This window comes from Stenotrophomonas sp. YJH_SMC_135 (assembly GCF_059372355.1).
Window position 1 is genome coordinate 394053 of the sequence record NZ_JCAFVN010000003.1, and the last position, 226260, is coordinate 620312.

Here is a 226260-nt window from a genome sequence, read left to right on the forward strand (position 1 = left end):
AGTCGATGCGTGCGTTCGTGCAGGGGCTGGAGCTGCCGGCGGATGCGAAGCAGCGCCTGCTGGAGATGACCCCGGGCAGCTACACCGGCCTGGCTGAGTCGCTGGCGAAGAAGATTTAAGGGGTTTGCTTGCGGCGGCGGCCGCGGGCGCCGCCTGCGGCAGGCAACGGCAACGGCAACGGCAATAGCAACGTCAAGAGCGGCTCTGGATTGCTGCTAGCTGGGTGGGGCGGGAGGGGCCAGCGGGACACGCCGTGAACCCATCCATGGGGGCTCGATGGCGCCATCCATGGCGCCAACGGTCCCGCTGGCCCCTCCCGCCCCACCTCTGGCAGATTCCCGGTGACGGATCGAAGAGCATTGGGTTGTCGGGACGGAATTTGAAAGAGGGACGCGGCTTCGCCGCGTCCCTCTTTTGTTTTGGGATGAGCAAGCGCAGCGCGCGACCCGCTGTTGCCTTTGATCTTCTTCTTTCCATTCCGTGGCGGGCCGCGCAGGAAACTGTCAGGGGCCGGGCGGGGTGGGTTCGCGGGACCGTTGGCGCCATGGATGGCGCCATCGAGCCCCCAGGGACGGGTTCACGGCGTGTCCCGCGAACCCACCCCGCCCGGCCCAGCCCATGAAGCCAGCGCTTTGCGCGACCAACCACCCCGCCACGAGGGGCTCCGCCGTTGGCCGGACACCCCGCGACAAACCCGCGCACGTGCGCAATCCCGGCGAACGGCGGACAATGGAGATCTCAGGCGGCCCGCTGCGCCGCCCCTCCCGCTTTCCGCTGCAAGGATTCCCCCATGGCCGCCCGCAAGTCCTCCGCCCCCCTCATCGAAGTCACCGCCCGCCCTGGCCAGCCGCTCGGCATGGCGCCGGCCACCTTCCTGCGCGACTTCTGGCAGAAGCGCCCGCTGCTGATCCGCAATGCCTTTCCGGATTTCCAGACCCCGGTACAGCCGGAAGACCTGGCCGGGCTGGCCTGCGAGGAAGGTGTGCTGGCGCGCCTGATCGAGCACGACAAGGCCCAGGACGGCTGGCGCGTGCGCACCGGCCCGTTCCAGGAAGACGTGTTCCCCGCCCTGCCCGACCACGACTGGACCCTGCTGGTGCAGGACGTGGACAAGTGGGACCCGGACGTGCGCGCCCTGATCGAGCACTTCAGCTTCCTGCCGCGCTGGCGCATGGATGACGTGATGATCAGCTTCGCCGCCACCGGCGGCTCGGTCGGCGCCCATGTCGACCAGTACGACGTGTTCCTGCTGCAGGCCCACGGCCACCGCCGCTGGCAGATCGATGCCAGCGAATCGATCAAGGGCAGGCAGCCGCCGCTGGGCTTCCGCCCGGACGTGGAGCTGAAACTGCTGAAGGTGTTCAAGCCCACCCACGACTGGGTGCTGGCGCCGGGCGACATGCTGTACCTGCCGCCGAACGTGCCGCACCACGGCGTCGCCGAAGACCCCTGCCTGACCTTCTCGTTCGGCATGCGTGCGCCGTCTTCTGCCGAGCTGATCAGCGACTATCTGGACACCCTGATCGCCGATGCCGATGAGAACATCCGCTACCAGGATGCCGACCTGAAGGTGCCGGCCGATCCGAACGAGATCGACACGGTGGCGATGGCACGGGTGATCACCGCCCTCAACGCCATCCGCATGAATGACCCGGACAAGCTGGGTGACTGGTTCGGCCGCTTCATCACCACCTACCGTGCCGCCGGCGAAGTGATGGCCCACCAGGCCGCGCCGGCCGCGGAGGAAGTGGTCGAAGCGCTGGCGTCGGGCATGCTGCTGCAGCGCCACCCGTGGGCCCGCCTGGCCTGGCGCCGGGCCAAGCGTGGCGCCAGCCTGTATGTCAGCGGCCAGGACTTCGCGCTGCCGGTGAAGGACGCGCAGCGCCTGGCCGGCGCCGAGCAGCTCGACGCCGCCGCCTATCGCGGCCTGTCCGACAAGGGCCGTGCCGTGGTCCAGCAGCTGCTGGTCGGGGGTGTGTTCCAGCTGATCGACCCGAATGAGGTGTACGAGGCCGAAGACGAGGAAGACAGCGAGGATGCCGTGGTGCTCGGCGAGGTCGTCGAAGGCCGCGACCGCGTCGAGGCGATCGACGCCGACGCGGTGTCCGACGATGTCCACTCCGTGACCGTGCACGACGACGGTATCGAGGTCATCGTCAACTTCGAGGACGACGACGAAGACGACAGCACCGGCCGGGCCTGAGCCATCGTCATGATCCGGGTCCAGCAGGTCAGCCACGCCGACGCCCACGTTGCCATCCACGACGTGCGCCAACGCGTGTTCGTGCAGGAACAGGGCATCGCCGCCGAGCTGGAACGCGATGCGCTGGACCCGGTCAGTGCCCATGTGCTGGCGCTGGACAGTGACGGCCAGCCGGTCGGCACCGGCAGGCTGGCTCCGGACGGCCGCATCGGCCGCATGGCCGTGCTGGCCACCCATCGCAGCAACGGGGTCGGCGAGGCCCTGCTGGCGGCCCTGGTCGAAGCCGGGCGCCGGCTCGGCCTGGCCGAACTGCACCTGCACGCCCAGCTGCCCGCGCGCGATTTCTATGCACGCCAGGGCTTCCTGCCCGAGGGCGAGGTGTTCGAGGAAGCCGGCATCGGACACCAGCAGATGCGCCGCCGGCTGGGCGTGGCCAGCGCCATCGACAGCCGAGCCGAGGCGGTGGCGATCACCACGGCCATCATCCACCGCGCGCGTCGCCAGCTGTGGCTGCACAGCCGCCAACTGGACCCGGGGCTGCTCGACGCGCCCCCGGTACAGTCCGCCCTGCGCCGCTTCGTCACCGCCCGCCACGACAAGCAGTTGCGGGTGATCGTGCACGACGCCGCCGCGATCGCGTCTGTCGGGTCGCCGCTGCTGGCGCTGGCCCAGCGCCTGCCCAGCGTGATCCAGTTCCGCGAGGTCAGCGATCCGGTCGACCGCGCGCTGGCCTCGGCCTGCCTGCTCAACGATGCGGGCGACTTCTACTTTCGTCTGATCGGCCATCGCCTCGACGGCGAGGCCGGCATCGCGCTGCCAGCACGTTCGCAGCCGTTCGAGCAGCAATTGCAGCGTGTCTGGGACCGTTCGCGCATCTGCAGCGAACTGCGTGCGCTCGGCATCTGAGTCGGCACAGCCGACCGAACCTGTCTGGAACCGGCATCGGCGGACGCGGGATACCTGTGGTGGTGCCCCTTCGTGTCCGGTTGGGGGTACAATTTGGCTGTTTGAACGCGCCCGCGCAGGGCTATTCATCTTCCTGCCGGGTCCTTCTGAAGCCATACCCCACAAAGCGAATCAACACCCTCCATCGTGGACAATCAACTGAAGCAGTTTGCGCAATCTTCGCAACTCGCCGGCGGCAACGCCTCCTATGTCGAGGACCTGTACGAGCAGTACCTGGTCTCCCCGGATAGTGTCGATCCCAAATGGAAAACCTACTTCGACGGCTTCAAGGGCCGCGAAGCAGGTGACATTCCGCACTCGGCCGTCATCTCCCACATTGCGGACGCGGCCAAGGATGCGCTGAAGGCCGGTACCGGTAACGGTGCAGGCGACGAGCGCGAGCGCAATGTCGGTCGTCTGATCACCGCCTACCGTTCGCGCGGCCACCTAGACGCCCGCCTCGATCCGCTGGGCCTGGCCGCACCGGTCAACACCCCGGATCTGGGCCTGCCGTTCCACAGCCTGTCCGATGCCGACCTCAACAGCGAGTTCAGCACTGGCGGCGTCGGCGGCCAGCCGCGCATGAAGCTGCGCGACCTGCTGGCACGCCTGAAGGCGACCTACACCGGCTCGATCGGTGCGGAGTTCATGCACATCTCCGAGGTCGAGCAGCGCCAGTGGATCTACAAGAAGCTGGAAGCCGCCGGTGGCAACTACCAGCTGGACGCTGACACCCAGCGCCGCACCCTGGAGCGCCTGACTGCGGCCGAAGGCCTGGAGCGCTACCTGCACACCAAGTACGTCGGCCAGAAGCGGTTCTCGCTGGAAGGCGGCGATTCGCTGATCCCGATGATGGACACCATCATCCGCAACGCCGGCAAGGATGGCGTCAAGGACGTGGTGATCGGCATGGCCCACCGTGGCCGCCTGAACGTGCTGGTCAACACCCTGGGCAAGAACCCGCGCAAGCTGTTCGACGAGTTCGAAGGCAAGTTCGAGCACGACGAGCACGCTTCGGCCGGCGACGTGAAGTACCACATGGGCTTCTCCGCCGACGTCGCCACCGATGGCGGCCCGGTGCACCTGGCGCTGGCGTTCAACCCGTCGCACCTGGAAATCGCCGACCCGGTCGTGGCCGGTTCCGTGCGTTCGCGCCAGGAGCGCCGCAAGGACACCGCACGCAAGCAGGTCATGCCGATCCTGATCCACGGCGACGCGGCCTTCTCCGGCCAGGGCGTGGTCATGGAACTGTTCCAGATGTCGCAGGCCCGCGGCTTCGCCGTCGGCGGCACCGTGCACATCGTGGTCAACAACCAGGTCGGCTTCACCACCTCCAACCCGCTGGATACGCGTTCCACGCGCTATGCCACCGACGTGGCGAAGATGATTGCCGCCCCGGTGCTGCACGTGAACGGCGATGACCCGGAAGCAGTGGTGTTCGCCGCACAGCTGGCCTTCGAATTCCGCCAGACGTTCGCCAAGGACGTGGTCATCGACCTGATGTGCTACCGCCGCTGGGGCCACAACGAGGCCGACGAACCGGCGATCACCCAGCCGCTGATGTACCAGGTGATCCGCAAGCACCCGACCACCCGCGAGATGTACGCCGAGCAGCTGGAAAAGGCGGGCGTGATCGCCGCCGGCGCCGGCAAGGCGATGGTCGATGCCTACCGCGAGAAGCTGGACGCCGGTGAAGTGACCACCGAGCTGGCCAAGGTCGAGAAGACCCCGCCGAGCAGCCCGCTGTTCGTCGATTGGCCGAAGCTGCTGGAAGGCAAGCTGTCCGACCCGGTCTCGACCAAGGTCGAGAAGAACAAGCTGGTCGAGCTGGCCAAGCTGATCAACACCATTCCCGATGAAGTGCAGCTGCACTCGCGCGTGGCCAAGGTCTATGACGACCGCCGCAAGATGGCCGCCGGCGAGATCCCGGGCGACTGGGGCTTTGCCGAGAACCTGGCCTACGCCACCCTGCTCGACGAAGGCCATGCACTGCGCCTGGTCGGCCAGGACGTGGGCCGCGGTACGTTCACGCATCGCCACGCGATCCTGCACGACCAGAAGACCGACAACTACTACATGCCGCTGCGGCAGCTGGTGGATTCGCCGGAGAAGGCCACCGTCATCGATTCGCTGCTGAGCGAAGAAGCGGTGATGGCCTACGAGTACGGCTTCTCCACCACCGATCCGAACACGCTGTGCATCTGGGAAGGCCAGTTCGGCGACTTCGCCAACGGTGCCCAGGTGGTGATCGACCAGTTCATCGCCGCCGGTGAAGCCAAGTGGGGCCGCATTTCCGGCCTGACCCTGCTGCTGCCGCATGGCTATGAAGGGCAAGGCCCGGAACACAGCTCGGCGCGCCTGGAGCGCTTCCTGCAGCTGTGTGCGCTGGAGAACATGCTGGTGGTCGTGCCGTCGACCCCGGCCCAGGCCTTCCACATGCTGCGTCGCCAGCTGCACATGACCACCCGCAAGCCGCTGGTGGTGATGTCGCCGAAGTCGCTGCTGCGCCACAAGCTGGCCGTGTCGACCCTGGACGAGCTGGCCAACGGCGAGTTCCAGCACCTGATCGGCGACGCCAACGCAGACGCCAAAAAGGTCAAGCGCGTGGTGCTGTGCTCGGGCAAGGTCTATTACGACCTGCTGGAGGACCAGATCAAGCGTGGCCAGGACGACGTGGCGATCATCCGCGTGGAGCAGCTGTATCCGTTCCCGCGTGCGCTGCTGGCGGCCGAACTGAAGAAGTACGGCAAGGCCACCGACGTGGTGTGGACGCAGGAAGAACCGCAGAACCAGGGCGCGTGGTACCAGATCCGCCACCACCTGCAGTTCTGCCTGGCCGATGGCCAGAACCTGCACTACGCCGGTCGCGCACGTTCGGCCTCGCCGGCTGCCGGTCACATGGCTGACCACGTCCGCGAGCAGCAGCAGCTGATCGCCGACGCACTGGTCAACCCGTTCAACGACACGTTCGCTGAATAATCCTCCCCCTATTTAGAAGACAAACCAGGAAGCTCCCGCAATGGCCACCGAAGTCAAAGCCCCGGTACTGCCCGAATCCGTCGCCGACGGCACCATCGCCACCTGGCACAAGAAGGTGGGCGACGCCGTCAAGCGCGACGAAAACCTGCTTGACCTGGAAACCGACAAGGTCGTCCTGGAAGTGCCGTCGCCGGTCGACGGCGTGCTGAAGGAAATCAAGTTCGCCGAAGGCTCGACCGTGACCTCCAGCCAGGTCGTGGCGATCATCGAGGAAGGCGCCGTTGCAGCTGCTCCGGCACCGACCGCCGAGGCCGCTCCGGCCGCTGCTCCGGCCGCCGCCGCTCCGGCTCCGGCCGCTGCCGCTGCGCCGGCCCCGGCCGCCAAGTCGGCCGCCGATGCGCTGCCGCCGGGCGCCCGCTTCACCGCCATCACTGAAGGCGTGAACCCGGCCGATGTCGACGGCACCGGCCGTCGCGGCGCGGTCACCAAGGAAGACATCGTCAACTTCGCCCGCAACGGCGGCGCCGGCAAGGCCGGTGGCGCACGTCCGGAAGAGCGCGTGCCGATGACCCGCATCCGCAAGCGCATCGCCGAGCGCCTGATGGAGTCGAAGAACTCCACCGCGATGCTGACCACCTTCAACGAAGTCGACCTGTCCAAGGTGTCGGCGGCGCGCAAGGAACTGCAGGACGAGTTCGTCAAGGCACACGGCATCAAGCTGGGCTTCATGAGCTTCTTCGTGAAGGCCGCCGCCAACGCGCTGCAGCGCTTCCCGCTGGTCAACGCCTCGATCGACGGCGACGACATCATCTATCACGGCTACTCGGACATCTCGATCGCCGTCTCGACCGAGAAGGGCCTGGTCACGCCAGTGCTGCGCAACGTCGAGCGCATGTCGTTCGCCGACATCGAGAAGACCATCGCCGACTACGCCAAGAAGGCCCGTGACGGCAAGCTGGGCCTGGAAGAACTGCAGGGCGGCACCTTCACCGTGACCAACGGCGGCACCTTCGGTTCGCTGCTGTCGACCCCGATCATCAACCCGCCGCAGAGCGCCATCCTGGGCATGCACGCCATCAAGGAGCGTCCGATCGCCCAGAACGGCCAGGTCGTGATCGCGCCGATGATGTACCTGGCGCTGTCCTACGACCACCGCATCATCGACGGCAAGGACTCGGTGCAGTTCCTGGTGGACATCAAGAACCAGCTGGAAAACCCGGGCCGCATGCTGTTCGGCCTGTAAGACACCTCCCGCCCCTCCGCGCCTGCGCGGAGGGGTTCTGGTAATGCATCAAGGAATAATTCAATGGCTGAACAATTCGACGTCGTCGTCATCGGTGCCGGCCCGGCCGGTTACCACGCTGCCATCCGCGCGGCCCAGCTGGGCCTGAAGACCGCCTGCATCGATGCAGCGCTGGGCAAGGACGGCAAGCCGGCCCTCGGCGGCACCTGCCTGCGCGTGGGCTGCATCCCGTCCAAGGCGCTGCTGGATTCCTCGCGCCAGTTCTGGAACATGGGCCACATCTTTGGCGACCACGGCATCAGCTTCAAGGATGCCAAGATCGACGTCGAGGCGATGGTTGGCCGCAAGGACAAGATCGTCAAGCAGTTCACCGGCGGCATCGGCATGCTGTTCAAGGCCAACAAGGTCGCCGCCTACTACGGCTTCGGTGAACTGCAGCCGGGCAACGTGGTCAAGGTCACCCAGCATGACGGTTCCATCGTCGAGCTGAAGGGCACCAACGTCATCATCGCGGCCGGTTCGGATTCGATCGAACTGCCGTTCGCCAAGTTCGACGGCGAGACCATCGTCGACAACGTTGGCGGCCTGGACTTCACCGAAGTGCCGAACCGCCTGGCCGTGATCGGCGCCGGCGTGATCGGCCTGGAACTGGGCAGCGTGTGGAAGCGCCTGGGCGCTGAAGTCACCATCCTGGAAGCCATGCCGGAGTTCCTGGCGGCTGCCGATGCGGAAGTGGCCAAGGCGGCTGCCAAGGAATTCAAGAAGCAGGGCCTGGACATCAAGCTCAATGCCAAGGTCTCCAAGACCGAGATCACCGGCAAGGGCAAGAAGAAGGAAGTCATCGTCACCTACACCGACGCGGAAGGCGAAAAGACCCTGACCGTGGACAAGCTGCTGGTGGCCGTTGGCCGTCGCGCCGCCACCAAGGGCCTGCTGGCCGAAGGCACCGGCGTCAAGATCAACGAGCGCGGCCAGATCGAAGTCGATGCGCACTGCCACACCGGCGTCAACGGTGTGTGGGCAGTCGGCGACTGCGTGCGCGGCCCGATGCTGGCGCACAAGGGCTTCGAGGAAGGCATCGCGGTGGCAGAGCTGATCGCCGGCCTGCCGGGCCACGTCAACTTCGACACCATCCCGTGGGTCATCTACACCGAACCGGAACTGGCCTGGGTCGGCAAGACCGAAGCGCAGCTGAAGGCCGAAGGCATTCCGTACAAGGCCGGCAGCTTCCCGTTCGCCGCCAACGGCCGTGCCGTGGCGATGATCGAGCCGGCAGGCTTCGTGAAGATCCTGGCCCATGCCGAAACCGATCGCATCCTCGGCATGCACCTGGTCGGCGCCAACGTCTCCGAGCTGGTGCACGAAGGCGTGCTGACCATGGAGTTCAGCGGTTCGGCCGATGACCTGGCCCGCATCTGCCACGCCCACCCGTCGCTGTCGGAAGTGGTCCACGACGCGGCGATGGCGGTCAGCAAGCGCGCCATCCACAAGGCGAACTGATCGGCATCATGGTAGGTGCCGACCGTTGGTCGGCACTCACCTGCAGACGAAAAACCCCGCCCCGGCGGGGTTTTTTGTTGCCCGTTTCCCTGTAGCGCCGAGCCCACGCTCGGCTGCCCTGCAAAGGCCGCCGAGCATCGGCTCGGCGCTACACCTTTCCAGCCGGCTTCTTCGGTGGATCCTCACAGACCTTGTGCTGTACCACCGTATCGCCGGCCTTCCATTGCTTGACCACCCGGCAGCGCGCCTCGGCTTTCGGCGCAGGGACCGCCGCTGCATTGGCTTCGTCAGCCGCAGCGCTCTGCTCGCGCTCCAGCCACGCCGACGGGGGTGCCGGGGGTGCGGCCAGCACCGGGCCTGGCAACAGGACCAGACCGGCCAGCAGCACCCTCCTCATGCGGGAACCGCCCGGCCGCCAAGCAACCGCGCCGGCAGCATGAACAGCGCTCGCAGGAAGGCGAACAACGCCGAGAAGGTGATGCCGACCAGGCGGAACGGCAGGCTCAGCAGCCACACGAGCGGCCAGGCGATCAGGGCGAGGATCGCCAGCGGCCAGCACAGCACGAACAGCAGGCACCACACACCGAGCGCGAACAGGGTCTTCATCACGGTCTCCTTGGGGCGGCACCCTGCCGCCTGCGGACACCTTGGCGCCCCGCCCTCGCCGCCGGCAAACGGTTTGCGACGAAACCCGGGCTGGGGGCGATGAAATCCGGTGCAGGGCCGTCGTTGTAGAGCCGAGCCTACGCTCGGCTGCTCTTCGTTGCGATCACAGAAAACCCGCGCTGCGCGCGACAGCCGAGCGTAGGCTCGGCTCTACAGGAGCTGCACCGCGCCCGAGCGGCCATGGACCACCTGGAATCGCGCCGCGGTACGCACTGCGGCATCCGGGCGCAGCACGCTGTCGGCGAAGCGGAGCTCGGCGTCCACGGTCTGCCGGTTCAGCTGCAGCTTCCACCAGCCGCGGCGGTCGCCGTCGAAATAGCGGATATGCGGGTTCTGCGGAATCGATGGCCCGTAGTACGGCCCGTACGGCGTGTCGTCGCCGCCACTGCTGATCGCCGGGGCGATGAATTCGGTGGCCACGACCGGCGCGCTGGCCGCGTCGAAATCCAGCTTCAGGTCGTTGACGAAGGTGGAATGCCAGTCGCCGCCCAGCACGATGGCATTGCCCTGCCCGCCCGCCTGCATCGCCTGCAGCAGACGCCTGCGTGCGGCGGGATAGCCATCCCACGCGTCGTTCCAGAAGCGCTCGCGTGGCGTGCCGCCGTCCAGCCGCAGCTGCGCCATCAGCAGCTGCTGCACCACCACGTTCCAGCGCGTGCCCTGCGCGGCGGCCATCGACTGCGTGAACCACGCTTCCTGCCCCGTGCCGAGCATGCTCATGCGTGGATCCAGCGCCGCTTCGCAGCGCGGTGACTCGCCCACACCGCAGGGATTGGCCGGGCGGAACTGGCGGCAGTCGAGCAGGGTCAGCTGTGCCAGATCGCCGTAACGCAGGCGCCGGTGCACGCGCAGGCCGCTATTGCCCGCAGGCTTGCTGCGCATCGGCAGATGTTCGTAGAACGCGCGGTAGGCCGCCGCGCGGCGAACGATGAAGTCCTCGATCGACACGCCGGGCTTCTCCGGATGGATGCCCGAGTAGTCGTTCTGCACCTCGTGATCGTCCCAGATCACCGCGAAGGCGTGTGCGGCATGGGCCGCCTGCAGATCCGGGTCGAGCTTGTACAGCGCGTACTGGTCACGGTAGCGCTCCAGGCTCACCGTCTCGCCACTGAAACGCGCCGCGTCCAGCTTGCTGCCACGCACGTTCTGCAGCGGGCTGTATTCGTACAGGTAGTCGCCGGCATGCAGCACGAGGTCGACATCGCTCTGTGCGATATCGCGCAGCACCGGATAGTAGCCACTGTTCCAGGCCTGGCAGGTGCACAGGGCCAGCCGCAGCTGCTGCAGCTGCGTGTCCGGTAGCGACGCGGTGCGGAAGTGGCCGACCGCGCTTTCCTCATCGCCATCGCAGGCGAAGCGGTAGTAGTAGTCGCGGCCCGGGCGCAGGCCATTGACCTCCACGTGCACCGAATGGGCCAGCTCCGGCACCGCGGCTGCAGTACCCCGCTGTACCAGCCGACGCATGCCGGCGTCTTCGGCCACGAACCAGCGCACCGGCACCGCCCGCGACGGCATGCCGCCGCCGTTGAGCGGGTCCGGCGCCAGCCGCGTCCACAACACGGCCCCCTGTGGATCCGGATCACCGGCGGCGACACCAAGGGTGAACGGATCACGCCCCAGCCGCGGCCGTGGGCCGGCCGTGGCCAGCCCCGGCATCGCCGCCAGCGCGATCGCTGCCCCCGTGCCCTGCCACGCCATGCGCAGCAGGCGACGACGGCGTTCCGGATCCACAGGCCCGCGCATCAGAAGCGCACGGTCGCGGTGGCCATCACCTGGCGCGGCGCGCCGACCTGCATGGTCGCCAGGCTGCGGGTCGGGTCGGCGGCGTAGGTGCCGTTGGTGTTGATCGAGGACAGGTAGCGCTTGTCCGTCAGGTTGGTCAGGTTCAGCGCCACGGTCAGGTTCTGCGCCGGGCCCAGCGCGCCGAAGTCATAGGCCACGGAGGCATTGACCAGCCAGTAGCTCGGCACCGACTCGTCGTTGGTATAGGTCACGTAGCGCTTGCCGACGTGGTTGGCCGACAGGCGCATGTCCCAGGGGCCCGGGGTCCAGGCCAGGGTGCTGGCGAACATCCATTCGGGGGTGTCGACGGTCTTCTTGCCGCGGGTCGGCACCACGCCATTGTTCACGTAGTCGTTGTCGTAGGTGCTGTCATTCCAGGACAGCGCGTTGGACCAGGCCAGGTCCTGCATCGGCTTCAGCTGCAGTGTCGCCTCGGCGCCGCGGCTGGTCACCGAACCGACGTTGGAGAACAGCGCCGGGCAGCCGAGGATGCCCACGCACTGGGCGATCGCCAGCAGGCGGTTGTCGAACTTGACGTCGTACACCGCAACCGAGGCTTCATAGCCCTTCCCGTAGCCGCGCCAGCCCAGTTCCAGGGTGCGTGACTGTTCCGGCTTCAGGTCCTGCGCGCTGGCATCGAACGCCGCCTGCGGCACGTTGAACGGGCTGCCCACGCCCAACGCGTAGGCGGCGATGTTCCTGGCGAACGAACCGAAGATCTCGTTGCCTTCGTTGAGCTTGAAGTTGAAACCCGCCTGAGGCAGCAGGCCCTTCTTCGAAATCAGGCTGCTGTTGTTGGCATAGCTGCCCAGTGGCGTGCGCACGCGGGTGCGGGTGTGCGGCGACTTCGCACCGATGTCGATGGTCAGCCGGTCATCGAACAGGCGGAAGCGGTCCTGCACGTAGAACTGGCGGGTAATGGTGGTGTAGCGCTGGTGCCACACGCGCTGGTCCGGGTTGCGCAGGAAGAAGTCGTCGGTGACCGGGCCGTCGATGTAGTAGAAGTTGCGCTGCACGCTGTGGCCGTTGTCCTCGTACCAGAGGCCGGCTTCCAGGTCGTGGCCGCCGACGTTCCAGGTGAACGCCGAGGTCACGCCGGTACGATCGATCGCGTACTCGGTGGTGCGGATCGAGATCGGAATCTCGCGACCGGTGCCCGGGTTGGACGGATTGGACGGGCTGAACCAGTGGCCCTGGCCACGGTTGCTGTGGTTGTAGACGTTGACCTTCAGCCGCATCGACTCGTTCAGGCCGAAATCGCCGGCGATGCTGGACAGGTCATCGTTGCGCAGGCCGTGGCCGGAGTAGTACGCATCCCAGGGGCTGTTGACGCCGCCCGTGAACCTGCCGCGCGCGGCGGCGACGGCACGATCCCAGTCCGGCGCGTAGTTGTCCCAGTCCCAGCCAAGGCGATCGATCATCTCCAGCGACAGGTCCTGGTAGTCCGCCTCGACGCGGCGCGAGGCGTTGAACAGCGCGGTGATCCTGCTGTCCGTTCCGAAATTGTAGGTGGCCTTGCCGTTGAACTGTTTCAGCTCCTGCGAGCCCTTGCCCTTCCACTTGTCGCCTTCGGAGTACACGCCGGACAGATAGGCCGCAAAGCCCTGGTGCTCACCGGTCTCCAGGCGCGCATAGCTGCGCCGCGCGCTGTCGCTGCCGAAGCCCTGCGCCAGCACCACGCCGTACTCGGTGGACGGATCGATCGAATAGAACTGGAACACGCCACCGAGGTTGCTGGTGGACGGCGTACCCAGCGCGCCGATGCCGGTGGACACTTCGGCTCCGCCCAGGTTCTCGCTGATCACGGCACGGCTGATGTGCAGGCCGTTGCTGTTGCCATAGGCCATGTTGCCCAGCGGGATGCCATCGAGCGTGTAGCCCAGGCGGCTCTGGTTGAAGCCACGCAGGCTGATGGTGGTGGACCATTCGTACGCGCCGGTGGCATCGGCCGACTCGAAGTGAACGCCCGGCTTGCTGGCCAGCAGCTTCAGGGGGTTCGCACCGGGCGGCAGGATCTTCATGTCCTCGGCGGTCACGCGCTGCACCTGGCGGGCTTCGCCGCGGCCGATCACCGAGATCGAATCGAGGGTGGTCGCCGACGGTACGTCGGGGGCGGGGGCGGGTTCAGCGGCAGCGAGCGACGGCAGCGAAGCACAGACCAGCAGGGCCAGCAGATTGCGGCGATGCGAAGCGTGAGACGACATGGAGGTGGATTCCTTGGGCACGCTGGACGCCGAAGGGCGGCGTCGAAGGGCAGCAGCGGCGGAATCGTAGAAGCGGCGCGTTACATGTCATTTACACGCCACATGCGGAATCCTTGCGTTCCGAATGGTTTACCGTCCGGAAGGCGATTGCCGGCCAGCGGCCGGCATGGCCGTTATTCGAACGAGCCGACCGAATCGTGGGCCAGGTTGTCGAAGCGGGTGTACTCGCCGAAGAACTTCAGCTTGCACGAGCCGGTCGGGCCACCACGGTGCTTGCCGATGATGATCTCGGCCAGGCCCTTGTCCGGCGAGTTTTCCTTGTTGTAGTAGTCGTCGCGGTAGATGAACACGATCATGTCCGCGTCCTGCTCGATTGCGCCCGACTCGCGAAGGTCGGCCATCACCGGGCGCTTGTCGGTACGCGTTTCCAGCGAGCGGTTGAGCTGTGACAGCGCGATCACCGGCACATTCAATTCCTTGGCCAGGCCCTTCAACGAACGCGAGATCTCCGAGATTTCGGTCGCGCGGTTTTCGCTGTTGCCGGGCACGCTCATCAGCTGCAGGTAGTCGATCACGATCAGGCCTAGGTCATGCTCGCGCTTGAGGCGGCGGCACTTGGAGCGCAGCACTTCCGGCGACACGCCCGGCGTATCGTCGATGAAGATCTTGGTTTCCTTCAGCATCTTGATCGCGCTGGTGACGCGGCTCCAGTCCTCGTCTTCCAGCTGGCCGGTACGCAGGCGCTGCGCGTTGATGCGGCCATTGGAGGAAATCAGGCGCATCGCCAGCTGCGATGCCGACATTTCCATCGAGAACACCGCCACGCCCTTCTTCGACTTGATCGCCGCGTACTCGGCGATGTTCAGCGCGAAGGTGGTCTTGCCCATGGCCGGGCGCGCGGCGAGGATGATCAGATCGGTCGGCTGCAGGCCGGCGGTCATCGCATCGAAATCGGTGTACCCGGTCGGCAGGCCGGTGATGTTGCCGCCGTTCTCGAAGCGGTTGCGCAGCTCCTCGAATGCATCCTTCAGCGCACCGGGCATGGCCACGAAATCGGTGCGACCACGTGCGCCCTGTTCGGCAATGGCGAACACGCTCTTTTCCGCCGAGGCCAGCAGCTCGCTGCTGTCGCGGCCTTCGGGCTGGAAACCGTCGTTGACGATGTCGGTGCCCACCTGGATCAGCTGGCGCAACACTGCCTTGTCACGCACGATCTCGGCGTAGGCCACGATGTTGGCAGCCGACGGCGTGGTACTGGCCAGTTCGATCAGATAGGCACCGTCGCCCACCAATTCCATCTTGCCCTGCGACTCGAACCACTCGCCCAGGGTCACCGCATCGAACGGACGCTCGCGCTCGGAGAGCTCGCGGATCGCCCGATAGATCATCTGGTGGTCGCGACGGTAGAAGTCGCCTTCGGTCAGCTGGTCATTGACCCGGTCATACGCTTCGGGCGCCAGCATCAGCCCCCCCAGCACCGCCTGCTCGGCTTCCACCGAATGCGGCGGTACCCGCAACTGGTCGATGCGCGACTCGTCGCGATCGCGATCGAAGCCATCACCGCGCTCTCTGCGGTTGGAACGGAAGCCGGGACGAGCGGACATGCTGCGGTGTTTCCTGCAAAAGTGGGCCAGACGAGTGTAGGCATGCGCCGACCCCGGCGACCATGGACAAGCCTGTGGATAAGCCGTGGAGAAACGGGGGATATCCGCCGGCGCCTGGCCAGACTGGCGTGGGGGCGTCGCACTGCCTGCGACAGGCGCCATTGCGGCACCCGAGCGGAGCATTATCGCAGATCAGGCGCCACGGGTCGGAGCCCGTCGCTGCGCGTCAGGATCCGACCCCGGGCGTGGTTGGGGTCGGATCCCTCTGCGACGCAGGGAACTCCGACCCCGCAGGCGTCAATCGCCCTTGACGTGCACCGCGATCAGCGCCAGGAAGCGGTCCACGTAGCCCTGCAGGAACTTCTGCGTGCCCTCGTTGTGGATCGTGCCGTCGGCATCGATCAGGCCCTCCTTGAAGTGGATGAACGCCTCGGGCTGCCCAAGCACATGCATGTCCAGGAAGGCCAGGGTGTTGCGCAGGTGCTGCTGGGCCACGGCGGTACCGATCTGCCCGATGGAGGCGCCGATCACCGCCGCCGGCTTGCCGGCAAACGCACTGTCACCGTAGGGACGCGAGCCGATATCGATGGCGTTCTTGAGCACGCCCGGCACCGACCGGTTGTATTCGGGGGTGACGAACAGCACCGCGTCGGCGGCGCGCACCTGGTCCTTCAGCCGGGTACCCTGCGCCGGGTACTGCGCGTCGAAGTCCTGGTCATACAACGGCAGGTCGCCGATCTGCACGTACTGGAAGCGTGCGCGATCACCGGCGATCTTCTCCAGCGCATGGGCCAGCTTGCGGTTGCACGAGTCCTTGCGCAGGCTGCCGACGAACACGGCGATGGTGGGGACGGACATCGGGACATACTCCTCATGGTGCGGGAGGCCCAGCCTAGTCGCCGGGCCCGTGCAGGCCGGTGAAGATCAGCCGCCCACAATGCCTGCGCGCACCTGCCGCCAATGCGCCTGCCAGGCCTGGAACATCAGCACGTTCCACAGATGGGTATGCCACTTGCGCTGCCCTCCCAGGAACTGCTGCCACAGCGGCTGCACCGCCGCCGCCGACAGCACGCCCTCACGCTCCAGCCGCGCCGGCTGCAGCAGGTCCTCGGCCCAGGGCCGCAGGTCGCCTTTCAGCCAGTCACTGACCGGCGCGCCGAAACCGCGCTTGGGACGGTGCACCATCGAATGCGGCACGTAACGGCCCAGCACGCGCTTGAGCAGCACCTTGCTGGTGGTCTCGCTGCGCTTGAAGCCCAACGGCAGCGACCAGGCGAACTCGGCCACCCGCCAGTCCAGCAGCGGTGCGCGCGCCTCCAGGCTGACCGCCATCGAGGTGCGGTCGACCTTGCACAACAGATCGTCCGGCAGGTAGGTCACGAAATCGGCCAGCATCATCGCGTCGGCCGGCGTACCCGCGCCGTGCAGCGGATCGGCCAGGTCGTAGAAGCTGCCGGCGGCCCGCGCGCCGGTCACCGCCGCGGCCGGGTCGCGCCAGCGCGAGATGCGGTTGCGGTAGACGTCGCCGATGCCACGCGCACCGGTCTCGGCCAGCAGCGCGGCCAGGCCGCCGGTGCGCGAGGCTTCGCCCTGCTGCTGCGCACGCGCGCCCATCCAGCGCCGCAGCGGCCCCGGCACGCGGCCGAGCATCTGCCAGTTGCGCAGCGCGCGTACATACCGGGTATAGCCGAAGAACAGCTCATCGCCACCGTCACCAGACAGCGCCACGGTCACGCCCTGCCGCGCCAGCCGGGCGACCAGCGCGGTCGGCACCTGCGACGCGTCGGCAAAAGGCTCATCGAACATCGCCGGCAACTGCGGCACCACCGCCAGCGCGTCGGCGCCGCTGACGTACAACTCGGTATGGTCACAGCCCAGGTGGGCCGCCAGCTCCCGGGCCAGCGGCGCCTCGTCATGTCCCGAATCGGTGAAGCCGATGCTGAAGCTGTGCACCGGCTGCCCGCTCTGGGCCTGCATCAGCGACGCCACCAGTGAGGAATCGGTGCCACCAGACAGGAATACGCCGACCGGCACGTCGGCCACCATGCGTAGCGCCACCGCGTCGCGCAGCAGCGTGTCCAGCTGTTCCTCGGCGTCCTCGATGCGGCCCTGGAAGGGTGCGGCCAGCGCCGCCTGCATGCGCGCGCGCGCATCCCAGTACGGCCGCTGTGCCTGTTCCGGACGATGCGCGGATGCGCCGGCAGCGACGGCCGCCGCGTCCAGGCGCAACACCCGGCCCGGCATCAGCTTGTAGCAGCGCTGGTGGATGCTGTGCGGCGCCGGGATGTAATCCAGCCGCAGCAGCAAGGTGAGCGCATCGCGGTCGATGTCGTTGTCGAACGCCGGGTGCTGCCAGAGCGCCTTCAGTTCCGAACCGAACACCAGCGTGTCGCCGGCCCAGCCGTAGTACAGCGGCTTCTTGCCGACGCGATCGCGGGCCAGCCACAGGCAACGCTCCTGGCGGTCCCACAGCGCGATGGCGAACATGCCGTTGCAGCGCTGCAGGGTGTCTTCCACGCCCCATTGCAGGATCGCCGCCAGCAGTACTTCGGTGTCGGAATGGCCGCGGAAGGCATGCCCCAGCGGCTCCAGTTCCTCGCGCAGGGCCGCGAAGTTGTAGACCTCGCCGTTGTAGGCCATCACGTAGCGGCCGTCGGCCGAGGCCATCGGCTGGTGGCCCAGCGGGGACAGGTCGAGGATGCTCAGGCGGCGATGCGCCAGCGCGATGCCCGCCTCGGCATCGACCCAGCTGCCGCCATCATCGGGCCCGCGGTGGTGCAGCGCCTGGCCCATGGCCAGGGCCTGCGCCTGCAGCGCCTCGGCCGACGCCAGCGGCGCCGGCAACAACATTCCCGCCAATCCACACATGCATCAGGGTTCCTGCGCCAGGTCGAGGGCGGCGCCAATCACCGCATTGTCGCTTGGAAGCCCGAACATTGCTGCCCCCGCCAGTGGCGTGTAGGTGTCGGCACCACAGACCCGGCGCAACGGCAGATGGCCGAACCCGGCCTCGACCAGCGCGGTGACCACGCCCTCGCCCACCCCGCCGCTGTGGCGGCCTTCATCCAGCACCAGCACCCGCCGTGCGCTGGCGGCCTGGGCAGCGATGAAACCGGCGTCCAGCGGTACCAGCCAGCGCAGGTCGACCACCCGCACCTGCCAGCCCAGCTGCTGCTCGATCGCCCGCGATGCGCGCAATGCCATCGGCACGCCGTTGCCATAGGTATAGATCACCAGATCGCCGGCCTCCGGCGCATAGACCCGGCCCTCCCCCGGCACCAGCGACTGGCCCTGTGCGGGGAAGTCGAACAGCCACTGGCCATCGCCGGCTTCGTGCAGGTCCTTGCTCATGTACAACGCGATCGGCTCCAGGAACACTGCCACCCGCCCATCCACCCGCGCCAGTGCGGCCAGCGTGCGCAGCATCATCACCGCATCGTCGCCACGCGACGGGCAGCCCACCACCAGCCCCGGGATGTCGCGCAACGCGGTGATCGAGTTGTCGTTGTGGAAGTGGCCACCGAAGCCCTTCTGGTACCCCAGCCCGGCCACCCGCACCAGCATCGGGTTGCGGTACTGGTCGTTGGAGAAGAACTGCAGCGAACACGCTTCGCCGCGCACCTGGTCGATGGCGTTGTGCAGATAGGCCAGGTACTGGATCTCCGGAATCGGCAGCATGCCCAGGTTGGCCAGGCCCTGAGCCATGCCCAGGATCATGGTCTCGTCCAGCAGGGTGTTGAACACCCGGCGTGGGCCGAAGCGGCGCAGCAGATCCTTGGTGACGGTGTAGACACCGCCCTTCTGTGCGACGTCCTCACCGAACAGCAGGCTCTGCGGATACTTCGCCAGCAGTTCCTGCAGGGCATGGTTGATCTGGATCGCGAGGTGGCGTGGCGCCTGCCGTTCGGGCAACGCCTCCACACCGCCATACAGGGCTTGACGCGTTCCGGCGGGCACCTCGCGCCGTGCTTCGGCCTGCACCGCAGCCGGCGTATAGGGCGCAAGCGGCTCCATCACTTCCCGCAGCGACTGCAGCTTCGGCCGTCCTTCGGCATCGGCGGCGGCGGCCATGCAGCGCGCGCGCATCGTCTCGTAGGCCACCTCGATGGCGGCCGCATCCATCCAGCCCGATTCCATCGCGATCTGTGCCGAGCGCAGCAGCGGATCCTGCGCCTCGGCCGCGCACAGCTCCGGCAACGCGCGCCATTCCACCTCGAAGTCGGTGCCGGCGTGCCCCATCAGGCGCGTGGTGCGCAGATGCAGGAAGGTCGGCCGCCGCGTACGCCGGCAGTGCTCCACCGCCGCCTGCACCTGCGCATGGCCGGTGACCAGGTCGAGGCCATCGGCGTAGAAATAGTCCAGCCCGGGCTGACCGCTGAAGCGTTCGGCGATCCAGCCTTCAGGCGTTTTCACCGAGATGCCCAGGCCATTGTCCTCGCAGACGAACAGGACCGGTGCCGGCAGCTTCTGGTAGGCCGACCACATCGCGGTGTTGAACGCGGTCTGCGCGGTGGCATGGTTGGCCGAGGCGTCGCCGAACGAGCACAGTACGATGCTGTCGGCCGGAATGGGCAGTTCGTGGCCCAGCCGCTTGCCGCTTTCGAGGGCCAGCGCGGTGCCCAGCGCTTTCGGAAGATGCGAGGCGATGGTCGAGGTCTGCGGCAGCACCCACAACGGTTTGCTGCCCCACACCTTGTGCCGCCCCCCGCTGGCCGGGTCATCGGCGCTGGCAGCAAAGGACAGCGCGGCATCGCGCAGCGGGTCGATCCCCGGCACCTGGCGTGAGCGCTCGGCCATGAAGGCACCGGAGCGATAGTGCAGGAATGCAGGATCCGTATGCCGGCAGGCCCGCGCCAGCAGCGCATTGCCTTCGTGGCCGGATGAACCGATGGTGTAGAAGACCTTGTTCTGCACGCGCAGCACGCGCGCCATCAGGTCCAGCTGGCGGCTGGCCAGCTGCGAATCGAACAGCTCGCCAAACGCGGCGGCGGTAAGCGTGCTGCCCGGCAGGATCGGCGCATCCGGCGCCGGGCGCGGGCGCGGGGTACCGCGCCAGCCACGCACCGCGTCGAGGAAATTGGCGTCGCACACGTCGGCGCGGTTGAGCACGCGCATGCGTGCGGGAATCGGATCTGGAACCACAGCGAACATCGAACACCCTCCGTGTCGTTGTTGCATTCCGCCCGGGGTTGGCCAGGCGCTACCCTGTGGGGATCACCTTGGTGAGAGTCATGCGGCCTCGAAGCGGGCGCGCACCTCGGCGGTCACCGCCGGCATCGGCAGGAAGCGCGGCTGCCCGCGCACACGCTGCAACCAGGCGCGAACTTCCGGGAACGGCTGCAGGCTGATTCCACCCTCGCCTGCGACGTCGGTGTAGGCGAACAGCGCGATGTCGGCGATGCCGTACCCACTGCCGGTGAACCATTGCGCATCACGCAGGTGCTGCTCCATCACCGCCAGTGCAGCGGCGGCGCGCTCGTGCAGGCGTGGCAGTTCGGCGCGGCGCGGCGACCCAGGCGGGGTCCAGCCGCGGATGAAGCGCGCGACCGCCACGCACGGCTCGTGCGTGTACTGCTCGAAGAACATCCAGCTCAGTGCCTGCGCGCGCTCCCAGCCATCGTTGGGCAGGTAGGGCGTGCCTTCGGCCAGCCAGAAAAGGATCGCATTGGACTCGGTCAGCACGCGGCCATCGTCGCGGACGATCAACGGCACCTTGGCATTGGGATTGAGCGCGAGGAACTCAGGGGTGTGGGTCTGGCCGTGGGCACTGTCCACTTCCACCCAGCGGTAGCGGCTGCCGAGCTGCTCCAGCAGCAGGCGGACCTTGTGGCAATTGCCTGACACCGACATGCCGTGCACCGTCAACGGGACGCGCTCTTCCACCATTGCCTGCTCCCTCGGATCCGGCCGGCGGCCGGCTGCGTGCAGTCTGGCAAGCACGCCAGTGAATGCCAAGCGCGGGTGCAGCATGACTACACGGTCGTGCCGGCCGCTGGCCGGCAACCTCGATGCAGCTGGTAGTGCCGGCCGCTGGCCGGCATCCTCGATGCAGCTGGATCCAAGCGATTGCCGGCCAGCGGCCGGCACTACCAAGCCACGCTCAGCGCGCGCGTTGCCGCCACTGTTCGCGCGACTGGCCCCAGATCTGCATGGGCTTGTCGTTGTATGGCGCTGGCAACTCCCCCATGCGCAGCAGGGTGCTTCCCAGCTTGCGTGCCACGGCCCGCGAGTTGTCGTTGTTCTCGGCGATGGTATGGATCACCTCAGCCCAGCCCAGCGTATCGAACGCCCAGTCGATCGCCGCGACCGCCGCCTCCGGCGCATAGCCCCGGCCCCAGCTGGCATGGCGGATGCCCCAACCGACCTCGGTACCCGGCCAGTCCTGCGGCTGCCACGGTCCCATCCGCCCGATCCAGTCGCCGCTGGATTTCTCGATCACGCTGAACATCGAGAAGCCGAACAGCTGCCAGGCGCCGGCCAGGCTGCAGAAACCGCGCCAGGCCACCGAGGGTGGCTGCAAGCCGCCCAGGGTACGCATCGTGGCCTCGTCGGCGCAGAACGCCAGGTACGGCTCGTAGTCCTCGCGAAGCAGCGGGCGCAGGATCAGCCGCTCGGTTTCGATGCGCAGGTCGAAGATGCTCATGCCGGCTCCATGTCGAAGGGGGCACCCATGATGGAGGATGGCTTCGCTGCGCGGATGAATATCGCCGGTCGCAATGAAACGGGCCGGCATGAGCCGGCCCGTCAGGTACTGTATGCTGCGCCGGGATTACTGGCGCGTGGCTGCGGCAGTGGCACCGGCGGCAGCGGTCTGCGTGACCAGCTGGCCATCGACCACCGGCAGGCGATCGCTGGCCGGCTTGTTGTCCATGCGCACGGTCTTCTCCGCGCCGTCATAGCGGTACGTCACGTTGTAACCCTTCACCACGTCGTTGGTACCCATGGCAATGCGGTTGCCCGGCTTGCTGGCCATGCGCATGGTGCCGGTGGTGCCGTCCTCATTGCGGTAGGTCACGTTGTAGCCGGTGACGCGGCTCGACTCGGAGGTGGCGGTCTCGGTGTGGCACTGGCGCTCGGTGCGGTTGACCACGCGGCCACCCACATGGCGCTTGTCGATCTGGTTGCCGATGAAGCCGCCGGCCACGGCACCGGCGGCGGTCGCGGCCTTCTTGCCGTTGCCGCCACCGACCTGGTTGCCGAGCAGGCCACCCACCACCGCGCCAACCACGGTACCGCCAACGTTGCCATCACGTTCCGGCAGGCGCTCCTGCACCGTCACGTCCTGGCAGACCTCGTGCGGGGTCTGGGTGGTGGAGGTCTCGCGCACTGGATCGGTGCCGATCACGGTGGCGTAGGCCTTCTGTTTCTCGGTGATCGGGTCAACCTTCAGCACATCGGCATATTCAAGCCCGCGCGGCGCGGACGGGTCCAGCTTGTCACCACGTGCGCCGTCGTCAGAAGCGTTACCTTCAACGAGGCGCGATTCACCATTGGGGGTTCCGGCGCTGATGGAATCGGGCGACTTGTCACCACTCTTCATGAAGGCGGCGGTGGCGATGCCACCGACCAGCAGCGCGCCCGCTGCGACCAGGACAGTTGTAGTTGTGCTTTTCATGACCTGCTCCTTGCGGACCATCCGCAACGTTCTCGGGGCAGATTGCAGCATGCGCTGCCTGAACGGAATCTCCACATTTCCTGCTCATTCCGATAACCCATTCAGCATCGGGAAATGCTGGGCCCGTGGTAGCGTTTGCACATTCCCCACGAGGCTCCCCGCCATGGCCAACCCGATGCTGCTGCCGGTACTGCAATGGGCCCGCCGGCTGCGCTACCCCACCCTGTTCAAGCTCACCGCCGGCCTGTTCGTGCTGACCTTGTTCATCCCGGACCCGATCCCGTTCGTCGATGAGCTGGTGCTGGGCTTCGGCACGCTGCTGCTGGCCAACTGGAAGAGCCGCAACGCCACCACGCCACCGCCGCTGGAACAGCGTTGAGCATCCTGGTTGACAGCCACTGCCATCTGGACGCCAGCGGGTTCGACCGTGACCGCGCTGCGGTGATCGAGCGTGCGCAGGCCGCGGGTGTGCGCCAGCAGGTGGTACCGGCGGTGACCGCGGCCAGCTGGCCGAAGCTGCGCGAGGTCTGCCAGCAGGCGCCGGGGCTGTACCCGGCCTACGGCCTGCATCCGATGTTCCTGGCCGATCACCAGCCTGGGCACCTGCCACTGCTGCGCGAGTGGATCGAGCGCGAACGCCCCTGCGCGATCGGCGAATGCGGCCTGGACTTCTTTGTCGAAGGACTGGACGCCGACGCCCAGCAGGCGTATTTCATCGGCCAGCTGGAACTGGCCCGCGAATTCGAGTTGCCGGTGATCGTGCACGCGCGACGCGCGGTGGATGCGGTGATCGCCGCCATCCGCCGCGTCGGCGGCCTGCGCGGCGTGGTGCACAGCTTTTCCGGCAGCCCGGAACAGGCCGCGCAACTGCACAGGCAGGGCTTCCTGCTCGGCCTCGGTGGCCCACTGACCTACGATCGCGCGCAACGTCTGCAGCGGCTGGTGCGCGAGATGCCGCTGGAACAGTTGCTGCTGGAAACCGACGCGCCCGACCAGCCCGACGCCGGCATCCGCGGCCAGCGCAACGAGCCAGCGCGGCTGGCGACCATTGCCCGGCACGTGGCCGCACTGCGCGGGATGGAGCTGGATGCCGTGGCCCGGGCCACGACGGAGAATGCGCGGCGATTGTTCTCGCTGCCGGCAATGTAACGGGTAGGTGCCGGCCGCTGGCCGGCACGATCCATCACACCTCGCTGGCCTCTACCGCATCCACCTTCACCTTCTTCGGCTCCAGCAGCATCTCCAGCGCCTTGCCAACCGCCGCGAAGGCGAACGCGCCGGTAATGTGGGTTGCCGCGCCCAGGCCGGCACCACAGTCCAGCTTCAACGCCGCATCGGCGCCCAGGTTCGGACGGATGCCGCAGACGCTGCCATCGGCCTGCGGGTACTTCACATTCTCCAGCGAATACACCGCCGGTACGCCGAAATAGCGCTTGGCGTTCTTCGGGAAGTTGAATTCGCTGCGCAGCTTCTTGCGGATCAGCGCCAGCATGGCGTCGTGCTCGGTGCGAGAGACATCGCGGATGCGCACCAGGGTCGGGTCGGTACGGCCACCGGCGGCACCAACGGTCAGCAACGGCAGCTTGCGGCGGCGGCACCATGCGATCGTCTCGACCTTGACCCGGAAGCTGTCGCAGGCATCGATCACCAGATCGAACCCCCGGTCCAGCAGCTCGGCCATGTTGGACACGGTCAGGAATGCCTGCACCGCGTCGACCCCGATGTCCGGATTGATCGCACGGCAACGCTCGGCCATCGCCTCGGCCTTGTTGCGGCCGTAGTTGCCTTCCATCGCCGGCAGCTGCCGGTTGGTGTTGGACACGCAGATATCGTCGGCATCGATCAGGGTCAGGTGGCCGACGGCCGAACGGGCCAGCGCCTCCACCACCCACGAGCCGACGCCGCCCATGCCGACCACCGCCACGCGGCTGCCCTGCAGGCGCTCGAGTGCACCCACGCCGTACAGCCGTTCGATGCCGGCGAAGCGTTGTTTGACCTGTTCGTTCATCGGGCTATTTTAACGTGCAGGTGCTGACGCCCGCAGTACGCCGGCGTCGAACCCACCGTTGCACGCCCGGAGTGCCCGCATGAATGCCAGCCCGCCCCGCCGCCTGTCCAGCGCCCATCGCTACCTGTTCGTGCTCTGCCTGGGCCTGCTGATCGGCCTGATCGCCACGGTAATGGTCGGCCGCGCCCTGCAGGCGCGTCGCGATCCGTTCCCGGGCAGCCTGATGCAGGTGATGCAGCGGCAGTCACAGCTGCTGCAGCAGGCCCAGCTGCAGAACCGCTGCAGCCTGGCTGACAGCGTGCCGCGGCTGCAGGTGCTGCGCCTGCTGTCCAATGACCTGGACCAGGCGTTTCCCGGGCTGAAGGACAGTGCGCAGTTCCAGCAGCACGCCAGCCAGCTGCGCGGCAACCTCAACACGGCGCTGGCCTCACCCCCCGGCGACTGCAGGGCCCTCGCCCAGCTGGTGGAAACACTGCAGGCGGACTGCCGCGCCTGCCACCAGGATTTCCGCTGAGCCGCATTCATCCTGCAGCCGGGCAGCACGCACACGGTTGGCGCGTTGTTCACGTTCGAAAGGAGAGGATTCGTCCACCCTGCTGCACGACGCAGTACCACCCAACCCACCCGCCTTCACGGCCAGGAGACGCCCCATGAAGATCCAGCTCATCGCCGCCAGCGCCATCGCTACCCTCGCGCTGGCTGGCTGTGCCACCTCGCCCGGTTACAGCGGCGGTGGTTACAACAACGGCTACAACAACGGCGGCTACGGCAACAATGGCGGCTACAACCAGGGCCGTTGCGCTGACTGTGGCATCGTCACCCGCATCAACACCGTGCCCTCGGGCCGCACCGCGCCCAGCGCGACCGGCGCGATCCTCGGCGGCATCGTCGGCGCCGTGGCCGGCCATGAAATCTCCGACCACACCGGTGGCAGCCGTGGCAACAAGAACATCGCCGCCGCCGCAGGCGCGGTCGGTGGTGCCCTGGCCGGCAACCAGATCCAGAAGAACGTCACCAGCGATACCTATGACATCAGCGTGCGCATGGATGATGGCCGCACCATCGTGGTCAACCAGCGCGATCTCGGCGGCATCCGCGAGAACACCTACGTGCGCGTCGTCAATGGCAAGGTCATCCTGCGCTGACCTGCACCGGGCCAACGGCAAAGAAAAAGGCCCGCTTGCGCGGGCCTTTTTCATGCCGACGGGCGGCGGGTATTACACCGGCTGCACCTTGTCAGCCTGCAGGCCCTTCTGGCCCTGCACGACTTCGAAGCTCACAGTCTGGCCTTCCTTGAGGCTCTTGAAGCCCTGGGTCTCGATGGCGCGGAAGTGCACGAACACGTCCTCGCCATTCTGCCGGCTGATGAAGCCGAAGCCCTTCGCATCATTGAACCACTTTACGGTACCGGTCTCGCGCTCAGCCATCTCACTAACTCCCTTTGACTCTCTCTTGTTGTTGGAAACGCCCGGTGGGCGGCTGACAAGCAAGGGGGAAGCGAGGTGCATCGATGCAGCGGATCGGAAAGATCTTGCTTCATCAGGCCACGATCCACGGTGACCTTGCCAAGCTCAGCGACTGCAACTTAACCCGCCCAAAACGAAAAAGCAACTGGCAAAATCTTTCACTGTCAACCCCAAAACGGCCACCATACGGGACAGCATGGGACTCTCATTCATCTTATATCTGCTAGCGGTCATTTTTGTCCTGATCGGCATCGCCGGCATCATCCTGCCGGCCCTCCCGGGCATCCCGCTGGTGTTCATCGGGCTGCTGCTGGCGGCCTGGGCCGACGGCTTCGCCCACGTCGGCTGGCCCACCCTGGTCGCGCTGGGCGTGCTGACCCTGCTTTCACTGTTGGTGGACGTGCTTGCCACCGTAGTTGGCGCGCAGCGCGTCGGCGCCAGCCGCAAGGCCCTGTGGGGCACCTTCGTCGGCAGCATCGTCGGCCTGTTCTTCCTGCCCATCGGCCTGTTTGCCGGACCGCTGGCCGGCGCCCTGCTCGGCGAGTACTGGCACACCCGCGAACTCGGCCGCTCGACCAAGGTGGGCCTGGCGACCTGGCTCGGCATCCTGCTCGGCCTGGCACTGAAACTGGCGGTGGTGATCGCGATGCTGGGCCTGTTCGCGTTCGCCTGGTTCTTCTGAGCCACCTAGCCTTCACGCCACGCGCACGCCGTGGCCGTGCATAAACGGTGGGGCTGGCCGCGATCCGGTGCAGCCGCCACACTGTGCGATTCCCGTATCCATCGAAGGGCCTGCTGCAATGACCCTCCCCACGCTGCTTCCCCGTCTGGCGCCGCTGGCGCTTGCCCTGGCCAGTGCACCGTTGGCTGCGCAGGAGTTCGCGCCCAGCGCCGACACCTCGCCGGCCGCCTGCGCGGCGATCACCACCGACGCGGCCCGCCTGGCCTGCTATGACCGCCTCTTCGGGCACACCCCGGAGGCCACCGCCGCCGCCGATGCCGCCGCCGAATCGGCTGCGCAGGCGCGCCGCGAGGAACGACAGACCGCGCGCGTGAGCCAGGGCGAGGAAAAGCTGCGCGAGCGGGTCAGCGACCTGTTCCGTCCGGCGGCACCGGACAGCGCGCTGGCCAATGCTGGCCGCGGTTCGCTGCTGGATAGCCGCTGGGAGCTGGCCGAGGACTCCAAGCTGGGGCCCTTCCAGCTGCGTGCCTACAAGCCGGTGTACCTGCTGCCGGCGTTCTGGACCAGCGACCGCAACACCACGCCGCATTCGCCGAACCCGGCCAACAGCGTGACGACCCCGCAGGTACTCGACAGTACCGAGCTGAAGTTCCAGATCAGCTTCAAGACCAAGATCGCCGAGAACCTGTTCGGCGACAACGGCGACATCTGGGCTGGCTACACCCAGAGTTCGCGCTGGCAGGCCTACAACAGCGAGGATTCGCGCCCGTTCCGCGAAACCAACTACGAACCCGAAGTGATGATGGTGTTCCGCAACGGCTACTCGATCGGTGGCTGGCGCGGGCGCATGACCGGTATCAGCCTCAACCACCAGTCCAACGGACGGGCCGATCCGCTCTCGCGCAGCTGGAACCGGGTCATGCTCAACATCGGCCTGGATCGCGAGAACTGGGCGCTGGTGCTGCGCCCGTGGTACCGCATCCCGGAAAGCCGCAGCGAAGACAATAATCCGGACATCGAGGATTACATGGGCCGGGGTGACGCGACCCTGATCTGGAACCGCAACGGGCATGAAGTCGCTCTGATGGCGCGTCATTCGCTGCGCACCGGCAGCCGCTCCCACGGTGCACTGCAGCTGGATTACGGCTTTCCGATCAGCAATCTGCTGCGTGGCCATGTGCAGGTCTTCGACGGCTATGGCGAGAGCATGATCGACTACAACCACAAGGCCACCTATGTGGGCGTGGGCGTGTCGCTGCTGGAGTGGTTCTGATGGACGTGACGATCTGGCACAACCCGGCCTGCAGCAACTCGCGCGGCGCACTGAAGCTGATCCGCGATGCGGGCTTCGACCCGGTGGTGATCGAGTACCTGGGCACCCCACCCGACGCGGCCACGCTGCGCCAGGTGCTGGCCGAGTCGGCCCTGAGCGCGCGCGACCTGGTGCGCAGCAAGGAGACCCAGTTCGCCGCACTCGGGCTGGAAGATGCCGACGATGCCACCCTGCTGGCTGCGATGGCCGAACACCCGCGCCTGATCAACCGCCCCGTGGTGCGCACGCCCAAGGGCACACGGCTGTGCCGCCCGCCGGAAACGGTGCTGGAGATCCTGTAACGGAAAAGGGGACGGAGGGGATTAAGTCGTTTGTGCACAAACGACTTAATCCCCTCCGTCCCCTTTTCTGGTTACCGCCAGTCGGTGATGCCTTCGCGGCGGTAGGCCTCGGCGAACGCCGGGCGCGCCTTCATCGAGGTGGCATGTGCCTTGAGCGACGGCCAGGTGTCACTGGGCCTGGGCATGTTGCGCGACCAGCGCATCAGCATCACCAGCATGTAGTCGACCACGCAGGGCGTGGCGCCCAGCAGGTAGGGTCCATGCGCCAGCAGGTGCGTGGCCACATGCTGCCAGGCCGCTTCCAGGCGCTGTCGCGCCATCTCGCGACTGGCCTCCACGTTTGCCTCGCCCGCCACCTCGTGCGGATAGAACCAGGCGCGATAGGCCGGCTGCAACGTATTGGCACACCAGAACATCCAGCGGTAGGCATCGGCGCGCTGCGGCGTGCCCAGTGCCGGCAACAAACCGGCGTCCGGATGGCGGTCGGCCAGGTACAGGGCGATCGCCGCCGCTTCAGTCAGTACCAGGCCATCGATCAGCAGCGTCGGCACCACGCCGGCCGGATTCAGTGCCAGGTACTCCGCCGACTTGTGCTCGCGCGCGTCGAAATCCAGCAGCACCAACTCGTGCTCGATGCCGAGCTCGATCAGCAGCCAGTGCACCACCAGCGCGGCGGTGCTTGTCGAACCATACAGCGTGGTGCTCATGCGGCGGATCCTGTGCAGGTGGGCCGGCCGATTATGCGCCCGTGCGGGAGCCGTCGCTCAGCCGCAGCTGCTCATGCAGGTATCGCGGCGCTCGCCACAGGACATCATCGGCGCGCGCAGCGTGCAGTCATGCGTCTTCAGTTCGCAGGCACGGCGCAGGTCCGGGTTGTCCACGTCCTTGCAGCGCTTGTCCGGCGCCGGCACCATCCGCTGCTCGCAATTGCTCTGGCGGCTGCCGAGAGAGTCATTCTGCGCCATGCAGCTGCGGTAGCCGGCCTGGCACTGCATGCGGCATTGCGCCGATGCAGGGAAATCCGCGCCTTCGTACGACGCCGGGGTGCTGCAGCCGGCCAGGGCCAGCAGCACGCCGGCCACGATGAAGCGATGCAGGGCCATGGACACGTCCTGTGCGAGGGTGTGCCAACCGTAGCAGAGCCAGGGCTACAGGCGCGTTAATCCTGCCTCCAGATACAGCAACGGCGCCACACGGGCGCCGTTGTCTGGACCGAAGCGTGCGGGAATTACTCCACCACCACCGGAATCTTGCCGATGCGGGCCTGCCACTCGCGCGGGCCGGTCTTGTGCACCGATTCGCCGGCGGAGTCGACGGCCACGGTCACTGGCATGTCCTGCACGGTGAACTCGTAGATCGCCTCCATGCCCAGGTCAGCGAAACCGACCACCTTGGCCGCCTTGATCGCCTTGGACACCAGGTAGGCCGAGCCACCGACGGCCATCAGGTAGGCCGACTTGTGCTTCTTGATCGCCTCGATCGCGGCCGGGCCGCGCTCGGCCTTGCCGACCATGCCCAGCAGGCCGGTCTGTGCCAGCACCTGCTCGGTGAACTTGTCCATGCGGGTCGCCGTGGTCGGGCCGGCCGGGCCCACCACTTCGTCACGCACCGGATCGACCGGGCCGACGTAGTAGATGAAGCGGCCCTTCAGATCGACCGGCAGCTGCTCGCCCTTGTTGAGCATGTCGACCATGCGCTTGTGCGCGGCGTCGCGGCCGGTGAGCAGCTTGCCGTTGAGCAGCAGGGTCTGGCCCGGCTTCCAGCTGGCCACGTCTTCCGGGGTAATCGTATCCAGGTCCACCCGGGTGCCCTTGGATGCGTCGTAGGTCAGCTTCGGCCAGTCTTCCAGCGACGGCGGGTCCAGCATCACCGGGCCGCTGCCATCCAGGGTGAAGTGCGCATGGCGGGTGGCCGCGCAGTTCGGGATCATCGCCACCGGCAGGTTGGCCGCGTGGGTCGGGTAGTCGTTGATCTTGATGTCGAGCACGGTGGTCAGGCCACCCAGGCCCTGCGCACCGATGCCCAGCGCGTTGACCTTCTCGTACAGCTCCAGGCGCAGCTCCTCGATGCGGTTGGACGCACCACGGGCCTGCAGCTCGGTGATGTCGATCGGCTCCATCAGCGCTTCCTTGGCCAGCAGCATCGCCTTCTCGGCGGTGCCACCGATGCCGATGCCCAGCATGCCCGGCGGGCACCAGCCGGCGCCCATGGTCGGCACGGTCTTCAGCACCCAGTCGACAATCGAGTCGGACGGATTGAGCATGGCGAACTTGGTCTTCGCTTCCGAACCACCGCCCTTGGCGGCGAGGATCACGTCGACTTTGTTGCCCGGCACCACCTTGACGTTGACCACGCCCGGGGTGTTGTCCCTGGTGTTGATGCGCTTGCCTGCCGGATCGGCCAGCACCGAGGCGCGCAGCTTGTTGTCCGGGTGCATGTAGGCGCGGCGCACGCCTTCATTGGCCATGTCTTCCACGCCCATGGTGGCGTCATCCCAACGCACGTCCATGCCGATTTCCAGGAACACGGTGACGATGCCGGTGTCCTGGCAGATCGGGCGGTGGCCCTCGGCGCACATGCGCGAATTGATCAGGATCTGCGCCATCGCTTCCTTCGCGGCCGGCGACTCCTCGCGCTCGTAGGCGGCGGCAAGGTTCTTGATGTAGTCGACCGGGTGGTAGTACGAGATGTACTGCAGCGCGTCGGCGATGGACTGGATGAGGTCTTCCTGCTTGATCGATGTCACGTCTTGCTCGCTTGCTCGAGGCTGGCGGGGGTAATCCACCCATTTTACCCCCTCCCCCCGGCCCCGGGGTGGTAGTGCCGGCCGCTGGCCGGCAAGATTCCCCCGACGCTCTGTCACGCCACGCGCCACTGCGGCGTCCTTGCCCACATGAACGCCGAAACCGCTTTCCAGACCCACCGCCCGCGCCTGATGGCGCTGGCCTACCGCCTGCTCGGCAGCCGCACCGACGCCGAAGACGTGGTCCAGGACGCCTGGCTGCGCTGGTCCGGCGCCGATCCTGCGGCCGTCCGCGATGCCGAGGCCTGGCTGGTCACCACCACCACCCGGCTCGGCCTGGACCGGCTGCGTGCGGCCAAGCGCGAGCGCGTCCACTACGTCGGCCCATGGCTGGCCGAACCGCTGGCGGTCACCCTGGAGCCGGACCCGGCGCCCGGTCCGGCCCAGCTGCATGCGCTGGCCGACGACGTCTCGGTCGCTTTCCTGACCCTGCTCGAACAGCTCGGCCCGGAGGAACGCGCCGCCTTCCTGCTGAAGGAGGCGTTCGACCACGACTACCGTGAGATCGCCGAGCTGATCGGCCACAGCGAGGCCAACTGCCGGCAGCTGGTGCACCGTGCCCGGCAACGCCTGCAGGCCGGACGACCGCGCTTCAATGCCGATGCCAGCCAGCACCGGCAGCTGCTGGCGCGCTTCATGGAGGCCTCGCAGCGCGGCGACAGCGACGCGATCCAGGCCCTGCTGCACGCCAACGCGGTGCTGGTTTCCGACGGCGGTGGCGTGGTCACTGCGGCGGTGCGGCCGCTGCTGGGCGCCGAACGCATCGGCCGCCTGTTCTGGGCCATCGCCCGCCGCGGCGCGGTGCATCCCGCCCAGCTGGGCTACGTCAACGGCGAGCCGGCGATCCTGCGCTTCCAGGGTGAGCGCCTGCATTCGGTCACCACCATCGAAGTGGTCGATGGCCGCATCGCCAACGTGTACAGCGTGTTGAATCCGGAAAAGCTGCCGGGTGTTGTCACGCGCGATGACGGTACGGCGTCCTGGTAGTGAAAGGCGGCCACCGTGGCCGCCGTGGAGCCGAAAATGTCCGACCACGCCTCTCCCCGCGTCCCCTACACCCGCCTGGCCGCCGAGGCCTTCAAGGGCCTGCTGGCCACCAGCCAGGCCGTGCATGACAGCTCGATCGATCCGACCCTGATGGAACTGGTGTTCCTGCGCGTGTCGCAGCTCAACGGCTGCGGCTACTGCATGGACATGCACGGCACCGCGCTGCGCAAGGGCGGCATCGAGCCGCGCAAGCTGGACACCCTGCCCGCCTGGCACGAAAGCCGCTTCTTCGATGCCCGCGAGCGCGCGGCACTGGGCTGGGCCGAGGCGCTGACCCGGCTGACCGACGGCGCGCCGTCGCAGGCCGCGTTCGATGCCCTGGCACCGCACTTCGATGAGAAGGGCATCAGTGACCTGAGCATGGGCATCGCGGTGATCAATGCCTGGAACCGCCTCGGTGCGGGGTTGCTGCCGCCGCTGCCGGCCTGACCCACCCCGCCTTTGACAGTTCACCGGTGATGCCGGTAGGTGTCGACCTTGGTCGACACGGTAGATCCACGCTACGCATGGATACGGGAGGGTCGGATCCCTTCGCTTCGCGAAGGGCTCTGACCCGCTGTGGGTCGCTGGGGTCAGAGCCCTTTGCCGCGCAAAGGGATCTGACCCCGGTGCCGGCAACACGGCTGCACTGACTCCCCCTGCACGTATCACGCGCGCACAATACGCGCATGCCTGCCATCCCCCCCGCTGGCGCTGCCGCCGCGAAGAAACCCAGCCTGCGCCAGCGCTTCAAGGCGATGCGCAACCTGCCGCCGTTCCTGCGCATGGTCTGGCAGACCAGCCCCGCGCTCACCCTGGCCAGCCTGGGGCTGCGCCTGATCCGTGCGCTGCTGCCGGTGGCGATGCTGTACGTCGGCAAGCTGATCATCGACAGCGCCCTGCACCTGAGCCAGCACGACGCCGGTTTCCCGCCGCTGGGCGAGGCGCTGTCCAGCGGCATGCTCAATCCGCTGCTGGGCCTGTTGGCGCTGGAATTCGGCCTGGCCATCGCCTCGGACCTGCTCGGCCGCCTGGTCAGCTACGCCGATGCCCTGCTCTCCGAGCTGTTCGCCAACGTCACCAGCATCCGGCTGATGGAACACGCGGCGACGCTGGATCTGGAGGACTTCGAGGACCCGGACCTGCAGGACAAGCTCGACCGTGCGCGGCGCCAGACCATGGGCCGGATGAACCTGATGAGCCAGCTGTTCGGCCAGGTGCAGGACGCGATCACCGTGGCCAGCCTCGCCGTCGGCCTGCTGGTCTACGCGCCGTGGCTGATCCTGCTGCTTGCGCTGGCACTGGTGCCGGCCTTCATCGGCGAATCGCACTTCAACGCGGCCGGTTACAGCCTCAACTTCCAATGGACGCCCGAGCGCCGCCAGCTCGACTACCTGCGCCAGCTCGGTGCCAGCGTGGAAACGGCCAAGGAAGTGAAGATCTACAACCTGCACCGCTTCCTGGTCGAGCGCTATCGGCGCCTGTCGGTGGCGCTGTTCCAGGCCAACCGTGCCCTGGCACGGCGCCGGGCGTTCTGGGGCACGCTGCTGGCTGCGCTGGGTACGCTGGGCTACTACACCGCCTACGCCTACATCGCCTGGCGCACGGTGCGCGGCGATTTCTCGATCGGCGACCTGACCTTCCTTGCCGGCAGCTTCCTGCGCCTGCGCCAGCTGCTGGAAGGCCTGCTGATCGGCTTCTCGCAGGTGGCCAGCCAGGCGCTGTACCTGGACGACCTGTTCTCGTTCTTCCAGATCGAGCCGGAAATCCACTCGCGCGAAGGCGCCATACGCGTGCCGCAGCCGATCCGCCAGGGCTTCGTGTTCGAGAACGTCGGCTTCCGCTATCCCGATGCCGAACAGTGGGCGGTGCGCCACCTCGATTTCCAGCTGCAGGCCGGCGAAGTGCTGGCCCTGGTCGGCGAGAACGGCGCCGGCAAGACCACCCTGGTGAAGCTGCTGGCACGCCTGTACGAACCGGACGAGGGTCGCATCCTGCTCGATGGCCGCGACCTGCGCGACTACGACCTGGACGACCTGCGCGCCAACCTCGGGGTGATCTTCCAGGACTTCGTGCGCTACAACCTCAGCGCCGGCGAGAACATCGGCGTCGGCCAGGTCGAGGCCATGGACGACCGGGCGCGCATCGCCGACGCCGCGCGCCGCGGCATGGCCGAGGAAGTGATCGAGGAGCTGCCCGGTGGCTACGACCAGCTGATCGGCCGCCGTTTCAAGCAGGGCGTGGACCTGTCCGGTGGCCAGTGGCAGAAGATCGCCATTGCCCGCGCGTGGATGCGCAATGCGCAGGTGATGATCCTGGATGAGCCAACGGCAGCACTGGATGCGCGCAGTGAATTCGAGGTGTTCCAGCGGTTCAGGGAACTGGCGGATAATCGCACCGCCGTATTGATTTCCCACCGTTTTTCCTCGGTCCGCATGGCCGATCGCATCCTGGTGCTGGCCGATGGCCGGATCGAGGCCAGTGGCACCCACGCCCAGCTGATGGCACAGGGCGGCCGCTATGCCGAGCTGTTCGAGCTGCAGGCGGCGGGTTACCGCTGAGAACGCCTCTCGTTCCGCCCAATGAGAACCCGTCTCATTTGAGATAGAATTCCCCCGACGACTTTTGACAGATACGCCCATGTCCTCCGCTTTTGGCGCCGAAACGGTGCTTGAGGTCCGTCACTGGACCGACGCCTACTTCAGTTTCACCACCACCCGCGACAGCGGCTTCCGCTTCGAGAACGGCCAGTTCGTGATGATCGGCCTGGAAACCGAGGCACGGCCGCTGCTGCGTGCGTACTCCATCGCCAGCGCCAACTGGGAAGAGCATCTGGAGTTCTTCAGCATCAAGGTGCAGGACGGCCCGCTGACCTCGCGCCTGCAGCACATCAAGCCGGGCGACAAGGTGCTGGTCGGCAAGAAGCCCACCGGCACCCTGCTGATCAGCGACCTGCACCCGGGCAAGAACCTGTACCTGCTGGGCACGGGTACCGGCATGGCTCCGTGGCTGTCGGTCATCAAGGACCCGGAGACCTACGAGCGCTTCGAGAAGGTGATCCTCTGCCACGGCGTGCGCTACGAAAAGGATCTGGCCTACCGCGATTACTTCGAGAGGGAGCTGCGTGAGCACGAGTTCCTGGGCGAGATGATCGGCGACAAGCTGCTGTACTACCCGGCCGTCACCCGCGAGCCGTTCGCCAACCAGGGCCGCCTGACCTCGCTGATGGAAAGCGGCCAGATGCAGCGCACCCTCGGCCTGCCGGAGCTGAGCCCGGAAAACGACCGCGCGATGATCTGCGGCAGCCCGCAGATGCTGGCCGACCTGCGTGCTGTGCTCGATGCCCGCGGTTTCCAGGTTTCGCCGCGCATCGGCCAGCCGGGCCACTACGTGTTCGAGCGCGCGTTCGTCGAGAAATGATGCTGCAACGGTAGTGCCGGCCGCTGGCCGGCTCTTCCTGGCCCGCCGGGTTGCCGGCCAGCGGCCGGCACGACCTCATAACAGCGCTTCAATCTCGCCGCTCAGCTGCTCCGGCCGGGTGGTGGGCGCATGCCGCGACACCACCCGCCCCTGGCGATCGACCAGGAACTTGCTGAAATTCCACTTGATGCGGGCACTGCCGAGCACGCCGCGCTTCTCGCGCGCGAGCCACCTCCAGAGCGGGTCGGCCCCCTCGCCGTTGACCTCGATCTTTTCCGACAGCGGGAAGCTGACCGGATAGTCCAGCGAACAGAACTGGCGGATCTGTGCGGCATCACCGGGCTCCTGCGCGCCAAACTGGTTGCACGGGAAGCCGATCACCACCAGGCCGCGTTCGCGGTACGCCTGCCACAGCTGCTCCAGCCCGGTGTACTGAGGCGTGAAGCCACAACGGCTGGCGACGTTCACCAGCAGCAACGGATGGCCCTGGTACCGGGCCAGCGCCTGCAGCTGGCCATCGAGGTCGCGGAAGCTGAAATCGTAGGCGGTCGTCATGGCAGCGGGCCGTGGGCGGTGAATGCATGGTACCCGCGCCCGGCCCCGGCAACATGCCTTTTGACACAAGTGCAGTCGCCGCCGGCCGGGTTACCCTCGGGCCCTTGTTTGCCTTACCGGAGCTTCTACCTTGACCACTCGACTTGCCCTTGCCGTGGCCATGTCCCTCGGCCTTGCCCTGCCCGCCTTCTCGGCCGGCGCCGCCACCCCGGCTGCCAGCACCAATGCCCAGCAGGCCAACCCGTTCTTCGCCGAAAGCCCGCTGCCGCTGCACTTCCCGCAGTTCGACAAGATCAAGGACAGCGACTTCGCCCCGGCCTTCGACGCCGGCATGGCGCAGCAGCTGAAGGAAGTGGAGGCGATCGCCAACAACAAGGCCAAGCCGACCTTCGACAACACCATCATCGCCCTGGAAAAGAGCGGTGACATCCTCGACCGTGCGACCACCGTGTTCTTCAGCCTGGTCGGCGCCGATACCAACGACACCCGCAAGAAGCTGCAGGCCGACTACTCGGCGAAGTTCGCCGCGCACAGCGATGCGATCGCGCTGAACGGCAAGCTGTTCGCCCGCATCCAGGCGCTGTACGACACCCGCAGCCAGCTGGGCCTGGACGCCGAAGGCGTGCGCCTGGTCGAGAAGTACTACGACAACTACGTGCGCGCCGGCGCCAAGCTGTCCGAGGCCGACAAGGCCACGCTGAAGGACATGAATGCCGAACTGGCCAATCTGGGCACCAAGTTCAGCCAGAACGTGCAGTCGGAAGTGAACGCTTCGGCAATCACTGTCGACGACGTCAAGGAGCTGGCCGGCCTGTCCAAGGAGCAGATCGCCGCCGCCGCCGAAGCCGCCAAGGCCCGTGGCCTGGAAGGCAAGTACGTGATCACCCTGCTCAACACCACCGGCCAGCCGCCGCTGACCAACCTGGCCAACCGCGCCCTGCGCCAGAAGATCTACGAAGCCTCGACCACCCGCGGCAGCCGCGGCGGTGAATTCGACAACACCGCGCTGGTCTCGCGCATCATGCAGCTGCGTGCCGACAAGGCCAAGCTGATGGGCTTCCCGAACTTCGCCGCCTACAACCTGACCAACCAGACCGCCAAGACCCCCGAAGCGGTCAACGCGATGCTGGGCAAGCTGGCTCCGGCCGCGGTGGCCAATGCCAAGCGCGAAGCCGCCGACCTGCAGGCGATGATCGACAAGGAGCAGAAGGCCGCGCGCAAGCCGACCTTCCAGCTGGAACCGTGGGACTGGGCCTTCTACAGCGAGAAGGTGCGCCAGGCCAAGTACAACTTCGACGAGTCGCAGCTGAAGCCATACTTCGAACTGAAGAACGTGCTGGAGAACGGCGTCTTCTACGCCGCCGGCCAGGAATTCGGCCTGACCTTCAAGCAGCGCACCGACCTGCCGGTCTACCACGATGACGTCACCGTCTACGACGTGTTCGACGCCGATGGCAGCCAGCTGGCGATCTTCATCTTCGATCCGTATGCACGCGCCTCCAAGCGTGGCGGTGCGTGGATGAACTCCTACGTCTCGCAGTCCAAGCTGACCGGCTTCAAGCCGGTGGTTGCCAACCACCTGAACATCCCGAAGCCGCCGGCCGGCCAGCCGACCCTGCTGACCTGGGATGAGGTGAACACCACCTTCCACGAGTTCGGCCACGCCCTGCACGGCATGTTCTCCAACGTGAAGTACCCCTACTTCTCGGGCACCTCGGTGCCGCGCGACTTCGTCGAGTTCCCCTCGCAGGTCAACGAGATGTGGGCCGACAACCCGGTCATCCTGAAGAACTACGCCAAGCACTACCAGAATGGTTCGGCGATGCCGCAGGCCCTGCTGGACAAGGTGATTGCCGCATCGAAGTTCAACCAGGGCTTTGCCACCACCGAATACCTGGGGGCGGCGATGCTGGACCAGAACTGGCACCAGATCGGCCCGGACCAGGTGCCGGCGGCCAAGGACGTGATGGCCTTCGAGCGCGCCGCGCTGGAGAAGGACGGCATCTACTACGCGCCGGTTCCGCCGCGCTACAAGACCCCGTACTTCAGCCACATCATGGGCGGCTACTCGGCCGGCTACTACGCCTACATCTGGTCGGAAGTGCTCGACGCCAACACCCAGAAGTGGTTCAAGGACAACGGCGGCCTGAGCCGCAAGAACGGCGACCACTTCCGCGCCACCCTGCTGTCCAAGGGCGGCAGCGTCGACGCGATGCAGCTGTTCCGCGATTTCGCCGGCCACGAGCCGCAGATCGAACCGCTGCTGGAAAAGCGTGGCCTGACCGGCGCCGGCAACTGATCGCCAGCGCAGTCGCCTGAAACGAAAACCGCCCGGGAGACCGGGCGGTTTTTTGTTGTGGTCGGGGTCAGAGCCCTCTTCTGCGAAAAGGGATCTGACCCCGGGGTCGGATCCCTTTCCGACGGAAAGGGCTCCGACCCCAGCCACGCCATCATCGCGGCGCCACGTACCCACCCGGCACGCCTTCCGGCGACAGCACCAGCTGCCACAGCTGCGCGTGCCGGCAGCGGAAGGTGGCCATCGACCCGGCCAGGTAGAAGCGCCACATGCGCCGGAAGTGCTCGTCGTAGTGCGCATCCAGCCGCGGCCACGCTGCTTCCACGTTGCGCCGCCATGCCTGCAGGGTCAGGTCGTAGTCGGTGCCGAAGTTGTGCCAGTCCTCCAGCACGAAACGACCTTCGAACGCCTTGGTGATCTGCACCGCCGACGGCAGCATCGAGTTGGGGAAGATGTAGCGTGCAATCCATGGATCGGTGCGATGCCGTGAGACGTTGGTGCCGATGGTATGCAACAGCAGCAGGCCACGTGGCGACAGGCAGCGCTTGGCCACTTCGAAGAAACTGGCGTAGTTCTTGTCACCGACGTGCTCGAACATGCCGATCGAGAAGATCGCATCGAACGGTTCGTCCAGTTCACGGTAATCCTGCAGGCGGATCTCGATCGGCAGGCCAGCGCACAACTGCCGCGCGAACTCGGCCTGCTCCTGCGATATAGTCACGCCGACGCCGCTGACACCGTAGCGCTCGGCGGCGAACTTCAGGGCTTCGCCCCATCCGCAGCCAATGTCCAGCACGCGCTGGCCCGGGCGCAGGCCCAGCTTGCGGCAGACCAGGTCGAGCTTGGCCTCCTGTGCGGCGTCGAGGTCGTCGGCGTTGCGCCAATAGCCACAGCTGTAGACCAGGCGCTGGCCGAGCATGGCCTGGTAGAGATCATTGCCGAGGTCGTAATGGCGGCGACCGACTTCGTAACTGCCCTGCCCCGCCTGCAGGTTGAACAGGCGCGCCTTCAGCGCGTCTGCCACTTCGCGCCAGCCGTGCACCCGTTCATCCAGGTGCGCCTGCATCAGGTGGACGAGGAATTCATCCAGGACATTGGCATCCCACCACCCCTCCATGTAGCTCTCGCCCAGGCCGAGCGAGCCGTGGCCCATGACCCGCGCGAAAAAACGCGGGTCATGCACCTGGATGTCCTGTGGCTGGGTGCCGCCGATGCGGACCCCGGCTTCGTGGAGCAGGCCGGCGACCCGCTCCTGCAACCCTGTATCCACGCCACCTCCTCGACTGCGGTCAACCGCGTGCGAACAGCTCCACGTAGTCCTTGGCCACGTGAGGCAACAGCACCGCCGCCGGTACATCGGCGGTCTGGGTGCCGTCCGAGTATGGACCCACCTGGTACGGCGGGAAAACAAAGCGCAGCGCGGTGATCTGCCCCTTGTCGTCGGTCAGTGGCTGGAACTGGCTGAAATTGTCGGCCTGCGGGCCGGTTCCGTCGGCGATCATGCGCGATGCGTTGCGCAGCGATTCCTGCAGCTGGGCCGGGTCCATGTCCTCGCCACTGAGGCGGGTGGCCACGCGTTCGCGCAGCTGGTCGGCGACGAAATCACTGATCGCCTTCCAGCCCTTGGCATCGGCCACCAGCTTGTCGGCACTGAGCATCTGCTGCTGCTGCGGCAGCCACACGAAGCGCGCCACCAGCGGCTCGCCGTGGGCGCCACCCGTGTAGCGGCTGCCGTCGGCACTGACCACCACCAGCTGCGGGGTTTCAAGCAGCTTCTCGAAGCTCAGCGACAGCTCGTAGGGCATGGTCGGCTTGTCGTTGCCCAGCCCGTCCAGCGCCTGCTGCAGGTCGCTGCGCGCACTCGTCGCATAGCTCTGCAGCGCGCGGGCCAGGCCCGGATAACGGTCGATACCGGCCGGGTAGCTGATGCCTACCACTTCGCGCTCGTTGTTCTCGATCACGTCGCGCAGGTCCAGCGGCGCTTCCGTGGCCGGCGTTTCGCCTGCGGCGGTGGCTTCGGCGGCGGGCGCCGCGTCGGTCGCCGGTGCCGGCTCGCTTTCACGCTGGCAACCGGCCAGCAACAGCACGCCCACCACGCCGGCCAACACGCTGCCGTGCAATGGCCGGTTGTTTCCAATCTTCATCGGGATCCCCTGTTCATGTTTGTACATCATCGCCTGCCATGGCTGAAGCGTGACCCGCTGGCGTTCAGCCAACGAGCAGGTCGTGGTACTCCTCGTGGCGCTGCAGGAAGGCTTCGGCGTAGGAACATGCCGGCACCACCTTGTATTTCTGCTCGCGCGCGAAACGCAGTGCCACGCGGGTCAGCTCACCGGCGATGCCACGGCCGGCGATCGGCTCGGGCACCTCGGTATGGGTGATGACCATGCGCCTGCGCTTGATCTGGTAATCGAGCACCGCCAGCTGTCCGCGCACACGTGCGGTGAAGCGGTGGTTGGCCAGGTCGTGCTCGACCTCATAGGCCAGACCGGGGGGCGTGACCGAAGCCATGGAACTGTCTCCTGCGGCGACTGCGTGGATGGTGCGCAGCCGGGCGCCATGATCGCGTGAAGCCTGAACAGGGGCAAGTCCAGTCCATTCACGTCAGTTTTCGCCCTCAAGCTGGAGGCGGGCCGGCCGCTATCGCCTATGGATGGGTACGGCCAGGCTGGCACGACCCTTGCGACCGTTGACCATGCGCACCACCGTGGAGGCTCCCATGCACGCCAGCAATTCCCATTCCGATACCGACCGCGCCCTGCTGGAGGGCCTGCTGCAACTGGCGGTGGAAGGGCAGACCGAGGATCAGGATTTCCAGCGCATCGGCGAGGAAGTGTTCGCCCGCCTGCTGGATACCTACGGTCAGCAGACCGCAGCCTGACCCGGCCGGGGCGGATCGGACCCGATCCGCCCCGCTACCCGCATCAACCGCCGCCGAGGCGGAAGGTCGGGTTGGAGAGTTCGCGCAGGAAGTGGGTGAAGATGCTCGGCTGCATGGCCAGCATGAAGATCACGCCAAACGCCGCACCTGCCAGGTGCGCGCTGTGGTTGATGCGGTCGCCACCGCGCCTGTCCATCCAGATGCTGTAGCCGACGTAGAACGCGGCATAGATGATCGCCGGTGCCGGGATGAAGAACACCAGGATGATCGACCACGGCTTGATCAGGATGAAGGCGAACAGCACCGCCGATACCGCCCCGGACGCCCCGAGGCTGAGGTAGTTCGGGTTCTTCTGGTTCTTCAGGTAGCTGGGCAGGATCGAGACCAGCAGCGCGCCGATGTAGAACGCCGGGTAGGTCAGGTAGCTGCCGGTCAACTGCACCATCACGCTCTCGATGAATCCCCCGAAGAAGAACAGGGTGATCATGTTGAAGATCAGGTGCGACCAGTCGGCGTGGATGAAGCCATAGGTCACCAGCCGGTCGTACTGGCGGTGACGGTCGATGGCCGGCGGCCACAGGATCAGGCGGTCGGCCAGCTTGCGGTTGTTGAACGCCATCCACGACAGGATGGCGGTGATGGCGATCAACAGCAGATTGACGGGGGTCATGTCAGGCTCAGGCGCTACGGTAGTTGTCAACCATACGATAGCGTTTCGCGTACCAACCGAAGGCCAACGCCGCGACGAAGGCGAAGCCGGCGAAGAAGAACATCAGGAACGCCGCCTCGCTCAGGCCCGTGCCCGCGATCTGGTGGGTGACCGTGTCGTTGCGCACCGCCGCGTTGGACAGCAGCACCCACAGGTTGCCGATGGTGGTGGTCAGGTTCCAGAAGCTCATCACCACGCCCTTCATCGCCTGCGGTGCCTGGCTGTAGGCGAACTCCAGGCCGGTGGCCGAGACCAGCACCTCACCGAAGGTCAGCAGCGCGTACGGCAGCATCTGCCAGAAGATCGACATGGCGTTGCCGCCGTCCATCACCACCTGGATGCCACCCACCACGATCCAGGCCAGGCCACTGAAGGCGATGCCGGCGGTCATGCGGCGCAGCGCGGTCGGTTCGAAGCCGAAGCGGCGCAGGGCCGGGTACAGCACCAGGTTGTTGAACGGAATCAGGATCATCACCAGCAGCGGGTTCAGCGCCTGCATCTGCGAGGCGGTGAACCAGCTTGGCATCTGCATCTGCTGGCCCTGCAGGACCCAGGTCGAGGCCTTCTGGTCGAACAGCGAGAAGAACGGCGTGGTCAGCGCGAAGATCACCAGCACGCGCAGTACCGAGCGCACGCCTTCCACGGCTTCGGCCGGATGCTGGCCACGGGCGCGGTCCAGCTGCAGCCAGGTGCCGCCACCGATGCCGGCAAGGATGGCCACCAGCGCCAGGCACAGGCAGATCACGATACCCAGCGAACCGACCAGGCCGAACGCGGCCACCGCCAGCGCCAGGCCAAGCACGGCGATCACCAGGCCCGGACGGCCCTGGCCAGCCACGCGCGTGGTCAGCGCGGTACGCACCACGTTGGCGAACGAATGCGGGTCCTTCGGCGGCAGCGGCACCAGCACGTAGCGCCTGCGGCCCAGCCAGAACACGAAGGTAGCGATGAACATCAGGATGCCCGGGATGCCGAACGCCCACTGCGGGCCCCAGTTCTTCAGCACCAGCGGGATCAGCAGCGAGGCGAACAGCGAGCCGAAGTTGATGATCCAGTAGAAGGCGTCGAAGACGATCTTGGCCAGGTGCTTGTTGCTCTGGTCGAACTGGTCGCCCATGAACGAGGCCACCAGCGGCTTGATGCCGCCGGCACCGAGCGCGATCAGGCCCAGGCCGAGGAAGAAGCCCTCGCGGCTGTTCTCGAACAGCGCCAGGCACAGGTGGCCGGCGCAGTAGACCAGGCTGAACCAGAGGATGGTGTGGTACTTGCCGAAGAACCTGTCGGCCAGCCAGCCACCGAGCAGCGGGAAGAAATACACGCCGATCATGAAGCTGTGCATGATGTCCTTGGCTTCACCGGCACGGCCTTCGGCAGTGATTTCCTGCAGCAGCAGCGAGGTGATCAGGAACTGCACCAGGATGTTGCGCATCCCGTAGAAACTGAACCGCTCGCAGGCCTCATTGCCGATGATGTACGGAATCTGGCGCGGCATCTTTCCCTGGCCGGCGATGGGGGCGACTGCGTCGTGGCTCATCCTGTAAGGCATTCCTGCAAAGCGAAAGGCGCAAGGTTACCGGAACCGGGGCTTGCGAAGCACGCTGCAGGGCTGCATGACAACGGTGCCAATCCATGGCAGGCAGTGCAGGCCCTGCCGGAAGTCACGGCACCTGCACGACAAAAGCGTAAACTTATCGTTATGCGCCCTCTCGCCCACGCCCGCCTCCTGCTCAGCTGCCTTGCGCTGTTGCTGGCGTTGCAGGCGCAGGCACGACCACAGGCGCCGGCCGCCGTTGCCAGCGAGAGCGACCCCAGGCAGCTGACGGTCGCCGCGCTGGAGCTGCCCAGCCGCGATGACGCGCAATGGAAGCAGCGCCGCGAGCAGGTCGCACAGCTGCTGACCGAGCTGCAGCCGGACGTGATCTCGGTGCAGCAGGTGCTGCAGCAGCAGGGCCGCAACCCGGCCTGCTGGCTGGCCAGCCGGCTGCGCTACAGCTGCGACTTCGTTACCGCCGATCCGCCCAGCCAGCCGCTGCGGCATGGCAACGCCATGCTGACCCGGCTGCCGGTCAGCGAGGACGGCGTGACCCTGCTGCATCCTCCCGGCACCTTCAGCGCGGCCGGCATGATGCGGCTGAGGCTGGGCGAGGCGCTGGTCAACATCTATGTGGCGCGGCTGCGCCCGGACCCGGACGAGGCCAGCGCCCGCCAGCACCAGACCAGCGACCTGATGACCTGGATCGGCGCCACCGCCGAAGGCATGCCGAGCCTGATTGCCGGCGATTTCTCGGCCAGCACGGTGGAACTGGTGCGCAGCACGCCGGGGTTCCAGCCGGCCCGGCGCAATCCCGGCGGCCGTGCCGAGGCGCCGGCGGCCAGTGGGGGCGGCAGCAGCGGCCACGGCCTGGATGTGCTGTTCCAGGTCAAGCACTTTGGCGGCATCCGCCAGCAGCCGATCCTGCTGCCGGCCGACGGCGACCTGCCCGGCCTGCGTCTGGGTGTGATGGCGACCCTGCGCCTGCAGGGCGATACGGCCACCGCGGAATAAGTAGTGCGGGCCGCTGGCCGGCTCCCCCGGTACTGCACGGTTGCCGGCCAGCGGCCGGCACTATCGAACGACTGCTGCAACAGAAAAGGCCGGGGTCTCCCCCGGCCTTCTCATGTCATCCTGTCACGCGATCAGGCGATCGCTTCCTGGTAACGGCGCTCGACTTCGTTCCAGTCGATGACGTTGAAGAACGCGCCGATGTATTCCGGGCGGCGGTTCTGGTACTTCAGGTAGTACGCGTGTTCCCACACGTCCAGGCCGAGGATGGGGGTGTTGCCTTCCATCAGCGGGCTGTCCTGGTTGCCGGTGCTCTCGACCACGACCTTCTTGTCCGGGGTCACGCTCAGCCACGCCCAGCCACTGCCGAAACGGGTCAGCGCGGCCTTGGTGAAGGCATCCTTGAACTTGTCGAAACCGCCCAGGTCCTTGTCGATGGCCTTGGCCACGTCGCCCACCGGGTTGCCGCCGGCATTGGGGGCCATCACGGTCCAGAACAGCGAGTGGTTGGCATGGCCACCACCGTTGTTGCGCACCGGGCCCTGCAGGTTCTCCGGCAGCGACTTGAGCTTCTTCACCAGCTCTTCGACCGGCAGGTCAGCGTACTCGGTGCCTTCCAGCGCCGCGTTGACGTTGTTGATGTAGGTCTGGTGATGCTTGGTGTGATGGATTTCCATCGTCGCCGCATCGATATGCGGTTCCAGCGCGTCGTAGGCGTAGGACAGCTTGGGCAGGGTGTAGGCCATGATGCATCTCCTGATTGCGAGGGCACCCGACGATGTCGGGCGGTGCGCGGTGAATGATGGGGACAGACCGCCAGATTACCAAGGGGGATGTAAAGGAAATTGCGTCCTGCCAGTGAGCACGACGGCAATTGTTACGCAGCAGTGACGCAGCGCGCTCCTCATGCACCGTGCAGCGCACAGGCGCTACAGTGCGTGTACTACCCTCGCCCGCCCCTGCCCATGCGCAACCCCCGGCTGCTGATCACCGCCATCGCCCTGCTGCTGCTCGGCCTGGTCGCCAACCATTTCCTGCAAAGGCCGCCAGCGCCGCAGTTCGCGCCCGACCTGCAGGGCACGCCGGTCGCGCGCGCGCCGGCCACCGCCTCGCCCGGCAAGGACAGCGGACTTCCCGCGTTCCTGCCCGCCGAAGCGCGCGCGACCATCGCCCTGATCCAGCGTGGCGGTCCATTCCCGCACCGCCAGGACGGCAGTACCTTCGGCAACCGCGAGCAGCAGCTGCCGCAGCGCGCGCGCGGCTACTACCGCGAATACACCGTCGACACCCCTGGCGCGCCTACGCGTGGCACGCGTCGCATCGTCACCGGCGGCGATCCGCCGGAAGCGTGGTACTACACCGACGACCATTACGCGTCATTCCGCAGCTTCACCGTACCGGCCCAGGGAGCGCAGTGATGAGCCACGATGATTTCGGCCTTGGCCTGCATGACATCAACAACGCCGGCGTCTACGCCATCGACAGCGACGACATCGGCGCACTGGCCGCGGCGATGCGCGATGCCGGCCTGAAAGTGATCCGCATCGATCTGGAGGGCGTCGCGGACAAGCGCACCCTGCTCGCCCGTTTGGCCGCACAGCTGGATTTCCCGGCCGGTTTCGGCGGCAACTGGGATGCGCTGTCGGACAACCTGCGCGACCTGCAATGGCTGCCGGCCAATGGCTACGCGCTGTTCCTGGCCGACGTGGACGCGCTGCGCGCCGGTCCGCAGAAGGACTTCGACACCCTGCTGGACGTAATGGACGAGACCAGCCGTGACTGGGTCGGCCGCGACGTACCGTTCTGGGTGTTCCTGTCGCAGAGCGCGTAAGGTCACTGCCTTGGCCGGCATGCACTGACGCCTTGGCAGAGGCCGACCTTGGTCGGCGCTTCTGTGCCAACCAAGGTTGGCATCTACCAAAGCGCGGGCCGGCCAGCACGTGGGCACGGCCCCTGTCTAGCGGCTCCCGTTGTCTTCCTGCAGTTCCTTCTTGAACGGGATGTCCGGCGGCGGTCGTGCCACGGCCGGCTGGTCCTGCATGTTGGGGTTGGTCAGGCCACAGCCGCCACCGGCCTGCAGGATCGAAATGACGCAGGAGATCCTTGTGTTGGTGCCCGGCAATGGAATCTCCATCGCCTTGACGCCCTTGCGCACCCATTCGGCCAGCAGCGATTCCTGCGGCACCCAGTATTTGTCGAACGAGGTCGGCGTGTAGTCGTACGGCGGGCGCTTCAGCCAGGTGCCGGACTGCGCAATGCGCTCCTTGCTCCAGCCGTCGTTGGCACCGCCGGGCGCACCGCGCGCGGCATGGCCATCGCCCTCCTGGCCAGGCACGCGCACGCTGCCATCGGCATTGAACAGGCCGCTGCCCTTGCCGGCGGTACTGGCCTGGCGGGTACCGTTGCTGCTGCCGTCGCGGTTGCGGCTGGAAGACCCCCAGTCATCGCCCTTGGCAGGCGTCGCCCAGTTGCCTGGATCAGGCGCCGGGCGCGCTCCCGCGTTTGCGGGTGTGCTGCTGGATGCTGACGGACGCGCGCTGCTGCTCGCCTGCGTCGCGCTGCCCTGGGCCGCAGTCGCGGGCGTCGCCGTGGCACTGCCACTGGAGGATGCCGGCGCTGCCACCGGTGCCGAGGCCACTTCACGTTCCCGCACCTGCACGTCGCGGCCAGTGGGCGCGCGTACGGCGGGCTCACGCCCGGCCACCGCCGCCATCCGCACCTGCGGATCGGCCACGGCCTGCACTTCACGTTCGCGCACCTGCACGTCCTGCTGCGGCACGCGCACCTGCACTTCCGCGCTGCGCAGCGGTTGGGGAGCGACCGGCGCGTCGACCGTACTGACTTCGCGTTCGCGCACCTGGATGTCACGCACCTGCGGCGTGCGCACGGCCAGTTCCGGGGTACGCACCGGGCTTGGTGCCGGCGGCGCCTGCACCGGCTGCACGCTGCGCTCGCGCACGGCGGGTGTGCTGTCACGCGGCACGACGCTGACTTCGGTGCGCGGCACACTGACCGGCGGCACCACGAAATCCGTGCTGGCCTGCGCCACTTCGGTGGCCTGGACGGGCGAAGGCGGCGGCGCGGCCACCGGCGCCGGCTCGGCGTCGGCCGGCGGTGGTGGAACGCTGGCGGTCGGCGCGGATGCCGGGGATGAGGCGGTGGTTTCGGCAGCCACCGGACGTGGCGCAGGGGCCGAGGCAGCGCCCGTCTCCTGGCCCGGCGCAACCCGACCTGCCGCCGCAGCCGCAGCCGCTTCGGCGCCCGGCTGATCGCCACCGCCTTCCTGCGACGCGCGGCCGACGAACTCCACCTGCACGCGCTCGCCCTCGGTGCCCTCTTCGTCCGGCGCGCTGGTACGGATCACCGCCACCCACAGCAACAGCACGAAGAACAGCAGATGCAGCAGTGCACTGACCAGTGCCGAGGTCCAGCGCATCCAGCGCTGGTCGCGCGGCGCGGCGTCCCAGTCCTGCCAGAACAATCGGCGCAGCGCCTGCCACGGCGACAGCCGCGGCGACTGGCCTGGCGGGCCCGGCAGCGGGCGCGGCAGGAAAACTGCGATCACCTCGCGGGCATGGAACGGCCGCGGCAGTGGCCCCAGCGAGCGCAGCCACAGCGCCCAGCCATAGGGCAGGCGCGTGGACTTCTCGAGGACGGCGCGGGGCTGCTGGCGCGCCAGCAGCAGATCAATGAGTTGCTCGGCCCGGGTCAGAGGCACGCGTCAGCGATCAGGCGACGTTGCCGCGCGGAATGTAAGGCGCGTGGCCGCTGTCATGATCGGTCGCGTCACGCACGGCGGTCACGCCCGGCACGCGGCCCATCAGGGTCTTTTCGATGCCCTGCTTGAGCGTCACATCGGCCATGCCGCAGCCCTGGCAGCCACCACCGAAGCGCAGCAGCACCACGCCGTCGGACGAGACTTCCTGCACGGCCACCTTGCCGCCATGCGAGGCCAGCTGCGGATTGACTTCGTTCTCCACCACCCAGTGCACGCGTTCGACCAGCGAGGCCGCATCACCCGGCGCTTCGCCCTTGATGCGCGGCGCCTTGATGGTCAGCTGCTGGGCACCGGCGGTGCCGGCGACGATGTCGATCTCGGCGCCATCGAGCCAGCCAACGCTGCCGGCGTCGACATAGAGGGTGAAACCATCGCAGTCCACCGCCCACTCGTCACCGAGCAGGTCGGTCGGTTCGGCGAATTCCAGCCGGGCGTCGGCGCGCGGCGTACCGGGGTCGACCGCGCTCAGGCGCACGCCCATGCCGGGCACGCCCTCGCGTTCGATCAACTTGCGGAAATGGGTCTGGGCAGTGTCGGAGATCTGGATCATCAGGCTATTCTAGCCAAGTAAGCGTCAGCCGCTCATTCGGTTTATACACCGTCCGGCGCATTGTTCAGTCAACACGAGGTGGAGATTCCCATGGCCGACCTGATTCCACTGGCCCAGGCCCGTTGCGTGCCGCGCAAAGGCAGCGACCACAAGCTCGGCGAGGCACGCCTGGCCGAACTGCTGCCGCAGGTTCCCGGCTGGGAGCTGAGCGAGGGTGACCAGGCCCTGTCGCGTACCTTCCGCTTCAAGGATTACTACGCCACCATGGCCTTCGTGAACGCGCTGGCCTGGATCGCCCACCGCGAGGACCACCACCCGGACCTGGGCGTGCACTACGACCGCGCGGTCGTGCGCTTCTCCACCCACGATGTGGGCGGGCTGAGCGAGAACGACTTCATCTGCGCGGCCAAGACTTCGGCCCTGACGGAGCAACTGCCATGAACGTACGTTTGCTGAGCCTGTCCCTGATCGCTGCGACCGGCCTGGCCGGCTGTGGCGCGTCCGAACCGCCGTCACCGCCACCGCCGCCGCCGACCGAAGTGGCCGCGGTGAAGACGCCGCCGCCGCAGTACCCGCTGGAACTGGCCTGCATGGGCGTGGGCGGCACCAGCACCTTCAAGGTGACCATCGGCACCGACGGCAAGCCGAGCGAGGTTGCGCTGTTGACCGGGGCCGGCAACCCGCAGCTGGACGAACTGGCCAAGACCGCCGTGCAGGGCTGGCAGTTCAAGGCCGCCACCCGTAACGGCCAACCGGTGCCGGCCACCATCCAGGTTCCTGTCAGCTTCAACCCGCCACAGCCGAAGCCGGACCAGTGCTTCGCCATCGAAGAACGCCTGCGCCGCGGCGGCTGATCGCGCGCACCCCGACGGGGCCTGCCGACGCCCGCCTCGCCCTCGCCGCCCCGGCCCTGCCCGGGGCGGCTGTCTGTTGACCAGGATCGCGTGGGTTGATGCTGCAGATTCCCCCTGAAAACATCTGGATCGCACTGGCGGTCACGCTTGCCGCAGGCCTGGCCACCGCGATCGGCAGCCTGCTGGTGCTGTTCTCGCGCCGCCCCAGCCCGCGCCTGCTGGCGTTCGGCCTGGCCTTTGCCGGTGGCGCGATGGTCTATGTGTCGCTGTCGGAGATCCTCAACAAGTCCATTGCGTCGTTTGCACTGGCGTATGGCGAGCGCACCGGCTTCACCTACGGCACCTTGGCCTTCCTGCTGGGCGTGATCGTGATCGTACTGATCGACCACTTCATTCCCAATCCGCATGACAGCCTGGACAAACAGGACCCTGCGTTCCGCGAGAACAGCCGCGAGTACCTGAAGCGGGTCGCGCTGCTGACCTCGGTTGCGATCACCGCACACAATTTCCCGGAAGGGCTGGCGACCTTCTTTGCCACGCTGGAAAGCCCATCGGTGGGCATGCCACTGGCCTTCGCCATCGCCATCCACAACATTCCCGAGGGCATCGCGATCGCGGTGCCGGTGTACTTCGCCACCCAGAACAAGTTCTACGCGTTCAGTGCCAGCCTGCTGTCCGGCCTGGCCGAGCCCGTGGGCGCGGCGCTTGGCTACTGGCTTCTGTCAGGATCGCTGTCGCACGCCACGTTCGGCTGGGTGTTCGGCCTGATCGCCGGCGTGATGGTGTTCCTGGCGCTGGATGAGCTGCTGCCGGCGGCCAAGCGCTATGCCAAGGGCCACGAGACGGTTTATGGACTGGTGGCCGGCATGGGCACGCTGGCGATCAGCCTGGTGCTGTTCAAGTGGTGAGGGGTTCCCGGCTCGCCCTGTAGAGTCCAGCCATGCTCGACTGGCTTTCCGCGTGGCCCGACCGAGGCGCAGTCGAGCGTGGCTCGACGCTACAGGAGATCCCTACTTCAGCCGGTCCAGCGCCTCGACCAGCTCATCCGCCAGCGGCGCGTTCAATACGTATGGGCTCTTGCCGTCATCCAGCGCGAACTCCAGCGAGGCCGCATGCAGGAACAGGCGCTTCAGCCCGATCTGCTCACGAAGCCGCTTGTTGACCGCTGGATCGCCGTATTTGTCGTCACCGGCCACTGGATGCCCCAGATGCTGGGCGTGCACGCGGATCTGGTGGGTACGGCCGGTCTCGATGCGGACTTCGCAGTACGAATGGCCACCGCGGCGTTCCAGCACCCGGAAGTGGCTGATCGATTCCTTGCCGATCGCATTGACCTGCACATGGCGCTCGCCGCCCTGGCGCAGGCCCACGTGCAGCGGTGCGTCGACCGTCATCACGCCGTCGGGCATGCGCCCGGCCAGCAGCGTCAGGTAGCGCTTGCGGATGCCGGCGCCGTGGTCTTCACGCAGCAAGGCCTGCAGTTCGCTCAGCGCCGAGCGCTTCTTGGCCACGATCAGCAGGCCCGAGGTGTCGCGATCCAACCGGTGGACCAGCTCCAGGGTCTGCCCCGGGCGCAGCGCGCGCAGGGTCTCGATGGCGCCGAAGCTGATGCCGCTGCCGCCGTGGCTGGCCACGCCGGTCGGCTTGTTCAGGGCCAGCAGGCGGGCGTCCTCGAAGACGATGGCCTGCTCCAGGCGGCGCATGAACGCCTCCGGCGGACCGGCCTTGTCTCCCTCCTCAGTGAGACGGACCGGTGGCACGCGCACCTCGTCACCGGCCTCGAGCTTGCGCTCGGCCTTGGCGCGGCCACCGTTCACCCGAACCTGGCCACTGCGCACCAGCTTGTAGACCAGGCTGCGCGGGGCGCCCTTCAGCTGGCCGAGCAGGAAGTTGTCCAGGCGCTGGCCGGCGCGGTCGGCGGGAACGGTGATCATGCGCACGGAAGGCTTGTCGCCAGCGGGTTTGGTGGGGTCTTGGGCGGTCATCAGGCTGTTTATTCTGTTACACTCGGGGGGCGAGATAAGGGATTGATTTCGTTGGAAGTTACTCAGGGCCAGAAGCCCAGCTTCCGACGAATCCGGCACAGTGCGCGACCACCGCCCGCGGGGCGGCCATGTTAGCGGCTCACCGGCCTTCCCGGCCATCGCCGGATGCCTGACACGCAACCGTGCTGAACATGTCCCGCGTGGCGCTCCAGCCTGGCTGACAGCTGCCTGCGGCCTGTAACACCCCAAAACCCATAAGAGTGAAGCGCTCCCGCGGCCTGCCGTGGTGTCGTAGCGCTGGAAACCCAAGCCGCCCTCCCCGCGCTTGCGCGAATGGGCGGCGAACCGTGTCCAGAGGCGAAACCCCATGGCGTTCCGCGCGGTAGCCGCTTGCGAGGAACGCAACAATGAAGCGAATGCTGATCAACGCCACGCAGGCTGAAGAGCTGCGTGTTGCCATCGTGGATGGCCAGTCGTTGTATGACATCGACATCGAACAGCCGTCGAAGGAACAGAAGAAGTCCAACATCTACAAGGGCCGGATCTTCCGCATCGAGCCCTCGCTGGAAGCCGCCTTCGTCGAGTACGGCGGTGGCCGCCATGGCTTCCTGCCGCTGAAGGAAATCTCCCGCGACTACTTCCAGGCCGGTGTCGACCACAACAAGGCCGGCATCCGCGAGCTGCTGAAGGAAGGCCAGGAGATCGTCGTCCAGGTCGACAAGGAAGAGCGTGGCAACAAGGGCGCCGCCCTGACCACGTTCATCTCGCTGGCCGGCCGCTACATGGTGCTGATGCCGAACTCGCCCAGCGCAGGCGGCGTTTCCCGTCGCATCGAGGGCGAAGACCGGGCCGCGCTGAAGGACGCCCTGGACAAGCTGAACATTCCCGACGACATGGGCGTGATCATCCGTACCGCCGGCGTCGGCCGCGATGCGGAAGAGCTGCAGTGGGACCTGGACTACCTGCTCAATGTCTGGCGCGCCATCGCCGAAGCCGCACTGAGCAAGCCGGCTCCGTTCCTGATCTACCAGGAATCGCGCCTGATCGTGCGCGCCCTGCGTGACTACCTGCGCGCCGACATCGGCGAGATCCTGGTGGACACCGAGGAGATGTACGAGCACGCCCGCGAGTTCATGCAGCAGGTGATGCCGCAGACCCTGCGCAAGCTCAAGCATTACAAGGACGACATCCCGCTGTTCAACCGCTTCCAGATCGAGTCGCAGATCGAGGGTGCCTACGAGCGCAACGTGCGCCTGCCGTCGGGCGGCTCGATCGTGGTCGACCAGACCGAAGCGCTGACCGCGGTCGACGTCAATTCCTCGCGCGCCACCAAGGGCAGCGACATCGAGGACACCGCGTTCCAGACCAACCTGGAAGCGGCCGAGGAAGTGGCCCGCCAGCTGCGCCTGCGCGACCTGGGCGGCCTGGTGGTGATCGACTTCATCGACATGGCCTCCAACAAGCACCAGCGCGAGGTCGAGAACCGCCTGGCCAACGCGCTGAAGTACGACCGTGCGCGCGTCCAGGTTGGCCGCATCTCGCGCTTCGGCCTGCTGGAAATGAGCCGCCAGCGCCTGCGCCCGAGCCTGGGTGAATCCAGCCAGATCGTCTGCCCGCGTTGCGACGGCCACGGCCGCATGCGCAGCGTCGAGTCGCTGTCGCTGTCGATCATCCGCGTTGCCGAAGAGCATGCGATGAAGGAAAACACCGGGCAGGTGCTGGTCCAGGCGCCGGTGGAGATCGCCAATTACCTGCTGAACGAAAAGCGCAGTGCCCTGCGCGAGATCGAGCAGCGCCACGAGGCGCCGATCGTGATCGTCGCCGACGAGCAGCTGCACACCCCGCACTACACCGTCACCCGCCTGCGCGAGAACGAGCTGGGTGAAGAGAGCAACAAGCCCAGTTACCAGCGCGGCACCCCGCGCAAGCTGCCGGTGCATGCCCTGACCAAGGGCCAGCTGAACATCCCGCCGCCGGCGGTGACCCAGGTCAAGCACACCTCCCCCGCCCCGGTGCGCGAGGAAGTGGAGCCGGCCGCAGCGACACCGGCCCCGGTCGTGGCAGCGCCGGTTGCAGCGGCCCCGAGCGGCGGCGTGATCGGTTGGCTCAAGCGCGTGTTCGGTGGCGAACCGGCGCCGGCGCCGGCACCGGCGGCTCCTGTTGCCCGCCAGCAGCAGGACGGCGGCCGCAAGGACCGCAACAAGGATCGCAACAAGGACCGCAAGGATCGCCGCGACGACAACCGTGGCAACGGCAACGCTCAGCAGCAGAAGGATGGCGGCAACCGCAAGGAGCGCGGTGAGCAGCGCAAGGACGGCCGCAACGGCAACAACGGCAATGCCCAGCAGCAGCCGCAGCAGGGCAGGCAGAAGGAGCCTCAGCAGAAGGACGGCCAGCAGCCGCAGCAGCAGAACAAGCCGCGCAACGAGCAGCAGGGCCAGAACCAGAACCAGCAGCAGCCGAAGCTGAAGCAGCCCAAGCAGCCGCGCCAGCCGCAGGACGGTGACAAGCCGGCCGAGAAGCCGCAGCGCAGCACCGCCGAGGCACCGGCCGAGGCCGTGACCGCGGCTGCCGCCGTGGCCGCCACGGCGGTCGCCGCCAATGGGGTGACCGCTCAGGAAGCCACTGCGCCGGTGGCGCCGGTTGCGCCGGCCGCCTCCGCTCCGGCGGAAGCCACTGCACCGGCCGACACCACTGCCAACGCCGGCAACGAGGCCGAGGCGATTGCCGTGACCGGTGAAGAGGCTGCTGTCGACGCCAACGGCGAGCAGGCCGGTGAAGGCGCGACCCGCCGCCGCCGTGGCCGTCGTGGTGGCCGTCGCCGCCGTCGTGGTGGCGCCGAGAACGCAGCCGGCAGCGATGGCCTGGGCGATGATCAGGACGACGCGGACGACAGTGATGACACCGATGCCGCTGATGTCGCCGAGCAGAGCAACGACAGCGTCGCCGGGACCACTCCGGTCGCCGCTGCGCAGCCGGCCCGTTCGCAACCGGAATTCGATTTCGATGACGAAGTCGAACCGACCGCTGCCGAATCCGGAAAGCCGGTCCGTGCCGCCGCCGCTGTTGTCGCCGCGCCGGTCGCGGTGGTGAGCAGCACCGTGGTCGATGCCGCTGCACCGGTGGTGGCCGAGGTACAGGCCCCGATCAATACCGTGGCCAAGGCCGAACCGGCATCTTCGCCGGTGCAGACCAGCATGCTCGATGCCATCGACGCGGCGACCCCGGCCCAGCCGCTGGTGGCTGCAGCACCGGCGGTCGAAGCCAAGCCGGTCGTGGTTGAGGCTGCCCCGGCCGTTGAAGCCACTCCGGTGGTCGAAGTGAAGCCGGTCGTGGTCGAGGCTGCTCCGGTCGTGGAATCGAAGCCGGAGGTTGTTGCAGCGGCCCCGGTGGTCGAAGCCAAGCCGCTAGCCGTTGAGGCTGCCCCGGTGGTGGAGGCCGTTCCCGCGGTTGAAGCCAAGCCGGTGGTCGAGACCGCACCGGTCGCCGAACAGCCAGTCGCTCCGGTGGCGGTTGAAGCCGCACCGGTGGAAGCTGCGGCCCCGGTCGCCGATGCGGTGGTGACGCCGTCGATCGATCCGGTCGCCGATGGTCACGCTGATGCCGCCGCCCAGGCGGCCGAAGCCAAGGCCGACGAAGAAGACGAAGACGCCGCCAAGCGCACGCCGCCGGCGAACTGATCGCGATCTGGTCGCGTGAAAAAGAACGGCGGGGATCGATGATCCCCGCCGTTTCTGTTTGTGCGCCGGGCGCGTGCAGCGCTCTGGTAGAGGCCAACCTTGGTTGGCGACGTTGTTCGAGCGAACGCGGACACGTCCGTGCCAACCAAGGTTGGCACCTACCAGGACATCAGCGCGTCGGCGCGAACTGCAACCGGGTCCACACGCCGTAGTGGTCCGAGGCCCAGCGACCGTTGTCATCGGGCTGGTCGAACAGGAGCTTCGCTTCGCGCGCGACCATCCGGTCCTGCTGGAAGAAGATGTGGTCGATACGCGAAGGTGCCTGGTAATAGTGCCGGTTCAAGGTGCTGACCCCGGCCAGGTCGGTGTTGACGTGCACGCTGCCATAGCTGTCGCCGTAATGGCTGCGCAGCTCGCTCAGGTCACCTGCGTCCACCAGCGCATTGAAGTCGCCCGCGATCACCACCGGCGCGCCGGCCGAGGTAGCGGTGATGAAGTGCAGCAGGTCCTCGACCTGGGTACGGCGGATGCGCTGACCACTCTCGTCGTTGCGCTCGTTGAGATGCGTGGCGTAGACGTTCACCGGCGTGCCGTCGACGTCGATGCGCAGGTGGGCCACCGTGCGGTAGTCGTCCAATGGCAGCAGCAGATGGTCCCCCTGGGCGAGGATCGGCCGCCGGGTCAGCAACGCATTGCCGTAACGCTTCGGCGCGCCCACCGGATCGGTGGACACGAATACGTACTTGTAGCCGAGCTGGCTGGCCAGCCACTGCGCCTGGTTGCGCACGTTGCGGCGCTGGATCACCTCCTGCAGCGCGATGGCATCGGGCTGCAGGCGCTTGAGTTCGGCCAGGATGGTACGGCGGCGGCTTGGCCAGTCTTCGCGGTCATGATGGAGGTTGAAGGTGACCATGCTCATGCCTGGCGCGCTGGCGATGTCCACCACTGGCGATGCGACCTGCGGCACCGCCGCCAGCGTCAGCCCGGGCAATGCCAACACAATGGCCAGCCCCAGGGCGCGCACCGTCGCACGCGCTCCCTCCCCTTGTTGCTTCATCGTTACTGCCCCTTGCGCTCGGCGCGGCGCACCGCGCCCGGTACATCGATCTCGACCCGTGCCGGCAGCTGGTGCACGTGCAGTTCCTTGTTGATCCATTCGGCCGCTTCGCCGTTGATGGTCGCCTCGCCCGGATCACCGGCGTACGGCCACGGCAACACCACGCCACCGACCGGTGGCACCAGGCCCGGCTGCACCTCCAGCACCAGCTGCTTGTCGCTGCGCTGCAGGCGGTAATTGAGCTGGCCCTGCGGCGTGCGAAGGCCCTGCACGGCGATGCCCTCGCCCTGCAGCCAGGCCGTCGGGATGCCGGCGGCCAACACCAGCGCATCGTCCATGTCACGACTGTAGGCGAACATGTCCAGGGCCGAGCGCACGAAGTCCGAGGCGACCCAGGCATGCGGCAGGTCACCGACGAAGAACGGCTTGCGCGGCGTGCGCGAGACCACTTCGGCCCACTGGTTCCAGGCCTGCGGCGCACGGTCCTTGAAGAAGAACTCGGTCGCCTGCCAGGCGCGATCGCGCCAGCCCAGGCGAACGAAGGCGGCCACGTTGCGCCATTCGTACGGCGTGTAGTCCTTCCACTCGCGCTTGCCATCGCGGCGGGCCACGAATTCCTTCCAGTAGCGCTCGAAGGTCGCCTCCAACGCCTGCTGCGGCAGCCGGCCCTGCTCGCCGCCCGGCGCCAGCGCGATGGTGGTCGAGGTCGCGTCGAAATCGCCCAGCTCGGCCGAGCCCGGCAGGTAGTCGATGTTGTGCTGCTGCATCGCCGACAGCAGTGACGCCTGCAGGTCATCACGGAACTGGTCACGCGACTCGGCGATCTGCATCGCTTCGACCTTGCCCAGCTGGGCCGCCAGCGATGCCGCGTCATTGTAGCCGCGCAACGCCCAGAAATTATCCCAGTACGAATGCATCGGCTTGGCCGAATAGCCTTCGTGGCTGATCGAGGCCGGCATCATCCCGTAGAACGCCGGGTTGCGCGCACGGTTCTCTTCGGTACGCTCGCTGGCACGCAGCTGCTCCATGTAGCTGTAGGCGCCCTGCACGTGCGGCCACATCAGCTCGGCGAAGGTGCTGTCGCCGGTATAGCGCCCATATTCGGCGATGCTGTAGATCAGCTCACCGTGGCTGTCGTTCTCCGGCACCGGGTCGCTGCCGCGCGCATCGACACAGCACGGCACCTTGCCGTTCTCGAACTGGTAAGGCGCATACCAGTTGATGTAGTCACGCACGGCATCGCTGCGCCCCATGCGCAGCAGGCCTTCGGAAATCATCGCGCCGTCGCGGATCCAGCTGCGCGCGTACGAGCGCGTGCCCGGCTGCAGGCGCGGGCCGACCCGCGAGATCAGCATGTGCGCCACGGCGGTGCGCAGGGTGTCGACCAGGGCCTGGCCTGCCGCCGGCACCTGCAGCGAGACCACGCCCAGCGCGTGCCGCCACTGTTCGGCCACCTGCGCCTGCGCCTTGGCCACGTCCAGCGCCTGCGGCGCCCAGCTCCCGGTCTGCGGCAGCACCACTGCCACTTCGCGGCTCTGCCCGGGGTCCAGCTTGATCGTATACAGCAGCGCACCGGACGCCATGCCGGTACTGTCCTTCACTGCCGTAGTGGCCGGATACTTTCCGGACGCAAGATGCATCGCATCGAGCTTGCCATCGAACGTGCTGGCGAAACGGGCATCGGGCACCTGCAGTGGATAGATGCGCGGCTCGCCGTTGATGCGTACCAGCTGTTCGCCCACGTCCAGCGCATCGATGCGGCTGAAGCCGCCGACGGTGTTGAGGAACTGGGTCGGCGGGTTGACCTGCCAGGGGCGGATCGCCAGCGCCAGGGTGTACTCGTGCGCCACCTTGTCCGGATTGCTCAGCCGATAGCGGCCGATCAACTGCGCGCGCTCCGGCGTGCCCTGCACGAAGCTGGTCACCGCCAGGCCGGCCTTCTCGTGCACCCAGTCGACGTTGGCGATCGGAAGATAGTGGTCCTGCAGCGACTGGGTCGTGGCCACCTTCGACCAGTCCAGCAGCTTGCCGTCGAGGCGGATGAACGGCTCGATGCTGAAGCTGCCCTTGGCCGGCTCCAGCGCACCGTCCTCGCTGATCAGCGCCTGTTCCTGGCCGCCATCGAGGCCGAGCAGGGTCCAGTACGGCTGTTCGCCCACATACGCACGCGGCAGCGAACCGCGCGGCAGGTCGGCCGCCACCGAGGACAGGAAGGCGTTCGGCGTGGCGGCGAACGCCAGCGGCTTGAGCGTGATGTCACGGATGCCATAGCGCCAGTTCGGGCCATCGAGCAGATCGAAACGCACGTAGCGTGCGTCGGTGTCCGGCAGCGCCAGCCAGTCGCGGCCACCCGCACCGCCGGTCACCTCGCGCACAGTGCGCCAGTCCCGGCCATCTTCGGACGTCCGCACGGTGTAACGATTGGCTTCCAGGTTCGGCAGCCAGTCGATCACCGCCCCGCCGATCTCGCGGCTCTTGTGCAGGTCCAGGCTGATGGTCTGCTGCTTGACCCCGCCGCTGATCCAGAACGTATCGCCCTTGCCATCGATCATGCGGTCCTGCAGCGCGGTGGCGGTATCGGCGATGACCGATGGCACCAGTGCCGAATCATCCTGCGGTGGCAGGCCCTGCAGGGTCAGCTTGTCGAAGCACACCGTGCCGCGGCCACCGACCTTGCTGTAGATCGTGAACTCGACCGCGGCGCTGCGCGCCATCTCCTTCTCGGGCGACGGCCCCCACGCCTTGTCGATCTGGCGACGCCGGTATTCGACCGGTGTCCACGCATTGGGGAAGCTGTAGCCCGGGCGGTTGACCCACCAGACGTTGTCGCCGCTGGCATCGATCAGCTTGAACTGCAGGTCGTTGGCCGGCGAATCACCACGCAGCTGGAAGCCGAAACGGTAGTTGACCGGGTAGTCGATGTTCAGCGCGCGGCGGATGCCGACGTAGCCGGAGACCTTGTGGAAATCATAGTCCAGGCACAGGGCACGGCCGCCGCCGGCGCCGCTGACCGGCCGCAGCGAACCACTGACCTGGTCGGACAGCACCAGTTTCCAGGCGCCGATATCGTCGAAGTCGTCCAGCACCTTCGGCGCCGGCAGTGCCGGTGGTGCGGCGATCGCCAGGGAGGTCCACAACAGTCCCAGTCCAACGGCGATCGCTCGCTTCATCCCTTGACGCTCCCCAGCAACAGACCTTGGATGTAGTACCGCTGCAGCACCAGGAACAGCGCCAGCACCGGAACCACGGTGACCACCGCGCCAGCCATCATCATTTCCACGTCCATGATGTGTTCGCGCGAGAGGGTGGCCAGCGCCACCGGCAAAGTGTAGTGCTCCTGGTCGGTCAACACGATCAGCGGCCACATGAAATCGTTCCATGCGCCCATGAAGGTGAAGATCGCCAGGGTCACCAGCACCGGCTTGAGCATCGGCAGCACGATCTGGAAGAAGATGCGCAGCTCCCCTGCCCCGTCGATGCGCGCCGCTTCCAGCAGTTCGTCCGGGATCGAACGTGCGTACTGGCGTACCAGGAAGATGCCGAACACGCTGGCCAGCGCCGGCACGATCACGCCGCCGAAGCTGTTGACCAGCCCCAGCTGCTTCATCAGCAGGAACAGTGGCAGCATCGCCACCTGCGCTGGAATCACCAGCGCCGCCATCAGTACCTGGAACAGGCGCTCGCGGCCGACGAAGTTGAGCTTGGCGAAAGCGTAACCGGCCATGGTGTTGAGCAGCAGCGAGCCGATCGTGATGCCCAGCGACACCAGCAGGCTGTTGGCAAAGTTGCCGCCCATGCCGGTGCGCGCGAACAGTTCATGGTAGTTGTGCGTGGTGATGCTCGAAGGCAGCAGCGGCGGCGGGAAATGGCTGGCCTCGCCCTGCGGCATGAACGAGACCGAGACCATCCACAGCAGCGGTGCCAGGCTGACCAGGGCCAGCACCAGCAACGCACCATTGATCATCCACGGGTACCAGCGCGACTGGCCGATTTCACGACTCATACCAACTGCCTCTTGCGGCCGAAACGCAGCATCACGGTGGTCACCGCCAGGATGATCAGGAACAGCAGGAACGCCACGGCGGAGGCGCGTCCCAGGTTCCACCACTTGAAGCCTTCCTCGAACATGAAATACAGCACGCTGACGGTGCTCTGCAGTGGGTCGCCGCGGGTCATCACGTAGGGTTCGGCGAACAGCTGGAAGTAGCCGGACACGGTAATCACCCCGACCACCAGCAGCACCGGGCCGAGCATCGGCAGGGTGATGTGCAGGAACTGCTTCCAGCGCGAGGCACCATCGATGCGCGCCGCTTCGTACAGGTCATGCGGGATCGCCTGCAGGCCGGCCAGGAAGATCACCATGTTGTAGCCGAAGTTCTTCCACACCGCGAACAGCATGATGGTCGGCATCGCCCAGTTGGGATCACCCAGCCAGTCGATCGGGCTGATGCCCAGATGGCCCAGGCCGTAGTTCACCAGGCCATAGCTGGTATGGAACAGGTAGCGCCAGATCACCGCCACCGCCACCAGCGTGGTCACCACCGGCGCGAACAGGGCCGTGCGGAACAGGGCCTTGAAGCGCGCGGCCGGTGCATTGAGCAGCATCGCCGCGCCCAGCGACACGCCGATCGACAACGGCACGCCGATCAGCACGAAGTAGGTGGTGTTCCACAGCGACTTCCAGAACATCGGCGTCTGCAGCAGGTCGATGTAGTTGCCCAGGCCGACGAAGCGCAGGTTGCTGCTATCGGCCAGTGCATAGAGGTCGAAGTCGGTCACGCTCAGTGCAAGCGCCGAGGCGACCGGCAGGCCGAAGAACACGCCCAGCACGATCAGCGAGGGGCCGGCGAAGATCCAGCCGGCCAGCGAAGTACGTTTCATTGCGCGCTCCCGGCGGCCACGGCGCTGCTCGATTGCGACGACGGCGCGCGCTCCTGCAGGCGTTGTTGTTCATGCATCCAGCGGCGCTTGGCCAGCACCTTGTCCACGCGCTGGTCCAGCTCTTCCACGGCCTTGTCCTGCGGCAGGCCACCGCGCACCACCTTCTCGGTGACGATGCGCATTTCCTGCACGATGCGCTCCCATTCGAGCACCTTCGGCGTCGGCCTGACCCGCTCCAGCTGATCGCGGAACGCGGCCGCCAGCGGGTCATTGGCCAGCGACGGCGTGTTCCACGCACTGCGGCGCGGCGGCAGGTCGCCAATGATCGAATGGAAGCGTGCCTGGATTTCCGGCCGCGACAGGAATTCGATCAGCTTCCAGGACGCCTCCTTCTGCTGCGACTTGCGGAAGATCACCAGGCTGGTACCACCGGCGATGCCCGCGCCCGGACCGTCCGGCCCCGGCAGCGCGGCGGTGCCCCACTGCCCTTCCAGTTCCTTCGGCTGCAGCTTCTTGAACTCGCGGATGTTCCAGGGGCCGGAGATGTAGAACACGTTGAAGCCGCGGAAGAATTCGTCCCAGACATTGGAGATCTGCGTCTCGGACATCTTCGGCGCCCAGCCCTGCTCGAACATGTTGGCGTAGAAGCCCAGCGTGCGGCGGAACCCCGGGCTGGAGAAATTGCCCCGGGTGTCGTCGTCACGCAGCAGCGGGTCGGGCTGCTGCAAGGCCAGCGACAGCTGCTGCTCGAACTCGTTGATCGGCATCAGCACCGCGTAGCGGCTCGGGCCCTGCATGCGCTTGATCGCCGCCATCTGCTCTTCCCATTCCTGCCACGTACGCGGCGGGTGGTCGTAGCCGGCCTTGGCCAGCAGGTCCTTGCGGTAGTAGATCAGGCGCGTATCGACGTACCACGGCACGCCGACCAGCCCGCCGTGGATCACGTTGGTATCCCAGATGCCCTGGAAGTAGTCCTTCGGGTCGACCACGGTGGAGCGCTGCACGAACGGCTGCAGCGGGGTCAGCGCGTCGAGTTCGGCGAACTCCGGCACCCAGGTGTTGCCAAGCTGGCACACGTCCGGCAGGCCGTCGGCGGCGAACGCGGTCAGCAGCTTCTCATGCGCGGCGGTCCACGGGATGTTCTGCACATCCACCTTGATGCCGGGGTTTTCGGCCTCGAATTCGTGGATCAGCTCGCTGACCACCTCGGCTTCGCGGCCCATCGCCCAGAAGCGCACGGTGGTGGTGCCCGGTTCGGTACGGGCGCAGCCGGCCACGGCCAACGCGGCCATGGCAGGCAGCGCCCAGCGGCGCAGGCGGTCGATCCAGTTCGGCATCGGGCTACTTGCCCTGGCCTGTGGTGCGGTTGGCATTGTTCTTCTGTTCCTGCGCGGCAGCCGCGCGTGATTCGGCGATACCCACCGCGCGTGCTGCCGCGGCCTTTTCGTCTTTCTGCAGTTCCAGCGGCTGGAACGACCCTTCCGGCGCCAGCCAGCCGCCACTGAACCCGGCCCGCTCCAGGCCCTTGCGGATGTACGGGTTCTTCTTCATCACTTCCCAGACGAAGTCATCGCGGTAGTTGGCGATCATGGTCAGGATCGGGCCCTGGTCGATGGCGATGTAGTCGCTGGCGACCCAGCCGCGATCGGGAACCAGACGACCGGTCTTGATCGGGATGTCGTAGTTGAAGCTGGGGTTGAACGAATCCAGGAAGCCGTAGCTGGAATAGATGTAGTCGCCAAAGCGCTTGTGCATCTCCAGCGTGGCCGGGATCACCTGCTCGGGGGCGAACACCACCGAGGCGATCGCAGCGGTCGGGGCGATGGTGCCGTCATCGAAGTTCTCGCGCAGGCCGGCGCCGCGCGAGGAGTAGTGGCGGAACTGGCGCTGCTCGCCGCGGTACTCCTGCGTGGTGTTCTGCGGACCATCGCTGGCGGTCAGGCCCCACACGTTCTCGCCATACTCCTTCCACTGCATCGGGTTGGCGATGGCATATTCGCGCTGGGCCAGCGCGGCCGACCGGCTGTTGAGGAAATAGGTGCTGCCGCGCTCGCGCATGTAAGCGTCCTGGATGTCGCGGAAGTCGATCCAGACGTGGCTGTACTGGTGGCCGAACAGCGGGCCGAAGGACAGGTATTCCTGGCCCTGGTAGACGCCCCAGTCGTTGTCGTAGGTACGCGTCCACACCGTCCACGCGTCCGGGCTGACCGGGTGCGTCGGCGAGCCCAGGGCGAGGATGTACACCATCATCGCCTCGTTGTAGCCCATCCAGTCGTGGTCGATGAAACCGCTCTCCGGGAACCAGCCCATCGAGATCAGCGGTGCACGCTGCTGCAGCCACGGCCAGTCGACCTTCTTGTACAACGTATCGGCGATCTGGCGGATTTCCTTCTCGCGCGGATCATCACCGTCGTAGTACGACTGCGCGAACAGCACGCCCATCATCAGCAGCGCGGTATCCACCGATGACAGCTCGACCCAGCTGTCGTAGCGACGGCCTTCCTGCATGTCCAGGAAGTGGTAGTAGAAGCCCTTGTAACCGGCCTTGCCGGTGCGCTGCGGGCCCATCGGCACGTCGCGGAAGAACTTCAGCGTGGTCAGCGTGCGGTCGATCGCCTGGTTGCGGCTGACCCAGCCGTTCTCGATGCCGATCGGATAGGCGGTCAGCGCGAAGCCGACCGAGGCGATGCTGGCGAACGGCCGCGACGGGTAGCGGTCCGGGGTCAGCCCGTTGACCTCGTTGGTGGTATCCCAGAAGAACTGGAAGGTGCGGCGCTCGATGTCATCGAACAGCGGCGGCAGCTCAGGCTTCATGGGCCGAGGCGGTGCATCGGCCTCGATCAGGATCACCGGCGGGCGCGGTTTGGCAGGTTCCTGCTGGGCCGGCTGGCAGGCGGCCACGGCCAGGCTCAGCGCTGCGGCGGACAACAGATGGCGTGCCTGCATGGCGCGGTTCCTCCGGTGGTCTGATCGATGGGAAAGCATACCGTCCAATGATCTGAAATCGTTTACAAGGTGTGTGCTTAAAAAACCACGAAAAACGTGGCCTGACACCGCGATCATTGCCCACGCCGCTGCCCCCCTGGCCGGCAGCGGCGTGGGCAATGGACCGGCACGGGGCCGGCCATTGCCATTTTCAGGCGCCCGATGCCGCCGGCGGAGCGGCGGCATCGGGGTCATGCATCCATCCGGGCTTAGAAGCGGAAGCCCACTTCGGCCTTGACCTGGCGCGGCGTACCGATGATGTCGCCGGTCTCGTTGTAGCTGGCCTGCAGCTTGCCGTTGGTCTTGACGTAGTTGTAGGTGGAGAAGTTGTCGAAGTTGAACACGTTGATGATGTCCAGGCGGGCGTACAGCTCAGTGTTGCCCGGCATCTTGAACGTCTTCGTCGCCTGCAGGTCGACCGAACGGTAGCCGAAGATCTTGCCGCCCACCAGGAACTTGCCGGTTGCGTTGGGCACGGCCGCCTGCGGAGTCGGCAGCGTGTAGCCGCTGGCCTGCATCACCGGGTACCAGTCGTTGACGGCGGTCGGGGTGGCCAGGGTGATCTTGCCGCCGAAGGTGATGCCCCAGAAGCCCGCGTACGAACCGGTCACCACCAGGCGGTGGCGCGGCGCGCCGTTGGAACGGATGGTCGGGTAATCACCGATCAGACCGCGATCAAAGGCGTACTTCTCGTTGATGTCACGGTTGTGGCGCGCGGTGGTCCAGGTATAGGCGATCGAGGTGCCCCAACCGCTTTCCTTGGTGAACGGCTTCTGTGCCGACAGCAGGACCTGGGTGGCACGGGTCTTGATGCCCTGCTGGCCGATGATCAGGCTGCCGAAGCCCGGCACGTTGCAGCTCCAGGCCTGGCTCAGGCCCGGGGAGGTGCCACCACACAGGCGCGGATCATCGAAGAACTGGCCGGTCGGGTAGCGGTTGCCCAGGGTGAAGGCGAAGCCGTCGTAGCTCAGGGTTCGAGCGATGGTGGCGTCGGTCAGCCAGTCGCCGATCTGGTTGCTCATGCCCAGGCTGAACTGATCCGAGTACGGCGCCTTCAGCTTGTTGTTCAGCAGGTCCACTTCCAGGCCGGCATTGCTGGTCGCGCCGACCAGTGCCTGCAGGTTGCCGATGCCGTTGAGCAGGTTCGGGTTCCAGTCATAGCAGGCGGCCTGGCCGTTGATGCAGGCGCCGGTGGCCGGGTTGCGGAAGTAGATGGTCGGCTGCGGCAGGGCCAGCTTGGTGGTTTCCAGCTGCAGGTTGTCGAACAGGTCACGGTCGTAGGAACGGCCGGCACCACCGTGGATCACGTGCTGCTCGTCGGCATTGATGTCATACGAGAAGCCCAGGCGCGGCTGCCAGGCATCCTTGAATGCCTTGCGGTTGTGACCGTTGCTGATGTAGTCGCTGATGTCCAGGCCGCCCAGTGCCAGCGAATCGGCATAGGTCTGGCCGGCGGGAGCGCGCGGATCCTGCGAATAGATGGCGTCGACCACCTGCTGCGGGGTCACGAAGTCCAGGTAGGACGGGGTCTTTTCGTAGTCCCAGCGCAGGCCGATGTTCAGCTGCAGGTGGTCATTGACCTGCCAGTCGTCCTGGATGAACACGCCGTACTGCTTGGACTTCGAACGCACTTCGCCGGACACACCGGTCACGCCGGTCACCGGCTTGACGAACTGCGCCTTGTACGGAATGGAATCGGGGAAGTCCGGATCACCCAGCGAGTAGGTGAAGGTCGGGTTGATCTGCGCCGCATCGGACGCGTACAGGTCGATCTGCTTGTACTTCACGCCCATCTTGATGGTGTGGTCGCCCGCCCACTGGATGCCATCCAGGGTCAGGTTGTCTTCGATCGACCAGCCCTTCTGGCCCTTCACCTGCGAATCCAGTGCCGAGGCGCCACCGATCTTCACGATGGTGCGGTCTTCCGGGCCGTCCGGTGCGGTGTAGGTGATGCCGTTGGCCAGCGTCAGCGGGGTCGGATTGTTGAACGAATCTTCGTGGGTGACCATCAACTCGTTGTAGTAGCGCTCACCGCTGTGGTTCCAGCGCAGGGCATAACGACGGTCGGTGTTGACCACTTCACGGCCGGCTTCCGGCGAGGTCTGGCCGCTGAACTGCGACTGGGTTTCGTCGCGGTCCTGGAAGGTCAGCTCGATGCGGTCGTTGTCGGTCGGCTCGAAGTCGATCTTGCCGAAGATCAGATCCTGCTGGAACGGCTGGCTGGCCGGGCCGAGGCCGGCGGCACCGGCGGGCGGCAGCAGGCCGGCAGCGCCGGTGACCGCGCCATCCGGCGCGATGGTGACCGGCAGGTCGAAGCGCTTGGCTTCGTAGGTCACGAAGAAGTGCGCCTTGTCCTGGATGATCGGGCCGCCCAGGGCGAAGCCGTATTCCTTCTCGGCCGAGACCATCTTTTCCTTGCCACCCTGACGCTCTGCCGGGGTCTTGGCACGCATGTCTTCATCGGTGTAGCGGTAGAACGCCTCGCCCTTGAACTCATTGGTGCCGGACTTGGTCGCAGCCGTCACGGCGGCGCTCGACACCTGGCCGTACTCGGCCTTGTAGTTGCCGCTGATGACCTTGTATTCGCCGATGGCCAGCTGCGGGAACGGGTTGCCGGCGCTGCCGGACTGGCCGGCCACGCCGCCGCCCTTGACGTAGCTCTTCTGGCCTACGCCGTCGATGTACACGTTGGTGCCGTCGGCATTGGTGGCGCCGCCGCGCAGCGAGGTGTTGCCCTTGGCATCGCGGGTGAAGATCAGGCCCGGCACCGCGTCGGCGAACTCCAGGAAGTTGCGCGAGACCTGCGGGGTGGTCTGGATCTGCTGCAGGCTGACGGTCTTGCCGACTTCGGAGGTGCGCACTTCCTGCAGCAGGGTCGGCGCGACGACGTTGACGGTGTCCAGGTTGGTGGCCGCGGTCGAACCGGGGGTGCTGCTGGCGGCACCGGCAAAGTTCAGCGTCGCGGTCGAGGCCACGGTGACGGTGACCTTCTGGGTCTGGCCGTTGGCGACCACGTCATAGGTACCCGGGTCCAGGCCCATCAGCGAGTAGCTGCCGTCGGCGCGGATGGTGCCACGGCGGACGGTACCGGTGGCCACGTTGGTGGCGGTCACTTCGGTACCTGCCTGGGCGCCGGCAACCTGGCCGCGCAGGCTGGCGTTGGCCGACTGCGCCATGACGTTGGGGGCGGCGGCCAGCATCAGGCAGCTGACCAGTGCGGTGCTCAGCAGCCGGCGCGCCGGCATGCGGAAGGTGGTATGCATCATCAACTCAATCTCCGGGTGGCGGTAACCGCTTGCGCGGTCCCTGCGATCAGTCAAAAAAAAGAAGGAACGCCTCTGGCTTCAATGGCCGGATGGCGGAGTGGTGGAATCGCGAACTATCAAGCGGGGAACCAGGGTCTGCTTGTCCCCTGTCCCATCCGTGGAGGTGCCGTCCATCAACTGCATCAGGCGCGTCATGGCCCGGTCGCCGAGCTCGGCGATGCTGACCTGCATGGTGGTCAGCGACGGGTGGACGAAACGCGCCAGTGGAATGTCATCGAAACCTGCCAGGGCAACATCGACCGGCACACGGACACCAGCCTGCGTGAACGCATACAGGCAGCCCAGGGCCATCATGTCGTTGGCGGCGAACACGGCATCGGGCAGCGCTCCGGCTGCCAGCAACTCCTGACCGGCGCGATGGCCGGAAGCTTCGTCGAAATCACCGGGCAGCTCGATGCCCTCGGCGCCACTGCCAAACGCCACCAGCGCGTCACGGAAGCCGCGCAGGCGCTCGCGCGCGTCGAAGTTGAGGTCCGGGCCAGAAATGAAGGCAATGCGGCGGTGGCCGGCGTCCAGCAGGTGGCGGGTCATCGCCATCGCACCGGCGTGATCGTCGATGCTGAGCACCGGATGGTCCTGCCCGGGCAGATAGGTGTTGATCAACACCGTCGGCAGCGACTGCGGCAGGTTGTCGGTCAGGAAGCCCGGGCTCTCGGCATAGGGCGAGAGCACCAGCAGGCCGTCGACGCGGCCGCGCATGGCACGCAGGGCGGCGCCCTGCTGTTCCTGGTCGCCGTGGTAGCTGGACACCAGCAGGTGCTGGCGGCGGTTGCGGGCCACGCCGTCGATGCCGCGCATCAGTTCGGAGAAGAATTCGCCGTACAGGTCAGGCAGCACCACGCCCACCGTATTGGTGCGGCGGCTGCTCAGGCTGCGGGCGGCGGCATGCGGGGTGTAACGCAGCCGTGCGGCCACCTCCAGCACAAGCTGGCGGACCGGTTCGGCGACATTTTCATGCCCGTTGAGCGCGCGGGAAACCGTGGCCACGGAGACCCGGGCTTCGCGTGCGACGTCTTTGATTGTGATAGCTGCCTTGTTCACGAAGCCGCCCTCCACGGCTTGGACCTACCAGCATTGGCGCGGAATGTAAGCGTTTCCATCTGGGCTTGTAAACAGTCCGTTAGGCGAATGTCCCGAAATGGACATGAAAACCTGTCCGTGGCCAGGCCCTTGCGGACCCGCCAGGACAGTGCGGGACAAGGGCTCAGCCCTGTTCTGACGGGGTATGTGCGCGGATGGACAGCGCGTGGATATCGGTGTCCATCATCGACCCCAGCGCGGCATAGACCGCGCGATGCCGGGCCAACGGAGCCAGTCCGGCGAAGCGTTCACTCACCACATGGACGTTGAAATGGCCGCGCCCGTCGCGCGCGCCGGCATGGCCGGCATGGCGATGGCTGTCATCCTCGATCTCGAGCACGCTGGGTGCCAGCGCCTGCTGCAGCGCATCACGGATCCGCTCGATCCGTTCCGCGTTCACGGCAGGACCTTGCGGAACGGGCGTACCTGCACGCGGGTGTAGACGCCGGCAGCCACGTACGGGTCGGCATCGGCCCAGGCCTGGGCCTGCGGCAACGACTCGAACTGCGCGATCACCACCGAGCCGCTGAAACCGGCCGGGCCCGGGTCTTCACTGTCCACCGCCGGGCACGGGCCGGCCAGCAGCAGGCGTCCCTCGTCGCGCAGCGCGTGCAGCCGCGCCAGGTGTTCCGGCCGCGCCTGCAGCCGCTGCGCCAGCACATCCTGGCCGTCATACCCTTCGATCACATACCACACCGGCATTTCCTCGCTTGCGTTGTCGGGTCCGCAGATTCTAGCCAATGCAGCCCCCGCCCCGGTCCGGCTGGACACTGGCGCGGCAAAGGCTTACCCTAGACTCCATTGCACGTGGCTGGATGCAGCGGCCCGTCGGTTTTTGCGGCCAACGCAGCCCCCGACGACCGTCCCGCTGCTTCAAACCGGACCACCCGGCCGGGCCACGTAGACGACCTCCCCGTAGTTCTGTCGCTGCCGTTTACCGCGGCGCGTCCCGCTGTTTGATATGTGTGGAATCGCGCCGATCCCGGCGTGTCTGGCGCCTTGGGGCTCCGTGGCGTTGGCCCGGCGAACCCGGTGCCGCGACTGGTCCGTTGCAATCCTGATGTCCATTAGATGACTTCCGAACTCGCGCTCGACGCGAACCCGCCAACCCGGCCGCCCGCCCCCCAGCAGCAGGAAATGCCGCTGGCCGTGGTGCATGGGCAACCGGTCCTGCAGATTCCGCAGGACCTGTACATCCCGCCGGACGCGCTGGAAGTCATCCTGGATGCCTTTGAAGGCCCGCTGGACCTGCTGCTGTACCTGATCCGCCGCCAGAACCTGGATGTACTGGACATTCCCGTTGCCGAGATCACCCGGCAGTACGTGGAGTACATCACCGTGATGCGCGAGCTGCGCTTCGAGCTGGCGGCCGAATACCTGGTGATGGCCGCGATCCTGGCCGAGGTGAAGTCGCGGATGCTGCTGCCGCGCCCGGTCAGCGAGGAAGGCGATGAAGCCGACCCGCGCGCCGAACTGGTGCGCCGGCTGCAGGAGTACGAACGCTTCAAGCAGGCCGCCGAGAACATCGACGCCCTGCCCCGCCAGGACCGCGATACCACCGTGGCACATGCCTTCATGCCCGAACGTGCCACGGTGAAGCTGCCGCCGCCGGTGGACCTGAAGGAAATGCTGCTGGCCCTGCACGACGTGCTCAAGCGCGCCGAGCTGTTCAGCGGCCACGCCATCAAGCGTGAGGCACTGAGCGTGCGGCAACGCATGGGCGAAGTGCTGGGACGCCTGGAAGATGGCAAGTTCTATCGTTTTGAAGGGCTGTTCACCGCCGAAGAAGGCAAGCTGGGCGTGCTGGTCACGTTCCTGGCGGTGCTGGAGCTGGCCAAGGAACAGCTGCTGGACATCGTCCAGGAAGAACCGCTGGCGCCGATCTACGTGAAGTCGCTGGCGGCCGGCAACACCAATGCCCCGCTGCAGTTCAGCAGCGAGTTCGACGACAACGACGACGACGCCAATGCAGACGAGTGAGCGCTGACTGCCGATGGATCAATCGCTGATCAACCGCATTGTCGAGGGTGCCCTGCTGGCTTCCAGCCAGCCGCTCACCCTGGCCCAGCTGAAGGACCTGTTCCCGGAAGAGGAACCGGCACCGCCGGGCAGCATCGAACGTGCGCTGGAACGCCTGCGCGAGGCCTGCGAAGGCCGCGGCGTGGAACTGGTCGAGGTCGCCTCCGGCTTCCGCTACCAGGTCACCGGCGAAGTGCATGGCTGGATCAGCCGGCTGTGGACCGAACGCAAGACCCGCTACACCCGTGCCACCCTGGAAACCCTGGCGCTGATCGCCTACCGGCAACCGATCACCCGCGGCGAGATCGAACAGGTGCGCGGCGTGGCGGTCAGCAGCAACATCATCCAGGCGCTGGAAGAACGCGAGTGGATCCGCGTGGTCGGCCACCGCGACGTGCCCGGCAAACCGGCGCTGTTCGGCACCACCAAGGGCTTCCTGGACTACTTCGGGCTGAAGCGGCTGGACGAACTGCCGCCGCTGTCGGAGCTGAAGGACCTGGGCGAGCTGGAACCGCAGCTTGCCCTGGACCGCGATGCGCCGGCCGTCGCCGGTGCCGAGGGTCCGGACATCTCGGCCGGCGCCGATGGCGCTGCCGCGAACGATGACGCCGGCCTGGCCGGCAGTGACACCCCCGATTCCGCCGATGCAGCCCCTGCGTCGGCCACCGATGAGCAAGCACCTTCGCCCCTCGATGATGGGCACCCCGATTCCGCGCCGGGCGAGCGCGCGGTGCCAGTGAACGAACGCGAAGACAACGCCGTCGCGATGACGACCGTGGCTGTTGACCAAGCCGATTCCGAACCAGAGGCCGACCTCGAAACCGTCGGCCGGAGCAAAACTGATGAGTGACACCCCCCGTAACAAGCTCTCGCTGAAGCGCGAAGCCACCTCCGAACAGTTCAAGCTGGAAGAACGCCTGCACAAGGTGCTCGCCCAGGCCGGCCTCGGCTCGCGCCGCGCGCTGGAACAGCGCATCGCCGAAGGCCTGGTCAAGGTCAACGGTGAAGTCGCGCAGACCGGCATGTCGGTCAAGAGCGGCGACAAGATCGAACTGGATGGCCGCGGCTTCGTCGCCACAGCCCTGGCCGAGCCGTCGCGCGTGCTGGTCTACAACAAGCCGGAAGGCGAAGTGACCACCCGCGATGATCCGGAAGGCCGCCCGACCGTGTTCGAGTCGCTGCCGCCGCTGAAGGGCGCGCGCTGGATCGCCATCGGCCGCCTGGACATCAACACCACCGGCCTGCTGCTGGCCACCACCGACGGTGAGCTGGCCAACGCCATGATGCACCCGTCGTTCGAGGTCGAGCGCGAGTACGTGGTGCGCGTGCGTGCGCCGGAAGGCGAGGAAAAGGTCTCTGACGCCATCGTCGACCGCCTCACCCGTGGCGTCGCGCTGGAAGACGGCCCGGCCAAGTTCGATGAGATCGAACGCATCGGCGGCACCGATTCGCACGACTGGTTCCGCGTCGTGGTGAAGGAAGGCCGCAACCGCGAAGTGCGCCGGCTGTGGGAGTCGCAGGGCTGCCAGGTCAGCCGCCTGAAGCGCACCCGCTATGGCAAGGTGAGCCTGCCGCGCGAACTGGCCCGTGGCCATTCGGTGGAACTGGGCACCACGCAGGTTGAAGCCCTGCGCGCCCAGCTGAAGCTGGAAGAAGGCGCACCGTCGGCACTGACGCTGCAGCCGGTGATCGGCCAGCGCCGCGCCGCCAAGACCACCGTGCGCGTGCGCGAAGGTGGCCGTGGCAACGCCTACGTCAACGGCCACAACACCGCCGACGAAGGCCGCGAGCTGCGTCGTTTCGACAACGTCCGCGAAGACCGCGGCCGTGGTCGCGGCGGCAAGGGTGGCGGCTTCAAGGGTGGCCTGACGGTCAGCGGTGAAGCGGCAGCCAAGCAGTCGCAGAAGCCGTTCAAGCAGCGCGCCCAGAAGAATGATCGTTCGCTGCCGGAAGGCAATCCGGCCGCGTTCCGTACCTGGTACGTGCCGGACGGTGTCAGCACCGGCCCGAGCGGCCATCGCAATGCCGGTCCGGGCGCACGTGGCCCGGGTGCCCGTGGTCCGGGCGCAGGCGGCCAGGGCCGTCCGTACGGCAAGCCGAAGGGCCCGGGCGCAGGTGCCGGTGGCGGCCAGGGCCGTGGCGGCTTTGGTGGTGAAGGCCGTGGCGGCGCAGGCGGCCAGGGTCGTCCGGCCGGTGGCGGCAACCGCTCGCAGGGCCAGGGCAACAAGCACCCGTACGGCCATCCGGGCAACGCCCCGAGCTTCCCGTCCGACCACGCCACCCCGGGCTTCAACCCGTATGGCAGCCCGAAGCCGGCACACGGCGCCCGTCCGGGCGGTCGCGGTCCGGGCGGCGGTAACAACCGCGGCCCGGGTGGTAACCGTGGTCCCGGTGGTCCGGGTGGCAACCGAGGCCCGGGCGGCCCCGGTGGCAACCGCGGTCCCGGCGGCCCGCGCCGCAGCGGCCCGCGCGGCGGCTGATCGGCAGCCACGTTGAAATACAGAACCCCGGCTCCGGCCGGGGTTTTTCTTTGAAAAGGGGACGGAGGGGGATTAAGTCGCTTTCGCCACGCTGTGCGTCGAAGGGCGAAAGCGACTTAATCCCCTCCGTCCCCTTTTGCGTGGCGCTGGAACGCGGCGGGCGTGGTGCCGGTCATGCTGCGGAAAAAGGCGATGAACGGGCTCTCGGCGGAAAAACCAGTGTCCTGCGCAACGTGCCCGATGCGATGGCCAAGCAGCAGCAGCTCCATGGCGCGCATCAGGCGCCATTGCTGGCGCCAGGCCTGGTAGCCCATGCCGGTGTCGCGTTGCATCAACCGGCCGACCGTGCGCACGCTCAGGCCCGCACGCGCGGCGAGCTCACCCAGTTCAGGCGGCAACTGCTCGGCCAGCGGCAGGCAGCGCGCGATGCGTGGATCGCGTGGCAGCGGCAGGTCCATCGGCGCCACCGGTGCGGCGGCGATCTCCAGCACGCACAACGCCAATTGATGGTGCGCGCGTGGCGCCCGCCAGTCATGGTCGAACGGCGCCTGCGCGATCGGTTCCAGCAATGCCTGCAGCAGGGGGCCGACGCCGATGATCGCCGGCTGCTGCGGCAGCCGTGCCGACAACATGGCATCGAAATACAGCGAGCGGTAGTCCACGGCCTGGCGCATCTGTGCGCGATGGCGCAGGCTGCCGGGAATCCATGCCGCGCGCGAGGGCGGCAGCAGGCTGATGCGGTCGCCGAAGGTCAGCCGCGTGCAGCCCTGCCGGGTGTACAGCAACTGCGCGCGCGCGTGCTGGTGCCAACCCGAATCATGATCGGCCAGCGACGACGCGATGCCCAGCACCGGTGCGCTCCAGGCATCCGCATCGAAGTGCGCATCCGGTTGCAGCCACGCCATGTCCGATTTCATCCATTTCCTGGCCGGACCGACAGAGTGCGCCACTACGCCGGCCACCACAATACGCGGCCCTGTTTGCGGAGCACCCGCATGTCGCGTCGCCTGTTGTTGCTCACCATCGCGCTGCTGATGTTCCCCCAGTTGGCGCAGACCCTGTACAGCCCGGCCCTGGCCGACCTCGCCGGGCGCTTCGCACTGCCCCCCGGCGCCGCCAGCCAGGCCATGAGCCTGTACCTGTTCGGTTTTGCCGCCGGTGTCCTGCTATGGGGGCGGCTGGCCGACCATGTCGGTCGTCGCCCTGCCCTGCTCTGCGGCCTGGCCGTGTTCGTACTGGCCGCCTGCGGCGGCCTGCTGGCCAGCACGTTCGGCCAGGTCCTGCTGGCCCAGGCACTGGCCGCACTGGGTGCGGCGGCGGCCTCGGTGGTAACCCAGACCGTACTGCGCGACTACCTGAAGGGGCCGGCGTTGGCGCAGGCGTTCTCGTGGATCGGCATGGCGCTGGCCTTGAGCCCGGCGATCGGGCTGGCACTGGGTGTGCTGCTGGTGGACAGCCATGGCTATGTCGGCGTGCAGGCCGGCCTGCTGCTGATGGTCAGCCTGCTGATGCTCGGATGCGCAACGGGCCTGCGCGAGAGCCGCCCTGCGGAAGTCGCGCACACGCCCCTGCTGCCACTGTTGTGGCAACTGCTGCGTGATCGCTGGATCTGGTCACAGGCGCTGCTGGTGATGGCGTTCAACGTGGCGATGTACAGCTGGTACGCGCTGGGCCCGTTCGTGTTTGAACGCCTGCACTGGCCGCTGGCCTGGTTCGGTACCAGCGGCGCGCTGCTGGCGCTCGGCTCGGCGCTGGGTGCATGGGGCAATGCTCGCCTGCTGCGCGCAGGCGTTGCCTCCGCCACGCGCATCCGGCTCGCCGCAGGGCTGGTGCTGGCCGGTGGGCTGTTGGCTGCCTTGCTGCACAATCAGCCGGCACTGGTCGCGGCGATGGTACCGGTGGTGGCCGGGTTCGGCCTGGCCATTCCCAATGTGCTGGGCCAGGCCCTCCGCGGATACCCGCACTGCCTGGGCAGCGCCGGCGCCCTGTTCGGCCTGCTCTACTACCTGTTGATCGGCGTGGCGATGGCCGTGGTCGGCGCACTGCAACTGCTGGCACCGACACTCATCGTGTGCGGCCTGCTTGCATTGTGGCTGCAGCGGCCGGCACGGCTCAGCGCCGGCTGATGGTGAAGGCGGCGCCGTCCACGCCCAGATCCCAGCCCTTGCCGGTGCCGGACAGGGCCAGCGAGATGTCGCCCTTGGTCATCACCTGCGCGTTGCTGGACTTCACGGCACCCGCATGCGCGCCAACCGAGGCGTAGGTGCCCAGCAGCTCGTTGACGCTGACGGCGCCGGTGAAGCTGCCACGGCCATTGGTGATCTTCGACTTGCCCACGGTCAGGCCGCCGCCCTTCACTTCGATACGCACCGGCAGGCTGGTGCCGTTGCTGCAGCTGACCGTGCCGTTGCCGGAAGCGGTCTTGTAGATCAGTGACCAGCCGGACAGGTTGTAGCGCAGCTGGCAATCGAGGTTGCCGGCGGCGTGCGCGGCCGGGGCCAGCGTAGCAGCGGACAGGGCCAGCAGCAGGGCGAAGGGCTTGTTCATGGCAGGACTTCCAGTTCGGTCGGACTGCCGACGAATCTAGCAGCGCGCGCGTGCACGCTGGATGCAGGCGCGCGCGCTGCGTGGCAGGCATTCAGCCGCCGTCGTGCTGTTTCAGGCCTGCTCGTCCAGATGGAAGGCATCAGCATCGAGCATCGCAGGGAAACGCGCGCGATGTGCAGCCAGTGCTTCGGCCGAAATGGTGGTGGTCACCACCTGTTCGCGTTCGCGGATCTCCACCTGCGGCTGGCCGAGGAAGTCGATCACCGCGCTGTCGCCGGCGTAGTGCAGCTGGTTGCCGTCCACGCCGACGCGGTTCACCGCCGCCACGAAGCACAGGTTCTCGATCGCCCGCGCACGCAGCAGGGTCTTCCATGCATAGGCGCGCGCCGACGGCCAGTTGGCGACGAAGATCTGCAGGTCGAAATCCAGCTGCTGCGGGCGTTCGACGTTGTAGCGGTTGCGGCAGAACACCGGGAAACGCAGGTCGTAGCAGACCTGCGGATTGATCCGCCAGCCCTTCCATTCCACGCTCAGGCGCTCACGGCCGGCGGCATAGCGCTCGTGCTCGCCGCCGTAGCGGAACAGGTGGCGCTTATCGTAGTACTGCAGGCCGCCCTCTGGCGTTGCGAACAGCAGGCGGTTGTAGACGCCGTTGCCCTCGCGCAGCTGCACGCTGCCGATCACTGCCGCGTTCAAGGCCCTGGCCTGTTCGCGCACCCAGGCCACGGTCGGCCCGTCCATGCCTTCGGCCTGGGCGATGGCGTCGTTGGAGAAGCCACTGGTGAAGGTCTCCGGCAGGATCACCAGGTCGGTGCTGCCGGCCAGCGGTGCCAGCAACGCACCGTAGTAGGCGCGGTTACCGGCCGGGTCATGCCAGCGGGTGTCGCCCTGGACGAGGGAAATGCGCAGGTCCTGCATGTCCGTGCCTCCGCTCACAGCAGGCGCAGGCGTTCGATCGCCGCGTCCATGGTCGCTTCGTTCTTGGCAAAGCACAGGCGCACCAGGCGCTGGCCGGCCGGCGGAGTCTCATAGAACGGCGACAGCGGAATGGCGGTGACGCCCTTCTCGATGGTCAGCCACTTCACGAACTCATGGTCCGGCAGGTCGCTGATCGCCGAATAGTCGACCAGCTGGAAGTAGCCGCCCGGCACCGGCAGCGCCTTCAGGCGGGTGCCGGCCAGCTGCTCACGGAAGCGGTCGCGCTTGGCCTGGTAGAACGCGCCCAGTTCCAGGTGGTGTTCGGGTTCGTCGCGGATCATCGCGGCGAAGCCATGCTGCGCCGGGCCGAAGCTGGTGAAGGTGTTGTACTGGTGCACCTTGCGGAACTCGGCGGTCAGCGCCGGCGGGGCGATCGCATAGCCGATCTTCCAGCCGGTGCAGTGGTAGGTTTTGCCGAAGCTGGAGATGACGAACGCGCGCTCGCGCAGTTCCGGGTAGCGCAGCGCCGATTCATGGCGACGGCCGTCGTAGATGATGTGTTCGTACACCTCATCGGAGATCAGGTAGATCTGCGTGCCGCGCAGCAGTTCGGCCAGCGCCTGCATGTCCTGCGCCGACAGCATCGCACCGGATGGATTGTGCGGGGTGTTGACGATCAGCATGCGGGTGCGCGGGGTGATCGCTGCGCGCACGCGGTCCCAATCGACCGCGAAGGTCTGCGGATCGAGCGACACATGTACGGCCCTGGCACCGGCCAGGTCGATCGCCGGTTCGTAGCAGTCATACGCCGGGTCCAGCACGATCACTTCCTCGCCGGCACGCACCACGGCGTGGATGGCGTTGAAGATGGCCTCGGTGCCACCGCTGGTGACGGTGATCTCGCTGTCCGCATCGACCTGCGCGCCGTAGCAGTCCAGCGCCTTCTGTGCGATGGCCTGGCGCAGCGGCGCCACGCCGGTCATCGGCGGATACTGGTTCAGCCCGGCGGCCATCGCCCTGGCGGTCTCGTCGATCAGGCGCTGCGGCGCCGAAAAGTCCGGGAAACCCTGGCCCAGGTTGACCGCGCCGTGTTCGGCGGCGAGCTGGGACATCACGGTGAAGATCGTGGTACCGACCTTGGGCAGCTTGGTGGTGGGTTGCATCGGCCTGGGGATATGGGGAGACAGCCCCTGAGTTTACGCAATCCCTGCCTCGGTAGTGCCGGCCGCCGGCCGGCAACCTCGGCCACTCTGCGACGCTTGGCCGCATCTGCCGGCCAGCGGCCGGCACTACCCTGTGAATTCACCGCTACAATTGCCGCCGCACTCCGGCATGAAGACCTTTGCCCCTTGAACACCCCTGCATTGCTGGCTGCCAGCGGCCTGAGCTTCTCCCGCAATGACGAGCCGGTGTTCGGCCCGCTGGACTTCCATGTGGACGCCGGCGAAGCCCTGCTGGTGCAGGGCGGCAATGGCGCCGGCAAGACCACCCTGCTGCGCGTGCTGGCCGGCCTGGCCCGGCCCGGTGCCGGCCAGGTGCGGATCGACGGCAAGCCGGCCAGCAATGCCGAGCGCGCGCGCTATGTCGCCTACCTCAGCCACCTGCCAGCGCTGAAACCGGACCTCGGCACGCTGGAAAACCTGCATTTCCTGTGCGGCCTGCACGGACGGCGTGCGCGGCAGATGCCCGGCAACGCGCTGGCCATCGTCGGCCTGGCCGGTTATGAGGACACCCTGGTACGGCATCTGTCGGCCGGACAGAAGCGGCGGCTGGCACTGGCGCGCATCTGGCTGTCGCCGGCGCCGTTGTGGCTGCTGGACGAACCCTATGCCAACCTCGACCTGGAGGGCATCACCCTGGTCAACCGGATGATCTCGGCGCACCTGCGCGCCGGCGGCGCTGCGCTGGTCACCACCCATGGCGCCTATGCCGCACCGCCGGTGCGTACCCGCCAGCTCGACCTCGGCGGTGCCGCATGATCGCGCCGGGCACCGAACCGGGCCTGTGGCAGACCGCAGGCGCCCTGCTCAGGCGCGACCTGCGCCTGCTCTGGCGCCGCCGCGGCGATGCGCTGCAACCGCTGCTGTTCGCGGTGCTGGTGGTGGTGCTGTTCGCGCTGGCCCAGGGCCGCGAACCACAGCTGTTGGCCGCCACCGCCGGTGCAGTGCTGTGGCTGGCCGTGCTGCTGGCCGGACAGCTGTCGCTGGATTCGCTGTTCCGCTCCGACGCCGAGGATGGCTCGCTGGAACAATGGCTGCTGGCGCCGGTGCCGCTGGCCTGGCTGGTGCTGGTGCGCGTGCTGCTGCATTGGGCCACCACTGCGCTGCCGCTGATCGTGGTCAGCCCGCTGCTGGCCGAAATGCTGCATCTGCCGCATGACCAGCTGCCGATGTTGCTGGCATCGTTGCTGCTGGGCACGCCGTTGCTGAGCCTGATCGGTGGCGTGGTCGCCGCGCTGACCGTAGGCATTCGACGCTCTGGTATTCTCGTGGCGCTGCTGTCGTTGCCGCTGTACGTGCCGGTGCTGGTGTTCGGCGCAGGCAGCCTGGCGGCAGCCGGACGCGGACAGGATCCGGTCGGTGCGCTGCTGATGCTGGGCGCCGGCCTGCTGGTCGCGCTGGTGCTGGCGCCGCTGGCCACTGCCGCTGCAATACGTATTTCTCTGAGTTGACCGAGCTGAGAGCCAATCCACCCCTGCTGGATAGCCGCCACGCATGAATCCGATTGTCCGCTGGTTCCACCAACTCGGTTCGCCCCCCACGTTCGACCGTTTCGCTGCCCGCTGGTCGCGGGTGTTCTACCTCGCGGCGGTGCCGGTGCTGCTGGTCGGCATGTGGCAGGCGCTGCTGGTGGTGCCACCGGAAGCCAAGCAGCTGGACAGCTTCCGCATCCTCTACATCCACGTGCCCAGTGCCTGGATGAGCCTGTTCGTCTTCGCGCTGATGGCGCTGTATGCGGCCATCGCACTGATCTGGCGGATCAAGGTCTGCGAGATCCTGTCCATGGCCTGCGCGCCGATGGGCGCCGGCTTCACCCTGATCACCCTGTTGACCGGCAGCATCTGGGGCAAGGGCACCTGGGGCACCTGGTGGGACTGGGACCCGCGCATGACCAGCGAACTGGTACTGCTGTTCCTGTACCTGGGCGTGATCGGCCTGTACCACGCCATCGAGGACCGCCGCAGCGCCGCGCGCGCCGCTGGCCTGCTGGCCATTGTCGGTGTCAGCCTGCTGCCGGTGATCCGCTACTCGGTGGACTGGTGGGGCGGCCTGCACCAGCGCCAGTCGATCAGCGTGTTCGGTGAATCGGCGATCAGCAGCGCGATGATCGCGCCGCTGTGGTGGATGGTGATCGGCACCAAGTTCTGGTTCGCCGGTTCGGTGCTGGCCAAGGCCCGCGCCGACAATCTCGACCGCGAGGCCGGCAAGGCCTGGGTCGGCGGCCGCGTCGATGCCGGACGCCCGGCCCGGGAGGCCCAGCCATGACCCACCTGCCCTATGTGATCGGTGCCTACGCGGTGTTCGTGCTGGTGCTCGGCGCCGATGCCATCGGTTCGTGGCTGCGCCTGCGCGTGGCGCGCCGGCTGGCACTGGCCCGCCAGCAGCGCCAGCAGACCCGCGCCGGCAGGCAGGACGCAGCGGCGCCGTTGTCGACGGAGCTGGAACGATGACCCCGGTACAGCGCCGCCGCCTGGTGTGGGTGCTGCTGGCCCTGCTCGCCTCCGGCCTGGCCACCGCACTGGTGGCGATGGCACTGGAGCGCAACATCGCCTACCTGTACACGCCGTCGGAAGTGCTGCGCGGCGATGTCGATGCACAGTCGCGCTTCCGCCTCGGTGGCATGGTGGTGAAAGGTTCCTTCAACCGACCGGTCGGCTCGCTGGAGGCGCGCTTCGAGGTGACCGACGGCGACGCGCAGCTGGCGGTGACCACGTCGCGGATCCTGCCGGACATGTTCGCCGAAGGCACGGCGGTGGTCGCCAGCGGCCGCCTGCAGGACGGCACCTTCGTCGCCGACGAGGTGCTGGCCAAGCACGATGAGAAGTACGTGCCGAAGGAAGTGGCCGACAAGATGGGCGACGCCCATCGCAAGCACGACGTGCCGGTGACGGCACCCGAGGTGCGCTGAGTGCTGCCCGAACTGGGTCAGATCCTGCTGCTGTGCGCGTTGCTGGCCTCGCTGCTGCAGGCCGGCCTGCCGCTGGTCGGCGCGCAGCGCAACAATACGGCGTGGATGGCGGTGGCACGACCGGCCGCGTTCGCGCAGCTGCTGCTGGTCGCCGGCGCGTTCGTGGTACTGACCGCCGCGTTCGTGCAGCAGGACTTCTCGGTGCGCTACGTGGCCGAGAACTCCAATACGCTGCTGCCGATGGTCTACCGCTACTCGGCGGTCTGGGGCGCGCACGAGGGCTCGCTGCTGATGTGGGCGCTGGTGCTGGCGCTGTGGACCGGCGCGGTGGCGCTGTTCTCGCGGCACTTGCCGGCACCGGTGCAGGCGCGCGTGCTGGCGGTGATGGGCGTGGTCAGCGTCGGCTTCCTCGCCTTCCTGATCTTCACCTCCAACCCGTTCCTGCGCCTGAACCCGGCACCGCTGGAAGGCCGCGACCTCAATCCGCTGCTGCAGGACCCGGGGCTGATCATCCATCCGCCCATGCTGTACCTGGGCTATGTCGGCTTCGCGGTGCCGTTCGCCTTCGCGGTTGCCGCACTGCTGGAAGGCCGCGTGGACGCACGCTGGCTGCGCTGGACGCGGCCATGGACCAACGTCGCCTGGGGCTTTTTGACCCTGGGCATCGCGCTGGGCAGCTGGTGGGCCTATTACGAGCTGGGCTGGGGCGGCTGGTGGTTCTGGGACCCGGTGGAGAACGCCAGCTTCATGCCGTGGCTGGTCGGTGCGGCATTGATCCATTCGCAGGCCGTCACTGAAAAGCGCGGCACCTTCGGCAGCTGGACCCTGCTGCTGGCGATCGCCGCCTTCGCGCTGTCGCTGCTGGGCACGTTCCTGGTGCGCTCCGGCGTGCTGACCAGCGTGCACTCCTTCGCTGCCGATCCTTCGCGCGGCTTGTTCATCCTGGTGTTCCTGTCGGTGCTGGTCGGTGGCAGCCTGCTGCTGTACGCGCTGCGTGCCAGCCAGCTGAGCGTGGACGCCGAGGACCCACGCCGTGGCTTCACCGCCACCTCGCGCGAGACCCTGCTGCTGGCCAACAACCTGCTGCTGGCCACCGCCTGCGCGATGGTACTGCTCGGCACGCTGTACCCGCTGCTGGCCGATGCGCTGTCGCTGGGCAAGATCTCGGTCGGCCCGCCCTACTTCGGCAGCCTGTTCCTGCTGCTGATGGCGCCGATGATCCTGTTGCTGCCGTTCGGCCCGCTGGTGAAATGGCAGCGTGACCAGCCCTCGCGCGCCTTCGCGCTGCTGGCACCGTGGCTGGGCCTGGCGCTGCTGCTGGGCGCGCTGGCCTGGTGGCAGGCGCCGCAGAACGGCTGGAAGGCCGGCATCGGCGTGGCCGCTGCGGCCTGGGTCGCGCTCGGCACCGCACGCTTCGTCTGGCAGCGCCTGCGCGGCAATGGTCGCTTCACCGCCGAAATGCTCGGCATGATCGTCGCCCACGCCGGCATTGCCGTGTTCGTGGCCGGCGCGCTGCTGGTGGAGGCGCTTAACGTGCAGCGCGAAGTGGCGCTGGCACCGGGCCAGCAGCTGGTGGTCGGTCGCCACGAAGTGCGCTTCGAAGGCGTGGACCATCGCGAAGGCCCCAACTTCATCGCCGACCGCGGCCACCTGCGCGTGTTCCGCGACGGCCGCGAGCTGGCCCTGCTGCACCCGGAGAAGCGCCAGTACGCCAGCGGCGGCCAGGTGATGACCGAGGCCGGCATCGATGCACGCTTCAATGGTGATGTCTACGTGGCATTGGGCGAGCCGCTGGGCAACAATGCATGGGCGGTCCGGGTGCACATCAAGCCGTACGTGCGCTGGATCTGGCTGGGCGCGCTGTTGATGGCCCTGGGCGGATTCATCACCGCCGCCGATCGCCGTTTCCGTCGTCCGTAGGAGTTCCCATGTCCGAGTCCCCCACCCCGCGTCCCTCCCGCCCGCTGCCGCCGGTAGCCATCGTGATCGGCGTGCTGTTCTTCTTCGGCCTGCTCGGGCTGATGATCTACGGGGTGATGAAATCAGGCGATCCGCAGCGCGACGTACTGCCGTCGGCACTGATCGACAAACCGGCGCCGGCATTCGCGCTGCCGGTGCTGCACGACCCGGAAATGATCGTGCACAGCGACGACCTGCGCGGCGCGCCCTACCTGCTGAACGTGTGGGGCAGCTGGTGCGCGGCCTGCCGCGAAGAACACCCGGTGCTGACCCGCTTCGCGGAAAGCAAGCGTGTGCGCGTGATCGGCTACAACTGGAAGGACGACCCGACCGACGCGCTGCACTGGCTGGAACAGCTGGGCAACCCGTTTATGGTCGTGCTCAGCGATGTCGAGGGCCGCACCGCGATCGACTGGGGCGTGACCGCCGCACCGGAAACCTTCCTGGTCGATGGCAGCGGCATCGTGCGCTGGAAGTACAGCGGTGCGATGACCCAGCGCGTGGTCGACGAGAAGCTGATCCCGGCGCTGCAGAAGATCGAGAAGGCCCAGGGCAGTGCCGGCAACACCCTGCATACGGCGCCCTGAGCCCATGCGCTGGCTGCTGGCGTTGCTGCTTCTGACGCTGCCGCTGGCCGCGCTGGCCCAGCAGCCGCTGCACGATCCGCAGCCGCTGCAGTTCCGCGATGACGCCGAGGAACGCCGCTTCCATGACCTGGCCGCGCAGCTGCGCTGCGTGCAGTGCCAGAACCAGTCGCTGGCCGATTCGAACGCGCAGATCGCCCAGGACCTGCGCCGCGAGGTGCTGCAGCTGATGCAGCAGGGGCACGACGACGCACAGATCAAGCAGTTCCTGGTCGCGCGCTACGGTGAGTTCGTGCTCTATCAACCACCGTTGCAGCCGGGCACCTGGCTGCTGTGGGGTGGCCCCCTGCTGGTGCTCGGCGCCGGTGCACTGGTAGTGCTGGGCATCGTCCGCCGACGTGGACGCACCGTCGGCGCGGCGCCGGCCGGCAAGGCCGATGAAGGAGACGAATGGTGAACCATTGGCTGCCGATGCTGGCCGGGCTGGTCGCCGCGCTGATGGCAGCGCTGGTGCTGTGGCCACTGCGCCAGCGCGGTCGGCGCGGCTTCGTGGTCGGCGTGCTCGCGCTGGGCGTGGCCGGTGCCTGCCTGTATCTGCTGGTCGGTGACCCAAGGGCGGCACAGGTACAACCGACCCCGTCGGCAGCCACCCTGCGCGATGGCGTGCAGGCACTGCAGGACGCACTGGAGCGCGACCCGCAGCGTGCCGACGGCTGGGCATTGCTCGGCCGTTCGCAGGCCGAACTGGGCAACGCCGCAGCCGCGGCGGATGCCTTCGCGAGGGCCGCCGCATTGGCACCGGAAGATCCGGGCGTGCTGGTGGAAGCCGCGCAGGCGCGCGCGCAGGCTGATGCCGGCAAGCAGTTCGATGACACCGCAATGGCCTGGTTGCAGCAGGCGCGCGCACAGGCTCCCGATGCCGAGCGCGCCAGCTGGCTGCTGGGCATCGCCCTGCGCCAGCGCGGAAAGAACGCCGAGGCCGCGGATGTGTGGAGCGGCCTGCTGCCACGACTGGAGCCGGGTGCCGCGCAGGCGCTGCAGGCACAGATCGCCATCGCGCGCGAGGCCGCCGGCCAGGCGCCCGATGCTGCGCCCGCGTCGCCACCGGCACTGCTGCAGGTGCGTGTGCACCTGCCTGCGTTGAAGGGCACCGAGTGGCCGGCCAGCACCCAGGTATTCGTGTTGGCCCGCGCCGTGGGTGGACCACCGATGCCGGTGGCCGCGCGCAAGCTGCCCCTGGCCGGATTCCCGGACACGGTCGGGCTGGGCGACGGTGACAGCCCGATGCCGACCGCACCGCTGTCGGCCCATCGCGAAGTGGAAGTGGTGGCACGCATCTCGCGCAGCGGCAGCGCCAACCGCAGCGAGGACGACCTGCAGAGCGTTCCGGTGAAGGTAAGCCTGCCGCATGAAGGCGTGGTGGAACTGCGGTTCCCTTGACGCTCCGCCCGGTAGTGCCGGGCGCTGGCCGGCAACCACACACGCGCATCAGGATTCATGAGGTTGCCGGCCAGCGGCCGGCACTACCTGCATCGCCGATGGAAACCAGCGTGTCGCCAGCTCCACATGCGGCCCCGCTAGAATGACTGCATGACCGAATTCATCCCGCCCGGCACCCGCTTCCACGCCCTGCCCTCGCCGTTCCCGTTCAAGCGCGGTGGCACCCTGCACGGCGCACGCGTGGCCTACGAGACCTGGGGCACGCTGGCCGCTGACGCCAGCAATGCGATCCTGATCGTGACCGGCCTGTCGCCGGATGCGCATGCGGCGGCCAACGAGGCCAATCCGGCGCCGGGCTGGTGGGAAGCGATGGTTGGCCCCGGCAAACCCATCGATACCCGCCGCTGGTTCGTGGTCTGCGTGAATTCGCTGGGCAGCTGCAAGGGATCGACCGGCCCCGCCTCGATCAACCCGGCCAGCGCTGAGCCCTACCGCCTGGACTTCCCCGAGCTGTCGATCGAAGACGGCGCTCGCGCCGCGATCGAAGTCGTGCGTGCGCTGGGCATCGCGCAGCTGGCCTGCGTGGTCGGCAATTCCATGGGCGGGATGACCGCGCTGGCCGTGCTGATGCTGCACCCGGGCATCGCGCGCAGCCACGTCAACATTTCCGGCAGTGCGCAGGCGCTGCCGTTCTCGATCGCGATCCGCTCGCTGCAGCGCGAGGCGATCCGTCTCGACCCGCGCTGGAATGGCGGCCACTACGACGATGCCGAGTACCCCGAGTCCGGCATGCGCATGGCGCGCAAGCTGGGCGTGATCACCTACCGCTCGGCACTGGAATGGGATGGCCGCTTCGGCCGCGTGCGGCTGGATTCGGACCAGGCCGACGACGATCCGTTCGGGCTGGAATTCCAGGTGGAAAGCTATCTGGAAGGCCACGCACGGCGCTTCGTGCGTTTCTTCGATCCCAACTGCTATCTGTACCTGAGCCGTTCGATGGATTGGTTCGACCTGGCCGAGTACGCCGACGGCGATGTGCTGGCCGGGCTGGCGAAGATCCGGGTGGAGAAGGCACTGGCCATCGGCGCCAACACCGACATCCTGTTCCCGGTGCAGCAGCAGCAACAGGTCGCCGACGGCCTGCGTGCCGGCGGTGCCGATGCGCGCTTCATCGGCCTGGAATCGCCACAGGGCCATGATGCCTTCCTCGTCGATTTCGAGCGTTTCGGCCCCGCCGTGCGCGGCTTCCTCGACGCGCTGTAAGTGGCGTGGCGGCGTAACCTCGCGCTGGCCGCCTTCGGCGCGCTGACCGCCTTGATGATCAGCGGTGTGCTGCCGCTGTGGCTGGGTGGCTGGTGCCTGCTGGCCAGTGCGGTGTCGTTCGGCCTCTATGGCCATGACAAGCGCGCGGCGCAGCGAAAGCGATGGCGCATTCCCGAGCGCACCCTGCAGCTGCTGGCCTTCGCCGGAGGCTGGCCCGGCGCGCTGCTGGGCCAGGCGCTGTTCCGCCACAAGCATCGCAAAGCCGCATTCCAGTGGGTGTTCTGGCTGTGCGTGCTGGCCAACGTGGCCTCGATCGCGGTGATGCTGCGCGAGTTCTCCCATTGACCGGCCTGTAGAGCCGAGCCCATGCTCGGCTGGCTTGCTTCCGGAGCCGAGCATGGGCTCGGCTCAACAGTAGATCCACGCCATGCGTGGATGTGCCGACCAAGGTCGGCATCTACCGAAGCACTTCGCGCTCCAACATCCCGTCGCGCAACCGGTACTGCGCATCGACCACGCCTTCGGGCAGGTCGTCGTGGGTGATCATCAGCAGGCTGCGCCCGTCCAGCAACCCGGAAAGGTCCTGCAACAGCGCACGTGCGGTATCCACGTCCAGGCCTTCGGTGGGTTCGTCGAGCAGCAGGATCGGCGCATTGCGCAGCAGCGCGCGCGCCAGCGCCAGGCGTCGTGCCTGGCCCGCCGACATCGTCGCGCCGTTCTCGCCCACCCAGGCCTGCAGGCCACCGTTGCGCTCGGCCCAGTCGCCCAGGCGCACGCGACGCAGGACCGCCCACAACGCAGCATCACGGGCGTCGGGATCCCCCAGCCGCAGGTTCTCGGCCACGGTACCGGCAAACACCGGTGCGTTCTGCGGAAGCCAGGCCAGCTGGCGGTGCCACTCGGCCTGGGCGACGTCGCGCAGGTCGCGTCCGCCATAGGTGATTCGCCCCTGTTGCGGATCCCACAACCGCAGCAGCAGGCTGGACAGCGTGGTCTTGCCGCTGCCGCTGTCGCCACGGATCGCGATGCGTTCTCCCGGCGCCAGGGTCAGCTGCAGGCCGGACAACACCGGCCGCGCGGCACCTGGCCACTGGAAGTGCACGTCATCCCAATGCACGCGCGCCACCTGGGGTACCGGCTGCGGCGTCTGCGGATCCTCCACCGTCGGCGGTTGTTCGACGATGGCCTGCAGGCGGTCAGCAGCAATGCGCCCGGACTGCAGCGACTGCCAGGCCAGGCCCATGCCGGCCCAAAGTTCGATCAGCGCCACGGTCAGGAAGACGAGGCCCGCGGCCATTTCCGGCGCGATGTGCTGCTGTTCGGCGGCCTGCAGGGCCAACGCCAGCATCGCCACCAGGCCCAGCCCCGCCACCAGGCCGTGCAGGGTCGAGGCCGCGATCAGGCGCCAACGCCGACGACGATCACGCGAGGCCAGCTGCTTGGCGGCCACGCGTACCTTCAGCTGCCAAGCCGCATCGGCATGCAGCGCAGCCAGGTCACCGGCCCCCTCCAGCCCTTCGAATGCAGCGGTGCGCAACGCCGCGCGGTGCGCGGCACGATCGGCCTCTTCGTCGTCATGGCCACGCACGCCCAGCCACGGCACGCCGAAGGCGATCAGCAGCGCCAGCACCGCCAGCAGTACCGCCGCCGAGGGCAGGATCAGCGCTGCCGAGGCAACCGCCACCAGCGACAGCGCGCCCAGCGCCACCAGCGGCCCGATCGCACGCACCAGCAGCCCATCCACTTCGCCGATGTCCCCCAGCAGCCGCGCCAGCAGCTCGCCGGTGCGCGTGGCGCCCAATCGTGCCGGCGCCAGTGGCAGCGCGCGGCGGAAGAACCACACGCGCAGGTCGCGGGCGATGCGCAGCGTGGCATCGTGGCCGACCAGCTTTTCGAAGTAGCGCGACACGATGCGCGCCATGGTCAGGCCACGGATGCCGGCCGAGGGTGAGAAGAAGTTGAAGCCCTGGCCGAGGCCGGCCGCACCGGCCAGCGCGGCCGCCGTGAGGAAACCACCGGACAGGCCCAGCAGCGCCGTGCCGGCCAGCATCGTGGTCCACAGCAGCAGCAGGGTCAGCAACAGGCGCGGCCGGTGGCGCAGGAATACCGCGCGCAGCGAATCAGGCGAACGGCTCATGCGCGCACCGCCTGTGCCGGCTCGACCAGGCGGCCTTCCGGCAACAGCAGGCAACGATCGGCCCAGGCGATCACCGCCGGGCTGTGGGTGGCGACCACTACGCTGCGCCCGCGCGCATACGCGGCCAGGCTGCGCAGCAGCGCCGCCTCGGTATCGGCATCGAGGAACGCGGTGGGTTCGTCCAGCAGCAGCACCTGCGGGTCGCGCAGCAGCAGGCGGGCCAGGCCAATGCGGCGGGCTTCACCACCGGACAGGCCGAAGCCGCGTTCGCCGATCACCGTGTCCAGCCCCTGCGGCAGGCGCTGGGCAAACTGCAGGACCTGCGAAGCCTCGGCCACCGCGCGCAACCGCGCATCGCTGGCTGCGGGATCGGCCAGGCGCAGATTGTCGGCGATGCTGCCATGGAACAGGTACGGTCGCTGGCTGGCATAGGCCACCTGCACGCCGGGGCGCAGCTGCAGCTTGCCGGCACGCGGCGGCAACCAACCGGCCAGCGCCTCCAGCAGCGTGCTTTTGCCGGACCCGCTGGGACCGACCAGGGCCAGGCGTTGGCCCGGCTCCAGCAGCAGGTCCAGATCCCGCAGCACATCCTGCGGCGCACCCAACGGGCGCAGTACCAGTCCTTGCGCCTGCAGTGGCGGCAAGGCGGCCTCGGCCGGCTCCACCGCCAGCGGCGCAACCTCGTTCTCGATCAGGCCCTGCTCGTCCGGCAGCGACTGCAGCAGGCGCTCCACTTCGGCGGCGGCGGCCAGTGCATTGGCGCGATCATGGTAGTGCGCAGCCAGCCGTCGCAGCGGCGCATAGAACTCCGGCGCCAGCAGCAGGCAGAACAGGCCCGCACCCAGCGTCGGCACCGCTGCATGTAGCGACATCATGCCCAGATAGCTCAGGCCCAGGTACAGCGCCACCATCGCCACGCTCACCGAGGCGAAGAATTCCAGCACGGTGGACGACAGGAAGGCGATACGCAGCACCTTCAGGGTGCGCACGCGCACGCCTTCGGCGGCGGCCTCGATGCCGGCCAGTTCGGCTTCGCCACGGCCATACAGGCGCAGCAGGCCCAGGCCCTTGATGCGGTCGGCGAAGTGGCCGCTCATGCGCGCCAGCTCGCCCAGCTGCGCGCGCCCGGCGGCTTCAGCACCCCAGCCCACCAGCATCATGAAGAACGGCACCAGCGGCGCGGTGAACAGCAGGATCAGCGCCACCACCCAGTCCACCCAGGCGACAGCGGCCAGGATCAGCAGCGGCACCACCACCACTTCGGTGCGCACCGGCAGGAAGCCGCTGTAATAGCTCTCGATCGCATCACCGTGATGCAGCATCAGTTCGCCCAGTTCACCGGTGCGGCGCTGCCGCAGCCAGAGCGGGCCCTGGCCCAGCAGGCGCGCGAACACGCGTTCGCGCAGTGCCAGCCGGGCGGCGTCGGCCACGTCACCGGCGGCGGCCTGGGTGGCGCTGCCCAGCAGGGTGCGCAGCACCAGGATCACCGCCAATCCCGCCAGCACCGGCAGGCCAGAGGCCAGCGGCACGCGCTCCACCAGCACCTGCTGCACCAGCCAGGCGATGGCGGCAGCCTGCCCGATCAACAGCGCGCCGGACAGGCTGATGCACAGCGCGGCCAGGCGCTGGCGGCCCCGGGCGGAGCGTGCCAGGTCGGCCAGCCAGGCCGTGCGCACACGCCGCTGGCGGGCGGTTTCAGCATCCGGGGACAGGCCGTCAGGGGTCGTTTCGGCAGCGCTCAAGAGGTCTTCACGGGCAGCGGGGGAGACACGGCATTGTAGGCGCAGGCAATAGCCCGCCCCTGCGGCCGGCGGTCGCAGTCTTCATCAGGTTGGCATACGATCAACCGGGGCACCTGTTCATACATTGATCTGGATCAAGGCTGTTTGAAGTAGTCGGTCACATCATTCACGTCGTAGACCACCCTTCCCGCCACCTGCAACGGCACTATCCAACGAGGTAGCCAGGCCATGATTGATCAGACAGTCGTAGAACTGTCGCGGCTGCAATTCGCGCTGACCGCGATGTACCACTTCCTATTCGTACCGCTCACCCTCGGCCTGTCCTTCATGGTGGCCATCATGGAGAGCGTGTACGTGATGACCGGCAAGGAGATCTGGCGCAGGATGACCCTGTTCTGGGGCGTCTTGTTCGGCATCAACTTCGCCATGGGCGTTGCCACCGGCATCGTCATGGAATTCCAGTTCGGCATGAACTGGTCCTACTACAGCCACTACGTGGGTGACATCTTCGGTGCGCCACTGGCGATCGAAGGCCTGATGGCGTTCTTCCTGGAAGCGACCTTCGTCGGCCTGTTCTTCTTCGGCTGGAACCGCCTGAGCAAGGTCAAGCACCTGATGGTGACCTGGCTGATGGCGCTGGGGACCAACCTGTCGGCGATCTGGATCCTGGTGGCCAATGGCTGGATGCAGAACCCGACCGGTGCGGTGTTCAACCCGGAAACCATGCGCATGGAAGTGGTCGACTTCATGGCGGTGGTGTTCAACCCGGTGGCGCAGGCCAAGTTCGTGCACACCGTCAGCGCCGGCTACGTGACCGGTGCGGTGTTCGTGATGGCGATCAGCGCCCTGTTCCTGCTGCGCAACAAGCACAAGGACCTGGCCCGTCGTTCGTTTGCGGTGGCCGCGGCGTTCGGCCTGCTGTCATCGCTGTCGGTGGTCGTGCTGGGTGACGAGAGCGGTTACGCCGCCAGCGAACACCAGAAGATGAAGCTGGCCGCGATCGAGGCGATGTGGGAGACCGAGCGAGCGCCGGCCGACTTCACCGCCTTCGGCATCCCCAACCAGGAGACTCACCAGAACGACTACGCGGTGAAGATCCCCTACCTGATGGGCCTGATCGCCACCCGCTCGTTGAACCAGCCGATTCCCGGCATCCTGGAACTGGTCGAGCGCGCCGAACACCGCGTGCGTGGCGGCCAGCTGGCCTACGGTGCATTGGAACGCCTGCGCGCCAACAAGAACGACGTTGAAGCGCGCGAGATGTTCGACCGCCACTGGCAGGACCTGGGCCACGGCCTGCTGCTCAAGCGCTATCGCGATGACATCCTCAACGCCACCCCGCAGGAGATCTCGCAGGCGGCGATGGACACGGTGCCGCGCGTGATGCCGTTGTTCTGGACCTTCCGCGTGATGGCCGGCCTGGGCTTCTACCTGATCGCCTTCTTCGCGCTGGCCTTCTACTACTCGTGCCGCAACAACTTCCAGGACAAGCGCTGGTTCCTCAAGCTGGCCCTGTGGACGCTGCCGGCACCGTGGATCGCGATCGAGTGCGGCTGGTTCGTGGCCGAGTATGGTCGCCAGCCGTGGGCGGTCGATGGCGTGCTGCCGACCTTCTATGCGGCGTCGGGCCTGGCCCTGCATGAAATCGTGCTGACCCTGGCCGGCTTCACTGCCATCTACACCGCGCTGATCGTGGTCGAGATCAAGCTGATGCTCAAGGCGATCCGCAAGGGTCCGGACGAGGTGCTGCCGTCGCTGCAGTCGCCCCAGCCGCATGCTTCCCACAATGCCTCGGCGCCGGCCGCCGGCCAGGCCTGAGGCAGGAGAACCAAGATGGATTTCATTCTTCTGGACTACACCACGCTGCGCGTGATCTGGTGGCTGCTGCTCGGCATCCTGCTGATCGGTTTCGCCGTGATGGATGGTTTCGACCTGGGCGTGGGCACCCTGCTGCCCTTCGTCGCCCGCAACGACGCTGAGCGCCGGCTGGTGATCAATACCATCGGTCCGGTCTGGGAAGGCAACCAGGTGTGGCTGATCCTGGGCGGCGGCGCGATCTTCGCCGCCTGGCCGCCGCTCTACGCGGTCAGCTTCTCCGGGTTCTACCTGGCGATGTTCGTGATCCTGTTCGCCCTGATCCTGCGTCCGGTCGGCTTCAAGTTCCGCAGCAAGATGCCCAGCGAGCGCTGGCGCAACACCTGGGACTGGGCGCTGTTCATCGGTGGCTTCATACCGGCGCTGATCATGGGCGTGGCGGTGGGCAACGTGGTGCTGGGCGTGCCGTTCCACTTCGATGACAGCATGCGCATCTTCTACACCGGCTCGTTCTTCGGCCTGCTGATGCCCTTCGCACTGCTGGCCGGCCTGCTCAGCGTGTCGATGCTGGTCGCCCACGGTGCCGCCATGCTGGTGCTGAAGACCGACGGCCCGGTGGCCGAGCGTGCGGCCCGCTTCGGCAGCATCGCCGCGATCATCGCTTTCGTGCTCTTTGCGGTCGGCGGCGCCTGGGTGGCCTTCGGCCTGCCGGGTTACCAGATCACCTCGCAGGTGGTCACCGACGGCGCCACCAATCCGCTGCTGAAGACCGCCGAACTCGGCGCCGCCGGTGGCTGGATGCGCAACTACAGCACGATGCCGGCCACGATCCTGGCCCCGCTGCTCGGCCTGGCCGGCCTGCTCGCCAGTGCGGTGCTGCTGCGTGCCCGCCGCGGCGGCCTGGCCTTCATTGCCTCCGGTGCGGCCATCGCTGGCATCATCCTGACCGTCGGCTTCGCCATCTTCCCGTTCCTGCTGCCGTCCTCGAGCCAGCCCACCTCCAGCCTGACCGTGTGGGATGCCTCGTCCAGCCACCTGACCCTGTGGATCATGCTGCTGGCCACGGCGGTGTTCCTGCCGATCATCCTCGCCTACACCACCTGGGTGTACCGCGTGCTGAAGGGCAAGACCACCACCGAAGAGATGGGCAACAACCCGAACGCGTATTGATTGCTTGCACGTGTGCCGACCAACGGTCGGCACCTACCCGGAATGAAGGAGACTGATCATGTGGTATTTCGCCTGGATTCTCGGTGCCGGCCTCGCCTCGACGGTGGCCATCCTCAACGGCATGTGGTTCGAAGCCCGCGAGCAGAACCGCATCGAGAAAGAAAATCGTCGCTGAGCTGTAAAAAAACCTTGCCGCCTTGGCCTTCACACGGTATCTTAGGCGGCTCCTTCGGGGTGTAGCTCAGTCTGGTAGAGCGCTACGTTCGGGACGTAGAGGTCGCAGGTTCGAATCCTGTCTCCCCGACCACTTCGGTGGTCGCATTGAAGCCTGGTGAAGTCGTCCAGGCTTTTTTGTTCCCTGAAGTGGCACTGCTTCGGCAGTGTGAAGAAAACAGCATTCACCCCTTGCCGCCATCGGGGTGAATCGCTAGAATAGGCGGCTCCCTTCGGGGTGTAGCTCAGTCTGGTAGAGCGCTACGTTCGGGACGTAGAGGTCGCAGGTTCGAATCCTGTCTCCCCGACCACTTCGGTGGTCACCAAGAAGCCTGGAAGACATCACTGTCCTCCGGGTTTTTTTGTATCAGGCACCTGGCCGCCCGCATGACGGGACCTTGCCGGAGCCCGCACGTACAATGGCCGCGCTGCCGGCCCGCCAGCAGCCCCTCCCCCACCTGCCGCTTCGGCGTAGACCGATGCCGGCGCTGCATGCCATTGCCCCGGCGTGCGACACCTGCAAGGACCACCGATGAGTTCCTCCCCTTCCGATTCGCCGTCGCTGCTGCACGGCCGCGTCCTCGCATTCGCCGCGATCCTGCTGGCAGCGATCAACCTGCGCACCGCGGTCACCTCGATCACTCCGCTGCTGGACGTGCTCGGCCAGCAGTTCGGTTTCGGTACCACCATGACCGGCGTGCTGGGCATGCTGCCGACCGCGTCGTTCGCACTGTTCGGCGTGGCCACGCCGGCACTGGCGCGGCGCCTCGGGCTGGAGCGCACCACGCTGCTGGCGATGGTGATGGCGATGGCCGGCCTGCTGCTGCGTTCCAGCGCCGGCAACGTCGGCACGCTGCTGTTGGGTTCGGTGGTGGCACTGGCCGGCATGGGCATCGGCAACGTGGTGGTGCCGCCACTGGTGAAGCGCTATTTCGCCAACAAGGTCGGCACCATGAGCACGCTCTACATCAGCGTGCTGCAACTGGGCACGATGCTGCCGGCACTGCTGGCGGTGCCGGTGGCCAACGCCGCAGGCTGGCGCGTGTCGCTGGGCATGTGGGCGCTGCTGGCGCTGGCTGCCGCACTGCCGTGGCTGGTGCTGGCCACGCGCGCGCCGAAGCCCCAATCCGACGCATCCGATCCGACCGCGCAGCCGCACGGCAAGGTCTGGCGCACGTCACTGGGCTGGAGCATGACGCTGATGTTCGGCATGACCTCGCTGATGACCTACTCGATGTTCACCTGGCTGCCGCGCATCGTGGTCGAGGCCGGTGGCACGCCCGCGTTCGGTGGCGTGATGGTCGCCGTGTTCTCGGCGCTGGGCCTGCTGCCATCGCTGGTCATTCCGTCGATGGCGGTGCGCATGCAGAACCCGTTCCCGCTGGTGCTGATTGGCTTTTTCTCGTTCGTGATCGCCTTCACCGGCCTGCTGCTGGCACCGATGAAGGCCCCCCTGCTGTGGGCCTGCCTGCTCGGCGTCGGCCCATCCACCTTCCCGCTGGCACTGACCCTGATCAACCTGCGCACCCGCACCCCGACCGGCTCGGCGGCGCTGTCCGGCTTCATGCAGGGCGTGGGCTACAGCTTCAGCTGCCTGGGCCCGTTCCTGGTCGGCTGGCTGCACACGGTCAGCGACGGCTGGACCCTCCCGTTCAGCTTCCTGTTCGGCTGCGCCGCACTGATGCTGTGCGCTTCGTGGGTGGCCTGCAAGCCGCGCAAGCTGGAAGATCTCTGGTAAGCCACGTGGGGCCCGCAACCGGGCCCACCTACCATTCGTCAGCCCGTCTGCGCATTTTGACGCCGGGCTGACAATTCCGGGCGGATAGTGCCCACGAATGCCCATCCTTGCCGCGTGCCGGCATCGGGCATGGGGGCGGCAGCGCCGCCCGGGCCACCACTCGGTGTGCGGGGGACTTTCGTTTCAGACAAGACATCGCAGGTCGCTGTCCGGGTTGTATCCGTCTTCGCTGGGCGGGAATGCACGAAGGGAGTGACGCGGGCCACGGCCACGCCAAAAGCTGGCATGTGATGTGCGTCACATTTTTCAGGTTGTCTGGTTCGGAAGCCAAGGGGGTCCCCAATGGTTGTCCACCGCCGGCTGGCGCTCTGCGTCGGCCTCGCCTGCACCGCCCTGGCCTGGGCCAGCAGCGCTGCCCCGCCCGACCGCGAAGCAGCGTTGGCCGAGATCGGCCGCTATCGAGACCAGGCGCGTTGGCTGGACGCCCTGGGCGCGATCGAGCGCGCCAGCCAACAGCAACCCAACGACGACCTGCTGTTCAAGCTGCGCGTATTGACGCTGGGCGACATCGGCAACGCCTGGCGTGCGTGGGAGCTGTACCAGCAGCGCCCGCAACTGTTCGACGCTGCGCAGAAACAGCGCCTGGAAGGCGACTACCTGGCCAAGCTGGTGGTCTGGAGCCTGGCCTACAGCAGCAGCGAGGACAGCCGCCTGGAAGAAGCCGAATCGACCCTGGCCCGCATGCAGCGCTACCTCGGCGGCGAAGGCACCCCGCCCTCGCAGGCACCACTGCGGATCCGCATGGACCGGCTGATCCTGCTCAACCGGCTGGGCCGCCATGCACAGGTCCGCGAGGAAGCGCGGGCACTGCAGGCCGAAGGCCACACCCTGCCCGACTACGTGCTGCCCGCAGTGGGCGATTCGTTGATGGGCACCCTGCACCCGGAAGAAGCCATCCCGGTGCTGCAGGCGGCCGTCGCTGGCGACCCGACGCGCGACGCCTCGCATTCGGAACTGGCTTACGCCTACCTGGAAAGCGAGCAGCAGGAAAAGGCCATCGACCTGCTGCAGGCATGGCGCGACAAGGAGCCGGCGTGGCGCTGGAGCAACGGCAAGTCGCCGTACGCGAACTGGTCGCGCTACGAGGCCGATCTCAATCTGGCGATGGTGCGCGCCTACAGCGGCGACCTACACACCGCGCAGCACGATCTGGAGTCGATGGTCGAGATCGCACCCGGCAACGGCGGGCTGCAGAGTGCGCTGGCCAGCGTCTACATGATGCGCGGCTGGCCACGCCGGGCGCTGCAGCGCCAGCAGATGGCACACGCGCTCGATCCGCGGGACATCGAACCGCGGCTGGGCATGGAAGAGGCCTATGTCGCCCTGCAGCGCGACGACCTGGCGCGGCCGCTGCACGATGACCTGGTCGCACGCTACCCCACCCAGCCGGCAGTCGAACGCATGGACCAGGCCTGGCGCGCGCATCGCGGCTGGCAGCTGAAGGCATGGACCGACATCGGCCGCAGCTCCGGGGGCGGTGGTACTTCGCCCCTGGGCAACAACGACCGCCACTACGGCGTGGACGTGGAGACGCCGATCCTTGATGACCGCTGGCGGTTGTTCGCCCTCGCCGACCGTCGCGTGACCGACTTCCAGGACCAGCGCATCGATCCCCTGTGGCTGGGTGCGGGCGTGCGTTACCGCTTCGGGCAGCTGGATGCGGAAGCGGCGGTCCTGCGCGCCAACGATCACATCGGCGACACCGGCCTGCGCGTCGGCGTCGGCTGGCAGTTCAACGATTCCTGGCACGCCGGCGTGGTGGTCGCACGCAATGACCCGGAGGCCTCGATGCAGGCGCGCGCGGCCGGCATCACCGCCGACAGCGTGAGCGCACAGGTGGACTACCGGCGCAGCGAGCTCACCCACTGGACGTTCGGCGCGAGCCGCTTCCGCTATGACGACGGCAACCACCGCGAGCTGTTCGGCACCAGCGTCCAACAGCGCCTGCTGACCCGCCCACGCTGGCTGGTCGATGGCCTGGCCAGTGCCTACACCAGTCGCGGCAGCCGCGATGATGCGCCTTACTTCAACCCGAAGCGCGACCGCATGGTCGAGATCGGCCTGCGCATCGACCAGCAGCTGTGGCGGCACTACGAGCGCCACTTCCGGCACCGGCTGACCGTCTCGCTGGGCGACTACTGGCAGGACGGCTTCGGCAGCGCGTTGGTGCCGTCGGTGTCCTACATGCACGAGTGGCAGCTGGGCCCTGGCCGCGTGTTCGAGTATGGCGTGCGGTGGTCACGACCGGTCTACGACGGCCATCGCGAGCGCCATATCGGCTTCGAAGCCGCATTGCGCTGGGGAGACTGACATGGCCCGCTTCCTGCGACTGATCGTGCTCCTGCTGCTGGCCTGCGTGCCACCGGCGTTCGCGCAGCAGCCCCTGCATCTTGATGCGATCGACAACGGCCTGCTGATCCTCAGCTACCACGACATCCGCGACAAGGTGGCCGCCAAGGGTGATGCCGATTCCTATGCGGTGAGCACGCAGAACTTCGCCGCGCACCTGGACTGGCTGGGCGCGCACGGCTACCACCCGGTTTCGCTGTCGCAGCTGATCGAGGCCTCGCAGGGCCGCGCCACGCTGCCTCCCAAGCCGGTGCTGCTGACCTTCGACGATGGCCTGCGCAGCGTCTACGACAAGGCGTTCCCGCTGCTGCAGGCCTACCACTACCCGGCCCTGGTGGCGGTGATCACCGATTACGTGGACATGGCACCGGGCCGCACCATCGACTACGGCTACCGCCCGTTCGGCCACGATGACTTCGTGACCTGGGCGCAGCTGAAGCAGATGCACGACAGTGGCCTGATCGAAGTGGCCAGCCATACCGACGACCTGCACCACGGCGTGCTTGCCAATCCGCAGGGAAACTCCACGCCCGCCGTGGTCACCCGCATCTACACCCCGGCCACGCGCAGCTACGAGAGCGGGACACAGTATGAGCAGCGCCTGCGCACTGATCTTTCGCGCAGCGTGCAGCGCATCCAGCAGCACCTGGGCGTGCGCCCGCGCGCCATCGTCTGGCCGTATGCCGCGTACAACCAGTTGAGCAACGACATCGCCGAGCAGCTGGGCATGCCGGTTTCGTTCGACCTGGAAGGCCGTAGCACGCCAGTGGCCCGCGACCTGCACGGGCTGGCACGATTGCTGGTGAGCAACAACCCGACCGTGGAAGGCCTGGCCTACGAACTGCGCCGAGACGTGGCGCTCGATGGCATCCGCGCCCTGCAGATCGATCTGGATGATATGTATGACCCGGATCCAGCGCAGCAGGCACGCAATCTCGATGCATTGATCGAGCGGGTCAAGCGCATCGCGCCGACCCATGTCTATCTGCAGGCCTTTGCCGACCCGGACGGCAACAACACCGCCGATGCGCTGTATTTCCCGAACCGGCACATGCCGATGCGGGCGGACCTGTTCAGCCGCGTCGCCTGGCAGCTGAAATCCCGCGCGGGCGTGAAGGTCTACGCGTGGTTGCCAGTGCTCGGCTTCGAACTGCCCGACCCGGAGCAGCGCAAGGTGCTGGCGATCCGCAATGGGGATGCCGACGGCATGTACCGGTTGGATTTCACCAACCCGAAGGCCAGGCAGATCATGCTCGACATCTACGAGGACCTGGCGGTCAATTCCTACTTCGAAGGCCTGCTGTTCCATGACGACGGCTACCTGCGCGACACCGAGCTGCCCGCCCTGGCGGCCGGCGAAGATGGCAGCGCACGTACCCAGGCACTGATCGACTTCACCCTGGCTCTGCGCAACAGCGCGCAGCGCTGGCGGCCGAAACTGGCAACGGTGCGCAACCTGTATGCCGAGCCGGTACTCCGCCCGCAGAGCGAAGCCTGGTTCGCGCAGCGCCTGGACCTGTTCAACAAGGCCTACGACCAGACGGCGCTGATGGCGATGCCGTGGATGGAAGGCAGCAGGCACCCCGAGCGCTGGCTCGACCAGTTGCTGGCCGCGGTACGCGCGCACGACCCGCAGCTTCAGCACACGCTGTTCGAGCTGCAGACCGTCGATTGGCGCAGCGGGCAGCCGATTCCCGCCGCGCGCCTGCGTGCGCAGATCCGCCAGTTGCAGGCGCAGGGCGTGCACCACTTCGCCTGGTACCCCGATGACTTCATCGCCGACCAGCCCTCCACCCGCGATGCCCGCGCGGCAATGTCCGCCGGCAACTTCCCGTACCCGGAGAAGTGACGTGGACATGCATCCGCTGCTGCAGGTCCTGTTCCAGTTCGCCTTCTACTACCCGATGGTGATGGCGTTCTTCTGGATGTCCGGTGGCCTGTACTACTACTTCCGGCGCGAGCGTCACTCACGTCCGCGCAACGATCCGCCCTTGATGATCGCCCCTCCCTTCGCGACCTTGCTGGTGCCCTGCCACAACGAAGCAGAAAACCTGGACGACACGCTCACTGCGGCGCTGGCCCAGCGCTACCCCGCCGATTACGAAGTGATCGCCATCGACGATGGCAGCAGCGATGACACCGGCGCACGGCTGGATGCGCTGGCGGCAAGGCATCCACGGCTTCGCGTGCTGCACCTGGACCGCAACCTGGGCAAGGCCAATGCGCTGCGCATGGGCGCACTGGCCGCACGCTCGGAGTACCTGGTGTGCATCGATGGCGATGCGATGCTGGAAGAGCATGCACTGCACTGGATGGTCTGGCACCTGGTCAGTGGCAACCGGGTCGGTGCGGTCACCGGCAACCCGCGCATCCGCAACCGCTCCACCCTGCTCGGACGCCTGCAGGTGGCGGAATTCTCCTCGATCATCGGCATGATCAAGCGGGCACAGCGCGTGTATGGCCGCATCTTCACCATCTCCGGCGTGATCGCCGGCTTCCGCCGCACTGCCCTGCACCAGGTCGGCTGGTGGTCGGATGACATGGTGACCGAGGACATCGACATCAGCTGGCGCCTGCAGCGCGCGCACTGGGACATCCGCTACGAACCCAATGCGCTGTGCTTCATCCTGATGCCGGAGACGCTCAAGGGCCTCTGGCGGCAGCGCCTGCGCTGGGCCCAGGGCGGCGTGGAAGTGATGCTGCGCCACGCGCACTCGCTGCTGCACTGGAAAGAGCGGCGCATGTGGGGCGTGCTACTGGAGTACGTGTTGAGCGTGGTCTGGGCCTACACGATGCTGTTCATCGTGCTGCTGTGGGCACTGGGCAAGTTCATCGAGCTGCCGCCGCAGCTGCATATCGCCAGCCTGCTGCCGGAGTGGCATGGCGTGATCCTGGCGCTGGTCTGCCTGCTGCAGTTCGCCAGCAGCCTGATCATCGACCGGCGTTACGAAACACAGATTGGACGCAATTACTTCTGGGTCATCTGGTACCCGATGGCTTACTGGCTGATCAGCCTTTCCACCACCCTGGTGGCGCTGCCCAAGACGCTGCTGCGCCGTCGCAGCAAGCGCGCCACCTGGACCAGCCCTGACCGGGGGATCCGATGAACGCGCAACGCCCGTCCAACCGCTTCGACTCGCGGATGATCCGCAAGCCGCATCGCCAGCCACACTTCCAGCGCACGGCCTGGGGCTTCGTCACCCTGGCGTTCTGGGGTTTCTACTTCTATCTGTGGGCCCCCCTGGTGACCCTGCTCTCGTGGTTGATCGGTGGCCAGCTGGCCTGGCGGCAGCTCTACGAACGGCAGAACCAGTTCGACCCGTACGTGCTGGTCGCGCTGCCATTGATGCTGCTGTGCGCCAGTGTGCTGCTGATCGCCTGGGCCGAGTACAACCGCGCCCGCTTCCGTGGCCGCGAACGCCGCCTGCCGCGGCCCCTGGCCAGCCTCAACGAAGTGGCCGCCGATCTGGGCGCCAGCACCGGGCTGGCCGAACGCCTGATGGGCTGCAAGGCCGCCACGCTGCACATGGATGATCACGCACGGCCGGTCGGCATCCGCCGCGAGGTGGTGTAGCTGCCGACCTGGGTCGGCGCTTGGGCCTGGTGGGTGCCGGCCTTGGTCGGCACCGGGGTTTGCCGCGAAGAGCATCTACGCGCCGCGTGGATCCACTTATGTACGCGTCTGCCCTTCGCCGCGCACGACAAATCGTTCAACGGTGAGGGCTTCCAAGCCCATCGGGCCGTAGGCGTGCAGGCGCGTGGTGGAAATACCGATCTCACTGCCCAGGCCCAGCTGGCCACCATCGGAGAAGCGCGACGAAGCGTTGACCATCACCACCGCCGAGCGCAGCGCGTTGACGAAGCGCTCGGCGTGGCCGGTGTCCTCGGTGGCGATCACTTCGGTGTGGTCGGAGGTATAGGTGCGGATGTGCGCGATGGCTGCATCAAGATCATCGACCACGCGCACCGCCAGCACCAGATCGAGGAACTCGGCGGCGTAATCCTCCTCGGTCGCCGCCGTGCTGCCCGGCAGCAACGGCTGCGCCTGCGCATCGGCGCGCAGCTGCACCCCACGCTCACCCAGCGCCTGCGCCACGCGCGGCAGGAACGCGTCAGCCACGGCGCGGTGCACCAGCAGCGTCTCCAGCGAATTGCACGCCGCCGGCCGGCTGCACTTGCCGTCCACCAGCAGGTCGATGGCCTTGCCGAGGTCGGCGCTGGCGTCCACGAACAGGTGGCACACCCCCTTGTAATGCTTGATCACCGGCACGCGCGCGTGCTCGGCCACGAAACGGATCAGGCCTTCGCCGCCACGCGGAATGGCCAGGTCGATCAGCTCATGCAGCTGCAGCAGTTCCAGCATCGCCTCGCGGCGCAGGTCGGTGAGCACGGTCACCGCCGCCGGCGGTACGCCGTTGGCCTTCAATGCACCGGCCAGCGCCTGGGCGATGGCGGTATTGGAGTGGATCGCTTCGGAACCACCGCGCAGGATCACGCCATTGCCGGCCTTCAGGCACAGCGCGGCGGCTTCGGCCGTCACGTTCGGGCGCGCCTCGTAGATCATCGCAATCACGCCCAGCGGCACGCGCACCTTCTGCACGCGGATGCCGTTGGGACGTACGTCGTCGCGCGTCACCTGGCCGACCGGGTCAGGCAGCGCGGCCACCTCGCGCACCGCCTCGGCCATCGCGAACAGCCGCGGCGGGTCCAGTGCGAGGCGGTCGAGCATGGCACTGCCAACGCCCTTGTCGCGCGCGGCGGCGAGGTCGCGTGCGTTGCCGGCCAGGATCAGTCCGGCATTTACTTCCAGGGCCTGCGCCATCGCCAGCAGCAGCGTGCGTCGCGCCGCACTGTCCAGGCCGGCAACGATCTGCGCTGCATCACGGCAGGCGCGCGCCTGGGCTTCGATTTCGCTCATCGGGGTGTCCTTCAAACCGGTCATGGCAGCACCAGGTCGTCACGATGGACGACGCTGCCACCGTAGTTGTAGCCCAGCACGGCCTGGATGTCGCGCGAATGATGGCCGGCGATGCGGCGCACGTCGGCGGCGGCGTACTGGCTGACGCCGCGGGCGACACAGACACGCCCCTGCGGCGCGATCCAGCACACCTGCACCATGTCACCGCGGCGGAACGCACCCTCCACACCGGTGATGCCGCCGGGCAGCAGCGAGGCGCCCTTCTCCCGCATCGCCTGTGCCGCACCGGCATCGACGACGATCGCGCCCTCGGCCAGCGGCGCGTGCCGCAGCCAGTGCTTGCGGGCAGCCTCGCGGCTGCGTGCGGCGTGGATGCGGGTGCCGAACAGGCGGTCCTGCGCCAGCGCGCGCACCACATCGCTGCTGCGGCCGTTGAACAGGTAGGTCTCGATGCCGAGGCGGCCCGCCTTGGCCGCCGCCTCCAGCTTGGTACGCATGCCGCCGGTGCCGGCGCGCGAGCCGGCGCCGCCGGCCATCGCCAGCACATCGTCACTCAGTTCCGGCACGTCGTGCAGTGGCCGCGCGTCGGCCACGGTGCGCGGATCTGCGTTGTACAGGCCGTCGATGTCGGTGGCGATGAACAGTGCATCGGCATCGACCAGCGCGGCCACGGTCGCGGCCAGGTTGTCGTTGTCACCGAGCTTGAGCTCGTCCACCGATACGGTGTCGTTCTCGTTGACCACCGGCAGCGTACCCAGCCGCAGCAGTTCGCTCAGCGTGGCGCGTGCATTGAGGTAGCGGCGGCGGTTGCGCAGGTCGTCGTGGGTCAGCAGCACCTGCGCCACCGGGCGCTCGAAGAAGCGCTGCCAGAGCCCGATCAGCTGGGCCTGGCCGAGCGCGGCCAGGGCCTGCCGCGCTGCCATCGCCGCACCGGGTTCATCGGCCCGCGGCAGGATCGCGCGCCCCGCCGCAACCGCGCCGGAGGAGACGATCACCACCTCGCGCCCAGCCAGCACGTTGGCGGATACAAACTGGGCCAGGCCCAGCGCGTGGCGTGGCGACAGGCCGCCACCATCGGCCGCCAGCAGGCTGCTGCCGACCTTCAGCACCGCACGCCGCCATGGCGGCAGCGCCTGTTGCGGGAACGGCGAAGCGACGGTGGCGGCGTGCAGGGTCATCGGTCAGGGCCTCAGCGGGTATTCCATTCGTGCACGGTCAGCTCGGAAGCGTGCATCGTCACCAGCGGATCGGTGGCGACGATGGCCCGCGCCTGTTCCAGGCTCTCGACATTGCACAGCACATAGGCGCCACCGCTGCCATCGGCGAAACCACCGGTCAGCTGCAGCTTTCCCTGTGCCTGCAACGCCTCGAGGAAATCGCGGTGCGGCTGCACCGCCGCATCGTTGAAGTCCGGCCGGCGCATCGCCATCACCAGATAGACAGTGCCCGCCATCAGGACAGCGCCTGCCAGCGTGCGCGCAGTTCGTCCAGGCGCAGATCGGCAGCCGAGCCCGGCGATACACGCGCAGCCAGGCTGCCTTCCGGGGTACGTCCCTGCCCTGCGCTGTCGGCACCGGCTGCAGCGGCCTTGTAGGCCTCGCGGAACGGCACACCGGCCACCGCCGCTTCCACGGCGACGTCGGTGGCATACATGCCCGAATCGATCGCTGCGCGCAGCCTGTCGTCACGCCACTCCAGATTGGCCAGCAGCGCCGGCAGCAGTTCCAGCGCGGCCAGGCCACGGCCGAAGCCGTGGAAGATGGCGCCCTTGGACGACTGCAGGTCACGGTGATAACCCGAAGGCAGCGACAGCAGCTGCTCGATCTCGGTGCGCGCGGCGGCGACGCTGGCGTGGGTCGCACGCATCAGCTCGATCACGTCCGGGTTGCGCTTGTTGGGCATGATCGAACTGCCGGTGGTGTACTGCGCCGGCAGCGCGACGAAGCCGAACTCGGCGCTGGTGAACAGCGACAGGTCCCAGGCGATGCGGCGCAGGTCCAGCGTAGCGCCACCGAGTGCTTCCAGCGCGGCCAGCTCGAACTTGCCGCGCGACAGCTGTGCGTAGATCGGCGAGATCTGCATGCGCGCGAAACCGAGCGCGGCCGTGGTGTGCTCGCGGTCCAGCGGCAGGTTCACCCCGTAGCCGGCGGCGGTGCCGAGCGGATTGGCGTCGACCAGCGCATGGGTGTCACGGGCGCGGATGGCGTTGTCGATGAAGGCCTCGGCCCATCCGGCCCACCACATGCCGGCCGAAGAGACCACGGCGCGCTGGATATGGGTATAGCCGGGAATCGGCAGGTCCTTCTCGGCCTGCGCACGGTCCAGCGCGATCTTGGCCACGTCGGTGCTGAGCCCGGCCACGCGCAGCAGCTTCTCCTTCAGCCACAGGCGGGTGGCGACCAGGATCTGGTCATTGCGGCTGCGGCCGGTGTGGATCTTGCGGCCAGCGTCGCCGAGGCGTTCGGTCAAACGCGCTTCGATTGCTGAGTGACCGTCTTCGTACTGCGTATCCAGCACGAAGCGGCCTTCACGGAAATCCTGCGCCAGCACGTCGAGCTCGCGCAGCAGGCCTGCCAGCTCGTCGGCGCTGAGGATGCCGATGTGCTGCAGGCCCTGCGCATGCGCGGCGCTGGCAGCGATGTCATGCAGGAAGAACTCGCGGTCGAGGATCACATCGTCGCCGGCGAGGAAGGTCTGGATCTGGGCGTCGACAGCGACGCCGGGCTTCTGCCAAAGAAGGTCTGCCATGGGGGCTCCGGAAGGCGTGTTCAGTGCGGGATCGACGTCAGTTCGTCGATGCCCAGCGCAAGGTTGAGGTTCTGCATGGCCTGGGTGGCCGCGCCCTTGAGCAGGTTGTCCAGGGTCGCCACCACCACCACCCGCTTGCCGCCCGGGGCCAGGGTGAAGCCACCGACCTGGGCACCGTGGCGGCCGGCGATGCGGCTGACCCACGGCGCTTCATCCACCACTTCGATCAGGGGTTCGCCGGCATAGGCCTGCTGGAAGCGCTCGACGATCTGTTCGCGGGTCTGCACGCGGTTCAGCCACAGGTTGGCGGTCAGCGTGATGCCGCGGAAATGCGGCGCGACGTGCGGCATGAACTCGACGGCCACGCCCAGCTGCACCGACACCTCGCGCTCGTGCACGTGGTTGGTCAGCGCATACGGCATCAGGTTGTCGGCCAGCAGTTCGACGTTGTTCTTGTCCGACGGCGTGGTACCGGCACCGGAGTAGCCGGAGACACCGAAGCACTGCGGCGGGCCGGCCAGCAGGTCCAGCAGCGGATGCACCGCCAGCTGCATCGCCGTGGCATAGCAGCCCGGGTTGCTGATGTGCTTCTGGCCGTTGTAGCGGCCGCGGGTCAGCTCCGGCAGGCCGTAATACCAGCTGTTGTCGAAGCGGTAGTCGGCCGAGAGATCGACGATGACGGTGTCCGGCTTGGCGGCTTCAAGCGCGGCCACGAACGGTGCGGCCAGGCCGTTGGGCAGGGCCAGGATTACCGCGTCCACGCCTTTGGCGGCCACCGCGTCGACATCCAGGTTCTCGTACTGCAGCTCGCCCTGGAATTCCGGGTGGTGGTCGGACAGGCGCTGCCCGGCGCGTTCGCGCGAGGAGACGAAGGCCAGATCCAGGCGCGGATGGGCGGCCACCAGCTTGATCAGCTCGGCGCCGGTATGGCCGCGGGCCCCGACGATGCCCAGGGTGAAAGTCGAATCGTTCATGCGTGGCTGTCCAGGCGGTACTGCAGGTGGCGCTTCACGCCCTGCCATTCCGCATCGATGATGGAGAAGATGACGGTGTCGCGCGGCGTGCCGTCGGCGTGCCGCTTGTGGTTGCGCAGCACGCCATCCTGCTTGGCGCCGAGGCGTGCGATGGCGGTGCGCGAAGTGAAGTTGAACCAGCTGGTCTCGAACACGACGCTCAGGCACTGCAACCGCTCGAACGCGTGGCTGAGCAGCATCAGCTTGGTCTCGGTGTTGACCCCGGTGCGTTGCGCAGACTCGCCATACCAGGTGTAACCGATACTCAGGCGCGGCACGTCCGCTTGCAGATCGTAGTAGCGGGTGGTGCCGACAATCTGGTCGTTGGCATCGAACACCACGAACGGCAGCACCCTGCCTTCGGCCTGCGCCTGCAGCGCTGCCTGCACGTAGCCGGCCATGGTCTTCGCATCGGGCACCTGGGTGTACCAGAGCCTGGACAACGCGCCATCGCCAAGCGCGCCGCGCAGGCCATCGATATGCCCCATCTGCAGCGGCTCCAGCCGCGCATGGGTGCCCGCCAGCGTAGGGACCTTGGTCCAGTCGGCATGGTTCATGTGTTCAGCCCTGCAGGCTCGGCGCGCGCCGGGCGCAATGGTCGACATAGGTCTTGATCCGGTCGATGCCGTCGGCGCCGAACCAGAACACCTTCCAGTGGTCCTGCTTGTAGCAGCCGTCGGATTCAGCGTAATAGAAGTGGTTGATCGGATTGCCATGGCGCGAACGCCAGAACAGCTGCGGGGTTTCCTCCAGCATCACGTTCCAGACCGCGCGGCCCAGGCCCTCGCCCTGCGCATCGTCGAGCACGGCGAACTTGTCCAGGTACACGCCCTCGGCCTCGTCGGTGAGGATCACCGCGGTGCGGTAGTTCTCGCTGACGTAGGCGCGCAGCAGCTTCGTCTTTTCGAAGTACTCCGGCACCAGGGTGCGGCCGAAGCTGGATTCGATCAGGCCCTTCAGGCGCGGCAGGTCCAGCGCGTTCCAGGCGGTGGCGCGCAGCACCTTCTCGCCCTTGCGCACAAGCGTCCCCGAACCCTTGTGGGTGAACAGTTCCTTGGCCAGATCGGCCGGGCGCGTGATCGACACCGACGATTCCAGCGGCAGGCGATCGAGCAGATCCTTGATCTGTTCGATCTTCACCTTCATGCCGCCGTGGATCCACGGCTGCGCGATCAGGTGGTCGTACTCGGTGGACAGGTTGATCGAATCGATCACGTTGCCCTGCTCGTCCAGCAGGCCGCCAGTGCCGGTCAGGAAGATGATCTTGTATGGCTGCAGTTCCTGCACCAGCTCGTTGGCGGCGAAGTCGGCGTTGACGTTGAGGATCTGGCCGCCAGCGGTCTCGCCCAGGCTGGTGATGACCGGGATCGACCCGGCACGCAGGCTGGCCTCGATCGGTGCCAGGTTGACCTTCTTCACCTCGCCGACCAGGCCGTAGGTGTCCACGTCCAGGTACTCGGCCTCGAACACGCCGCCGGTGATCGAGGTGGCGCGCGCGCCGTTCTGCTGCAGCGCCTCGACCAGGCGCAGGTTGGACTGCTGGAACACCCGGCGCACGATCGCCAGCGCTTCCGGCGACGTCACGCGCAGGCCGTTGACGGTCTGCTTCTCGATGCCGGCGGCCGACAGTTCGGCATCCAGCTGCGGGCCGGCGCCGTGCAGCACGATCGGGGTCAGCCCGACTTCCTGCAGGAACGACAGCGAAGAGGTCAGCGCGTCGAGGTCGTCGCGCAGCACCGCGCCGCCGACCTTGACCACGGCGAAGCGCTTGGCGTCCAGCTGCGAGAAGCGCTTGAGGTACTGGCTGATCTCCTTCGCGCTGGCCATGCTGGAAAGCAGGCGCACGATGGTCTGGCGGGTCTGGCGGTGGGGCTGGAGGGCAGGAGACATTTCGGTTTCGTCACAGGCGGCGGTCGCCGCGTTGCAGTTCCACCCGGCCAGGGCCGGGCGGCGTTGTAGGGTCGATCAGGCGCCGGCGGCGATGATGCGATGCACGGCGTCGGTGTAGCGCTGCAGCTGCTCCAGCGTCACGAACTCATCGGCGGTGTGGGCCTGGGCGATGTCGCCCGGGCCGAACACCAGCGTGGTGTAGCCACCGGCGGAGAACAGCGAGGCCTCGGTCCAGAAGTCCACCGCGTTGCCGATCGGCAGCTCCAGCGCATCGGCCACATCGCGCGCCAGCAGGCGGCGGTTCTCGGCCTCGGCGATGTCACCGGCCGGCAGGCTGGGGCCACGGAACGTTTCGGTGAACACGGCGGCTTCCGGTTCGGCGAAACCGGCGAAGGTCGCCAGCAGGCCATCAATGTCCATCGACGGCAGCGGGCGGAACCCGAAGCGCACCTCAGCAGCCGGTGCGATCATGTTGGCCTTGATCCCGCCTTCGACGCGACCGATGTTGAAGCGCAGCCCGGTCAGCCCGCCGAAGCGGGCCGAGGCCAGCGATTCCACATGGTCCAGTGCACGGTTGCCCCAGCGCATGGCCTGGTGCAGCGCGCTGGCGGCCGCGTCCTGCTTGCCGGACGCATGGCCGGCGCGGCCGGCGAACTGCATCAGCACCGAGCTGATGCCACGATGCGCCAGCACCGCTTCACTCATGGTCGGCTCGGCCACCAGCACCGCTTCATACGGCAGGCCACGGGCCAGGAACGCGGCGATACAGCGCGGATCGTTGGCTTCCTCGTCGCTGGAGAACAGGAAGGCGGCATCGCCATCGCTGGCATTGGCCGCCGCCACCAGCGCAGCGGCGGCGCCCTTGATGTCACACACACCCAGGCCGACCACACGGTCGTCCAGGCGCCGCATCACATGCGGGTCGGCACTCCAGTGCGGCGAGTCCGGCACGGTGTCCAGGTGCACGTTGAACAGGTACTTCGGCGTCCCGCGCACGGCGTACAGGCTGACTGCGCCCGCGCCATGGTCGATCACCTCGACGTTGAAGCCGGGCAGGTTGTCGCGCAGGTAATCGAAGATGCCACCGGTGGTGATCGCACGCGGCGGGTTGCGGGTGTCGAAGGACACCAGGGCCTGCAGGTGATCGAGCGTCTGTTCAAGCATGTGTCTGAATATCCGTAGGGTTCGAAATCGGTAGTGCCGGCCGCTGGCCGGCTCCGCAATGATCCAGCCGTGCCACGAGCCGGCCAGCGGCCGGCACTACCCTCCATCGACGTTGCGAGGCGCCGGCCAGCGGCCGGCACCCCGTCACAGGTCAACCGCGGTTGACCTGCGCGTAAACGGTGGAGCTCATGCCGAACAGCTTGATGAAGCCTTCAGCCTCCTCCACGCCCCAGTCGGCCGACTGCGCGTAGGTGGCGCCCTTGGTGTTGAGCAGGTGCGGCGACTTCACGGCCACCGCATCGACGCGGCCACCACGGGTTTCCAGCACCACTTCACCGTTGACCTTGGCCTGCGAGGACTTCAGGAAGGCTTCGATGTCGGTCTTCAGCGGGTCGTGGTAGAAGCCTTCGTACACCAGCTCCACCCACTTGCGCGCCACGTCCGGCTTGAAGCGGTTCTGCTGCTTGGTCAGCACCGCATCTTCCAGCGCACGGTGTGCGGCCAGCAGCGAAACCAGGCCCGGGGCCTCGAACACGATGCGGCCCTTCAGGCCGATCACGGTGTCGCCGGTGTAGACGCCGCGGCCCACGCCGTACGGCGCGAACAGCTTGTTGAGCTGGGCCAGGATCTGGTCACCCGGCAGCGCCTTGCCGTCCAGTTCGACGGCTTCGCCTTCAACGAACTTCAGGGTCACGGTCAGGGCCTGCTCCGGCCACTCGCTGCGCGGTGCGCACCAGCCACGCGCACCCTCGCCCGGGGCTTCCCACCGGTCGATCTCGCCGCCGGACATGGTCAGGCCCAGCAGGTTCTCGTTGATGGTGTAGGCCTGCTGCTTGGCGCGCACGCCGAAGCCACGCTCTTCCAGGTACTTCTGCTCGTAGGCGCGGGTCTGGGTGTGTTCCTTCTGGATCTCGCGGATCGGCGCGATGATCTGGTAGTCGCCCAGCGCCTTCACGGCCAGGTCGAAGCGGACCTGGTCGTTGCCCATGCCGGTGCAACCGTGGGCGATGATGTTGGTGCCCAGCTCGGCAGCACGCTTCAGCGCGGCATCGACGATCAGGTAGCGGTCCGAGACCAGCAGCGGGTACTGGCCCTGGTAGCCTTCGCCGGCCCACACAAACGGCTTGACGAAGCCTTCCCAGATGGCCGGGCCACCGTTGACGGTAAGGTGGCTCGCCACGCCCAGTTCGGCGGCGCGCTTCTCGATGAAGTCACGCTCTTCATCATCGACGCCGCCGGTGTCGGCGAACACGGTGTGCACGTTGTAGCCGCGCTCCTGCAGGTACGGCACGCAGAAGCTGGTATCCAGGCCGCCGGAGAAGGCGAGAACGACGTCTTTGTTGCTCATGGGGGTCAGGTCCACTTGGGGGATGGGAATTCGGTAGAGCCGACCGTTGGTCGGCTGGAATATTGGATGCGCCGCTGCGGGAGCAGCCGACCAACGGTCGGCTCTACCCCTTGTTCGATCTAGCGCCCGGCAACCGCCGCCATGATCGCCTTCTGCACGTGCAGGCGGTTCTCGGCTTCGTTGATGGCGATGCACTGCGGCGAATCCATCACCGCGTCGGTGGCCTTCACGTTGCGGCGCAGCGGCAGGCAGTGGCTGAACACACCATTGTTGGTCAGCGCCATCTTCCGCTCGTCCACGATGAAGTGCTTGAACTGGTCGCGGATCGGCTTCTCCGGTTCCCAGTTGCCGAAGAACGGCAGCGCGCCCCAGCTCTTGGCGTAGACCACGTCGGCGCCGGCGTAGGCGCTGTCGATGTCATGGCTGATCTTCAGCGAGCCGCCGCTCTCGGCCACGTTCTGCTCGGCCCAGCCCATGTAACGCTCGTCGAGGATGTAGTCGGCGGTCGGGCACAGCAGGGTCACGTCCATGCCCATGCGGGTGGCGATGGTCAGCGCCGAATTGGCAACGGCGGTGTTCAGCGGCTTGGGGTGATAGGTCCAGGTCAGCACGTACTTCTTGCCACGCAGGTCCTGGGTGCCGAAGTGCTCCTGCAGGGCCATGATGTGGGCCAGCTCCTGGCACGGGTGGGTGATGGTCTCCATGTTGATGACCGGCACCGGCGAGTACCTGGCGAAGCTGTTGAGGACGATGTCCTGGCGGTCGTAGGCCCAGTCGATGAACTTGGGGAACGCACGCACGGCGATGATGTCGCAGTAGCGACCCAGCACCTTGGCCACTTCAGCGATGTGCTCTTCGGTATCGCCGTCCATCACCGTGCCGAGGTTGAACTCGATCGGCCACGCATCCTTGCCCGGCTGCAGCACCACCGCGTGGGCACCGAGCTGGAACGCGCCCAGTTCGAAGCTGGTGCGGGTGCGCATGGACGGGTTGAAGAACACCAGCGCGATCGACTTGCCCTTGAGCTGGTCGCCGAGCTTGTTGCGCTTGAACAGCGCCGCCTGGGTCAACAGCGCGTCGAGATCGCTGCGGCTCCAGTCCTGGGTGTTCAGGAAGTGCTTGGGGGACATCATCTTTCCTTGCGTGGCGGCGCCGGTTTCGACGCGGTGGAAGGGAAAACAGGAATCAAAGGTGGAGCGGGAAGATTGCAGTTGCAGCTTTCAGAAGATGCATTTTCGAAGCGCGGAAACGAAAAAACCCAGCCGGCGGGCTGGGTTTTTTCGGACGAACAGCAAAAAGCTCCGGTTACCCAGCGAGGATGTGGGGTTCCGGTCGACGCGCACGCGAGGTCATGCCCGACGCCTGTCGGGCTGCGCTGCTGTCGTGCTGGAAGTCGGTGAGCTTCATGGTCAACCATCTTTGCATGCGGCCGAGGCCGGCGCAAGGGCCGGGGTCCCAGAATCAGGGATTGCTGGCCGTGCCCTGCTCCGGGCCGACCCAGGGCGTGATCGACACCCGGATCTTGAGCCGGTTGCCGGGGTCTTCCGGCAGCCGCGAACGGTACTTGGTGCCCTTGTAGACGTAATCCACGTCGTAGGCGATGGGCCGGCGGAATTCACGCCCCACCGGCACGATGCGGCAGTCGCGGGTCAGCATCGGGCCAGTGTTGGCCGGCGCCGGGGCCGGCGTCTCGGCTCCGGGCTCCTCAACGGCCTCTTCGTCGCTGCGCTTGAACATCGAGCGCACCGAGTCCCAGAAGCGGCTGATCCGGCCCTTGTCCTCGACCGGCTCCTCGCCGGTCACGTTCACCGGGGCCAGGGTCCGGGTCGACACCGGCTCGCAGTGCTCCTCGGTGCGGGTCGCGCGCAGGGTCTGGAACACCGGCTCCACGTTCAGCACCTGGGCGTAGTCGAACTTCACGTTCTCAACGATCACCACCCGGTTGCGGGGCTCGGCCTCCTGCGCCAGCACCACGGCGGGCAGCGCCGACAGGCAGGCCAGGGTCAGCAACGCGGTGGATTTCATTGGCGACGGGAGCAAGGACACGGCAATAGTGTAGGCAGTGGCGAGCGCAAGGGGCTGAACATTACCCGTCCACGCCGCTCCTGCCCACCCCACCCCGGGTGGCCCCGGCGTCCACCGGTGGCAACGGGTGCCCCCAAAGGGGGCAGACACGTTCTAAAATCACAGGCTTGTCCCCCAGCCACAGCCCCATGACCCTGCGCCTGCACAACAACCTGACTCGCCAGCTCGAACCGTTCACCCCGCTCGATCCGGCCTGTCCGACCCTGTATGTGTGCGGCCCGACGGTCTACAACTACGTGCACATCGGCAACGCCCGTGGCCCGGTGGTGTTCGGGGTGCTGGCCGACCTGCTGCGGCGCCGTTTCGGTGGCCTGCGCTACGCGCGCAACATCACCGACGTGGACGACAAGATCAACACCGCCGCGCGCGAGCAGGGCGTACCGATCAGCACCATCACCGACAGGTTCGCCGCCGCCTACCGTGAGGACATGGCCGCGCTGGGCGTGGTGCCGCCGGACATCGAGCCGGAGGTGACCGCGCACATTCCGCAGATCATCACCATGATCGAGCAGCTGATCACCAACGGGCATGCCTACGCTGCCGAAGGCCACGTGCTGTTCGCGGTGGCCAGCTTCGATGGCTACGGCAAGCTCTCGCGCCGCGATCCGGACGAAATGCTGGCCGGCGCCCGTGTCGACGTGGCCCCGTACAAGCGTGATCCGGGTGATTTCGTGCTGTGGAAGCCGTCCAGCGACGACCTGCCCGGCTGGGCGTCGCCCTGGGGCCGTGGCCGCCCGGGCTGGCACATCGAGTGCTCGGCAATGGCCGCCGCCCACCTGGGCGAGACCATCGACATCCATGCCGGCGGCGTCGACCTGCAGTTCCCGCACCACGAGAACGAGCTTGCGCAGAGCGAGTGCGCCCACGGCGGCAAGATCTTCGCCCGCTTCTGGCTGCACAACGGCATGCTCAACTTCGGCGGCGCCAAGATGAGCAAGTCGCTGGGCAACATCGAGCGCGTGCACGACCTGGTGCGCCAGCACCCGCCGGAAGCACTGCGCCTGGCCCTGCTGTCGGCCCACTACCGGCAACCGCTGGACTGGTCCGATGGCCTGATCGAACAGTCGGTGCGCACCCTGGACCGCCTGTACGGCACCTTGCGCGAACTGGCGTCAGTCGAGGCGGTCGTTGCGATCCCGGCCACGGTCGAAGCGACCCTGGATGACGATCTGAACACCCCGCAGGCACTGGCCGAAGTGGCCCGCATCGCCGCCGATGCGCGTCGTGCCACCGATCCGGCCGAGCAGGCGCGCCTGAAGGGTGAACTGCTCGGCGCCGGACTGGCACTGGGCCTGCTGCAGGCCGATCCAGCGCAGTGGTTCGGCACTGCGGCCAGCGACGGCGGCGACGATGCCCGCATCCAGGGCCTGATCGATGAGCGTGCCGCTGCCAAGAAGGCGCGCGACTTCGCCCGTTCCGACGCCATCCGCGACCAGCTGGCCGCCGAAGGCATCGTGCTGGAAGACACCCCGCAGGGCGTGCGCTGGTCGCGCAAGCGCGGCTGACCCGCCCTGCCCCGTGGCCGGTACGCCGGCCACGCCCCCACCGTAGAGACTGTTGTGATCGACTCCCCGTTCCCGCTTGAACCCACCGCCGCCGAGGCACAGGCCGCCATCGCCGAGGAATTCGGCTTCTTCGGCGACTGGTCCGAGCGTTACCAGTACCTGATCGACCTCGGCCGCAAGCTGCCGGCCTTCCCGGAAGAATGGAAGACCGAAGAGCATCGCCTGCTCGGCTGCCAGTCGATGGTCTGGATCGTGCCCGAAGGCAACGCGCAGTCGCTGCGCTTCCATGCCATCAGTGATTCGGCGATTGTCTCCGGCCTGATCTTCCTGGCCCTGCGTGTGTACTCCGGGCGCTCGGCGCAGGAGATCCTGGCTACCGAGCCGAGCTACATCCAGGACATCGGCCTGGCCCGCCACCTCTCGCCGACCCGCAGCAACGGCGTGGCGGCGATGCTGGCCTTCATCCGCGAGACCGCGCAGGCCCAGCTGCAGCGCGACCCGTCGTGAGCGAGCCTGCCACAGCCGAAGACAGCGCGCTGGGCCTGCTGTCCCGGCCCGGTTTCGCCAGGCTGCTGGCGTACCGCATCTTCGCGATGCTGTCCTACCAGGTGGTCGCGGTCACCGTCGGCTGGCACATCTACGAAGTCACCCGCAATCCGTTCTCGCTGGGCCTGATCGGCCTGGCCGAGGTGCTGCCGTTCTTCTGCGTGGCGCCGTTCGCCGGTTACCTGGTGGATCACCTGCCGCGCCGCCGCCTGGGCATGGTCGCCTGTTGCGGACTGATCGCCACCGCACTGGTATTGACCAGCGTGGCCATGGGCTGGCTGCCGATCGACGGCGTGTGGCCGATCTACGCAGCCATTGCGCTGACCGGCATGGTCCGCGCCTTCCTGTCGCCGATCTACAACGCCCTGTTCGCCCGCGTACTGGCCCGTGACCAGTTCGCGCGTGGCGCCGGCCTGGGCGCGGTGGTATTCCAGGCCGGCATGATCGCCGGCCCGGCACTGGGCGGCGTGCTGGTCGGCTTCGGTGGCAAGGGCCTGTCCTACGCGGTGGCCACCGCCTTCGCGCTGGTGGCGATGGCCTGTCTGGCCACGCTGAAAGTGGAGGAGCCGGTGCACACCGGCCCTGCCGCGCCGATCTTCAAGAGCATCGCCGAAGGCGCGCGCTTCGTGGTCGGCAACCGGATCATGGTCGGCGCGATGGCGCTGGACATGTTCTCGGTGCTGCTGGGCGGCGTGGTGGCGATGCTGCCGGCATTCCTGCACGAAATCCTGCACCACGGCCCGGAAGGCCTGGGCATCCTGCGCGCGATGCCGGCGCTGGGCTCGGTGTGCGTGGGCCTGTGGCTGGCCCGCCACCCGCTGCACCGCAATGCCGGCCGCGTGCTGCTGTTCGCGGTGGCCGGCTTCGGCCTGTGCGTGATCAGCTTCGGGCTGTCGCAGCACTTCTGGCTGTCGGCGCTGATCCTGCTGTTCTACGGCGCCTTCGATGGCGTCTCGGTGGTGATCCGCTCGACCATCCTGCAGCTGGCCACGCCGGAAGAAATGCGCGGTCGCGTATCGTCGATCAACGGCATCTTCATCAGTTCGTCCAACGAGCTGGGCGCGTTCTATGCCGGCACGATGGCGAAGCTGCTCGGCCTGGTACCGGCCGTGGTGCTGGGCGGGTTCGCGGTGCTGAGCGTGGCCGGGATCACCGCGTGGAAGAACCCGACGCTGCGGAAGTTGAATCTTCGCGACCTGCAGTGAGCCTGTAGAGCCGAGCCCATGCGCGGCTGCGTATTTCCATGCGCCCACGCGCCGATAGCGCCGGGCCATGCCCGGCGGGCTCTTTCCGCGACCGCGGTGGGGTGTCACGTTTCTTTTCGCGCGAAAAGAAAAGTAACCAAAGAAACACGCCGCCATCCGCGAGCCGGCGCTGCGCGCCGGTGCCCTGTGCTCCTCGGTGAATCAGGGGACGGCGCGGAGAGCCAGCCGACCAGCAGTCGGCTCTACAGGATAGAGCCGCCTCTTCGCGCCTGATTCCCCTGCGGTGCTCGGCTCGCTACAAGGCGGACTCAACAGCCGCGAGCGCACGCAAGACCGCTCCTGATAGAGCCAAGCCATGCTTGCCTGCCTTTGCTTTTGCTTTTGCTCTTCCTTGCCCTCCGGCTTCGGCCTGAGCCGAGCGTGGGCTCGGCTCTACATCGGACCCACCCGCAGGCTCCACCCGATACCCGGAAGGCGCTCTACACAGCCAACTCGAACCCAACAAAAAACCCGGCCGAAGCCGGGTTTTCTGCATGACCAGACAACGATCAGGAATCAGTCGCCCTGCTGCTTCTGCAGATGCTCCCAACGCTCCTGGGCATCGATGGTGCGCTCGGCGGTCAGGCGCGCCTCCAGGCGCTCCAGGCCGATTTCTTCGCCGGTGTCGACGCAGTAACCGTAGTCGCCCGCTTCCAGGCGCTTCAGGGTGCTGTCGATCTTGCCGATCAGCTTGCGGTAGCGGTCGCGGGTACGCAGTTCCAGCGAGTTCTCGGTCTCGCGGGTCGCGCGCTCGGCTTCGTCGCCGATGTCACGCACTTCCTCGCGCAGGTTCTCGATGGTCTGCTTGGACTCTTCCACCAGGTCCGCGCGCCAGTTCTGCAGGCGCTGGCGGAAATACTCCTGCTGCAGCGGGCTCATGTATTCCTCTTCCGAGGACGGCTTGTAGCCAGCCGGCAGGATCGGGCGGCCGGTGGCCTCGTCGGTCTTGTATTCGACCACCTTGTACTTGCTGCGCGGGGCCGGTGCTGCCGAGCGGGCGGCGACGGCCACGGCAACCTTGCCGACAGGGCGCGACACGGTCTTCGGGGCGGAATCGGATTTCACGGCGGTTTTGGCAGGCGATTTCGAAACGGGCACGGGATTCTTGGATTGCGGGGCCTTCGAAGCGGCAGGAGCGGCGGCCGGGGCCGGCTTGGGGGCCGGTTGGGCTGCTGCCACTGCCACGGTCTTGGCCGGGACAGGCTTGGCCGGAGCCGGCTTGGCAGCAGGCTTCGGTGCGGACTTCACTACTGGGGCCGGGGCCGGCTTTACGGCCGGTGCGGCAACATTCTTGGCAACCTTCTTTGCAGCGGCAGGCGTGGCGACCGGCTTGGCCGCAGCGACCTTCTTTGCCGCCGGCTTGGCGACCGGCTTGGCTGCAGCCTTCTTCACCACCGCCTTCGGCGCCGGCTTGGCTGCTGCCTTCTTGACCACCGGCTTGGCGACGGTCTTCTTCACCGGCGCAGCCTTGCTGACGGCCTTTTTCACCGGCGCCTTCTTGCTGGCAGCGGCTGGCTTGGCCTTGGCGGGCGCAGCGGCTTTCTTCGCCACCGGCTTGGTTGCCTTGACCGGCGTTTTCTTTGCGGTGGCCTTCCTGGCCGCCGGTTGCGAGGACGCTGCCTTGGTCGCCGGCTTGCTCGCCGGCTTCTTGGCAACGGGCTTTGCCGCCAACTTCTTCACAACAGGCTTGGCGGTTTTCTTGGCGGCCGTTGCGGCCTTCTTTGCAGTTTTTTTAGCAGCCACGAAACGCTCTTCCTTGGATTCCCCGGGGCCCGGGAAAGCGGGCCTTTATAGCCTACCCGACCCGCAGCAGCAACCTCGGCACCCTGCTCCATTCAGTCCTGGAGCCAAGGCGCCCAATGGGCAGTCCGACGAACACGGACCGCCTTGCGCGGTACGGAACCTGGCCAGCACCCGACGGTGCTGGTACCGGTCGCAGGCCATCGGCGACATGCGACCAACGGCCCATCCTGCACAAATGCGGCCTTCATGCCAACTGGCATAAGATGACTGGGTGATCTCGCGCCTGCTCATCGCCCTGCTGCGCTTCTACAAGCGCTTCATCAGCCCCTTGCTGGGGCCCCGCTGCCGTTTCGTGCCGAGCTGTTCTGAATACGCGATGGACGCGATCTCGCGGCACGGCCCGCTGCGCGGCAGCTGGCTGGCTGCGCGCAGGCTGGGCCGCTGCCACCCGTTCCATCCCGGCGGCTTCGACCCCGTGCCCGAGTCCCCCAACGCCCCCTCTTGCCGTTGCACAGGAAAACATTGACATGTCCTCCACCCTCATCACCAATGCCCGCATGGTCAACGAAGGCCGCACCTTCGACGGCGACCTGCGCATCGAGAACGGCCGCATCGCGCAGATCGGCAACGGGCTGGCGCCGCGCGACGGCGAGCAGGTGGTGGACGCGGCCGGGCGCTGGCTGCTCCCGGGCATGATCGATGACCAGGTGCACTTCCGCGAACCGGGCCTGACCCACAAGGGCGACATCGCCAGCGAATCGGCTGCGGCCGTGGCCGGTGGCCTGACCAGCTTCATGGACATGCCCAACACCAACCCGCCGACGCTGGATTCGACCATCCTGGAAGCCAAGTACGAGCTCGCGCGCGGCCGCGCCTGGGCCAACTACGGCTTCTACCACGGCGCCAGCAATGACAACCTGGACGCCATCCGTGCGCTGGACCCGAAGAAGGCGCCGGGCGTGAAGGTGTTCATGGGTGCTTCGACCGGCAACATGCTGGTCGACAACCCGGAAACGCTGGACGCGATCTTCCGCGAATGCCCGACCCCGATCATCACGCACTGCGAAGACACGCCGATGATCGATGCCAACCTGAAGGCCTTCCAGGAAAAGTACGGCGATGCGCTGACCCCGGACATGCACCCGGACATCCGCTCGCGCGAAGCCTGCATCAAGTCGACCCGCCTGGCGATGTCGCTGGCGCGCAAACACGGCACCCGCCTGCACGTGCTGCACATCTCCACCGCCGATGAACTGGCGCTGTTCGAGAAGGGCCCGCTGATCCGCGCCGATGGCAGCCGCAAGCAGATCACCGCTGAAACCTGCGTGCACTTCCTGCACTTCGCGCGTCCGGACTATGCGACCAAGGGCAACCTGATCAAGTGCAACCCGGCCATCAAGGAAGTGTCCGACCGCGAGGCGATCACCGCTGCGCTGGCCGACGACGTGCTGGACGTGCTGGCTACCGACCACGCGCCGCACACCTGGGAAGAGAAGCAGAAGCCCTACGCGCAGGCCCCCTCCGGCCTGCCACTGGTGCAGTACGCGCTGGTGGCCGCGCTGGAGCGCGTGCACGAAGGCAAGCTGACCCGCGAGCAGGTGGTGCAGAAGTTCGCCCACGCCCCGGCGCAGCTGTTCGACGTGGAAGAACGTGGCTTCCTGCGCGAAGGCTACTTCGCCGATCTGGTCCTGGTCGAAGACGTGCCGTTCACGGTCAAGCGCGAGGACGTGCTGTCCAAGTGCGGCTGGTCGCCGTTTGAGGGCACCACCTTCCGTTCGCGCGTCGCCTCCACCTGGGTCAACGGCCAGCTGGTGTGGGACGGCAGCAACCTGGTGGGCGAACCCGCCGGCCAGCGCATGACCTACAACCGCTGATGCGCTCGGCACTTCTGATCGGGGCGCTGCTGGCCGCGCCCCTGTTTTCCGTACCCGCGGCGCAGGCGCAGGATGGCATTGGCAGCCTGATCGACAGCCGCGTGGTGTTCCCGGCCAGTGCGTCGCAGGGCGCACTGGTGATCGGCAAGGTTCCCGCCGGCAGCCGCGTGCAGTACGCCGGTCGCCAGCTGCGGGTGAGCGGCTACGGCAGCGTGGTGTTCGGCATCGGCCGTGACGAGAAGGGCCCGCTGCGCGTGCAGGTGCAGCGCCCCGATGGTGGCAGCGAGACCGCGACCATTGCGGTGACGCCGCGCGACTGGCCCACAGAGCGGGTCAATGGCGTGCCGCCGAAGACGGTCAACCCGCCGCCGGCGATTGCCGAGCGGATCAAGCGCGAACAGGCGCAGGTGACCGCCGCACGCGCCCGCGATGACGACCGCACCGACTTCACCCAGACCTTCATCTGGCCGGTGCAGGGCCGCATCAGCGGCCGCTTCGGCAATGCCCGCGTGTACAACGGCCAGCCCGGCGCCGGTCATTCCGGCATGGACATCGCGGTGCCGACCGGCACGCCGGTGAAAGCACCGGCCGCCGGCATCGTCACCTTCGCCGGCCCGGACCTGTACCTGACCGGCGGCACGTTGCTGCTCGACCACGGCTTCGGGGTCAGCTCCAACTTCCTGCACCTCTCGCGCATCGACGTAAAGGTCGGCGACCGGGTTGAACAGGGCCAGGTGATCGCTGCGGTCGGCGCCACCGGCCGTGCCACCGGCCCGCACCTGCACTGGGGCATGAACTGGTTCGAGACCCGTATCGACCCGCTGCTGGTGCTGGAGCGCAAGTAACGGTAGTGCCGGTCGCTGGCCGGCAACCTCATCCTCTTCCGCGCCCTGCTGGATGCCGGCCAGCGGCCGGCACTACCAGGTACGTTGGATCAACCGCGCGCGGCCCACCACACGCGCAGCAGGGTGCGCACCGGGGTGGCCTCGATCGGCTTGCCTGCGGCCTGTGCCGCCACCCGCGCACGCGCCAGGCTGGACCACACACGGCGCGGGCGCGGGCCGGGCACGCGGGTGCCCCACCCCTTCAACAGATGCTGCGCCCAGCGCTGTGCGGCATTGCTGGCGTCCTCGTCCAGCAGGCTGCGCGGCACACCCGCCACGCCAGCGTCCTGCAGGCGCTGCGCCAAGGTCTGCAGCTGCACCGCACGACCGGCGCCGGTGCGCGGCTTGTCAGCGAACAAGGCCGCCTCCACCGCGGCTACGGCCTCGGCGTAGTTCGCCAGCGCGCGCTCGGCGCCAGCCGCATCCAGCGCGACCGTGCGCGCTTCAACCAGATCCGGGAGTGCCTCGGCCAACTGGGCCCACGGTGCACGCATCGGCTCCAGCAGCCTGCCCAGCGGATGGCGCGAGCGATGTCCCGCCCAGCTGCGCAGCTCCTCGCCCCACCACGCCAGCTTGGCGTCGGCCGGCAGCGGATCGCCGCTGGTGTTGAGCATGTCGTCGAACTCCTGCAGCAGCGCGAACCACGCCACTGCAAGCTCGCGTTGCGATTCGGCCACGAACGGGGCGGCCACCGACCATTCCGGCCAACGGCTGCGCCACTTGTCGAGGAAACTGTCCAGCGCGGTACTGCTCACTACACCATTCCTTACGGCTGGGCCGGGGCTGCCGGCCGGGTCGGCCAGAGACTGGCCAGTTGCAGAAGTTCAGCGTTCTCGACCAGCACGTCGGCCTGCCAGGCCAGCGGATCGTCGCTGTGCAGGCGGTAGCCCCACAGGGCTGCCACCGACGGCATGGCCGCGGCTCGCGCGGCGATGATGTCGCGCTCGTCGTCACCCACGTACACGCAGTCTTCGGCAGCAACGCCAATGGCCTGCGCAGCGTGCAGCAGCGGCAGCGGGTGAGGTTTGCGCTCGGCCAGGCTGTCACCGCCGACCAGCACTGCACAGCGCTGCTGCCAGCCGTGCTGCGGCAGGATCAGCCGCGCCAGGTACTCGGGCTTGTTGGTGACGATGCCCCACACGGTGCCGGCGTCATCCAGCGCGGCAAGCATGCCGGCCACGCCATCGAACAGCACCGCGTGCTGGCCGATCAGCGCTTCGTAGCGCTGCAGGAATTCCGGAATCAGTGCATCTCGCGCAGCGGCATCCAGGTCCGGGAAAGCGGCCCCGACCATCGCGCGCGAGCCCTTGGAGACCACCGGGCGCAGCACCGCCGGATCGATCGGCGCACGACCACGCTCGGCCAGCATCGCGTTGCAGGTGGCGACGAAGTCCGGCGCGCTGTCCAGCAGGGTGCCGTCCAGGTCGAACAGCACCGCACGCGGGAAGCGGGCGGCGGTCATGCCGGCTTGACCGCGTAGGCCAGGTAGTTGATGTCGGTGCGGCTGCTCAGGCGGGCATGGTTGCGCCACGGCTCGTAGGCCATGCCGCTGACATCCACCAGCTGCAGGTCGGCCTCGCGCAGCCAGCGCGCCAGCTCGGCCGGCTTGATGAATTCCTGGTAGTGGTGCGTGCCCTTGGGCAGCAGGCGCGCCACGTACTCGGCGCCGACGATCGCCACCGCGAACGCGGCGGCGGTGCGGTTGATGGTCGACAGGAACAGGTGGCCGCCCGGCTTCAGCAGGCGCTTGCAGGCCTCGATGATCGCGCCCGGGTCCGGCACGTGCTCCAGCATTTCCATGCAGGTGACCACGTCGAAGCTGCCCGGCTGCTCGGCGGCCAGATCCTCGGCCGCCTGCACCCGGTAATCGACCTGGGCGCCGCTTTCCAGCGCATGCAGGCGCGCGACCTTGACCAGCTCCGGGGCCAGGTCGATGGCGGTGACGTCAGCACCGGCCTGGGCCAGCGCTTCGCTCAACAGGCCGCCACCGCAGCCGATGTCGAGCACGCGGGCGCCGCGCAGCGGCACGCGGTCAGCCACGTACTGCAGGCGCACCGGATTCAGCGCATGCAGCGGCTTCTGCGGGCCGTCAGCGTCCCACCAGCGGTTGGCCAGCGCAGCGAACTTGTCCAGCTCGGCCTGATCGAAATTTGAGGAAGCGTGGGGGGCAGTCATGGGGGATGTCCTTGCGGCGCCAGGGTTCAGGCGCGGATATGGCGGATGCGCTCGCGCCACTGGCGCGCGTTGGCGATGATGCCCGGCAGGTCCATGCCGACCAGCTCGCGCTGCACCAGCTTCGGCTTGCCGGCGATCCAGACATCGCTGACCTGCTGGCGGCCGGTGGCGTACACCAGCTGCGACAGCACGTTGTGCAGCGGCTGTGTTTCCAGCGCGGACAGATCAACGCAGACCAGGTCGGCCTGCTTGCCGACTTCGATCGAGCCGATGCGGTCGCCGAAGCCCAGCGCGCGTGCGCCACCCAGCGTGGACGCGCGCAGCGTGGTTGCCGCGTCCAGTGCAGTGGCGTCGTCGGCCACGGCCTTGGCCAGGATCGCCGCGGTGCGGTTCTCGCTGAACATGTCCAGGTCGTTGTTGCTGGCGCAGCCATCGGTACCGATCGCCAGGTTCACGCCTGCGCGCTGCAGGGCGCAGGCCGGGCAGAAACCGGAGGCCAGCTTCAGGTTCGATTCCGGGCAATGCACCACGCTGACGCCACGTTCGGCGCACAGGTGGATTTCCGCATCAGTCAGCTGGGTCATGTGCACCGCGATCAGGCGGTCGTTGACCAGGCCGAGCCGATCCAGCCGCGCCAGCGGGCGCTGGCCGTGCAGCCTGATCGAATCGTTGATTTCCTGCGCGGTCTCGTGGGTGTGCAGGTGCACCTGCATGTCGAGCTGGTCGGACAGCATCCGCACCCGCTCGAAGTTGGCATCATTGACCGTGTAAGGCGCATGCGGCGCGAACGCGGTGCCGATCAGCGGATCGGTGCGCCACTGGTCGTGCAGTTCACCGGCCTTGGCGAAGTACTCGTCGTCGGTCTTGGCCCAGGCGGTGGGGAAATCGATGATGACCGCGCCCACCAGCGCGCGGAAACCGTGTTTCTTGTAGACCGCGGCCTGCACGTCGCCGAAGAAGTAGTTCTCGTTGGCGCAGGTGGTGCCGCCGCGCAGCATCTCGGCGATGGCCAGGGTGGTGCCGTCGGCAACGAACTCGGGGCCGATCACCGCCGCTTCCACCGGCCAGATGTGCTGCTGCAGCCAGGTCATCAGCGGCAGGTCGTCGGCAACGCCGCGCAGCAGGGTCATCGGGTTGTGCGTGTGCGCGTTGACCAGGCCCGGCATCAGCGCAGCCTCGGGTCGGCTCACCACCTGGGTGGCGCGGAAGCGTGCGCGCGCCTCGGCACGCGGCAGGATGGCCACGATCTCGCTGCCACGCACGGCAACGGCATGGTCTTCCAGCACCACCGCATGCGGCTCGATCGGAACGACGTAACCGGCTTCGATGAGCAGGTCGCAGGCTTCGGGGAGGTGCGGGCTATCGCTCATGCGGGCTCACTGGCTGTGGGGGCGGCGAGATACTTCTGGGGACACGCCCCTGAGTCAGGGGCTGCCGCGAAGCGGCGGGGTCTGGAGACCCGTGAAGCGGGGCCCATGATCTGCCGAAGCAGATCATGGGAGCGCCAGCGCGAATGTGCTGGCGCGTACCCGGCCAGCGGCCGGCACTACCGCAAGGTCGGCCTATGGCCGGAACCTTACTTGACGCGTGCGGAGTATTCGCCCGAACGGGTGTCGACGCGGATCACTTCGTCCTGGTTGACGAACAGCGGCACGCGGACCACGGCGCCGGTTTCCAGGGTGGCCGGCTTGCCGCCGCCGCCCGAGGTGTCGCCACGGACGCCCGGATCGGTTTCGGTGATCTTCAGTTCGACGAAGTTCGGCGGCTGCACGAAGATCGGCTCACCGTTCCACAGGGTGACCACGCAGGACTCTTCGCCCTTCAGCCACTTTTCGGCGCCGCCCATGCCGGCCTTGGTGGCCTGGACCTGCTCGAAGGATTCCGGGTCCATGAAGTGCCAGTACTCACCGTCGCTGTACATGAAGTTCATGTCGGTATCGACGACGTCGGCTGCATCCAGCGAGTCGGTCGACTTCATGGTCACTTCCTGGGTACGGCCGTCCTTGATCAGGCGGTACTTCACGCGGGTGAAGGCCTGGCCCTTGCCCGGCTTGACGTATTCGGTGTCGATGATGACGGCCGGTTGGTTGTTGACCAGGATCTTCATCCCGTTCTTGACGTCGTTCATGCCGTAGCTGGCCATGCGTAAACTCCTGAGTGGCAAAAACGCCGCGGGTGCGGCGAGCCGTTAGAATGGAAAGCCCACCGGGTGCCGGTGGGCGACTGTTTTTCTGCCCCCATGATAACCGCAGGCCCCCTCTCCATGCAGCTTTCCGCCTTCCCCCGGCCCCAGTCGCCAGGCGCGCCCGCGCGCTGGCAGCAGCTCTGGCGCCAGGCGCTGCGCGACCCGCACGCTCTGCTGGCCCGGCTGCAGCTGGACCCGGCCGCGCTGGGTGTCTCGGAGGCGGCCATTGCCCAGTTCGCGCTGCGCGTGCCGGAGGGCTTCGTGGCGCGCATGCGCGTGGGCGACGCGGCCGACCCGCTGCTGCGCCAGGTGCTGCCCGTCGACGAGGAAATGCGCCCGGCACCCGGGTTCAGTTTCGATGCGGTGGGTGATGGTGCCGCCAGGAAGGCCACCGGCGTCATCCAGAAGTACCGTGGACGCGCCCTGCTGGTCGCCACCGGCAGTTGCGCGATCAACTGCCGCTACTGCTTCCGCCGCCACTTCGACTATGCCGCGGAAAACGCCGCCAAGGGCGGCTGGCAGGAGGCCGTAGCGGCCATCGCGGTCGACCCGGACATCGACGAGGTCATCCTGTCCGGCGGCGACCCGCTGTCACTGGCCACGCACAAGCTGGCCGAGCTGACCGATGCGCTGCGCGCGATCCCGCACATCCGCCGCCTGCGCATCCACACCCGGCTGCCGATCGTGCTGCCGGAGCGCGTGGACGAGGAGCTGCTGGCCTGGCTGGGCAGCCTGCCGTGGCCGCTGGCGATCGTGGTCCACGCCAACCATGCCAATGAGTTCGACGCCAGCGTGGACGCTGCGATGAGCCGCCTGCGCGGCGTCGGCGCCCAGCTGCTGAACCAGGCCGTCCTGCTGCGCGGGGTCAACGACAGCGTGCAGGCCCTGCAGGACCTGAGCGAGCGCAGCTTCGCCGCCGGCGTGCTGCCCTATTACCTGCACCAGCTGGACCGGGTCGAGGGCGTGGCCCACTTCGAAGTGGACGACAGCCAGGCCAAGGCGCTGATTGCCGGCCTGACCGCACGCCTGTCCGGCTACCTGATCCCCAAGCTGGTGCGCGAACTGCCCGGCGACCCGAGCAAGCGCCCGCTGTAATTCCGCAGGGGGTCAGATCCCTTTTTCCTGCGGAAAAGGGATCTGACCCCGACACAACAACCGTCGGTCAGAGACCCGATTCGATCATCCGCACCACTTCGGTGGCAGTCACCGGGTGGCTCAGCCAGTAGCCCTGGCCAAGATCGCAGCCGCGCTGCACCAGCAGTTCGAACTGCGCCTGCTGCTCGATGCCTTCGGCCACCACCGTGATGCCCAGCGCGTGGGCCATGGCGATGATGGCCGTGGTCAGTGCCAGATCGTCGGGATCGCGCTGCATGTCGGCCACGAAACTCTTGTCGATCTTCACGCCGTCCACCGGCACCTGGCGCAGGCGGCTGAGACCGGAGAAGCCCGTTCCGAAATCATCCAGCCAGACCTTCACGCCAGTGCGGTGCAGCTTGTCCAGCAGCTGCGCGGCAACCATCTCGTCGCCGATCACTGCGGTTTCGGTCAGCTCCAGGTGCAGGCGCGAGGCCGGTAGCCCGGACTCATGCAGGCACTGTGCAACCAGCGCCGGCAGCTCGCCGCCGCGCAGCTGCCGCGGTGATACGTTCACCGACACGAACAGATCGTCGCCGCCCGCACCCCGTGGCCACTGCGAGGCTTCCATGCAGGCCGCACGCAGCACCTTCGGGCCGATGATCTCGATCAGCCCGCTCTGCTCGGCCACTTCGATGAACACCGACGGCGGAATCGTACCCAGGGTCGGATGCTGCCAGCGCAGCAGCACTTCGACGCCGACCATGCGGCGGTCGCGCATGCGGAAGATCGGCTGGTAGGCCAGGCGCAGCTCGCCGCGCTCCCAGGCCCCGCGCAGTTCCTGCTCCATGTGCACGCGGCGCTCGACCGCATGGTCCATCGCCCGGCTGTAATGGCGGTAGCAGTTCTTGCCGGCCATCTTCGCCTGGTACATGGCGATGTCGCCGTTCTTCAGCAGCGTGGTCGCATCGGCGGCATCGTCCGGGAACAGGGTCACGCCGATCGAGGTCCCCAGGAACAGCTCCCTGCCCTGTACCACCAGCGGCTTGCCCAGTTCGCGCACCAGCACCTCGGCCAGCAGCCGGGCGTTCGCGGCCACGTCGCCATCGCCGACCAGGATCACGAACTCGTCGCCGCCGAAGCGGGCCAGCAGCGCCTCATCGCCTCCCGCTTCGGCAACCGCGCGCCCGATGCGCTGTGCGAACTGCAACAGCGCTTCGTCACCGGCCTCATGGCCAAGGGTATCGTTGACGCGCTTGAAGTCGTCGATATCGGCGAACAGCAGGCCCAGCCGATGATTGGATGCGCGCGCCGCCATCAGGCGATGGTCCAGTGCTTCCCGGAACGCCAGCCGGTTGGTCAACCCGGTCAGCGCATCGGTATAGGCCATGCGCCGCACCTCGCGGTCATGGCGGGCGATGGAATCGCGCATCCGGGCAAAGCCGCGCACCAGCTCGCCGACCTCGTCATTGCGGGTGTTCTCGGCCAGCGGCGCCTGGTAGTCGCCAGCCTCGATGCGGCGTGCCGCAGCGGCCAGGTCCCGGATCGGCGCCACCAGGGTGCGCTGCACGTACAGGATCACCGCCACGCCGATCACCACCAGCAGGCCCAGCATCAGCAGCAGCCAGCCCAGGTGGCGGCTGCCGACCTGCTGCAGGCGCTCGCCGAGCGTGGCATTGGCTGCCTGTTCGCGCTGCTGCACCTCGTCCAGCGCCATGCCGACGCGGACGCCGCCGATGCGCTGGTTGCCGACCATGATCGGCATGGTGTTGTCGAGCACCTTGGGCGATTCCTGCACCACCAGCGCCTGCGCCACCGCGGCCTTGGGAGCGAGCGGGTCGGCCATCGGCTGGCCGAAGCCGGACACCTCGATCGAGCCGTCATGCACCAGCCGGCCACGGTCGTCGAACACCAGCACATAGCGCACGACCGGCTGCCGTGCGGTGCTGCGCACCAGCGCACCGACCTGGTCCAGGTCGCGGTAGTACAACGGGTTGGCCAGCGCGTCGGACAGCTCGCGCGCCATCGCTTCGCCGCGGCTGCGCACGCTGCGGTCGAACAGTTCATGGATGACGCCACCACTGAGGTTGCGCACCTCGCCCTGCATCGCCGCCTGCCGCCCCAGCAACACTGCCAGGATCGCCACCACCACGACCATCGCCCCGCCCATCGCAAGCAGGAACCGGGCCTGCATTCCCGAGCCGAGCCACTTCATTCCACTTCCATCCGCACGCGCGTCAATCCTTGTTTCAATTCATCCAGCCGCTGCTGCGCATGCGCATCGACGCGGTGGAAACCGGAAGTACCGAAAAACCGATGCAACGCCCCCTGCGCCTGCGGGTCACTGGCCGCCTGCAGCAGGACGTCCTGCAGCCGGTCACGCACCCGCGGGTCGAGGTCGGCGCGCACCATCTCCACCGCCCGCGGGTAGGGCCTGGTGCGCAGCAGCTCGCGGAAGTCGCGCCGGAATGCCGCCGGCATCCTTCGCTCGTCGTTCCAGTCCACGCTGCTCACCGCCCCCACGTCAACCACGCCCTTGTGCACGAACGTAGCGATGTTCAACTCGCTGCGCGCGAACACATACCCCACACTGTCCCGGCCCGGCATGTCCCACACGCCGGCCAGGATCTGCGGCGCCAGCCCCTCCTGCAGCAGCGTCATCACCGGCACCAGGTAGGCACTGGTGGACGCCGTGTTCTGCAACGCCAGGCGATGCCCACGCATATCCTGGATGCGCTGGACCGGACTGTCGCGGCGCACGAAGAACACGGTCTGGTACTCACGCACACCATTGCGCTCGGTCAGCAACAACGGCCGCGCGCCACTGCGCTGGCCGAGTGCCACCGCCGTACCCGACGTTTCCGTGACCCAGTCGACCCGCCCCCGCCGCAGATAGCTGGCCATCTGCTGCGGGTCGCGCGCCATCAGGATCCGCCCCTCCTTGATGCCGACGTCATGCATGCGTGCCACCACATAGTCCAGCAACGGCTGCAGCTGCTCGTAATGGGCCTTGGGATCATCGCTGATCCGGCCCAGCACCAGCACCGGGTCCGGTGCTGCATGCACCGTCCCGGCCAGCAGGATCATGACCAGGCTCAGCAGTCCCCTCTGCACTGCCCTTCGCAGACCCGACACAGGCTTCATCCCCCCTGGGTATCCGGACAGACTACCCGAAAAAATGAGAACGTCGTCAGCTGTCCTTGTTGCCCGCTTGTGCCAGTCGCGCCATGCGCTGGGTGTCGGCCAGGATGCCGCGCAACAGGCGCACTTCCTGCTCGCTCGGCTCGCTGCGCAGGAACAGGCGGCGCAGCTTGCGCATCGCTGATTCCGGTGCGCGGCCCTTGTGGAAATCGATCTCGTCCAAGGTGTCGCCGAGCTGGGCGAAGAAGCTCTCCATCTGCTCATGGCTGGCGGCCTGTTCGCGGAAACCCGGCTCGGCGTCGGCGGCCGGCTGCGCGCCCAGCAGCTGCATGCGCGTTTCATAGGCCAGCACCTGCACCGCGGCTGCCAGGTTGAGCGAGCTGAACGCCGGGTCGGATGGAATATGCACCGCCGCATGGCAGAGCTGCAGTTCCTCGTTGGTCAGCCCGGTGCGCTCGCGACCGAACACCAGCGCCACCTCGGCGCCCTCGCCCGCCTTGGCCACCGCACGGGCGGCGGCATCGGCCGGCAGGTACTCCTCCAGCTGGACGCGGCGGGCACGGGCGGTGCAGCCCAGCACCAGTCGGCAATCGGCCACGGCCTCGGCCAGGGTGGCCACCACCGGGGCGTCCCCCAGCACGTCTTCGGCACCGGCCGAGCGGCGGAAAGCCTCCTCGTCCAGCGGTTTTTCGGGGGCGACCAGCACCAGGCGGGCCAGGCCCATGGTCTTCAGGGCACGGGCGGCAGCGCCCATGTTGCCGGGGTGCTGGGTACCGACCAGGACGAATCGGAGGCGGGTGGCGGCGGGAAACTGGGACATGAACAGGGAAAAGGTCGAGCTGGACGATGACCAATGGTAAACTGTGCGGCCGGCCACTGCGCCGGACCCGCTCTTTTCCCCCGCCAGTCCATCTCTTCTGCCTTTCCGGGAGCCCACGCCATGCAGAAACCCGCCGTCACCGTCATGGTCAAGGCCGCCCGCCTCGCCGGCAACGTCCTGTTGCGCAACATCAACAAGCTCGAGGCACTGAACGTGGTGCAGAAGGGCCGGATGGACTACGCCAGCGAAGTGGATGCGGACGCGGAAAAGGTCATCGTCAAGGAACTCAAGCGCGCTTACCCGGACTACGGCATCTTCGGCGAAGAAGGTGGCGTGCAGGGCGAGCGCCGCCAGATGTGGGTCATCGACCCGCTGGACGGCACCAGCAATTACCTGCGCGGCGTGCCGCACTACTGCGTGTCGATCGCCCTGGTCGAGAATGGCGAACCGACCGATGCGGTCATCTTCGACCCGCTGCGCAATGAACTGTTCACCGCAAGCCGTGGCGCTGGCGCCGTGCTGAACGACCGCCGCATCCGCGTGGCCGATCGCAAGGACCTGGAAGGCACGATGATCCACACCGGCTTCGCACCGCGCGAGCGCAGCCGTGCCAGCGCCCAGCTGAAGGCGGTTGACGCCCTGCTGGTGCACGGCGAGGACATCCGCCGCACCGGTTCGGCCGCACTGGACCTGGCCTACGTGGCCTGCGGCCGCGCCGACGCCTACTTCGAAGCCGGCGTGAAGGCGTGGGACATCGCCGCCGGCCTGCTGCTGGTCCGCGAGGCGGGTGGCAAGGTCTGCGACTTCAAGGGCGCGACCCTGGGCCGCATGGACAACCGTGGCCCGGAGACCCACCAGATCGTGGCCGGCAACCTGAAGGTGGCCGAGTCGCTGCAGAAGGTGCTGGTCAACACCGGTTATGCGGCGGAGTTCGACGCGAAGTTCTGAGGTTTCGCGTAATGCGGTTCATGGAGACGGCACCTGCGAGGGTGCCGTTTTCGTTTGCGCGCACGGAGAGTCGTTTCCGCGACCGCGGAGGGGTGTCACTTTCTTTGCGCGCAAAGAAAGTAACCAAAGAAACGCTCCGCCGGCCGCGAGCCGTCGCTACGCGACGGTTCCCTGCGCTTCTCGGAGAATCAGGGGACGGCGCCGAACTCGCTGCGCTCAGACACCGGCGCCTCTTCGCCCCTGATTCCCCTGCGATGCTCGGCTCGCTCAAGGCGGACTGGAAGGTCAAGATCAAGAACAACAGCATCCACGCGTCGCGAAGATGTACTGGGTGCAGCTGTGGCATTTGTCCTTGGGTCCGCCTTGAGCGAGCCGAGCACCGCAGGTCCGGCGAGGGCGAAGAGGTGCGGGTGTCTGAGCGCAGCGAGTTCCCGCACCGTCCCTCGACGGGCCGAGGAGCGCAGGGTACCGGCGTGCGCAGCACGTCGGCTCGCGCCCCGGCGGCGTGTTTCTTTGGTTACTTTCTTTGCACGAGCAAAGAAAGTGACACCTCCCCGCAGGCGCGGAAACGATCCGCCGGGCACGATCCGGCATCAGCAATGCATCGCGCAAACAAAAACGCCCGGCGCGAAGCCAGGCGTTCCTGCACTACCGTGGAGCGGTGGCTTACGCCGCCGTCGACGCCCGCAGCGCGGCGATGCGCTCTTCCAGCGGCGGGTGGCTCATGAACAGCTTCTTGGCCGTCGAACCGGAAATGCCGAAGGCGGCGATCTGGGTCGGCAGCGTGCTCTGGCCGTGGTTCAGCTGCAGGCGCTCCAGCGCGGCGATCATCTTCTGGCGGCCCGCCAGCGAGGCACCACCCGCATCGGCACGGAACTCACGGTGGCGCGAGAACCACATCGAGATCATCGTGGCGAACAGGCCGAACACCATCTCCAGCACGAACACGATGATGTAGTAGGCGAAGCCGCGGCCGCCGCCTTCGCGGTTGCCCGACAGTGCGCTGTCGATGATGCCGCCGACCACGCGGGCCAGCACGATCACGAAGGTGTTCAACACGCCCTGCAGCAGTGCCATGGTGATCATGTCACCGTTGGCGACATGGGCGATCTCGTGGCCCAGCACCGCTTCGGCCTCGTCTTCACTCATGTTGTGCAGCAGGCCGGTGGACACCGCCACCAGCGCATTGTTGCGGTTGGCACCGGTAGCGAAGGCATTGATCTCCGGGCCGTCATAGACCGCCACCTCGGGCATGCCGATGCCGGCCGCCTTGGCCTGCCGCTCGACGGTGGCCAGCAGCCAGCGCTCAGTCTGGTTGCGCGGCTCGGTGATCACCACCGCACCGGTGGAGCGCTTGGCCATCCACTTGGACAGCAGCAGCGAGATGAAGGAGCCACCGAAGCCGAAGATCGCGGCCATGACCAGCAGGCCACTCATCTGGCTCGGATTGACCCCCAGCAACGACATCACGATGCTGGCGAGGATCAGGACCGCGAAGTTGGTCGCCAGGAACAGGGCAATGCGGGTAAACATGGGAAAATCCGGCTCGGAAGGGGTCGATACCAGTCAATTTGCGGTGTGGTCAGCTTGAATTCAAGCGCCAACCTGACCGACGATTCAGCCAGCATGACCTCCCCCATTTCCTGCGGCCGCTTCGCGCCCTCGCCGACCGGCCTGCTCCACCCCGGATCCCTGCTTGCCGCCTTCGGCAGCTGGCTGCTCGCCCGCCATCACGGCGGCCTGTGGCGGCTGCGCATTGAAGACGTCGATCCGCCGCGCACGGTGCCTGGCGCCGCGGAGGCACAACTGCAGGCGCTGGCCGCCTTCGGCCTCACCCATGACGGCCCGGTCCTGTGGCAGAGCGCGCGCGGGGAGGCCTACCAGGCCGCGCTCGACGTGCTGCTGGCCAGCGATCTGGCCTTTGTCTGCCACTGCAGCCGCAGCGAACTGGCCGCCAGCGGCGGCATCCACCACCGCTGCGTTGCGCGACAGCCACGACCGGACCCTGCCGTCCGCTTCCGCGTGCCACGCGGCAGCGTCGTGCACTTCGATGATGGCCTGCGCGGCCCGCAGCGACAGGACGTGCATGCCGAGGTTGGCGACTTCGTGCTGCGCCGTGCAGATGGCTGCTGGGCCTACCAGTTGGCCGTGGTGGTCGATGACGCCGAACAGGGCGTGACCGAAGTGGTGCGCGGCGCCGACCTGCTCGATTCCACCGCGCGGCAGATCCTGCTGCAGCAGGCGCTGGGCCTGGCCGTGCCACGCTACTGGCACCTGCCTCTGCTGCTCGATGCACCGGGGCACAAACTGTCCAAGTCGCTGGCGTCGCTGCCGGTGGACAGCACGCGGCCGGTGCCGGTATTGCGCGCGCTCTGGCAGCTGCTGGGCCAGGCGCCTGCCGCACTGGACGGCGCCGATGAGCGGGATGCGCTGCTGGAGGCTGCGCAACGGGCGTTCGACCCGGCGCGGCTGCCGCGGACCGACATCCTGTTGCCGGCCGGCGCACTTTCCGCGCCGATGTTGCAGAATCCCCCTTCCCCCACCTGATACCCGGACAGCACTCCATGACATCTCGCGTCGCACTGGTCACCGGCGGAACCGGCGGCATCGGTACCGCCATCTGCCAACGCCTGGCCGACCAGGGCCACCGGGTCGCCACCAACTACCGCGACGAGGCCAAGGCCCGCGCCTGGCAGCAGGCGATGACCGAGCGCGGCTACCACGTGGCGATCTTCCCGGGCGATGTCTCCGATCCGGACAGCGCCGAAGCACTCGTGCGCGCCGTCGAGGCCGAGCTGGGCCCGGTCGAGATCCTGGTCAACAACGCCGGCATCACCCGTGACACCACCTTCCACCGCATGCGCGCGGACCAGTGGCACGATGTGATCAACACCAATCTCAACTCGGTGTTCAACGTCACCCGGCCGGTCATCGAGGGCATGCGCCGCCGCGGCTGGGGCCGGGTCATCCAGATCAGCTCGATCAACGGCCTGAAGGGCCAGTACGGCCAGGCCAACTACGCTGCGGCCAAGGCCGGCATGCACGGCTTCACCATCTCGCTGGCCCGCGAGAACGCCGGCTTCGGCATCACTGTCAACACCATTTCGCCCGGCTACGTCGCCACCGACATGGTGATGGCGGTTCCGGAGGACGTGCGCGCCAAGATCATCGCCGACATCCCGACCGGACGCCTCGGCAAGCCGGAAGAAATCGCCTATGGCGTGTCCTTCCTTGTGGCCGAGGAAGCCTCGTGGATCACCGGCAGCAACCTGGACATCAACGGCGGCCACCACATGGGCTGGTGAGCCGCGCAGGGGGGCGCCGCGGCATGCACCGGCGGCCCCTGCCGATGGTCATGCTGCGCAGCACGCAAACCCTTGTTGCGCAACATGATCGCCCCTGAAAGCCAAGCCTGGCGGGGGCTGGAGCGGTTGCAACCGCTGCTGCACTGCGCCATGCTGCGCGTCTACTGTGACGAGTACCGCTTCATGGCTGCGACCCGCATCATCAAGAAGTATCCGAACCGCCGTCTCTACGACACCGAGATCTCCAGCTACATCACCATCGAGGACGTGCGCCAGCTGATCCTGGACGGTGAAGACTTCGAAGTCCGCGACGCCAAGAGCGGCGACGACCTCACTCGATCGGTCCTGCTGCAGATCATCGCCGACCAGGAACAGGACGGCGAACCGATGCTGTCCACCCAGCTGCTGAGCCAGCTGATCCGCTTCTACGGCGATTCCCTGCAGGGCTTCATGGGCAACTATCTGGAGCGCAGCATGCAGGTCTTCCTCGACCAGCAGCAACAGTTCCGCCAGCAGATGGGCAACCTGCTGGGCCAGACCCCGTGGGCGATGATGAACCAGCTGACCGAGCGCAACCTGGAGTTGTGGCAGGAATTCCAGCGCAGCATGGGCAGCGGTTTCGGTGGCCCGCGCCCGGGCGGTACCGGAACGGGAACCGGCACCGGCAACAAGCCCGGCGAACCGGGCACCGGCACCGGCACCGGCGGCAAGACCCGCCGCTGAACGGCAGCTACGGCTGATACGAAAACGGCGCGCCCCTGGCGCGCCGTTCTGTTTGGCATCGCGCCAACGATGCGTCAGCGTTTCGCCTTGCACCCCGTGCACACGCGCTCGACCTTGTAGCCCTTGGCCTTCAGCTTCTCGACCACGCCATCACTGCCCAGCAGGTGCAGCGTGCCGACCACCACCAGCGTACCGCCCTGCCCGGCCTGCAGGTACGGCTGCAGCTTCGGCACCCAGGCATCGTTGCGCCCGGTGTTGATGCGCTGGTACAGCTGCGGATACTGCTGGCGCATCTCCGCCGCCATCTTGGTCCACAGCAGGCGCTCGTCGCCGCGACGCCATGCATCATGCAGCAGCCGCGCCTGCTCATCGGCCTTGCCGGCCTGGTCCAGCGCTTCGGCCAGCATCTGCCGCTGCTCCTGCACCGTCATCCCGTCAAGCATGCCGATCTGGGTATCGATGTCCTCCAGACCCGCCGTCTTGCGGCCGGTCTTCTGCGCACGCTCCATGAAGTGGCGGTCCAGGCCCAGCGCCGGGTCCAGGCCCAGTTTCTGCATCTGCCCGACCGAAATGCTCAGGCCGACAAACCAGGCCTTCATGCCCTGCATCTGCGCCAGCGGCAGCTGGTTCTGGGCAGCAAAGGCCTGCAGCTTCTGCCAGGTCGGCGCATCCAGATCACGCTTCAGCTCGCTGCCATCGGTGCGGGTCGCGGCCTGCACCATGCGGCTGGCCAGCTGCGGCGACTGCATGTCTTCCGGCGACAGCTCGAACACCACCCGCTGCGAGGCCTCGAACGCCTGCTCGACATCGGGCGACAGCGGGTAGTCCTGCGGCTTCAGCAGGTGGAACGACCCCAGCAGGTAGACGCGTGCATCGCCCGGGCCGGTGACTTTCCACAACAGCGGTACGGGCGGCTTGGCCGCCGCGGCGGTCGCGGCCGCAGCCGTGGTGCCCGGCGCATCGCGGGCAGTGGCCAGGGGTGCCATCGCGCACGCCGCCATCAGCAGCGCGGCACGGAACAGGTGTTTGATCGGCATGGTCAGCCTTCTCCTTCAGGCAGGTGGTACGCCTTCTCGCCCGCTTCCACGCGCAGGTCCAGCCGGTTTTCCGGTGGCGCCAGCGGACAGGTGGCGTAGGCGGTGAACGCGCACGGCGGGTTGTAGGCATGGTTGAAATCGATGCGCACGGTGCCGTCTGCGGCGGGCGCACCGGTATCCAGGTAGCGACCGGCCGGATAGCTGCCGCGGCCGCTGGTGCGGTCGGCGAAGATCAGGAACAGCGGCTGCCCGGGCGCACCGATCGCTTCCAGCCGCCAGCTGCGACCATCGCGTTCGAACTCGACCGCGCCGGCATTGGGCATCTCGGTGGTCAGGCCGGTGATGTCGACGATCGGCAGGGTCTTGCCCGGCGGGTGCGCGATGAAGCGCGCCTGCACCTGCCAGTCCACGCCGCCCGGCCAGTACTGCAGGCCGGCAAAGTCACGCCGCGCAGGCGCATCGGCATGCTTGACCCGCAGCGCGTCCCGCGGCCCCCGGCGGATGATGCTGAGCTGGCCCTTGCCGCCATCGAAGGCCAGCAGCGTCGGTTGCGCGTCCTTGTCGGTGTCAACTCGGATGCGGCCGCGCACCGGCAGGCCATCATGACTGACATCGACACCGGCTTCAGGCGTGAACCACCACTGCGTCCCTTCGCGACGCAGCAGGCCCAGCTTGTCCGGGCCAACCGTCAGGCGGATGCCGTTGGTAGCGCCGCTGCCAACGAAATGCGATTTGTTCTGCAGCCAGTGCAGGCCCACCAGCGCCGTCCAGCCATCGGGCCGGGTCAGGTCCTGGTAGCGCGCTACACGCCATTGTTGCTGCGCGGCCGCGTAGGCCGGATCTTCAGCGGCCGTCGGCACCGGCGGTGTTGCCGGGCTGCAGGCGGCCAACACCACGGCGGCCAGCAGGCCCGCCATTCCCCGATAACGCATCGATGCTCCCCTCAACGTCCGCGCAGGAACCAGCGGTCGATCTCCGCCAGCGAAAAACGGGCCCAGGTCGGTCGGCCGTGGTTGCACTGGCCGGACCGTTCGGTGATTTCCATGTCGCGCAGCAGCGCGTTCATTTCCGGCAGGGTCAAGCGCCGGTTGGCACGCACCGCGCCGTGGCAGGCCATGGTCGACAGCAGTTCGTCGCGTGCACTGGCCACGCGGCGGCTCTGGCCATGCTCGCGCAGGTCGGTCAGCACGTCGCGCAGCAGCCCTTCCGGTTCGGCATGCGCCAACAATGCCGGAATGCTGCGCACGTGCAGCGAACCGGGGCCGGCACGGGTCACCTCGAAGCCGAGCGCCGCCAGGGTTTCGGCTTCGCTTTCGGCGGTGTCGGCCTCGCGCTCGCCCACTGCCAGCGTGATCGGCACCAGCAACGGCTGCGACTGCAGGCCGATGCCATCGTGCGCGTTCTTCAGGCGCTCGTAGCCGATGCGTTCGTGGGCCGCATGCATGTCGACCACGATCAGGCCTTCGGCGTTCTCGGCCAGGATGTAGATGCCATGCAGCTGCGCGATCGCATAGCCCAGCGGAGGCACGCCTGCGTCGGCACTGGTGACCGGCAGTCCGTTCTCGGTCGGCATCGGCGGCAGCGCAGCACCGCGCTCGGCGCCGGCCGGTGCGGCATACAGCGCGGCATAGGCAGCCGGTGCATCGGCCACCTGCAGGCCCAGCGGCTGCTGCGGGCGCCATCCGGAGAATCCGCCACCACCACCTCCCGAGCCGGCACCCGGCGCGGGCCCACGCACCAGCCCGAATCCCGACGCGCCTGCGCTCGATGCCATCGGCACGGCCGTGGCATCCACCGGCTGCGCAGCACCGGCACCGATCTCCTGCGCCGACATGCCGGCGCGGGTATCGGCCAGCGCATCCTTCAGCGTGCGGTAGACGAAATCATGGACCAGCCGCGAATCACGGAAGCGCACTTCGTGCTTGGCAGGGTGCACGTTGACGTCGACGCGGGTCGGATCCAGTTCCAGGAACAGCACATAGGCGGGCTGGCGGCCGTGGTACAGCACATCGCCGTAGGCCATCTTCACTGCGTGGGCGACGCTGCGGTCACGCACCGAGCGACCGTTGACGTACAGGTACTGCTGGTCGGCGCTCGCGCGCGAATAATGCGGCTGCGCGATCCAGCCATGCAGGCGCAGGCCGGCACCGCTGTGGTCCACGCGCACGGCCTGGTTGGCGAAATCCTCGCCCAGCGTTTCGGCAAGGCGCGCATCGGAATACAGATCGCCCGGCTTGTAGCGCCGCGAGGCCTTGCCGTTGTGCGACACGCGCAGCTCGACATCCGGCCGTGCCAGCGCCAGCGAACGCAGCCACTCTTCGATATGACCCAGTTCGGTGCGCTCGGCGCGCAGGAACTTGCGCCGCGCCGGCACGTTGTAGAACAGCTCGCGCACTTCCACCGTGGTGCCCGGCGCGTGCGCGCGCGGGGTCACCTCGCCGATCTTGCCGCCTTCGATCTGCAACGCCGAACCGTGCTCGTCATGCGCGCGGCGCGAGGCCAGGGTGAAGCGGCTGACCGAGGCGATCGAAGGCAGCGCTTCACCGCGGAACCCCAGCGTTGCCACCGATTCCAGATCGTCCAGGTCGGCGATCTTGCTGGTGGCGTGGCGCGATACCGCCAGGGGCAGCTGCTCCGGTGCGATGCCGCTGCCATTGTCGCGAATGCGGATCAGGCGTACACCGCCTTCTTCCAGATCGATGTCGACACGGCTGGCGCCGGCATCGATCGCGTTCTCGACCAGTTCCTTGACCACCGACGCGGGCCGTTCGACCACTTCGCCAGCGGCGATCTGGTTGATGAGGATCTCCGGCAACGGCCGGATCGGGCGCGGACCGGGCGCGCTCATGGGAGGTGATGGGCAGCAGACTTCATGGGTCGATGATAGCGGAGCTGCCGAGGATAGAGTCGAGCCATGCTCGACTGCGGGCTACCGACAAGGCCCAGTCGAGCGCGGCTCGACTCTACGGAAAGCAGCAACCCGCCTTCGGCGGCTTACTTGCTGCCGCCGGCCATGGTGCCGGCCGCGTCGATCTCGGCCTGGGCGCGGGCCGCATACAACGTCCCCGGCGGCGGCTGGCGGCTGAAGAAGGTGTGCACGCCGTCCAGCACGGCGCCAGCGATCTTGCGCTGGTACGCCGGGTCCATCAGGCGGCGTTCTTCATCCGGATTGGAGATGAACGCGGTTTCCACCAGCATCGCCGGCATGTCCGAGGTGCGCAGCACCGCGAAGTTGGCGCGCTCGATGTTCGGCTTGTGGTTGTTGCCGATCCGCTTCAGGCCGCCCAGCACGTGGCCGGCCGCGTCTTCGGACGCCTTCATGTAGCCGCTCTGCGCCAGGTCCAGCAGCACGTTGGCCAGGGTGCCTTCGGTCTGCTGCAGGCGCACGCCACCGACCAGGTCGGCCGCGTTTTCCTTGTCCGCCAGCCAGCGGGCGCGCTGCGAAGAGGCGCCCTTGGTCGACAGCACGTAGACCGATGAGCCCGTGGCCGAGCGGTTTTCGGCCGCGTCGGCATGGATCGAGATGAAGATGTCCGCCTTGTTCGCACGCGCCTTCTGCGCACGCATCGGCAGCGGAATGAACACGTCGCTGTCGCGCGTCAGGTAGGCCTTCAGGCCTGGCGTGGCGTTGACCTGGCGGGCCAGCTCGCGCGCCACTGCCAGAGTGACATCCTTCTCGCGCTTGCCGGTCGGGCCGATCGCACCCGGGTCCTGGCCGCCGTGTCCGGGATCGATCGCCACCACCAGGTGGCGCATGCCGGCCTGCATGCGGATACGCGACGCATCGCTGGGCATGACAGGACGCGGCGGTTCCACCGGCGTCGGTGCCGGTGTAGGCACGGTGGCCGGCGGCGTGGTCACCACCGCTGCGGTGCGCTGGCCGGCGAGGATCGCGGCCGGCGAAGACGACGGCGTGCTGCTGGCGGTGACACCGGCCGCAGCAACCTGGGCCGGCGCGGTGGTCGGTGCCGGGGTCGGCGTGGCCGGTGCGGCGGCAGTGGCGCTGGCCTGCTGCTGTACCTGTGCGGTCAGCAGGGCCGTGGCACGCGCGGCATCGGTGCGCGACTGCGCGCTCTCGGCCGGAGTCGGTACAGGTGCAGCTCCCGCCGCGGGCGCCTGCGGCTGCACGGCTGGCGTCGCCGCCGGGCGGCTGCTGGCCACGGCCGGGCCATCGCCCGGCCATTCGATCACCAGCTTGGATTCATTGCCCTCGCGCTGCATCTGCGGGCGGAACGGCGCCACCGATTCGGCGAGGTCGAAAACGACGCGGAACGTGCCCGGGACCGGCTGTCCGGTACGCACCGCCGTGACCACGCCCTGCGCGGCCGGCATCTTCAGGTTGCGTATGGCGCTGGAGTCGGGGAAATCGACCACCAGGCGGTTCGGGCCGGCCAGCGACAGGGTCTTGTAGCCGCCACTGCCGACCAGCGAGATCTCGGCACGGGTGCCGGTAGCGCCGGTGTTCAGCAGGACCTGTCGGACTTCACCCGCCCACGTACTGACGCTCGCCAGACCCAGTCCGACGGCGGCACAGATGGCGATGAGACGGTTCCCCGGGCGCATGGCTCAGGATTCAATCACCGCGCTGAACGGAATGCAACACCTTTTTCCTTAATAATCCGTAACCTGCCGGTCTTTGTTCTCGTCAGCCGACAGAAATGGCCTGCAAGTCGCCCCCTTGCGGCAACCGTTCCAGCCATTCATGTCCTACGTCGCTGGCCCCAGTGAGACGGACGCGTCGTCCCTGCCCCTCGATCTCCAGCGCCACCACCAGGTCGGTCGGCGGCAGCGCGCCGGCGCCCCGTTCCGGCCATTCGACCAGCCACAGCACCGCGCTGCCCTCGTCCAGGCCGAGGAAATCCAGCTCACCGGCCTGGCCGATGCGATACAGGTCCAGGTGCCACGCCTCGCCGCCACTGGCCAGCGGATAGCGCTCGACCAGGGTGTAGGTGGGGCTGCGGATCGCGCCCTGCACGCCCAGCGCGCGCAGCAGCGCGCGGGCCGTGGTGGACTTGCCGGCACCCAGGTCGCCGCGCAGTTCGATCAGCGCCTGCGGCGGCCGGGTGGCCGCCAGCCACTGCCCGAGCAGTTCGGTGGCGTCGCTGTCGGCAAGGAAGAATTCGGTCATGGGGAGAGGTCCGGGTTGGCCAGTCGCCGCAGCGGCGCCAGCAGATCAGTAGGAAGCAGGCCGCGCGCGCCATCGGCGGCAGCTGCATCGCCCGCCAGCGCATGCAGCAGCGCGCCCGCGGCCGCGGCATCGAAGGCCGCAAGGCCCTGCGCGCGCAGGCTGGCGATGATGCCGGTGAGCAGGTCGCCCATGCCTCCCACGGCCATCCCTGGGTTACCGGCAGCGATCAACCGGGGCGTTTGCCCAGGCGCTGCCACGATGCTGCCAGCGCCCTTCAGCACCACCACGGCATGGAAGCGCTCGGCCAGCATGTGCGCACAGGTGTAGCGGTCGGCCTGGATTTCAGCCGTGCTGCAGCCGAGCAGGCGCGCGGCCTCGCCCGGGTGCGGTGTGAGAATGGCATCGGGCAACGCGCGCGGATCCTGCGCCAGCAGGTTCAGGGCGTCAGCATCGACCACCAATGGCTTGTTGCTGGCCAGCACCCGCGCAAACAAGGCGCGTGCCCATTCGTCCTGGCCCAGACCGGGCCCGATCGCCACCACCTTCGCCTTGTCCAGCAGCGCCGGCAGCACATCGCCATCTTCCAGTGCATGGGTCATGGCCTCGGGCAACCGGGCCAGCAGTGGACCGACGTGGTCGCGGCGGGTGCCCAGGCTCAACAGCCCCGCACCCGCGCGCAAGGCGGCTTCGGCCGCCATCGCGATGGCACCGCCGCTGCCATGGTTGCCGCCGACGCACAGCACGTGCCCGGATTCGCCCTTGTGGGTATTGGCGCGGCGCGGTGGCAACAGGGCCCGCAACCTCACCTGCGTCCAGTGCTCCGCAGCGGGTACCACGCCTTGCCAGGCCGCCGCGGGCAACAGCAGGGGCGCCAGGACCTTGTGCCCGCAATGATCCAGCGCATCGCCGGAATACAGCCCGCGATGCGCCACGATGAACTGCAGGGTCAGTGCAGCGCGCACTGCTACGCCCGGCACCGCCCCACGGTCGGCATCGACGCCACTGGGAACATCCAGCGCCAGCAACGGCGCAGTCTGCGCGTTGAGCGCGGTAATCAACGCCTGCGCGGTACCCTCCGGCGCGCGATCAAAGCCCAGCCCGAACAGGGCATCAACCCAGACGTCGGCCTCGGGCAGCATGCCGTCGAAATCGGTGATGGTGCCGCCGCCGGACCTGAATTCAGATGCTGCACGCTGTGCCAGCGCGGTCGAGGGCGGCCTGCCCGGCAGGGCGATCACTGTCACCTCGCGCCCGGCCTGCAGCGCGTGACGGGCCAGCACATGGCCATCGCCCCCATTGTTGCCAGCGCCGACCACCACGCCGATCCGCCGCGCCTGCGGCCAATGCTGCAGCAGGCACTGCCAGGCGGCCTGGCCGGCCTGCGCCATCAGGCCCCAGCCGCCGTCGGCGGCCAACGCCGAGGCCTGCGCATCAAGCGCACGCGCGGCAGCGGAATCGAACAGATCGGCAAGGTTGGCCATGCAGGGATTTTATACTGGTGCACATGTCCCCCGCCCCCACCCCTGTCGATCCGGTCCAGGCCGTGCAGCGCATCCGCGAACTGGCGCGTGCGCATGGCTTCCAGCGCTGCGGCATCGCTGGTATCGAACTGGGCGAGGATGAAGCGCACCTGGCCGACTGGCTGGGCCAGGGCCTGTACGGCACGATGGACTGGATGGCGCGCCACGGCACCTTGCGCGCGCGACCGGCCGAGCTGCTGCCCGGCACCGTGCGCGTGATTTCAGTGGGCATGGACTACAGCCACAAGGACGACACCGAAGCCTGGGCGACCCTGGCCGACCCGGGCCGCGCCTACGTGGCGCGCTACGCGCTGGGCCGCGACTATCACAAGCTGATGCGCAACCGCCTGCAGAAGCTGGCGACGCAGATCAACGATGAAGTAGCGCCACTGGGCTACCGCGTGTTCGTCGATTCCGCCCCCGTGCTGGAACGCGCACTGGCGCGCAACGCCGGCCTCGGCTGGATCGGCAAGCACACCTGCCTGATCGACCGCCATGGCGGTTCATGGTTCTTCATCGGCGAGATCTACATCGACATCCCGTTGCCGATCGACACGCCGGCCACGGCGCACTGCGGCACCTGCACGCGTTGCATCGATGTCTGCCCGACCCAGGCCATCACCGGCCCGCAGCGGCTGGACGCGCGGCGCTGCATTTCCTACCTGACCATCGAGCACGACGGCGCCATTCCCGAAGACATGCGTCCGTTGATCGGCAACCGCATCTACGGCTGCGACGACTGCCAGCTGGTCTGCCCCTGGAACAAGTTCGCCAAGCGCACCGACGAAGCCGATTTCCGCGCGCGCAACAACCTCGATACCGCGCGCCTGGACCAGCTGTTCGCCTGGGACGAGGCCGAGTTCCTGCGCCGCACCGAGGGCAGCCCGATCCGCCGCAGCGGGCACGAGCGCTGGCTGCGCAACATCGCCGTGGCACTGGGCAACGCACCGTCCTCGGCCGAAGCATTGGCCGCGTTGCAGACCCGCGTCGATGATCCCTCGCCGCTGGTGCGTGAACACGTGCAGTGGGCGCTGGGCCAGCACACGGCGCGCTGACGTGCGATCCTGAGCCCCCGCTCCACCCGCAGCACGCCGTTCCCATGCAGCCACGCAACAACGACATTTTCACCCCCAGCCAGCTCAACACCCTGGCCCGCGACCTGCTGGAAGGCAGTTTCCCGGCGATCTGGGTCGAGGCCGAACTGGGCAGCGTGGCGCGTCCTGCCTCCGGTCACCTGTATTTCACCCTGAAGGACGCGCGTGCGCAGCTGCGTGCCGCAATGTTCCGGATGAAGGCGCAGTACCTGAAGTTCGTGCCGCGCGAAGGCATGCGCGTGCTGGTGCGCGGCAAGGTGACCCTGTACGACGCCCGTGGCGAGTACCAGATGGTGCTGGACCACATGGAGGAGGCGGGCGAAGGCGCACTGCGCCGCGCCTTCGAGGAACTGAAGGCACGGCTGGAGGCCGAGGGCCTGTTCGACCCGGCGCGCAAACGGCCACTGCCGGCGCATGTACAACGTCTGGCAGTGATCACCTCGCCGACCGGCGCCGCCGTGCGCGATGTGCTGAGCGTGCTCGGCCGCCGTTTCCCGCTGCTGGAAGTCGACCTGCTGCCGACCCTGGTGCAGGGCAGCAGCGCCGCCGCGCAGATCACCCGCCTGCTGCAGGCGGCCGATGCCAGTGGTCGCTACGACGTGATCCTGCTGACCCGCGGCGGCGGTTCGCTGGAAGACCTGTGGGCCTTCAATGACGAAGCCCTGGCCCGTGCGATCGCCGCCAGCCACACCCCAGTGGTTTCGGCGGTCGGCCACGAAACCGACTTCAGCCTCAGCGACTTCGCCGCCGACCTGCGTGCACCGACGCCTTCGGTGGCAGCTGAACTGCTGGTACCCGACCAGCGCGAACTGGCACTGCGCCTGCGCCGCACGGCCGCGCGCATGGTGCAGCTGCAACGGCATGCGATGCAGCAGGCGATGCAGCGCGCCGACCGCGCCCTGCTGCGCCTGAACGCCCAGAGCCCGCAGGCGCGGCTGGACTTGTTGCGCCGACGCCAGCTGGACCTGGGCTGGCGCCTGCATGCGGCGTTCAATCAGCAGCAGGAGCGCCGCGCCGCGCGCCTGCGTCATGCGGCGGCAGTGCTGCGCGGGCACCATCCGCAGCGCCAGCTCGATGCGATGCAGCGCCGCCTGGCTGCCCTGCGCGGGCGGCCGCAGGCCGCGATGCAGCGCCTGCTGGAGCGCGATGCACTGCGACTGCGCGGACTGGCGCGTTCACTGGAAGCGGTCAGCCCGCTGGCGACCGTGGCGCGTGGCTACAGCATCCTGACCCGCAGCGATGACGGTACGCTGGTGCGAAAGCTTGATCAGGTACAGTCCGGTGACGCCCTGCAGGCCCGCGTCGGCGACGGCGTGATCGACGTACAGGTCAAGTAAGGGGTGTTCGGCAGGGCTGCGCCCTGCACCTGCCGAAGCGTTCAAGCAACAACCGAAGCAACAGCCAAAGCTGGCATTCCGCGGGATGGCGGGGCGGTGTGGCTGTGCAGGACACGCCGTAAACCCCGCTGCGCGGTCCGGCCCAGCCGCTGGCGGCTGTGCGTTCGGGCGCTTGCGAAGCAGTGCTTCGCAAGCAAAGCGCCCTCACCCCTGGGGGCTCGATGGCGCCAACGGTCCTGCACAGCCACACCGCCCCACCTCTGACAGATTCCGATGACTGTTGGTAGGTGTCGAGCTTGGTCGACACGGTAGATCCTGTCAGATATCGAATCAATTCGGGGTCAGATCCGTTTTCCTACGGAAAACGGATCTGACCCCAAGAGCATTTCCCACAGACCGCAGCAAACTGTCGAAGGCAGGGTGGGTCCGGTTGCGGGGGTGTCCGCGGCATGGATGCCGCGGCCAAGCCCCCATGGAAGGGATTACGGCGTCTCCCGCAACCGGACCCACCCCGCCATCCCTCAGGAAACCCACTTCTGCTGTTGCTGCTGCCGGCCAGCGGCTGGCACTACCTACCGCGGGTGCAGGGCTGCAAGCCCTGCCGCCCCTCCCCCTACTTTGCCTGCTCGCAGAACTTCTGCCGGTACTCGAGTGCCTTCGGCATCAGCGCCTGCAGGTTCTGGATGCGGGTACCCGGGTTCGGGTGGGTGGAGGCGAACTCCGGCGGCGCCTGGCCGCCACTGGCCTGGCCCATGCGCTGCCACAGCGGCACCGCCTCGCGGGGATCGAAGCAGGCCGCTGCGGCCAGCATCAGCCCCACTTCATCGGCCTGCGTCTCGTGGCTGCGCGCATAGGGCAGCAGGTAGCCGTAGCCCATCGCCGACATCATCATCTGTTGCTGCTGCGCATCCATGCCGCTGGCGGCACCAGCCATCTGCCCGATCTGGGTCAGTTTCTGCTGCGCCATCCGCTGTGCACCATGGCGTAGAAGCGCATGGGCGATCTCATGGCCCATCACCACCGCCATCGCGTCACGCGTACGCGCCACCGGCACCAGGCCGGTGTAGACCGCCATCTTGCCACCCGGCAGGCAGAACGCATTGGCCTGCTCGGACGGGATCACATTCACTTCCCACTGGAAATCCCGCGCGAAATGCGCCGGCTGCACGCCGTGCTCCTGTGCCAGCGCGGTCTCCACCACGTCCACCTTGGCGATCAGGCGCTGGGCGATGTCGCGCACATCACGCGCGATCGGCGCATTCGGATCCATCGGCCGTTCCTGCGACAGGATCTGCTGGTAGGCCTGCAGCCCGAGCGCGGTCTCCTGGCGCGCATCCAGGCTGCTGTCGATCATCACCTTCTCGCCAGTGTAGGGATCGACCGTGCGATTGGAGAACCAGTAGAACACCGCATAGCCCGCTGCCAGCAGCAGCACCCACCAGCGGATGTTGCCGAACAGGCCGCGCCGCTGCGGGCCTTGCGGCGAGCGGGAAAAGGGATCGTTGCGCATCGGTGTCTTCCAGCAGGCCCCGCCGGCCGGCGGGCACGGCGCAATCTTAGTGCGCGGACGCCAGCAGCGGGTGAAGCCCGATGCTCAGATGCCCCGCACCAGACGGAAGCCGATGCGCGCGTTGGTGGTGTCCGAGTCCTGCGATTGCCGCCAGGCCGCACGGGTCTGCTCGGGCGCATTGGCCCAGTTGCCGCCCCGGATCACCCGCGACCGGCAGCCCGGGTTGAACCAGGCGACACCATCGGACGGCGCACGCCGGTAGCTGGCATGCCAGCAGTCGGCCACCCACTCGCTGAGATTGCCGGCCATGTCGTGCAGGCCGAAGGCATTGGCCTGGAAACTGGCCACCGGCGCGGGCCCCCACCAGCCATCGCCATAGCCGACGAAGGCGTTGTGCCAGTGCCGCCCCGAGGGCGAGACATCCTTGCTGCCGGTGAAGTTGCCAGCGCCGGGCGGCGGCGTGCCGGCGTCGCCCCACGGATAACGGCCACTGCTGCCGGCACGCAGCGCGTACTCGAATTCGGCCTCGCTCGGCAGCCGGTAGCTGCGTCCTGTCTGCTCGGACAGCCACGCCGCGTAGTTTTCGGCATCACGCACGCTCACATGCATCACCGGCGAATTGCCCAGTGCGCGCGCGCCATCGTAATCGGAACGCCAGTCCACACCGCTGCGGCGGATGAAATTGCCGCTGCGCTCGTCATAGACCACCGAGTGGCCGCGCCGGGTCGCACGCGGCCGCGCATTGGTCGACTTCACATAGCGCTCGAAATCACTGACCGTGATCTCGGTGATCGCCATCGCAAACCCGCGGTCGAAGCGCACATAATGCGAGGGCCGCTCGGCATCGCTGGCACCGGGCTCGGCATCACCCGCGCCCATCTGGAAGCCACCATGCGGCACCACGATCATCTGCGGGCCGCGCCCGCCATCGCGCATGGCGTCGCTGAACACCTGCCCGGGACGGAAGCTGCCGTAATGGGTGGCCAGGTCGATGCGTTCGCGCAACTGGGCCACCACCGCATCCCCTGGCAAGGCGATGCGCAGGGCCTCGGCCAGCTTCTCGCGCGCCGGCTTCAGGCCCTGTGGCGTCGCCAGTTCGCGAAGGCCATCATCGCGCAGCTGCAGCAGTGCCGCCGCGCGGATCTGTTCGATACGTTCGAAGGCATCGGCAATGGCCGGTGATGAGTCACGGACCTTGCTGGCTTCGGCCAGCCAGGTGCCGGCGCTGGCAAAGTCACGCACCCGCGCCGCGTCCTCGGCACGGCGGATCAGGCCACTCTCGGCCGCCGCCAGGCCCTGCCGTGCCCGGCTGTTGTGTTCATCCAGGGCCAGCGCTTCACGGAAGTTGCCGATCGCTCCGTCACCGTCCTCACCGATCCGCCCCGAACGCAGGTCTTCCTCGCCGGCACGGTTGTAGGCCACCACGCGCTGGGCGAGCTCCACCCGTCCCTGCAGCGCGCGCACCTTCTCATCCTTCGGCGCCAGGGTCAGCAGCACCAGTGCCTGGCGGCTGGCCTCGGCCAGCGCCTCGCGCTGCTGCAGCGGCCGGACCAGCAGGGCATCGGCCTGCTGCTGAAGGCGCTGGCGGGCGCGCTGCAGGCCGTTGCGGGCCTGGCGGTCATCCGGGTCTTCTTCCTGCACCGCCAGCCACAGCGGAACCGCCGCGTCGGCGTCCTCGTACAGGCGCCCTTCGGCGAACGCCTTCTCGGCCGCGCGACGCAGCTGGGCCAGGCTGCGCCCCTGCCGATCGACCCGCGGTGGCGTCCACCGCTGCACATCCTCGGCGGCATCCTCACCGGCGATGGTGACGCTGCCCTGCGCCGCCTCCGGCGTCGCGTCCGCCTGCATGCCTTGCTGCGGCCGTGCGTCTTCGCCAGCAGCCGGTCCCGGCTCCGGTGTCGCCGAGGGCGACGGCGTGCAGCCGGCCAGGGCCAGGGCGGTGCACAGCACGGACGACAGCGGAAAACGCAAGCAGGATCTCCTTCGGCACGGATGCGGACCGACGTTAGGCTATTCTCCCCTGCCTGAGCAAACCCGAGTAGTAGGCCCTGACCCGTGGCAATCTGGATCACCACCCCCGCCGAGCTGGATCCGTACTTCCAGCAGCGTCCGGCCCGCATCGGCCTGGACACCGAATTCATCCGTGAACGCACCTTCTGGCCGCAGTTGGCCCTGGTGCAGATGGCGGTCGGGCAGGACATCCTGCTGATCGACCCCCTGATTCCCGGCATGACCGAGGCGCTGGCGCCGTGGCTGGCCGATGAATCGATCGTCAAGGTGATGCACAGCGCCAGCGAAGACCTGGTCGCCTTCAAGTGGGCCTGCGGCGTGTTGCCACGTCCGCTGTTCGACACCCAGATCGGCGCCTCGCTGGCCGGCATCGGTGGCGGTATGGGCTACCAGAAGCTGGTCGCGGAAATCACCGGCGTGGCGCTGGCCAAGGGCGAAACCCGTTCGGACTGGATGCGCCGCCCGTTGTCCGAGTCGCAGCTGCAGTACGCCGCCGACGATGTCGAGCACCTGTTCGCGCTGCATGACGCCATCGATGCCAGGTTGGAGGCGCTGGGCCGCCAGCAGTGGCTGCACGACGACGGCGAGCGCCTGCTGGCCAGCGTCGCCAACGACGAAGACCGTTGGCCGCACCTGGCGATGCGCTCGGCGCAGTTCCTCGACACGGCCGCACAGCATCGGCTGCTGCGTCTGCTGCGCTGGCGCGATGTGCAGGCACGCAGCAGCGACCGCCCGCGCAGCTGGATCCTGGACAACGAACTGGCCGCCACGCTGGCACGCACGCCACCGGCCGATGCCGCCGCACTGGGCAAGCTGTTCGAACAGTTCCCGAAGGCACCGCGCAAGCTCGCGGGCGCTGTGTGGCAGGCGCTGGATACGCCGCTGGCCGATGAGGCCGAAGCACCGCTGGCGCTGCCGGCCAACGACAGCAACAAGCAGGCACTGAAGAAGCTGCAGGACGCGGTTGCCGAGCGCAGCCGCGAACTGGGCCTGCCGGATGGCGTATTGGCCTCACGCAAGCACCTGGAAAGCTATCTGGAACGCCGCCAGTGGCCGGCCGCACTGGCCGGCTGGCGCCAGCAAGAGCTGGAAGCGCGGCTGCAGGCGCTGCTGCCGGCACGCTGAAGCACCGGGCGCGGCGCCGGATTGCATTCCCGCCGCCGTCGAACGCAACAAGAAGGGCGACCCGGATCACCGGGCCGCCCTGCGCACTCCAGCAGTGCGAGGGTGGGACCGCCCACCCTCGCGGCAACGCCTTACCAGTTCATGTTCAACGAGACACCGACGGTGCGCGGTTCGTTGTAGACCGCGGCCATGTAGTTCTCGATCACACCCTTGAGGTTCTTCTCGTTGGTGATGTTGCGCGCGAACAGCGCCACTTCATAGGCACCGTAGTTGCCCGAGTAGCCGATCTTCAGGCCGCCCTCGAAATCACCCTTGGAGTTGAACTCCTTGCTGTCGTACAGCACGAAGCTGGTGTAGCCCTGCTTGTTCCAGTCGGTGGACACGAACATGGTGCCCGCGTCGCTGACCGGGAAGTCGTAGCGGGCGGCCAGGTTGACGTTGTACTTCGGCGCGTTCGGCAGCGGGTTGCCGTCGATCTGCGCGAAGGTGTTGGCGCCGACCTTGATGGTCGGGTCATTCACCGTGCACACCACCTTGCCGTTGAGGCCGCAGACCTGCGCGTAGACGCGCTTGTCCTTGATCTCGCTGTGCAGCAGGCTGACGCCGGCGCTCAGGGTCAGGTTCGGGATCGGGCGCAGCTCCATGTCCGCTTCGAAACCGTAGGCCTTGGCCTTGTCGGCATTGAACAGCACGCCGTTGCCGTCCGAATCGTTGCCGTTGAGCTGGATGTCATTGACGGTGTAGGTGAACGCGGTGGCGTTCAGGCGCAGGCGATTGTCCCACAGGCTGCTCTTCACGCCGGCTTCCCAGGACAGGATGGTCTCGGAATCGGCGGTGGTGAAGTCGGCATTGAACACCGCCGAACGGCCCTGGATGGTCGGGCCGCGGAAGCCGCGTGCGACCTTCGCATAGACGCTCACGTCCGGCGTGATCTGGTACATCGCGCTCAGATCCCAGCTCGGGGTGGTGTCGGACATCTTGACGTCGGTGCGGCCCTTGTAGGTCACCACGCCGGCGGCGGTGTCAGCGGTCTTCAGCAGGCGGGTGTGCTTCTCGTCCTTGGTCTGGCGCAGGCCGGCCGTGACGGTGAACTTGTCGGTGAAGGCGTAGCTCAGCTGGCCGAAACCGGCCCACGAGGTGTTCTTGTTGCGCAGTCGCACCCAGTTGTTCGGGTTGCGGGCCGCGCCCTGCAGGAACCACGCACGCTGGTAGAAGTCGGTGGTGTCGCTGCCGTTGAAGTAGAACGCACCGGCCTGCCACTGCAGGGCGCTGTCGTCATGGCTGGCCAGGCGGAATTCCTGGGTCCACTGGTCCAGGTCGCGGATGCGGCCCATCGACTGGCCGTAGCCGTTCGGCACACCGTTCACCGGGAAGTTCACCGCCGCGCCGCCGTCGGTGTCGCCACGGCTGTAGCCGGAGGTGGTTTCGTAGGCGGTGATCGAGGTGAAGTCGATCGCGCCGAAGTCGTAGCGTGCCTTCACCGAGCCGCCGTAGGTCTTGTAGGCCTGCGGGTTGTTGTCGGCTTCGTCGTAGGCGACCTGGTCGCGCGGCACGTCGGTCTTGTTCGAGCCCTTGGTCAGCGCACCACGCAGGAACAGGGTCGAAGTGCCTTCGTAATCACGGGCGTGGGCCGAGGCCAGGATCGAGAACTGGTCGCTCGGGGTCAGCAGCAGCTGCGCGCGCACGTTGCGGTCATCGAAGCCGCCCATGGCGTTCTTCTTCGGGCTGACCGTGCCGTCAGCGCTCGGGCCCCTGTAGGTGTTGTCGACGTAGTCGTCGCGGTGCTGGTACAGCGCCGACACGCGGAACGAGGCGATGTCGTTGATCGGGCCGCCAAAGCCGCCGTCGATCGACACGCTGTTGTAGGTCGCATAGCTGGCGCTGACGCGGCCGGTGTAGTCCTGGGTCGGCTTCAGCGTGTCGAACTTGATGATGCCGGCGGTGGTGTTGCGGCCGAACAGCGAGCCCTGCGGGCCGCGCAGCACTTCCACCTGGTCCACGTCATAGACCGGGTTGGACTTCAGCACCACGTGCTCCAGCACCACATCGTCCTGGATGATCGACACCGGCTGCGAGGCACCCAGGTAGAAGTCGATGTTGCCCAGGCCGCGGATATAGAAGCGCGGGAAGATGCGGCCGGTGGTGGTTTCCGCATACAGGCTCGGCACGCGGCCGGACAGCGCCAGCAGGGTGTCGTCGCCGCCGGCGGTGAAGTCGCGCATGCGCTCGCCCTGCACCACGCCCACCGAGACCGGCACTTCCTGCAGGTTCTGCTCGCGGTGCTCGGCGGTCACGGTGATCGTGTCCAGGCCCGTCGGGGTCGGCGCGCTGTCCTGCGCGGCGGCACCAAAGCTGCCGACCAGGGCCAGGCCGGCACAGGCCAGGGCCAGCGGATGGCGGCGGAAGGAAACGAAGGAAGACGACATACCCGACAGGCGGCGGGAATCGGAATGGGAGGGCATGGAATGCTCTGAGGAGGCGTCCGTGCGGCCTGCGCGAGCCGGGCGGCAAAAAGGAGGAGAACTGCGCAAGCCGCCATTATCCCCCAAATTGTTACGATTTCGTTGCGCGGCATCCGGGCCCGACAAACCGGACGGTTTCGGCACAGTGCACGCCTTCATGCCACGCCGTCCGGCACATCCCGGGTCGGCTTGGCAAGGCGCAGCCAGTTGGCTACACTGAAGCCCTGCCGTGGGGCCATAGCTCAGCTGGGAGAGCGCGTCGTTCGCAATGACGAGGTCAGGAGTTCGATCCTCCTTGGCTCCACCACTCATTAAGAAGACCCGCCGATCGTCGCGATCTGCGGGTTTTTTCTTGCATCGATCACGAGTCAGGCAGGTTCCTGATCCCCGTCCTTGCGGCGTGGACCACGCGAATGCGTATCACGCACCTGCTGATCGCGCTGCCCCGGCCGCTGCTTTGCCACGTCCTCCTGCGCCCTGTCCTGACGGCTTTCCTGTACGCCCTGTTTCGGATCGCCAGGGTCTTTGTCGCGCTCGCTCATCGAAGTCTCCTGTGCCGGCGAAGGCCGATCAGGACTTCACGCTAGAGGCTGCGCAGTGATCCGCAGGTCAGGCCCGCGCGAACAGCGTGTGCAGTTCCGCTTGCCGCCGCAGCTCACGGCTCTGCAGAATCCGGACCAACATGCCCAGCCAGTCCGTGATGTCACCTCCCGCCCAGCACGCCGCGCGTTCGCTGCCAATGCGCCTCGATCCAGCGGACGGCAGCATCCAGCTCGGCCACCTGACGACGTTGATCTGCCCCACCCTGTCACTGGAGGAGGCGCGCATCGCCTTCGCCACGCTGATGCATGGCGAGCGCGATGCCGGCACCGGCTATCACTGGCTCAGCCTGCACCGGGTCAGTCTGGGCGGTGCGCCCGCCGGCATCAGCCTGTGCTTCCACGGGCAACAGCTCGACATGGTGACGATCGGCGTCGATCTGCCGGGTGCGACACTGGAAGACGGCTGGCCGACCCAGGTCGCGATCGATGCCGAAGTCGCTTTCATGCGTCGCACCTTGGCCACGGCTCTGGGGCGCAAACTGGCAGGTGGCCGCGCCCGGTTCGAGTGGGGCGAGGCATGGGCCAGGTTCGACCCGAAAGGCTTCATGGCCAACAGCGGTATCCGCTACACGCCGCGCTCATGACGCCGCTCAGGTACGGGTGATCGACACTCCACCTTCAACACGCATCGCGGTACCGGTAACGAAACTGCTTTCATCGCTGGCCAGGAACAGCGCCGCGTTGGCGATCTCCTCCGGCTCGGCCATGCGCTTGAGTGCGTGCAGCGAGCGCACGAAGTCGCGGGCATCGCCGGTGGGTGCGGCCTGCCGGCCCATCTCGGTATCGGTACCGCCAGGCAGCAGCACGTTGCTGCGTACGCCACGCGCGCCGTACTCGGCGGCGATCACCTGGCTCAGGCCGATCAGTCCGGCCTTGCTCGACGCGTAGGCGGCCATGCCCGGGAAGCCCACGGTATGGCCGACAAAGGTACCGACAAACACCAGCGAGCCACCCCCGCGTGCCAGCAATGCCGGCAACTGCGCGCGTGCGGCATGGAAGGCGGCATCGAGATTGGTGGCCATCACCTCGCGCCATGCATCCGCCGGGAACTCCGCCGCCGGTACGCCCGGGCCGAGCATGCCGGCATTGTTGAGCGCGATGTCCAGGCCTCCGAATGACTGTTGGGCCAGATCCACCAGCGCCTGCGCCGTGCCCGGCTCGGCCACGTCGGCGGCATGCATCACCACCTCGCCGCCGGCGCCACGGATCTGCTCGGCCAGTGCGTGCAGCGGTTGCAGCCGCCGCGCATTGAGCACCAGTTTTGCCCCTTCGGCAGCAAAGCGCAGCGCGCTGGCACGACCAATGCCAGCGCTGGCACCGGTGATGAGGGCGATCTTGTTGTTCAGGCGCATGAGGGTGGTACCGGTTGTGGAGTGGCCGCCACGATGCCGCGCCTCCGGCCCACCAACACTCCGTTTCCGGGCCTCGCGGCCAAGTGCAGGAAACGGAGTTTCCGCAGAACCAGCACGTGCCAGAATCCGCCCATGGACAGCACCGCCACCACCGCCCTCGACGCCCGCGTCGAACGGGTCTGCCGCCATCTGCAGGCCAGCCTCGACGAGCCCTCGCTGCAGGAGCTGGCCGACATCGCCGGCTGCAGCCCGACGCGCCTGCATCGCCTGTTCAAACAGGCCACCGGGCTGACCCCCAAGCAGTACGCTGCCGCGCTGCGCGCCGACCGCCTGCGCACCGGGCTCGAACAGCAGGAGCGCATCACCGATGCCTTCCACGATGCCGGCTTCGGCTCCAGCGGGCGCTTCTACGAGAACGCACCGAAGTTGCTGGGCATGACTCCCAAGCAATGGCGCGCAGGTGGTCGCGGCGAAGTCATCCACTTCGCGCTTGCCGAAAGCTCACTGGGCAGCGTGCTGGTGGCCAGCAGCGGGACCGGCGTGGTCGCGATCCTGCTCGGCGACGATCCGGAGGCGCTGCTGCAGTCACTGCAGCAACGCTTCCGCCAGGCCGAACTGGTCGGTGCCGACCACGGCTATGAGCAACTGGTGGCACAGGTGGTGGGCCTGGTCGAGGATCCCTCGCGAGGCGCCACACTGCCGCTGGATATCCGCGGCACCGCCTTCCAGCAGCGGGTATGGCAGGCACTGCAGCAGATTCCGCGCGGCCAGACCGCGTCGTATGCGGATATTGCCGCGCATATCGGTGCACCACGCTCGAGTCGTGCGGTGGCACGTGCCTGCGCGAGCAATCCATTGGCGGTAGCCGTGCCCTGCCACCGCGTGGTGCGCCGCGACGGTGACCTGTCCGGCTATGCCTGGGGCGTTGCGCGCAAGCGCGAACTGCTGCGCCGGGAAAAGGTCGCCAACGGCTGACGCCACCCGATAGCCGCCGACCTTGGTCGGCACACCCAGCTTCCGGTAGTGGCCGACCTTGGTCGGCACACCCACCAAGCACTCAATCCAGCTTCACCACCAGCTTGCCGAAGTTGCGCCCCTGCAACAGCCCGAAGAACGCCTCCGGCGCCTTCTCCAGACCTTCCACCACATCCTCGCGGTACTGGATGCGGCCCTCGCGCAGCCACTGCGGCATCTCGCGTTCGAAGTCCGGCCACAGGTGGTTGAAGTCGTGCACGATGAAACCACGCACGGTCAGGCGCTGGCGCAGGATCTGGTTGAACAGTGACGGCAGCCGATCCGGGCCAGGCTGCTCGACGCCCCGCTCGTTGTAGGTAGCGATGGTGCCGCAGACCGGAATGCGGGCGAAGTCGTTGAGCAGCGGCAGCACCGCATCCAGCACATGGCCGCCGACATTCTCGAAGTACACGTCGATGCCCGCAGGCACTGCCGCGCGCAGCTGGTCCGCAAAATCAGCCACGCGATGATCCAGCGCCACGTCCACGCCCAGCGTCTGCAGATAGGCACGCTTGGCCTCGCCACCGGCGATGGCGACCACGCGCGCGCCCTGCAGCTTGGCCAGCTGCGCCACGGTCGCGCCCACCGGCCCGGTCGCGGCGGCTACCACCAACGTCTCGCCCGGCTTCAGACGGGCGATTTCATGCAGGCTGGAATAGGCGGTGAAGCCGGGCATGCCATATACCCCCAGCGCCGTACTGAGCGGCAGCCCGGCTGGATCCAGACGACGCCCCAGCGCCTTGGTCGGCAGCACCGCGTGGGTCTGCCAGCCACCCGGCGCCAGCACCAGCTCGCCTGCGGTTACGCCCTCGGCCTTGGATTGCAGCACCTCGGCCACGGTCTGGCCTTCCATCACCGCCCCTACCGCCACCGGCGCGGCATACGACGGGCCCTCGTCCATGCGTCCTCGCATGTACGGGTCCAACGAGAGGTAGCGGTTGCGCAGCAGCACTTCGCCATCGGCCAGTGCCGGCAGCGCAACCTGTTCCAGGCGGAAATTGGCTGCACTTGGCGCCCCCTGCGGACGCGAGGCAAGCACGATGCGGGACGCGGTGGAGCAATCGGACATGGCCAGGTCTCTGCTGTTGCCAGCATCGGGAAAGGACTGCCGACACTACGCTGCGGCGATCCCCGATGGCGGCCACGAAAACAGCGTTCCATTGCCCGGACCCGCGCGGGTCCGGCGCACCCCTTGCCCTTGCAGCTTTGGCGAACGCGGCGACCTGCTGATTTCCACCGCAGACGACAATCGATGGGGCACGCCCCGCCCCACAACGGAGGATCAAGCACTTGCGAGCGCGCAGAGGGCAATGTGAAGAAATCTTGGCAAAACGCTTGCCGAAGGCAGCCGACCTCCGTAATATACGCGTCCTTGGCAGCGACCTCGCTGCAACGAAACATGTGGCCGAGTAGCTCAGTTGGTAGAGCAGGGGATTGAAAATCCCCGTGTCGGCGGTTCGATTCCGTCTTCGGCCACCATCTTCAGAGACCTGCAGAGATGCAGGTCTTTTTTTATTCGCGCTTCGCGCAAGCGGCGACCACCGTGGCCCGGTTGACGAAACATTTACACCGGCACGGGCCGCGGCACCTACGCTCCAGACTCCTGCCTGGAGCCTGCCGATGCATCTGCGCCCCGCCCTGCTCGCCTGCCTGCTGCTGGCCGCCTTCCCGGTGATCGCCACTGAACCGGTGCGCGCGGTCGAGCACCTGGACATTGATCGCTACGCGGGCCAATGGCACGAGATCGCGCATCTTCCAGTCTCGTTCCAGAAGCAGTGCGTGGGCGACATCACCGCCAACTATGGCCTGCGCCGCGACGGCCGCATCAGCGTCACCAATGCCTGCCGCAAGGGTGACGGCGAGCGCGTGGTCGCCGAAGGCGTGGCACGCCCGGTGGCCGGCCATCCCGGGCAACTGCAGGTGCGCTTCGTCCCCGACTGGCTGAGCTGGGCGCCCCTGGTCTGGGCCGACTACTGGGTGCTGGCGCTGGACCCGGACTATCAATGGGCCCTGGTCGGCGAACCCGGCCGCAAGTATCTGTGGATCCTCTCGCGCCTGCCGGAGATGGAGCGCGATCGGTTCGAACAGTTGAAAGCCAAGGCCGAGTCGATGGGGTACGACCTCGGGCCACTGCGCCTGATGGCCCCGCTGCGCGATCCCGCGGCCGACTGAACCGCTTCGCATCCGGCGCATCGTGCGCGCGCCATCCGGCGTTGTGCATGCCCGACCGCCATCTTCACGCGCTACCCTCTGCGGACGGGTCGCCCCGGGCGATCCATAAAACCATACGCCGTAGTATGCTTACCCCAACGCACCCCCTCCAGAGGACTTGCGCCCATGCTCCACCGCTTCCGTACCGCCTTGATCGTCCTGTGCACCCTCGCCCTTGTTGCCTGCAGCAACGGCATCGTCAAGCGTGTTTCGGAACCGGCGGCCAGCCTGCAGCAGCTGACCGTGCGTGCCGACGGCAACTGGACCGTGGCCCTGCGCCTGCAGAACTTCAGCTCGATGCCGATGACCTTCGATGATGTCTCACTGGCGCTGACCGTCGGCGACAGCGATGCCGGCACCCTGCAGGTCAAGCCCGGCATCTCCATCGGCGGCACCTCCGCCGACGTCATCAATGTCGACCTCGTGCCCAGCTCGACCGCGCGCCTGGTGGTGGCCGACGCGCTGGCCAGCAACCGCACCCTGGCCTACGCCCTGAAGGGAACGGTGGCGGCCACGCCGCAGGAAAAGAAGCAGCGCAGCTTCGACATCAGCAGCCGCAGCACCCTCAACCAGGCCCCCGGCCTGCCCGGCGTGCTGCGCTGAACCCGCCTTTCGTCGCGGCGCCCGGCGCCGCTCCCCTCTGCCCTGATCAAATCGAGACGTACCGATGAGCAGCTACACCGCCCCGCTTTCCGACCTCCGTTTCGCCCTGCACGACGTGCTCAAGGTCGAACCCCTGTTCGCCCGCCTCGGCTTCACCGACGCCACCGCCGACGTGGTCGATGCCGTGCTGGAGGAAGCCGGCCGCTTCAGCGCCACCGTGCTGGCCCCGCTCAACAGCGTCGGCGACGAGATCGGCTGCGTACTCGACCAGGCCACCGGTGAAGTGACCACCCCGCCCGGCTTCAAGCAGGCCTACGACCAGTTCGTCGATGGCGGCTGGACCGGCCTGACCGCCTCGCCGGAGCTGGGCGGCCAGGGCCTGCCGCACACCCTGGGGGTGCCGCTCAACGAAATGATCAACGCCGCCAACCTGGCGTGGGGCAACTTCCCGCTGCTCTCGCACGGCGCCATTGAAGCGCTGAAGCAGCACGGCGAGGCGTGGCAGCACGACGCCTTCCTCAAGCCGCTGATCGAAGGCCGCTGGACCGGCACGATGTGCCTGACCGAGCCGCACTGCGGCACCGACCTGGGCCTGCTCAAGACCAAGGCCGAGCCGAACGCCGACGGCAGCTACTCGATCACCGGCACCAAGATCTTCATCACCGCCGGCGAGCACGACCTGACCGGGAACATCGTGCACCTGGTGCTGGCCAAGCTGCCCGACGCCCCTCCGGGCGCCAAGGGCATCTCGCTGTTCGTCACCCCGAAGTTCAAGGTCGACCGCGATGGCAACGTCGGCGAGCGCAATGCACTGCGCTGTGGCTCGATCGAACACAAGATGGGCATCAAGGGGTCGGTCACCTGCGTGATGAACTTCGATGGTGCCCAGGGTTATCTGGTCGGCCAGCCGCACAAGGGCCTGCAGGCCATGTTCACCATGATGAACACCGCGCGCCTGGGTGTCGGCCTGCAGGGCATCGGCCTGTCCGAGCGCGCCTACCAGAACGCACTGAAGTACAGCCGTGAGCGCCTGCAGTCGCGCGCCCTGAGCGGCGCCAGGTTCCCGGACAAGCCGGCCGACCCGATCCTGGTCCACCCGGACGTGCGTCGCATGCTGCTGACCGTGAAGTCGCTGGTCGAAGGCAGCCGCCTGCTGGCGCTGCATGCCGCCACCCTGATCGACATCGCCCACCACGCCGAGGATGCCGCCGAGCGCGAGCGCGCCGACACCCTGGTGAGCTTCCTGACCCCGATCTCCAAGGCCTGCCAGACCGAATGGGGCATCGAGAACACCTACAACGCCCTGCAGTGCTTCGGTGGCCACGGCTACATCCGCGAGCACGGCATGGAGCAGCTGGCCCGCGATGCACGCATCACCACGCTGTATGAAGGCACCACCGGCATCCAGGCGCTGGACCTGATCGGCCGCAAGACCGCATCCAGCCAGGGCGCCGGCCTGAAGCTGATGCTGGCCGAGATCGAAGCCTTCGCCAAGGAACACGAGGGCAACGAAGCGCTGGCCGAGTTCATCGGCCCGCTGCGCGCCAAGGCCGCCGAATGGGGCAAGCTGACGATGGACGTGCTGCAGCGCGCGGCCGCCAATCCCGACGAACTGGGCGCGGCCAGCTACGACTACCTGTTCTATTCGGGTTACGTGGTGCTGGCCTACTGGTGGGCCCGCAGCGTGGCCGCCGCCGATGCCAGCGCGCACGGCGCCGCCTTCGCCCAGGGCAAGCGCGAGACCGCACGGTTCTACTTCGCCCGCGTGCTGCCGCGCACCCTCAGCCACGCCGCCGCGATCCAGGCCGGCGCCGCGCCGCTGATGGCCATGGACGACGAGCGCTTCGGCGCCTGAGCCGGGCTTCGCCCGGCACCCGCGGTAGTGCCGGCCGCTGGCCGGCAACCGCAACAGCCGGCTTCCTGCGGGATGGCGAGGTGGGTCCAATTGCGGGGGACGGCGCACGCCACCGGACCCACCCCGCCTTCGACAGATTTCCGCTGCTGTAGATCCACGCCACGCGTGGATGAGAACCCCTGAAATCCTTCTGGAGAAGAGCCCCCTTTTGTTAAAGGGGGCGCGCCGACAGGCGCGGGGATTAGAAAGAATGCGCGGGCAACCCAGCGCGCCGACGGCGGGCTGGGTTGCTAAAGGGGGCGCGCCGAAGGCGCGGGGGATAGGAGGAATGCGCGGACCTGAATCTTGCGATTTGGGTTTCGCCCTCCGGGCGATACCCAAATCGCAATGATTCAGGTATAAGCTGTTCTCCCGATGGAGACAGACACTACACGCTTGGGTCTGATCGAAGCCGGAGCTCCGTTTTCTGCTCCGGGCGCCGAAGCATCGCCCAACGCCACGACGCTGCATCGCCCCGGTTCGGTCCGGCTGCTCTCGCTTGATGCCCACGGACGCGTACTGGACTGGATCACCTGGCAGGATGCGGCCTGCCTCTACGCCCGCGAGGCGGTGGCCTGGACGCTCGGCGACCCCTGCCTGCACATCCACGGCGGCACCAACCGTTTCAGCGGCCTGCAGAGCGGCATGGACCTGCACCCGATCATCGCCGCCCGCGGCCACGCCCGCTCCCGTGCGATCGACCCGACGCCGAACCTGACCAACCAGGCCCTTTTCGCCCGCGACGCCCATCTGTGCATGTACTGCGGCCAGCAGTTCAGCCGCCCCACGCTCACCCGCGACCACGTCATGCCGCTGTCCAAGGGCGGCCTGGACTGCTGGGAAAACGTGGTCACCGCCTGCTTCCACTGCAATTCGCGCAAGAGCGACCGCACCCCGCAGCAGGCCGGCATGCCCCTGCTGGCAGTGCCCTACCGGCCCAGCTGGATCGAGCACCTGATCCTGTCCAACCGCAACATCCTGGCCGACCAGATGGCCTTCCTGAAGGCGCAATTGCCCAAGCGCTCGAAACTGAGCACCTGAACGCCTGAAAATGCAACCCTCACCGTCCTGTCACGGACGGCGGCGTTTGCTTGCCCCACCCCCGTTTGAGGGCGAAAATGGGCGTTCAGAAAAAGTGCGAACATGATGATCGACTCTGCCCGCTATCCCCGCCTCGCGCGCATCCAGACGCCGGATGACCTGCGCACGTTCGACGAATCCGAATTGAGGGCGGTTGCCGACGAACTGCGCGCCTACCTCATTGAATCGGTGGGCAAGAGTGGCGGCCACTTCGCCGCCGGCCTGGGCGTGATCGAGCTCACCGTGGCCCTGCACTACCTGTACCAGACACCGCACGACCAGCTGGTCTGGGACGTCGGCCATCAAACCTACCCGCACAAGATCCTGACCGGCCGCCGCGACGAAATCCACACCGTCAAGCAGAAGGACGGCATCGCGCCGTTCCCGAAGCGCGAGGAAAGCGAGTACGACACTTTTGGTGTCGGCCACTCCTCGACCTCGATCTCGGCCGCACTGGGCATGGCCATCGCCCGCCAGTCCGAAGGCGACGACCGCAAGATCGTGGCGGTGATCGGTGACGGCGCGATGACCGCCGGCATGGCGTTCGAAGCGCTGATGCACGCTGGCGGCATGGAGCCGGAGCCAAACCTGCTGGTGATCCTCAACGACAACAACATGTCGATCTCCGAGGCCGTGGGCGGCCTGACCAAGATGCTGGGCCGCGCCACCGGCAGCCGCACGCTCAACGCGCTGCGCGAAGGCGGCAAGAAGATTCTCGGTGACAAGAAGAACAATCCGGCACGCTTCGTGAAACGCTGGGAAGAACACTGGAAGGGCATGTTCGTGCCTTCCACGATGTTCGAGGAAATGGGCTTCCACTACACCGGCCCGATCGACGGCCACGACATGCCCGCCCTGCTGTCCACGCTGAAGACGCTGCGCGCCTCCAAGGGCCCGAAGCTGCTGCATGTGATGACCACCAAGGGCAAGGGTTACGAGCCGGCCGAAGGCGACCAGATCGGTTACCACGCCGTGGGCCCGTTCGATCCGGACAAGGGCCTGGTGGCCAAGGCCGGGGCCAAGAAGCCGACCTATACCGATGTATTCAGCGACTGGCTGTGCGATGCCGCCGCCGCCGAGCCGCGCCTGTACGGCATCACCCCGGCGATGCGCGAAGGCTCCGGCCTGGTGCGTTTCAGCAAGGAATACCCGCAGCGCTATTTCGACGTGGCGATTGCCGAACAGCATGCGGTCACCCTCGCCGCCGGCATGGCCACACAGGGTGGCAAGCCGGTGGTGGCGATCTACTCGACCTTCCTGCAGCGCGCGTACGACCAGCTGGTACATGACGTGGCGATCCAGGACCTGGACGTGCTGTTCGCGATTGACCGCGCCGGCGTGGTCGGCCCGGACGGTGCGACCCACGCCGGCAACCTCGACCTGAGCTTCCTGCGCTGCGTGCCGAACCTGGTGGTGATGGCACCGTCCAACGAAGCCGAGTGCCGGCAGATGCTAAGCACCGGCCTGCAGCACCCGGGCCCGGCCGCCGTGCGCTACCCGCGCGGTACCGGCACCGGCGTTGCAGCCGGCACCGACCTGTCGACCCTGCCGATCGGCAAGGGCGAACTGCGCCTGCAGGGCAGCCGCATTGCCCTGCTCGCCTTCGGCAGCACCGTGGCCGCCGCCGAGCAGGTCGGCCGCGAACTGGGCCTGAGCGTGGTCAACATGCGTTTCATCAAGCCGCTGGACCGCGAGCTGGTGCTGGCTGTCGCCGCCCAGCATGAGGGCCTGGTGACGATCGAAGACAACGTGGTGGCCGGTGGCGCCGGCTCCGGTGTTGGTGAACTGCTCAATGCCGAAGGCGTGCTGCGTCCGATCCTGCACCTGGGGCTGCCCGACAGCTACCAGCACCATGCCAGCCGCGAAGACCTGCTGGCCGAAGCCGGCATCGACGCCGCCGGCATCCGCGCTGCTGTGCTCAAGCGCTGGCCGCAGCTCGCCGCAGGTACCCCGCCGCTCAGCGCGGCAGGCTGAGGCCGATCACCACCCGGTAGATCCACACAGGGCGCAATGGGCGCGGACAGCGTCCGCACCCTCCAGGCTCGCAACGCGTAGATCCACGCCATGCGTGGATGATGGAATTCCGGGTGCCTGCCTTGGCAGGCACCCGCGCTCAGCCGTAACTGACCGCTTCGACGAATGCGCCGCTGGCTTCCACGCGCACGGCCGCACGCTGACCGGTGTCGACAAAGTGCAGGCGGGCCAGAGTCTCGGCGAAGTCGTAGGCGCGGGCGCCATCGCGGAACTCGATCGGCTCCGGCCGGTCCGGATGCAGCACGCGCCACTGGCGCTGTTCGCATTGCAGGCGGATCAACATGCAGCTCACTCCTTGAGGCAGCGTATCGACGGCGGAGGGATGCCCATGCCGGTTATGGCACACGGCACCGCTGGAATTCAGGGCATGCAACATGCCCTGATCGCAGACAATACGGCGTTCAAAATGTGAGCTGTATCAGATTATTCTGATTTTCATGGGCTGAACCCGTAAAGGTCAGTTCACCTGGAACTGCGCCCGGCAGCCATCACTCACCCAGATGCCGCGGCGATCCCAGCCCCAGCTCTGGCCTTCGATGCAGGCGCTGCGTGAGTCCTGGCGGATCAGGCGCACGCCCCGGCGGATGCGCGCATCGCAGTACTCCTGCCGATGACCATTGGAATGGCAGGTGACCACATCACCGCCGCCCCACCCGTTGCCATTGCCATTGCCCCAGCCGCCGCCATTGCCACCCCAGCCGCCACCGCGGCGGTATTCACCGACGAATTCGGCACGGCACCCCTGCGTGACCCAGACGCCGTTGCGCGACTGGCCCCAGGTCTCACCTTCCACACAGGGCGAACCGGACAACTGGCGGATCAACCGCGCGCGGCCGTCCAGGCGGCACTCATTGCTGCGATTCTTGACCGACTCGCAGCGCACGATGCCGCTGCCATCGCGGCCACCATAGCGGTCGTCGTCATAGCCGTAGCCATAGCTCTGCGCCTGGGCGCCGCCGGCCGCCGCCAGCATCGGCAACAGGGTGCAGGCCAGGGTGCGCCAAGTGAGTGCCTTGCCCATCGAGATCTCCAGATGAATACGATGGCGCAAGCATCCGGGATTCGCGGCCCGGCGCACAGAGGGGAGCGCAACGGCAGTTTTTCCCCATTCAAACAACGCAACCGGACCTGACTGCGTCACGGTTGCTGGCGTCACTCTCCGACGTGAAGCGCGTCTACCGTATTGCCAAGCGCCGCGACCCGCACCGTGCTGCGCTGGCCGGTGCGGCGGTGATGCTCCAGGGCCAGCGCGGCGGCGGCGTCAAAGGCGTCGGCGCCACGTGCGTAGCGGGTGGCCTCGCGTGCCTGCGGGTGCAGTACGGACCAGCGCTGGGCAGTGCATTGGACGGTGATGACCATGGGGAGGCTCCTGCGGATAGAGGGTGCGGTGGCAGGCAGACGTGCCGCTCGCCGTTACACCATCAGGCTAGCGACCGCCTCCGGAATGGCCTATCAGATTTGTACGAAAAGTCCGCGCCAGTGCGTCAGAACCCCGCCCTCATCACATCCCTGAGTCCGTTTAGCTCGTTCATTCCGTGATCCTTGTCACGGAGTCAGCTGGGCTTCACACTACCATCATCAACAGGGGCCCCTTCCACATGCGCACCTTCTTCTCGCACCAGCGTTCGACGTTGCTGAAGTTCTATTTCGTGGCCAGCTATCTGATTCTGATCGAAGAGTTGGTCCGCGCCGCCGTGCATTGAGCGCTTGCTGACGGGCTATTTGCGACAGAAAATGTTGCTTTACGCACGGAGCTCGCGCATGAAGGTGCTTCTTCTGATTCCAGCGCTGCTGGTTCTGGCCGCATGCGCGAGCCCGGACAATGCAGCCCCGCGTGCCGACGGCAAGCCTTCGACAACCATGCCCAAGGTAGGCGGCGATCGCGACGCGCACGGCTGCATCGGCTCGGCCGGCTACCAGTGGTGCGAACACAGCCAGCGCTGCGAGCGGCCCTGGGAGCTGGCACAGGCACACGGCCTGGCCAACAGCGCCGAGGCCATCGACGCGTACTGCGCCACGCCCGCCAGCCCGGCGCGCAAGTGAGCACGACCCGTCATGGCTGAGCTGAGTCCCCTGCCCGACCTCGCCCGTGGCCGGTATCGCCACTTCAAGGGCGGCGAATACGAAGTGATCGACATCGTCCGCAGCAGCGAGACGCTGGAACCATTGGTGCTGTACCGCGCACTCTACGGCGAAGGTGGCCTGTGGGTACGCCCCTACCCGATGTTCGTCGAGCAGGTCCCAGGCAAACACGGCCCGCAGGCGCGTTTCGCACGCATCGACGATTGATCCGGCTCCCACCGGGCGGTGGCCGATGGTCGCGCCGGTGACGCGATCCGGCTGCGCTACAATCATACCGTCCAGTCGGTTTCTTCCCATCATGTCCTCCCCCCCTCCCCGCTCGCGGCGCAAAGCGCCCGACAGCGTGCGCCAGTCATTGCTGCACGCCACCATTGCCGTGATTGGCCAGCACGGGCTGGCGGCACTGACCGTGCAGGATGTCGCGCGCGTGGCCGGGGTCAGCAAGGGCGCGTTGTTCCACCATTTCAGCAGCAAGCAGGCACTGGTCGATGAAGCCATCGGCGCACTCATCGGCGAATTCGAGGCGCGTGTGCGCGCGCTCCTGCAGGACGGCACGCCCGGCCACGGCTGCTTCAGCCGCGCCTATGTGCGGGCCAACTTCGAGCACCTGCTGCAGCAGGAACAGGACAACGACATCGGCCTGACCCTGGGCAACCTGATGGAGCCGGCCCTGCTGGCGCACTGGCGCGACTGGAAGCGCGCGATGCTGGCCGAGTTCCCCGGCGAAGCCGGCGATCCGCGCCTGTACGCGGCACGCTGCGCGGCCGATGGCTATTGGGCCACCGCCTATGGTCGGCCGCTGGACGAAGCAGAGCGCCTCAATGCGCTGGCGATGGCCGAGCAGGCCCTCAAGCTGTGCGACCCGCAGTGACCCGGAGCCCGCGATGAACCCCTATATCTACCTGGCCGCCGCGATCGTGCTGGAAGTGATTGCCACGTCGCTGCTGAAGGCCTCGGACGGCATGAGCCGGCTGTGGCCGACACTGGGCGCGCTGGTCGGCTACGGGCTGTGCTTCTACCTGCTGTCGGTCACCATGAAGTCGGTGCCGACCGGCATCGCCTATGCGATCTGGTCCGGCGTCGGCATCGTGCTGATCTCGCTGATCGGCCTGGTGGTGTTCAAGCAGCGGCTGGATGCAGCTGCGCTGGCCGGCATCGCGCTGATCTGCGCCGGCGTGCTGGTGATCAACCTGTTCTCGCGCAGCAGCGCGCACTGAACGCGCTGCTGCGCGACAGGTGCTAGCTGACCTTCTTCGCCACGCTCATGCCGATCAGGAACAGCACCACGGCAATGATGATGCCGGCCCAGAACAGGAACTTGGCGATGCCCACAGCGGCACCGGCGATGCCGCCGAAGCCCAGCACGCCGGCGATGATGCCGATGATGGCGAAAATGATGGCCCACTTGATCATGTCAGTCCTTACCCCGCAGGGAACGCAAACGGTGTGATCAGGCTAGGCCGCAGCCGATGCGGCAATCGTGAAAAGGCCGCGTGTGCGGCGTGAATCAGCGCGGCCGGAAGCGCAGCAGCGCCACCGCGAAGGCCAGGAACACGCTTCCCACCAGCCGCTCGAACCAACGCCGTGCGAATGGCTTCGCAAGCCAACGGCGCAGGCCGTGGCCACCGGCGGCGTACATCACGTACCAGAACAGTTCGCAGGCCGCGAAGGTCGCCACCAGCACGCTGTACTGCATGGCCTGGCTACGCGACGGATCAACGAACTGCGGCAGGAACGCCGCAGCGAACAACAACAGCTTGGGGTTGCTCAGGCCAACCCACAGGCCGCCACGGAATACCGTCCCTGCGCCATGTACCGGCGCCAGTGTGACCTCGGCAGCATCGGCCACCGCGGGTGCCGGGCGGCAGCTGTCACGCCACGCCTTGATGCCAAGCCAGGCCAGGTAGGCCACACCGAGATAGCGCAGCACTTCGAACAGCATCGGCGAGGAGTGCAGCAACGCGCTCAGGCCCGCAGCGGATGCGGCCAGCACCAGCAGCATCGCCAGCAGGCAGCCGGCCATGGCCGGCACGCTGCCACGGAACCCCAGCCCGACGCTGCGCCCGAGGATGTGCAGCATGTTCGGCCCGGGCGTCCCGCACAGCACGAAGACCGTGGCCAGGAACCACCACCAGGTATGCAGGGCCATTGCCGGTTTCCACTTCAGAAGACGGCACCAGCATAGGGCACCCATGCAGGACGCGGCACATACAGCGGGCGGTGGATGCGACGGTTACAGATGCCGGCGCCCGTGCACGGCAGCGCCACTGCCATCTGTGCTGCAATGGCCGTCTCTGGCTTGGAGCAGTGCATGAAGACCCTTGGCCTGATCGGCGGCATGAGCTGGGAAAGCTCGGCGCAGTACTACCGGCTCATCAACGAGGCGGTGCGGCATCGCCTCGGTGGCGCGCATTCGGCGCAACTGCTGCTGTGGTCGGTGGATTTCGCCGGCATCAAGCAGCTGCAGCACGACGGCCAATGGGATCTGCTGGGCAACCACATGCTCGATGCTGCACGGCGGCTGCAGGCCGGTGGCGCCGAGCTGCTGGTGATCTGCACCAACACCATGCACACGCTGGCCGGCCGGATCGAAGCCGGATGCCCGCTGCCCCTGCTGCATATCGCCGACCCGACCGCCGCGGCGATCCTGCAGGCCGGCATCCGCAAGGTGGGACTGCTCGGCACCGCCTTCACCATGGAGCAGGCGTTCTACCGCGACCGGCTGCAGGACCGCTTCGGGCTGGAGGTACTGGTTCCGGAGGCCGATGATCGCCGCAGCGTGCACGACATCATCTACCAGGAGCTGATCTGCGGCGTGGTCAGCGAGCAGTCGCGGCAGGCGTACGCCGGCGTGATCGCGCGCCTGGTTGCACGCGGCGCCGAAGCGATCATCCTCGGCTGTACCGAAATCATGTTGCTGGTCCGCGCCGAGGACAGCCCGGTGCCGCTGTTCGACACCACCACCCTGCACGCCCTGGCGGCGGTGGATGCGGCACTGGCCTGACCCTGCGCGCTGTCAGCCTTCGCCCTGCACTTCCAGTGCGGTGATCAACCAGTCGACCACGGCCTGCGAATCACACAGGAAGAAGATGGCATCGCCCGAACGCGCCTCGGTCAGCAGCCGATAGACGGTAATCGCCACCGCCGACTGGTTGGCGATGAACACCTCCGGGCTGCGCGGTCCCTCGCTGTGGCCGGCCACGGCATGCAGCGCCTTGCGCGCAGCCACGGTGGCGGGCGGGTCCGCGCTGCGGGCCAGTTCCGGCCCGCGCAGGCCCCACGCAATGAACACATGCTTGCCCTTGAACGTGGTGTCCAGGACACGCACCTGCCCGGCCTCTGCGCCAGCCGAGCGATGAATGACGGTACTGCTGATCAACGCAACCCCCTGTGGTCGTCGTGGTCCGCGCATCCTCCTCCACACGCCGGCTGCACGCCAGTAACGGCAGCCACAGGCTGGGCCGGCAAGCGTGGGAGAGATGTAAGAAGGTGTAAGCCGATGCGATCGGATGTGCCGCGATGATAAGGGATGTAAGGCTCTGCATGGGCCGGTGCACACTACTAAATCCCCACTGAGCCAACGCCGGAACGATCCGTTCCGATGGCCCCGGGCTGGTCCATTCTTGCGGCCCGTTCCCCTGCCGAGGCCCCCCATGACCCATCGCCTGTTGCTGCCGATTGCCCTCCCCACCCTGGCCCTGCTGCTGGCCGCCACCACGGTGGCCGCCCAGGATTACGACAGCGATCCCATTGCGCCGCTGCGCTGCGAATCGCAGTTCAACAAGACCCAGCAGTGCCCGATCGAAGGCCGCATGCGCCTGGCCAGGCAGCTGTCGGTCACCCGCTGCGTGGAGGACCAGAACTGGGGCCAGAGCCGCCGCATGCTCTGGGTCACCGACGGCTGTCGCGCCGAGTTCGTGGCCGACGGACAGGGACGCGGCCGCTGGCCGGGGCGCGGCCGGGACCGTGACCGCGATGACGATGGCGAGCGCCTGGTCTGCGAGTCCTACGAGCAGAAGGACAAGGAATGCCGCATCCGTGTGCGCCACGAGGTACGCCTGGTCAAGCAGAAGTCGGTGACACCGTGCGTCGAGGATCGCAACTGGGGCTGGGACCGCCGCGGCGTGTGGGTCAGCGACGGCTGCCGTGCCGAGTTCCGTGTGTATTGACTGCCGACCACACGCTGGCTGTGGCGGATGCGCAGACACGGCCGACGCGATCGATAGACTGGGCGCACCCAGCCCAGGAGCCTTCGATGGTGCCGCCCGATCCCTCCTCGACGATGTTGCACATCCGCGAGGCAATGCCCGCCGACGTTTCCGCGTTGATCGCGCTCGACAGCGTTGCGGTCCACGATCCGCAACGCGCACGGCAGATCAGCGACTGGCAGGCCAATGGTGGCATGCACGTGGCCGAATGGGCCGGTCAGCTGGCCGGTTACCTGGTCATCCACCATCACTTCTTCGGCGAAGCCTTCGTCGAGATGCTGATGGTGGCGCGCGAACAACGCAGCCAGGGCGTCGGCGCCGCCCTGCTGCGCCATGCCATCGCGCTGCACGGCCACGGCAGGCTGTTCACTTCGACCAATGCTTCCAATACCGGCATGCAACGCCTGCTCGCCGCTTCGGGTTTCATCGACAGCGGCATCGTGCACGGATTGGACGAAGGCGATCCGGAGCTGCTCTACCGCTTTGCCGGCAGCTGATCGAGATACGTGGCCACCTTGGCGTCCAGCAGGTCCATCAACAGCGGATCCATGCAGCGATAGTCGTCGGGGATATCCAGGCAATGCAGGCGCTTGTATTCCAGCAGGCGCGCGTACGCGGCCTGCAGGCGATGCTGGTGCTTGGCCTCCATCACGAAAATGACATCGGCCCAGCGGATATCCGCCGGGCCGATGAGGCGTCGTGCATGCGGGCTGGTGCCGGCCGACAGCGCAGCGAAGCCGGGTCGCCGTCGCCACATGGCTTCGGCGGTCGGGCTGCGCAGCTGGTTGCGGCTGCAGACGAACAGCAGGTTGATCATTCCTGTTCCTGCAGTTGGCGGGCGCTGAGGACCGGATAGGTGAAGCCCAGCTGGCGTGCGCGCGCGAGCTTGGCATCGCGCGTATACAGCAGCTTCCAGTTCTTCTCGGGCTTGTAGCTGTAGGCGGTCGTGGCGCGGTCGCCACCACGGTTGCGAGCCTGGCTGCGACGCCAGGCACGGTTTCTTGCAGAATCCATGATGTGTTCTCGTGAGTACCGGGTTCAGCAGCCGCGGTAGTACGAGTGGCGCGCAGCATACACCGCACGCACAAAAAAGCCCACGCATCGCTGCGCGGGCTTCTTGATTCATCACAGTGGTCGGGACGGCCGGATTCGAACCGACGACCCTCTGCCCCCCAGGCAGATGCGCTACCAGGCTGCGCTACGCCCCGACTGATGCTGCGATGTGCCCGCCACTGCGGCGGGCCGTGAAGTATAGCGGATTACGATGGAAATGGGATCAGCGGCGCAGCAACTGCAGCACTTCTTCCAGCTCCATGCGCACCTGCTTGATGATCTGGTTGCTCAGCGCCGATTCCTCGCGGGCATCGGGGCCGTCCAGACGCAGGCGTGCACCACCGATGGTGTAGCCCTGTTCGTACAGCAGGCTGCGGATCTGCCGCACCATCAGCACGTCATGGCGCTGGTAGTAGCGGCGGTTGCCTCGGCGCTTGGCCGGCTCAAGGCTGGGAAACTCGGTTTCCCAGTAGCGCAGCACGTGCGGCTTGACGTCGCACAGCTCGCTGACTTCACCGATGGTGAAGTAGCGCTTGGCCGGGATCGGCGGTAGTTCGCGGTTACTGCCCGGATCCAGCATAAGCTTCCACCCTCTCCTTGAGCTTCTGGCCCGGACGGAAGGTGACCACCGTACGGGCGGAAATCGGAATTTCCTCGCCGGTCTTGGGGTTGCGACCCGGGCGCTGGTTCTTGCGCCGCAGATCGAAATTGCCGAAGCCCGACAGCTTCACCTGACGTCCCTGTTCCAATGCTTCACGCAGCACATCGAAAAACGCGTCGACGAATTCCTTGGCTTCCCGCTTGTTCAGACCGACTTCGTCGAACAGCTTTTCCGCCATCTCCGCCTTGGTCAATGCCATTGCCTGCTACCCCCGAGTGCTGCCCGCTCAGCCGCGGATCCGGGCGTGGTGTTCACGCTCGATGGCAGTGACCGCCTCGGCCACCACCGCATCCACGTCGCGGTCCGTCAGAGTGCGCGACTTGTCCTGCAAAATCAAGCCCATAGCGAGACTCTTGAATCCCGGCTCGACGCCCTGGCCGACGTAACGGTCGAACAGGTTCAGGTCGCGCAGCAGCGGGCCGGCGGCCTGGCGGACGGTGGCCGCCAGATCGGCCCAGGCCACCTGTTCAGGCACCAGGAACGCCAGGTCGCGACGCACCGCCGGGAAGCGCGACAGCTCGCCGGCGCGCGGCAGTCGGCGGGCGGTCAGCGGCTCCAGGTCCAGCTCGAAGGCGTAGACGTCGGCTTCGATATCCATCGCCCGGGTCAGGCGCGGGTGGATCTGGCCGATCCAGCCGATCGCCACGCCATCGCGGAACACCTCGGCCGAACGCGCCGGGTGGCCGTAGGCGCGGACGGACGGGCGGAACTCCAGTTGCGCGCCACTGGCGGCCGCCAGCGATTCCAGGTCGCCCTTCAGGTCATGGAAGTCGACCTTGCGGGTCGGCAGGCCCCACTGCACCGCCTGCGCCTCACCGCAGACCGCAGCGGCCACGCGCGGGGTTTCCAGCGGTGCCGGCTGGCCGTCTCCGGCCTGCTGGGCGAACACGCGGCCGAGCTCGAACAGGCGCACACGGCCCAACTGGCGGGCGGCGTTGCGGCCCAACGTGGCGACCAGGCCCGGCAGCAGCGACGGGCGCATCACCGCCAGTTCGGCCGACAGCGGGTTGGCCAGCGGCACCAGGCCGTCGCGCAGCTGCCACTGGGTCAGCAGCGCGTCGTCGACGAAGGCGAAATTGACGGTTTCCTGCTGGTCACGGGCGATCAGCTGGCGGCGCACGCTCAGCGCGTCCAGCTGGGTCTCGCTCGGCATCGCCACGCGCGAGGCACCGCCCGGCAGCGTGGTCGGGATCTGCTCGTAACCGTGGATGCGGGCCAGCTCTTCGATCAGGTCTTCTTCGATGGCGATGTCGAAGCGGCGGCTCGGCGCGACCACCTGCCAGCCGTCGGCGGCGGCGACCACGTCCATGCCCAGCGCGCGCAGGATGCGCTCGACTTCCGCATCGTCGATGGTGATGCCGAGCACGCGGGTGATGCGGGCGCGGCGCAGCACGATGGTCGCCGGCTGCGGCAGATCGGCTTCACGCACGGCCTCGGTGACCGGTGCCGGGGTACCGCCGGCCAGGTCCAGCACCAGGCGGGTGGCGTACTCGATCGCGGTGCGCGGCAGCGCCGGATCGACGCCGCGCTCGAAGCGATGACCGGCATCGGTGTGCAGGCCCAGCTTGCGGCCACGGCCCATGATCGCGGCCGGCGCGAAGTGCGCCGCTTCCAGGAACACGGCGGTGGTCGCGTCGGTGACGCGGGTGTCGAAGCCGCCCATCAGGCCGGCCAGGCCGACCGCGCGGTCAGCGTCGGTGACCACCAGGAAGCTGTCGTCCAGCGCAGCATCGCGGCCGTCCAGCAGCTTCAGCGTCTCGCCCGCGCGCGAACGGCGCACGGCGATGCTGCCCTGCAGGGTGCCCAGGTCGTAGGCGTGCATCGGCTGGCCCAGCTCCAGCATCACATACTGGGTGATGTCGACCAGCAGCGAGACCGGACGCACGCCGCTGCGGCGCAGGCGCTCGGCCATCCACAACGGGGTCCTGGCGGCAGCATTGACGCCTTCGATGACACGGCCCAGGTAACGCGGCGCTTCGGCGCCGGCGTCGAGCTGGATGCCCAGCTCACGGCTGCCGACTGCCGGAATGGCGTCGGCAGCGAAGTCCAGCACTTCACTGCGGGTGGCGGCGGCGACGTCGTAGGCGATGCCGCGCAGGCTGAAGCAGTCGGCGCGGTTCGGGGTCAGCTTGATCTCGATGCTGGCATCCGGCAGGCCCAGGTACTCGACCAGGGTCTGGCCGACCGGTGCGTCGTCGGGCAGTTCCAGCAGGCCGGAAGCATCGTTGTCCAGGCCCAGTTCCTTGGCCGAGCACAGCATGCCGTTGGACTCGACGCCACGCAGCTTGGCCGGCTTGATCTTCAGCTCGCCGATCTGCGCACCGACCATCGCCAGCGGCGCGACCAGGCCCGGGCGCGCGTTCGGGGCGCCGCACACGATCTGCAGCAGTTCGCCCTGCCCGGCATCAACCCTGCACACCTGCAGGCGATCCGCTTCCGGATGGCGCACCGCGTCGACGATGCGTGCCACGACCACGTGGTCGAGGCCTTCGCCCAGCGCGGTCACGTCTTCCACTTCCAGGCCGATGGCGGTCAGCACTGCACTCAGTTCATCGCGCGAAGCGCCGGTCGGGACGTGGCTGCGCAGCCAGTTTTCGGAGAATTTCATGGTGTCATCCTGGTGGGCCCGGCGCATGCGCCTGGGCCTGCGAATTTGGGAGCAGCCGAGCATGGCTCGGCCCTACACGGTTGCGGCTTACGCGAACTGTTTCAGGAACCGCACGTCGTTCTCGAAGAACGCACGCAGGTCGTTGACGCCGTAGCGCAGCATTGCAAAGCGCTCCACGCCCATGCCGAAGGCGAAGCCGGTGTAGCGCTCCGGATCGATGCCGACGTTGCGCAGCACGTTCGGATGGACCATGCCGCAGCCGAGCACTTCCAGCCAGCGGGTGCTGCCATCGGGCTGCTGCCAGGCGATGTCCACTTCCGCGCCCGGCTCAACGAACGGGAAATAGCTGGGGCGGAAGCGCATCTCGAAATCGCGCTCGAAGAAGGCGCGCACGAACTCGGCCAGCGTGCCCTTCAGGTCGGCGAAGGTCGAATGCTCGTCCACCAGCAGGCCTTCCACCTGATGGAACATCGGCGAATGGGTCTGGTCGCTGTCGCTGCGGTACACCTTGCCGGCGGCGATCATGCGCAGCGGCGGCGCGTGGTCACCCATGTAGCGCACCTGCACGCCGGAGGTGTGCGTGCGCAGCAGGCGGCCGTCGCCGAAGTAGAAGGTGTCGTGCATGGCGCGCGCCGGATGGTGCGGCGGGAAGTTCAGCGCCTCGAAGTTGTGCCAGTCGTCCTCGATCTCCGGCCCTTCCGACAGCTCGTAGCCCAGCCGGCCGAAGATGCCGGTGATGCGCTCCAGGGTGCGGGTGATCGGATGCAGGCCGGCGCGGTCGCCGTTGCGACCCGGCAGGGTGATGTCGATGGCTTCGGCGGCCAGGCGTGCATCCAGTGCCGCATCTTCCAGCAGCGCCTTGCGCTCGCCGAGCGCGCGGGTCAGCGCGTCGCGGGCCTGGTTGATCGCTTCACCGGCGGCCTTGCGCTCGTCGGCCGGCAGGGCGCCGAGCTGCTTGAGCTGCGAGGTGATGCTGCCACTCTTGCCAAGCAGGGCCACGCGCAGCTGTTCCAGCACGTCGGGGCTCTGTGCGGCGGCCACATCGGCCAGCGCCTGGGTGGTGAGGGATTGGATGTCGCTCATGGGGGGCCGGAACTCCAGTCGATCTGCCATCGCGATGCGCGAAGGGCCGACCCCTGTCGCCACCGCCGTCCCCGCGCTGCCGCCATGGCCTCGCCGGGACCCAAAAAAGAATGGGGAAGGACTTGCGCCCTTCCCCATGCATTGCCTTGACCTGACACCGTTCCGGATGAACGGTTACGGCATCGGGAAGGACTTATGCCGCCAGCGCGCCCTTGGCCTTTTCGGCCAGCGCAGCAAAACCGGCTGCGTCGTGCACGGCGATGTCAGCCAGGACCTTGCGGTCCAGGGTGATGCCGGCCTTCAGCAGACCGTTCATGAAGCGGCTGTAGCTCAGGCCGTTGATGCGGGCAGCCGCATTGATACGGGTGATCCACAGCGAACGGAAGTTGCGCTTCTTCTGCTTACGGCCGATGTAGGCGTACTGCTGTGCCTTGATGACCGCCTGCTTGGCGACGCGGAAGACCTTGCGGCGGGCGTTGTAATAGCCCTTGGCGAGATCCAGAATCTTCTTGTGGCGGCGACGCGCCTGTACGCCACGCTTAACTCGTGCCATTTTTCAGTTCCTCAGAGGTAAGGGAGCATGCGGTCCAGACGGCCTGCGTCTTCTGCACGGACATGGCCCGTCTGACGCAGATTACGCTTACGCTTGGTCGCTTTCTTCGTGAGGATGTGGCTACGGTTGGCGTGGCCGCACTTGTACTTGCCCGAGGCGGTCTTGCGGAAACGCTTGGCCGCTGCCCGGTTGGTCTTGATCTTGGGCATTGCAATGTCCTTGATGGGATTTGACCCTGGTTTCTGACTGATCTGGCGGCGGCCTGGGCCGCTCTTTCCGTCCTGCCATGATCGGCGTACGACCCGTCCTGGGTGGGTCGAGCCGGGCATGATACAGGCAAAACCGCCCTGCCACCAGCCCCAGCACCCCTTGCGCCGGCATATCACCGGCATCCTGCAAAAGCAAAGGGACGCCAGTGGCGTCCCCTTACCCTGAACCATTCAGCCAGGCGCCCCGGAAGGCGGCCCGTCAGGCCTCAGGTCTTCTTCTTCGGCGCGATCATCATGACCATCTGACGCCCTTCCAGGCGCGGACGGGATTCAATGACGATGTCCTCGCCCAGATCGGTCTCGATCCGGTTGGCCATTTCGCGACCCAGTTCCTGGTGGCTCATTTCACGGCCACGGAAACGGATGTTGACCTTGATCTTGTCGCCTTCTTCAAGGAACCCGCGCATCTTGCGCAGCTTGATCTGGTAGTCGCCCTCGTCCGTGACCGGACGGAACTTCACTTCCTTGATCTCGACCTGCTTGGTCTTCTTCTTGGCCTCGCTGGCCTTCTTCTGCGCTTCGAACTTGAACTTGCCGAAGTCCATGATCTTGCAGACCGGCGGATCGGCCTGCGGCTGGATTTCGACCAGGTCCAGGCCTTCATCTTCGGCCATGGACAGCGCTTCGTCGCGCGACAACACGCCGATCATTTCTCCGTCACTGCCGATCACGCGGACGCGCGGCACACGGATTTCCTGATTCTTGCGGTTCTGTTTGTTGTCAGGGGTGCTGATATTACGTTCTCCCAAGGGTATCGAACCGGTCCGGGTGCCTGTGCGCCCGGACCGGACCTTTGCTTACGCGCCCTCGGCCTGGAGCCGCTCGATGAAGGCCTGCAGGCTCATGCTGCCCAGGTCTTCGCCAGAACGCGTACGCACCGCCACAGCCCCATTTTCCTTCTCGCGGTCACCAATGACCAGCAGGTAGGGCACGCGCTGCAACGTATGCTCGCGGATTTTATAGCCGATCTTCTCGTTACGCAAATCCGAGCTGACGCGGAAGCCTTGCTCCGCAAGGGTTTTGGTCACGCCCGAGACGTAGTCGGCCTGGGCGTCGGTGATGTTGGCCACCACCACCTGGGTCGGCGCCAGCCAGGCCGGGAACTGGCCGGCGTGGTGCTCGATCAGGATGCCCAGGAAGCGCTCCATCGAGCCGACGATGGCGCGGTGCAGCATGACCGGATGCTTCTTCTGGCTGTTCTCATCCACGTACTCGGCGCCCAGGCGGCCCGGCATCATGAAGTCGACCTGCATGGTGCCCAGCTGCCAGGTACGGCCGATGGCATCCTTCAGGTGGTACTCGATCTTCGGGCCGTAGAAGGCGCCCTCGCCCGGCAGCTCCTGCCATTCCACGCCACAGGCGGACAGCGCCGAACGCAGTGCGCCCTCGGCCTTGTCCCAGGTGGCGTCGTCGCCCAGGCGCGATTCCGGACGCAGCGCGATCTTGATCTGGATCTCGTCGAAGCCGAAGTGCTGGTAGACCGCCAGCGCCTGCTGGTGGAACGCGGTCACTTCCGATTCGATCTGGCTCTCGGTGCAGAACACGTGGCCGTCGTCCTGGGTGAAACCACGCACGCGCAGGATGCCGTGCAGCGCGCCGGACGGCTCGTTGCGGTGGCAGGAACCGAACTCACCGTAGCGGATCGGCAGGTCGCGGTAGCTGTGCAGGCCCTGGTTGAACACCTGGATGTGGCCCGGGCAGTTCATCGGCTTGACCGCGTAGGTGCGCTTCTCCGACTCGGTGAAGAACATGTTGTCCTGGTAGTTGTCCCAGTGGCCGGACTTCTTCCACAGGCTCACGTCCAGGATCTGCGGGCAGCGCACTTCGCCGTAGCCGCTGCTGCGGTAGACCTTGCGCATGTACTGCTCGACCACCTGCCACAACGCCCAGCCCTTCGGGTGCCAGAACACCAGGCCCGGCGCCTCTTCCTGCAGGTGGAACAGGTCCTGCTGCTTGCCGATGCGGCGGTGGTCGCGCATCTCGGCTTCCTCGATGCGCTTGATGTACGCCTCGAGCTGCTTCTTGTCGGCCCAGGCGGTGCCGTAGATGCGCTGCAGCTGTTCGTTCTGCGCATCGCCGCGCCAGTAGGCGCCGGAGATGCGGGTCAGCTTGAAGGCCTTCAGGAAGCGCGTGTTCGGCACGTGCGGGCCGCGGCACATGTCCACGTATTCCTGGTGGTAGTACATGCCCATCGCCTGGATGTCGTCGGACATGTCCTCGATCAGGCGCAGCTTGTAGTCCTCGCCACGGGCCTTGAAGATCTCGATCACTTCGGCGCGCGGCGTCATCTTCTTGATGACGTCGTAATCCTGGGCGATCAGCTCACCCATGCGCTTCTCGATCGCGGCCATGTCGTCCGGGGTGAACGGGCGCTCGGAATAGATGTCGTAGTAGAAGCCCTCGGCGATCACCGGGCCGATCACCATCTTCACGTCCGGGTACAGCTGCTTGACGGCGTGGCCGACCAGATGGGCGCAGGAGTGGCGGATGATCTCCACGCCCTCCTCGTCCTTGGCGGTGATGATGCGCAGGCTGGCATCGTGGTCGATGACGTCACTGGCATCGACCAGCACGCCATCGACCGAGCCGGCGATGGTGGCCTTGGCCAGGCCGGCACCGATCGACTGGGCGACGTCCATGACGCTGACGGGGTTTTCGAACTCGCGGCGGCTGCCGTCGGGAAGGGTAATGTTGATCATCGCATTGGCTTCGTGCGGGGCCCGCTGGGCGGGCTGGAAAGCGTTCCCGGGCCATTGCCCGGGCAATAAAAAAGCGCCGCGAGGGCGCCTGGAACACAGGGCCTTCGGGGGCAGGTCAACAGTGGGCGGTGGTAGTGCTCATGTCGCACGCTCGGCCGGCGCTGGGCGCGGGCCACCTTGTTCCAGTCAGGGTTCTGCGACGATCTTAAACCAGCACACCGGAAAGCCCAAGGCCTACCGTACGGTCCGCTGAATGGTCCTCGCTGGCGGCGTGAAAACGCAATGATTACCATGTCCGCGCAGCCCGCCCCGTGCCAGCCTGCCCGCTTCCCCCCAGGACCTCGTGATGCGCCACCCGCTCCGACCGGCTCCCGCCGGCCCCGCCCGTGCCCCGCGTTCGCTGGCCCGCTGCCATGGCGGCCGCCCGCAATGATCACCGTCGGCCTTTCCACGCTGGGCTTCTGCAGCCTGGGCATGCTGGCAGCGATGTTCTCGGCACTGGCCTTCTATGCCGCCTCGCCGCACTGCCGCTGGCCCCGCCTGCGCCGCGCCGGCCGCCTCGGCCGCCAGATCGGCCTGGTCGCCGCGGCTGCCGCATTGTGGCTGTGGATGGCCGAACTCGGCTTTGCCGCTGGCCTGGTGGCGATGCTGTGCACCTGGATGCTGGCCGCGATGCTGCTGCCGGCACTGGCCGCCTGGCATCGCCCGGGCACGGAGTCGCCCTGATGTGGCCGCGCGCCTTCGCCGGCATCGTGGCCGGCTTCTTGCTGGCCGCGGCCGCGACCGGGCTGGTGACGTGGTTGCCGCCGGGCCCCTGGCAGAACGCGCTGGTGCCCAGCCTGATCACGTTCATCCCGCTGTGGATGCTGGCTGCCCTGTGGGCGTTCAGCTTCCGCAGCGCGCTGCGCGCCTGGGTGACACTGGCCGGCAGCGCTGCGGCCGGCTTCGCCGTGCTGACGCTGCTGCGCCTGACCGGCGCGGTGCAATGAGACTCCGCCCATGAAGTTCAGCTCGCAGACCCTGCGTACGTTCACCACCCTGCACACCTGGGTCGGCCTGGTTGCCGGCTTCGGCCTGTTCGTGGCCTTCTACGCGGGTGCGCTGACCCTGTTCCACCACGACCTGCCGCTGTGGCAGACGCCCGGTGCAGCCACCGCGTTGCCGGCGGGCCTGGACGATGCGCAGTACCTGCTGGAAGACGTGCTGGCGGCACACCCGGAAGCCCGCCGCCACGTCGGCATGACGTTCCCCGGCGCCGAACATCCGCAACCCCTGGCCTACTGGCAGGCCGACGACGGCAGCTGGCGCTATGCCTGGCCGGGCGAGATCGCCGGCAGCCCGACGCCGCCACAGACCGGGCTGGCCGAACTGGTCAACGAACTGCATTACAGCCTCGGACTGCCGGTGGCCGGCATCTACGTGATGGGCATCGTCAGCCTGCTGTATGGCATGGCGCTGCTGAGCGGCCTGGTGATCCACCTGCCGAAGCTGTTCGGCGACCTGTTCGCGCTGCGTCCGGGCCGCAACCTGAAACAACTGTGGCAGGACGCGCACAACGTGATCGGCGTGCTCAGCCTGCCCTTCCACCTGATGTTCGCGGTCACGGGCGCCCTGCTCTGCCTGGTGTTCGTGCAGATGGCCCTGCTCAATCCACTGATCTACGACGGCAAGGCCCTGCAGGCGGTACCGACTGCAATGGACACCGCGCCGGTGCGCGACGCCAGTGGCATCCCGGCACCGCCGGGCAGCCTGCGCCTGCTGCATGCGCGCGCGCTTGAAGTAGCCCGCGCACAGGGCGTGGCCAACTTCGAGCCGGCCTACCTGAAGCTGGCCAACGCCGGCGATGCCAACGCCACGATCGAGATCACGGGCGAATCCACCGGCACACTCGGGCCGCTCGGTTCGGTGGCCCTGGACGTGGCCACCGGCAACGTCCTGGCCTCCCAGCTGCCGGGCCAGCGCGATGCCAACCACGCCACGCTCAGCGCCGCCTATGCCCTGCACTTCGGCGAGTTCGGCAACGGCGTGGTGGTCTGGCTGTACTTCCTGCTCGGCCTCGGCGGTGCGTTCCTGTTCTACTCCGGCAACCTGTTGTGGATCGAGTCGCGGCGCAAGCGTCGCCAGCCGCAACAGCCGCGTGCCGGGGTGAACATGGCACGGGCCACGGTTGGCGTGTGCATCGGCCTGTGCGTGGCGATCTCGGTCGCTTTCATCACCGCGCTGGTGCTGGAGCGGTTGGCACCGTCGGCGGTCGACCATGGCATCCGCTGGGCCTGCTTCGGCAGCTGGGCAGCCTGTGCGCTGTGGGCCGCACTGCGCCGCCCCGCGCAGGCGGCGCGCGAGCTGCTGTGGGCCGCAGCGCTCAGCACTGCACTGGTGCCGGTCCTGCACGGCGCACTCAATGGTGACTGGCTGTGGCGCGCCGCCGCGCGTGGCCATTGGCCGCTGTTCTGGGTCGATGCCATCGCGCTGGCCATGGCCTTCGGCTTCGCTCGCCTGGCCGTCGCCAGCCAGCGCCGCGCCCGCAACGGCGACCCCAACAGCGTCTGGGCCAACTAAGCCTTCACCGGGCATGGCCCGGCGCTACCGCTGCGGGTGTTCTTCGCCCGGGTAACGACTCACTTCGATCAGGTTGCCATCCGGGTCGCGGAAGTACACCGATTCGATCGGTCCCAGCGCACCGGTACGTGTGGCCGGCCCCTCCTCCACCGCGATGGCCTGCGCCTGCAGGTGCGCCAGCACATCGACCATTGCCGTATGCGTGACCAGGCACAGATCGGCACTGCCCGGCGTGGGTCGCAGCGCATGCGGCTGCAGTGGCGCGCTGGCCGGATGCAGGTTGATCTTCTGCTGGCCGAACTGCAGCGCGGTACGGCCAGCGCCGAAGCGCACGACCTGCATGCCGAGCACGCGCTGGTAGAAGTCACAGCTGCGTTCGATGTCGGCGACGGTGAGGACCAGGTGGTCCAGGCGTTCGAGATGGATCATGCCCAAAGCGTAGCGCCACCGGCGTCGTCGCAATGTGCGGTGTCGGGTCGATGGCGTTGCCGCCTGGCGCCGGGCATGGCCCGGCGCCACCAGTGACTCAATCGCCGATGCGCGCCTTCTGCCACGGGCCGAGCATCGCGTTGAGCAGGCTGGCCTGCTCGTCGTCGCCGGTCAGCTCCCACATGAACACCCCGGCCAGGCCCTGCTCGCGGGCGAACCGGGCACGCAGGCCGATCGAGCGCGGGTCTTCATAGCTGATGAAGATCTTCTGCACGGCGTTGTACAGCCACGGGCTCTGCGCCTGCGGCTGCCAGTGCTTCACCCAACCCGGCTGGTCGAGATAGCGCGCCTTGATCACCCGCCAGTCGCCGGCGTCGGCCGGTGCGCTGTAGGGCTGATACAGGCCATCCGGCGCATCGCCGGTGACCTTGAAGCCGCGCCCATAGAACGGCACGCCCAGCACCAGCTTGTCGGCCGGCACACCGTGCTCGCGGTAGTACTGCACCGCGCCGGCCACGTTGTTCCAGCGCCGCAGCTCCGGCGCCAGCGGATCGGCCGGCACTTCATGCAGGGGCGCATTGAAGGTCGACACCGATGAGAAGCCGGTGCCCATGTCATAGCTCATCAGGTTGATGAAATCGAACACCTTGGCCAGCGCCGGCAGGTCGTAGCTCGCCGCCGGATCATAGGGGCCATCGGTCTGCAGGCGACCGGCGGCCAGCGCGGCGCTCAGCAGCATTGGCTGCCCCACCTTGCGCCCGTGCGCGTCGAGTGCCACGCGGAACGCCTGCGCGAGCCTGGTCAGGTTGGCGCGATCCTGCGGGCGATGCGCCAGCTCCTTCGGCCCGCCACTGACCGGGAACTCCCAGTCGATATCCACGCCATCGAAGCTGCCGGCATGGTGATCGAAGAACAGTGCCATGCATGAGTCCACCAGGCGCTTGCGGCTGGCCTCGGTCAACGCTGCATCGGAGAACCCACCCGCACCCCAGCCACCGATCGAAATCAGCGTGCGCAGGTGCGGATGCGCCTTCTTGAGCTCGGCCAGCGCGGCGAAGTTCTTCGGCGCTTCCGCGCCGACCGCGCAGCGGCCGTCCTCGATGGTGGAGAACGCATAGAACAGATGGGTCAGGCGCTCGGCGGGAATGCTCGACACCGGATAGCGCTCGGCCGAGCCGCCGGGGTAGTAGGCACCGAAGATCGGCGGCGGCGCCGGCGCGGCGCGCGCAGCGATGGGCACGGCACCGGCAATCAGCACGGCAAGGACGGCCACGGTCTGGCGGAACATGGGATCTCCCGGTTCGAAGGCGCCGCCACGTTAGCAAACCGATGTGGCTGCGGGACGGTTGTCGCGGCATGTCGTCCCGTGGACAGGCGTGATCCGCGCAACTGTGACAGAACGATGGCCACGTGGCGGCGCTCACGCACTGCAGCAGGACATGCAGCGACCTGGGTGCGCGGTTCTTCATAACAGCGAGGCAAAGAAAAAGCGGGCCGAAGCCCGCTTTTTCAATTCAGCGATTCCAGAAGCGTGTCAACCAAGGTTGACACCTACCGTAATCGACCGGAGGTCGATTACTCGGCGCTGGCGGCGTCGCCTTCTTCCACGGCCTTCATCGACAGGCGGATACGGCCCTGCTTGTCGACTTCCAGCACCTTGACCTTGACCACATCGCCTTCCTTCAGCACGTCGCCGACCTTCTCGACGCGATCGCTGGAGATCTGCGACACGTGGACCAGACCGTCCTTGCCCGGCAGGATCGTGACGAACGCACCGAAGTCCATGATCTTGGCGACCTTGCCTTCGTAGATGCGACCCGGCTCGACGTCCGAGGTGATCTGCTCGATGCGGGCCTTGGCGGCCTGGGCAGCGATGGCATTGACCGAAGCGATGACGATGGTGCCGTCATCCTGGATGTCGATCTGGGTGCCGGTTTCCTTGGTGATGGCCTGGATGGTCGAGCCACCCTTGCCGATCACTTCGCGGATCTTGTCCGGGTGGATCTTGATGGTCAGCAGGCGCGGCGCGTAGTCCGACAGCTCTTCACGCGGAGCGGTCAGGCCGTGGGCCATTTCGCCCAGGATGTGCAGACGACCAGCCTTGGCCTGCTGCAGAGCCTGCTTCATGATCTCTTCGGTGATGCCTTCGATCTTGATGTCCATCTGCAGGGCGGAAATGCCCTCAGCGGTACCGGCCACCTTGAAGTCCATGTCGCCCAGGTGATCTTCGTCACCCAGGATGTCGGACAGGACGACGAAGCGCTCGCCTTCCTTGACCAGGCCCATGGCGATACCGGCCACCGGCGCCTTCACCGGCACGCCGGCGTCCATCAGGGCCAGCGACGAGCCGCAGACCGATGCCATCGACGAGGAACCGTTCGACTCGGTGATTTCCGAGACGACGCGGATGGTGTACGGGAAGGATTCCAGCGACGGCATGACAGCCAGCACGCCGCGCTTGGCCAGGCGACCGTGGCCGATTTCGCGGCGCTTCGGGCCCATCATGCGGCCGCACTCACCCACCGAGAACGGAGGGAAGTTGTAGTGGAACAGGAAGTTTTCCTTGTACTCACCGGCAACGGCGTCAATGACCTGGCCGTCACGGGCGGTGCCCAGGGTGATGGTCACGATGGCCTGGGTTTCGCCACGGGTGAACAGCGAGGAACCGTGGGTACGCGGCAGCACGCCGGTCTTCACGGTGATCGGGCGGACGGTGTCCAGCGCACGGCCGTCGATACGGACCTTGGTGTCCAGCACCGAGTCACGCATGGTGCGGTATTCCAGTTCGCCGAATTCCTTCGACAGCTCGGCCGGGTTCCAGCCTTCAGCGGCCACGCGGCCAGCCAGGGCTTCGAACACGTCCTTCTTGATCGCCGAGATGGCGTCGCGGCGCTGCAGCTTGTCACGCACCTGGAAGGCTTCGCCCAGGCGCGGGCCGATGGCTTCCTTCAGGGCGGAGATCAGCGCTTCGTTCTTGGCCGGGGCTTCCCAGGTCGACGGCTTGGTGCCGGCTTCGACGGTCAGCTCGTTGATCGCGTTGATGACCTTCTGCATTTCGCGGTGACCGAAGGTCACGGCGCCCAGCATCACTTCTTCGGACAGCAGCGCGGCTTCGGATTCAACCATCAGCACGGCGTTGGAGGTACCGGCGACGACCAGCTCCAGCTGCGAGTCAGCCAGTTCGCTGACGGTCGGGTTCAGGATGTACTCGCCGTTCTTGTAACCGACCTTGGCCGCGCCGATCGGACCCATGAACGGGGTGCCAGCCAGGGCCAGGGCAGCCGAAGCACCGATCAGGGCCGGGATGTCACCGTCCACGTCCGGGTTCAGCGACATCACCGTGGCGATGATCTGCACTTCGTTCTTGTAGTCTTCCGGGAACAGCGGGCGGATCGGACGGTCGATCAGACGCGAGATCAGGGTTTCCTTCTCGGTCGCACGGCCTTCGCGCTTGAAGAAACCACCCGGGATACGGCCGCCGGCGTAGAACTTTTCCTGATAATCGACGGTCAGCGGGAAGAAGTCCTGGCCTTCGCGCGCGCTCTTGGCGGCGACGGCGGTGACCAGCAGTACGGTGTCGTCCATCTTGACGATGACGGCGCCGCTGGCCTGACGGGCGACTTCGCCGGTCTCAAGCGTGACGGTGTGCTTGCCGTACTGGAAGGTTTTGGTGATTTTTGCCACGGAGGGTGTCCTTGGGGATGCTGTCTGCGAATTTGGACCGTCGGCGACCCTTGCCGCCAGCGGGTGGCCGGATCGTTCCGGCCTGAATCGGGGATTGCGGTACTACAAAACAAAACCGCGGCGCATCGCTGCGCCGCGGGGGATTCGTTGCTTAGCGACGCAGGCCAAGCTTCTCGATCAGGGCCTTGTAGCGCTCGACGTCCTTCTTCTTCAGGTAGTCGAGCAGGCTGCGACGGCGGTTGACCATCTGCAGCAGGCCGCGGCGGCTGTGGTGGTCCTTCTTGTGGGTCTTGAAGTGGCCGGTCAGCAGTTCGATGCGGGCGGTCAGCAGTGCAACCTGGACTTCCGGGGAGCCGGTGTCAGCCGCGCTGCGCTTGTTGTCTTCAATGACCTTCTGGGTGTCGATCGACATTTCTTTTTTCTCTGTGATGCGTGGCCGGCAGGAACGCGCTTCGCGCACCGCCAGGCTCGCCGTGGACTACGAGGATGAAACCTGCGCGAGGCAGGTTGCCGGAAAACGGCCGCGAAATTGTAACGGCCGGGGGCGTCCGGGACAAGGACCGAGACTGAACCGGCAGGCCCCGGTCAGAGGTTGAAACGGCGCTGCGGGGCCAGCAGGCCACTCTCGTCGACCTGGCCCAGGCCCTGGACAGCATCGTCCGGACCGAACACGGCCACCAGGCCGCGCGGCCAGGACAGGTCGCGCTGGCGCTGGCCCACGCAGAACCGGTGGGCCTGGTCGGCGTCCAGGTCGACCCTCGAGTATTCAGCCAGGCCGGCCGCCAGCGGCAGCAGCAACGCGTCCATGCCAGCCTCGTCACCGGCCTCGACCATCGCCCGCAGCTGGTCCAGGGTGACCATGGCAGGCTCGCGGAACGGCTCGACCCAGAGCCGGCGCAGCGCGCTGATGTGGGCGCCACAGCCCAGGCGTTCGCCGAGGTCGCGGGCCAGGCTGCGGATATAGGTGCCGGAACCACAGGTCACGCGCAGCCGCAGCCGTTCCGGCTGCTGCTCCAGCACCTCGATGGCGTGTACCTGCACCTCGCGCTCGGGCGCTTCGATGACGTCACCGCGGCGGGCCTTCACATACAGCGGTTCACCGCCCTGCTTCAGCGCCGAATAGATCGGGGCACGCTGGCGGATGGTGCCGGTCAGCGGCGCCAGCGCAGCCTGCAGGGCCTGGGCACTGATCGCCGGCACCGGGCGCTGCAGCAGTACCTGGCCTTCGGCATCGTCGGTATCGGTGGTCTGGCCGAGCACGATCTCGGCGTCGTAGGCCTTGGCCGAACCCAGCAGCAGGCCGGCGATCTTGGTCGCCTCGCCGAAACACAGCGGCAGCAGGCCGGTGGCCAGCGGGTCGAGGCTGCCGGTATGGCCGCCCTTCTCGGCGCGGAACAGGCGGCGCGCCACCTGCAGGGCGGCGTTGGAGCTCATGCCGGTCGACTTGTCGAGCAGCAGGATGCCATCCAGGCGACGGAACTGAATTCGGGTCATGACAGGAAAGTGTTGGGACGGGCCATGCTCGGCTGCCGCAGCGCGGCCTGCATCAGACATCGCGCAGCCGGAATGCAGCAACGCCGGGCATGCCCGGCGTCGCGCGGTTATTCTTCGTCGCTCTCGCGACGCTTCTCGGCGGCCAGCGTGTCGGGCAGGTCGCGCAGGATGTTGTCGATGTGCTCACCACGGTCGACCGAGTCATCGTAGTGGAAATGCAGCTCCGGCACGTGGCGCAGCTTCATCGCGCGGGCCAGGTCCATGCGCAGGCGGTAGCCCAGTTCCTTCAGGCCGGCCACGGCTTCAGCCGAACGTTCCGGCATCAGCGCGGTGACGAACACCTTGGCATGGGCCATGTCGCGGGTGATTTCCACGTCGGACACGCTCACCGAGGGCAACCCGTGCTCGCGCACGGCGTTGTGCACCAGGGTGCCGAGTTCACGGCGCAGCTGGGCGGAGACACGGTCGGTTCGATGGAAAGTCTTGGGCACGAGGAGCTCTTGGTTCAGTTGTCGCCCGACCAACGGTCGGGCACTACCTTTGATTCGATTGTCGCCCGACCAACGGTCGGGCGCTACAGGTACATGGTGGGGCCCGACCGTTGGCCGGGCCACCTTGCAGCATTACAGGGTGCGCGGCACTTCGATACGTTCGAAGCACTCGATCTGGTCACCCGGCTTGACGTCGTTGTAGGCCTTCACCGCGATACCGCATTCGGTACCGTTGCGGACTTCCTCGACGTTCTCCTTGAAGCGACGCAGCGATTCCAGCTCGCCCTCGAAGATCACCACGCTGTCGCGCAGGACGCGGATCGGCTTGTTGCGCTTGACCACACCCTCGATGACCATGCAGCCGGCGACGGCACCCAGCTTCGAGCTGCGGAAGACGTCGCGGACCTCGGCGATACCGATGATCTCTTCGCGGATCTCCACGCCCAGCAGACCGGAGGCCACCTGCTTCACCTGGTCGATCACGTCATAGATGATCGAGAAGTAACGCAGGTCGACACCATTGGATTCGATGATGCGACGGGCCGAAGCGTCCGCACGCACGTTGAAGCCGATGACGGTGGCCTTCGAAGCGGCGGCCGAGTTGGCGTCCGACTCGGTGATGCCACCCACGCCGGAGTGGATCACGTTGATGCGGATGTCTTCGTTGGACAGCGCGACCAGTGCCTGGCTCAGCGCCTGCACCGAACCCTGCACGTCGGCCTTGATGACCAGGTTGAGGACCTGCTGGCCCTCGCCCTTGCCCAGGGTCGCCATGATGTCTTCCATGCGGCTGCCAGCGGTGGCCACCAGGCGCGATTCACGGCGCTTGGTCTCGCGCTGCTGGGCAACGTCCTTGGCCAGGCGCTCGTCCTCGACGACCACGAAGTCGTCACCAGCTTCCGGCACGCCGGACAGGCCCAGGACCTGCACCGGGATGGACGGGCCGGCGAACTCCGGCTGCTTGCCGGTTTCGTCGAACAGCGCACGCACGCGGCCGTACTGGATGCCGCACACCAGGTAGTCGCCCTTCTTCAGGCGGCCCTGCTGCACCAGCACCGTCGCGACGGGGCCGCGGCCCTTGTCCAGCGACGATTCGATCACCACGCCCGAGGCGCGGCCTTCATCGACCGCCTTCAGTTCCAGCAGTTCGGCCTGGATCGAGATGGCGTCCAGCAGGTCGTCGATGCCCAGGCCGGTCTTGGCCGAGATCTCCACCATCTGGGTGTCACCACCGAAGTCTTCGGCCACGACCTGCTCGGACAGCAGTTCGTTCTTGACCCGCATCGGATCCGCGTCGGACTTGTCGATCTTGTTGATCGCCACGATCAGCGGCACACCTGCCGAACGGGCGTGCTGGATCGCTTCCTTGGTCTGCGGCATGACGCCGTCATCGGCGGCCACGACCAGCACCACGATGTCGGTCAGCTTGGCGCCGCGCGCACGCATCGAGGTGAAGGCGGCGTGGCCCGGGGTGTCCAGGAAGCTGATCACACCCTTCGGCGTATCGACGTGGTAAGCGCCGATGTGCTGGGTGATACCACCCGCTTCGCCGGTGGCGACCTTGGTGCGGCGGATGTAATCCAGCAGCGAGGTCTTGCCGTGGTCGACGTGGCCCATGATGGTGACCACCGGCGGACGCTGGGTGGCTTCGCCCTGGTTTTCACCGGTCGAGGCCAGCAGTGCGTCTTCGGCGTCGTTGTCGTTGGCACGGATCGCCTTGTGGCCGAGTTCTTCGGTCACCAGTGCGGCGGTGTCGTGGTCGATGGACTGGGTGATGGTCGCCATCACGCCCATCTTGAACAGCGCCTTGACCACCTCGCCGCCCTTCAGCGCCAGCTTCTGCGCCAGGTCGGCCACGGTGATGGTGTCGCCGATCGCCACTTCACGCACCACCGGTGCGGTCGGACGCTCGAAGGCGTGCGGGCCGGCATTGTTGCCACCGCGCGACATGTCGCGACGGCCACCGGCCTGGTTGCGGCCGCCCGGACGACCCCGGGTGTTGCTGTTGTTGCTGTTGCCACGACGCGCACGGTCGGCGGCCGACAGGTGCATCTGGCCGGCGAAACGGTCACCCGGGCCACGCTCGTTGCGCGGCGCGCTGCGGTTGTTGCGGTCGTCGTTGCGCGGCGGCGGCGGTGCGCCACGCGGCGCAGCCGGGGCTGCGGCCGGGGTGCGCGGCGGGCGCGGCGCGGTTTCATCGATCGGAGCACGCTTGGGCTTGCTGGCAGCCAGCGTCTCGGCCGCCTTGGCGGCAGCCGCAGCTTCCTCGGCAGCCTTCTTCTCGGCCTCGGCGCGTTCCTTGGCGGCGGCCTCTTCCTCACGGGCACGGACGATGGCTTCGTCGCGCAGACGATCCTTCTCGGCCAGGGCCTGCTGTTCGGCAAGGTTGCGGGCGCGCGACTCTTCCAGCTTGCGCAGGATGTCGGCGCGCTCTTCGTCCGGGGTCATGGCGCGAGCACCATCCTTGACGTAGGTACGCTTCTGGCGCACCTCGACATTCACGGTCGTCTTGCTGCGACCGGAATTGACCGTCACTTCCTGCTGCTTCCGGCGGTTGAGCGTGATCTTCTTCGCAGACTGATCGGTCTCTTCCGGGGCCTGCTCGGGCTTGCCGTGCGAACGACGAAGGAAGCCCAGGAGCTTCACCTTCTCGGAGCTGGTCACGACCTGGTCGGGACCGCTGAACTTCATGCCGGCACCGGCCAGCTGTTCCAGCAGTTTTTCGACCGGCGTGTTGACCAGTTCGGCAAGCTTGCGGATGGTGGTTTGCTGCGACATTCGGATCCTATGATCTTGTGGGCGCCCCCCCGCATGTGGAGGTGGCGCGGATTCTACGCCCTGAGCGGCTCAGGGCCCTGTTCATTGCCGGCTCATTCGCCGCGTTCCAGTCGGGCGATCTCCTCGGCACGGGCGGCCAGGATCAGCGCAGCGGCGCGCGCCTGATCCAGTCCTTCGATGCCGAAGTCCATGACCTCGTCGGCGGCCAGGTCGGACAGATCCTCGCTGGTACGCACGCCGTGGCCGGCCAGCGCGTATGCGGTGGCTTCGTCCATGCCCTTCAGGGACAGCAGGTCCTGCGCCGGCTGGCCGTCTTCAAGGCCTTCCTCGACTGCCAGGGCCTCATTGAGCAGCGCATCGCGGGCACGAGCGCGCAGCTCTTCGACGATGTCCTCGTCGAAACCTTCCACGGCCAGCAGTTCGCCGACCGGGACATATGCGATTTCCTCGACGGTGCCGAAGCCTTCGCTGACCAGGATGCCGGCGATTTCCTCGTCCACTTCCAGCTTGTCCATGAACAGCTGGCGGGCCGCAGCCTGCTCGGCTTCCGACTTGGCGGTGACCTGGTCCTGGGTCATCACGTTGAGCTGCCAGCCGGTCAGGCGGCTGGCCAGGCGCACGTTCTGGCCGCCCTTGCCGATCGCCTGGGCCAGGCGGTCTTCGGCAACGGCCAGGTCCATCGAGTGCTTGTCTTCATCGACGATGATCGACTGCACTTCGGCCGGCGCCATCGCGTTGATGACGAAGTTGGCCGGGTTGTCGTTCCACAGCACGATGTCCACGCGCTCGCCATTGAGCTCGTTGGACACGGCCTGCACGCGCGAACCGCGCATGCCGATGCAGGCGCCGATCGGATCGGTGCGCTGGTCGTGGGCCAGCACGGCGATCTTGGCGCGGTCGCCCGGGTCACGTGCACAGGCCTTGATTTCCACCAGGCCCTGGCCGACTTCCGGCACTTCCAGCTTGAACAGCTCGATCATGAATTCCGGGGCGGCACGGCTGATGAACAGCTGCGGGCCACGCGGCTCCGAGCGCACTTCGGCCAGGTAGCCGCGCACGCGGTCACCGGCGCGCAGCACGTCGCGCGGGATGCCCTTGTCCTTCGGGATGAAGCCTTCGGCGTTGCCACCGAGGTCGACATAGATGTTGCCGCGCTCGGCGCGCTTGACCACGCCGGTGATCAGCTCACCCACGCGATCCTTCCACGCATCCACGACCTGCTGGCGCTCGGCTTCGCGCACGCGCTGGACGATGACCTGCTTGGCGGCCTGGGCAGCGATGCGGCCGAAATCCGGGTTCTCGATCTGCTCTTCGATGTAGTCGCCGACCTCGACGCCTTCGGCTTCATCGACGGCATCCATCAGGCGGATCTGGCGGTCCGGCGATTCCATGACCACGTCATCGGCCACCACTTCCCAGCGGCGGAAGGTTTCGTAGCTGCCGTCCTTGTGGTCGATGACCACGCGGGTCAGCACTTCCTCGTCGGGATAGCGCTTCTTCGCTGCCGAGGCCAGGGCGGCCTCGATGGCATCGAAGATCACTTCACGCGGCACGCCCTTCTCGTTGGCGACTGCGTCGACTACCAGCAACAGTTCCTTGCTCATTGGCTCACTCCGCGCGCGGCTTCTTTGCCGCCGGCTCGTTGGAAGAAGAATTCGTGTTCGGCTTCGGACGCTTCGGTGCCGGACCGGTCGGCTTGCTCGGGGCCAGCCCCAGCGCCACCCAGTCGGGCATGATCCGTGCCTTGTCGATGTTGTCGGCCGACACGACCACTTCGGCCTTGTCGACGATGAAAGTGATGGTCCCCGCCGCCTCGTCGGTCGCCTCGATACGACCCTGCAGGCGACGACGGTTGTCCTGCGGCAGCTTCAGCGTGACCTTGGCCGATTCGCCGAGGTGACGGCCGAACTGCTCCAGGCTGAACAGAGGACGGTCGACGCCCGGCGAGGACACTTCCAGCGTGTAATTGCCGCTGATCGGGTCCTCGACGTCCAGCTGCGCCGACACTTCGCGGCTGACCCGCTCGCAGTCGTCGACATTGATGATGCGCTCGGGCTGTTCAGCCAGCGGCACGTCGATGTAAAGGCGCAGGGTCGCACCGCCGGGGGCCGGCAGATACTCAACGCCCAGCAGCTCCAGGCCCAGCGACACAACGGTCGGGGCGAGCAGATTCGCGATGTCGGTTGCCTTGTCGCTCACAGCCTGCCTTGATCTCTATGGTTGGGTGCCGGCCTTGGCCGGCGTGGAAACGTGACGCCCCGGAAACGACAAAGGGCCCGTTGGGCCCCTTTTCCGGAAAGACTCCGGTGACTGGATTCCGGTTGCAACCTGCATTGCCTGCCGGTTGCGGCCCTCCTTCCGGGTCCGGACTCCCGCTGGGAGGCCGCCTTCAGGGGTACTGCTAGGCCGCTGATGATAGCGACTGCACCGCGCTGGTGCAAGGTGCGGACCCGGGTCAGATCCCTTTTCCCGTGGATAAGGGATCTGACCCCGATCACGCAGAAACAACGCAGACCCCAAAGAAAAACGCCCTCGAAGCAGGACTTCGAAGGCGATCTCTTTACTTGGTAGCGGGGGCAGGATTTGAACCTGCGACCTTCGGGTTATGAGCCCGACGAGCTGCCAGACTGCTCCACCCCGCATCAGAAGCGGAATCATGAGGCATTGCTGCGAAAAATGCAAGCTTTCCCTCATTCATCGAACCGGTTGGCGCCGGTCCGACGTTGGTAGCGGGGGCAGGATTTGAACCTGCGACCTTCGGGTTATGAGCCCGACGAGCTGCCAGACTGCTCCACCCCGCACCGGAAGTGTTTGAACTGCTGCCCTGCTCTTTCGAGGAAGGCTACCGCAACGATGTTCTGGCTGAACCGCTGCAGTGACAACTCAGGCTGCGCATATTACACGAATCGCGCAGCTTTGTGTCAACTTTTATGCAAGATGCGCAAATGCCTGCTGGCACCAGACCATGATCGGGTTCCAGGCCAGGCCCAGCGCGAGCAGCGCCAGGGCATTCACGCCCAGCACCACGCCCAGCACGCGGTCGTTGCTGCGCGGCATGGCCTCGCCCACCGGCTCATCGAAGTACATGACCTTGATGAGGCGCAGGTAGTAGAAGCAGCCGACCACGGCGCACAGCACGCCGAGGATGGCCAGCCACAGCAGGCCGCCGTTGACGGCCGCGCCCAGCACCGCCAGCTTGGTCCAGAAGCCCAGGAACGGCGGGATGCCGGCCAGCGACGCCATGATGCACAGCACCAGGCCGGCCATCCACGGGTTGCGGGCGTTCAGGCCCTTGAAGTCCTCGATGTTCTCGGCTTCAAAGCCGGCACGCGACAGCGCGATGATCGCGCCGAAGGCGGCGGTGGACATGATCGCGTAGGCCAGTGCGTAGAACAGCGCGGCGGCGTAGCCCTGCGAACCGCCACCGGCGATGCCCATCAGCAGGAAGCCGATGTGCGAGACGGTGGAGAACGCCAGCATGCGCTTGAGGTTGCTCTGCGCGATGGCCATCAGGTTGCCGATGACCAGCGATACCGCGGCCAGGCCGGCAATCAGCAGCTGCAGTTCGGTCGACAGCGGGCCCACGCCCATTTCCAGCAGGCGGTAGGCCATGCCGAACGCGGCCAGCTTCGGCGCCGAGCTGATGAACAGTGCGATCGGTGCCGGGGCACCCTGGTACACGTCCGGCAGCCACATGTGGAACGGCGCGGCGCCCAGCTTGAAGGCGACGCCGGCGATCATGAACACCGCACCGGTGATCAGCAGCACGCGCTCTTCCGAGTGCGGGATGGCCTCGCGGATCACATCCAGGTGCAGGCTGCCGGTGGCGCCGTAGATCAGCGACATGCCGTAGAGCAGCAGGCCCGAGGCCAGCGAACCCAGCACGATGTACTTCATCGCCGCTTCCGACGCCAGGCCGCTTTCGCGGTTGCTGGCGACCAGGGCGTAGGAGCACAGCGCCAGCAGTTCCAGGCCCAGGTAGACCATCAGCAGGCTGCCGGCCGAGACCAGGATCATCATGCCGGCGGTGCCGAACAGGATCAGCACCGGGATCTCGCCCTGGAACAGGTCGCGATCACGCAGGTAGCGCCAGCCGTAGACCAGGGTCAGGCCGCTGAGCAGCACGATCCCGGTCTTCATCACGTCCGCGGCGGTATCGCGCACGAACATGCCATGGAAGACCTCCCCCTGCCCGCCCACGCCGGTGGCCAGCATGAACAGCACCACGGCCAGCGCAGCGAGCGAGAACAGGTGGGTGACGATCTTGTTCCGGTTGCTGACGAACAGGTCGAGGATCATCAGGGCGAAGGCGCTGCCGATCAGCACCAGCTCGGGAGCGAGCGGTGGCAGGTCAGCGGCGGTCAATGGCAGCAGCGGCGAGGTGGTCATCATCAAATCCTGGAATTACAGCAGCTTGCTGGATGCGATCTGCATCGCCAGCTTCGCGATCGAGGGCTCCATCAGGTCGGTCAGCGGCTTGGGGTAGATGCCCAGGGCCAGCACGCCGATGGCGAACACGCCCAGCACCAGCCATTCGCGGCCGTTGATGTCCTTCAGTTCGGCAACATGGCTGTTGGCCACTTCACCGAAGAAGATGCGCTTGTACAGCCACAGGGTGTAGGCGGCGCCGATGATCAGGGTGGTGGCCGCGCCCAGGGCGATCCACGGATTACGCTGGAAGGCCGAGAGGATGACCATGAACTCGCCAACGAAACCGCTGGTACCCGGCAGGCCCGCGTTGGCCATGAAGAACAGCATCGCGAAGGTGGCGAACCACGGCATCACGTTGACCACGCCGCCGTAATCGGCGATGCGGCGGCTGTGCATGCGGTCGTACAGCACGCCGACGCAGGAGAACATCGCGCCGGACACGAAGCCGTGCGAGATCATCTGCACCATGGCGCCCTGCAGGCCCAGGCGCGCGGCGTCGGCGTTGCCGGCTTCGCGCACCAGCCACAGGGCGATGAAGGTGCCCAGGGTGACAAAGCCCATGTGCGCGATCGACGAATAGGCGATCAGCTTCTTCATGTCGTCCTGCACCAGGGCGACCAGGCCGACGTAGATCACCGCGATCAGCGACAGCGCGATCACCAGCCAGGCCCATTCCTGCGATGCGTCCGGGACGATCGGCAGGTTGAAGCGCAGGAAGCCGTAGCCACCGATCTTCAGGGCGATCGCGGCCAGGATCACCGAACCGGCGGTCGGCGCTTCCACGTGGGCGTCCGGCAGCCAGGTGTGGACCGGGAACATCGGCACCTTGACCGCGAAGGCGATCAGGAAGGCGAAGAAGATCCAGGTCTGCTCCTTGGCCGACAGCGGCAGCGCGTACAGGTCGGCCAACTGGAAGCTGCCGCCCTTCATGTACAGGTAGATCAGCGCCACCAGCATCAGCACCGAGCCGAGGAAGGTGTACAGGAAGAACTTCAGCGCGGCGTAGATGCGGCGCGGACCGCCCCAGACACCGATGATCAGGAACATCGGGATCAGCATCGCTTCGAAGAACACGTAGAACAGCATCGCGTCCGTCGCGGCGAAGATGCCGACGGTGACACCTTCCAGGATCAGGAAGGCCGCCACGTACTGGTTCACGCGCTTGTCGATGGCGCTCCAGGCGCCGATCAGGGCAAGCACGCTGACCAGGGTGGTCAGCAGGATCAGCGCCACGGCAATGCCGTCCACGCCCAGGTTGTAGCCGATCTTGTACGCCGGGATCCAGGCATGGGTCTCGACGAACTGCAGACCATCGACGCCTGCGTTGTAGCCGCTCAGCAGCGAGAGGCTCGCCACGAAGGTCAGCACCGCTACGCCCAGCGACGCCCAGCGGGCGGTCTGCGCATCACGGATCGCAAGGATCAGGGCACCACCGATGATCGGCAGCCAGATGAGGACACTGAGTAGAGGCCAGTTCGACACGTCTTCTTATTCCGTACAGGTCATCAACGCAGGTAATGCATCAGCACGCCCAGCAGGGCAATCAGGCCGATGATCATCGCGAAGGCGTAGTGATAGAGGAAACCGGATTGGGTACGACGCAGCACGCCGGCTGCGACGTCCACAACACGTGCCGAGAGATTGACCACGCCGTCGACGATGTTGCTGTCGATCCAGCGCGAGACCTTGCCCAGCTTGACGCTGCCACCGGCAAAGCCATCGATCCACAGCTTGTCGAAGCCGTACTTGTTTTCAAGCACCGACACCAGCGGAGCAAAGGTCTTGCGGGCCTTGCCCGACAGGTCCGGCTTCCACAGGTAGAACAGTGCGGCCAGCAGGAAGCCCGCAACGGTCAGCATGAACGCCGGAGCCATCATGCCATGCAGCGCGAAGGCGACCGGGCCATGGAACTCCTCACCCAGGAAGCCGATGGTGTTCTTGGCCGGATCGTAGAAGTCGACGATGCCGGTGAAGAACGTGTGCGCCTGGCCCTTGATGGCATCGTGCGCGTGGTTGCCGGCCCAGTCGGTGCCGTACAGCATCGGGCCGATGCTGAAGAAACCGATGGCGATCGACGGGATGGCCAGCAGGATCAGCGGCAGGGTCACCACCCACGGGGTTTCGTGCGGCTCGTGCGGACCGTGGCCATGGCCGTGGTCGTCGTGGCCATCACCATGGTGTGCATCGCCGTGGTGGGCGTCGGCGGCGTGGTGATCGTCATGGCCATGGCCGTGATCGTCATGCGCGTCGCGGAAACGCTCCTTGCCGTGGAAGGTCAGGAACAGCAGGCGGAAGCTGTAGAAGCTGGTGACGATCACGCCACCCAGCACCGCCCAGTAGCCATAGGTGGCCACCCAGCTGTTGGACAGGTGCGCGTGCAGCTCGGCCGCCTCGATGATGGTGTCCTTCGAGTAGAAGCCGGAGAAGAACGGCGTGCCGACCAGCGCCAGGGTACCGATCCACATGGTGATGAAGGTGATCGGCATGTACTTGCGCAGGCCGCCCATCTTGCGCATGTCCTGCTCGTGGTGCATCGCGATGATGACCGAGCCGGCGCCCAGGAACAGCAGGGCCTTGAAGAAGGCGTGGGTCATCAGGTGGAACACGGCAGCCGAATAGGCCGACACGCCCAGTGCAACCGTCATGTAGCCCAGCTGCGACAGGGTCGAGTACGCGACCACGCGCTTGATGTCGTTCTGCACGATGCCGATCAGGCCAGTGAAGAACGCGGTGGTGGCACCGATGAACAGCACGAAGTTCAGCGCGGTCTGCGACAGCTCGAACAGCGGCGACATGCGGGTGACCATGAAGATACCGGCGGTCACCATCGTCGCGGCGTGGATCAGTGCCGAGATCGGGGTCGGGCCTTCCATCGAGTCCGGCAGCCACACGTGCAGCGGGACCTGGGCCGACTTGCCCATGGCACCGATGAATAGGCAGATGCAGATGACGGTGGCGATCGACCAGATCACCGGCTCGTTCAGCAGCTGCATGCCCAGCAGCGTGCCGTCCCAGATCTGCAGCTGGGCGCGCGGGTCGGCCAGCATGCCGGCCTGCGAGAACACCTGCGAGTAGTCCAGGGTGCCGAACACCCACAGCACGCCGGCGATGCCCAGCAGGAAGCCGAAGTCACCGACGCGGTTGACCAGGAACGCCTTCATGTTGGCGAAGATCGCGGTCGGGCGCTTGAACCAGAAGCCGATCAGCAGGTACGACACCAGGCCCACCGCTTCCCAGCCGAAGAACAGCTGCAGGAAGTTGTTGCTCATCACCAGGGTGAGCATCGAGAAGGTGAACAGCGAGATGTAGCTGAAGAACCGCTGGTAGCCCGGATCGTCCTGCATGTAGCCGATCGTGTAGATGTGGACCAGCAGCGACACGAAGGTCACCACCACCATCATCATCGCGGTCAGCTTGTCGACCATGAAACCGACGTGGGCCGAGTACTGGCCGACTTCGAAGAACGTGTAGATGTTCTGGTTGAACGGCTGCGCCCCGCCCCACAGCAGCTGGTAGAGCGTGTACATCGACAGGCCGCAGGCCACCGCGACGCCGAGGATGGTGATGGTCTGCGCGCCAAAGCGCTTGACCTGGCGACCGAACAGGCCGGCGATGATGCTGCCGAACAGCGGTGCGAGCACCACTGCGATCAACAGACTCTTGGAGAGAGTGATTTCCATCTGTGGATCAGCCCTTCAACGAATCGACTTCGCCGACATTGATCGTGCGGCGTGTACGGAACAGGGTCACCAGGATCGCCAGGCCGATGGCGGCTTCCGCGGCGGCGACGGTCAGGATGAAGAACACGAACAGCTGGCCGGACGGATCGCCCAGCTGACGCGAGAAGCCGACGAAATTGATGTTCACCGACAGCAGCATCAGCTCGATCGACATCAGCAGGACGATGACGTTCTTCCGGTTGAGGAAGATACCGGCCAGGCTGATGGCGAACAGCACCGCGCCCAGCGCGAGGATATGGCCAAGGGTGATCACGGCTGGGTCTCCTCGCCGGCGACCGGCTTGCTGTTGCTGTGCACGACCGGTGCTTCGGCACCCATCTTGACCATGCGCAGGCGCTGGCCGGCCTTGACCATGGTCTGCTGGCCCGGGTTCTGGCTCTTCACGCCGGTACGGCGACGCAGGGTCAGCATCACGGCGGCAACCACGGCCACGGTCAGGATGACGGCGGCGAACTCGAACGGCAGCAGGTACTCGGTGAACAGCGTGCGTGCCAGCCAGGTGATGTTGGAGCTGTCGGCGGCGACCGCAGCGGCGTTGTCGGCCGGGAACGGCGTGACCGAACGCGCCTTGACCCCGATCAGGATCAGCATCTGCGCCAGCATCGCGACCGCGACAATCAGGCCGACCGGCAGGTAGCGCACCCAGCCCTCGCGCAGCTTGGTGGGGTCGATGTCCAGCATCATCACCACGAACAGGAACAGCACCATCACCGCACCGACGTAGACCAGCACCAGCGCCACACCGAGGAACTCGGCGCCCACCAGCAGCCACACGCAGGCGATGGAGAAGAAGGTCAGCACCAGGCAGAGCACGGCGTGAACCGGGTTGCGCACGCTGATCACCGCACCGGCCGAAACCGTTGCCGCGATGGCGAACACCCAGAAAGCGATATTTACCCAATCCATCTCTCGACCTCAGCGGTAAGCGGCATCGGCGGCGCGACGCTCGGCGATCTCGTTTTCGAGACGGTCGCCCAGGGCCAGCAGCTGCGGCTTGGTAACGATGTTTTCGCCACGATTCTCGAAGTGGTACTCGAGGATGTGGGTTTCGACGATCGAGTCCACCGGGCAGCTTTCCTCACAGAAGCCACAGAAGATGCACTTGAACAGGTCGATGTCATAACGCGTGGTGCGGCGGGTGCCGTCCTCGCGCTTGGCCGAGTCGATGGTGATGGCCAGCGCCGGGCACACCGCTTCGCACAGCTTGCAGGCGATGCAGCGCTCTTCGCCGTTGGGATAACGGCGCAGCGCATGCAGGCCACGGAAGCGCGGCGACTGCGGGAACTTCTCCATCGGGTACATCATCGTGTACTTCGGCTTGAAGCTGTACTTCAGCGTCAGCCAGAGGCCCGCCAGCAGTTCGAGCAGCAGCAGGCTCTTGAAGTAATGGGTAATCCTGTTCATCACTTTAGACGCCCTTTTGAATCACGCCGAAGAACACCATGACGGCGGTAACCGCGATCCACAGAATGGCCAGCGGGATGAAGACCTTCCAGCCCAGGCGCATGATCTGGTCGTAGCGGAAGCGCGGGAAGCTGGCACGGAACCAGATGTAGGCACTGGCGAAGAAGAACACCTTGACGAACAGCCACGGCGCGCCCCCCTTCCAGATCCAGTCGACCAGCGGCGAGACATCGCCGAAGTTGACCCAGCCCTGGACCGGGCTCAGCCAGCCGCCGAGGAAGAAGATCGAGATCAGGAAGCTGATCAGGATCATGTTCGCGTATTCGGCCAGGAAGAACAGGGCGAAGGCACCGCCGGAGTATTCGACCATGTGGCCGGCGACGATTTCCGATTCGCCTTCCACCACGTCGAACGGCGCGCGGTTGGTTTCAGCCACGCCCGAGACCCAGTAGATGACGAACAGCGGGAACAGCGGCAGCAGGAACCAGTCGAAGAAGCCGGAACTGCCGGCCTGCGCCATCACGATGTTGCTCAGGTTCAGGCTGCCCGAGGCGATCATCACGCCGACCAGGGCGAAGCCCATGGCGATTTCATAGCTGATCATCTGCGCCGAGGCGCGCATCGCACCCAGGAACGCATACTTCGAGTTGGACGCCCAACCGGCCAGGATGATGCCGTAGATGCCCAGCGAGGTCATCGCCAGCAGGTACAGCAGGCCGGCATTGGCATTGGACAGCACGATCTGCGAATCGAAGGGCACCACCGACCAGGCCGCGAAGGCCGGGGCCAGGGTGATCAGCGGGGCCAGCAGGTAGATCGCCTTGTTGGCGCTGCTCGGCTGGACCACTTCCTTGAACAGCAGCTTGAAGACGTCGGCGAAGGCCTGGAAGATGCCCATGCCCACGTACATCGGGCCGTGGCGGACATGCATCCAACCGATCAGCTTGCGTTCCCAGACCACGTAGAAGGCCACCGAGATGATCACCGGAACGGTGATCACCAGGATCTTCAGGATGATCCAGATCAGCGCGCCGATGTCACCGAGGCCAAGCAGCCACTGGTGCAGCGGGTCGACCGCGTTCAACAGCAATTCGTTCATGCAGCCACCACCGTTACGCGAGCGGCACCCAGCGGCGCGGTCGCGCCGTGGCCCGATTCAATCCAGACCGAACCCGCAGCGACGCGGGCGTCGACCACCACTGGCAGGGTGGCCTTGCCGGCATCGGTGCCGACCTTGGCCATCTGCCCTTCCTGCAGCTGCAGGCGAGCGGCATCTTCAGCGTTCAGCACGATGCGCGGGGCGTTGTTGAGCGGATGCGACTGCAGTGCCGGCGCGCGACGGACCACCGCATCGGTGCGGTAGATCGCGGCGGTCAAAGCCACTTCCAGGCCTTCGCCAGCAACCGCCGGCTGTGCCGAGGCGGCAACGGTGACCGGTACCGGGGCCAGGCTGGCGCGCAGGCCGGCCAGGTCGATGAACTCGAATCCGGCCAAGGCCAGGTCGCCGCCCAGGGCGCGCAGCACGCGCCAGCCCTCACGGGCCTCGCCCGGAAGCTTGCCGCCGGCACGTGCCGACTGCTCGCGACCATCAAGGTTGGTCAGGGTGGCGTCGATTTCCGGCAGCGCACCGATCGGCAGGATCACGTCGGCGACGTCGCGGGTCGAGGCACAGGCGAACTGGCTGAAAGCCACCACCTGGGCACCGGCCAGCGCCTTGCGCGCGGCAGGTGCATCGGCGAAGTCCAGGCCCGGCTCAAGGCCGTACACCACATAGGCCTGGCGCGGCTGCGCCAGCATCGCGGCGACGTCCTTGCCAGCCGGCAGCACACCGGCGCGGGTCAGGCCAACGGCGTTGGCGCCCTGCGGGATGCGGCACAGCTTGGCACCGGTGGCGGCGGCGAACTCACGCGCAGCAGCGCGGATCGCGGCAGCCTGCGGGTGGTTTTCGGCGATGCCACCGACGATCAGCACGGTGTTGTTGCCGCCCTGCACTGCCGAACGCAGCTCGGCGTTGGCCAGCGCGTCGACGAACTTCGACGGTGCGACGATCTGCTTGCCGGCGATGCTGAAGGCGAAGTCGAAGTCCACCGGGTTGACGACATGGATCTTCGCGCCCTTGGTGGTCTGCGCCTTGCGCAGGCGGGCGTGCAGCAGCGGCAGTTCGTGGCGGATGTTGCTGCCCAGAACGACGATGCGGTCAGCGCCTTCGATTTCGGCCAGCGGCAGGCCGAACACTTCGGCGGTTGCGGCGTCGGAGAAATCGCGGTTGTTGATGCGGTGGTCGATGTTGCCCGTGCCCAGGCCCTTGGCCAGGCGGGCCAGCAACGCGCCTTCCTCGTTCGAGGTGGACGGGTGCACCAGCACGCCCAGGTTGTCGCCCTGGTTGGCCTTGAGGATCTCGGCGGCCGCGGCCAGGCCTTCAGCCCAGCTCACTTCCTTCCACTCGCCATTGACCTTGCGCAGCGGCTTGACCGCACGGTCTTCGCTGTACAGGCCCTGGTGCGAGTAGCGGTCACGGTCGGACAGCCAGCACTCGTTCACCGCTTCGTTGTCGCGCGGCACGGTGCGCAGCACTTCACCGCGACGCACGTGCAGGAACAGGTTCGAACCCATCGCGTCGTGGTAGCCCAGCGATTCGCGCGCGGTCAGTTCCCACGGACGGGCGCGGAACTGGAACACCTTGTTGGTCAGCGCGCCGACCGGGCAGACGTCGACGACGTTGCCGGACAGCTCGGTGGTCAGCGGCTTGCCGTCGAAGGTGCCGATCTGCAGGTTCTCACCGCGGTACATGCCACCCAGTTCGTAGGTACCGGCAACGTCGGCGGTGAAGCGGACGCAGCGGGTGCACTGGATGCAGCGGGTCATCTCGGTGGCGACCAGCGGGCCCATGTCCTCGTCCGGCACCACGCGCTTGCGCTCGTTGAAGCGGCTGACCGAACGGCCATAGCCCAACGACACGTCCTGCAGCTCGCACTCGCCGCCCTGATCGCAGATCGGGCAGTCCAGCGGGTGGTTGATGAGCAGGAACTCCATCACCGAGCGCTGGAACTTCAGTGCCTTTTCGCTACGGGTGGCGACCTTCATGCCGTCCATCACCGGGGTGGCGCAGGCCGGCGCCGGCTTCGGCGACTTCTCCACGTCCACCAGGCACATGCGGCAGTTGGCGGCGATCGGCAGCTTCTCGTGGTAGCAGAAGCGCGGAATCGGAATACCGGCCTTGTCGGCCGCCTGGATGATCATCGAACCCTTGGGCACGACCAGCGACTTGCCATCGATCTCGATGGTCACGTGATCCGGTGGCACGTTCGGGTTTACGGGTTGCGCGCTCATGCGGCGGCTGCCTCCACCTTCTTGCCGTCAACCATCGAATGACCGTTGACGATGTAGTACTCGAATTCGTCCCAGAACTGGCGCAGGAAGCCCTGGATGGGCCATGCAGCCGCTTCACCGAACGCACAGATGGTGTGGCCTTCGATCTGCCCGGCCACCGCCTTCAGCTGGTGCAGGTCTTCCATCGTGGCCTTGCCGGCGACGATGCGCTCCAGCACGCGGTGCATCCAGCCGGTACCTTCACGGCACGGGGTGCACTGGCCGCAGGATTCCTTGTGGAAGAACTGGCTGATGCGGCAGGCGAACTTGACGCAGCAGACGCTGTCGTCGAGCACCACGATCGCGCCCGAACCCAGGCCGGAGCCCAGTGCACGGATGGTGTCGTAGTCCATCGGCAGGTCCTCCAGCTCGGCCGCGGTCAGCACCGGCATCGACACGCCGCCCGGGATCGCGCCCTTCAGCGTGCGGCCCGGACGCAGGCCACCGGCCATTTCCAGCAGGTCGTGGAATTTGGTGCCGAGCGGCACTTCGAAGTTGCCGCCGTTCTGCACGCAGCCGGACACCGAGAAGCACTTCGGACCGCCGTTGGCGGTCAGGCTCAGGCCCTTGAACCACTCCGGACCGTTGCGGATGATCGCCGGCACCGAACCGTAGGTTTCGGTGTTGTTGATCGTCGACGGCTTGCCATACAGGCCGAAATTGGCCGGGAACGGCGGCTTGTAGCGCGGCTGGCCCTTCTTGCCCTCCAGCGATTCCATCAGCGCGGTTTCTTCGCCGCAGATGTAGGCGCCGGCGCCCAGCGCGCCGTAGATGTCGATGTCTACGCCGCTGCCGAGGATGTTCTTGCCCAGCCAGCCGTTCGCATAGGCGTCGGCCAGGGCCTGCTCGAAGTGCTCGAACGGCTCGTGGTGGAACTCACCGCGCAGGTAGTTGTAACCCACGGTCGAACCGGTGGCGTAGCAAGCAATCGCCATGCCTTCCACCACCGAATGCGGGTTGTAACGCAGGATGTCGCGGTCCTTGCAGGTGCCCGGCTCGGATTCGTCCGAGTTGCAGAGGATGTACTTCTGCATGTTGCCCTTGGGCATGAAGGACCACTTCAGGCCGGTCGGGAAGCCTGCGCCACCGCGGCCGCGCAGGCCCGAGGCCTTGACCATCTCGATGACCTGCTCCGGCGGGATCTTCTCTTCGAGGATCTTGCGCAGGGCGGCGTAGCCACCGGTCTTCAGGTAGCTTTCGTACGACCACGGGGTGTCGTAATGCAGGGTGGTGTAGACCACCTGGTGCGGCAGCGGCGCGGGGCCGACCGGACCCTTGGATTCGTGGTGATGTGCCATGCCCTTACTCCAGCCCGTCCAGCAGCTCGTCGACCTTTTCCAGGGTCAGACGCTCATGGTAGTGACCGTTGATGACCATCATCGGCGCGCCGCCACAACCGGCCAGGCACTCTTCCTCGCGCTTGAGGTAGACGCGGCCGTCCGGGGTCGATTCACCGTGCTTGATGCCCAGCTTCTTCTCGCAATGGCGGACGATGTCCTCGGCGCCATTGAGCCAGCAGCTGATGTTGGTGCAGATGGCCACGTTGTTGCGGCCCACCTTCTCGGTCTCGAACATCGAGTAGAAGCTGGCGACCTCGTAGGCCCACACCGGCGGCAGGTCGAGGTACTTGGCGACGGCGGCGATCAGCTCGTCGGTCAGCCAGCCCTGGTTCTGCTCCTGGGCCGCATGCAGGCCCTGCAGCACGGCAGAGCGCTTGCGGTCCGGCGGGAACTTGGACAGCCAGTGATCGATGTGAGCGCGGGTCTTGTCGCTCAGCACCACCATCGGGTCGACGTCGCGCGCCGCCTCGAAATTACCTGTCGCCTTCATCGGCCGACCTCAGCGAAATGCATAACGTGAAATTCCAGAAACTGCGGCGCCGGCTTGCGCCGGCTGCCTGCAGCGGGCGTTGGCGTGGCGGACGGCATTACCGGTCAACCTCGCCGAACACCAGGTCATAGGTACCGATCATCGCCACCACGTCGGCCAGCATGTGGCCGCGCACGATCGAATCGATCGAGGACAGGTGGGCGAAGCCCGGTGCGCGCAGGTGCACGCGGAAGGGCTTGTTGGCGCCATCGGAGACCAGGTAGCAGCCGAATTCGCCCTTGGGCGCTTCCACGGCCGCATAGGTTTCACCCGCCGGTACGCAATAGCCTTCGCTGAACAGCTTGAAGTGGTGGATCAGCGCTTCCATGTCGTCCTTCATGTCCTCGCGCTTGGGCGGAGCGACCTTGAAGTTCTTGACCATGACCGGGCCGGGGTTGGCCTTCAGCCACGCCACGCACTGCTTGATGATGCGGTTGGATTCGCGCATTTCGGCGACGCGGACCAGGTAGCGGTCGTAGCAGTCGCCTTCCTTGCCCAGCGGGATGTCGAAATCGACGGCATCGTACTTGGCGTACGGGCGCTTCTTGCGCAGGTCCCAGGCCACGCCCGAGCCACGCAGCATCACGCCGGTCATGCCCCACTGGTGCGCCAGTTCCGGAGTGACCACGCCGATGCCGACGGTACGCTGCTTCCAGATGCGGTTGTCGGTCAGCAGGGTTTCGTATTCGTCGATGCGCTTGGGGAACTCGACGGTGAAGTTCTCCAGGAAGTCCAGCAGCGAGCCTTCGCGCGAAGCATTGAGCTGCTTCAGCGCCTTGCCCTTGTGCCAGCGCGATTCCTTGTACTTCGGCATGTGGTCCGGCAGGTCGCGGTAGACACCGCCCGGGCGGTAGTACGCCGCGTGCATGCGCGCGCCGGAGACCGCTTCATAGCAGTCCATCAGCTCTTCGCGCTCGCGGAAGGCATACAGCATCACGGCCATCGCACCCAGGTCGAGCGCGTTGGAGCCCAGCCACATCAGGTGATTGAGGATGCGGGTGATCTCGTCGTACATGGTGCGGATGTACTGCGCACGCTCCGGCGCCTCGATGCCCATCAGGGTCTCGATCGCGCGCACGTAGGCGTGCTCGTTGCACATCATCGACACGTAGTCGAGGCGATCCATGTAGCCGATCGACTGGTTGAACGGCTTGGACTCGGCCAGCTTCTCGGTGCCACGGTGCAGCAGACCCACGTGCGGGTCGGCACGCATGATGGTTTCGCCGTCCATTTCCAGGATCAGGCGCAGCACACCGTGAGCGGCCGGATGCTGCGGGCCGAAGTTCATGGTGTAGTTGCGGATTTCCTGCCGGCTTTCGGCGGCGTTGCTGGCGAACGCTTCGCCGGCCTGGTGTACGTGGCTCACTTCACTGCCTCCTGCGCGCGCTCACCGGCTGCGGTCTGCAGACGGGCGTCGTCACGGATCACGCGCGGCACGCCGACACGCGGCTCCACCGAGGTGACCGGTTCGTAGATCACGCGCTTCTTTTCTTCGTCGTAGCGGACTTCGACATTGCCGATCAGCGGGAAGTCCTTGCGGAACGGATGGCCGACGAAACCGTAGTCGGTCAGGATCCGGCGCAGGTCCGGGTGGCCTTCGAAGATCACGCCGTACAGGTCGAACGCTTCGCGCTCGAACCAGTTCAGGCCCGGCCACACGCTGGTCAGCGAGGACACCACCGGCAGCGCTTCGTCAGGGGCGAAGCAGCGCAGGTGCATCATCAGGTTGTGCTGGTACGAGCGCAGCTGGGCGACCACGGCGAAACGCTGGGTCGGCATGTGCTGCGGGCGGGCACCGTCGGCACCGTTTTCCTCGGTGGGGAACTCGCCCCACGCGAAGCGGCCCTGGGCCTTGCCTTCGACGCCACGGCTGAAGCCCTGCGAGGACACGTCGGCGGTGTCCCATTCGTCGGAGCCATAACCGAGGTAGTCGACGCCGCACAGATCCACGGCCTGCTCAAAACCAAACTCGTCACGCAGCGCCAGGGCGGTGGCGTGCCACTCGGCGGCAGGCACTTCCAGCGTCACTTCGCCGCGGGGTTCGACCACGATGACCTTCGCACCAGCGAAACGTGCGGAGAGTCGGTCGATGAAGGATGCTTGCTCTGCCATGGGGGCTTGGCGCGCTCTTGTCAGGTGAAGGGGTCAGCGGGCGATGGTCTGTGTACGCCAGATCTTCTTCTGCAGCTGCAGGATCCCGTACACCAGCGCCTCGGCGGTCGGCGGGCAGCCCGGGACGTAGACGTCCACCGGCACCACGCGATCACAGCCGCGCACGACAGAATAGGAGTAGTGGTAATAGCCACCACCGTTGGCACAGCTACCCATCGAGATGACCCACTTCGGGTCCGGCATCTGGTCGTAGACCTTGCGCAGCGCCGGGGCCATCTTGTTGACCAGGGTGCCGGCCACGATCATCACGTCGGACTGACGCGGCGACGGGCGGAACACCACGCCGTAACGGTCAAGGTCCAGGCGCGCGGCGCCGGCGTGCATCATCTCGACCGCGCAGCAGGCCAGGCCGAAGGTCATCGGCCACATCGAGCCGGTGCGCGCCCAGTTCAGCAGTGCGTCGACGCTGGTGGTGACGAAGCCCTTTTCCAGCAGCGGGTTGTCGCCTTCCGGCCGCAGGATGTCATCAACCCGGCCTTCCGGCGACGGGTTGTTCATGAGGCCATCGAGAGTCTGAATCACTCCCATTCCAGCGCTCCCTTCTTCCAGACGTAAATGAAACCGAGGAACAGCATGCCGACGAACAGCCCCATGGTGATGAGCGAACGGGCGCCCAGCTCCATGAAGACCTGGGTCCACGGCACGATGAAGATGATTTCCAGGTCGAAGACGATGAACTGGATCGCGATCAGGTAGTAGCGCACGTCGAACTTCATGCGCGCGTCTTCGAAGGCCTCGAAGCCGCACTCGTACGGCGACAGCTTTTCCAGATCGGGGCGGCGGGGACCGAGGAATCGACCAACCAGCATCAGCGTAATGCCGATACCGGTGGCAACGATCAGAAACAGCAGAGAAGGCAAATATTCGGCCAGCACAGCGATTCTCTCTTGCCTCTGCCGCCGCGCCTGCAGGCGCTTTGGCATGGGGGAGTGGACGGGAACCTGCCCGGCGCCTTGCGCGCCAGACGAACCCGCTTTACTTACAAATGGTGCCCAAGAGGGGACTCGAACCCCTACGACTTGCGTCGCTACCACCTCAAGGTAGTGCGTCTACCAATTCCGCCACCTGGGCAAACGATCACATCAGACTATCTTCCCGATGCGCCGCGTATTGTAACCGGCTTCAGTGTTTCTGGGAGCCTTCCGAAGGCTTTTCTTCACCAGAAACCGAAGATTCCGCCTGAGCCGGCACATTCGCCGCCGGAACCGGGGCGGCCGGGACCGGATCGGCCTTCGGAACGGCCGGCAGTTCGCCCGCCGGAGCCGCCGGCGCGCTGGCCGCCGGGGCGGACATCAGGCCCAGGTCCTGGTCGGCCGCCGGACGGGTGCCGTGACCGGCATACCAGGCCATGAAGAGACTGATGCCGAAGAACACGACGGCCAGCCACTTGGTCGACTTGGACAGGAAGTTCGAGGCGCCACGCGCACCGAACACCGTGCCCGAGGCGCCGGCACCAAAGCCCGAACCCGCCGCCGCACCCGAGCCACGCTGCATCAGGATCAGCGCGATCATGGCCACAGCGACCAGCACGTAGACGACATTGAGGATCAACATCAGCATTGGAAACCGCCCTCGGACAATACTTCTAGGATTAGTTCGCGGCCGCCGCCCGTGCGATGGCCAGGAAGTCCGCGGCCACCAGGGAGGCGCCGCCGACCAGCCCACCATCGACATCCGGCTGCGCGAACAGTTCCCCGGCATTGTCGGGCTTCACGCTACCGCCGTAAACAATGGGCAGTGAATCAGCAATTCTAGCATCGAAGCGCGCAACTTCGCCACGGATGAACGCGTGCACCTGCTGTGCCTGCTCCTTTGTAGCGGTACGGCCGGTACCGATGGCCCAGACCGGCTCGTAGGCGACCACGGCCTTGGCAAAGCCGGCCGCGCCGACCAGTTCAAGCACCGGCGCCAGCTGGCTGGCGATGACCGCTTCGGTCTGCCCGGCCTCGCGCTGCTCCAGGGTCTCGCCCACGCACAGCACCGGCACCAGGCCGGCATGCTGGGCGGCGGCGAACTTGCGCGCGACCAGCTCGCTGCTTTCATGGTGATACTGGCGGCGCTCGGAATGGCCGACCAGGCCATAGCGGGCCCCGACCTCGACCAGCATGGCCGCGCAGACCTCGCCGGTATAGGCGCCCTTCTCGTTGCTGCTCACGTCCTGCGCGCCGAAGGCCAGGCTGGTCTCGCCGAAGTCCTCGACCAGCTCGCCCAGGTACGGCAGCGGCGGCAGGATCACCACGTCCACCCCCTCCAGCGGCAGCCCGGCGGCCACCTGCCCCAGCAGTTCATTGGCGAATTGACGGCTGCCATGCAGCTTCCAGTTTCCGGCGACGATCTTGCGGCGCATGAGCGGGTGGCTCCTGTGTGAAGTCAGCCGGTCATGATACCCGTTGCGGCAAAAATCCGTTTCCTTGTAAGCGGTTACATGGATTTTCAGCCAACGGCGCAGCCCCTCGTGGCGGGAGTTTGTTTGGGTTGGTCGCGGAAAGCCCGGTTGGATTGGTGGGCTTGGCCGGGCGGGTGGGGATGGCGGGGGACGCCGTAAACCCGTCCGTGGGGGCTTGGCCGCGGCACCCATGCCGCGGACACCCCCGTCATCCCCACCCGCCCGGCCTCCGACACATTCCGGCGGTTCCGCCCGCCACGGAAAGAAAAAAGAAGAGCAAGAGCAAAAGCGGCATACCACGTGCCCTGCCCCACTTCGATCTGACAGATCTCATCCACGCATGGCGTGGATCTACCGTGTCGAGCAAGGTCGACACCCACCAACCGTCACCGGGAAACTGTCGGAGGCGGGGAGGTGTCGGATGGCGGGGTGTCCGCGGCATGGATGCCGCGGCCAAGCCCCCAGGGATGGGTTTACGGCGTCCCCGCCATCCGACACCTCCCCGCCTCCCCAAGGAACACCCCAGAGCCGCTTTGGCTTTGGACTTGCCGGCCAGCGGCCGGCACTACCGCGGGTGCAGGGTGCAACCCTGCAAAGAAAAAGGCCGCCTTTCGGCGGCCTCACTTTTCCTTACTTCAGCTTGATCTCGCGCAGGCGTTCCTCGAGGAAGCCGTGGGCGGTGATCGCCTCCGGATACCGGCTCGGGTTCTCCGGGGTGATGCACGAGGGCAGCACGTCGATCAGGTAGTCGGGGTTCGGGTGCAGGAAGAACGGCACCGAATAGCGCGGCTGGCGCGCCAGGTCACCCGGGGGGTTGACCACGCGGTGGATGGTCGACGGATACACGTGGTTGGTCAGGCGCTGCAGCATGTCGCCGATGTTGACCACGATCGTGTCCGCATCTGACGTAAATGGCACCCACTCGCCGTCATGCGACTGCACTTCCAGGCCTGCGGCACTGGCGCCGACCAGCAGGGTGATGAAGTTGATGTCGCCATGGGCACCGGCACGCACGTTCGGGATGTCGTCAGTGGTGATCGGCGGGTAGTGGATCGGGCGCAGGATCGAGTTGCCGAAGTTGGTCTTGTCGGCGAAGAAGTCTTCCGGCAGGCCAATGTGCAGGGCCAACGCGGACAACACGCGCGACCCCAGGTTGTCCAGCGCCTGATACAGGCCGTAACCGCGCTCACGGAAACCTTCGACCTCGGCCGGCCACAGGTTCGGCGCCATCACGTCCCGGTACTTGGAATCGTCGGCGATCTCGCGGCCGATGTGCCAGAACTCCTTCAGGTCGAAATGCTTGGAGCCCTTGGCGGTTTCCACGCCGAACGGGGTGTAGCCGCGGGCGCCGCCGCTGCCGGCCACGTGGTACTTGCGCTTGACCTCTTCCGGCAGGGCGAAGAAAGCCTTGAAGGCATCGTAGGCCGCGTCGATGTCGGCCTGCGGGATGCCGTGGTTACGGATGCCCGCGAATCCCCATTGGCGGTAGGCCGCGCCCAGCTCGGCCACGAAGGCCTCGCGGTCGCTGTCGAAACGGGTGATGTCGAGGGTGGGGATCTGGCTCACAGCGGTTCCTGGCTTGTCGTTGGGTCTGAGGGGGCCAACGCATTCATGGCCCGCCTGAACATTGTGACAGATCGCCCGGGGGACGCCACTCGATACACGGAAACAAACCGATACAATGCGCGACCCGCGCGCGGAGCAACGCTTCCGTCACGTTGGCCCCGCCCCTCCCCTGCCCCCCCTGAACCTGCCCCACCATGCCCGCAGCTGCCCCTGCCGCCCCTGCCATTGAAGGTTCCGCCCGGCGCTGGCGGCGGCTGGCCTGGTGGTCGCTGTTCATCGCCGGCAATGCGGTACTGGCCGCGGCGATTGCGCTGGGCAATGTACCGCTGCGTGACAATCCGGGCGGCGGCGCCGGCCTGGCCTATCTGGCGGTCGCCCTGCCCGGCCACCTGCTCGCGTTCGGTGCGCTGGCCGGCCTGCTGCCGCTGCTGCTGGGCCTGTGGCCACGCAGCGCGCGTACGCTGAGCATCAGCGCGGCCGTGCTGCAGGGCCTGTGGCTGTGCCTGCTGCTGGTCGACGCCAAGGTCTTCACCCTGTACCGGTTCCACCTCAATGCCATGGTCGTGAACATGGTGTTCGGCGGCGCCCTGCAGGACCAGGTTGCCCTGTCCTGGAAGACCTGGCTGCAGGTCGGCCTGCTGGTTGCCGCGGTCTTCACCGCCGAGGGCCTGCTGGCCTGGGCGTGCTGGAAACTGCTGCCGGCCGCGCCGCGCCGTCGACGGGTGCTGCAGGCCTGGGCGGTGGTCGCGCTGCTGATGGCCGGCGGCCAGGTCGCCACGGCCTACTACGACGCCCGCGGCGACCGTGATGTGATCGCGCAGTGGAACTACCTGCCGTGGGCGCAGCCGATCACGGCCAAGAGCTTCATGCGGCGCCTGGGCGTGGTCAGCCAACAGCACGCCGGCCTGCCCGACCCGCGCCATGCGCAGCTGCTGTACCCGCTGCATCCGCTGCGCTGCCAGAGCCCACATCGTCCCAACGTACTGATGGTGGTACTGGAGTCGCTGCGCCACGATGTGCTGACACCGCAGCTGATGCCCAACACGTCGACGCTGGCGCAGGATGCGCGCGTCTTCGACCACCATTTCAGCACCGGCAATGCCACCCGCTACGGCCTGTTCGGACTGCTCTACGGCCTGCCCGGCGGCTATTGGCCGGGCATGCTTGACGAGCAGCGTGGCTCGCAGCTGTTCCAGGTGCTGGGCCAGCAGGGCTACGACCTGCACCTGTACGGCAGTGCGCCGTTGTACAGCCCGGAGTTCGATCGCACGGTGTTCGCCGATGTACGCGACCAGCTGCACCAGGGGCCTTCAGCGCTGAAGTCCGACGGCCGCGACCGCGCGATCATCACTGCGCTGCAGCAGGACATCCGCGCCAGCCAGGCCGCGCAGCGCCCGTGGTTCGGCTTCGTGTTCCTCGACTCCACCCATGCGCCCTACCACATGCCCGAGGGCTATCCGGCGGTGGCCACACCGATGGCCGCCGATATCGATTTCCTCAAGTTCGGCCCGGAGCATGACCCGACGCCGGAACTCAACCGCTACCGCACCGCCGTGCACTATGCCGACAGCCTGATCGGCTCACTGCTGGACGACCTGCGCGCACAGGGCCTGGCCGAGGACACCATCGTGCTGGTCACCGGTGACCATGCCGAAGAGTTCAACGACCTCAAGCTGAACTACTGGGGCCACAACGGCAACTTCTCCGACTATCAGCTGCAGGTCCCGTTCGTGCTGCATTGGCCGGGCAAGGCCGCTGGCCACGACGCACGCACCAGCTCGCACGAAGACTGGGTGCCGACACTGATGCGCCACGCACTGGGTTGCGAGAACGCACCGGCCGATTACAGCACCGGCCAGGACCTGCTGGCCGAGCCGCAGGGCACGCGTGCGCTGGTGGTCGAAAGCTGGTCGCAGCGCGCGGTGCGCCATGGCGATGCCATCTATGTGTTCGACAAGTTCGGCAACGCCACCGCCCTGGACCTGCGCTACCGGCCGCTGCCACAGCAGGCGCCCGATGCGGCCGCCGTACGCACTGCATGGGAAGCGCTGACCCGCTTCCGCAACCGCTGACCCTCAAGGATCGATCCTGCATGAACCGTCCGCTGCGCATCCTGCACACTGAAGCCGCCAAGGGAATGGGCGGGCAGGAGATCTACATCTTCCGCCACATGCAGGTGATGCGCGCGCGTGGCCACGAGGTGGCGCTGCTGTGCCAGCCCGAAGCGCGACTGGCCCAGCTGGCACGCGATGATGGTTTCACCGTGCATACCCTGCGCATGGGTGGCCTGCTGCGCCTGCTGCGCGGCATCTGGTCGGTCTCGCGCCTGGTGCGCCGCGAACGCTATGACGTGGTCAACACCACCAGCCGCCGTGACGCACTGATCGCCGCCGCCGGTGCACGCCTGGGCGGCACGCCGCTGGTGGTGCGCTCGCGCCACCTGATGAGCCCGGTCAACTCGCTGCTGACCTATACCGGCCTGCCGCACCGGGTGCTGACCGTCAGCAGCTTCGTCAAGCAGCTGCTGGCCGCGCGCGGCATTCCGGCCGAACACATCGGTATCGTGCCGCCCATCGCGGTCCCGCCGCGCTGGAGCGAAATCCGCAAGGACGACCCCTGGCAATGCCTGCAGGAGGTACGCGCGGACGTGCGCGCCGAACTCGGCTTCGGCGAACAGGACATCGTGGTCGGCTGCGTGGCGGTGCTGCGCGAACCCAAGGGTCATGCCGACCTGCTGCAGGCGATGGTGCCGCTGTGCAAGACGCACCCGAACCTGCACCTGGTGGTGGTCGGCGATGGCCAGCCGGTCATGGACCGGCTGCAGGCGCTGCGCGACGAGCACGGGCTGCAGCAGCAGGTCCATCTGCTTGGCTATCGTGATGGCGCATGCCGGTTGATGGCTGGCTTCGACATCTTCGCGCTGGCATCGCACAAGGAAGCGGCCGGTACCGTCTTCCTGGAGGCCGCCTATGTCGGGGTGCCGATCGTGGCCACGCGGGTGGGTGGCGTGCCGGAGATGGTGGTGGATGGCAGCAATGCGATCCTCACCCGGCTGGGCGACAATGCAGCCCTGACAGGCGCCCTGCGCCTGCTGGTGGACGATCCGGAACGGCGGCGGCAGATGGGCCGCGCCGGGTGGGACTGGATGCGCAGCGCGCACCGGTTCACTCCCGACGGCCACGGTGAGACCACCGAACACTATTACCACCAGTGGCTGAAGGAGCTGGGACATGGCTGATGCCCGAACCGTACCGGTGCTGATGCACCACCACGTCAGTCCGTCGCCGGGCATGATCACCGTGTCACCGGAGAATTTCGAAAGCCAGATCGCGTGGCTGGCCGGCAACGGCTGGACGTCGCTGACACTGGACCAGTACGCCGGCTTCCTGGCCGGCAAGCCGGTGCCGCGCAAGTCGATCGTGATCACCTTCGACGATGGCTACCTGGACAACTGGGTGTATGCGCACCCGATCCTGCAGAAGTACGGCATGCACGCGGTGGTGTTCGTGGTCACCGGCTGGATGGGCGAAGGCCCGGAGCGGCCCCACGCCGGGCTTGCCGGGGCAACGTTGCCTGCCACGCCGGACCATCGCGGCTGCGAAGCGGCGATCTACGAGCAGAACCGCAGCGACGACGTGATGATGCGCTGGAGCGAAGCGCGCGCGGCCATCGCCGCCGGCACCTTCGAAGTGCATTGCCACACCCATACCCACACCCGCTGGCTGCGCCGCGACGACCTGGACCGCGCACAGCGCCGTGCCGGCCTGAGCCACGACCTGGCAGTCTCGCGCGACGTCCTGCAGGACAAGCTTGGCGAGGTGTCCGATACGCTGTGCTGGCCCTACGGCGATTTCGACCAGGACCACATCGAGGTGGCGCGCGAGCACGGCTTCCGCTACCTGCATACCACCCACCCGTTCGGACGCAATGTGGTGGGCGGCGACCCGGAGCGCATCTATCGTTTCGCGATCCGCAACCGCCCGGCCAGCTGGCTGCGAAAACGCATCGCACAGAGCTACAACCCGCTGATCGCACCGCTGTTCAATGGCTTCAAGGCACGCCAGAAGAAGATGGTGCCGGGGCCGTAGGCAACCCACCGCCCTGCCCCTTCAACGAAAACGCCCCGGCATTCCGGGGCGTTTTCGTTGGACGGATGTGCAGCGGCCTCAGGCGGCGGCTTCACGTACCGCCGCGGACAGTCGATCCAGCGTGTCCTGCATCAGCGTCGCATCATCGGCCTCGACCGTGACCCGCACCACCGGCTCGGTACCGGACGGGCGCAGGAACGCACGGCCACGGCCGGCCACCGACTGCTGCGCGACAGCCAGCGCGGCCTGCACGCTGCCGGCCTGCACCGTGGCCTTGGCCGAGACATTGCCCAGCCGCACGTTGACCGTCTTCTGCGGCACCCGCACCAGTCCTTTCAGCGCCTGGCGCAGGGTCTGCCCGCTGTTGCGCAATGCCACCAGCACCTGCAGGGCGCTGACGATGCCGTCGCCGGTGGTGGCCCGATCCAGGCACAGCAGGTGGCCGGAGGCTTCACCGCCGAGCACGCCGCCGCCTTCCATCAGCGCCTGGTGCACGTAGCGATCGCCGACATTGCTGCGCACGAACGGAATCTGCAGGTCGGCAAATGCCTTCTCGACGCCGTAGTTGCTCATCAGCGTGCCGACCACCGGGCCGCGCAGGCGGCCTTCGGCTTTCCATGCGCGGGCCAGGATATACAGCAGGTCATCGCCATCGACCGGATTGCCCTGGTCGTCGGCCATCAGCACGCGGTCGCCATCCCCATCGAAGGCGATGCCGAGATCGGCGCGGGTTTCGCGGACCTTGGCCGCCAGGTTGTCGATGTGGGTGGAGCCCACGCCGGCGTTGATGTTGACGCCGTTGGGCTCGGCACCAATGCCGATCACCTCGGCGCCCAGTTCACGGAACAGCAGCGGCGCGATCTGGTAGGTGGCGCCGTGCGCGCAGTCCAGCACCAGGCGCACGCCACGCAGGTCGAACGCGCGCGGCACGCTGGCCTTGCAGAACTCGATGTAGCGGCCGACCGCTTCGCGCGCACGCGACGCCTTGCCCAGCTTTTCCGATTCGGCGGTGGTGAACGGGATGTCCAGCGCCGCTTCCAGGGCCAGCTCGGTCGCATCGTCGAGCTTCTCGCCCTGGGCGGAGAAGAACTTGATGCCGTTGTCGTAGTGCGGGTTGTGCGAGGCGCTGATGACGATGCCAGCGTCCACGCCAAGCGTACGGGTCAGGAACGCCACCGCCGGGGTCGGCATCGGCCCCAGCAGCTGCACGTCCGCACCGGCGGCGACCAGGCCGGCTTCCAGTGCCGCTTCGAACATGTAACCGGAGATGCGGGTGTCCTTGCCGATCACCACGATCGGCCGGCGCCCATCCTGGCCGCGCTGGTCGACCAGGACACGGCCCAGGGCGTTGCCCAGGCGCAGCACGAAGTCGGCCGAGATCACGCCCTGGCCGACCCGTCCACGGATGCCATCAGTACCGAAGTACTTGCGGCCTCCCATCAAGCCACCTCCGGCGCCGGCTGACGGCCCAGCATTGCCAGCAGATCGGACAGGCGGTCGCGCATTTCGCGACGGTCGCAGATCTGGTCGATGGCGCCGTGCTCCAGCAGGAATTCCGAGCGCTGGAAGCCTTCCGGCAGCTTCTCGCGCACGGTCTGCTCGATCACGCGCGGGCCGGCGAAGCCGATCAGCGCCTGCGGCTCGGCGATGTTGATGTCACCCAGCATCGCGAAGGAGGCCGACACGCCGCCGGTGGTCGGGTGGGTCAGCACCGAGATGTACGGCAGGCCGGCTTCACGCAGCTTGCCCAGCGCGGCCGAGGTCTTGGCCATCTGCATCAGCGAGAACAGGCCTTCCTGCATGCGGGCGCCACCGCTCTGCGAGAAGCACACGTAGGGCGCACCGATCTCGACCGCGGTTTCCGCGGCCAGTGCGAAACGCTCGCCGACCACCGAGCCCATCGAGCCGCCCATGAAGGCGAAGTCGAACGACGATGCCACCAGCGCACGGCCCTTGAGCAGGCCGCGCATGGCGATCAGCGCGTCGTACTCGCCGGTGTTCTTCTGCGCGATCTTGATGCGCTCGCTGTACTTCTTCTGGTCCTTGAACTTGAGCAGGTCGGTCGGCCCCAGGCGCGCACCGATCTCGGTGGTGCTGTCGGCATCGAACAGGGCAGCCAGGCGCGCACGCGCACGGATCGCCATGTGATGGCCGCACTTCGGGCAGACTTCCAGGTTCTCTTCCAGTTCCGGACGGTACAACGCGCTGCCGCAGTTGCTGCACTTTTCCCACAGGCCCTCGGGGACACTGCGCTTCTTGCTGGGGGTGTTGTCGGTGCGGATGCCGGACGGCATCAACTTGCTGAGCCAACTCATGCGGGAGGACACTTCCGTTCAGGGCGGCCCGGGGGCCGCAAAGGCGGACAGTCTAGCTCCGCTTTCCCCGCCCGTGCACCCCCTTGCCAGCCACGGGGCAGCCGGAAAAAACCATGCTGGGACGTACGTTTAGGTGCTGGGGCGGTGCCCGCCGCTGGCCGGCAGCCCTTGCGTGCAGACCGATGGGTAGTGCCGGCCGCTGGCCGGCAGCCCTTGCACGCGAGCCCTCAGGAGGATGCCGGCCAGCGGCCGGCACTACCGTTACGCGTCCAGCGCCTGCCGCAGCGGGGCGAGGAAGGTCCGGGCGTGCTGCGCGGCCTCTTCCGCCGAGCCCGCTTCGGCCAGCGCCGCCACCAGCGCGCTGCCCACCACCACGCCGTCGGCCTGGCGGGCCATGGCCGCGGCACTGGCGGCATCCTTGATGCCGAAGCCCGCCACCACCGGCACCGACGCACGCGCGCGCAACGCCTGCAGGCGGGCACTGGCGGCATCGCTGTCCAGGCGCTCGGACGCGCCGGTGACACCGGCAAAGCTGACGTAGTAGAGATAGCCACGGGCCAGCGCCAGCAGCTTGTCGGCTCGCGCCTCGCTGGTGGTCGGCGACGCCAGCAGTACCAGCGCAAGGCCGGCTGCGTCGAACGCCTGCTGGGCGTCGCCCGCTTCTTCCGGCGGCAGGTCGACCAGCAGCACGCCGTCCACGCCGGCGTCGACGGCGGCCTTGGCGAAGGCCGCGTAACCGTGGATCTCCACCGGGTTCAGGTAGCCCATCAGCACCACCGGGGTCTGCGCATCGCGCTCGCGGAACTGCGCCACGGCCTGCAGGACGTAGCGGCTGCCGGCGCCGCGCGCCAGCGCGCGCTCGGAGCTGCGCTGGATGGTCGGGCCATCGGCCATCGGGTCGGAGAACGGCACGCCCAGTTCAATCACGTCGGCGCCGGCGTCGACCAGTGCGTGCATGACCGGCACGGTGGCCTCCAGCGAGGGATCACCGGCCGTGACGAAGGGGATCAGCGCCTTGCGCTGCTGTTCGCGCAGACGCTGGAAACAGGCATCGAGTCGGGATACGGACATTTCAGGCACATCCTTCAATCAGTTCAATCGCATCGCTGGTTCCCCAGTACATCTGGGTGACCCGCCCTTCAAACAGTTCCACGCGGATACCCAGGTCCGAACCCGGGTCCTGCCAGGTGAGGTACTCGCCCTGGTCACCATCGTAGGCATGCGGGCTGGATACCGGCGGCTTCGGGAACTGGGCCATGGCCTGGGCGCGGGTCATGCCGACACGCAGGCCGAACGGACCGGGCTGCTGGGTCGGCGCCCCGCTGTCCGGATCCAGGCCGAGATCGAAACGGACGACGCGATCTTCATCGGTCATCATCGACACGCCGGGCGGCAGCCCCTTGCCGTCGTAGTACTCGCAACTGCCGCCGATGGCTTCGACCGCCCCTTGCGCGGTCCACGGCCCGAGTGCCTTCAGATCGCCCATGTGCTGGCCGATCAGCACCTCGCCGGCATGGTCCAGCGCCACCGAGACCACCGCAGGCGCGCCATCGCTGTCCATATCTTCCGTGGACGGCGGATCGACGATCGGCGCACGTGCCATCGGGTCGAGGTCATCATTCGCGGCCGCCTGCTGTGCCGGCTGCGTGGTGGCCTTGGCGGCCGGTGCCAGCAGCGGCGGCTCCGGCGGCTGGCACGCGGCCAACCCCAGCGCCAGCAGCAGCACGCCACTGTTGCGCAGCAGCGCGCTCACAGCACCAGCCCTTCGCGCGCGGCGATGGTATGCACATCCTTGTCGCCACGGCCGGACAGATTGCACAGCACGATCTGGTCACGCGGACGCTCACGCGCCAGCTTGATCGCCTGCGCCAGCGCATGGCTGGACTCCAGCGCCGGCAGGATGCCCTCGGTATGCGCCAGCAGGTGGAAGGCCTGCAGTGCTTCGTCATCGGTGATGCCGAGGTAGCGCGCGCGGCCGGTATCGGCCAGGAATGCGTGTTCGGGGCCGACGCCCGGATAGTCCAGGCCGGCCGACACCGAATGGGTCTCGATGATCTGGCCGTCGTCGTCGCACAGTACATAGGTGCGGTTGCCATGCAGCACGCCCGGGCGACCGGCGGCGATCGATGCAGCATGGCGACCGGTGCTGATGCCATCACCTGCGGCCTCGGCGCCGACGATCTCGACCTGGCGGTCGTTGAGGAAGGCATGGAACAGGCCGATGGCATTGCTGCCGCCGCCGACGCAGGCAGTGATCGCATCGGGCAGGCGGCCGTACTCGGCCAGCATCTGCTCGCGTGCCTCGCGGCCGACGATGGCGTTGAAGTCGCGCACCATGCGCGGATAGGGATCCGGACCGGCGACCGTACCGATGATGTAGAAGGTGTCCTGCACATTGGTCACCCAGTCGCGCATCGCTTCGTTGAGCGCGTCCTTCAAGGTGGCCGAACCGGAGGTGACCGGCACCACCGTCGCGCCGAGCAGCTTCATGCGGTAGACGTTGATCTTCTGCCGCTCGATGTCGGTGGCGCCCATGTACACCACGCATTCCAGGCCCAACCGCGCGGCAACCGTGGCGCTGGCCACGCCGTGCTGGCCGGCACCGGTCTCGGCGATGATGCGCTTCTTGCCCATCCGCGCCGCCAGCAGCGCCTGGCCGATGGTGTTGTTGATCTTGTGCGCGCCGGTGTGGTTCAGGTCTTCGCGCTTGAGCAGGATCTGCGCGCCGCCGACATGGTCGCTCAGCCGCTGGGCGTGGTAGATCGGGCTCGGCCGGCCCACGTAGTGGGCCAGGTCGCGGTCGTAGGCGGCCTGGAATGCCGGATCCTGGCGGGCCTGGTCATAGGCCTGGGCGAGTTCCTGCAGCGGGCCGACCAGGGTTTCGGCAACGAAGCTGCCACCGTAGCGGCCGAAATGGCCCTGGGCATCCGGGAAGGCGTGGTAGTCGGCAATGGGGGAGGCAGACATGGAAGCGACCGCTGGTTCGAGACAGGTGGATACTCTAGCGCACGGGTCGTGACCGGAAAATGGATATTATCTGGCATATACCGTCAGGAAATCTCACATGAGCCGTTCGCTGTTGCCACCGCTCAATGCGCTGCGCGCGTTCGAGGCCACCGCCCGCCTGGGCGGGGTTGGCCGCGCCGCGCAGGACCTGCACGTGACCCACGGCGCGGTCAGCCGCCAGCTGAAGCTGCTGGAAGACCACCTCGGCCTGGCGCTGTTCCAGCGGGCCGGTCGCGGCCTGCGCCTGACCGCTGCGGGCACGCGCCTGCAGGCAGCGTGCAGCGAGGCCTTCAGCGGCATCGAAGACTGCGTGCGCGAACTGCGCCGGCCGACCGCGGCCCCGGCGCTGGTGCTGGGCTGCAGCGGCAGCGTGCTGGCGCGCTGGATGATTCCGCGCCTGCCCGCACTGCAGGCCGCCCTGCCCGGCGTACGCCTGCAGTGGTCGGCGCTGGATGGCAGCTTCACCGAGGCGCAGGCCGCACTGGACGCGGTGCTGCTGCTGGCGCAGGGGCCGTGGCCCCGGGGCTGGCAGGTGCGTGAGCTGGCGCCGGAACGGGTCGGCGTGGTGGTGGCCCCCTCGCATCCGGCCGCGCAGCGACTGCGGCATGTGCCGCCCTCGGCGCTGCTGCAGGAGACGCTGCTGCACACCAGCTCACGGCCGCAGGCATGGCCGGCGTGGGCGCAAGCGCACGATCTGGACACCTCGAAGCTGCAGCTGGGTACTGCCTTCGAACACCTGTACTACCTGCTGGAGGCAGCGGTGGCCGGGCTGGGCCCGGCGATCGCACCCGAGCCACTGGTGGCCGAGGACCTGGCCGCCGGGCGACTGGTCGCGCCGTGGGGATTTGCCGCCACCGGTGGCTTCTGGGTGCTGGCGCGACCGGATGGACCGGCAGATGGGCGCGTGGATGCGCTGGCCGACTGGCTGGGCCAGCAACTGCGCTGACAACAAAAAGGGGACGGAGGGGATTAAGTCGCAAGTGGCACAAACGACTTAATCCCCTCCGTCCCCTTTTTTCAGCTGGCAGTCGGGGTGGCCAGTCGCTGCTGCAGGTCTTCGCGCAGGCGCGACAGCTCGACTTCGGCCTGCTGCCGCTGCTGCATTCCTTCGCGATGGATGCTGCGCACTTCCTCGACCGTGGCGATCAACTGGTCGTGCACGTGGCGCAGCGTCGCCACGTCGATCACGCCGCGCTGGTTCCTGCGCGCGGTATCCACCGAGGCCTGGCGCAGCAGGTCGGCGTTGCGGCGCATCAGCTCGTTGGTGGCATCGTCGATGGCGGTGGACAGCTCGACCGCGGCCTTCTGCTCACCCAGCGAAAGCTGGATGGCGAACTGGCGCTTCCACGACGGGATGATGATCTCGCGAACCGTGTTGAACTTCTCGATCAGCTGCAGCGCGTTGGCCTGGATCAGGCGGATCATCGGCAGCGACTGGTCGGCCGCATGCTGCATCAGCTGCAGGTCGGACACGCGCTTTTCGAGCAGGCGGATCGCGTTGTCGACTTCGCTCTGGCGGATGCGCTGCTGCGGATCCTCACTGCCCTGCCTGGCCTGCTGCTCGGCCTGCAGTTCGGCCAGGCGCTGCTTGCCGGCCGCAGCATACAGGCCCAGCGCATGGCGTTCTTCGCGGACGATGTCATGCATGCGGTCGAACTCGCCCACGCGCTTGCCCATCAACGCCTGCTGCACACCGACATCACCCAGCAGCTGCTCGATCTGCGCATTGGTGTCGCTGAACTTCTGCACCAGCTCGCCCTTGGATACGCGCAGGCGGTCGATCAGGCCACCGATCACCGGCACCTTCGACCGCTGCGCGAAGCCGTCCAGCTTCAGGCTGCGTGCGATGCGCACCACTTCGCCCAGTTTCTCGCCGCTGGCATCGAGGTCACGATTGCGCACCTGGTCCAGCAACTGGCTGGAAAACGCTGCGGTGCGCGTGGCCGCTTCGCGACCGAAGACCTGCAGGTTGCCCGGGCGCAGGTCATCCAGCTCCAGACGGATCTCGGCGATGCGCGGCAGATCCTCGCGGACCAGGCCAAGCGCCTGCAATGCGCCTTCATCGAGCGGAACGGCGGTAGTCGTGCCGGGCACGAGGGCACCGGGGGTCTGGCTGTCCTGGGTCATCGGGCAGTCTCCTTGCAGTTGGGTAAGCGGCAGCGGCGGCCGGCTCAAGGCAGTCTAGCCTGAGCCGCCGCGACCTCGTCATCGATCTGTGCGTGCAGCGTGGCGGCCTTCGCCGCCAATGTGGCGCCGGCCGCGGCCTGGCCGGCCGCGGCGGCCTGCCGCCAGGCTGGCAACAGGACGTCATGGATGCGCGCGAAGCGTTGCAGCAGCACGTTGTCCTGGTCCTGCAGGAGCTGCCACTGGCCGGCCTCGAGACGGCGCAGCGTGGCCAGCCGGCGCAGGTGATCGAGCCGTTGCGACAGCGCGGCCTGGCCGGCGGTATCCAGCGACGCCAGCCGCACCGCTGCCAGCTCGACCCAGGCGTCCAGCGCTGCGGCCGCCGCTGAATGTCCGGCGATGGCCATGGCCCGCAGCTGCAGCTGCTGCTGCAGCTGCTGGGCCTGCTCGCGCGCCTGCAGGGCCAGCACGCCCAGCTGCGACTGCAGCGCACGTCCTTCCGCCTCGCGATCGACATCGCGCCCCAGCAGGCGGCCCCACCAGCCCGCCTGCTGCCGGATCTGCGCCGGGTTATCGGCCTGCAGGGCCAGCGCGATGCGTGCCAGTGCGGCCACCAGCCCTGCGCCCGCGCCCGGCGGCAACGGTGTTTCGCGCCGCGCCAGCGCCTGCAGCAACGGCGCACCATAGTCGGCCAGCGCGGCGACATCGGCCGTGTCCGGCAAGCTCGGTGGCGGCAGTGGCGCCTGCATGGTCACGGCAGCGGCGGCGGCTTCGGTGTCGTCGCTGGAATCTCCTCACCGTCGTCCGGCGGCAACGACTCGCCGTAGAAGTGACGCATCAGCGCCTCATCCAGCGCGCGCTCCTCCGGCGTCGTGGCACGGCGCACACGCGCACGCTGCGCCACCGCACTGTTCGGCACCCCACGCTCGACCTGCTGCCGCGCCCAGCCGGCGAACGCGGCCAGGGTCTGCGACACCTGTGCCTGCTGCGCCTGCGATTCCGCCAACAGTTCCACCAACGGTGCCAGGGCAGCCTGCAGGTCGTCGGCCAGGACCGTCGTCGGCACACTGGCGGCTGCCGCGACCGGCACCGGCGCGGCGGCCGGACGTGTTTCAGAAAGACGATGCAGGGCCTCCAGCAACGCCGGCCACGGTGCCGGGTCGGCAACGGCAATCGCTTCCGGCGCCGGCGGCGGAAGCTGCAGGGCGGTGGCGATGTCGGCCAGCTGCGCGACCACGCGCCCGCCGACATCGCTGTCGTCGGCCCCCATGGCCTTGTTGCGCAGGAAGTCGCGCTTGATCTGCGTCCAGCGTTGCGCCTGCGTGTCGTCCAGCACGCCGCGCAGCTCGGCCAGCTTCAACAGGTTTTCTTCGGCGCCGGTGGTCAGCAGCTGTGCCTCGCCCAGGTAGTGGTCGGAGATCAACTGCTGCAGCTCGTCCTCGTTCATCACCGGCGAGATCTTCTCGGCCAGCTTGTTCATGTTGCGGTAGCTACCCTGCAGCCGGAACGGCGGCTCGGTGCGGTAGCGATCGTCCTGCGCGGCACTGGCGATGTACTGCTGGTTGACGCGGTAGACCACGTCGCGCACGCGCAGCATGCGCTGCAGGGTGGCGGTGATTTCGTTGATCTCCGCGCTGCTGTAGGCGTGGCTGAGGCCGTTGGTCGAGACCTCCTTGCCCATCGCCCGGTCGACCAGCGTGTACAGGTCAGCCATGTCGCGCGTAGCCAGCGGCGCCAGCACCGGGTTGGAAGTCAGGCTGTTCTCGATGTAGCTGAGGGTAAAGGCCGCCTCCATGCCACCGAGCACATCACCCAGGTTGTAGATGTCGGCACGGTTGGCCAGCATGTCCGGAACCTTGAACACCTCGCCGGACTCGGTATACGGGTTGCCGGCCATCACCACGCAGAATTTCTTGCCGCGCATGTCGTAGGTGCGGGTGCGACCGCGCCACACACCTTCGATACGGCGGGTGCCATCGCACAGCGAGATGAACTTCTGCAGGAACTCCGGATGGGTGTGCTGGATGTCGTCCACATACAGCATGGTGTTGTTGCCCATTTCCAGCGCCAGGTTGAGCTTCTCCAGCTCCTGCCGCGAGGTCGCGTCCGGTGCCTGGGCCGGGTCCAGCGACCGCACCTCGTGACCCAGCGCCGGGCCGTTGATCTTCATGAAGACCAGGCCCAGGCGGTGCGCCACGTATTCCATCAGCGTGGTCTTGCCGTAGCCGGGCGGCGAAATCATCATCAGCAGGCCCATCAGGTCGCTGCGCTTGTTCTCGCCGACCGTGCCCATCTGCTTGGCCAGGTTGTCACCGATCACGCCCAGGTAGACATCGTTGATCAGCTTGTTGCGTACGAACGAGGACAGCGGCCGCGCCTTGAACTCGGAAAGCCGCAGGGTCTCGCGCTCGCGGCCGATGATGCCCTGGCGCAGCGCCTGGTAGGCATGGAACGCTGGCACGAAATCACGCAGATGCTGCTTCAGGCGCGCCAGAAAATCATCCAGCGATACCACCAGCGTGCCGTTGCTGATGCGTGCGTGTTCACCCAGCAGGCCACTGACCTCCGCCTGCAGCGCGGCGTCGCTGGCACGGGTACGCAACTGGCGCTGCACCAGCAGCAGTGCTGCAGCCTCGTCGACGTAGGCGGCATGCGGGGCATGCGCCGGCATCCGCGCCAGCGCCCGCAGCCACTGACCGGCCAGCGCCCAGCGCGTGGCCAGCGGATCCTGGCTGCGCTGCAGGGCGCGTTCGACCGCCTCGCGTTGCCCGGCCTGTTCCAGCTGCCGAGCCAGTGCCTCCAGCAGCGCTACGGCATGGCGGCTGCTGCTGAACACCGGTTCGCCGGCCGCCAGTTCCTCGCCCAGATAAGCGGCCGCGGCCTCTGCGGCATCGGCATCGAACGGCAACGCGTGGGATTGCGCATACGCCAGCAGTGCCTCAGCCATTTCCGCACGCAACGCCAGGCGCCCTTCATCGGACCCCAGCAGGCGTGCCAGCGCTTCAGCACCCATCTGGCGGGCCGACCATTGCGCCACCGCTTCGCGCCGCTGCTCGGCAGCCCAGAACAGCACCGCCAGCGCACGCACCCGCGGTGCATGCCGCAGGCTGCCGGCCGCCTGCTGCAAGGGCAGCAACGCACGCAGGATCAGCGCGGCATCATGGTCATGGATGCCGCGCTCGTAGCCTTCGCGGTAGCGCGGTGCGGCGAACGCACGCACGCGCTGGTCCAGTGCTTCGGGCGTGGCGACGTCGTGCTGCAGCGTGGCCAGGTCAAGCCCGTCGCTCCCCTCCTGCGCGGCCATCAACAGGCTGCCGGCCAGATACTCGCCGCGATACAGCACAGGTGATTCGGAGTCCAGGGTGACCGGCCAGAACGGCTTCAGCGCATCCAGCTCCGGATCGTGCAGGGTCTCCAGGAAGTCGGTGCCGGTCAGATGGATCGCCAGCGTGTCACCACGCGGCAGCAGGGTCAGGTCCAGCGCCTGGGTGTTGACGCTGAAGCGATGGCGCGGCCCCAGCCGCACCACGTTGCCGCCCGCTTCGTACAGATCACTGCGGTCACGCAGCTGGCGCACCGCCTGGTCACGCACGCCCTTCAGGCGCGCTTCGATGTCGTCGGCCTTGACATTGTCATGCAACGCGCGCAGGCGTTCGGCCAGCTCACGCAGCTTGAGGATCAGCGGATCGCCGGCAAAGAACGCATTGAGCTCATCGGCGGTGGCGAAGCGCTCGGTGCGCTTGGCCAGGCCATCGAGGATGCGGCTGGCCGCATCCAGCACCGAACGTGCCTTGCGCTGGCGGTCATCCAGCAGCGCCTGCTTGTGCGTTTCGAAGGCTTCAACCAGCTCTTCGCGCTTGCTCAGGATGTCGCCGAGGAACTGCTCGTGTTCGCCGAACTGGCTCTCCAGCTCCTCCAGCTGCACCAGCAGGCGCGACAGCTGCTCGTCGGCACGCTCCGGGTCCGTGGCCAGCGCCAGCGCGCTGGTGATCGACTGCGAGAACAGCGCGAACTGCGCGGCGAACTGCGCCACGGCCTCGGCTGAGCCGAGCGACCTGCGGCGCTGATCGGCACGCGCGCGGGCCTGGTTGAGGCGGCCGTACAGCACCGAAATGGACTCGACCACGCGGGTGCGGGCGGTGGCATCGTCCACCTTCAGGCCGGCCATCAGTTCAGACAGCATATCCAGATCGGCCGCCATCCCGCGCAGCCCCTCCAGCTGCTCATCCAGCTGGCGGGCACTCTGCGCCTGCTGCGCAGCCTCATCCAGCGCCTCCAGGCGCGTGGTCAGCGGCACCAGCGCGGCATCGCC

At 67.1% G+C, this 226260-nt stretch carries 209 protein-coding genes and 8 tRNA genes (2 of these 217 running past the window's edge); 88 read left to right on the forward strand and 129 right to left on the reverse strand.

All coding sequences use genetic code 11. From position 1 onward, the window contains the following. The 6 genes from purB to lpdA form a co-directional block, all read left to right on the forward strand. On the forward strand, positions 1-119 hold the 3' end of the coding sequence (purB, locus tag AC5P98_RS12825; RefSeq protein WP_014647697.1) for an adenylosuccinate lyase. 1249 nt of this gene lie to the left of the window's left edge; only the last 119 of its 1368 coding nucleotides appear in the window; its start codon lies off the left edge, out of view; it ends in the stop codon at positions 117-119. 671 nt (positions 120-790) lie between these two features. Continuing rightward, the gene (locus AC5P98_RS12830) at positions 791-2203 is read left to right on the forward strand and encodes a ribosomal protein uL16 3-hydroxylase (protein WP_049404574.1); all 1413 of its coding nucleotides are present in this window, start codon (positions 791-793) and stop codon (positions 2201-2203) included. A 9-nt stretch (positions 2204-2212) separates the two neighbouring features. Beyond that, positions 2213-3109, forward strand: coding sequence for a GNAT family N-acetyltransferase (locus tag AC5P98_RS12835; protein ID WP_049418813.1), 897 nt, complete (start codon positions 2213-2215; stop codon positions 3107-3109). 186 nt (positions 3110-3295) lie between these two features. Beyond that, the gene (locus AC5P98_RS12840) at positions 3296-6127 is read left to right on the forward strand and encodes a 2-oxoglutarate dehydrogenase E1 component (RefSeq protein ID WP_014647701.1); all 2832 of its coding nucleotides are present in this window, start codon (positions 3296-3298) and stop codon (positions 6125-6127) included. A gap of 40 nt (positions 6128-6167) precedes the next feature. Then, positions 6168-7370, forward strand: a complete 1203-nt coding sequence (gene sucB / locus AC5P98_RS12845) for a dihydrolipoyllysine-residue succinyltransferase (RefSeq protein ID WP_014647702.1) — start codon at positions 6168-6170, stop codon at positions 7368-7370. A 63-nt stretch (positions 7371-7433) separates the two neighbouring features. Beyond that, positions 7434-8870, forward strand: a complete 1437-nt coding sequence (gene lpdA / locus AC5P98_RS12850; RefSeq protein WP_014647703.1) for a dihydrolipoyl dehydrogenase — start codon at positions 7434-7436, stop codon at positions 8868-8870. Positions 8871-9018: 148 nt separating this feature from the next. Here lpdA and AC5P98_RS12855 read toward each other — a convergent pair whose 3' ends face one another. From AC5P98_RS12855 to AC5P98_RS12905, 11 genes are all read right to left on the reverse strand, one after another. Beyond that, complete coding sequence (locus tag AC5P98_RS12855; protein WP_049404571.1) at positions 9019-9267, reverse strand: hypothetical protein; 249 nt, start codon at positions 9265-9267, stop codon at positions 9019-9021. Continuing rightward, positions 9264-9476, reverse strand: a complete 213-nt coding sequence (locus AC5P98_RS12860; protein WP_032958903.1) for a hypothetical protein — start codon at positions 9474-9476, stop codon at positions 9264-9266. The genes AC5P98_RS12855 and AC5P98_RS12860 overlap by 4 nt, the downstream gene beginning before the upstream one ends. 210 nt (positions 9477-9686) lie before the next feature. Next, the gene (locus tag AC5P98_RS12865; protein ID WP_049404569.1) at positions 9687-11279 is read right to left on the reverse strand and encodes an alkaline phosphatase D family protein; all 1593 of its coding nucleotides are present in this window, start codon (positions 11277-11279) and stop codon (positions 9687-9689) included. After that, positions 11279-13522 (reverse strand): TonB-dependent receptor family protein, encoded by a 2244-nt coding sequence (locus tag AC5P98_RS12870; RefSeq protein WP_049404568.1) that lies wholly within the window; start codon positions 13520-13522, stop codon positions 11279-11281. The genes AC5P98_RS12865 and AC5P98_RS12870 overlap by 1 nt, the downstream gene beginning before the upstream one ends. Positions 13523-13695: 173 nt before the next feature. Further along, complete coding sequence (locus tag AC5P98_RS12875) at positions 13696-15126, reverse strand: replicative DNA helicase (RefSeq protein WP_014647708.1); 1431 nt, start codon at positions 15124-15126, stop codon at positions 13696-13698. Positions 15127-15423: 297 nt separating this feature from the next. Further along, positions 15424-15984, reverse strand: a complete 561-nt coding sequence (locus tag AC5P98_RS12880) for an NADPH-dependent FMN reductase (protein ID WP_014647710.1) — start codon at positions 15982-15984, stop codon at positions 15424-15426. A 66-nt stretch (positions 15985-16050) separates the two neighbouring features. After that, complete coding sequence (gene asnB, locus AC5P98_RS12885; protein ID WP_046431608.1) at positions 16051-17994, reverse strand: asparagine synthase (glutamine-hydrolyzing); 1944 nt, start codon at positions 17992-17994, stop codon at positions 16051-16053. A gap of 3 nt (positions 17995-17997) precedes the next feature. Continuing rightward, positions 17998-20277, reverse strand: a complete 2280-nt coding sequence (locus AC5P98_RS12890) for a thiamine pyrophosphate-dependent enzyme (protein WP_049408711.1) — start codon at positions 20275-20277, stop codon at positions 17998-18000. Between the two features lie 78 nt (positions 20278-20355). Next, entirely contained in the window at positions 20356-21012 is a 657-nt protein-coding gene (locus AC5P98_RS12895) for a glutathione S-transferase family protein (RefSeq protein ID WP_032958899.1), read from the reverse strand. Positions 21013-21226: 214 nt separating this feature from the next. After that, the gene (locus tag AC5P98_RS12900) at positions 21227-21769 is read right to left on the reverse strand and encodes a GNAT family N-acetyltransferase (protein ID WP_049408710.1); all 543 of its coding nucleotides are present in this window, start codon (positions 21767-21769) and stop codon (positions 21227-21229) included. Positions 21770-21895: 126 nt separating this feature from the next. Further along, entirely contained in the window at positions 21896-22741 is an 846-nt protein-coding gene (locus AC5P98_RS12905) for a glycine zipper 2TM domain-containing protein (RefSeq protein ID WP_046431690.1), read from the reverse strand. 163 nt (positions 22742-22904) lie between these two features. Between AC5P98_RS12905 and AC5P98_RS12910 the strand changes: the two genes are divergently transcribed. Next, complete coding sequence (locus AC5P98_RS12910) at positions 22905-23120, forward strand: DUF6116 family protein (RefSeq protein WP_049408709.1); 216 nt, start codon at positions 22905-22907, stop codon at positions 23118-23120. Next, the gene (locus AC5P98_RS12915; RefSeq protein WP_049418810.1) at positions 23117-23890 is read left to right on the forward strand and encodes a TatD family hydrolase; all 774 of its coding nucleotides are present in this window, start codon (positions 23117-23119) and stop codon (positions 23888-23890) included. The genes AC5P98_RS12910 and AC5P98_RS12915 overlap by 4 nt, the downstream gene beginning before the upstream one ends. 34 nt (positions 23891-23924) lie before the next feature. Here the strand turns inward: AC5P98_RS12915 and AC5P98_RS12920 are convergent, their stop codons facing one another. Then, positions 23925-24749: a tRNA threonylcarbamoyladenosine dehydratase gene (locus tag AC5P98_RS12920; RefSeq protein ID WP_046431617.1), complete on the reverse strand. Its 825-nt coding sequence runs from the start codon at positions 24747-24749 to the stop codon at positions 23925-23927. Between the two features lie 79 nt (positions 24750-24828). On the opposite strand from AC5P98_RS12920, the gene AC5P98_RS12925 reads away from it, so the two are divergent. Continuing rightward, the gene (locus tag AC5P98_RS12925) at positions 24829-25263 is read left to right on the forward strand and encodes a cytochrome c (RefSeq protein WP_014647719.1); all 435 of its coding nucleotides are present in this window, start codon (positions 24829-24831) and stop codon (positions 25261-25263) included. Between the two features lie 136 nt (positions 25264-25399). Then, entirely contained in the window at positions 25400-25894 is a 495-nt protein-coding gene (locus AC5P98_RS12930) for a glycine zipper 2TM domain-containing protein (protein ID WP_005417545.1), read from the forward strand. A 72-nt stretch (positions 25895-25966) separates the two neighbouring features. Here the strand turns inward: AC5P98_RS12930 and AC5P98_RS12935 are convergent, their stop codons facing one another. Further along, positions 25967-26176 carry a cold-shock protein gene (locus tag AC5P98_RS12935; protein WP_014647720.1) on the reverse strand — a complete coding sequence of 70 codons (210 nt, stop codon included), beginning with the start codon at positions 26174-26176 and terminating at the stop codon, positions 25967-25969. 235 nt (positions 26177-26411) lie between these two features. Here AC5P98_RS12935 and AC5P98_RS12940 point away from each other — a divergent pair, with 235 nt between their 5' ends. From AC5P98_RS12940 to arsC, 3 genes are all read left to right on the forward strand, one after another. Then, entirely contained in the window at positions 26412-26897 is a 486-nt protein-coding gene (locus AC5P98_RS12940; RefSeq protein ID WP_495230050.1) for a DUF456 domain-containing protein, read from the forward strand. 118 nt (positions 26898-27015) lie between these two features. After that, positions 27016-28170, forward strand: a complete 1155-nt coding sequence (locus AC5P98_RS12945) for a phospholipase A (RefSeq protein ID WP_032958894.1) — start codon at positions 27016-27018, stop codon at positions 28168-28170. After that, positions 28170-28511 carry an arsenate reductase (glutaredoxin) gene (arsC, locus tag AC5P98_RS12950; RefSeq protein WP_049406119.1) on the forward strand — a complete coding sequence of 114 codons (342 nt, stop codon included), beginning with the start codon at positions 28170-28172 and terminating at the stop codon, positions 28509-28511. Before AC5P98_RS12945 ends, arsC begins: the two co-directional genes overlap by 1 nt. A 71-nt stretch (positions 28512-28582) precedes the next feature. Here arsC and AC5P98_RS12955 read toward each other — a convergent pair whose 3' ends face one another. The 3 genes from AC5P98_RS12955 to AC5P98_RS12965 form a co-directional block, all read right to left on the reverse strand. Continuing rightward, on the reverse strand, positions 28583-29218 hold the full coding sequence (locus tag AC5P98_RS12955; protein ID WP_014647724.1) for a glutathione S-transferase family protein: 636 nt from the start codon (positions 29216-29218) through the stop codon (positions 28583-28585). Between the two features lie 57 nt (positions 29219-29275). Beyond that, a complete protein-coding gene (locus tag AC5P98_RS12960) occupies positions 29276-29614 on the reverse strand; it encodes a hypothetical protein (protein WP_046431623.1) in 339 nt (112 codons plus the stop codon). A gap of 125 nt (positions 29615-29739) precedes the next feature. Beyond that, complete coding sequence (locus tag AC5P98_RS12965; protein WP_049405885.1) at positions 29740-31257, reverse strand: fumarate hydratase; 1518 nt, start codon at positions 31255-31257, stop codon at positions 29740-29742. A 147-nt stretch (positions 31258-31404) separates the two neighbouring features. On the opposite strand from AC5P98_RS12965, the gene AC5P98_RS12970 reads away from it, so the two are divergent. The 4 genes from AC5P98_RS12970 (at position 31405) to AC5P98_RS12985 (ending at position 35760) form a co-directional block, all read left to right on the forward strand. Then, a complete protein-coding gene (locus tag AC5P98_RS12970; protein ID WP_014647727.1) occupies positions 31405-32301 on the forward strand; it encodes an RNA polymerase sigma-70 factor in 897 nt (298 codons plus the stop codon). A gap of 36 nt (positions 32302-32337) precedes the next feature. Continuing rightward, a complete protein-coding gene (locus AC5P98_RS12975; protein ID WP_046431628.1) occupies positions 32338-32790 on the forward strand; it encodes a carboxymuconolactone decarboxylase family protein in 453 nt (150 codons plus the stop codon). Positions 32791-33029: 239 nt separating this feature from the next. Further along, complete coding sequence (locus AC5P98_RS12980) at positions 33030-34901, forward strand: ABC transporter ATP-binding protein (RefSeq protein ID WP_049405887.1); 1872 nt, start codon at positions 33030-33032, stop codon at positions 34899-34901. Positions 34902-34980: 79 nt separating this feature from the next. After that, positions 34981-35760 (forward strand): ferredoxin--NADP reductase, encoded by a 780-nt coding sequence (locus tag AC5P98_RS12985; protein WP_014647730.1) that lies wholly within the window; start codon positions 34981-34983, stop codon positions 35758-35760. Between the two features lie 75 nt (positions 35761-35835). Here the strand turns inward: AC5P98_RS12985 and AC5P98_RS12990 are convergent, their stop codons facing one another. Continuing rightward, positions 35836-36315 carry a glutathione peroxidase gene (locus tag AC5P98_RS12990; RefSeq protein ID WP_049405888.1) on the reverse strand — a complete coding sequence of 160 codons (480 nt, stop codon included), beginning with the start codon at positions 36313-36315 and terminating at the stop codon, positions 35836-35838. 130 nt (positions 36316-36445) lie between these two features. Between AC5P98_RS12990 and AC5P98_RS12995 the strand changes: the two genes are divergently transcribed. Beyond that, positions 36446-38614 carry a M3 family metallopeptidase gene (locus tag AC5P98_RS12995; RefSeq protein WP_014647732.1) on the forward strand — a complete coding sequence of 723 codons (2169 nt, stop codon included), beginning with the start codon at positions 36446-36448 and terminating at the stop codon, positions 38612-38614. 151 nt (positions 38615-38765) lie between these two features. On the opposite strand, the gene cfa is transcribed toward AC5P98_RS12995, so the two are convergent. Genes cfa through AC5P98_RS13010 form a run of 3 tightly spaced genes read right to left on the reverse strand, consistent with a single transcriptional unit; the run spans position 38766 to position 41122 of the window. After that, positions 38766-39881 (reverse strand): cyclopropane fatty acyl phospholipid synthase, encoded by a 1116-nt coding sequence (gene cfa / locus AC5P98_RS13000; RefSeq protein ID WP_049405890.1) that lies wholly within the window; start codon positions 39879-39881, stop codon positions 38766-38768. Between the two features lie 19 nt (positions 39882-39900). Further along, positions 39901-40782, reverse strand: coding sequence for a DUF3298 and DUF4163 domain-containing protein (locus AC5P98_RS13005; protein ID WP_049405891.1), 882 nt, complete (start codon positions 40780-40782; stop codon positions 39901-39903). A 37-nt stretch (positions 40783-40819) separates the two neighbouring features. Then, a complete protein-coding gene (locus AC5P98_RS13010; RefSeq protein WP_006455911.1) occupies positions 40820-41122 on the reverse strand; it encodes a GNAT family N-acetyltransferase in 303 nt (100 codons plus the stop codon). Positions 41123-41330: 208 nt separating this feature from the next. Between AC5P98_RS13010 and AC5P98_RS13015 the strand changes: the two genes are divergently transcribed. Next, positions 41331-41492, forward strand: coding sequence for a hypothetical protein (locus tag AC5P98_RS13015; protein ID WP_014037806.1), 162 nt, complete (start codon positions 41331-41333; stop codon positions 41490-41492). A gap of 43 nt (positions 41493-41535) precedes the next feature. On the opposite strand, the gene AC5P98_RS13020 is transcribed toward AC5P98_RS13015, so the two are convergent. After that, on the reverse strand, positions 41536-42162 hold the full coding sequence (locus tag AC5P98_RS13020; protein ID WP_014647735.1) for a rhomboid family intramembrane serine protease: 627 nt from the start codon (positions 42160-42162) through the stop codon (positions 41536-41538). 7 nt (positions 42163-42169) lie between these two features. Beyond that, positions 42170-43735, reverse strand: a complete 1566-nt coding sequence (locus tag AC5P98_RS13025; protein WP_049405896.1) for a POT-type proton-dependent oligopeptide transporter — start codon at positions 43733-43735, stop codon at positions 42170-42172. 162 nt (positions 43736-43897) lie between these two features. Here AC5P98_RS13025 and AC5P98_RS13030 point away from each other — a divergent pair, with 162 nt between their 5' ends. Then, the gene (locus AC5P98_RS13030; RefSeq protein ID WP_049405898.1) at positions 43898-44746 is read left to right on the forward strand and encodes an endonuclease/exonuclease/phosphatase family protein; all 849 of its coding nucleotides are present in this window, start codon (positions 43898-43900) and stop codon (positions 44744-44746) included. 131 nt (positions 44747-44877) lie between these two features. Here AC5P98_RS13030 and AC5P98_RS13035 read toward each other — a convergent pair whose 3' ends face one another. After that, on the reverse strand, positions 44878-45489 hold the full coding sequence (locus tag AC5P98_RS13035; protein ID WP_005410310.1) for a superoxide dismutase: 612 nt from the start codon (positions 45487-45489) through the stop codon (positions 44878-44880). 219 nt (positions 45490-45708) lie between these two features. On the opposite strand from AC5P98_RS13035, the gene AC5P98_RS13040 reads away from it, so the two are divergent. Beyond that, positions 45709-46161: a guanyl-specific ribonuclease gene (locus tag AC5P98_RS13040; protein WP_049405900.1), complete on the forward strand. Its 453-nt coding sequence runs from the start codon at positions 45709-45711 to the stop codon at positions 46159-46161. Next, positions 46161-46574: a barstar family protein gene (locus tag AC5P98_RS13045; RefSeq protein WP_014647739.1), complete on the forward strand. Its 414-nt coding sequence runs from the start codon at positions 46161-46163 to the stop codon at positions 46572-46574. The genes AC5P98_RS13040 and AC5P98_RS13045 overlap by 1 nt, the downstream gene beginning before the upstream one ends. A 126-nt stretch (positions 46575-46700) precedes the next feature. On the opposite strand, the gene AC5P98_RS13050 is transcribed toward AC5P98_RS13045, so the two are convergent. Beyond that, a complete protein-coding gene (locus tag AC5P98_RS13050; protein ID WP_049403773.1) occupies positions 46701-48461 on the reverse strand; it encodes a hypothetical protein in 1761 nt (586 codons plus the stop codon). A 10-nt stretch (positions 48462-48471) separates the two neighbouring features. Then, on the reverse strand, positions 48472-49071 hold the full coding sequence (locus AC5P98_RS13055) for an NfuA family Fe-S biogenesis protein (protein ID WP_014037813.1): 600 nt from the start codon (positions 49069-49071) through the stop codon (positions 48472-48474). Positions 49072-49161: 90 nt separating this feature from the next. Between AC5P98_RS13055 and AC5P98_RS13060 the strand changes: the two genes are divergently transcribed. The 3 genes from AC5P98_RS13060 to zupT all read left to right on the forward strand — a co-directional run bounded on the left by AC5P98_RS13060 (position 49162) and on the right by zupT (position 50833). Next, on the forward strand, positions 49162-49512 hold the full coding sequence (locus tag AC5P98_RS13060; protein WP_014647741.1) for a 4a-hydroxytetrahydrobiopterin dehydratase: 351 nt from the start codon (positions 49162-49164) through the stop codon (positions 49510-49512). Further along, on the forward strand, positions 49509-49925 hold the full coding sequence (locus AC5P98_RS13065) for an energy transducer TonB (protein ID WP_014647742.1): 417 nt from the start codon (positions 49509-49511) through the stop codon (positions 49923-49925). The genes AC5P98_RS13060 and AC5P98_RS13065 overlap by 4 nt, the downstream gene beginning before the upstream one ends. Positions 49926-50023: 98 nt before the next feature. Beyond that, positions 50024-50833 carry a zinc transporter ZupT gene (gene zupT / locus AC5P98_RS13070; RefSeq protein WP_014647743.1) on the forward strand — a complete coding sequence of 270 codons (810 nt, stop codon included), beginning with the start codon at positions 50024-50026 and terminating at the stop codon, positions 50831-50833. 102 nt (positions 50834-50935) lie between these two features. On the opposite strand, the gene AC5P98_RS13075 is transcribed toward zupT, so the two are convergent. Further along, positions 50936-51910, reverse strand: coding sequence for an RluA family pseudouridine synthase (locus AC5P98_RS13075; RefSeq protein WP_049403782.1), 975 nt, complete (start codon positions 51908-51910; stop codon positions 50936-50938). 407 nt (positions 51911-52317) lie between these two features. On the opposite strand from AC5P98_RS13075, the gene rne reads away from it, so the two are divergent. After that, the gene (rne, locus tag AC5P98_RS13080) at positions 52318-55590 is read left to right on the forward strand and encodes a ribonuclease E (RefSeq protein WP_049419503.1); all 3273 of its coding nucleotides are present in this window, start codon (positions 52318-52320) and stop codon (positions 55588-55590) included. 169 nt (positions 55591-55759) lie between these two features. On the opposite strand, the gene AC5P98_RS13085 is transcribed toward rne, so the two are convergent. The 10 genes from AC5P98_RS13085 to AC5P98_RS13130 all read right to left on the reverse strand — a co-directional run bounded on the left by AC5P98_RS13085 (position 55760) and on the right by AC5P98_RS13130 (position 69615). After that, the gene (locus tag AC5P98_RS13085) at positions 55760-56647 is read right to left on the reverse strand and encodes an endonuclease/exonuclease/phosphatase family protein (protein ID WP_049406018.1); all 888 of its coding nucleotides are present in this window, start codon (positions 56645-56647) and stop codon (positions 55760-55762) included. 2 nt (positions 56648-56649) lie between these two features. After that, complete coding sequence (locus AC5P98_RS13090) at positions 56650-59817, reverse strand: discoidin domain-containing protein (RefSeq protein ID WP_495230053.1); 3168 nt, start codon at positions 59815-59817, stop codon at positions 56650-56652. Then, entirely contained in the window at positions 59814-60650 is an 837-nt protein-coding gene (locus AC5P98_RS13095) for a carbohydrate ABC transporter permease (RefSeq protein ID WP_006456347.1), read from the reverse strand. The genes AC5P98_RS13090 and AC5P98_RS13095 overlap by 4 nt, the downstream gene beginning before the upstream one ends. Beyond that, positions 60647-61528: a carbohydrate ABC transporter permease gene (locus tag AC5P98_RS13100; protein ID WP_005410323.1), complete on the reverse strand. Its 882-nt coding sequence runs from the start codon at positions 61526-61528 to the stop codon at positions 60647-60649. Before AC5P98_RS13100 ends, AC5P98_RS13095 begins: the two co-directional genes overlap by 4 nt. Continuing rightward, positions 61525-62865: a sugar ABC transporter substrate-binding protein gene (locus AC5P98_RS13105; protein WP_100450332.1), complete on the reverse strand. Its 1341-nt coding sequence runs from the start codon at positions 62863-62865 to the stop codon at positions 61525-61527. Before AC5P98_RS13105 ends, AC5P98_RS13100 begins: the two co-directional genes overlap by 4 nt. Before the next feature lie 4 nt (positions 62866-62869). Continuing rightward, on the reverse strand, positions 62870-64474 hold the full coding sequence (locus tag AC5P98_RS13110; protein WP_014647750.1) for a glucoamylase family protein: 1605 nt from the start codon (positions 64472-64474) through the stop codon (positions 62870-62872). Between the two features lie 248 nt (positions 64475-64722). Next, a complete protein-coding gene (locus AC5P98_RS13115) occupies positions 64723-67779 on the reverse strand; it encodes a TonB-dependent receptor (protein ID WP_032960107.1) in 3057 nt (1018 codons plus the stop codon). Between the two features lie 78 nt (positions 67780-67857). Next, positions 67858-68895: a LacI family DNA-binding transcriptional regulator gene (locus tag AC5P98_RS13120; protein WP_032960106.1), complete on the reverse strand. Its 1038-nt coding sequence runs from the start codon at positions 68893-68895 to the stop codon at positions 67858-67860. 148 nt (positions 68896-69043) lie between these two features. Continuing rightward, positions 69044-69319 (reverse strand): BolA family protein, encoded by a 276-nt coding sequence (locus AC5P98_RS13125; RefSeq protein WP_014647753.1) that lies wholly within the window; start codon positions 69317-69319, stop codon positions 69044-69046. After that, complete coding sequence (locus AC5P98_RS13130) at positions 69316-69615, reverse strand: YciI family protein (RefSeq protein WP_014037825.1); 300 nt, start codon at positions 69613-69615, stop codon at positions 69316-69318. Before AC5P98_RS13130 ends, AC5P98_RS13125 begins: the two co-directional genes overlap by 4 nt. 375 nt (positions 69616-69990) lie before the next feature. Here AC5P98_RS13130 and AC5P98_RS13135 point away from each other — a divergent pair, with 375 nt between their 5' ends. Genes AC5P98_RS13135 through AC5P98_RS13145 form a run of 3 tightly spaced genes read left to right on the forward strand, consistent with a single transcriptional unit; the run spans position 69991 to position 73418 of the window. Then, entirely contained in the window at positions 69991-70899 is a 909-nt protein-coding gene (locus tag AC5P98_RS13135) for a segregation and condensation protein A (RefSeq protein WP_014647754.1), read from the forward strand. Positions 70900-70912: 13 nt separating this feature from the next. Next, entirely contained in the window at positions 70913-71788 is an 876-nt protein-coding gene (scpB, locus tag AC5P98_RS13140) for an SMC-Scp complex subunit ScpB (protein WP_049406013.1), read from the forward strand. Beyond that, the gene (locus AC5P98_RS13145) at positions 71781-73418 is read left to right on the forward strand and encodes a pseudouridine synthase (protein ID WP_049406012.1); all 1638 of its coding nucleotides are present in this window, start codon (positions 71781-71783) and stop codon (positions 73416-73418) included. Before scpB ends, AC5P98_RS13145 begins: the two co-directional genes overlap by 8 nt. Before the next feature lie 116 nt (positions 73419-73534). Here AC5P98_RS13145 and AC5P98_RS13150 read toward each other — a convergent pair whose 3' ends face one another. After that, complete coding sequence (locus AC5P98_RS13150) at positions 73535-74323, reverse strand: AraC family transcriptional regulator (protein WP_164109466.1); 789 nt, start codon at positions 74321-74323, stop codon at positions 73535-73537. Between the two features lie 90 nt (positions 74324-74413). On the opposite strand from AC5P98_RS13150, the gene AC5P98_RS13155 reads away from it, so the two are divergent. Continuing rightward, positions 74414-75544, forward strand: coding sequence for an MFS transporter (locus tag AC5P98_RS13155; RefSeq protein ID WP_049406010.1), 1131 nt, complete (start codon positions 74414-74416; stop codon positions 75542-75544). On the opposite strand, the gene AC5P98_RS13160 is transcribed toward AC5P98_RS13155, so the two are convergent. The 3 genes from AC5P98_RS13160 to AC5P98_RS13170 all read right to left on the reverse strand — a co-directional run bounded on the left by AC5P98_RS13160 (position 75531) and on the right by AC5P98_RS13170 (position 78046). Then, a complete protein-coding gene (locus AC5P98_RS13160) occupies positions 75531-75965 on the reverse strand; it encodes a hypothetical protein (protein ID WP_014037831.1) in 435 nt (144 codons plus the stop codon). The genes AC5P98_RS13155 and AC5P98_RS13160 overlap by 14 nt on opposite strands. A 111-nt stretch (positions 75966-76076) precedes the next feature. Then, a complete protein-coding gene (locus AC5P98_RS13165; RefSeq protein WP_049406008.1) occupies positions 76077-76883 on the reverse strand; it encodes an amidohydrolase in 807 nt (268 codons plus the stop codon). A gap of 14 nt (positions 76884-76897) precedes the next feature. Then, the gene (locus tag AC5P98_RS13170) at positions 76898-78046 is read right to left on the reverse strand and encodes a pyridoxal phosphate-dependent aminotransferase (protein WP_049406006.1); all 1149 of its coding nucleotides are present in this window, start codon (positions 78044-78046) and stop codon (positions 76898-76900) included. A gap of 186 nt (positions 78047-78232) precedes the next feature. Between AC5P98_RS13170 and ccmA the strand changes: the two genes are divergently transcribed. The 11 genes from ccmA (at position 78233) to AC5P98_RS13225 (ending at position 86602) form a co-directional block, all read left to right on the forward strand. Further along, the gene (gene ccmA / locus AC5P98_RS13175; protein ID WP_014037834.1) at positions 78233-78862 is read left to right on the forward strand and encodes a heme ABC exporter ATP-binding protein CcmA; all 630 of its coding nucleotides are present in this window, start codon (positions 78233-78235) and stop codon (positions 78860-78862) included. Further along, the gene (gene ccmB, locus AC5P98_RS13180) at positions 78859-79554 is read left to right on the forward strand and encodes a heme exporter protein CcmB (RefSeq protein ID WP_014647762.1); all 696 of its coding nucleotides are present in this window, start codon (positions 78859-78861) and stop codon (positions 79552-79554) included. Before ccmA ends, ccmB begins: the two co-directional genes overlap by 4 nt. A gap of 43 nt (positions 79555-79597) precedes the next feature. Beyond that, entirely contained in the window at positions 79598-80368 is a 771-nt protein-coding gene (ccmC, locus tag AC5P98_RS13185) for a heme ABC transporter permease CcmC (RefSeq protein ID WP_049406004.1), read from the forward strand. Beyond that, positions 80365-80553, forward strand: a complete 189-nt coding sequence (gene ccmD / locus AC5P98_RS13190) for a heme exporter protein CcmD (protein WP_005410342.1) — start codon at positions 80365-80367, stop codon at positions 80551-80553. Before ccmC ends, ccmD begins: the two co-directional genes overlap by 4 nt. After that, positions 80550-81011, forward strand: coding sequence for a cytochrome c maturation protein CcmE (gene ccmE / locus AC5P98_RS13195; protein WP_014647764.1), 462 nt, complete (start codon positions 80550-80552; stop codon positions 81009-81011). The genes ccmD and ccmE overlap by 4 nt, the downstream gene beginning before the upstream one ends. Further along, positions 81012-82931: a heme lyase CcmF/NrfE family subunit gene (locus tag AC5P98_RS13200; protein WP_049406001.1), complete on the forward strand. Its 1920-nt coding sequence runs from the start codon at positions 81012-81014 to the stop codon at positions 82929-82931. Positions 82932-82939: 8 nt separating this feature from the next. Next, complete coding sequence (locus tag AC5P98_RS13205) at positions 82940-83557, forward strand: DsbE family thiol:disulfide interchange protein (protein ID WP_014647766.1); 618 nt, start codon at positions 82940-82942, stop codon at positions 83555-83557. A 4-nt stretch (positions 83558-83561) separates the two neighbouring features. Continuing rightward, positions 83562-84011 carry a cytochrome c-type biogenesis protein gene (locus AC5P98_RS13210; protein WP_049405998.1) on the forward strand — a complete coding sequence of 150 codons (450 nt, stop codon included), beginning with the start codon at positions 83562-83564 and terminating at the stop codon, positions 84009-84011. Beyond that, positions 84005-84994 carry a tetratricopeptide repeat protein gene (locus AC5P98_RS13215; RefSeq protein ID WP_049405997.1) on the forward strand — a complete coding sequence of 330 codons (990 nt, stop codon included), beginning with the start codon at positions 84005-84007 and terminating at the stop codon, positions 84992-84994. Before AC5P98_RS13210 ends, AC5P98_RS13215 begins: the two co-directional genes overlap by 7 nt. A 150-nt stretch (positions 84995-85144) precedes the next feature. After that, positions 85145-86257, forward strand: a complete 1113-nt coding sequence (gene metX, locus AC5P98_RS13220) for a homoserine O-acetyltransferase MetX (RefSeq protein WP_049405995.1) — start codon at positions 85145-85147, stop codon at positions 86255-86257. Further along, the gene (locus AC5P98_RS13225; RefSeq protein WP_014647770.1) at positions 86258-86602 is read left to right on the forward strand and encodes a DUF1294 domain-containing protein; all 345 of its coding nucleotides are present in this window, start codon (positions 86258-86260) and stop codon (positions 86600-86602) included. Between the two features lie 112 nt (positions 86603-86714). Here the strand turns inward: AC5P98_RS13225 and cydC are convergent, their stop codons facing one another. Both cydC and cydD read right to left on the reverse strand, forming a co-directional pair. After that, complete coding sequence (gene cydC, locus AC5P98_RS13230) at positions 86715-88394, reverse strand: thiol reductant ABC exporter subunit CydC (protein WP_049405993.1); 1680 nt, start codon at positions 88392-88394, stop codon at positions 86715-86717. Then, positions 88391-90136: a thiol reductant ABC exporter subunit CydD gene (gene cydD, locus AC5P98_RS13235; protein WP_495230054.1), complete on the reverse strand. Its 1746-nt coding sequence runs from the start codon at positions 90134-90136 to the stop codon at positions 88391-88393. Before cydD ends, cydC begins: the two co-directional genes overlap by 4 nt. 228 nt (positions 90137-90364) lie before the next feature. Here cydD and AC5P98_RS13240 point away from each other — a divergent pair, with 228 nt between their 5' ends. The 10 genes from AC5P98_RS13240 (at position 90365) to pgaD (ending at position 101055) form a co-directional block, all read left to right on the forward strand. Next, positions 90365-91954, forward strand: a complete 1590-nt coding sequence (locus AC5P98_RS13240; protein WP_005410352.1) for a cytochrome ubiquinol oxidase subunit I — start codon at positions 90365-90367, stop codon at positions 91952-91954. A 15-nt stretch (positions 91955-91969) separates the two neighbouring features. Then, entirely contained in the window at positions 91970-93121 is a 1152-nt protein-coding gene (cydB, locus tag AC5P98_RS13245) for a cytochrome d ubiquinol oxidase subunit II (protein WP_014647773.1), read from the forward strand. 58 nt (positions 93122-93179) lie between these two features. Then, entirely contained in the window at positions 93180-93296 is a 117-nt protein-coding gene (cydX, locus tag AC5P98_RS13250) for a cytochrome bd-I oxidase subunit CydX (RefSeq protein ID WP_005410354.1), read from the forward strand. Between the two features lie 55 nt (positions 93297-93351). Further along, positions 93352-93428 (forward strand) — tRNA-Pro (locus AC5P98_RS13255). 140 nt (positions 93429-93568) lie between these two features. Further along, positions 93569-93645, forward strand: a tRNA-Pro gene (locus AC5P98_RS13260). Between the two features lie 221 nt (positions 93646-93866). Next, a complete protein-coding gene (locus tag AC5P98_RS13265) occupies positions 93867-95072 on the forward strand; it encodes a CynX/NimT family MFS transporter (RefSeq protein ID WP_049406960.1) in 1206 nt (401 codons plus the stop codon). A gap of 342 nt (positions 95073-95414) precedes the next feature. Beyond that, positions 95415-97442: a poly-beta-1,6 N-acetyl-D-glucosamine export porin PgaA gene (gene pgaA, locus AC5P98_RS13270; protein ID WP_495230055.1), complete on the forward strand. Its 2028-nt coding sequence runs from the start codon at positions 95415-95417 to the stop codon at positions 97440-97442. A gap of 1 nt (position 97443) precedes the next feature. Next, entirely contained in the window at positions 97444-99330 is a 1887-nt protein-coding gene (pgaB, locus tag AC5P98_RS13275; RefSeq protein WP_049406965.1) for a poly-beta-1,6-N-acetyl-D-glucosamine N-deacetylase PgaB, read from the forward strand. A gap of 7 nt (positions 99331-99337) precedes the next feature. After that, positions 99338-100588 (forward strand): poly-beta-1,6-N-acetyl-D-glucosamine synthase, encoded by a 1251-nt coding sequence (gene pgaC / locus AC5P98_RS13280; RefSeq protein WP_495230079.1) that lies wholly within the window; start codon positions 99338-99340, stop codon positions 100586-100588. Then, positions 100585-101055, forward strand: a complete 471-nt coding sequence (gene pgaD, locus AC5P98_RS13285; protein WP_014647778.1) for a poly-beta-1,6-N-acetyl-D-glucosamine biosynthesis protein PgaD — start codon at positions 100585-100587, stop codon at positions 101053-101055. The genes pgaC and pgaD overlap by 4 nt, the downstream gene beginning before the upstream one ends. 96 nt (positions 101056-101151) lie before the next feature. Here pgaD and AC5P98_RS13290 read toward each other — a convergent pair whose 3' ends face one another. From AC5P98_RS13290 to AC5P98_RS13340, 11 genes are all read right to left on the reverse strand, one after another. Further along, positions 101152-102423: a glutamate-5-semialdehyde dehydrogenase gene (locus tag AC5P98_RS13290; RefSeq protein WP_014647779.1), complete on the reverse strand. Its 1272-nt coding sequence runs from the start codon at positions 102421-102423 to the stop codon at positions 101152-101154. Next, complete coding sequence (gene proB / locus AC5P98_RS13295; RefSeq protein ID WP_049406140.1) at positions 102420-103577, reverse strand: glutamate 5-kinase; 1158 nt, start codon at positions 103575-103577, stop codon at positions 102420-102422. Before proB ends, AC5P98_RS13290 begins: the two co-directional genes overlap by 4 nt. An 11-nt stretch (positions 103578-103588) precedes the next feature. Further along, the gene (locus tag AC5P98_RS13300; protein WP_014647781.1) at positions 103589-103852 is read right to left on the reverse strand and encodes a YciI family protein; all 264 of its coding nucleotides are present in this window, start codon (positions 103850-103852) and stop codon (positions 103589-103591) included. Continuing rightward, on the reverse strand, positions 103852-105147 hold the full coding sequence (gene argH, locus AC5P98_RS13305) for an argininosuccinate lyase (protein ID WP_014647782.1): 1296 nt from the start codon (positions 105145-105147) through the stop codon (positions 103852-103854). The genes AC5P98_RS13300 and argH overlap by 1 nt, the downstream gene beginning before the upstream one ends. Before the next feature lie 20 nt (positions 105148-105167). Continuing rightward, positions 105168-106121 (reverse strand): N-acetyl-gamma-glutamyl-phosphate reductase, encoded by a 954-nt coding sequence (argC, locus tag AC5P98_RS13310; RefSeq protein ID WP_049406138.1) that lies wholly within the window; start codon positions 106119-106121, stop codon positions 105168-105170. Further along, positions 106118-106717: a GNAT family N-acetyltransferase gene (locus AC5P98_RS13315; RefSeq protein WP_014647784.1), complete on the reverse strand. Its 600-nt coding sequence runs from the start codon at positions 106715-106717 to the stop codon at positions 106118-106120. The genes argC and AC5P98_RS13315 overlap by 4 nt, the downstream gene beginning before the upstream one ends. Positions 106718-106721: 4 nt before the next feature. Then, a complete protein-coding gene (locus AC5P98_RS13320) occupies positions 106722-108050 on the reverse strand; it encodes an acetylglutamate kinase (RefSeq protein WP_049406136.1) in 1329 nt (442 codons plus the stop codon). A 75-nt stretch (positions 108051-108125) separates the two neighbouring features. Continuing rightward, positions 108126-109214, reverse strand: coding sequence for an acetylornithine deacetylase (locus AC5P98_RS13325; RefSeq protein ID WP_014647786.1), 1089 nt, complete (start codon positions 109212-109214; stop codon positions 108126-108128). A gap of 151 nt (positions 109215-109365) precedes the next feature. Then, the gene (locus AC5P98_RS13330; protein WP_014647787.1) at positions 109366-110562 is read right to left on the reverse strand and encodes an argininosuccinate synthase; all 1197 of its coding nucleotides are present in this window, start codon (positions 110560-110562) and stop codon (positions 109366-109368) included. Positions 110563-110681: 119 nt separating this feature from the next. Then, the gene (locus AC5P98_RS13335) at positions 110682-111692 is read right to left on the reverse strand and encodes an N-acetylornithine carbamoyltransferase (protein ID WP_014647788.1); all 1011 of its coding nucleotides are present in this window, start codon (positions 111690-111692) and stop codon (positions 110682-110684) included. 331 nt (positions 111693-112023) lie between these two features. Next, positions 112024-112587: a glycine zipper 2TM domain-containing protein gene (locus tag AC5P98_RS13340; RefSeq protein WP_014647790.1), complete on the reverse strand. Its 564-nt coding sequence runs from the start codon at positions 112585-112587 to the stop codon at positions 112024-112026. Between the two features lie 188 nt (positions 112588-112775). Here AC5P98_RS13340 and cysS point away from each other — a divergent pair, with 188 nt between their 5' ends. From cysS to AC5P98_RS13355, 3 genes are read left to right on the forward strand one after another with little or no spacing between them, the layout of a single operon-like run. Then, positions 112776-114152 (forward strand): cysteine--tRNA ligase, encoded by a 1377-nt coding sequence (gene cysS, locus AC5P98_RS13345; RefSeq protein WP_049406315.1) that lies wholly within the window; start codon positions 112776-112778, stop codon positions 114150-114152. A gap of 54 nt (positions 114153-114206) precedes the next feature. Next, positions 114207-114659, forward strand: coding sequence for a SufE family protein (locus AC5P98_RS13350; protein ID WP_032956126.1), 453 nt, complete (start codon positions 114207-114209; stop codon positions 114657-114659). Further along, the gene (locus AC5P98_RS13355) at positions 114656-115903 is read left to right on the forward strand and encodes an MFS transporter (RefSeq protein WP_032956128.1); all 1248 of its coding nucleotides are present in this window, start codon (positions 114656-114658) and stop codon (positions 115901-115903) included. Before AC5P98_RS13350 ends, AC5P98_RS13355 begins: the two co-directional genes overlap by 4 nt. Positions 115904-116458: 555 nt before the next feature. On the opposite strand, the gene dksA is transcribed toward AC5P98_RS13355, so the two are convergent. After that, entirely contained in the window at positions 116459-117685 is a 1227-nt protein-coding gene (dksA, locus tag AC5P98_RS13360; RefSeq protein ID WP_014647794.1) for an RNA polymerase-binding protein DksA, read from the reverse strand. A gap of 271 nt (positions 117686-117956) precedes the next feature. On the opposite strand from dksA, the gene yidD reads away from it, so the two are divergent. The 3 genes from yidD to AC5P98_RS13375 are packed head-to-tail and all read left to right on the forward strand — an operon-like array spanning position 117957 to position 120404. Next, positions 117957-118211, forward strand: a complete 255-nt coding sequence (yidD, locus tag AC5P98_RS13365) for a membrane protein insertion efficiency factor YidD (RefSeq protein ID WP_014037867.1) — start codon at positions 117957-117959, stop codon at positions 118209-118211. Between the two features lies 1 nt (position 118212). Next, a complete protein-coding gene (locus AC5P98_RS13370; protein WP_032956131.1) occupies positions 118213-119559 on the forward strand; it encodes a dihydroorotase in 1347 nt (448 codons plus the stop codon). Next, complete coding sequence (locus AC5P98_RS13375) at positions 119559-120404, forward strand: M23 family metallopeptidase (protein ID WP_032956132.1); 846 nt, start codon at positions 119559-119561, stop codon at positions 120402-120404. The genes AC5P98_RS13370 and AC5P98_RS13375 overlap by 1 nt, the downstream gene beginning before the upstream one ends. An 89-nt stretch (positions 120405-120493) precedes the next feature. On the opposite strand, the gene AC5P98_RS13380 is transcribed toward AC5P98_RS13375, so the two are convergent. The 5 genes from AC5P98_RS13380 to efp form a co-directional block, all read right to left on the reverse strand. Next, a complete protein-coding gene (locus AC5P98_RS13380) occupies positions 120494-121198 on the reverse strand; it encodes a squalene/phytoene synthase family protein (RefSeq protein WP_049406312.1) in 705 nt (234 codons plus the stop codon). Between the two features lie 11 nt (positions 121199-121209). Then, positions 121210-121905: a phosphoglycolate phosphatase gene (locus AC5P98_RS13385; RefSeq protein WP_014647799.1), complete on the reverse strand. Its 696-nt coding sequence runs from the start codon at positions 121903-121905 to the stop codon at positions 121210-121212. Then, entirely contained in the window at positions 121902-122618 is a 717-nt protein-coding gene (gene ubiG, locus AC5P98_RS13390) for a bifunctional 2-polyprenyl-6-hydroxyphenol methylase/3-demethylubiquinol 3-O-methyltransferase UbiG (protein ID WP_014647800.1), read from the reverse strand. The genes AC5P98_RS13385 and ubiG overlap by 4 nt, the downstream gene beginning before the upstream one ends. Positions 122619-122644: 26 nt before the next feature. After that, entirely contained in the window at positions 122645-123988 is a 1344-nt protein-coding gene (locus tag AC5P98_RS13395; protein WP_014647801.1) for a TRZ/ATZ family hydrolase, read from the reverse strand. A 206-nt stretch (positions 123989-124194) separates the two neighbouring features. Continuing rightward, positions 124195-124761 carry an elongation factor P gene (gene efp / locus AC5P98_RS13400; RefSeq protein ID WP_005410381.1) on the reverse strand — a complete coding sequence of 189 codons (567 nt, stop codon included), beginning with the start codon at positions 124759-124761 and terminating at the stop codon, positions 124195-124197. Positions 124762-124857: 96 nt separating this feature from the next. Here efp and epmB point away from each other — a divergent pair, with 96 nt between their 5' ends. Further along, positions 124858-125898: an EF-P beta-lysylation protein EpmB gene (gene epmB / locus AC5P98_RS13405; RefSeq protein WP_087786550.1), complete on the forward strand. Its 1041-nt coding sequence runs from the start codon at positions 124858-124860 to the stop codon at positions 125896-125898. 67 nt (positions 125899-125965) lie between these two features. Here epmB and AC5P98_RS13410 read toward each other — a convergent pair whose 3' ends face one another. From AC5P98_RS13410 to AC5P98_RS13420, 3 genes are all read right to left on the reverse strand, one after another. Beyond that, complete coding sequence (locus AC5P98_RS13410; protein ID WP_495230059.1) at positions 125966-128092, reverse strand: putative bifunctional diguanylate cyclase/phosphodiesterase; 2127 nt, start codon at positions 128090-128092, stop codon at positions 125966-125968. Next, the gene (locus AC5P98_RS13415) at positions 128089-128964 is read right to left on the reverse strand and encodes a phosphate/phosphite/phosphonate ABC transporter substrate-binding protein (protein ID WP_227864238.1); all 876 of its coding nucleotides are present in this window, start codon (positions 128962-128964) and stop codon (positions 128089-128091) included. The genes AC5P98_RS13410 and AC5P98_RS13415 overlap by 4 nt, the downstream gene beginning before the upstream one ends. 103 nt (positions 128965-129067) lie before the next feature. Beyond that, entirely contained in the window at positions 129068-129838 is a 771-nt protein-coding gene (locus tag AC5P98_RS13420; RefSeq protein ID WP_032956141.1) for an RNA methyltransferase, read from the reverse strand. Between the two features lie 120 nt (positions 129839-129958). Between AC5P98_RS13420 and AC5P98_RS13425 the strand changes: the two genes are divergently transcribed. Beyond that, entirely contained in the window at positions 129959-130786 is an 828-nt protein-coding gene (locus AC5P98_RS13425) for an inositol monophosphatase family protein (protein WP_005417749.1), read from the forward strand. Between the two features lie 666 nt (positions 130787-131452). On the opposite strand, the gene htpX is transcribed toward AC5P98_RS13425, so the two are convergent. Further along, a complete protein-coding gene (htpX, locus tag AC5P98_RS13430) occupies positions 131453-132319 on the reverse strand; it encodes a protease HtpX (RefSeq protein WP_014647806.1) in 867 nt (288 codons plus the stop codon). Between the two features lie 93 nt (positions 132320-132412). Here htpX and gluQRS point away from each other — a divergent pair, with 93 nt between their 5' ends. The 3 genes from gluQRS to phaR all read left to right on the forward strand — a co-directional run bounded on the left by gluQRS (position 132413) and on the right by phaR (position 134814). Further along, positions 132413-133333 (forward strand): tRNA glutamyl-Q(34) synthetase GluQRS, encoded by a 921-nt coding sequence (gluQRS, locus tag AC5P98_RS13435; RefSeq protein ID WP_049408257.1) that lies wholly within the window; start codon positions 132413-132415, stop codon positions 133331-133333. 17 nt (positions 133334-133350) lie between these two features. Further along, on the forward strand, positions 133351-134091 hold the full coding sequence (locus tag AC5P98_RS13440; protein WP_014647808.1) for a beta-ketoacyl-ACP reductase: 741 nt from the start codon (positions 133351-133353) through the stop codon (positions 134089-134091). Positions 134092-134274: 183 nt separating this feature from the next. Continuing rightward, positions 134275-134814 carry a polyhydroxyalkanoate synthesis repressor PhaR gene (gene phaR / locus AC5P98_RS13445; RefSeq protein WP_032956189.1) on the forward strand — a complete coding sequence of 180 codons (540 nt, stop codon included), beginning with the start codon at positions 134275-134277 and terminating at the stop codon, positions 134812-134814. Between the two features lie 74 nt (positions 134815-134888). Here the strand turns inward: phaR and AC5P98_RS13450 are convergent, their stop codons facing one another. The 6 genes from AC5P98_RS13450 to AC5P98_RS13475 all read right to left on the reverse strand — a co-directional run bounded on the left by AC5P98_RS13450 (position 134889) and on the right by AC5P98_RS13475 (position 142460). Further along, the gene (locus tag AC5P98_RS13450) at positions 134889-135851 is read right to left on the reverse strand and encodes a TraB/GumN family protein (protein ID WP_049405938.1); all 963 of its coding nucleotides are present in this window, start codon (positions 135849-135851) and stop codon (positions 134889-134891) included. A gap of 2 nt (positions 135852-135853) precedes the next feature. Further along, positions 135854-136783: a DUF1684 domain-containing protein gene (locus tag AC5P98_RS13455; RefSeq protein ID WP_049405937.1), complete on the reverse strand. Its 930-nt coding sequence runs from the start codon at positions 136781-136783 to the stop codon at positions 135854-135856. 11 nt (positions 136784-136794) lie between these two features. After that, complete coding sequence (mutL, locus tag AC5P98_RS13460; RefSeq protein WP_049405935.1) at positions 136795-138699, reverse strand: DNA mismatch repair endonuclease MutL; 1905 nt, start codon at positions 138697-138699, stop codon at positions 136795-136797. Between the two features lie 146 nt (positions 138700-138845). Beyond that, positions 138846-140414 carry an N-acetylmuramoyl-L-alanine amidase gene (locus AC5P98_RS13465; RefSeq protein WP_032956153.1) on the reverse strand — a complete coding sequence of 523 codons (1569 nt, stop codon included), beginning with the start codon at positions 140412-140414 and terminating at the stop codon, positions 138846-138848. An 82-nt stretch (positions 140415-140496) separates the two neighbouring features. Further along, positions 140497-140979, reverse strand: coding sequence for a tRNA (adenosine(37)-N6)-threonylcarbamoyltransferase complex ATPase subunit type 1 TsaE (tsaE, locus tag AC5P98_RS13470; protein WP_049405932.1), 483 nt, complete (start codon positions 140977-140979; stop codon positions 140497-140499). Beyond that, positions 140976-142460: an NAD(P)H-hydrate dehydratase gene (locus AC5P98_RS13475; RefSeq protein ID WP_049405930.1), complete on the reverse strand. Its 1485-nt coding sequence runs from the start codon at positions 142458-142460 to the stop codon at positions 140976-140978. Before AC5P98_RS13475 ends, tsaE begins: the two co-directional genes overlap by 4 nt. A gap of 23 nt (positions 142461-142483) precedes the next feature. Here AC5P98_RS13475 and queG point away from each other — a divergent pair, with 23 nt between their 5' ends. Together queG and xseA are read left to right on the forward strand one after the other, a co-directional pair. Further along, positions 142484-143554, forward strand: a complete 1071-nt coding sequence (gene queG / locus AC5P98_RS13480; protein WP_032956157.1) for a tRNA epoxyqueuosine(34) reductase QueG — start codon at positions 142484-142486, stop codon at positions 143552-143554. A 44-nt stretch (positions 143555-143598) separates the two neighbouring features. Then, complete coding sequence (gene xseA, locus AC5P98_RS13485; RefSeq protein WP_495230063.1) at positions 143599-144930, forward strand: exodeoxyribonuclease VII large subunit; 1332 nt, start codon at positions 143599-143601, stop codon at positions 144928-144930. Positions 144931-145543: 613 nt separating this feature from the next. Here xseA and AC5P98_RS13490 read toward each other — a convergent pair. Together AC5P98_RS13490 and AC5P98_RS13495 are read right to left on the reverse strand one after the other, a co-directional pair. After that, positions 145544-146440 (reverse strand): M48 family metallopeptidase, encoded by an 897-nt coding sequence (locus tag AC5P98_RS13490; RefSeq protein ID WP_005417787.1) that lies wholly within the window; start codon positions 146438-146440, stop codon positions 145544-145546. Between the two features lie 84 nt (positions 146441-146524). Next, positions 146525-148411: a formylglycine-generating enzyme family protein gene (locus AC5P98_RS13495; protein WP_014647818.1), complete on the reverse strand. Its 1887-nt coding sequence runs from the start codon at positions 148409-148411 to the stop codon at positions 146525-146527. Between the two features lie 84 nt (positions 148412-148495). Between AC5P98_RS13495 and rnd the strand changes: the two genes are divergently transcribed. After that, positions 148496-149575: a ribonuclease D gene (gene rnd / locus AC5P98_RS13500; protein WP_049408323.1), complete on the forward strand. Its 1080-nt coding sequence runs from the start codon at positions 148496-148498 to the stop codon at positions 149573-149575. Between the two features lie 131 nt (positions 149576-149706). Here the strand turns inward: rnd and AC5P98_RS13505 are convergent, their stop codons facing one another. Further along, complete coding sequence (locus tag AC5P98_RS13505) at positions 149707-152037, reverse strand: TonB-dependent receptor (protein ID WP_049419229.1); 2331 nt, start codon at positions 152035-152037, stop codon at positions 149707-149709. A gap of 231 nt (positions 152038-152268) precedes the next feature. On the opposite strand from AC5P98_RS13505, the gene AC5P98_RS13510 reads away from it, so the two are divergent. Further along, positions 152269-152344: transfer RNA gene (locus AC5P98_RS13510), tRNA-Ala, on the forward strand. A 61-nt stretch (positions 152345-152405) separates the two neighbouring features. On the opposite strand, the gene AC5P98_RS13515 is transcribed toward AC5P98_RS13510, so the two are convergent. Next, positions 152406-152579 carry a hypothetical protein gene (locus AC5P98_RS13515; protein ID WP_006457496.1) on the reverse strand — a complete coding sequence of 58 codons (174 nt, stop codon included), beginning with the start codon at positions 152577-152579 and terminating at the stop codon, positions 152406-152408. A 158-nt stretch (positions 152580-152737) separates the two neighbouring features. Here AC5P98_RS13515 and AC5P98_RS13520 point away from each other — a divergent pair, with 158 nt between their 5' ends. After that, positions 152738-153223 (forward strand): hypothetical protein, encoded by a 486-nt coding sequence (locus AC5P98_RS13520; RefSeq protein ID WP_049408327.1) that lies wholly within the window; start codon positions 152738-152740, stop codon positions 153221-153223. Positions 153224-153229: 6 nt separating this feature from the next. Here the strand turns inward: AC5P98_RS13520 and AC5P98_RS13525 are convergent, their stop codons facing one another. Continuing rightward, entirely contained in the window at positions 153230-153991 is a 762-nt protein-coding gene (locus AC5P98_RS13525) for an SDR family oxidoreductase (RefSeq protein ID WP_049408321.1), read from the reverse strand. Positions 153992-154123: 132 nt separating this feature from the next. Between AC5P98_RS13525 and AC5P98_RS13530 the strand changes: the two genes are divergently transcribed. Further along, complete coding sequence (locus AC5P98_RS13530; RefSeq protein WP_049408320.1) at positions 154124-154966, forward strand: bifunctional transcriptional activator/DNA repair enzyme AdaA; 843 nt, start codon at positions 154124-154126, stop codon at positions 154964-154966. Between the two features lie 82 nt (positions 154967-155048). Here the strand turns inward: AC5P98_RS13530 and curA are convergent, their stop codons facing one another. Further along, positions 155049-156074, reverse strand: coding sequence for an NADPH-dependent curcumin/dihydrocurcumin reductase (gene curA, locus AC5P98_RS13535; protein ID WP_049408318.1), 1026 nt, complete (start codon positions 156072-156074; stop codon positions 155049-155051). Between the two features lie 334 nt (positions 156075-156408). Here curA and AC5P98_RS13540 point away from each other — a divergent pair. From AC5P98_RS13540 to dxs, 6 genes are all read left to right on the forward strand, one after another. Further along, positions 156409-156484 (forward strand) — tRNA-Phe (locus AC5P98_RS13540). Between the two features lie 141 nt (positions 156485-156625). Continuing rightward, positions 156626-157177, forward strand: coding sequence for a lipocalin family protein (locus AC5P98_RS13545; RefSeq protein WP_049405026.1), 552 nt, complete (start codon positions 156626-156628; stop codon positions 157175-157177). Positions 157178-157342: 165 nt separating this feature from the next. Further along, complete coding sequence (locus tag AC5P98_RS13550) at positions 157343-157819, forward strand: LEA/WHy family protein (protein WP_014647826.1); 477 nt, start codon at positions 157343-157345, stop codon at positions 157817-157819. 64 nt (positions 157820-157883) lie between these two features. Further along, a complete protein-coding gene (locus AC5P98_RS13555; protein ID WP_049405024.1) occupies positions 157884-159674 on the forward strand; it encodes an acyl-CoA dehydrogenase C-terminal domain-containing protein in 1791 nt (596 codons plus the stop codon). 414 nt (positions 159675-160088) lie between these two features. After that, positions 160089-160754 carry an HNH endonuclease gene (locus AC5P98_RS13560; RefSeq protein ID WP_032956174.1) on the forward strand — a complete coding sequence of 222 codons (666 nt, stop codon included), beginning with the start codon at positions 160089-160091 and terminating at the stop codon, positions 160752-160754. 105 nt (positions 160755-160859) lie between these two features. After that, positions 160860-162767: a 1-deoxy-D-xylulose-5-phosphate synthase gene (gene dxs, locus AC5P98_RS13565; RefSeq protein WP_032956193.1), complete on the forward strand. Its 1908-nt coding sequence runs from the start codon at positions 160860-160862 to the stop codon at positions 162765-162767. A gap of 139 nt (positions 162768-162906) precedes the next feature. Here the strand turns inward: dxs and AC5P98_RS13570 are convergent, their stop codons facing one another. The 3 genes from AC5P98_RS13570 to AC5P98_RS13580 all read right to left on the reverse strand — a co-directional run bounded on the left by AC5P98_RS13570 (position 162907) and on the right by AC5P98_RS13580 (position 164186). Further along, positions 162907-163110, reverse strand: a complete 204-nt coding sequence (locus tag AC5P98_RS13570) for a hypothetical protein (protein ID WP_005417823.1) — start codon at positions 163108-163110, stop codon at positions 162907-162909. Between the two features lie 174 nt (positions 163111-163284). Further along, a complete protein-coding gene (locus AC5P98_RS13575; RefSeq protein ID WP_032956176.1) occupies positions 163285-163848 on the reverse strand; it encodes a DUF3011 domain-containing protein in 564 nt (187 codons plus the stop codon). 131 nt (positions 163849-163979) lie between these two features. Beyond that, positions 163980-164186 carry a hypothetical protein gene (locus AC5P98_RS13580; RefSeq protein ID WP_032956178.1) on the reverse strand — a complete coding sequence of 69 codons (207 nt, stop codon included), beginning with the start codon at positions 164184-164186 and terminating at the stop codon, positions 163980-163982. 402 nt (positions 164187-164588) lie between these two features. Here AC5P98_RS13580 and AC5P98_RS13585 point away from each other — a divergent pair, with 402 nt between their 5' ends. From AC5P98_RS13585 to AC5P98_RS13600, 4 genes are all read left to right on the forward strand, one after another. Then, entirely contained in the window at positions 164589-164870 is a 282-nt protein-coding gene (locus tag AC5P98_RS13585) for a hypothetical protein (protein ID WP_014647838.1), read from the forward strand. Between the two features lie 12 nt (positions 164871-164882). Then, entirely contained in the window at positions 164883-165116 is a 234-nt protein-coding gene (locus tag AC5P98_RS13590; protein ID WP_014647839.1) for a DUF1653 domain-containing protein, read from the forward strand. 91 nt (positions 165117-165207) lie between these two features. Next, a complete protein-coding gene (locus AC5P98_RS13595; protein WP_046431777.1) occupies positions 165208-165780 on the forward strand; it encodes a TetR/AcrR family transcriptional regulator in 573 nt (190 codons plus the stop codon). Between the two features lie 13 nt (positions 165781-165793). Continuing rightward, positions 165794-166126 carry an SMR family transporter gene (locus AC5P98_RS13600; RefSeq protein WP_014647841.1) on the forward strand — a complete coding sequence of 111 codons (333 nt, stop codon included), beginning with the start codon at positions 165794-165796 and terminating at the stop codon, positions 166124-166126. A gap of 22 nt (positions 166127-166148) precedes the next feature. Here the strand turns inward: AC5P98_RS13600 and AC5P98_RS13605 are convergent, their stop codons facing one another. Both AC5P98_RS13605 and AC5P98_RS13610 read right to left on the reverse strand, forming a co-directional pair. Beyond that, the gene (locus AC5P98_RS13605; protein WP_005417836.1) at positions 166149-166322 is read right to left on the reverse strand and encodes a DUF1328 domain-containing protein; all 174 of its coding nucleotides are present in this window, start codon (positions 166320-166322) and stop codon (positions 166149-166151) included. Positions 166323-166416: 94 nt separating this feature from the next. After that, positions 166417-167058 carry a LysE family translocator gene (locus AC5P98_RS13610; protein ID WP_049405021.1) on the reverse strand — a complete coding sequence of 214 codons (642 nt, stop codon included), beginning with the start codon at positions 167056-167058 and terminating at the stop codon, positions 166417-166419. Between the two features lie 162 nt (positions 167059-167220). Here AC5P98_RS13610 and AC5P98_RS13615 point away from each other — a divergent pair, with 162 nt between their 5' ends. Beyond that, positions 167221-167913 (forward strand): aspartate/glutamate racemase family protein, encoded by a 693-nt coding sequence (locus AC5P98_RS13615; RefSeq protein ID WP_049405019.1) that lies wholly within the window; start codon positions 167221-167223, stop codon positions 167911-167913. Between the two features lie 12 nt (positions 167914-167925). Here AC5P98_RS13615 and AC5P98_RS13620 read toward each other — a convergent pair whose 3' ends face one another. Then, on the reverse strand, positions 167926-168321 hold the full coding sequence (locus tag AC5P98_RS13620) for a hypothetical protein (protein WP_049405018.1): 396 nt from the start codon (positions 168319-168321) through the stop codon (positions 167926-167928). A 241-nt stretch (positions 168322-168562) separates the two neighbouring features. On the opposite strand from AC5P98_RS13620, the gene AC5P98_RS13625 reads away from it, so the two are divergent. Both AC5P98_RS13625 and AC5P98_RS13630 read left to right on the forward strand, forming a co-directional pair. Then, positions 168563-169078: a DUF3011 domain-containing protein gene (locus AC5P98_RS13625; protein WP_046431780.1), complete on the forward strand. Its 516-nt coding sequence runs from the start codon at positions 168563-168565 to the stop codon at positions 169076-169078. Between the two features lie 86 nt (positions 169079-169164). Further along, a complete protein-coding gene (locus AC5P98_RS13630; RefSeq protein WP_049405017.1) occupies positions 169165-169614 on the forward strand; it encodes a GNAT family N-acetyltransferase in 450 nt (149 codons plus the stop codon). Here the strand turns inward: AC5P98_RS13630 and AC5P98_RS13635 are convergent. From AC5P98_RS13635 to thrS, 11 genes are all read right to left on the reverse strand, one after another. Further along, complete coding sequence (locus AC5P98_RS13635; RefSeq protein WP_049405016.1) at positions 169593-169934, reverse strand: low molecular weight protein tyrosine phosphatase family protein; 342 nt, start codon at positions 169932-169934, stop codon at positions 169593-169595. The two genes, AC5P98_RS13630 and AC5P98_RS13635, sit on opposite strands and share 22 nt — an antisense overlap. Beyond that, the gene (locus AC5P98_RS13640) at positions 169931-170131 is read right to left on the reverse strand and encodes a hypothetical protein (protein ID WP_014647847.1); all 201 of its coding nucleotides are present in this window, start codon (positions 170129-170131) and stop codon (positions 169931-169933) included. The genes AC5P98_RS13635 and AC5P98_RS13640 overlap by 4 nt, the downstream gene beginning before the upstream one ends. A 117-nt stretch (positions 170132-170248) precedes the next feature. After that, positions 170249-170325, reverse strand: a tRNA-Pro gene (locus AC5P98_RS13645). 68 nt (positions 170326-170393) lie between these two features. Further along, entirely contained in the window at positions 170394-170750 is a 357-nt protein-coding gene (locus AC5P98_RS13650) for a MerR family transcriptional regulator (RefSeq protein ID WP_005410431.1), read from the reverse strand. Beyond that, a complete protein-coding gene (locus AC5P98_RS13655) occupies positions 170731-171030 on the reverse strand; it encodes an integration host factor subunit alpha (RefSeq protein ID WP_005410432.1) in 300 nt (99 codons plus the stop codon). The genes AC5P98_RS13650 and AC5P98_RS13655 overlap by 20 nt, the downstream gene beginning before the upstream one ends. 27 nt (positions 171031-171057) lie before the next feature. Next, entirely contained in the window at positions 171058-173439 is a 2382-nt protein-coding gene (pheT, locus tag AC5P98_RS13660; RefSeq protein WP_049405015.1) for a phenylalanine--tRNA ligase subunit beta, read from the reverse strand. A gap of 87 nt (positions 173440-173526) precedes the next feature. After that, entirely contained in the window at positions 173527-174522 is a 996-nt protein-coding gene (locus tag AC5P98_RS13665; protein ID WP_005417865.1) for a phenylalanine--tRNA ligase subunit alpha, read from the reverse strand. 193 nt (positions 174523-174715) lie between these two features. Then, a complete protein-coding gene (rplT, locus tag AC5P98_RS13670; RefSeq protein ID WP_005410435.1) occupies positions 174716-175075 on the reverse strand; it encodes a 50S ribosomal protein L20 in 360 nt (119 codons plus the stop codon). A gap of 11 nt (positions 175076-175086) precedes the next feature. Further along, a complete protein-coding gene (gene rpmI, locus AC5P98_RS13675; protein WP_005410436.1) occupies positions 175087-175284 on the reverse strand; it encodes a 50S ribosomal protein L35 in 198 nt (65 codons plus the stop codon). 266 nt (positions 175285-175550) lie between these two features. Then, positions 175551-176093: a translation initiation factor IF-3 gene (gene infC, locus AC5P98_RS13680; RefSeq protein WP_079222586.1), complete on the reverse strand. Its 543-nt coding sequence runs from the start codon at positions 176091-176093 to the stop codon at positions 175551-175553. Between the two features lie 48 nt (positions 176094-176141). Then, on the reverse strand, positions 176142-178043 hold the full coding sequence (thrS, locus tag AC5P98_RS13685; RefSeq protein WP_032957627.1) for a threonine--tRNA ligase: 1902 nt from the start codon (positions 178041-178043) through the stop codon (positions 176142-176144). 429 nt (positions 178044-178472) lie between these two features. On the opposite strand from thrS, the gene AC5P98_RS13690 reads away from it, so the two are divergent. Genes AC5P98_RS13690 through AC5P98_RS13700 form a run of 3 tightly spaced genes read left to right on the forward strand, consistent with a single transcriptional unit; the run spans position 178473 to position 180602 of the window. Beyond that, positions 178473-178769, forward strand: a complete 297-nt coding sequence (locus tag AC5P98_RS13690; RefSeq protein WP_005410439.1) for a hypothetical protein — start codon at positions 178473-178475, stop codon at positions 178767-178769. Continuing rightward, positions 178769-179032 carry a hypothetical protein gene (locus AC5P98_RS13695; RefSeq protein ID WP_032957460.1) on the forward strand — a complete coding sequence of 88 codons (264 nt, stop codon included), beginning with the start codon at positions 178769-178771 and terminating at the stop codon, positions 179030-179032. Before AC5P98_RS13690 ends, AC5P98_RS13695 begins: the two co-directional genes overlap by 1 nt. Positions 179033-179042: 10 nt before the next feature. Continuing rightward, the gene (locus AC5P98_RS13700) at positions 179043-180602 is read left to right on the forward strand and encodes a PepSY-associated TM helix domain-containing protein (RefSeq protein ID WP_049419071.1); all 1560 of its coding nucleotides are present in this window, start codon (positions 179043-179045) and stop codon (positions 180600-180602) included. Positions 180603-180626: 24 nt separating this feature from the next. Here the strand turns inward: AC5P98_RS13700 and AC5P98_RS13705 are convergent, their stop codons facing one another. The 29 genes from AC5P98_RS13705 to AC5P98_RS13845 form a co-directional block, all read right to left on the reverse strand. After that, entirely contained in the window at positions 180627-181031 is a 405-nt protein-coding gene (locus AC5P98_RS13705; protein WP_041863657.1) for a VOC family protein, read from the reverse strand. Between the two features lie 97 nt (positions 181032-181128). Further along, a complete protein-coding gene (locus AC5P98_RS13710; protein WP_049405013.1) occupies positions 181129-182319 on the reverse strand; it encodes a glycoside hydrolase family 18 protein in 1191 nt (396 codons plus the stop codon). Between the two features lie 287 nt (positions 182320-182606). Beyond that, positions 182607-184715, reverse strand: coding sequence for a polyribonucleotide nucleotidyltransferase (pnp, locus tag AC5P98_RS13715; protein WP_049405012.1), 2109 nt, complete (start codon positions 184713-184715; stop codon positions 182607-182609). A gap of 151 nt (positions 184716-184866) precedes the next feature. Next, on the reverse strand, positions 184867-185127 hold the full coding sequence (gene rpsO / locus AC5P98_RS13720; protein WP_005417886.1) for a 30S ribosomal protein S15: 261 nt from the start codon (positions 185125-185127) through the stop codon (positions 184867-184869). A gap of 173 nt (positions 185128-185300) precedes the next feature. Then, a complete protein-coding gene (gene truB / locus AC5P98_RS13725) occupies positions 185301-186209 on the reverse strand; it encodes a tRNA pseudouridine(55) synthase TruB (protein ID WP_049405011.1) in 909 nt (302 codons plus the stop codon). 107 nt (positions 186210-186316) lie between these two features. Continuing rightward, a complete protein-coding gene (gene rbfA / locus AC5P98_RS13730; RefSeq protein WP_005410447.1) occupies positions 186317-186700 on the reverse strand; it encodes a 30S ribosome-binding factor RbfA in 384 nt (127 codons plus the stop codon). A gap of 132 nt (positions 186701-186832) precedes the next feature. Continuing rightward, positions 186833-189478 (reverse strand): translation initiation factor IF-2, encoded by a 2646-nt coding sequence (infB, locus tag AC5P98_RS13735; RefSeq protein WP_014647858.1) that lies wholly within the window; start codon positions 189476-189478, stop codon positions 186833-186835. Between the two features lie 92 nt (positions 189479-189570). Beyond that, on the reverse strand, positions 189571-191082 hold the full coding sequence (gene nusA / locus AC5P98_RS13740; protein ID WP_014647859.1) for a transcription termination factor NusA: 1512 nt from the start codon (positions 191080-191082) through the stop codon (positions 189571-189573). 4 nt (positions 191083-191086) lie between these two features. After that, entirely contained in the window at positions 191087-191677 is a 591-nt protein-coding gene (rimP, locus tag AC5P98_RS13745; RefSeq protein ID WP_014647860.1) for a ribosome maturation factor RimP, read from the reverse strand. A 366-nt stretch (positions 191678-192043) separates the two neighbouring features. After that, positions 192044-192120 (reverse strand) — tRNA-Met (locus AC5P98_RS13750). 82 nt (positions 192121-192202) lie between these two features. Next, positions 192203-192279 (reverse strand) — tRNA-Met (locus AC5P98_RS13755). A gap of 127 nt (positions 192280-192406) precedes the next feature. After that, positions 192407-193867 carry an NADH-quinone oxidoreductase subunit NuoN gene (gene nuoN / locus AC5P98_RS13760; protein ID WP_049404613.1) on the reverse strand — a complete coding sequence of 487 codons (1461 nt, stop codon included), beginning with the start codon at positions 193865-193867 and terminating at the stop codon, positions 192407-192409. A gap of 15 nt (positions 193868-193882) precedes the next feature. Next, on the reverse strand, positions 193883-195391 hold the full coding sequence (locus AC5P98_RS13765) for an NADH-quinone oxidoreductase subunit M (RefSeq protein ID WP_019660580.1): 1509 nt from the start codon (positions 195389-195391) through the stop codon (positions 193883-193885). Positions 195392-195414: 23 nt separating this feature from the next. Then, positions 195415-197589 (reverse strand): NADH-quinone oxidoreductase subunit L, encoded by a 2175-nt coding sequence (gene nuoL, locus AC5P98_RS13770; RefSeq protein ID WP_046431809.1) that lies wholly within the window; start codon positions 197587-197589, stop codon positions 195415-195417. Positions 197590-197596: 7 nt separating this feature from the next. Continuing rightward, positions 197597-197902 (reverse strand): NADH-quinone oxidoreductase subunit NuoK, encoded by a 306-nt coding sequence (nuoK, locus tag AC5P98_RS13775; RefSeq protein ID WP_005417921.1) that lies wholly within the window; start codon positions 197900-197902, stop codon positions 197597-197599. Next, positions 197899-198555: an NADH-quinone oxidoreductase subunit J gene (locus AC5P98_RS13780; RefSeq protein ID WP_014647864.1), complete on the reverse strand. Its 657-nt coding sequence runs from the start codon at positions 198553-198555 to the stop codon at positions 197899-197901. Before AC5P98_RS13780 ends, nuoK begins: the two co-directional genes overlap by 4 nt. 9 nt (positions 198556-198564) lie before the next feature. Beyond that, the gene (gene nuoI / locus AC5P98_RS13785; RefSeq protein ID WP_005410456.1) at positions 198565-199053 is read right to left on the reverse strand and encodes an NADH-quinone oxidoreductase subunit NuoI; all 489 of its coding nucleotides are present in this window, start codon (positions 199051-199053) and stop codon (positions 198565-198567) included. Between the two features lie 4 nt (positions 199054-199057). Next, the gene (gene nuoH / locus AC5P98_RS13790) at positions 199058-200152 is read right to left on the reverse strand and encodes an NADH-quinone oxidoreductase subunit NuoH (RefSeq protein WP_006458641.1); all 1095 of its coding nucleotides are present in this window, start codon (positions 200150-200152) and stop codon (positions 199058-199060) included. Continuing rightward, entirely contained in the window at positions 200149-202383 is a 2235-nt protein-coding gene (gene nuoG / locus AC5P98_RS13795; RefSeq protein ID WP_049404608.1) for an NADH-quinone oxidoreductase subunit NuoG, read from the reverse strand. The genes nuoH and nuoG overlap by 4 nt, the downstream gene beginning before the upstream one ends. Continuing rightward, positions 202380-203720 (reverse strand): NADH-quinone oxidoreductase subunit NuoF, encoded by a 1341-nt coding sequence (nuoF, locus tag AC5P98_RS13800; RefSeq protein WP_014647866.1) that lies wholly within the window; start codon positions 203718-203720, stop codon positions 202380-202382. The genes nuoG and nuoF overlap by 4 nt, the downstream gene beginning before the upstream one ends. A 4-nt stretch (positions 203721-203724) precedes the next feature. Then, positions 203725-204252 (reverse strand): NADH-quinone oxidoreductase subunit NuoE, encoded by a 528-nt coding sequence (gene nuoE, locus AC5P98_RS13805; protein ID WP_014647867.1) that lies wholly within the window; start codon positions 204250-204252, stop codon positions 203725-203727. Between the two features lie 97 nt (positions 204253-204349). Further along, positions 204350-205657: an NADH-quinone oxidoreductase subunit D gene (locus AC5P98_RS13810; protein ID WP_032957439.1), complete on the reverse strand. Its 1308-nt coding sequence runs from the start codon at positions 205655-205657 to the stop codon at positions 204350-204352. Next, a complete protein-coding gene (locus AC5P98_RS13815; RefSeq protein ID WP_014647869.1) occupies positions 205654-206403 on the reverse strand; it encodes an NADH-quinone oxidoreductase subunit C in 750 nt (249 codons plus the stop codon). Before AC5P98_RS13815 ends, AC5P98_RS13810 begins: the two co-directional genes overlap by 4 nt. A 33-nt stretch (positions 206404-206436) precedes the next feature. Further along, complete coding sequence (locus AC5P98_RS13820; RefSeq protein ID WP_005417936.1) at positions 206437-206991, reverse strand: NuoB/complex I 20 kDa subunit family protein; 555 nt, start codon at positions 206989-206991, stop codon at positions 206437-206439. Beyond that, positions 206982-207338, reverse strand: coding sequence for an NADH-quinone oxidoreductase subunit A (locus AC5P98_RS13825; protein WP_008265012.1), 357 nt, complete (start codon positions 207336-207338; stop codon positions 206982-206984). Before AC5P98_RS13825 ends, AC5P98_RS13820 begins: the two co-directional genes overlap by 10 nt. 111 nt (positions 207339-207449) lie before the next feature. Beyond that, positions 207450-207534 (reverse strand) — tRNA-Leu (locus AC5P98_RS13830). 51 nt (positions 207535-207585) lie between these two features. Beyond that, the gene (gene secG / locus AC5P98_RS13835) at positions 207586-208023 is read right to left on the reverse strand and encodes a preprotein translocase subunit SecG (RefSeq protein WP_014647871.1); all 438 of its coding nucleotides are present in this window, start codon (positions 208021-208023) and stop codon (positions 207586-207588) included. Between the two features lie 31 nt (positions 208024-208054). Further along, positions 208055-208810 carry a triose-phosphate isomerase gene (tpiA, locus tag AC5P98_RS13840; RefSeq protein ID WP_014647872.1) on the reverse strand — a complete coding sequence of 252 codons (756 nt, stop codon included), beginning with the start codon at positions 208808-208810 and terminating at the stop codon, positions 208055-208057. A gap of 669 nt (positions 208811-209479) precedes the next feature. Continuing rightward, complete coding sequence (locus AC5P98_RS13845) at positions 209480-210415, reverse strand: isopenicillin N synthase family dioxygenase (RefSeq protein ID WP_014647873.1); 936 nt, start codon at positions 210413-210415, stop codon at positions 209480-209482. A 194-nt stretch (positions 210416-210609) separates the two neighbouring features. On the opposite strand from AC5P98_RS13845, the gene AC5P98_RS13850 reads away from it, so the two are divergent. The 3 genes from AC5P98_RS13850 to AC5P98_RS13860 are packed head-to-tail and all read left to right on the forward strand — an operon-like array spanning position 210610 to position 214503. Then, a complete protein-coding gene (locus AC5P98_RS13850; protein WP_100450409.1) occupies positions 210610-212487 on the forward strand; it encodes a DUF3413 domain-containing protein in 1878 nt (625 codons plus the stop codon). A gap of 20 nt (positions 212488-212507) precedes the next feature. After that, positions 212508-213653: a glycosyltransferase family 4 protein gene (locus AC5P98_RS13855; RefSeq protein WP_014647875.1), complete on the forward strand. Its 1146-nt coding sequence runs from the start codon at positions 212508-212510 to the stop codon at positions 213651-213653. Further along, a complete protein-coding gene (locus tag AC5P98_RS13860; RefSeq protein ID WP_049407821.1) occupies positions 213646-214503 on the forward strand; it encodes a polysaccharide deacetylase family protein in 858 nt (285 codons plus the stop codon). Before AC5P98_RS13855 ends, AC5P98_RS13860 begins: the two co-directional genes overlap by 8 nt. Before the next feature lie 78 nt (positions 214504-214581). On the opposite strand, the gene glmM is transcribed toward AC5P98_RS13860, so the two are convergent. The 5 genes from glmM to trpB all read right to left on the reverse strand — a co-directional run bounded on the left by glmM (position 214582) and on the right by trpB (position 219785). After that, complete coding sequence (gene glmM, locus AC5P98_RS13865; RefSeq protein WP_053495739.1) at positions 214582-215943, reverse strand: phosphoglucosamine mutase; 1362 nt, start codon at positions 215941-215943, stop codon at positions 214582-214584. Further along, entirely contained in the window at positions 215943-216818 is an 876-nt protein-coding gene (gene accD / locus AC5P98_RS13870; protein ID WP_005410473.1) for an acetyl-CoA carboxylase, carboxyltransferase subunit beta, read from the reverse strand. The genes glmM and accD overlap by 1 nt, the downstream gene beginning before the upstream one ends. A gap of 261 nt (positions 216819-217079) precedes the next feature. Then, the gene (gene trpA, locus AC5P98_RS13875) at positions 217080-217889 is read right to left on the reverse strand and encodes a tryptophan synthase subunit alpha (RefSeq protein ID WP_046431828.1); all 810 of its coding nucleotides are present in this window, start codon (positions 217887-217889) and stop codon (positions 217080-217082) included. Between the two features lies 1 nt (position 217890). Then, on the reverse strand, positions 217891-218571 hold the full coding sequence (locus AC5P98_RS13880; protein WP_049407824.1) for a hypothetical protein: 681 nt from the start codon (positions 218569-218571) through the stop codon (positions 217891-217893). Continuing rightward, positions 218568-219785, reverse strand: a complete 1218-nt coding sequence (gene trpB, locus AC5P98_RS13885) for a tryptophan synthase subunit beta (protein WP_032957499.1) — start codon at positions 219783-219785, stop codon at positions 218568-218570. Before trpB ends, AC5P98_RS13880 begins: the two co-directional genes overlap by 4 nt. Positions 219786-219882: 97 nt before the next feature. On the opposite strand from trpB, the gene AC5P98_RS13890 reads away from it, so the two are divergent. Next, positions 219883-220770 (forward strand): LysR family transcriptional regulator, encoded by an 888-nt coding sequence (locus tag AC5P98_RS13890; RefSeq protein WP_032957497.1) that lies wholly within the window; start codon positions 219883-219885, stop codon positions 220768-220770. A gap of 71 nt (positions 220771-220841) precedes the next feature. Here the strand turns inward: AC5P98_RS13890 and AC5P98_RS13895 are convergent, their stop codons facing one another. The 3 genes in view from AC5P98_RS13895 to AC5P98_RS13905 are tightly spaced (at most 44 nt apart) and all read right to left on the reverse strand, a layout consistent with a single transcriptional unit that may run on beyond the window. Beyond that, entirely contained in the window at positions 220842-221951 is a 1110-nt protein-coding gene (locus tag AC5P98_RS13895) for a toxic anion resistance protein (protein ID WP_049407827.1), read from the reverse strand. A gap of 44 nt (positions 221952-221995) precedes the next feature. Next, on the reverse strand, positions 221996-222697 hold the full coding sequence (locus tag AC5P98_RS13900) for a hypothetical protein (protein WP_014647883.1): 702 nt from the start codon (positions 222695-222697) through the stop codon (positions 221996-221998). A 2-nt stretch (positions 222698-222699) separates the two neighbouring features. Then, on the reverse strand, positions 222700-226260 hold the 3' portion of the coding sequence (locus AC5P98_RS13905) for a DNA repair ATPase (protein ID WP_049407829.1). The gene runs 1827 nt beyond the window's last position; the window shows 3561 of its 5388 coding nt (coding positions 1828-5388); the start codon falls outside the window, past its right edge; the stop codon is at positions 222700-222702.

What these genes read in the sequence shown, in the direction of transcription:
- AC5P98_RS12830 (WP_049404574.1), top strand. Translation starts at nt 791, where the DNA reads ATGGCCGCCCGCAAGTCCTCCGCCCCCCTCATCGAAGTCACCGCCCGC.
- AC5P98_RS12835 (WP_049418813.1), top strand. Translation starts at nt 2,213, where the DNA reads ATGATCCGGGTCCAGCAGGTCAGCCACGCCGACGCCCACGTTGCCATC.
- sucB (WP_014647702.1), top strand. Translation starts at nt 6,168, where the DNA reads ATGGCCACCGAAGTCAAAGCCCCGGTACTGCCCGAATCCGTCGCCGAC.
- lpdA (WP_014647703.1), top strand. Translation starts at nt 7,434, where the DNA reads ATGGCTGAACAATTCGACGTCGTCGTCATCGGTGCCGGCCCGGCCGGT.
- AC5P98_RS12855 (WP_049404571.1), bottom strand. Translation starts at nt 9,267, where the DNA reads ATGAGGAGGGTGCTGCTGGCCGGTCTGGTCCTGTTGCCAGGCCCGGTG.
- AC5P98_RS12860 (WP_032958903.1), bottom strand. Translation starts at nt 9,476, where the DNA reads ATGAAGACCCTGTTCGCGCTCGGTGTGTGGTGCCTGCTGTTCGTGCTG.
- AC5P98_RS12865 (WP_049404569.1), bottom strand. Translation starts at nt 11,279, where the DNA reads ATGCGCGGGCCTGTGGATCCGGAACGCCGTCGTCGCCTGCTGCGCATG.
- AC5P98_RS12870 (WP_049404568.1), bottom strand. Translation starts at nt 13,522, where the DNA reads ATGTCGTCTCACGCTTCGCATCGCCGCAATCTGCTGGCCCTGCTGGTC.
- AC5P98_RS12875 (WP_014647708.1), bottom strand. Translation starts at nt 15,126, where the DNA reads ATGTCCGCTCGTCCCGGCTTCCGTTCCAACCGCAGAGAGCGCGGTGAT.
- AC5P98_RS12880 (WP_014647710.1), bottom strand. Translation starts at nt 15,984, where the DNA reads ATGTCCGTCCCCACCATCGCCGTGTTCGTCGGCAGCCTGCGCAAGGAC.
- asnB (WP_046431608.1), bottom strand. Translation starts at nt 17,994, where the DNA reads ATGTGTGGATTGGCGGGAATGTTGTTGCCGGCGCCGCTGGCGTCGGCC.
- AC5P98_RS12890 (WP_049408711.1), bottom strand. Translation starts at nt 20,277, where the DNA reads ATGTTCGCTGTGGTTCCAGATCCGATTCCCGCACGCATGCGCGTGCTC.
- AC5P98_RS12895 (WP_032958899.1), bottom strand. Translation starts at nt 21,012, where the DNA reads ATGGTGGAAGAGCGCGTCCCGTTGACGGTGCACGGCATGTCGGTGTCA.
- AC5P98_RS12900 (WP_049408710.1), bottom strand. Translation starts at nt 21,769, where the DNA reads ATGAGCATCTTCGACCTGCGCATCGAAACCGAGCGGCTGATCCTGCGC.
- AC5P98_RS12905 (WP_046431690.1), bottom strand. Translation starts at nt 22,741, where the DNA reads ATGAAAAGCACAACTACAACTGTCCTGGTCGCAGCGGGCGCGCTGCTG.
- AC5P98_RS12910 (WP_049408709.1), top strand. Translation starts at nt 22,905, where the DNA reads ATGGCCAACCCGATGCTGCTGCCGGTACTGCAATGGGCCCGCCGGCTG.
- AC5P98_RS12920 (WP_046431617.1), bottom strand. Translation starts at nt 24,749, where the DNA reads ATGAACGAACAGGTCAAACAACGCTTCGCCGGCATCGAACGGCTGTAC.
- AC5P98_RS12925 (WP_014647719.1), top strand. Translation starts at nt 24,829, where the DNA reads ATGAATGCCAGCCCGCCCCGCCGCCTGTCCAGCGCCCATCGCTACCTG.
- AC5P98_RS12930 (WP_005417545.1), top strand. Translation starts at nt 25,400, where the DNA reads ATGAAGATCCAGCTCATCGCCGCCAGCGCCATCGCTACCCTCGCGCTG.
- AC5P98_RS12935 (WP_014647720.1), bottom strand. Translation starts at nt 26,176, where the DNA reads ATGGCTGAGCGCGAGACCGGTACCGTAAAGTGGTTCAATGATGCGAAG.
- AC5P98_RS12940 (WP_495230050.1), top strand. Translation starts at nt 26,412, where the DNA reads ATGGGACTCTCATTCATCTTATATCTGCTAGCGGTCATTTTTGTCCTG.
- AC5P98_RS12945 (WP_032958894.1), top strand. Translation starts at nt 27,016, where the DNA reads ATGACCCTCCCCACGCTGCTTCCCCGTCTGGCGCCGCTGGCGCTTGCC.
- arsC (WP_049406119.1), top strand. Translation starts at nt 28,170, where the DNA reads ATGGACGTGACGATCTGGCACAACCCGGCCTGCAGCAACTCGCGCGGC.
- AC5P98_RS12955 (WP_014647724.1), bottom strand. Translation starts at nt 29,218, where the DNA reads ATGAGCACCACGCTGTATGGTTCGACAAGCACCGCCGCGCTGGTGGTG.
- AC5P98_RS12960 (WP_046431623.1), bottom strand. Translation starts at nt 29,614, where the DNA reads ATGGCCCTGCATCGCTTCATCGTGGCCGGCGTGCTGCTGGCCCTGGCC.
- AC5P98_RS12970 (WP_014647727.1), top strand. Translation starts at nt 31,405, where the DNA reads ATGAACGCCGAAACCGCTTTCCAGACCCACCGCCCGCGCCTGATGGCG.
- AC5P98_RS12975 (WP_046431628.1), top strand. Translation starts at nt 32,338, where the DNA reads ATGTCCGACCACGCCTCTCCCCGCGTCCCCTACACCCGCCTGGCCGCC.
- AC5P98_RS12980 (WP_049405887.1), top strand. Translation starts at nt 33,030, where the DNA reads ATGCCTGCCATCCCCCCCGCTGGCGCTGCCGCCGCGAAGAAACCCAGC.
- AC5P98_RS12985 (WP_014647730.1), top strand. Translation starts at nt 34,981, where the DNA reads ATGTCCTCCGCTTTTGGCGCCGAAACGGTGCTTGAGGTCCGTCACTGG.
- AC5P98_RS12990 (WP_049405888.1), bottom strand. Translation starts at nt 36,315, where the DNA reads ATGACGACCGCCTACGATTTCAGCTTCCGCGACCTCGATGGCCAGCTG.
- AC5P98_RS13005 (WP_049405891.1), bottom strand. Translation starts at nt 40,782, where the DNA reads ATGTACAAACATGAACAGGGGATCCCGATGAAGATTGGAAACAACCGG.
- AC5P98_RS13010 (WP_006455911.1), bottom strand. Translation starts at nt 41,122, where the DNA reads ATGGCTTCGGTCACGCCCCCCGGTCTGGCCTATGAGGTCGAGCACGAC.
- AC5P98_RS13015 (WP_014037806.1), top strand. Translation starts at nt 41,331, where the DNA reads ATGCACGCCAGCAATTCCCATTCCGATACCGACCGCGCCCTGCTGGAG.
- AC5P98_RS13020 (WP_014647735.1), bottom strand. Translation starts at nt 42,162, where the DNA reads ATGACCCCCGTCAATCTGCTGTTGATCGCCATCACCGCCATCCTGTCG.
- AC5P98_RS13025 (WP_049405896.1), bottom strand. Translation starts at nt 43,735, where the DNA reads ATGAGCCACGACGCAGTCGCCCCCATCGCCGGCCAGGGAAAGATGCCG.
- AC5P98_RS13030 (WP_049405898.1), top strand. Translation starts at nt 43,898, where the DNA reads ATGCGCCCTCTCGCCCACGCCCGCCTCCTGCTCAGCTGCCTTGCGCTG.
- AC5P98_RS13035 (WP_005410310.1), bottom strand. Translation starts at nt 45,489, where the DNA reads ATGGCCTACACCCTGCCCAAGCTGTCCTACGCCTACGACGCGCTGGAA.
- AC5P98_RS13040 (WP_049405900.1), top strand. Translation starts at nt 45,709, where the DNA reads ATGCGCAACCCCCGGCTGCTGATCACCGCCATCGCCCTGCTGCTGCTC.
- AC5P98_RS13045 (WP_014647739.1), top strand. Translation starts at nt 46,161, where the DNA reads ATGAGCCACGATGATTTCGGCCTTGGCCTGCATGACATCAACAACGCC.
- AC5P98_RS13055 (WP_014037813.1), bottom strand. Translation starts at nt 49,071, where the DNA reads ATGATCCAGATCTCCGACACTGCCCAGACCCATTTCCGCAAGTTGATC.
- AC5P98_RS13060 (WP_014647741.1), top strand. Translation starts at nt 49,162, where the DNA reads ATGGCCGACCTGATTCCACTGGCCCAGGCCCGTTGCGTGCCGCGCAAA.
- AC5P98_RS13065 (WP_014647742.1), top strand. Translation starts at nt 49,509, where the DNA reads ATGAACGTACGTTTGCTGAGCCTGTCCCTGATCGCTGCGACCGGCCTG.
- zupT (WP_014647743.1), top strand. Translation starts at nt 50,024, where the DNA reads ATGCTGCAGATTCCCCCTGAAAACATCTGGATCGCACTGGCGGTCACG.
- AC5P98_RS13075 (WP_049403782.1), bottom strand. Translation starts at nt 51,910, where the DNA reads ATGACCGCCCAAGACCCCACCAAACCCGCTGGCGACAAGCCTTCCGTG.
- rne (WP_049419503.1), top strand. Translation starts at nt 52,318, where the DNA reads ATGAAGCGAATGCTGATCAACGCCACGCAGGCTGAAGAGCTGCGTGTT.
- AC5P98_RS13085 (WP_049406018.1), bottom strand. Translation starts at nt 56,647, where the DNA reads ATGAAGCAACAAGGGGAGGGAGCGCGTGCGACGGTGCGCGCCCTGGGG.
- AC5P98_RS13090 (WP_495230053.1), bottom strand. Translation starts at nt 59,817, where the DNA reads ATGAAGCGAGCGATCGCCGTTGGACTGGGACTGTTGTGGACCTCCCTG.
- AC5P98_RS13095 (WP_006456347.1), bottom strand. Translation starts at nt 60,650, where the DNA reads ATGAGTCGTGAAATCGGCCAGTCGCGCTGGTACCCGTGGATGATCAAT.
- AC5P98_RS13100 (WP_005410323.1), bottom strand. Translation starts at nt 61,528, where the DNA reads ATGAAACGTACTTCGCTGGCCGGCTGGATCTTCGCCGGCCCCTCGCTG.
- AC5P98_RS13105 (WP_100450332.1), bottom strand. Translation starts at nt 62,865, where the DNA reads ATGCCGAACTGGATCGACCGCCTGCGCCGCTGGGCGCTGCCTGCCATG.
- AC5P98_RS13110 (WP_014647750.1), bottom strand. Translation starts at nt 64,474, where the DNA reads ATGCAGGCACGCCATCTGTTGTCCGCCGCAGCGCTGAGCCTGGCCGTG.
- AC5P98_RS13115 (WP_032960107.1), bottom strand. Translation starts at nt 67,779, where the DNA reads ATGATGCATACCACCTTCCGCATGCCGGCGCGCCGGCTGCTGAGCACC.
- AC5P98_RS13135 (WP_014647754.1), top strand. Translation starts at nt 69,991, where the DNA reads ATGACTTCCGAACTCGCGCTCGACGCGAACCCGCCAACCCGGCCGCCC.
- scpB (WP_049406013.1), top strand. Translation starts at nt 70,913, where the DNA reads ATGGATCAATCGCTGATCAACCGCATTGTCGAGGGTGCCCTGCTGGCT.
- AC5P98_RS13145 (WP_049406012.1), top strand. Translation starts at nt 71,781, where the DNA reads ATGAGTGACACCCCCCGTAACAAGCTCTCGCTGAAGCGCGAAGCCACC.
- AC5P98_RS13150 (WP_164109466.1), bottom strand. Translation starts at nt 74,323, where the DNA reads ATGGCGTGGCTGCAACCGGATGCGCACTTCGATGCGGATGCCTGGAGC.
- AC5P98_RS13155 (WP_049406010.1), top strand. Translation starts at nt 74,414, where the DNA reads ATGTCGCGTCGCCTGTTGTTGCTCACCATCGCGCTGCTGATGTTCCCC.
- AC5P98_RS13160 (WP_014037831.1), bottom strand. Translation starts at nt 75,965, where the DNA reads ATGAACAAGCCCTTCGCCCTGCTGCTGGCCCTGTCCGCTGCTACGCTG.
- AC5P98_RS13165 (WP_049406008.1), bottom strand. Translation starts at nt 76,883, where the DNA reads ATGCAGGACCTGCGCATTTCCCTCGTCCAGGGCGACACCCGCTGGCAT.
- AC5P98_RS13170 (WP_049406006.1), bottom strand. Translation starts at nt 78,046, where the DNA reads ATGCAACCCACCACCAAGCTGCCCAAGGTCGGTACCACGATCTTCACC.
- ccmB (WP_014647762.1), top strand. Translation starts at nt 78,859, where the DNA reads ATGATCGCGCCGGGCACCGAACCGGGCCTGTGGCAGACCGCAGGCGCC.
- ccmC (WP_049406004.1), top strand. Translation starts at nt 79,598, where the DNA reads ATGAATCCGATTGTCCGCTGGTTCCACCAACTCGGTTCGCCCCCCACG.
- ccmD (WP_005410342.1), top strand. Translation starts at nt 80,365, where the DNA reads ATGACCCACCTGCCCTATGTGATCGGTGCCTACGCGGTGTTCGTGCTG.
- ccmE (WP_014647764.1), top strand. Translation starts at nt 80,550, where the DNA reads ATGACCCCGGTACAGCGCCGCCGCCTGGTGTGGGTGCTGCTGGCCCTG.
- AC5P98_RS13205 (WP_014647766.1), top strand. Translation starts at nt 82,940, where the DNA reads ATGTCCGAGTCCCCCACCCCGCGTCCCTCCCGCCCGCTGCCGCCGGTA.
- AC5P98_RS13210 (WP_049405998.1), top strand. Translation starts at nt 83,562, where the DNA reads ATGCGCTGGCTGCTGGCGTTGCTGCTTCTGACGCTGCCGCTGGCCGCG.
- AC5P98_RS13215 (WP_049405997.1), top strand. Translation starts at nt 84,005, where the DNA reads ATGGTGAACCATTGGCTGCCGATGCTGGCCGGGCTGGTCGCCGCGCTG.
- metX (WP_049405995.1), top strand. Translation starts at nt 85,145, where the DNA reads ATGACCGAATTCATCCCGCCCGGCACCCGCTTCCACGCCCTGCCCTCG.
- cydC (WP_049405993.1), bottom strand. Translation starts at nt 88,394, where the DNA reads ATGAGCCGTTCGCCTGATTCGCTGCGCGCGGTATTCCTGCGCCACCGG.
- AC5P98_RS13240 (WP_005410352.1), top strand. Translation starts at nt 90,365, where the DNA reads ATGATTGATCAGACAGTCGTAGAACTGTCGCGGCTGCAATTCGCGCTG.
- cydB (WP_014647773.1), top strand. Translation starts at nt 91,970, where the DNA reads ATGGATTTCATTCTTCTGGACTACACCACGCTGCGCGTGATCTGGTGG.
- cydX (WP_005410354.1), top strand. Translation starts at nt 93,180, where the DNA reads ATGTGGTATTTCGCCTGGATTCTCGGTGCCGGCCTCGCCTCGACGGTG.
- AC5P98_RS13265 (WP_049406960.1), top strand. Translation starts at nt 93,867, where the DNA reads ATGAGTTCCTCCCCTTCCGATTCGCCGTCGCTGCTGCACGGCCGCGTC.
- pgaA (WP_495230055.1), top strand. Translation starts at nt 95,415, where the DNA reads ATGGTTGTCCACCGCCGGCTGGCGCTCTGCGTCGGCCTCGCCTGCACC.
- pgaB (WP_049406965.1), top strand. Translation starts at nt 97,444, where the DNA reads ATGGCCCGCTTCCTGCGACTGATCGTGCTCCTGCTGCTGGCCTGCGTG.
- pgaC (WP_495230079.1), top strand. Translation starts at nt 99,338, where the DNA reads ATGCATCCGCTGCTGCAGGTCCTGTTCCAGTTCGCCTTCTACTACCCG.
- pgaD (WP_014647778.1), top strand. Translation starts at nt 100,585, where the DNA reads ATGAACGCGCAACGCCCGTCCAACCGCTTCGACTCGCGGATGATCCGC.
- AC5P98_RS13290 (WP_014647779.1), bottom strand. Translation starts at nt 102,423, where the DNA reads ATGACCGGTTTGAAGGACACCCCGATGAGCGAAATCGAAGCCCAGGCG.
- proB (WP_049406140.1), bottom strand. Translation starts at nt 103,577, where the DNA reads ATGACCCTGCACGCCGCCACCGTCGCTTCGCCGTTCCCGCAACAGGCG.
- AC5P98_RS13300 (WP_014647781.1), bottom strand. Translation starts at nt 103,852, where the DNA reads ATGGCGGGCACTGTCTATCTGGTGATGGCGATGCGCCGGCCGGACTTC.
- argH (WP_014647782.1), bottom strand. Translation starts at nt 105,147, where the DNA reads ATGGCAGACCTTCTTTGGCAGAAGCCCGGCGTCGCTGTCGACGCCCAG.
- argC (WP_049406138.1), bottom strand. Translation starts at nt 106,121, where the DNA reads ATGAACGATTCGACTTTCACCCTGGGCATCGTCGGGGCCCGCGGCCAT.
- AC5P98_RS13315 (WP_014647784.1), bottom strand. Translation starts at nt 106,717, where the DNA reads ATGAACCATGCCGACTGGACCAAGGTCCCTACGCTGGCGGGCACCCAT.
- AC5P98_RS13320 (WP_049406136.1), bottom strand. Translation starts at nt 108,050, where the DNA reads ATGTCTCCTGCCCTCCAGCCCCACCGCCAGACCCGCCAGACCATCGTG.
- AC5P98_RS13325 (WP_014647786.1), bottom strand. Translation starts at nt 109,214, where the DNA reads ATGCTTGAACAGACGCTCGATCACCTGCAGGCCCTGGTGTCCTTCGAC.
- AC5P98_RS13330 (WP_014647787.1), bottom strand. Translation starts at nt 110,562, where the DNA reads ATGAGCAACAAAGACGTCGTTCTCGCCTTCTCCGGCGGCCTGGATACC.
- AC5P98_RS13335 (WP_014647788.1), bottom strand. Translation starts at nt 111,692, where the DNA reads ATGTCCCCCAAGCACTTCCTGAACACCCAGGACTGGAGCCGCAGCGAT.
- AC5P98_RS13340 (WP_014647790.1), bottom strand. Translation starts at nt 112,587, where the DNA reads ATGAAATCCACCGCGTTGCTGACCCTGGCCTGCCTGTCGGCGCTGCCC.
- cysS (WP_049406315.1), top strand. Translation starts at nt 112,776, where the DNA reads ATGACCCTGCGCCTGCACAACAACCTGACTCGCCAGCTCGAACCGTTC.
- AC5P98_RS13370 (WP_032956131.1), top strand. Translation starts at nt 118,213, where the DNA reads ATGTCCTCCACCCTCATCACCAATGCCCGCATGGTCAACGAAGGCCGC.
- AC5P98_RS13375 (WP_032956132.1), top strand. Translation starts at nt 119,559, where the DNA reads ATGCGCTCGGCACTTCTGATCGGGGCGCTGCTGGCCGCGCCCCTGTTT.
- AC5P98_RS13385 (WP_014647799.1), bottom strand. Translation starts at nt 121,905, where the DNA reads ATGACCGCCGCCCGCTTCCCGCGTGCGGTGCTGTTCGACCTGGACGGC.
- ubiG (WP_014647800.1), bottom strand. Translation starts at nt 122,618, where the DNA reads ATGACTGCCCCCCACGCTTCCTCAAATTTCGATCAGGCCGAGCTGGAC.
- AC5P98_RS13395 (WP_014647801.1), bottom strand. Translation starts at nt 123,988, where the DNA reads ATGAGCGATAGCCCGCACCTCCCCGAAGCCTGCGACCTGCTCATCGAA.
- efp (WP_005410381.1), bottom strand. Translation starts at nt 124,761, where the DNA reads ATGGCCAGCTACGGCATGAACGACGTCAAGAACGGGATGAAGATCCTG.
- epmB (WP_087786550.1), top strand. Translation starts at nt 124,858, where the DNA reads ATGATAACCGCAGGCCCCCTCTCCATGCAGCTTTCCGCCTTCCCCCGG.
- AC5P98_RS13410 (WP_495230059.1), bottom strand. Translation starts at nt 128,092, where the DNA reads ATGAAGTGGCTCGGCTCGGGAATGCAGGCCCGGTTCCTGCTTGCGATG.
- AC5P98_RS13415 (WP_227864238.1), bottom strand. Translation starts at nt 128,964, where the DNA reads ATGATCCTGCTGGCCGGGACGGTGCATGCAGCACCGGACCCGGTGCTG.
- AC5P98_RS13420 (WP_032956141.1), bottom strand. Translation starts at nt 129,838, where the DNA reads ATGTCCCAGTTTCCCGCCGCCACCCGCCTCCGATTCGTCCTGGTCGGT.
- AC5P98_RS13425 (WP_005417749.1), top strand. Translation starts at nt 129,959, where the DNA reads ATGCAGAAACCCGCCGTCACCGTCATGGTCAAGGCCGCCCGCCTCGCC.
- htpX (WP_014647806.1), bottom strand. Translation starts at nt 132,319, where the DNA reads ATGTTTACCCGCATTGCCCTGTTCCTGGCGACCAACTTCGCGGTCCTG.
- gluQRS (WP_049408257.1), top strand. Translation starts at nt 132,413, where the DNA reads ATGACCTCCCCCATTTCCTGCGGCCGCTTCGCGCCCTCGCCGACCGGC.
- AC5P98_RS13440 (WP_014647808.1), top strand. Translation starts at nt 133,351, where the DNA reads ATGACATCTCGCGTCGCACTGGTCACCGGCGGAACCGGCGGCATCGGT.
- phaR (WP_032956189.1), top strand. Translation starts at nt 134,275, where the DNA reads ATGGCTGCGACCCGCATCATCAAGAAGTATCCGAACCGCCGTCTCTAC.
- AC5P98_RS13450 (WP_049405938.1), bottom strand. Translation starts at nt 135,851, where the DNA reads ATGCCGATCAAACACCTGTTCCGTGCCGCGCTGCTGATGGCGGCGTGC.
- AC5P98_RS13455 (WP_049405937.1), bottom strand. Translation starts at nt 136,783, where the DNA reads ATGCGTTATCGGGGAATGGCGGGCCTGCTGGCCGCCGTGGTGTTGGCC.
- mutL (WP_049405935.1), bottom strand. Translation starts at nt 138,699, where the DNA reads ATGAGCGCGCCCGGTCCGCGCCCGATCCGGCCGTTGCCGGAGATCCTC.
- AC5P98_RS13465 (WP_032956153.1), bottom strand. Translation starts at nt 140,414, where the DNA reads ATGCGCCCGGGGAACCGTCTCATCGCCATCTGTGCCGCCGTCGGACTG.
- tsaE (WP_049405932.1), bottom strand. Translation starts at nt 140,979, where the DNA reads ATGACCGAATTCTTCCTTGCCGACAGCGACGCCACCGAACTGCTCGGG.
- AC5P98_RS13475 (WP_049405930.1), bottom strand. Translation starts at nt 142,460, where the DNA reads ATGGCCAACCTTGCCGATCTGTTCGATTCCGCTGCCGCGCGTGCGCTT.
- queG (WP_032956157.1), top strand. Translation starts at nt 142,484, where the DNA reads ATGTCCCCCGCCCCCACCCCTGTCGATCCGGTCCAGGCCGTGCAGCGC.
- xseA (WP_495230063.1), top strand. Translation starts at nt 143,599, where the DNA reads ATGCAGCCACGCAACAACGACATTTTCACCCCCAGCCAGCTCAACACC.
- AC5P98_RS13490 (WP_005417787.1), bottom strand. Translation starts at nt 146,440, where the DNA reads ATGCGCAACGATCCCTTTTCCCGCTCGCCGCAAGGCCCGCAGCGGCGC.
- AC5P98_RS13505 (WP_049419229.1), bottom strand. Translation starts at nt 152,037, where the DNA reads ATGCCCTCCCATTCCGATTCCCGCCGCCTGTCGGGTATGTCGTCTTCC.
- AC5P98_RS13515 (WP_006457496.1), bottom strand. Translation starts at nt 152,579, where the DNA reads ATGAGCGAGCGCGACAAAGACCCTGGCGATCCGAAACAGGGCGTACAG.
- AC5P98_RS13520 (WP_049408327.1), top strand. Translation starts at nt 152,738, where the DNA reads ATGTCACCTCCCGCCCAGCACGCCGCGCGTTCGCTGCCAATGCGCCTC.
- AC5P98_RS13525 (WP_049408321.1), bottom strand. Translation starts at nt 153,991, where the DNA reads ATGCGCCTGAACAACAAGATCGCCCTCATCACCGGTGCCAGCGCTGGC.
- AC5P98_RS13530 (WP_049408320.1), top strand. Translation starts at nt 154,124, where the DNA reads ATGGACAGCACCGCCACCACCGCCCTCGACGCCCGCGTCGAACGGGTC.
- curA (WP_049408318.1), bottom strand. Translation starts at nt 156,074, where the DNA reads ATGTCCGATTGCTCCACCGCGTCCCGCATCGTGCTTGCCTCGCGTCCG.
- AC5P98_RS13545 (WP_049405026.1), top strand. Translation starts at nt 156,626, where the DNA reads ATGCATCTGCGCCCCGCCCTGCTCGCCTGCCTGCTGCTGGCCGCCTTC.
- AC5P98_RS13550 (WP_014647826.1), top strand. Translation starts at nt 157,343, where the DNA reads ATGCTCCACCGCTTCCGTACCGCCTTGATCGTCCTGTGCACCCTCGCC.
- AC5P98_RS13555 (WP_049405024.1), top strand. Translation starts at nt 157,884, where the DNA reads ATGAGCAGCTACACCGCCCCGCTTTCCGACCTCCGTTTCGCCCTGCAC.
- AC5P98_RS13560 (WP_032956174.1), top strand. Translation starts at nt 160,089, where the DNA reads ATGGAGACAGACACTACACGCTTGGGTCTGATCGAAGCCGGAGCTCCG.
- dxs (WP_032956193.1), top strand. Translation starts at nt 160,860, where the DNA reads ATGATCGACTCTGCCCGCTATCCCCGCCTCGCGCGCATCCAGACGCCG.
- AC5P98_RS13570 (WP_005417823.1), bottom strand. Translation starts at nt 163,110, where the DNA reads ATGTTGATCCGCCTGCAATGCGAACAGCGCCAGTGGCGCGTGCTGCAT.
- AC5P98_RS13575 (WP_032956176.1), bottom strand. Translation starts at nt 163,848, where the DNA reads ATGGGCAAGGCACTCACTTGGCGCACCCTGGCCTGCACCCTGTTGCCG.
- AC5P98_RS13580 (WP_032956178.1), bottom strand. Translation starts at nt 164,186, where the DNA reads ATGGTCATCACCGTCCAATGCACTGCCCAGCGCTGGTCCGTACTGCAC.
- AC5P98_RS13585 (WP_014647838.1), top strand. Translation starts at nt 164,589, where the DNA reads ATGAAGGTGCTTCTTCTGATTCCAGCGCTGCTGGTTCTGGCCGCATGC.
- AC5P98_RS13590 (WP_014647839.1), top strand. Translation starts at nt 164,883, where the DNA reads ATGGCTGAGCTGAGTCCCCTGCCCGACCTCGCCCGTGGCCGGTATCGC.
- AC5P98_RS13595 (WP_046431777.1), top strand. Translation starts at nt 165,208, where the DNA reads ATGTCCTCCCCCCCTCCCCGCTCGCGGCGCAAAGCGCCCGACAGCGTG.
- AC5P98_RS13600 (WP_014647841.1), top strand. Translation starts at nt 165,794, where the DNA reads ATGAACCCCTATATCTACCTGGCCGCCGCGATCGTGCTGGAAGTGATT.
- AC5P98_RS13605 (WP_005417836.1), bottom strand. Translation starts at nt 166,322, where the DNA reads ATGATCAAGTGGGCCATCATTTTCGCCATCATCGGCATCATCGCCGGC.
- AC5P98_RS13610 (WP_049405021.1), bottom strand. Translation starts at nt 167,058, where the DNA reads ATGGCCCTGCATACCTGGTGGTGGTTCCTGGCCACGGTCTTCGTGCTG.
- AC5P98_RS13615 (WP_049405019.1), top strand. Translation starts at nt 167,221, where the DNA reads ATGAAGACCCTTGGCCTGATCGGCGGCATGAGCTGGGAAAGCTCGGCG.
- AC5P98_RS13620 (WP_049405018.1), bottom strand. Translation starts at nt 168,321, where the DNA reads ATGCGCGGACCACGACGACCACAGGGGGTTGCGTTGATCAGCAGTACC.
- AC5P98_RS13625 (WP_046431780.1), top strand. Translation starts at nt 168,563, where the DNA reads ATGACCCATCGCCTGTTGCTGCCGATTGCCCTCCCCACCCTGGCCCTG.
- AC5P98_RS13630 (WP_049405017.1), top strand. Translation starts at nt 169,165, where the DNA reads ATGGTGCCGCCCGATCCCTCCTCGACGATGTTGCACATCCGCGAGGCA.
- AC5P98_RS13635 (WP_049405016.1), bottom strand. Translation starts at nt 169,934, where the DNA reads ATGATCAACCTGCTGTTCGTCTGCAGCCGCAACCAGCTGCGCAGCCCG.
- AC5P98_RS13640 (WP_014647847.1), bottom strand. Translation starts at nt 170,131, where the DNA reads ATGGATTCTGCAAGAAACCGTGCCTGGCGTCGCAGCCAGGCTCGCAAC.
- AC5P98_RS13650 (WP_005410431.1), bottom strand. Translation starts at nt 170,750, where the DNA reads ATGCTGGATCCGGGCAGTAACCGCGAACTACCGCCGATCCCGGCCAAG.
- AC5P98_RS13655 (WP_005410432.1), bottom strand. Translation starts at nt 171,030, where the DNA reads ATGGCATTGACCAAGGCGGAGATGGCGGAAAAGCTGTTCGACGAAGTC.
- pheT (WP_049405015.1), bottom strand. Translation starts at nt 173,439, where the DNA reads ATGAAATTCTCCGAAAACTGGCTGCGCAGCCACGTCCCGACCGGCGCT.
- AC5P98_RS13665 (WP_005417865.1), bottom strand. Translation starts at nt 174,522, where the DNA reads ATGAGCGACATCCAATCCCTCACCACCCAGGCGCTGGCCGATGTGGCC.
- rplT (WP_005410435.1), bottom strand. Translation starts at nt 175,075, where the DNA reads ATGGCACGAGTTAAGCGTGGCGTACAGGCGCGTCGCCGCCACAAGAAG.
- rpmI (WP_005410436.1), bottom strand. Translation starts at nt 175,284, where the DNA reads ATGCCCAAGATCAAGACCAACCGGGCAGCGGCCAAGCGTTTCCGCAAG.
- thrS (WP_032957627.1), bottom strand. Translation starts at nt 178,043, where the DNA reads ATGATCAACATTACCCTTCCCGACGGCAGCCGCCGCGAGTTCGAAAAC.
- AC5P98_RS13690 (WP_005410439.1), top strand. Translation starts at nt 178,473, where the DNA reads ATGATCACCGTCGGCCTTTCCACGCTGGGCTTCTGCAGCCTGGGCATG.
- AC5P98_RS13695 (WP_032957460.1), top strand. Translation starts at nt 178,769, where the DNA reads ATGTGGCCGCGCGCCTTCGCCGGCATCGTGGCCGGCTTCTTGCTGGCC.
- AC5P98_RS13700 (WP_049419071.1), top strand. Translation starts at nt 179,043, where the DNA reads ATGAAGTTCAGCTCGCAGACCCTGCGTACGTTCACCACCCTGCACACC.
- AC5P98_RS13705 (WP_041863657.1), bottom strand. Translation starts at nt 181,031, where the DNA reads ATGATCCATCTCGAACGCCTGGACCACCTGGTCCTCACCGTCGCCGAC.
- AC5P98_RS13710 (WP_049405013.1), bottom strand. Translation starts at nt 182,319, where the DNA reads ATGTTCCGCCAGACCGTGGCCGTCCTTGCCGTGCTGATTGCCGGTGCC.
- rpsO (WP_005417886.1), bottom strand. Translation starts at nt 185,127, where the DNA reads ATGTCGATCGACACCCAGAAGGTCATTGAAGACAACAAGCGCAGCGCG.
- truB (WP_049405011.1), bottom strand. Translation starts at nt 186,209, where the DNA reads ATGACCCGAATTCAGTTCCGTCGCCTGGATGGCATCCTGCTGCTCGAC.
- infB (WP_014647858.1), bottom strand. Translation starts at nt 189,478, where the DNA reads ATGTCGCAGCAAACCACCATCCGCAAGCTTGCCGAACTGGTCAACACG.
- nusA (WP_014647859.1), bottom strand. Translation starts at nt 191,082, where the DNA reads ATGAGCAAGGAACTGTTGCTGGTAGTCGACGCAGTCGCCAACGAGAAG.
- nuoN (WP_049404613.1), bottom strand. Translation starts at nt 193,867, where the DNA reads ATGACCACCTCGCCGCTGCTGCCATTGACCGCCGCTGACCTGCCACCG.
- nuoL (WP_046431809.1), bottom strand. Translation starts at nt 197,589, where the DNA reads ATGGAAATCACTCTCTCCAAGAGTCTGTTGATCGCAGTGGTGCTCGCA.
- AC5P98_RS13780 (WP_014647864.1), bottom strand. Translation starts at nt 198,555, where the DNA reads ATGGATTGGGTAAATATCGCTTTCTGGGTGTTCGCCATCGCGGCAACG.
- nuoI (WP_005410456.1), bottom strand. Translation starts at nt 199,053, where the DNA reads ATGAACAGGATTACCCATTACTTCAAGAGCCTGCTGCTGCTCGAACTG.
- nuoH (WP_006458641.1), bottom strand. Translation starts at nt 200,152, where the DNA reads ATGAACGAATTGCTGTTGAACGCGGTCGACCCGCTGCACCAGTGGCTG.
- nuoG (WP_049404608.1), bottom strand. Translation starts at nt 202,383, where the DNA reads ATGAGCGCGCAACCCGTAAACCCGAACGTGCCACCGGATCACGTGACC.
- nuoF (WP_014647866.1), bottom strand. Translation starts at nt 203,720, where the DNA reads ATGGCACATCACCACGAATCCAAGGGTCCGGTCGGCCCCGCGCCGCTG.
- nuoE (WP_014647867.1), bottom strand. Translation starts at nt 204,252, where the DNA reads ATGAAGGCGACAGGTAATTTCGAGGCGGCGCGCGACGTCGACCCGATG.
- AC5P98_RS13815 (WP_014647869.1), bottom strand. Translation starts at nt 206,403, where the DNA reads ATGGCAGAGCAAGCATCCTTCATCGACCGACTCTCCGCACGTTTCGCT.
- AC5P98_RS13820 (WP_005417936.1), bottom strand. Translation starts at nt 206,991, where the DNA reads ATGGGAGTGATTCAGACTCTCGATGGCCTCATGAACAACCCGTCGCCG.
- secG (WP_014647871.1), bottom strand. Translation starts at nt 208,023, where the DNA reads ATGCTGATGTTGATCCTCAATGTCGTCTACGTGCTGGTCGCTGTGGCC.
- tpiA (WP_014647872.1), bottom strand. Translation starts at nt 208,810, where the DNA reads ATGCGCCGCAAGATCGTCGCCGGAAACTGGAAGCTGCATGGCAGCCGT.
- AC5P98_RS13850 (WP_100450409.1), top strand. Translation starts at nt 210,610, where the DNA reads ATGCCCGCAGCTGCCCCTGCCGCCCCTGCCATTGAAGGTTCCGCCCGG.
- AC5P98_RS13855 (WP_014647875.1), top strand. Translation starts at nt 212,508, where the DNA reads ATGAACCGTCCGCTGCGCATCCTGCACACTGAAGCCGCCAAGGGAATG.
- AC5P98_RS13860 (WP_049407821.1), top strand. Translation starts at nt 213,646, where the DNA reads ATGGCTGATGCCCGAACCGTACCGGTGCTGATGCACCACCACGTCAGT.
- glmM (WP_053495739.1), bottom strand. Translation starts at nt 215,943, where the DNA reads ATGGGAGGCCGCAAGTACTTCGGTACTGATGGCATCCGTGGACGGGTC.
- accD (WP_005410473.1), bottom strand. Translation starts at nt 216,818, where the DNA reads ATGAGTTGGCTCAGCAAGTTGATGCCGTCCGGCATCCGCACCGACAAC.
- trpA (WP_046431828.1), bottom strand. Translation starts at nt 217,889, where the DNA reads ATGTCCGTATCCCGACTCGATGCCTGTTTCCAGCGTCTGCGCGAACAG.
- trpB (WP_032957499.1), bottom strand. Translation starts at nt 219,785, where the DNA reads ATGTCTGCCTCCCCCATTGCCGACTACCACGCCTTCCCGGATGCCCAG.
- AC5P98_RS13890 (WP_032957497.1), top strand. Translation starts at nt 219,883, where the DNA reads ATGAGCCGTTCGCTGTTGCCACCGCTCAATGCGCTGCGCGCGTTCGAG.
- AC5P98_RS13895 (WP_049407827.1), bottom strand. Translation starts at nt 221,951, where the DNA reads ATGACCCAGGACAGCCAGACCCCCGGTGCCCTCGTGCCCGGCACGACT.
- AC5P98_RS13900 (WP_014647883.1), bottom strand. Translation starts at nt 222,697, where the DNA reads ATGCAGGCGCCACTGCCGCCACCGAGCTTGCCGGACACGGCCGATGTC.